This window comes from Picosynechococcus sp. PCC 73109, assembly GCF_001521855.1.
In the GTDB taxonomy this organism is placed as follows: domain Bacteria; phylum Cyanobacteriota; class Cyanobacteriia; order Cyanobacteriales; family MRBY01; genus MRBY01.
The window spans coordinates 2,857,132-3,025,472 of the sequence record NZ_CP013998.1 but is presented as its reverse complement, the minus strand read 5'-3'; the positions used below and the strand labels follow the sequence as shown (position 1 = coordinate 3,025,472).

Here is a 168,341-nt window from a genome sequence, read left to right as displayed (position 1 = left end):
AGATTTCAAATAAAATAAACAATATTGAAAAAAGTTATTCTTTTAATTGTAAACACATTCTTTTCTTTCCATGCAACAAAGTTATCGTCTTATTAAAAAACAAGAGCAATGGCACTTTGGCAGTGAAGCAGAACTGGAAAATTTTATCTGGGATAATCTGAAAGATATTTTTGATCTCACTCCTCTCAAGAGACAGCATTACATCGACAATAACATTTGCGATATCTTGGCCGTTTCCAAAAATAAAGAACTGGCAATTATAGAACTTAAAAATGCAGGAGATCGGCATGTTATTCAACAGTTAACGAGATACTATTATGCCACTTCAAAACAGAAGCCATTCTCAGATAAAATAGATTATGACCAGCCTGCAATCTTAATTATTATTGCTCCTATATTTCACGATGAAACCTTAATTAACTGCTTATATCACAAACTTGCATTTGAATTATTTCAATTTTCAATAGTCGGTGACTTGCATCCACAATTCAAATTGAAGAAAATCAAAGAAGATGCTATTCACTGTTTTGAAACACCTCTTAAACCAAAGCTAGAGGGTAATCACGAAATCTCACCACCATCACAAGCTTTTTTGAACATACTAGCTCGTTGTGAAAAAAACTATGACACTCATCTTATTTTGAAAATCAGAGAAAAGATACTAGCATTTGATCATAGAGTCTGTGAAATCAAACGAACCCCTAACTTATTTTTATTTGGAAAAAATGAAAAGGACTTCTGTATTGATTTAAGGTTTATCAAAAGAAAATTATTTAAGGATTTTTTTCGTTACGAGTTAGAAATATCTTTCCGCCTACCTATTTCATTCTCAAAGCCCTATAGATTCAGTCGATATACTCTGACGAGTTCACATTTTCAAATGTATCCTCTTATTGAAGGTTTTAAGATAGAAGGGAATCTTAATTGCTTCCACTTAGAAAGAAATACACAAGGGAAGAGCAAAGGATGGATGGGAGGTGCAACATCTCATTTGTTGAGTTTCTATATATATGATTTTTTGTATGCAGAACTTGATCTTGACTGTGAGTGGAATCCAGATGAGTTATCAAAACATCTTGTAAAATATTGCACAATGGAAAACCTGCCTAATCCCCTCGATAGTGCGGAATCTCTTGTGATGTTTTTGGTAGAGATAACATTGAGACTATGGGTAAAAAAGTTTGATGTTAAGTGATGACTTTAAACTCCTTGAGGGCTGGGACGAAGTTATGATTTTCGTGGCTGGGGCGGCTCAGCTTCAGTAGGGCAAATCGTTGTAGCGGCGTTAAATGTTGCCATTGTGCTGGGGTAATTTCTACATTACAATTTTGCGCTTTTTCCAACACTTGGGTCGGAATTTCTGGTTGGAGCCAGGGGGGATTCGGGTCGATATCGAGGACTTTGGCTGGTGTGCCAGTTTTCTCTGTAATCAGACCTTGGAGTGTTTCGTGGTAGAACTTCACCTCAGCAGGGGTTTCACAGGACATCTGAATCAATTGCGTTTTTTCGGCCTCTGTGAGTTTGTGCCAATGGTCGAGTTTCATTTTGACGCCACAGGTATCGAGTTTGTAGCGCATGATCATCGGAATACAGCGCAGCGATGCAATGAAATCCTGCTCGAACCCAAAGAAATCTGTCATGGGATTTTGCCTCAGTAAAAGTTTGAGAATTTACATCCCCCTAAATCCCCCTTCATAAGCTTATCTTGTAGGGTTTTGAAGGGGAGAAACCTTAGACTGTTCAAAACCCTGTTTAATGAAATAAAAACGTTCTAGGGCTTGCCCTACGACTTTAGTTCCAGGCAAAGGTTGTCGTTTTGACGGTGCAAAACCCACTAGTTTCCCTAACGCCACCATTACATCTTTCGCTGTCCCGACTTTTCGCCTTGTTACTCTCTCCAGCAATGCCACTTCTTCTTCTGGTAGTACCTCTGTCGCTACTTGCTCTGGGTTTTCCCTTACTTGATAGGTGATGGCCATTATCTGCCACGCTATCACAGAGTAGAAACTTAAAGCATTAGTCAGGGTATGCACATCGTCAAACTGTAATTTCTCTACCCTTAACCCTCCTGATTTCAACGTGAAATGAAATTGCTCAATGCGCCAACGCATGGCATAAAACTCCACTACTCTTTCCACCTCCTCCCGATTGCCCACAGCTAGACTCGTCAGTAATAACCAAGATGTGCCTGCGGCCTCTTGCTCCACTCTCTCCTGAGTTTTGACATCCACACAGTCGATTTCCTCTGCTATCACGACCGATAACCCTTGAGTTTTATGCCTTGCTGGACTCAAGTCCGCCCGGGGATATACATTCACCTCCCCTGCTTTTAGCCTTACTCTCACTGCTACTTCTCGATTCTTGCGTCGTACCTGTACTGTTTTTTCCCCATATTCCGGCAGATATTGACTCAACTCTGGCAACGATGTCACCCTACCATCCCTGACCAATTCCAGCTTTCTCGGTTCATGCACCCTGACTAATAGTTCTATTTTGTCGCCTCGTTCCGCTTTGAAAAAGTCAAATATATCTGCCTCTCTGTCTTCCACTAGCACTATCTTGTGTTCTACCTCGGTGGTTTCCTCTCTCAAGGCCTCTAATCCTTTAAACCATTTTTCACTTTCTTTTTCCCCCTCTGCCAAGTCCATACTGCCTCCTTTTCTTGTCCAATATTCCTGATAGAACACCCCTAACGGCATCCCTTGTTGATTGAGCAGCATGAGGTTGTGTTGTAATAAACCCTTGATTTTTCCTTGGATTTTGCCAATGCCTGACAGTTGTTGATGTCCCGTATAGTTGTAATAGGTCGTATCTTGGACAGCGATGATGTACTCACCCTCACTCTTGACTGCCCGTTTGATTGTCTCCTGTTGATGACCTGATAGCATGACCTTTGGCGTGAGTTGGTTTCGAGCGAATATCCCTGCAATTGTTTGCCGAAAGCCATTTCCCAAGGCTTGGGAGAATGATAAGCCTGCTTGATTGGTAATCAACTGGCAAGCCCGATGGAGGCTTTTTTTATCTGGGGTCTGAGTTGGGTCAAGGTAAGGTTAAATTCCATTTTTGCTCTTATTATCTTTTTGTTGACGTCATTTTTCTCTTTTGGGCTTTGTGTTTTTAAACCCCTACAAGATAAGCTTCATAAGGGGGACTAAGAGTTCTTTTTTACTCCCGGTGCCACTCGGTAATGCCGCCTGGTTTGTCCACCAGCACAATTCCTTTTTCGGTGAGTAAATCCCGGAGGCGATCGCCTTCTGCATAGTTTTTATTGGCGCGGGCGTCCTTACGCTGTTGGATCAAGTCTTCAATTTCAGCATCGGTTAAACCAGCGGCCTGTTGCTTTGTTTCCGGGACAAAACCGAGGATATCGGCCAATTCCTTAAGGGTGAGCCAGAGAGAGGCGAGAATTTGCGGATTTTGCTGAAGTTTACCTTCGTGGACGAGGATATTTTTCTCTTTTTTCAGTTCCTTGGCCAGTTCAAAGAGGATTGCCAGTCCACCGGAAAAGTTGAGGTCATTGTCAACAATCGCTTTAAATTTCGCCAGTATACCCTTGTCAGCGGTGATATTGTTCGTATCCAAATGTTCTGCCCCAAACAAAAGCGCATCATTGAGGTTTTCCCAGCCCTTGGTGGCAGCGGTGAGGGCTTCGTCGGTGAAATCTAGGGGCTTGGTGTAGTGGGCCTGGAGGATAAACAAGCGCACCGCCATCGGGTCATATTTTTGCAGGAGGTCGCGGATCGTGATGAAGTTGCCGAGGGATTTGGACATTTTTTCCCCTTCCACTTTCACCATGCCGTTGTGCAACCAATATTTCGCTAAAGGCTGACCTGTTGCGGCTTCTGATTGAGCGATCTCGTTTTCGTGGTGGGGAAAAATTAGGTCGCTCCCTCCCACATGGATATCGATAGTCTCCCCTAGGCGATCGCGCACCATCGCCGAACATTCGATGTGCCAACCGGGGCGACCTGCTCCCCAGGGGGAATCCCAGGCAGGTTCTCCTGCTTTGGCGGCTTTCCAGAGGGCAAAATCGAAGGGGTCATGTTTTTTCGGCGCATCAGGATCTTCTGTGACACGACCGCTAGCCCCTGCTTGCATATCATCTAATTTGCGGCCAGAGAGTTTCCCATAGCCATCAAACTTGCGCACCGCATAGTACACATCCCCCTGGGAGGCATAGGCAAAACCCCGTTGTTCGAGGTCGTGGATCAGCTTTTGAATCCCATCTAAACTGTGGGTTGCCCTAGGATATTCATCGGCGGGTTGAATGTGGAGCGCTTCCATATCCTCGAAATAGGCTTCGATAAATTTTTCGGCGATCGCCCCCATGGAACTTTTTTCTGCCCGCGCCCGATTGAGAATTTTGTCGTCAATATCAGTGAAATTTTGGATGTAATGCACCTCATAGCCTGACCATTGCAAGTAACGTCGCACCACATCCCAGATCAAACAGGTGCGTGCGTGACCCAGGTGGCAATAGTCATATACCGTAATCCCACAGCAGTACATCCGCACCCGATTAGCTTCGAGGGGTTCAAAGGGTTCAGAACGGCGATGGAGGGTATTGTAAAGACTGAGGGACATGGTAAGCACTGGCGTTGAGCGTGTTTCATTCTAACCCACGATTGCCCAGGGAATTCAATCCCCATTGAGTCCTGCCGTTACAGTTTTTTGAACCTAGGCGATCACCCCAAAAGACGGTGTTAGGTTGAAGGTAATTCTTCTCCTGGAGGTCAGCCCATGGCCACTTCATCATCTCGTAAACCGTTGTCCCAACGTTCCCTCACCCTCCTCCTCAGTGGTTGTTTGTTAGGGGGACAGATCCTCGCGGGCTGTCAGATGGCCTCCCAAAGAAGTCCGGAAACAGGGATGGATGCCATGGCCCCCCAAGTGGCAGAAACGGAGTCCATGCCGGTGATGCCACCCCCCGATGGAGACATTCCCCAGGAAGTGCCGGATCTCTCCCAAGAGGACTACAACCTCATCCGTGATAATCCTTTCCAATTGGTGCGCACCGAACCACTGTCTACCTTTGCCCTTGATGTAGACTCCGGAGCCTATAGTAATGTGCGTCGCTTTTTAGATGATGGTCAGCTTCCTCCCGTTGATGCCGTGCGTCTGGAGGAGATGATTAACTATTTCACCTACGACTATCCGGCCCCGGACGATCAACCCTTTGCCATTAACACCGAACTCTCCCAGGCTCCCTGGCAACCCCAGCACCAGCTCCTCCGCATCGGCATTAAAGGCCAGGAAATTGAAAATGAAGCCCTCCCCCCCAGCAATTTGGTGTTTCTCTTTGATGTGTCGGGGTCGATGAATGATCCCGATAAATTGCCGCTTCTCAAGTCAGCTTTTCGGTTATTGGTAAATGAGCTGCGCCCGGAGGATCGCGTTTCCATTGTGGTATATGCCGGGGCAGCGGGTTTAGTTCTGCCCTCGACGTCTGGGGCCGAAAAGGAAACCATTCTGGCGGCCTTAGATAATTTAGAAGCAGGCGGTTCCACAGCGGGTGGTGAAGGCATCGAACTGGCCTACCAGGAGGCGGCGGAAAATTTTCTCGACAATGGCAATAATCGGATTATCCTCGCCACCGATGGTGATTTTAATGTGGGGATGTCCAGCGATGCAGAACTAATTCGTCTGATCGAACAAAAACGCGAACAAGATATTTTTCTCACGGTGCTGGGCTTTGGTACAGGCAATCTCAAGGACGCCAAGATGGAGCAGCTCGCCAATAATGGCAATGGAAATTACGCTTACATTGACAACATCCTTGAAGCGAAAAAGGTGCTGGTAACGGAAATGGGTGGCACGCTTCTAACTTTGGCAAAGGATGTAAAAATTCAGGTGGAATTTAACCCGGCCCAGGTGCAAGCTTATCGCCTGTTGGGTTATGAAAATCGTCTGTTAGCGGCCCAGGATTTTAATGACGATACCAAAGATGCGGGGGAATTGGGGGCTGGCCATACGGTGACGGCTCTCTATGAAATTGTGCCGGTGGGTGTTGATTCGCCCGTGGAGTTGCCGACGGTGGATGATTTGAAATACCAAGAAACGCAATCCAATTCGGGGAATTTTGCGGGGGAATTGCTGCAATTGAAGCTCCGCTATAAACCCCCCACTGGCGATAATTCGGCACTGATCACCCAGGCGATCGCCAATGACAGTACACCCTTAGATCAAGCCTCTCCAGATTTTCGGTTTGCGGCGGCGGTGGCAGAATTTGGGATGCTATTGCGGGACTCCCCCTACCGTGGCGAAAGTTCCTTTGATCAAGTTCTAGAACTGGCCCAGGGCAGCAAAGGGGTAGATTCCGAAGGCTATCGCAGTGAATTTATCCAACTGGTTAAAACGGCCCAGGCTTTGAAATTTTAAGGAAGAAGGCCGATGCAGTTTTTTGTTCTCCCGTAGGTTGTGGGTCAGGCGATCGCCAAGTGCATAGGGTCTGCTACCTGGCCACTACATAGCACCACGAAATGAAACATATCCTTCGGAGAACAGATCAATGAAAATCACACGACGCACCATTGGCAAAGGTTTAATGCTTGGCACCATGATTCTAATGGGCAGTGGCTTTAGTGCGAATGCCGCCCCCCTTTCTAGTACTGGCCCCCTGCCTTCTGTCGGCTGCCCAAGTAATTTACCCCAGCACCACTGTTGGCTGAGAACAACACCGACCGGGCCGATTAACCCTGGCATGGTTGCAACGCCGCTCCCCTCCGCCCAAGCCCAACCTCAACCTCTGACCTGTCCAGAAGGTTGGCAGCCCCGGCCCCAGGAAGTAAATTTCCAGCTTGGCCCTTGTCTACCCGGCACTATTGTGACCCCGACTCCCCAACCCCAGGCGGAACTTCTCCTTCCTGCTATTCAAAAAATGCATTTGGGTCTGCCCAGAAGATAACTCACAAAAAACAAGATCACCATGGTGCTGTTTTCTGAAAACTTTGACCGGGGTGATCTTATTTCTTGATTTGATTTAAGCGAGTTCAAAGAAACCGTTCGGTTACCTAAGTAACATCCGTATAGGCTTCAAGATCCATAAAAGGAGAACTATAGGGCTCAAGATCCATAAAAGGAGAGCTCAAAAACTCCTCTGCTTTGATGGGACGACTAAACAAAAAGCCCTGGATTTCATCACAGTTAAATCGCGTCAAAAATTCTAACTCTCCCTCATCTTCAACCCCTTCAGCAACTACCTTAAGGTTGAGATTGTGGGCCATTTCAATAATTGCGGTGATAATCGTTGCATTAACACGGTTCCGATGAATCCCATGGATAAAGGAGCGATCTAGCTTGAGGGTATCAAAGGAAAACTGCTGCAAATAGCTTAAAGAAGAATAACCCGTGCCGAAATCATCTAAAGCAATTTTCAAACCCAAAGACCGCAATGCCTTTAAACGTCGTATCGATACTTCCCCATTGTTCACGAGGGTGCTTTCTGTCAATTCCAGTTGGATATCTTGGGGTTGCAATTGATTATTGATAATAATTTGGCTGAGGCGATGGTGCAGATTGAGTTGGGTAAATTGTTTCGCCGAAAGATTGATGGACATATAAAAGTCCTTGAGGCCCGCAAGTTGCCAACGGCGCAATTGGCAACAGGCTTCTTCCATGACATATTCCCCAATCGGGATGATCAAACCGGTTTCTTCGGCCAGGGAAATAAATTGATTGGGCAAAACCAAACCACGGGTTGGGTGAAACCAGCGTAAGAGGGCTTCGGCACCAACCACCTTGCCCGTTTGCAAGTTCATCTTCGGCTGGTAAACAACTTCGAGTTCGTTGCGTTCGAGAGCTTGCCGCAGGTCGGCTTCGAGGGAAACCGTATTCAAACGGCCCACGTTCATTGCTACGGAATAAAAGGCGTGTTGATTGCCCCCTTGTTTTTGAACTCGCAACATGGCTGTGTGGGCATTACTGAGCAGTTCATCAAGGGTAATGCCATCTCTGATGTAGAGGGCGATGCCGATGCTGAGGCTGATAAAGACATCCTGTTGGTCTTCTGTGGTAAAGGGGGAGCTAAAGGCCGCGAGGATTTCTTCGGCAATGTTGACGACTTCGTGGCGATGTTCTAGGGGGTGAAGAATCGCACAAAATTCTGAAGTGTTGAGACTAACGACAGTGCCGTATTTCTCTAAGGTTTGTTGTAGGCGATCGCCTACCTGCTTGAGTAAAGCGCTGACAATACCGTGGCCAAGGTATTCGTTAAGGAGTTGAAAGCGGTCTAGACCAATGGAGAGAAGCGGAGTGGAGGGCACTGTCTCACTATCTTCTTGACCGAGGGGTAACTGTGCCACCACCTTTTCAAAAGCATAGGTAATCCTATTTTGATTCGGTAGACCGGTGAGACTATCTTTCTCGCTCAGTTGGTTTAACTGCTCGGAATAGTATTGTTTAACCTTGGAGTATTTGTTGAGACGTACTTCGACAGCCTTGAGGAGTTCTGCAGCTTGGATCGGTTTCATCAAATAATCATCGGCTCCGGATGCCATTCCCTGGCGGAGTTGCTGACCCTCTGCTTGGGCCGTCAAAAAAATGAAGGGAATCATTTCCGTTGCTTCCTGTTGCTGGAGCCGTGCCAAAACGTCATAACCACTCAAATGGGGCATCATCACATCACAGATGATGAGATCCGGGTGATATTCCTTGGATGCCTGAATTCCTTTTTCACCATCACTCGCTTCGATAACGATGTAGCCAGCATTTGTAAGAATTCTTCGAGTCAGTTTACGGATAACGTAGTCGTCTTCAATGACGAGAATCGTCGTGATTTCTCCGGGATTTTGCAGGCCAGAGGAAACATCATTTTGGATGGGAAGGTTGTTAGGAGACATATTCACTCAGCATCTCAGGGCGTTGGTGGAACATTTTTTCGGGGAAAGAAACCAAGCTATTTGCCATCAGATAATTGGATGTTCGCTGTTTCTGTAAGGATGTTTTCTTTCATTAAGTGCCACAATCATTGCGCTGTAGATGCCAATTGCTATTTCAAAAACGTTGGAGGTTCGGGGTTAAACCTCGGACTAGCGGGGTGGCTACGCGCGAAAAATGTTGGCTCGCTTTAATTTTGGTTTATGAAAATCAAAGGCGCTATGTGTAGAAATGTAACACGGTGATGGGAAAAAAGTAAATCTGGGGTATCTGCTCTAATTTTTTTCCGTGGAAAATTAAAACCAAAAGATTGCTTTCGCTAAGGGAATTGTCTATTTCTGTTGGGCGATCGCCACAGTCGTTTCGGGCAAGGTAGTCAACCGGGGTAGGCGATCGCGCTGTTGAAACAAAATAAAAGCCGCCACCGCCAAGAGAAAATACCCAAAGCCCTTTTGGAGTTGTTTTGCATTGAAATAGCGCCCACTGTAGCCGCCGAGCAAAATTCCCAGGCTCGCCACAAAGGTAAAATTCACCATCAGATGCCAATCAAAAACCACATCAGCCTGGCCAAAATAACCCAGAAATCCGGCGATCGCATTCATCACAATAATCACCAGGGAAGTGCCCACCGCCTCTTTCATTTCCGTCTTACCGAGCAACACCAGGGCAGGCACAATCGCAAAGCCCCCACCAACCCCCACTAGCCCCGTCAAAACGCCGATCCCCAAACCTTCCGTGAGCAACCACAGCCAACAGTAACGGCACACCGGGGCCGGATAATCCTCGAGGTGCGGTTCATTTGCTTGGTGGGCGATCGCCTTGCCACTTTTACGAATCATAAAAATCGCCGCGATCAACATCATCACTGCAAACAGCAATAGCTGCACCGTCCCTGTGATGAAGGGCAACCGGGTTAACTGCGCCCCCAGGAAAGCCCCCACCATGGTCGCCGAGCCAAAAATTCCTGCTTTTTTCAAGTTAATATTCCCCTGTCGCCAGTGGGGCACCAACCCCACGGCACTGACAATGCCGACGATAAACAACGTCATGGCGATCGCACTTTTTGGGTCAACCCCCATCACATAGACCAAAATCGGCACCGCCAACACCGAACCACCGCCCCCCATCAAGCCCAGACTGATTCCAATACAAGCCGCTAAAAAATATCCCAAGAGCTGCATCATATCCTCCAAAAAAAAGCCCCCAGCAACTGTGGGGAGCAATGTCGTTCGTTAAACTTATTTGACTCGGTTGTAGGGGAGACGGGCCAAAATTTTCGCCATGCCGCAGAAGCCCGTAAAGCCCGCAAACATCAACCCAGAGCCGACAAATCCGGTGAGGAGCAAAAACCAAGGGGAGACAAACGCACTTAGTAATGTACCGACGAGGACTAGACCCCCGGCGACAATTTGCACCTGGCGCATCATCGGTAAAGGCGCTTTTTTATCTTCGTTGTAGGGCAAGTTAGCGCCCTTCCAGGCCGTAAATCCGCCGTCAAAATGGGCAACTTGGTAATAGCCTGCCGCAAAGAATAGTTCTGCCGCCCGTCGGGAGCGATTGCCGCTTTGACAATAAAGGATCACATTTTTCGTTGTCTGGGGCACGGTGTCTGCGGTCAAGCGAGACAGGGGAATATTTTGCGCCCCCGCCACATGTTCTCTCGCGTATTCAGCCTGTTCGCGCACATCGAAAACGACGGTATTGGGAGAATTGACCTGGGCGGCAAACTCGGCGGGTGAAAGTTCAAGTAATTGTTGTTGGGTAGTAGTCATTGCACTAAAAAAATGGTGATGATTGGGTGTAATCCGAGACGAAAAATGGCTTGCTTGCCAGGGAAAAAGAGTTAAACATTGCCACAGGCTTGGTTTGCGGGCACTGCTTCCATAATCTTTTTCGGGTCGGGGAGATTGAGGTTATCCATCAGGTGAACAAAGGCTTGGCGATCGCCTTTGAGGCGGGGGTTAAATTGCTTTTCTTCAGCGATGGTCGAAACCATTTGCCCGCGATAATCATGGCCCGGATAAACCAAGGTTTCGGGGGGTAAACGAAATAGTTTTTGAATCGAATCGTAGAGGGTGCCCGCGTCACCACTCTGGAAATCGGTACGGCCACAGCCCCGGATAAACAAGGCATCCCCCGTGAATAGATGGGTGCCATTTGCTAAAAAGGCCATGTGACTATCGGTGTGTCCGGGGGTGGCGATCGCCTGAATTTCGATGGAACCGACCTTGAGCACGTCCCCGTCGGTAACGGAACGATCTGCACAGGCCACTTCTGCTCCCTGGGGAACAATCCCCAAACAGTTCGTTTTTTCCCGGAGCCGACTCGTCCCCGTCACATGGTCAGCATGGACATGGGTTTCGAGACAATACTTTAACGTCAGACCCAGTTCTTGCAGAAGCTTAAGATCCCGCTCCACTTGCTCAATCACGGGGTCGATCAAGGCCGCCTCTTCACTTTCAGGATCAGCCACAAGATAGGTGTAGGTATAGGTTTCGTAGTCAAAAAGTTGGCGAAAGAGCATGGTTCACAAAGACAGCAGCTGAGTGACTAAGCTGGCCGTTAAATATAAGTATATCACTAAAAAGTAATTTATCAATAGAAAATTTTAGGCTTTTTTTAGGTTTCTGGGGGAATTTTCCCCTCGCTCCCCCCGTTTAAATGCCTATACTCATGGTGACGGGGCCAGTCCACCAAAAATCTAAATTCTGCCCATCATTTGACTATTACCCCGCAAATCAAGGGTGTAGGCGTGGAGTTTGTTACATTCAGAAGCGCCATTCCGCCCTATGGTAGACCTAGGCAAAAATTCTGGAAATTTTTGTAAAAAAGGGGTTCTTTTCCTGTTTGATCTTGGGGTGTTCTTTTTTTTAACAACCCTAAGCAATGCTCCCCCTGGGGTGACTCTGCTGTTCAACGATGCACCATTATGCTGATCAACCCATTTCGTCGTCCTTTCCGCAAAAACCTCCGGGCCTATCCACGACCAATGGCAGTCACTAAAAATCACCCACAACATCGCCTCAACCATTGGCTCAAATGGATGATGCCGGGTCTCTCGGTCAAGCGATGGCTCTTGATGAGTGCTTTGGGGGTTCTATTTACGGCGTTGGGGTTGGCGATTTGGCTGAATTTAACCCCTGTTTCCCGGCTGTTGGCCTTGATGGGCGCACTCCTGCAATGGTTAACGGCGGTGGTTCCGAGTAATATTTCTGGGCCAGTGGCGATCGCCGCTGGTTTGAGTCTGATTTTTTGGGGTCAAAATCGCACCTTTGGGGCAATTACCACGGTGCTAAATCCCGACGGGGACGAAGAATTAGTTGATATGCTCCACAACCACCGGCGCTTAAATAAAGGGCCGAAAATTGTTGCCATTGGTGGTGGGACGGGTCTCTCTACCCTGTTGCGGGGCCTCAAGAAATACAGCAGTAACATTACCGCCGTGGTGACGGTGGCTGACGATGGTGGTTCTTCGGGACGACTGCGTCGGGAAATCGGTGTGCTGCCGCCGGGGGATATCCGTAACTGTCTTGCGGCCTTTGCGGACGAAGAAAGACTCCTCACGGAATTATTTCAATATCGCTTTAAGGCTGGCGATGGGTTAGTGGGCCATAGTTTTGGGAATTTATTTCTCACGGCCATGAGCGAAATTACCGGGGATCTCGAACAGGCGGTGCTGGCTAGTTCTAAGGTTTTGGCGATTCGCGGTCGAGTTTTGCCAGCGACCCTCAGTGATGTGAAGCTTTGGGCGAGGATGGCCGACGGCCGAGTTATTGAAGGAGAGTCCAATATTCCAGAGGCTGGTGGACACATTATGGAGTTGGGTTGTTGGCCCGAAAATCCGCCAGCCCTCCCCGCAGCAGTCAAGGCCATTGAGGAAGCTGACTTTATTATCATGGGGCCGGGGAGCCTCTATACCAGCGTGATCCCCAATTTGTTAGTCCCGGAAATTCGCGAGGCGATCGCCCGTAGTGGTGCCCCCCGGATTTATGTCTGCAATATCATGACCCAACCGGGAGAAACCGATGGTTATACCGTTGCTGACCACATCAAAGCCATTGACCGCGCCTGTGGCAAAAAACTCTTTGATGCCGTCCTTGTCCACCAGCGATCGCCGTCGGAAGCGGCCCTCCGTAAATATGCCCTCGAACGTTCCCATCCCGTATTTCTCGACCGCGAAGAAGTGGGGCGACTGAGGCGACGGGTGGTGATTGCCAACATCATGGACGAAGACCCAGACACGGGCTATGTCCGTCACAACCACGAACGTCTAGCGGGAATGTTGGTACGTTGGTTTAGCCGCGCCGCCGAAGTCCAAACTAAAATGGCCCATCCCCCCACCAAATAGATCCTTCCCTGGGGAAGGTGGCTGCTAGGCCGGAAGGGGTAATTTCCCTGGGGAAGGTGGCCGCTGGGCCGGAGGGTGTTCTCCCCTAGAGGGGAGCTAGAGGGGTGATGTTCTACCCCGAAACCCTCGATGTCACAATGCGATCGCGCCCTTCATGTTTCGCTTGATATAAAGCTTTGTCGGCCTGAAAAATGAAGTGCCCCATATCCGCCTGGGGTTGGGGTTGGGCCACATGGAGACCGATGCTGATCGTAATAAATTCACTAATCGGTGACTTTGGGTGGGGAATCTTGGCCTTGGCGATCGCCTTGATCAGTTCCTGGGCAATGTTTTTCGCGCTCGCAAAATCGACATTGGTCAACAACAGCACAAATTCTTCCCCTCCATAGCGGGCTGCCAAGTCCGTTGGGCGACGGGCCATCAAATTTACCCAAGAGGAAACCTGTTGAATACATTTATCCCCTTTTTGGTGCCCATAGTGATCGTTGTAGTTTTTAAAAAAATCAATGTCGATCATCATCAGGGCCAAGGGATACTGATATCGCACCGCCCGCTGCCACTCCTTTGTTAGGGTGAGGTCAAACATGCGGCGGTTAGCAATGCCCGTCAGCCCATCCAAGTGGGAAAGTTCCTCAAGTTCCTGATTTAACATCAAAATTTTCTGCTGGGCCTGTTTTAATGCTTCGACTTGGGCCTGCAAACGGATCGCAAACCACACGGCAATCGCCAATACCAAAGACAAAGAACTGCCTAAAATCAAGATTCCCAAAGCCACCGGATGCTCAAATAAACTCTGGGCCGTATCTTCAGCCAGTAATCTCTCAGAAAAAAAGGCTTGCCACAAGGCAATCGTCAAGGTTAACCCCAGCCACAACAACGCCACAGGAAAGAAAAAAGTGGATACCCGACGGTGAATTTGTAAACTCAACTGGCGCGCCTGGAGAATCACGATCAGACCCACCACCATAAAACCACAGGAGGTATGAACCGCCATTTGCGTCAGCTTCCCCCAACCGTAGGTCGTCTCAATATTCGCAAGATAGCCCAAACAAGCCACCGTCCCCAATCCCATCACCGACGCCCCCAAAAAACTTCCCCCCAGCAAATTTCTTTTCTGTTGCGGCTGCGCAATCAAGAACAATGCAATGCTGGTCAGGAAAAAACAGAGGGCGGTATTGGGGGCCATGCGTCCTGGATGGGACGTCGCCACAACAATGTAATGGCGCATGAAAAATTCATCCAGGGGGAGGTTTAGGCCAAAGATATATTCAGCTAAGGTCAATCCCCCCAAGAGACCGATGAGGATCGCTAGGGCGATCGCCACTCTTTTCATCGGCCCCAAGGCAAACATAGCCAGCCCCACCAACACAAACCCCAGGGCCGTATTAAACTGCATCGGCACAAAACTAGGATGAAGCTGAATAATTTCTGGCAGGCGCAAATACCAACCCAAGATCACAGCAATCCCTAGGGTACAGACCGAGGCAGCACCAAGATAAATCAGGGCTTGGGAAAAGGGAAAACGTTTCATCAGCAGCCTGGAGTTCCACGGGCTGGGGGAGGAAAATATCGCAGTCTAATTTTGCCCGCTATTTCTATTTTGTCCTGTTGGCTCGTAAAAACTAGCAGGGGACGGTGACAAATTTGGTTGGTGATTGGTGAGGATCTTCCTTTTTGCCCCTAGGGCATCGTAGATCGCCCAGATCCCCATGGCCCGCAGGTAGTGACAGGCGCGGAAAGTACCATTGGCTGTAATCGCTTCGGGGGTGCGGAACTGTAACCCATTGTCATAAACCTGTTTCACCACGGCTTCCACCATCCGCAGGGCTTCGGTTTGCATCCCATTACGAATCATTAGGGCGGCAATGCCAAAGTTAATCCCTGTCCACACTTCGAGGGGATGGGTATCATTTTCTTTTTCGGGGGTGCCGTCGGGGTTGAGGCCATTGGCTGCACCAAATTGACCGCCATGAAATTTTTCAAAACAAGCAGTGTAAATGGTAGCCAGGGTTGTGGCAGTGCGATCGCCGGGGTTCACATCCGGAAGACTGAGTAGTTGGGCGTAATATTGACCGCACAGTTGATCGGCCATCACCACGCGGGAATTACTCCCCGTATCCAGGGTGTAGTAGTTGCCGTTCCAGAGGGTGTCTTGGTAGCGGGGCCGGGCCTGGTCGAGCCAGGTGTGGTAGGTGGCGATCGCCTGCTCAAATTCTGCTGCGGAGACTTGATTTTGGTGTTCTTCAAAGTGACTGGGGCTTTGTTGGAGGATTTTTGCCATGGCGATCGCCGCTTCGAGGGCTGCGATCCACAGCCCCCCACAGTAGGCACTGATCCCTTTGAGTTTCCAGTCATCAAAGGTTTGATCCGGTGCCCCTCCATTTTCGGGAATGCCATCGCCGTCTAGATCAAAGGTCTTCAGGTAATCAAGGGCTGTGACGACGCTCCCCCAACAGCTCCAGAGAAATTCCGTGTCCTCGGCCCCGGTCATCACAAAATCCCGGTACACTTGTAGGACAAAATCTGACCCCAAATCTTTCCAGAGGTTGCAATCCTGGTAGGCGGTGTAATTGGTGGCTTCCCAAGGATGTTCGTTCGGCGCTCCCAGATCATGGGGCGTTGCCCCAGCGACTTTGCGGGTGGCCATGGTCTTGTTGTAGCCGATCATCCGTTGGGTATCGTCACTGGTGGGAATCGCCCGGGCAAAGGCTTCTAGCACCGCTTTATCCAGTCGCGGCCAGAGCATCGTCAAACCAAAGGAACCATACATCCGCACATCGAGGCTTTCATACCAGCAGTAGTCGAGGCATTCTAAAACCCCAAACTGACCGACGGGATCATTTTCCGTGGCCGCCGTCCAGAGGCTTCCCCCCTGGGTTAAAAGGTACAGCTCATTAAATAAGGCCATTTTTAGCCAATCCGGCAGGTCATTCCGCCCCAGGATCGGTTGTTGCCAGGCCGCGATCCGTTCTTTCCAGAGATCACTATGTTTCATCGCCGTGCGGATCATTGTCCAGACATTATTCCCACTCCGGCCAAAAAAGTCTGTGTAGCGGCGGAAATAGGTGATATCCGGCGCAAATTCCATCACAGGCAAATCCCAGGCGAGGAAAAAGGGAATTTTCTTGGTTTTGCCGGGTCGGAGCGTAAAGCGTACAGCGATCGCCCCGGCAATTTGTTCCCCAGGCGCAGCCGGTGTTTCATCTTCAATGTCTGGCAGGGAGCCATTCCCGGCAAAATAATCCCACACATCGCGGCCATCCCCCACCGGGTTCCAACGGTTGTGATAAAAGACTTCCAGGGTTGGATTCGTCACCGTCGCAAAACACAGTTGGCCTTCCCCTTCGCTGAGATCCGCATGGGGCCGCACCCGATTCAGCAGGCAGCCGACCCGGTAGCGGTCTTGCACCCATTGGTTTAAATTGCCAGTGCTATCGCCCCAACGGGATTGGTATTCGTACACCGGGGAGCCATCATCCCGCAGCACCACTTCCGGTGTTTTTTGGGCCTTGGTAAACCACCCCACCATATTTTGCCAAGTCATCATAATACTGACGGTGATCGGCTTATCGGTGGGATTGTGGGCCGTCCATTCAAAAACAGCGACGGGATAACTGGTTTCTTGGTAATTCTGGGCAATAATCGGCGAAAACTGCTCACAGGTCAGCTCTGCGGCGAAAACCCCTTGATATTCGTACCAACTGCGTGGGTACAGGGCCGCATAGGTACCTTTCTCAGCGGGATACCATTGCCAACTGTCCAAGGTGCCATCATCAGGGGCGACGGTACTCATGGCGTAGGCTTGGGCTGCTTCTCCCTCCGGCTGTTCAAAGACACTGAATTGACAAGCACCAGCATTGCGAAAGGTGTGTTCCCCCGCATCTAAATGCCACAGATTAAAATCTCCCCGGGGCGATCGCCCGATGCAACCCGCCCCAAACCCACCAAGGGGCATCCCATGCCAGGGGCCATCGTCTAGATTACTGCCATAGCGGACGGTGTAAGGCTGATCCCATCCCAAACCAAGGGGACGTTTCCAGGCACAATCGGGGATGACAGGGGGTTCCGCAAACAGACTCATAGGGACGGGCTGATCTCATGATTAAATACAGCTTTCAGTCTATCGCCTTTATTCCCTCTCCGAACTATCCTCCCTAGAGGGAGGTGGCCGCAGGCCGGAGGGTATTCTCTCCTCATAGGGGAGTTAGAGGGGTGCCTCTAGAGCGGTCTACATGGGTAAAGAACGAAGCCGAACTTTTTCATCATCAACCGATATGGCAACTCCTTGTCGCAATTCTGTGGAACATTGTTCTAAAACGAATGCTAAACGGTCTTCAATGACCTCACGGCTGGCGTTCCCTAAGCGAAAAATGACGACACTCGGCAGCTTCGCCTTTGACAGTGCTAATAAAGTCCCAAAGTCGAGATCAACGGTCAAGATAATGCGATTTTCCTGACGGGCTTTTTCTAAAATTTGTGCATCGGTAAGCTTTTCTAAACCTTGCTCTAGGAGATGAATGGCATCATGGTCTTGGTTGCGTAGCCAGCGCACTGTCTTGGGCGAAATTCCCATGTCTGCCAAAAATTTCATGAGGCCTTGGGTTGCCCCAGGGGAATAATTTTGTCCTCACTTAGCCAAGCCGCATAGAGCATCGCCTGCTGGATATCTTCTGGTTCTAGGTAAGGATAATCATCAATAATCTCGGCTGAACTTTTACCATTTGCTAACAGGTTTAGAATCAGGGAAACCGGTATGCGCATTCCCCGGATGCAAGCTTTACCACCCATGATATTTGGATCAAAAGTAATTCGATTAAGTGCCTGTAGCATTTGTGACCTGACTCGACGGGGGCGATAGGGCTTATCCATTGTTATTTTAGCCAATTCCCTAGACCATTCTCCCTAGAAGGAAGTGGCCGGAGGGTATTCTCCCCTGGAGGGAAGTTAGAGGGGAGTCTCTCAAAAGTCCAAGGTTTTTAGCTAAATTGATATTGTCCAAGGAAAAAAGCTAAGGAGGAGAGGTTAAATGCTGACACAACTACGGATTCGCTCCCAAGTGGATCAAGATGGAAAGGTTCATATCCAAATGCCACCGGAATTGATGGGTCAAGAAATTGAGCTGCTGATCACCGTAGAAACAGAACCAAGCCCAGAGACCGTTGAGGCATTAGGTTATCCGGCAGATTTTTTTGAGACAGTTGCAGGGGGCTGGATGGATGAGTTCGAGCGGGCAGATCAGGGTGAGGTAACGCCGCGGGATTGGGATTAATGATTTATCTCCTTGATACAAATACCTGTATTCGTTTTCTGACAAACCGTAGTAGTGGGGTATTAGCAAAATTCCGGACAGTGCCTCGCCGAGAAATCGTCATGTGTGATGTTGTCAAGGCAGAACTCTTCCATGGAGCCTGGAAAAGTCAACGACGAGAGGAAAATTTACGAATATATCGCCAGTTTTGCGATCAGTATGTCAGTTTGCCTTTTGATGGTCGAGCAGCAGAGATATTCGGGCAGGTCAAAGCCAATTTAGAAAGGCGTGGATTGATTATCGGGGCATATGACCTACAAATTGCCTCAATCGCCTTAGCAAATGACTTTGTCTTAGTAACACACAATGTCAAGGAGTTTAGTCGTGTTGATGGTTTGCGTTGGACAGATTGGGAGTAATGTTCTTTGCTTGAGTGACATTTTATTCAGACCTATTCTCATTTAGGGAAACTTGACTCTTTATCTAAGCCTTAATTTTTAGCTGAAAGCAATTTGGATGAGTGACATTGAACAAAATAAGGGATTTTCACGTCAGAGAAGAATAAACGTTTTCTATGACATTCGAGGGGAGATGGTAAAGATGTTTCAATTCAAACGAACGTTATCGGTAGGGGCGATCGCCACTAGCCTAACCATGATCACCGGGGGAGTTTGGGCGGCAGAAAAACCCACGATCCAAATTGCGATTTTGCTGGATTCTAGCAATAGTATGGATGGCCTCATTGACCAGACCCGCCGCCAGTTGTGGACAGTGGTCAATGCCCTGACAGATGTACGCAAAGATGGCGAGATCCCCGACCTAGAGGTGGCCCTGTACCACTATGGCAATGATTCTTTACCCCCCGACGAAGGCTTTAACCGCCAACTGACAGATTTCACAGCGGAACTGGACGGGGTTTCAGAAGCATTATTTACGATCCGCACCAATGGCGGCCAGGAATATAGCGGCTGGGTGATCCAAGATGCCATCAACCAACTCAATTGGGATAGCGACCCCGAAGACTTTCGGACGATTTTTATTGCGGGGAATGAACCCTTTGATCAGGGGAGTGTGAACTGGGCCGAGGCGGTGAATCTCGCCAAAAATCAAGATGTGCTGGTCAATACGATCTACTGCGGCAATGCCGAAAGTCGCGAGCGGGATCTGTGGGCTGCTGGGGCCGAGTTGGGGGACGGAGCCAATTTTAATATCGACCAAAATCGCGCTGTGGTGATTCAACCCTCTCCCTATGACGCTGAAATTCGTCGCCTAAACGATGAACTAAACCAAACTTATTTGCCCTACGGCAGTCTGGGTGAGCAGGGCTTAGAGCGACAATTGGTACAGGATGCGAACGCTGGGGCCGCCATTGTGACGCGGGGAATCTCGAAAAGCTCTGCCTACTACCGCAACAGTTCTTGGGATCTTGTCGATGCGATCGCCGAAGCAGAAGTAAGCCTTGAAACCCTCGCAGAAACGGCCCTCCCAGAGGAATTGCAGGGTCTTAGTCTGGCAGAACAAGAAGCCTACATCGCCAATACCCAAGCAGAACGCGAACAAATTCAGGCCCAAATTCGTGACCTGACGGCCCAACGGGAGGCCTATCTGAGCAGCTTGCCCAGCGATGAAGACGCGAAGGATACCCTAGACTACGTGATGATCCAAGCGCTGCGGAGTCAACTGGCGCGCAAGGGGTTTGTCTTACCCCGCTAGGGCTATGGGAACAAATTAATCATCTCCTAGCAATTTTGTGGGCAGCGAACCTAGGCTGACCCATTAAAAAATCTTGCTATTTTTTAGATCGGCCACATTGATCATCTTGGCCGATTCGCCACAGGTGCGGGGGGTTGGAAACAGCTTACCGGGATTCGCTAATCCCTTTGGATTAAACGCTTCTCGCACGTAGCCCATGGTTTCAAGATCGGCCTCATTGAACATATCCGGCATATACATTTTTTTGTCCGCGCCGATGCCATGTTCTCCGGAAATACTGCCCCCCTTGGCAACGCAAAGCTTGAGGATTTCGCCACCGACTTTTTCTACGGCTTCTAGATCCCCTGGAATGGCGCTGTTATAAAGAATTAACGGATGTAAGTTGCCGTCCCCCGCATGAAAAACATTAGCAATTTTGTACCCGTGGCGATCGCCAATGGCATTAATCTCGGTTAGCACTTCGGCTAACTTTGTCCGGGGAATCACCCCATCCTGCACGAAATAATCGGGACTAATATTACCCGCCGCCGCAAAGGCTGATTTACGCCCTTTCCACAATTTCAGCCGGGTTTCTGGATCATTGGCGCTGGTGATGTGCCGCGCTCCCTGGGCTAAGCAAATTTCCTTGATTCGTTCCTTTGCTGCCTTGACCTCCGCTGCCATCCCATCAATTTCGATTAACAAAATAGCCGCCGCATCACGGGGGTAACAGTTCAGCTTGACGATATCTTCCACCGCATTAATGCTGAAGTTGTCCATAATCTCCATTCCCGCTGGAATAATGCCCGCACTGACGATCGCCGCTACTGAATTTCCCGCCGCCTCGATAGACGTATAATCTGCCAGAAGCACACAAACCGCTTCCGGTCGCTTCAAAATTTTCAAGGTGATTTCCGTGGCAATACCTAGGGTTCCTTCTGACCCCACAAAAACGCCCATCAGGTCATAGCCCGGCATTTCTGGCACAACGCCGCCGAGGGTGACCACATCCCCCATGGGGGTGACGACTTTGAGTTGGAGCACATGGTTCGTGGTGACGCCATATTTAAAGCAATGGACACCGCCGGAATTTTCCGCCACATTGCCCCCAATGGAGCAGACCGTTTGACTCGAAGGGTCAGGGGCATAGTAAAAGCCAGCCCCACTCACTGCTTGGGTGACCCAATTGTTAATCACGCCTGGCTGCACGGTAATCTGCTGATTTTCCAGATCCACATTCAGGATTTCTCGCATCCGCGCGGTCACGATTAAAATGCCATTTTCTAGGGGCAAAGCACCGCCCGATAAGCCTGTCCCAGCCCCCCGCGCCACCCAGGGGATTTCTTGCTCGTGGCAAAATTTGGCGATCGCCGCAATTTCTGTAGTGGTTCTGGGAAGCACCACCAGGGCAGGCCGTTTACGGTAGGCACTGAGGCCATCACATTCATAGGTGAGAATTTCTTCCTTGCGCCGGACAACGCCATCCCGCCCAACGATTTCCACCAGTCGCCGCCGAATCCAGGGCCAATCTCGTTGTTGCGTTGCGGATACTGACGAAAAAACCATTGCTATTTTCAGGAAAGCACAGTGGTTTCTATCTTATCCCCTGGCTGAGTCGCCCCGGCACAAACCGCAGATTTTGTTACGGTTGCTGGCCCCTAAGCAAACGCCCCCACCAGCGGCAGAGGCGATTGGATAACCCATGATTAATTTCAAGCTCAGAAATCTAAGAACAACTCCTAACGGATTTTCCGGGCTTCTTCGACCATTTGGTCAATGAGCGGCGACAGAATAATTTCCATAGCAAAGCCCATTTTGCCCCCCGGAACAACCAGGGTCGTATGGCGGGACATAAAAGAACCCGGAATCATACTGAGCAGGTAAGGGAAATCAATGGAAAATCTTTCGTAGAAGCAGCGATTGGTGTGGACAATCACAAAGCTCTCATCGGGGGTGGGAATATCCCGCGCAATGAACGGATTAGAGGTATCAACCGTTGCGACCCGTTGGAAATTGATGTGGGTGCGGGAAAATTGGGGCGTGATGTAGTTCACATAGTCGGGCATCCGGCGCAAAATCGTATCAACGATGGTTTCGGCACTGTAGCCACGCTCGGCATTATCCCGGGAAATTTTTTGGATCCACTCTAGGTTGACGATGGGCACAACCCCCACCAACAGATCAACGTACTGGGCCACATCGATGCCATTACCCACGGCGCCCCCATGGAGCCCTTCATAAAAGAGCATATCGCTGTTGGGTTTGATATCTTCCCAGGGCGTAAATTCTCCGGGCTGACAACTGACGCCGAGTCTTTCGTTATGGTGTTCGGCTTCTTCGGGGCTGTGGAGATAGTAGCGTTGTTGTCCGGAGCCCTGTTCGCCATATTCTTTGAAGAGGGCTTCGAGCTTGTCGAGGACGTTCGCCCCAAGGCCAAAGTGACTGAAGTTTTTCCCGGCGGCGGAAGCCTGGGCCATCATGCGGCGCATTTCGACCCGATTATATTTGTGGTAGCTATCACCTTCGATGACAACGGGGTTGATTTGCTCACGACGGAAAATATGCTCAAAGGCGCGTTTTACGGTGGTCGTCCCGGCTCCGGAGGATCCAGTGACAGCAACAATAGGATGTTTTTTAGACATGGATGGTGATAGTAAACGGACAAGGGTAAGTAGCACAAATCATATCAGGCGATCGCTCTTTTCGCGGCAGGGGCGATCGCCTTCTGGATCTACCAGGAGACTTTGGGGATCAAGTAGATCGCTCGCTAGAATCTTGTTTAATCAGCCGATAACACTCTTCTAGGGGGGCGCGGTCAGCCATTGCGGTGACCAAATTTTGGAAAGCATCTTGGTGGCGATCCAAAAGGTTTTTCGCTTGGAGTAAGGCCCACTGTTCCCGTTGTTGGTAGCTGGCGACAGAAATGCCGAGTTTAGCTAACAGTTGGCGGAGTTGGTCACGGTCGTTGGCTCCCCCTAGGGCTTTGCCGTAGATCGTCGTTTCGGCGGCGATCCCTGCCATTAGGGTGGTGCTGAGACGTTCGAGTAAAAGATTCATCTGCTGGGGATTTTTGAGGGAAGCTTCGACGCTTTCGAGATCAAAACTGACGCCTCCTTGACCCGTTTGACCCTGCTTAATCGCTTCCCAAGGGGTCAGACTGTAGCCCGTAATTGGAATGCTGAGGAGATAACCCGCCAAGAAATGGCCCGCTTCGTGGTGCAAAATGCGTTGGCGCTGTTCGGCGGGGGTAAACAAATCAAGGAATAAGGTCATGCCTCGCCCTTGCCAATTGAACGTATCCACGGTGGCAAAGGCCATCACGGCAGCGGTAATGCCAGCGGGGACAAAGGGAGACAACTGAAAAATCCCTCCCAAAAGGCTGGTCATGGTCATCAAGAAAACACCGATGGCGATTAGGTTAAGGGCGGTTTGTTGCATGGCACTGGGTCGGTCAATCGATTGTCTGCTGCGAGGGCGGTTGCGTCTTCAAGGTAGCGAAATCGGCGGGGGTGTTGCAATTAAAGAGCATTGCGGGGTTGGCGATCGCCAGCGAAAAAACAGGCACAGTGGCTAACCATTTTTGAAAAGAGCGCCCTCCTTGATCGATAAATTGTTGGAGCGAAGTTTGGGCCGTATTGCGATAGAAACCACAGCAGGGTTCATAAAATTGCCCTTGGTTGACGAGGGCGGCGGTGTAGTTTGTTGGAATTGCTGCGAGTTGCTTGAGCCATTGCTCTAATTGCCCCTGATCAAGCTTGGGCAGATCACAGGCGAGCAGTAAAACCCAGCCCTGGCGCTTGAGGATTTTTAAACCTTGGTTTAGGGCAACGAGTCCCCCCTGTTGAGCCGGATCATCGAGCCAGTGGACAGTGGTGCTGAGATAGGGTTGATAGCGATCGCGCCAGGGGGTCAAGAGATAAATTTCGTCACTGAGGGCCGTGGCTATCTCAAGGGTACGCCGGAGCAGGGTTTGTTCACCCCATTGCAAAAGGGCTTTGTCGGTGCCCATGCGCTGGCTTTTTCCACCAAGCAAAATAAAAATTGGTACAGAATTAGACATGGAGTGGCTGGAGGGCGGCCATCAGGGCTTGAACTTTGCTGAGGTCTTTAATGCCGGGGGACAGTTCTACGCCGCTCGACAGATCGATGCCATCGGGATGCAGTTGGCCCAGGGCGACGGCAATATTATCGGGATTGAGCCCCCCTGCGAGGAACCAAGGAATTGCTGGGTGAAATTGACGTAGATCATCCCAGTTAATCTGGTGGCCCGTCCCGCCGAGTTGTTGGGGATCATAGGCATCGAGGAGCAGCGCATCGACCACAGTTTCGTATTGTTTTGCCCGGGCTAAAGAATGGCGATCGCGGATTCGCAGGGCTTTAATAATTTCCAGGTCGGGCCGTTGCTGGCGGAGTTGCTGGCACAACTCTGGGGATTCATCGCCGTGGAGTTGGGCGGTGGTGAGGTTGCCCTGACTAATGATTGCCAGCATTTCAGGCAATGTCTGGTTCGCGAAAACACCCACTTTGCCAATGTGCGCGGGCAAGGCTTCCGTCAGGGTCGCTAGTTGGGTGGGCGTCACATACCGGGGCGATTTTTGGACACAAATAAATCCCAGATCCGTTACTCCCACCTTGGCGATCGCCTGGGCCTGGTCTATCTGGGTCAGCCCACAAATTTTTATCCGCATGAAAGTTCTCTACGCCATAACCATGGTGCGAATTTAGCACAACACCGTAAAAAAAAGAGGCGGCGATCGCCCCTAATTATGTTTGAAATCTTTGTAACTAGAGCTCTGGGGCCATAGAGATCTCTTTTATTCCAGCAGATCACAGGCCTCTGGCTTCAGATCCCGTTCCATCAACATTGTCACCGCTTCCATGGGCGTAATTTTCCCCTTGAGGAGGCGATAAACTTGCCGGGAAATAGGGATCGGAATTTCCTCACGGTTAGCCAAATCGAGCAATACAGCGGTGGTATTTACCCCTTCAGCAGTACTTCCCAGTTCTTCGAGAATCTGTTCTAGGGATTTGCCCTGGGCCAGACCGTAACCCACGCGATAGTTGCGACTGAGGGGACTGGTACAAGTAGCAAGCATATCCCCCAGCCCTGCAAGACCCAGGAAGGTTTCCGGTTGGGCTCCTAAGTGCGCCCCTACGCGAATCATCTCCGGTAACGCCCGCGTAATTAAAGCTGATTTGGCATTGGTACCGAGCTTGAGGCCTTCGCAGACTCCCACGGCGATCGCCATGACATTTTTTAGGGTGCCGCCTAATTCAGTGCCCAGGGGGTCATTGTTGGTGTAGACCCGGAAACAGTCGGACGCAAACACTTCTTGGACAGTTTCCGCGGCCTCTAGGTCAGTGCTGGCCACCACCGTCGCGGCGGGCAAACCAGCTTCAATTTCCTTCGAGAGATTTGGCCCCGATAACACGACTACTGGGTGGTCAGGGAAAGTTTCTTGCCAAATTTGAGACGGAGTCCGGGTAGTCTTGGGATCTAAACCCTTGGTGGCCGTCACAATAATTGCCTTGGCGGGGAGGGAAATCGCCTTGAGTTGCTCTGCTACATCGGATACCCCCTTCATGGAGATGGCCGAAATGATGATGTCAGCGTCGGCGATCGCCTCTTCGAGAGAAAGCTCACCCCGGCGCGACCAGAGCCGCAGATCATGGTCATTCACGGCGGCTAGGGTGGCGAGGGCGGAACCCCAGGCACCAGTCCCCAGCATGGCAATGGTTTTACGGTTTGTATTCACAGACTTTAGACGTATTGTCGGGACAACAGTATTAAGGGATTGGGCGTCTTGGTCAAGGTCATTGGGAGAAATGGTTGTCATCTATCTTCTCAGAAAAATCGGGTCTAACAAACTTGAGTCGGGAACGAAAACAACGCCAACCGCCTACCGGTGAAGTTGTTTGCTTTAGTGTAAGTAAGGATCTACGGCAAAACCGTTAGGAATAAACTTCTGTTTTTGAGGCCTGGGCCTGGGCTTCAATGCGATAGTCAGGCAGACAGTTCTGCTCAATGAAGGTTTTGTAATTGGCCACTTGGCGATCGCCTTCGGCATCATCCCAACCACAATGGGTTTTGAGGGTCGCCACGAGGGTCGGCAGGGCATCATAGCCGTAGTTCGCCAACATCGCGAGGGTGGTGCGGCGGCGGCAAATATCCTTGAGGTTATGGGCAAGTTCAGAGCGCACCGCATAGACTGCTTGGGCCTTAATATCTGGGAGATAGGGCACTAGGCGATCGCCCAGGTCAGGGGCATCATCCACAAGGGCGAGGACTTCCGGGGCTTTAGCGCCATACATCCGGAACAGATGTTGGATCGTGGTGCGATCAACCATGGGTGTATAACGACGGATCATGGTTTCAATGGTGGAAGAATCGGCGGCGATCGCCCCCGGTAAAGTCCGTTTGCGGGTGGGACAAGGGGGAGCGGGACGATTCAACTTGCGGTAGACCAAATCCACCATTTCTTCGCCCACTTGCCGATAGGTGGTCAGTTTTCCGCCAATTAGGGAAATAAGATTTCTCGCCCCTTCAGGACTATGGTCAAACAAAATATGACTGCGGGTAATGCTGCCAGGTTTTTTGTCCCCCACATAGGGTAAGGGTCGCACCCCGGAATAGGTAAAGCGAATATCAGCCCGACTGAGCTGGGCAGATGGTAACACTCGGTTGGTTTCGGCGAGGAGATAATCGATTTCGTCGTTGTCGGCCTTCACCTGATCGAGGCTGCCGGTATATTTCAGATCCGTGGTGCCAATGAGGTATTTACCCAACCAAGGAATGATGAAATAGGGGCGATTATCGCTGGCCGCTTCCACATAGAGGGCCGCTTGGGGAGCACCAGGAAATGGATCAACGACAATGTGGCTTCCCTTGGTACCACCCATTTTTTGTTCTGTGCCGATGGGTTTAGCTTCGCCGGCGGCGCGGCCCAACTGACAAACTTCATCAACCCAGGGGCCAGAGGTATTTACGACCATGCTGCCTTTAGCTTGAACCGTAAAAGTTTGGCCCGTGAGTTGATCTTCACAGGCGATCGCCTGAATTGTGGCGGTATTCTCATCCCGTTGGAGAGCTGTGACGGCGGTGTAATTTAAAACTGTTGCCCCCGCTGCCTGGGCATCCAAAATATTTTCTAAACAGAGTCGTTCGGCATATTCTACCTGGCCGTCGTAATATTGGGCGGCCCCAACCACATCTTGCGATCGCACCGTGCGGAAAAGATTCTGGAACTTGCGGGCACTCAACATCCGGTGGGAGGGCACCGTTTTATCAAAACTCAAAATATCGTAGAGCAACATTCCCGCTTGGATGAGCCAGTAGCCCCGGGCCGCCCCTTTGTAGAGGGGGATCGTCATTTGAAGCGGTTGCACCAGGTGGGGCGCGGTACGCAGAAGCACTTCTCGCTCGTGGAGGGACTCCCGCACTAGATGAAACTCTAAATACTCTAGGTAACGGAGCCCCCCATGGATCAAACGGGTAGACCAACTGGTGGTGCCACTGGCGAAATCTTCCTTTTCAATGAGCAAGGTTTTTAAGCCCCGTAAGGCCCCGTCCCGGGCGATCCCAGCGCCATTAATGCCGCCACCAATGATGATTAGATCGTAGGTTGTGTTTTGAATGGTTTGAAAATCTCGCATTATTCAGGTTGGGAATTAGGGTCAAACTTGTGCGGTTAGTTGGCTTGGGTCATGACTGGTGCAATCCACCGTTTTTGTCTCACTACCCAACCCAGGGGATTTTGATGGCGGCGATCGCCTCTCCCCCAGGTTAAGCAAAAAAACGACCTAGACGGGGGTCGGCTCCTTACCCAGGACTGCCGTTGCCTTGGCTTCCCGGAACATATGATTGGCCCACTGCTGCACGTCATAGCGTTGGATCGACTGGTACATACTCTTCATGCGCCGCTGTTGTTCCTCGACAGGCATGGCCAGGGCTTGATCAATGGATTCATCCATCCGCTTCGCCGCGTAAGGATTGGTGAGGATCGCATCGGGCAGTTCCACCGCTGATCCCGCAAATTCTGACAGGATCAAGACCCCATCATCGCAACCATGGGCGACCACATACTCTTTAGCGACCAGATTCAAGCCATCCCGCAGCGGCGTAATCCAGGCAATATCTGCGGCCCCAAAGAAACCGAGAAGTTCCTCGTAGGAGAGAGCACTGGTAAAGAGCAAAATCGGGGTCCAGTTCAACTTGGCAAAGCGACCATTGATCCGACCCACAAGCCGCTCAATTTCACTTTGGGCGTTTTTGTAAACCCGCATCCCAGAAGCAGCCTTGGCCGCGGCAACCACCAGATTTACCTTGGTTTGTAACTCCGGTCGCCGTTCTAGTAGGCGTTCATAGCAGACCAACATTTCCTTGGTGCCCTTCACGTAGTCCACTCGTCCAGCGGACAAAATCAGCTTGTTGCTGCCTAGTTCTTCCCGGATTTTGCGGATTCGCTCCTGGGTACTGGCTTTCTCTACCTGGGCGCGGATCTGGGTGGGGTTTGTACCCACGGGGAAAGCATCCAAATTCACCAGGTGATCTTTATATTTCAACTGGGTGGTAATTTCGGGTTCTGCGAGGGCGGTGCCTACGGCAGTAAAGGCGTGCTCATCGACGGGCACTTGGCGGGTAATTTCGACCTTGCGCAAACTCCGGGCGACGGCGACAAAATTTTGCACATAGCGGGGCAAATGGAAACCGCACAGGTCACAGCAGAGGAGACTGTCTACGATTGCTTCACGCCACGGCAGAATGTTAAAAATATCAACACTCGGAAATGGCGTGTGGTGGAAAAAGGCAATTTTAGCGTTGGGTTTTTTCTGGCGGATGAAGTAGGGGGTCAGCCAGAGATTGTAATCATGGACCCAAAACAGAGCATCGTCATCGGCATCTTCGCAGGCTGCCTCGGCAAACATTTCGTTGATTTGCTTAAAATTTTCCCAGTCTGAGGAGTCGTAGGTAAACTGCCAGGGGAAGGAGTGCAGAATCGGCCAGAAGGCTTCTTTTGAGGTGATGTGATAGAAGTTTTTGACCTGGTCGGCGGACAGGGGGATGCGGTGAACCACGGAGTTTTCCTGACCGGGAAATGCCATCTTGGCTTGGAAATTTTCTTGTTGTTTGCCAGAGATTTGTTTCCAAGCGACCCAGGTGCTTTGTTCAGCGTTGGCAAAGAAGCTTTTGAGGGTCGGCATGATCCCGTTAGGGCTTGTTTTGTCACGGTAGAAGGTTTTACCGTTTTCGCGCACCTCATCATAGGGTTCCCTATGGTAGAGAATGACGAGAGAAGATTTCATTAAGACCTCCAGGGGTTGGTATGGTTCAGATAAAAAAAGGCCGCTTGCGGTAACAATGGGCCTGTGTCCAGCAGATGTTGTGGGCCGGGGGCACCGGGTAAAAATGATTTGCAACCTGGATTTTGGGGGGCAAACCGTTGGCGATCGCCGTTACACAGCACCCAAATCAACCATTGGCTCTAGCCTTGAACTCACTCCCCACAACCAGAGGCACAACACTGGGGCGATGCTCACCAACAAATATTTAGAGGCCCAGTGTAAAGGGCGTTGCCATTATTTCCCGACGAACGGCAAATTTAGTGGGGAAGCTCACCTGGGAAAGCTGGGTTTCAACACTTCCGAGGGCTTGTTTCATGGGCCGTAAAAACTACAAAAATGGTCGATAAATGGCCATCGTATTCAATTGGACACTTTTTCATTATAACATTTTTCTCAGTTTATGTTTTTGGCTGAGTTAGTGATGGCTTGCCGGAGGGAAAGATAATGATTTATTATGGGTGGGACTTTTTATTTAAACGGTTATCTGTGGGGTGAAAGCCCGTCGAAAGGTTAATCTTTCGGGCAAAACTTAATCTTAAATTAAGGTAGTTTTAAGCTCAAAAAATCGATGCATCACAAAGATTCCTGATGCTTTCTGAAGTAATTAAGGTATGAATAGCCGCATTTTAAAGTGATTTTTTGGGGGCGATCGCCGACAAATTGATAGCCGAAAAAATAATTTGATTCTGTCAGGATATATTGATTTATCTCATCGACTCATCAGTTATCTTTGCTGTTTTGCGATCAAAAGATAAGTCATTCGGCAGATGCGAGGATGCATGGGTTGGCAACGGGCGATCGCCCCAGGCACCCGATCCGATGAATTAGTTGTTGTTACGGTTACTTAGATAGTGAATACGGCCTCTCAAATTCAGCTTAGCGAAGCAGACACCCAAATTTTGTTAGATTGGGCAGCCCAAGTGACCCATTCCAATGAAAGTTATTTCCACAAGGGGCAACGCCTCGCCAAACGCTTGGGGGCCCATTACCGGGCGGATGGCCTCACGGAGATCGGTTTCTGGACACCGGAACTGGCAGGGGAAGTGATCCAAACAAACCGCGATATTTTTTTAGAAGTCTTTACCCCCCTCGAAGCGGTAGACTTTAGCGCCCCCAGCCAAACCATTAAGTGCCGCCGGGACTGTGTAGAACTCAAACAGCAGGGGGAATTCTGTTGGGGGGTAGTTGCGGGGATGCACCCAGGCACGAGGGAGCAAATGGGCTCTCTGTATTGGTTGCGCTACTGCGATCGCCTCCAGAATGAAATTTCGATCATCCGTGATGTTTTGGCCTATTCTCTGCCCTATGGGGTTTTTGGGCCAGCGGAACTCTACGACATGGACAGCCTCCAGCGGCAACGAACAGACCTTGCCTATTTTGAGGCCCATTCGACCCCCCTCAACCCCGACCAAGCCTCCTGGGAACAGCCGATCCTCGATAATGCCAATGAGGTACTGCCCCGGGTGCCAGCCCCTTTAAATATTTTGCAGGTTCACCTCAAAACAGCCTCCCCCGAAGGAACCCTAGCGGGCCTGACCCAGGTTTACCAGCGCCTCTCGGAAAAGATTGCCGCCGGAGAACCCCTCACCGCTGCCGAACAAAATTATGTCGGTTACGACGCGCTGCAATTGCTCCCCATTGAACCCACCATTGAATATCGCCTTGAGGGGGACAACCGCCACCACGAATTTTTTGCGATCGCCCCCAATGAAGCTATTGAAACCGGAGAAATGGCCTGTGGCCTCGAAGTAGAAGTCACCCTCCGCAAAGCCAAAACCCAAAATTGGGGCTATGACGTGCCGATTTTAGGGTCGGCGGCCACCAACCCAACGATCCTCAGTAGCCTCCGTCCCGATGAACTGGTGGACTTTATCAGTACCCTCCATAATTTTGCGGGGGGGCCGATCCAAATTATTTACGACCTGGTCTATGGCCACGCGGACAATCAATCGTTGGAGCTCCTGAACAATCAGTACCTCAAAGGCCCCAATATGTATGGGCAGGATCTGAACCACCAATTACCCCAGGTGCGGGCGATCCTTCTAGAGTTGCAACGGCGACGCATTAACTCCGGGGCCGACGGCATTCGCATTGATGGCGGGCAAGATTTCCGCTTCTTTAATCCCCTTTCCGGTCGCGTTGAGCAGGACGATGCTTATCTGTTGGCCATGAGTGATGTGATTCAGGATATTGGCGATCGCCAACGGTTACTCTTTACTATTTTTGAGGACGGTCGACCCTGGCCAGAAGAAGGTTGGGAAAATTCTTCAACCTATCGCGATTTGATCGAGTTGCGCCCAGAATCCTACCAGTGGGGGCCATTGATTTTTGCCCACAATACACCTACCATCGAAGGGTTTTGGGATTACAAATGGAACCGCATTATTGAAGTGATGTTCCAAGGCGATCGCTGGATCACCGGTTGTGCCAACCACGATACGGTGCGTCGGGGAAACCAAATCGATGCCCAAGCCGCCGCCATTAACTGGCATTTGGGCGCGACCCTCAACGAAGTAATTTTGAATGCCTACGATAATCCGGCGACCACCCTCTGGGTCTATGGCTTCATGCCCGGCCTGCCGATGGATTTCATTAATTCTTTGATGCGAGCCCCCTGGGGCTTTTTCCGCAATACTGATGAACTTTATGGGGTCAAAGTGGCGGCAGAGGAAGTGGGCTTTTTGGACTGGCAGATTACTCCTGAATTATTTGCTAAACCCTGGGCCTTCCGGCACCTTAAACAGTTGGGCTTTGAGGATCTAGATTTTCTAAAGCGGTTTATGCGGGCCTTAAACGAAGCGATGATCGTCACGGATTATGATTTACAGAAAACTGCCGATCTGTGCCAACGTTGTATCGGTAATCCCGATGGAGTGTGTGAAGTCAAACCGATGCAGGAAATTGGGGAGTCCGATCACCAAGCTTTTCTCGATCATTTAACGGTGCCAAAACTGAAGACCATTGCCATGGCGTTTATGGAGGATGGCCACGAAACCTGTCGGGTTTCCCATTATCTCGACCGGGTTGATCCCGCCCAGACGGAATTTAACTTAGCCCTGCGGGAATATCGTCGCGCTCACCCTTGGCTGCGGGAAAATCTCCAGGAAGGCGATCGCTTTAATCGTCTCAGCAACGAAGAACACACAATCTTTTACGGTTTGCGCACGGAACCTCTTGCCGAAGAGAACGATCAAACCCCAGAGCAAATCGTGATGGTGACCCACATGGGCGGCGAACCAACCACCATTACCCTCGGTGATTGGCTCCAGTTGGATCTTTCTGAATGGCGTGTGGCGATCGCCACCCCTGGTTTAGACATTGGTCAAACAGAAGATGCGCTGAAGATCTTTGAATTAAAAGATAGCCAAGGCCTCGTTCTTGAGCGTATTTTTGACGAGTAAAAGCTAATGGTCTTGTTAGATCATTAATCCTAGAACCATCGAATGATGTTGCAAAATCAGAAAAGATAGGTTGCAGATAGTCCATAATGATCTGACAAGTCACGCACCATTGTTCCACCAAATAAATTCAAGAAATCACCTTTCCCTGGCAGTTCATACTGGGAGGTTGTACGAAACTTTGTAAGATCAAGTGTTGTGCGATTCGGTTGAATGCTTTCATTACTGACTAATACATAGTCTAGCCATTCAGATGGATCATTTGGATAGCGATATTTTGCGAGATCATTCATGCGAGGATCAAAAGTATAACCCTGGGGAATGTTTCCTAAAAACTGAGCATTTAAAGTCTTAAGAGCATTGTCGTATTCAGCAGTTTGATAATTAAAGTTCAGGTCACCAGCGATAATGATTGCTTCTCTCCGTGCTTGTGCACCCCCTGTTTTTTGATTAATAAAAGTCTCCAATTGTCCTAATTGATTTGCTCTGACACCGCTATTTTCCGTATCTGCTTGTAGATGAGTCCCAAAAATATGATAGATGATCCCTTCTTTATTAATTTTGGCGTACACAGCCCCCTTATTCGATTGACAATCAAAGCCACTACAATCAGAAAAAATAATCTGGTCAGTTGCCATGATCGGCCAGCGACTTTGCAGATATACCCCACCATCTTCTAGTTTTCCATTATTTGTATCTACTACTTCAGTAGCAGAGGAATACCCCGCTTCTTTTAAACTGCGCGATAAGTTGTTTCGAGCTTCATTATCGAAGGCTTCATTAATGACAATGACATCCCATGGGTTTGAATTACGAATCGCTGTGGCAATTTCTTGGGCGCGGTAATTTTGCATGAGATTGCCTTGGCCGGGAATATTGCGGCTTAAGAGCATTACATTGTAATTGAGAATAGAGAAACTTTTGCTCTCAAGATTATTTGAAAATTCAAGCTGGCAGACAGACATAACCCCTGAAATTGTTGTCCACCAGTGACCAGTCCAGGTTCCTCCTTCTTCTTGGGCGAGTCGGGGACACTTGATATTCGCATCACTTTGATTCCAAATTGGTCCAGCTTCAACGGCACGAGTTGTATTTGCAGTTGCAGGTAAACTCAAAGAAAATAGGAGGCTAATCGTTGAAGTTGTGAAACAGGAAAAGAGAGCAAGTTTGTTAAACATAATTTTTGTCGCTTTGAATAGTAATTTTGTTGCTTTATCAAGGTGTATTTTGGAGTTGAATTTGACCCAAATAATATTTGATCCGATTACTTTGTGTTTGAGATGCTTACCGTAAAATACTTGATAAGTAAAATAGGCTCCTTGTTTTGAAGCCCTTAGATTACTAATTTGTCAATCGTCATATCCGGTATTAGCGGTAGAAAGAAGTCACAGCATATAGATCACTCTTCGGCTCGTTATTTTGTCCATAGGAGATCATCTTGCGGTAAACATCCAACTGAAGCTGAACATTCCGAGAGGGATCATTGAGATAGATAGACCAGTCGTCGCGTCCTGTTTCCTGGAAGGTGAATGTTACTTGACCATTAGCATTAAACTCTTGCCAAACTCCGGGACTGGTTTCTCGTAGATGACCGTTTGCAAATCTCGCTAGGGTAATATCTGAGGCTGTAATCGGATATAGATCACTTTTCGGCCCGTTATTTTGCCCATAGGAGATCATCTTACGGTACAAATCTAACTGAAGCTGGACATTCCGGGAGGAATCATTGAGATAAACAGACCAGTCGTCGCGTCCTGTTTCCTGGAAGGTGAATGTTACTTGACCGTTGGCATTGAACTCTTGCCAAACCCCAGAACTTGTTTCTTGCAGATAGCCATTCGCAAATTTGATCAGGGTTCCGGTTACGGCATTCGGTGTAGGGGTTGTTGGGTTTACGGGCGGTGTCGGGTTTGTGGGAGGTGCTGGCGTGGATGGTGTTTGACCAATGATTTGACCGCCTTGACCAGAGACAACCCAACCTGCTTGCAACCACTTGGGTAAATATTGACGACGAATCGTATTGACTTGGTCAGGATCAAGATGCGTAAACCATTCGTCTTCTAGAGTATCTAAGCCAATTGTTGTAATTGAACCATCTTCGTTGCGCTGAGGGATAACGAGGAAATCACCTGAACTAACGGGACGAATTTGCGCACCAACTTTGCGGATAGCACGACTTTCACCCGTAGAGGAGCGATACACCTGTTCAGCATAGGGAACTTCAAACGTTATCTTACGGATGATCGCTGTATGAGCTGGTGCCATAAATGCCCAATTAAATTCCGAAGCGCTCATTTTTTCCTGGGATTCGGAACTTGCTTCATTAATGGAACGTTGCCATTCTGCACGGGCCTCTGCCCCAAAGGTTCCAGCCACGGTCTCCGGACTTTCATAGGTGATCGAAATTCCAGCGCCGACGGTATTAGTCGTGTCTTTAGATACAGAAACGCCATCAACCCGACTCCAGCTTTCTGTAATGCGCATTACTTCCTGCTCAAGAGTACCTGGGTTATTGCTGAATTGGGCCAAAGTAATTCTGATCGGGTTATTCACAACGGGGCCAGCAGGCGTAACCGTTACCCTAGGCAGTGCTCCTCCTGTGCGATTGAAGGAGACGGGATCGTAATCTAAAAATTTGCGAATTGAGAATTCAGACCATCCGTCCGCATCATCTTTACGATTACAGGTGGTATCACGGTAAACCCGGACATAGTTGGCGGCCCATTTATCGGCTAGCCAGCCGTCGACATCAATGGTGACTCTATTGATAAGGCCAATATCTAGAGTTTCATGGACAAATTCATCTAAATCATTATTTTCGTGGCTACCTTGCAGTGTGAATTGTTCACTCGTGCCATTTTCGCCGTGCATCGTCATGTAAATGGGATTATCTGTACCAGAGCCGGAATCTGTGTAAGTTTTGACAGAGATACAGTAGGGAATGGTGCTTTGGGCTTGGGCGGGTTGGACTGAACTAACTAGGCCAAGGGCAAGGAATGTGCCGAGGGCTGTCTTTTTGAGTAATGGAGAGTTATCGAAGTTAAACATGGGTTGTGAGGAGTAGTAAAGTTAGCTTGCCTAGAAGTAGTGGTAGCGATGGAGAGCTTATGCAGTTTGTAAAAAAATTGCAGCGATCAAACAACTCAGTTCGTCTTCAAAAATATTGCACTGACCCATTTCTAAGTAAGGACTCTTACGTCAAAATAGCCACTTGTCCAATTGTGTTAATTCTATAAAAATTTTCTCGTTAAGAGGCTTTACTTATTAAGTTTTAACTGTTTATTTTATATGAGGCCCTAGATTAGTTCTTTTGTATGCCGCCATGGCTTGATAGTCGATATCTAACAAATATAATTTTGGACATTAAACTACCTCCGGCGTTTTGATGGTAGCGATTTCAGCAACAGTAATCAGTTGAAAAATAGACCAATTCCGTTCCTAGAAATTTTATTCTGACAGGAAGTCACTAATTTATCAGCGTTGGTGGCGAAATGCAGCCGTGATGTCTTCGTCATCACTAACTCCTGGCCAATATTTTGACGTTCTGATAGGACCAGCAGTTTCATCGGTATCGATATCCCAGCGTATATATTCGCCTCCTTCAAGGAAAAAATAGGCTTTACCATTCCACCAGTTAACTGCTGCAGTAATATCGGTGTCATAATCACCTAAAATTCCCCAGGGTCCTTCAATAGATCGAGGGCCAAGGTCTATTCTATTTTTGGCAATGTTATAGCGAACATATTCCCCGTCTCCGAGTAAAGTTCCTCCAAAGGGACCCCGGTTTTCTAGGAAAAAGTAGATATTACCATTGCCCCAATTAATCACAGCTCTAATCCTTTCAGCGTAAGGTGCTAAACCAGGCCAATTATTGTCTGTAATTTTCACCGGATACCCCGGAGAAGTTGAACCATCTTTTTCGAGCCGACTGTAATACCCATCTTCTAAAAAGAGATAAACATGACCATTGTCATAGCGAACGGCTCCAAGAATCTCTTTATCATCACCCTCGACATCAAAATCCCAGTTTCTGCTGGTCGACGCCGGATAACCGGGATCTACCCCTTGGCTATCTGTATATCGATAATAGGTATTGTTCTCACGGAACAGGTAAGCTTTCTCTTCCGAAACACTCGCACTTTTGATTGGTTGTGGCAAGTCCTGGAAAGCAAACTCGTAACTGTCGTTCAGAGAAAGTAATGGAGGATTTTGGCGACCTGACCATAGCCCAAGGAGAGCACCATTTCTAATAGTTGCAACGCCTCCAGCAAATCTAAAAGCTGGCCGCTTGTCCACACAGGTTTGCACAGCCTGGGTTCGTCGAATATCCCGCTTCATGACGAGATCAGCCGTCCTATTACTGAAGTCAAGTTCTGAAATATAAATGTGATCTTCAAACGAGGCGCGAAAGCCATAGCCTGGGAGCAACGCGGTTTCTAATGCACATCGCGTACCATATGCTCCCCATATTGCATCCGTGTTATCATCCGCAAAACCTAAAAGATTGTCAGGCAAATCACGTGTACTAAAAGTAGACACCAAAAATAGTGTTCCATCCTCCTGGACAATCAGATTTGCACCCTGTCCAGAAACATAGACATCTCTAATATTTATACAGTCAGAGTCAGTAAATATCGCCTGGTTTGCTTGCCGCAAAGAAATATCTTGATCACTACGACAAAGTCTAATTGTGTTTTTACCTACCGCTGTCGAACCATCAGAGTTTAAAAGATAAAAACGACGATCCACAGGATTGTAAGTGAGCCCCGTTGAATCTCGTCCACCAGTGAGCACTGCAGTATTTGGATGGAGTGCCTCGATTCCGTTGGGTCCAAGATAATAAAAACGAGTACCCCCATGAGTCCCCACTGCAAGTATATTGCCGCTGGCTTGAAGACTACTTGGATGAGCTTCTGGGCCTAATCCTGTTGGGGGGTTATTAATATCTGTATTACTCGTCTCGCAGTAAAAATCCCAATCTAATTCTCTATTTGGACTAGCGGGATCGAAAGGACTGGAATATATAAGCATGCCTGAGCAATTTTCCTTTGAGGGATCTTGACGAGAATAGGAAAGGACAATCTGTCCACCTGCAGTCATGGCAATACCCTGAATATGATCCCCACCCCTAACTGCATCCCCATACTTCTCCTCAAATCCTTCTAGGGCGGTTTCCACAAGAGTTGAATCTGAACCCATCATCCGTTCGATGCCGAAAAGCAGGTCGGTTACAGGTGGGCTAATTTCATCGGCTGGTGTTTGTGGTGTTTGTGCCCGGACTCCAAAGGAGAAACTCAAGAGGCTGACACTGACAGCAGTTGAGTGTAATAAGCAGGCTTTCAGAATCTTTTTCATTACTTTAAAGTTGTGTAGGTTTAAAAGAGTGTATCAATGTAGTGGTCAAAGACGGAATCATTTAGACGCTTAAAAACTAAACTCGCGACTTGATACACAGGAGTCAACATAGTTTTTCCAAGTGCGAGTCGCATCACTTGGATCAGTGGAGAGACAATATCCTAAAAAGTTGTTTGTATCGTGTTGGGCGATCTGCTGACCATTTTTTGAAATTTGCATAGCATCAATAAAGAAAGCATTTTCGCCATTGGTCTTTAAAACAGCATGGCTGATATTTTGACTGGAAACATAGGTAATTGTTTGATTTTGACTAGAGCAGGCCGAATCACTAAAATTATCAGAAAATATGGAGTGGGCCATCGTGTTGCCAGACCAAAATTCAATGGTGATGCGATTGGTTGTACCTTCGTTGGTAATGCCCGCATGAGAACAGTCAATGGAGACAAGATAAGTTGATTGCCGTGGCTGATTGCGCTGGGCTTGGAACTCTTGAAACTTTTGCCAATGGCACTCGCGATCGCAAACCTCAACATCAATATTGCCCCAATTAGGGTCTCCAGCAATAAAGCTGGGTAGCGCATTGCTATCAGGGCCATAGGACAAGCTATAAAGTAAGTCGTCTGAACCCCTCAGACCACCGTCTTGATCCCAAACTTCAATCAAGATCTTGTCGTCTACATTGGGGCCAAAATCTAATGTGGGAATAAAAAAATCGTGCGAATCTCCTTCGGCAATTGTGACAACGCCTGTCTCAAGGAGCAACTTGACTTTATTTCCCCACTTGGTTTGCCATATTTTGAGATAAACATCATCACCACCAATCTCGTCTTGGTCGTAAACGGTCACATCGTTGATTTCGATTGAGGGGGGGGGATTCGTCCAGACTGAAGCCGAAGTCACTGAGGCCGAGCCAAGCAGAGAAACTAGCGCTAAGTTGAAGCCTTTAAACAGAGAGTTTTTCATTTTTCCTCTATGACAATTGTTTGCTTTCGCAATAGTAGTTCTCAAAAACTCAACCTATGCAGCTTCTGAAAAGTAGTTCTCCGGGCAATACTCAGGATTTTTTTGAACCAAAGTACCGAGTTGCATTCATTCAAAGCACTGAATTAGGTGATGCATATGTAGAGTTCCTCTATGCCAATAGGATCATTACATCAAGTAAAAACTCAAAAGATTTAGATTTTGACCTGAAAAGCAGTGGAGGTTGCTTGAGTTTTTTGGGCAAAAAATACCGTGACTACTGTTACAAAGTAGGTTGGAATCTTGTGGTAGAAAAGTAGTCTGTTTTACAAAGCACGCGATATTGAAATATTTCTTATGGATCTTCCCAAATCTTGGGATCTAATTTTTGCAGTTCATCAATGGAAAGATCCGGGTTCTCTTGACAAAACTCAGCCATTTTCGCCGCAGTCTCTTCATCGACCTGAATCGTGTCCTGTTGTAGCGTACCCTCATCCGTCCAGATCGGGCCGTAATGAAAAACAGCTAAATACAGTAAGTTTGCTTGCCATGGCCCCAAGCCCGCTGCCCGACAGGCATCGCGAAAAACCCAGTGGGTTTCCTCCCAAGAACGCTCTTTACTATCGCAGTAAACATCATGGATAACCGAAGCATCACGATAAGGCCCTGTAGTCGGTGCCCCGACAATCGTCCAGAAAGCCCGTGGGATTGACGCCCCGTCAATAATTGAACCCGCTTTCGCCTGCCAGATACTTTGATCTGAAGCGATATATTCGACCGGTTCCAGTAGCCGAAACTGTCTTGAAGCCTCGGGATCGGTCGCACGAATCCACTCCGTTTTAATGGTGTTGCGAAAGCGGGCAACGGCGCTATTGTACTCAACTGGGACAAACTCCCCACTTGGGCTTCTCAAGCGCAGAATGAAGGCAATGACGGCGATCGCCAAAATGACCATTCCTACTCTTACTTTTAGTTTTTTTCTCATGGCATTTCCAAAATCTCAATTTTGTGTTGAAGAAAGTTAGCTTTGACCCAGAAAAAAAGAAAAGAATTAGGGCAATGATGAGCCAGAACTCCTACGGCTATGGTTTTGGAGTAGCGCTCCCATTTTTCCGATGGGGAATGAGCGCTAGAGTTGCAGCGATCGCCAAACAAACCACCCCAATCAAGCCCTGCAAACGGTTAGCCTCTGTTGGTACCCACTGGGACAAAACCATCCCCGCAAGGCCAGAAATTCCAAAAAAGATGCCGATGCCCAAACCAGCCCAATCCCCCGGAATTGTCTTAAAAATGTAGGGTAAAGTGCCGTTTCTGACGGTCGCCAAGGCCCAGGCCCAGAGCAGAGCAATAACCACATAACCGCCATCCTGGGCGGGCGCCCCCAACAGCAGCAAGAGAATGACGGTCAACCAACCAAAGGCAACACCCAAGAGGGGATATTGCTGCCACCGGAGCGTTAGCCAACCTACAGGAATCGCCAAAATCGCCACCAGCAAATTTAAGCCTTGGCCGACACTGATCCCTAACGTCAGCGGAATTGAACCAAATAAATCGAGCCACCGCTGTAAAACAATTGCACTACCCCACGTGAGGGCGATCGCCATAAGGATCGTTTGTACAAAACCCAGCCAGGGTAAGGGGCTTGGGGTAGGGGCTTCCTCAATTAGGGGCGCAGCAGGCTTCGGTAGCACCAATCCTAAACACAAAGAGGCGATTAACAACGTCACTGATCCCGCGAGGAAAGCCGGTAAAGCTCCCACCGCTAACAATCCATTTTGAATACTCGGTTTCAGAACGCCCATCACCCCGATCACCATCGTCAGCACAGAGATGGCGAGGGGCAACTCGGCGCGGCTGGGGGTACTTTTGAGCAGTAGCACGTAAATCGGGGTACGAAACATCGTCATCGCCAAGGCCCAAGCAATGGCAACTGCGGGCAACACCCACCGCAATGGCAATTGAAACACTCCCAAGATCGGCAAGCCAATAAAAATAGCCGCCGCTAAAATCACCCCCAAACTGATTAAAGGTAGCCGACTCCCTAAAAAACGCTGTTGGCGATCGCTCAAGGCCCCAAATACCGGTTCCATCACCACCGCCAGTAAAACCTCTACCGTCAACAGTTGCGCCGTAAAATCCTCTGAGAATCCCCACCCGCCCAACAACGTACCGAGATAGGCACGATAGGCAATCCACATTAAAGAGATCGCTGCCTGGATTGCGGCGATCGCCATTACCCGTCGCCAAAGAATATTGTTCTGTTTGGTTGCCATAAACTTGTTCTATGCCGCCACAATTTTTTTCACCATAGCGAAGAACGTTTAGGCCGCTATAAAAGCCTTACATCTTGCAATCTTGCGATAAAAAACTAAGCTATCCCAACCAATCTAGAGAACAAAAAATCAAGTATTTATTTACAGGATCAATCCTGTTTTATTTGGCTGGACTGGATAGGCGATCGCCCGCTTGGAGTTTGCGGCGGATCTCAGCGTGAAACCCTTGGGTAATCGGATAAAAATAAGCCAGGATCAATCCCCCAATTAGCAACACCGTCCCCAAAGGGCCAATTACCAACCGAATCACCCAGAGGGCAGAATCAGGCTGTACCGCCGGGGGACTCCCCGGAACCCGCTCAATGTAACCCGCCCAATCGAGGGCCTTGCCGACAATGTAAATCCCAAAGGCAATGCCGAGCTTTTGGAGCATCACCATAAATGCATAGAAAACCCCTTCCCGTCGCTGCCCGGTGCGCAGTTCATCGAGTTCGATCACATCCGGCAACATCGACCAGGGAATCAAATAGGCCGTTGAAACTCCCAGGCCCGCCATAAATCCCAACAAAAACAGCCATTTTTCTTGACCCGGTTGCAGGAAAAATAACCCTGCCTGGGCGACAATCCAGAACCCCATGCCTAGAGCATAAACGGTGCGTTTACCCCAACGGCGACTGAGGCGACTCCAGACAAATAACATCAGTAGGGCCGTTCCCTGCACCACTAGGGCAAACTGGGTAAAGACAAAATCCGAAAGCCCCAGCCAACTCACCACAAAGTATTGCATCACCACCGCCGTAAGTTGCGCCCCCAGCCAGGAACAGAGATAAATGCCCATCACCAGCAGAAACGGGCGATTATTAAAAACAATCTGTAGTTGCTGCACCAAGGATAAACGGGGTTGGTGGCGCTGTTGGTGCTGTTGGCGATACTGCTCCATGAACTGCACCCGCTGCCACGTACCACGCACACACCAATACATACTGCCAAGGGCGATCGCCGCTGTGATTACCGCCAGCACAAGATAACGCTGGGACACCACCGGCACCACCCGAAAAACTCCCTGGGCCAGGGCCAACGCCAAAATACTGCTTCCAATGGCAAAGGTAAACCGAAAACTATTGAGTTGGGTGCGCTCATTATAATCAGACGTCAACTCTGGGGTGAGGGCGACGTAGGGTAAGAAAATCACCGTGTAGGCCGTATTGAAAATCAGCGCCAAGGTAATGTAGTAGATCAACAACCACTGGGTATTGGTCGTCGGAATTCCCCACATAGCCACAAAGCACAACGCAAACGGAACCACCCCAAAGATCATCCAGGGAAAACGCCGGCCCCAGCGAGAAGTAGTGTGATCACTCAACCAGCCCACAACAGGATCACTAATGGCATCCATTACCTTGCCCACCATCAGAATTAAGGCACTTTTATCCGGTGGTAAACCCGCCACATCCGTAAAGAAAAATAAGACAAAAAAGACCAGGATATTCCCAGTCATAGAAACACCAACGGTGCCTGCGCCATAGGCCAATTGGGTACTCAGTTTGAGGGGAGCAAGGGCCTGATGGGGCGGATTAGAAGACGGATTGGACATTAACAAGTTCACGCAACAGTCTAAAAACTAACACTATTTGCCCAGAGCCGATGCCCTTGATGGTGTTTTAGCCACTTTACTGAGCAGTGTAAAATGAGATTATCCTAAGCAATAATGCCCATGCCTGAAAGTGGAACCAGTGAAAAACTAGACCGAATTGAAGCTACTTTGGAAAAATTGGGTTCTGAAATCAGTTCCCTTGGCGATAAGGTCGGCAAGTTAGATGGTGATGTGCGGATTATTAATGACCGCGTCGATACATACCAAAAAGCCTCTACCCAAGTCGTTAACCTTGCTTTTAGCCTGATTGTGGCGGCAACATTGGCGATTATTATTCCGATCATCTTTGGCAGATAATCCAAGGCGATCGCCACAGTCAAAAAAATTTTCTATCCCATAATTGGGAACACTGCATCGATCAACTTTATTGTGACAAACTAGCTTTGGAATTTTTTGTCACTAAGGTCGACATAGTAAAATGGCGACTGTAGCAAGCACGGGTAAATTGTCAATTACAGTTTTGCCCTCAGGTTCGCGTGAATATTTCACCCCCCATTCAACTTGTCGAAGCCCCCACCCAAGCTTTATTGACCTGGGCCAAGGCGATCGCCACGGGCACCCCAGACCCATTTCAGCGGGGGCAACAACTGAGTCAGAAATTGGGCGCAACCTATGGCAGTGATGGCCTGACCCAAGTGGGATTTTGGATTCCGGAGGTGGGCGATCGCCCCGTTTACCTCGAAATTTTTACGCCCATGGAGGCAATCGATTTTCGCCTTGCCGATCAAGTCATTCCGTTCCGTCGGGAGGTGCTAGAACTGCCGCGCCAAGGGGAATTTGCCTGGGCCGTTGTGGCGGGTCTCAAAGCTGGCACCCGTACCCAAGCGGGATCGTTTTACTGGTTGCGCAGTGGTGAACAGATTATCCGCGATGTCTTTGCCCACTCCCTCCCCTACGGTGTGTTTGCGCCAGCCGAGCTGTACGACATGGCCCAACTGGAGCGAGACAGGGCCGACCGCGACTATTTTCACCAGGAAACTTGGGTCACACCGCCCCGCAATATTTTGCAAATCCATGTCGGTACTGCTTCCCCCACGGGCACCCTAGCTGGACTCACACGCATTTACCGTGACCTCGCCCGCAAATTGGCCAATAGCCAACCCCTCACCGCCGCTGAAAAAAACTATGTGGGCTTTGATGCAATTGAACTTTTACCCATTGAACCCACGGTGGAATTTCGCCCCGCCGAAAATGAAACGATTCATGCTTTTTGGCAAATTCGGGCGATCGCCAACCAAGAAGTGCAAGTCCACCTGAAAAAACCAGACACCCAAAATTGGGGCTATGACGATCTGATTTTAGGGGCCGCGGCCACCAGTCCCGCCCTCCTCAGTACCCTCAGACCCGCCGAAGTTGTGGATTTTATTGCCACGCTCCACACCGCCTTTGCCCGCCCGATCCAGATTATTTTCGACTTGGTTTACGGGCATATCCATCACCAAGCCCTGGGATTAATTAATGCGCAATTTTTCCGGGGCGCAAATATGTATGGCCATGATACAAACCAGCAAAATCCGATGGTGCGGGCTGTCCTCCTGGAGTTACAACGGCGGAAAATTAATTTAGGCGCTGATGGGATTCGGGTCGATGGGGGTCAAGATTTTCAGGTGTCTGATGCCATTTCCGGCCAACTAGACTATGACAATGATTTCCTGCTGAAGATGGCTGCGGTACCCCAAACCGTTGGGACAGCGACCCGCGAGCTGTACACCATTTATGAAGATGGTCGTCCCTGGCCCAATGTCGGCTGGGAAGATATGGCCACCCATTTGGATTTGATTTACCTAAAGCCCGATTGTTTTCAGTGGAGTCCGTTGATCTTCGAGCATAATACGCCCACGTTACAGGGATTTTGGCAACGGGAATGGCGGGATGTATGCAAAATTATGGCCCATGGCGATCGCTGGGTGACCGGTTGCGCCAACCACGACACGGTACGCAAGGGCAACCACATTAATACCGCCGCAATTCGCATTAATGAATATTTAGGGGATTCTTTGCCGGAAATTTTACAGAATGCCTACGATAACCCAGCAACCCAATTGTGGATCCACGGCTTTAGTCCAGGAATTCCGATGGATTTTTTAAATGCATTGATGCATACTCCCTGGGGCTTTTTTCGGAATACAGATGATCAATATGCCGTCAAAATTATGGCGGACGAAATTGGCTTTCTCTATTGGCAAATTACGCCGGAAATTTACCGACAATCCTGGGCATTTCGGCGGTTTAAAACCATGGGCTTTTATGATCTCTCGTTAATGCGGCAGTTCTTTAAGGCAGTGGAACAGGCCATTGAAGCGATTGGCTATGATCTACCAAAGCTGGCGATTTTTCTGCAAACCGAATTAGAACCACAATTTGATTTTGTAAAGCCGATTACCATTGCCAACCTGAAGGAAATAGCGATCGCCTTTATGGAGGATGGCCACGAGGCTTGTCGGGTCTCCCATTATTGTGGAGCGGTGCCGGATGAGCGGGCAAGCTTTAATTTACGTTTGCGGCAATATCGCCAGGCCCAGCCTTGGCTGCGAAATCATCTCGATCCGACAGGGGGCGATCACCTACACCATTGGTCGGATCACCAACGCACCATTTTCTACGGGAGGCGCACCAATCCCGACACCCAACAGCGGCTTGTGTTAGTGGCGCACATGGCCGGGGCTCCGAAGACCGTTGAGATTGGTAAATGGCTCGCCCTGGATTTGGATCGTTGGCAGGTGGCGATCGCCACACCGACTTTGAAGATCAACACCATCTATGACTTAGCCCAAATTCACCTGCATAATGGCGAAGGTTTTCTGTTATCTGAAATCCCTCCCTAAATGATGTCTTCCGAGCAGAAAAACACACTTTTTAAACCTCATTTAACCCATTTAAAAAACTTTATTTAATAATGACCATGGCCCATCAAAAATACATTCTTGCGTTAGACCTCGGCACCACTGGTAATCGTGCCCTTTTGTTTAACCACAAAGGCGATATTGTTGCCCAAGCCTACAAAGAATTAACCCAATATTATCCTCAGCCCGGTTGGGTCGAACATGACGCGACGGAAATTTGGAATGATACCAAAGCCGTGATGCAACAGGTCGTCAACAATAGCAGCATTGAAACCCAGGATATCGCGGCGATCGGCCTGACGGTGCAGCGGGAAACCTGTGTCCTCTGGGATAAAACCACTGGCAAACCACTTCATAAAGCAATTGTCTGGCAGGATCGACGGACGGCTCCCCTCTGTCAAACCCTCAGTGCAGCAGGCAAAGCGGCAGAAATTTACGATAAAACAGGCTTGGTGTTGGATGCTTATTTTTCGGCGACGAAACTGAATTGGTTATTAAGCTGGGCTAAGGAAAATAGTGCCATTAATCCCAATAATGTTCTCGCTGGAACCATTGACACCTGGGCCTTGTGGAACCTCACGGGAGGCAAAGTCCACGCCACAGACCACAGCAACGCCAGCCGGACAATGTTGCTCAATCTCAACCAAAAAGATTGGGATCCGGATTTGTTGGATTTATTCGATATTCCCCGCCAGATGATGCCAACGGTGCAGTCGAGCCTAGGGGAATTTGGCAAAACCGATCCAAGTTTATTGGGGGCGGCAATTCCGATCACCGCCATCTTTGGGGATCAACAGGCGGCCCTCTATGCCCATGGTTGCGATCGCCCCGGCTTATTGAAATGCACCTATGGCACAGGGGCGTTTTTGGTGGCGCACACGGGCGACGAGATTAAACGCTCCAAACATAAGCTCCTAACGACCATCGCCTGCACCCAAGCCCATCATGATGGCACAAATCTCGATATTGGCTATGCCCTCGAAGGGAGTATGTTCACCGCTGGGGCTTGTATCCAATGGTTGCGCGACGGCCTACAAATTATCGAAACGGCGGCGGAAACGAATGATCTCGCCCAAGGGGTGAACGATAACGGCGGCGCTTATTTTGTCCCTGCCCTGAGTGGCCTGGGAGCGCCCCACTGGGATATGAGTGCCAGGGGCGCATTTCTCGGTTTAACGAGAGGCGTCAAAAAAGAACACATGGTGCGGGCTGTCCTAGAGGCGATCGCCTACCAAGCCAAAGAAGTAGTCGAAGCGATTAACCAAGATTCTGGTACCCCGATCCAAGAATTAAAAGTCGATGGCGGCGCGTGCAATAACGACTTTCTGATGCAATTCCAAGCCGATGTATTGGGCATTCCTGTAGAACGTCCCGCTGTCCTCGATGCCACGGCCCAGGGGGCAGCCTTTGCCGCCGGATTAGCCGTCGGTTTTTGGGATGATTACCAAACCCTGGTGCAAAACCGCAAAATTGATTACGTCTTTAAACCCAGTGCCAACGCCTCCCAAGCCCAAGCCCATTTCAAAGTCTGGCAAAAAGCCGTTGAACGAGCGAAAAACTGGGCCTAAACTTCCTCCTTGGGGAGGGCTTCTGCCCACAGCAAGTCCCCCTTCACAAAGAAGATCTAGGGAATGCGAATTCCCCCAACTACTGCACACCCATTGAATTTAAAAAGACTTTATGACTGCTTTACTGCTCCATGACCAACATTATTCCCTTGATCATGAAGCTTTCCTTTCAACCCTCAGCAACACAGAAAATCTACTCATTATTCAGGATCTTGATGGGGTTTGCATGGGGTTAGTCAAAGACCCTTTAACCCGCAAAATAGATCCTGGCTATATTCGTGCCACACGCAAGTTTAAAGACCACTTTTTTGTCCTCACCAACGGTGAACATGAAGGCAGAAGGGGAGTAAATCGCATCGTCGAACGGGCATTTCGCAATGTTGAAGCCAAAGATGAAACAAGCTATTTACCCGGTTTAGCGGCGGGGGGCGTGCAATGGCAGACGGATAACGGTCAAATTTCCCATCCCGGTGTCAGCCAAGCAGAGCTAGATTTTCTTGGGACAGTACCAGATTTGATTGGTCAATGTTTAGGACAATTTTTTACTAAATATGCTGATATTTTTCCTGCTGAGCTTCAACCTGAGCTGATCCATGCGTCGGTTTTAGATAATCTCGTTTCACCAACGGCAAATTTAAATGTCCTGGCCGAATATTTAGGCGATCGCCTTGAGATTTACCAAGACCTCCAGCGCACCATGGAAACCCTGATGAATGATTTGCTTGAAAAAGCTGGCCAACAGGGTTTAGACAATAGTTTTTTCGTGCACTATGCGCCCAATTTAGGCAGAAATAATGTGGGGAAAGAAATTGTTCGCTTTGCCACAGCCAAGGATTCTGGCACCACAGATTTTCAGTTTATGGTGCGTGGTGCCGTCAAAGAAGCGGGGGTTTTAGTGCTGCTGAATTATTACTATGCCCAACGCACGGGCCACTATCCCCTAGGGGAAACCTTTAACGCTCGCCAAGCGCCCCAAAACCACGAGGAACTATTGCAACTGGTGCAAGACAATTTTGATCCGCAATTGATGCCCTTAATTGTTGGCGTCGGCGATACGGTCACAAGTCACACCGAAGGCGATCAAGTTCGACGGGGGGGGAGCGATCGCCTTTTTCTTCAGCTTGTGCAAGACATCGGTAAATGGGCAAAGAGCGGCAATCTCGTCGTGTATATCGATAGCTCCCAGGGGGAATTAAAAAACCGGATTCCTTTAAAACTGGGGACAATCAATGATCAAACCCAAGTGATTGAGGGCATTACCGATCCGGCTGATCCGTTACAAATTAACGTTGCTTTTCCGGGCGGGTTTGAACAATACACCGCCCTTTTTCAGCAGGCCGCCGCAGACCGATCTGGAACATAGTGAGGTTAATTTAAGCCTTAGACAAGCTCACTATAATGGCAGTAGTAGCCCACCGGTGGAAGTTTAGGCAATGGACATGACCCTTCCTTTAGAGTTGAACCTCGAAAATTGCAATTTTAGCGACGAACAATTTTTTCAACTCTGCCAACAAAATAAAAATTTCCGTTTTGAGCGGAATGCCCAAGGAGATTTAGCGATTATGTCCCCCACTGGTGGCGAAACTAGCGAACGTAATGCCAGCCTCACTGCACAATTATGGCTCTGGAATCACCAATGCAAACTGGGTAAAACATTTGATTCTTCTGGGGGATTTATCCTGCCCAATGGGGCGATGCGATCGCCTGATGCTGCCTGGATTCCCTCGGCCCGCTGGGAAGCCCTCGCACCGGAAGTAAAGACGAGGTTTTTACCCCTTTGTCCGGATTTTATTGTGGAGCTATTGTCGCCAACGGATTCCCTAGCCCGCACCCAAGCAAAATTACAGGAATTTATCGACAATGGGTCGCGGTTGGGCTGGCTAATTAACCGTCAAACGCGGCAGGTTGAGGTGTATCGCAGCGGTCAACCCGTAGAAATTCTTGAGCAACCTGAGTTTCTCGATGGTGAAACTGTCTTACCGGATTTTCAATTGGATTTGAGCACCATTTGGTAAGCGTTTACTTCGTTCAAAACTTAGTCCAACTGCCGCCCGGTGAGTTCGACGAAAATATCTTCGAGGTTGGATTCCCGCACCATCATGCTGGTTTTATCGGGCAAGTTGTCGAGATAATGTTCTGCCTCTTGGAGGGTCGGGAAAAATTTGTATTCCCAGCGATCGCCTTTTTGTTTGACGACTAAACCTTTGCCATGTTTTGCCTGGAGTTCCTCGAAAGTGCCCTCGTCGATCAGGCGACCCGCTTCCATAATGCCAATGCGATCGCAGAGGGTGGCGGCTTCCTCCATGTAGTGGGTGGTGAGGAGAATCGTCATGCCATTTTTGTTGAGGTCACGAATGATTTCCCAGAGACGACGGCGGGTTTGGGGATCGAGGCCAACGGTGGGTTCATCGAGAAAGAGAATTTTGGGTTCATGCAACAGAGCACGGGCGATCTGGACACGGCGTTTCATCCCCCCCGATAGGGTTTTGACCAGAGCATCGCGGCGATCGCTCAGTTCTACATACTCCAGAGACTGACGAATTAACCGTTGCCGACGAGGGTTGGGGATATGGTGCAGGCGGCCATGGAACTCTAGATTTTCCCAAACAGTGAGATCCACATCCACACTCATCTGTTGCAACACCACGCCGATATTGCGTTTGGCATGGGCGCGATTTTGCATCACATCTTCCCCGGCGATGGAAATTTTGCCGCTTGTGGGTTCGGTGAGGGTGATCAACATCCGAATCGTGGTGGATTTCCCCGCCCCGTTTGGCCCCAACAGACCGTACATTTCCCCGGCTTGAATCGCAAAGGAAAGCTCATTCACCACCGGGACTTTACTAAAAACCTTGGTGACTTTATCGAGGGAAACCGCCGCAGATGTCATGGAATTTGTAACTGTTTGTAAAGTTTACTGTCCCCATTATGCCCTGTCGCGCTGTTACTTTTTACCGTGGGAGAAGTGATTAGAGGATTTTTCCGCGATGCAATCGAGATTTTTTCAGCCGTCCGCACATCCCCTAATCTTCGGCCATCGGGGGGTTGTAACCGATCACCAAGAAAATACCATGGCGGGTTTCCAAAAGGCGATCGCCTTGGGTTTAGACGGCGTTGAGCTCGATACTTTCCTCACAAAGGATGGCAAATTGGTAGTTTTCCATGACCTCTATACCAAACGGCTGACGGGGGTCACGGGGAAAATTACTGAAATGACCTGGCCAGAGATCCAAACCCTGCGCATTAAAGATTCCCTCAAAATCGGCAAACAAACCTACACCTATCCCCAACCCGAAAAAATTCCTCTCCTTGAAGATGTGTTGAGCGAACTGCGGGGCAAATTGTTAATCAATATCGAGATGAAAGCCCCCCGCCTCAACCTCCAGCAACGGAAAACGGGCATTGCCGTCGCCCAATTGATCGAAAAAATGGAGCTGCAACAGGAAGCATTTGTTACCTCCTTTAGTATTTGGGCTTTGATCTGGCTGAAGCTCACCCATCACCCCATTGAAACAGGTATTCTCTACTCGCCTTTGGTGATCAAAAATTTCTTCATTCGCAAATTTACTGAAAGTCACATTTTAGAAAAAATCCTCGATGCCAGCTTAGTCAGTCTCAACGTTAATTTGTTTAAAAAACAAACCATTCAGCGACTCCATCAACACCAATTAGCCGTCGGCGCTTGGACGATCTTTTCACCACCCCATAAAAGTCAAAACCCGAAAAAATTGGCCCAAGAATTAGCTCAGATTGATCGCCTTGTAGAACAAAATATTGATTATTTCATTACTGATCATCCCCGTCACCTCCAGCAGCATCTCCAGCAGCAACCGCAACCAATGGCTCAGCTCCTAGACGGCGGCGAAGTATTCTAAAGACGCAACCAAGACCAAAGCAACCGATGACTTTTCGCCCTTTTACTCAGTTAATTCTCAAGACACATCTTCAACCAGCAGCAGTACGACAAAGATTAGCTGATGCCATTCAAAATCAGATTGTTCGAGGTACCGTCAGCCAAAACACATTTGAAATTCGACGTGTGATCCATTACACAAATTCTTTTCTGCCGATCATGAAAGGTAAAATCAAGTCCACAGGGGAAGGAAGCATTATTAAAGTGACAATGGCCCCGCATATTTTAATAATCTGCTTCATGGTTAGCTGGCTGGGTTTTGCTTCTGGATTGTTAGCGATCGCCGCTTTTCATTTACTAGAATTATCTATTGTTCTAATCGGTTTCATTCCCGTGGGGATGCTTATTTTCGGCTATATTTTTGTCACGGCAGCATTCAAGTTTGAGGCACGCCAATCAATATTATGTTTGCGCCAACTATTGGCAATCGCATAGGTCACCAGCGGACAAACGGTGTGCTCACGCCTAAAATAAAGGGCTTACGTTTACAAAAGATGAGCGTCGTATTGTCATGACTTCGCCCCGATTCCCCTATCAACCACAATTGGAACCCGATGTTGTTACTGCTTGGTATGAGGGGGTTTGTCCGGCCACTAAACAACTTTGTCGTCTCCCCCGCACCAAAAATGCTGAGGCGATCGCCCGTGAATTAATGGCGGAACTAAGGGAAAATCCGGATTTCAATTGGGAAGGGAAAATGTACGGGGTATTGCTAGCAGAAATGGCCACCGGGCAACGGGTATTTCTCAAGGCATTTTCGGGACTGCTTAAAGGCGAAAAAGTCCTTCCCGGTTGGGTGCCACCGATGGATGGGGGCGATCGCCTGATTTTAGAAGAGCAAGAAATTCTCGCCCAGTTACGGCAGATCCGCCGGGAAATCCAACGCCTAGAAACCCTACCAGAACGAAAAACTTACCAAACGTTGCAGCAACAATGGCAAACAAAAATCGCGCAGTTTAATCAAGAACGTCGTCAGAAAAAACAGGTACGCCGCCAAAAACGCGAGGTTTACCAGACTCATTTAACGGGAGCCGAATTAGCGCAAGCGATCGCCGTCCTTGAAGAAGAAAGTCGCCAGGAAAGCAACCACAAACGCGATCTCAAACAGGCCAGGGATCAAGAGATTAATCCTCTCACGGTGATTATTGACCAAGCTGATCAAGACTTACAAAGCCTCCGCCAACGCCGCAAAACCCTGTCTCGCACCCTCCAAAAACGGATGCACCAGGTCTATCACCTCAAAAATTTTCAAGGAGAATCAAAGGCGATCGCCGATTTATTTCCCACTGGTTTACCCACCGGCACCGGCGATTGTTGTGCGCCCAAACTCCTCAACTATACTGCGAAACAGAACCTTAAACCCTTGGCCATGGCCGAGTTTTGGTGGGGTAAAAACAGCCCTGACAAACAAGTAGGCGAATTCTATTTAGCTTGTGAAGAGCGCTGCCAACCGATCCTCGGCTTTTTGCTTTCGGGCTTGGGGGGAAAGTCGTTTCAAGATATTTTGACGACCCCAGAAATTCCCCTAGAAATCATCTACGAAGACCACAGCCTTATTGCCATCCATAAACCCGCTGGTCTCCCCTCGATTCCAGGGCGCAGTAGCCAGACCTATGACAGTGCATTTTCCCGATTGCGCCGCGATTATCAGGATATTTTCCTTGTCCATCGCCTCGACCAAGATACATCCGGAATTCTTTTATTTGCCAAAAATGCCGAAACCCAACAGGATCTGCAAACTCAGTTTCGCCGCCGCAAAATTCATAAGGAATACGAAGCCCTCCTAGAGGAAAAAATTCAGCGTCCAGAAGGAATGATTATCCTTCCCCTCTGGGCAGACCCTGGCGATCGCCCCCGGCAAAAAGTAGATGCGCAACGGGGCAAACCCAGCGAAACCTATTTCGTTAAATTAGATTCCCATCGCCTCAAACTCAAGCCAATTACAGGCCGCACCCACCAACTCCGGGTTCATTGCGCCCACCCCGACGGGCTAAACAATCCGATCCTTGGCGATCGCCTCTATGGCAACCGGGCCGCCCCCCGTCTACATCTCCAGGCCACAGCCTTAACTTTTATGCACCCCGAAACCAAAAACCCACACACAATCCAGAGCGCCCCAGAATTTTAACGTTTGTATCATCAGAATAAGCATCATGAAAGCCGGATGGCATACTTTTTGAACTCTTTACATTTTTCTAAAAAAATTAATGGAATAATAAAAGAAAACTAGAGTTTAAGCCAAACCAATGTTTTAACGCGCGTAATTCTCATCATTTCAATGCCATCCTGTCAGGGGTAATTCCAAAGCCAATGTGGTGAACTTAAGCATTATGATTCAAGATTCTTATCTGCAGCACCGAGGCGATATTTTAATTGTTGATGATGTTCCTGAAAACCTACAACTTCTTTCAGAAATTTTGGTTGAAAAGGGCCACGAAGTGCGACAGGTGATCAATGGCAAACAAGCCCTCAAAGCAGTGGCAGCGGATCCCCCTGATTTGATCCTGCTGGATATTAAAATGCCCATCTTAGATGGTTATGGCGTTTGCCAACGACTAAAGGCTAATCCAGACACCGCCAAAATTCCCATTATTTTCATCAGTGCTTTAAATGATGTTTTCGATAAGGTGAAGGCTTTTTCCTTAGGGGGCGTTGACTATATCAATAAGCCCTTTGACATGTATGAGGTGCTTGTGCGCGTTGAAAATCAACTTAAGATTTTGCGTAATGCCCAGGAGCTTGAAGAAAAAAATAACCAGTTAGCCCAGATCAACCAAGATCTAAAATCCTTTAACTATATGGTTTCCCATGATTTACGGCGGCCATTAACGAAATTGTTAGGGTTTTGTGACTTGCTCTTAGGTGATGTTGATACCTTTGACGAAGAGACCTTAGAGACGTTAGAGATTATTGCGAATTCTGCTAAGGAAATGAATCATATCATTTCTGACTTGATGCGCCTTGCAGAAATTAAAGAAAAGCAATTAACCCTTGAGAGGATTAATTTAAGTGAAATTGCCATAGAAATTATTCAGGATCTCCAAGGTGAAACCCCTGATCGAGCCATAGAAATTAAAATCGAACCGGATGTAATTATCCTAGGCGATCGCCCGCTCCTTAAGATGGCCTTTGAAAACCTATTTGAAAATGCCTGGAAATACACTAGCAAGGTCAAAAATCCTCAAATAAAATTTTATAAAATCGATTCTCAAACTTACTGCCTAGAAGATAATGGTGTTGGTTTTACTGCAGAACATTTAGAAGAGATTTTTTTGCCATTTAAGCGACTCCACAGCCAATCTGAATTTGAAGGAACAGGAGTTGGCTTAGCAATTGTTAGGCGTATTATCGAAGTGCACCGGGGACAAATCTGGGCCGAAACACGGGGTAATCAAGGGGCTAAATTTTGTTTTACTTTTGGTTTTGATCTACCTCCAACAAATACTTAGAAAATATTCTGTGAATCACAAAACAGTGTTTAGAAAATTAGCTTATTAAAAATCAATAAATAACGTCGATTTTACCTCATTAATTTACTTAAAGCAGCCCGAAGAATTGATAATTAGATCTTAATCTTGTTGGGCCATGGATTAATTTCACCGTATTTTCTATGGCTTCTTGATTTCTTGCCTACAATGGGGAAAGAGTTACAAATTTTTGAAACAGCTATGAGTTCTGCGAGCACAACTGTCTACAGCGATCGCCAAATCACGGCTTGGTTACGGGGATTACTGACCATTGCCTGGGCCGACGGTCATTTTGATGCCGAAGAGCAAGAGCTCATTACGCGACTGACCCAGGACGAACTCGCCCCCCACAGTAGCCTAGGGGACTTAGAACCGATTACGGGTCAAGAGTTGGCGGCTGACCTCGGAGAAGATCTCAATACCCGCGAAAATTTTCTCCGGACAGCGGTGATGATGGCGATCGCCGATGGGGTCTATTCCATCGTTGAAGCCGATCAAATCAAAGCCTTTGGGAAAGCCCTTGGGGTAGATCTCAGCGCCCTCCATAACCTTGAAAAAACCCTCTACGACCCCGAAACTGTCACCACCGAAACCCCCCAACCAGAAGTTCACCTTGATGCCCTTAAACCAATCCGCAACTGGCTCGATGGCATGGACATTGACGATCCTCGCGTGGCCCGCTTCATCTGTAAAATGGTGCCACCCCAATGCCCCTTTGAGCGGGATGTCAAGCTATTTGGCAAAAAAATTGTCCATATTCCGCCAATGTGCAAACTCAATCCCCTCTATGAACAATTGGTCGGCCTCCGCTTCCGTTCCTTATCTTATTTAGCCGATGACTGTGACGAAGACATTTCCGAATTTATTTGACCCGACCGCAAGGGATTCGGGACTCACGAGTTGTAAAGTTATGTAAAAACGCGGTTTCATAGAAGATATTCTCAACTCGTTAGGAAAGCATTTTGACGCATTACAGCAACGTTCTTGACCCGATTCCCTCTACACCACCACAACCTAATCCCCGTCCCCGCAACTATTCTCGACTAACGCTCCTCAGCTATGCCACTGGCCCAGTTTGGATTATCCTTTGTCATCTCGGCATAGCGATCGCCTTTTTTACAGGTCTCAGTTGGGGAGCTGTCCTTTGGATTATTTTTTGGTACTGGCTGAGAATGCTCGGCACCACTGCCATCTACCACCGTCTCCTGACCCACAAAGCCTACCAAGCTTCCCCCTGGGTGAAATGGATCGGCAGTTTTATTACCGCCTCGGCGGGGCAAATGGGGCCGAGTTGGTGGAAAGCCCACCACAAAGATCACCATCGGTTTAGCGACCATCCCGGTGATCCCCACAGCTCCAAAGAGGGGTTTTGGTGGGCCCATTACCGCTGGCTCATTTCTCCCAATACCTTCCCGAAAAAATTGCCCGCTGACATTGAGCGAGATCCAATCCTGAAACTGATTGATCGCTTCCATTTTGTGCCCCTCATTGCCCTAGGCGCATTGTCCTATGGGGTCGGCGGCCTGGAATATCTGGCCGCATTTTTTATCAGCACCACCCTCCTGTTCCATGGTGTCGCTTTCGTGAATTCTGTCTGTCACAAATGGGGCGATCGCCCTTTCCAAACCACCGATCACAGCCGTAATAATAGTTGGGTTGCCGTCCTTGCCCTTGGGGAAGGTTGGCACAATCTGCACCATGCCTTTGGTTGGTCGGTACGCCACGGAATCACAATTCAAAAAGGTAAGGTGAAATACCTACCGGACTTTACCTATTCTTTTATTTGTCTCCTGGAGCGTATGGGATTAGCCAGTAAGCTAAAACAACCCACCGTTACCGATCTACAAAACGCGGCCAATCCCTAGATTTTCTCCAAAGGGAAATATCTATTCCGGGTTCTGGCAATACCAATCAATAGTCTCCTGTAAACCCTGCCGTAAACCAATCGCCGCCTCGAAACCAAATTTTTCCTTGGCTTTCTGGGTATCTAGGCAACGGCGGGGTTGTCCATTGGGTTTATCCGCTTCCCAGATAATCTCTCCGTCAAAGGCCATTAGTTCACAAATTAGCTCGACCAAATCCTTAATAGAAATTTCTGTATTGGTTCCTAGATTGATGGGGGCTGCCTCATTATATTTTTGCGTTGCTAAAACGATGCCCTGGGCCGCATCCGTTGCGTGGAGAAATTCCCGTGTTGGGCTGCCATCTCCCCAAACCTTGAGCTGTTTAACACCATCCCGTTGCGCTTCGTAGACTTTACGGATTAAAGCGGGGATCACGTGGGAACTTTCCGGCTTGAAGTTATCCCCAAGGCCGTAGAGATTAACTGGTAGTAAATAAATGCCATTGAAACCATATTGCAGACGGTAGGCTTCTAGTTGCACGAGGAGCGCTTTTTTGGCGATGCCATAGGGGGCATTGGTTTCTTCGGGATAGCCTGCCCAAAGATCTTCTTCTTTGAAAGGTACAGGGGTAAATTTCGGGTAAGCGCAAATCGTCCCGACACAGACAAATTTTTCGACCCCCGTTTCGTAGGCACTGTGAATGAGCTGGGTGCCCATCATTAAATTGTCATAAAAAAGTTCAGCGGGTTTCTCCCGGTTGAGGCCAATCCCCCCCACGTGGGCCGCCAGGTGAATGACGATATCCTGACCTTGGACTGCTTGCTGACAGGCTTCGAGACGGCGCAGATCACAACTAGAAGAACGGGGGACGGTAATATTTTCCGGTTGAGCACCTGCTTGGAGCAATTGGTAAATTACCTGTTGGCCGAGGAAGCCAGCGCCGCCAGTGACAAGGATTTTTTTCTGGGAAAGATCAATCATGGGTAGGGAAAGAGAAAGGGAAAGGCGTGATTATTCTACGGGGTTTTCTGGGTCGAGGTGGTGGAAAAGTTCCGCGAGAATGGTGTTGGAGAACAGTAATCCTTCTGGATCGCTTAGGGCAAGACGTGGTGGCGTTGTGGGGGAAAGGAAAGCCCAGCCTTTCTGGAAAGCGGGTTTGAGGATTTCTAGAATCTGATCCACACGACTTTGGCCAAATTCTGTGATCAGTTGGGATAAATCCAAACCTTCCGTTAAACGGAGACCCAACATCAAGGTTTCAAGGAGGCGATCGCCTTTTGTTAAGACCTCCACGTCTAAAACACCGTTATTTTGTTCGTATTGTTCAACCCAGGCGTAATATTCGGCGCGGGTACGGGGCCGGGAGAACCGCTGATTTTGGGTAAAACTGGCGGCCCCCATGCCAAAACCATAGTAAGGGCGATTTTCCCAATACACGCGATTGTGCTGACATTGGTAGCCTGGTTTGGCGTAGTTAGAAATTTCGTAGTGGTCATAGCCTGCTTCGCGGAGGGTTTCACTAGCAAGGCGATACATGGCAGCGGTATTTTCATCGGAAGGAAGGGGGCCTTCCCCGGGTTTATATTGTTTACCAAAGGGAGTTTGAGGTTCGATCACTAGGTCATAGCAGGAAATGTGGTGGGGATTAAGGGCGATCGCCTGTTGGAGGGAAGCCTGCCAATCGTCGAGGGTCTGATCCGGTAATCCGGAGATCAGATCCAAACTCCAGGGGATCTGCGATCGCTCCAGGTGATCACACGCAGTAAATATATTTATTACCCTGTGCGATCGCCCACAGTTTGCCAGCAAATTATCCTGAAAAGCTTGTACCCCAAGGCTTAGGCGAGAAATACCAATATTTTTGTACCGGATCAGTTGTTCTAAAGAAAAAGTGCCTGGGTCGATCTCCAGGGAAATTTCTGCTGACTGGGCAATGCCAAATCGCTGATCAAGGGTTCTTAAAACTTTTTCCAAGAGATCCACTGGAAATAAAGAGGGTGTGCCACCTCCAAAGAACACCGTCTTTAACTCGCCCCCCAGGATCGGTGTTGCGCGGATTTCCCGACAGAGCCACTCCCCGTATTCCTCCATCTGGGTGCGAATCCCCGCAGTTTGTTTTTCCCCCGTCACCGTAATCGGAAAATCACAGTAGAAACAACGGCGTAAACAGAAGGGGAGATGGAGATAGGCACTGGTAACCACGGTAGAACAGTCTCAATGGGGAATAGGAAGCATTTAGCTGGAAAATTGGCGCAGAAATCAACAAATTTTGTTAATTCCCAGAGGCGCGAAGGAATGGAAGGCCCACCGATATAATGAGGGCATTATTCTCCATTATCCTAAACCCCAAATTCCCCCTAAAACTGGGACTTATAGCCGGGTAAGACCTATGTTCGATATTTTCCTTGTTCTGATCTTTGTGGTGGCGATCGCCCTTGTGGGATTTGATGTCATTGATTTACTTCCTGCCTCTGTGCGCGACCAAGCCTCCAACATTGACGCCCTCCGGTGGGTGGGGGCCGGTTTTGCCTCACTCCTGGGCCTTTCCATCGGTCTCCTCGCCCAGAGCACCTATCGTCGTTTTGAACAACAATTTCGGCGCACCCCCATCGAAATTATCGTCACCCGTGCTGTGGGTTTAGTGATTGGGCTTTTGGTGGCAAATTTAATGCTTGCTCCCATTTTTCTGTTGCCCATTCCTTCAGAGTTTGGTTTTCTTAAGCCCACCTTTGCCATTCTCGGTAGTATCACCTTTGCCTACCTTGGTGTGAGCCTCGCCGATGTCCACGGGCGCACTTTTCTGCGGCTGATCAATCCCAATAGTTTAGATACTCTCCTCGTTGCTGAAGGAACCCTCCGTCCTTCGCCGACAAAGATCATCGACACAAGCTGTATCATTGACGGTCGCCTAGAAGAACTCCTTAAAACAGGTTTTATCGAAGGACAAATCCTCATTCCAATTTTTGTCCTCAACGAATTACAGCAACTCGCCGACGCTAGCAACGACCAGAAACGCGCCAAGGGTCGTCGGGGCTTAGATATTCTCCAGAGTATGCAAAATCGTTTTCCCAAACGGGTTTCTGTCAACCCCGCAGACTACGATGACATTGCCACTGTGGACGCTAAATTAGTGCATTTGGCCCAGGAAATTAATGGGATTCTTTTGACCAATGATTACAATCTGCAAAAGGTTGCTAATCTTCAAAAAGTCGAGATTTTAAATATTAATGACCTTGCCCAAGCGATTCGTCCGATCTATCTCCCTGGAGATAATTTAGATGTAAAAATTCTTAAGCAAGGAAAGGAAGAAAAACAAGGGGTGGGTTATCTCGAAGATGGCACCATGGTCGTTGTCGAGGAAGGGAAACAATTTATGGGTTCCGATGTTGCTGTAACCGTTACTTCATCTTTACAAACCTCTGCGGGACGGATGATTTTTGCGAAATTAAGTTCTTCCCTGGCTCTTTAATTAACTAGTTAATTTTCTTATGATTTAGTGCGTGGAGGTCAGATATATGAGGTTTAAATTTATTACTTTTAGTACCCTGATCAGCCTTGGCTTGGGGTTAAGCAGTTGCCAAAATCAGTCTAATCCTTCTGCCCCTGAACCCGACGGAACAACACCTACCGATCCGACAGAAGAACCAATTCCTGTTCCCGCTGAACCATTGCCCCTAGTCAATTCTCAAGGGGCCGATACGAAGGAAGTAGAAGCAGTAGATCAGAATTATTCCTCCCCTGATATTAGCCAAGCAATCATTCCGGGGCTTATGGAAAACCGGGAAGATTTGGGGCTTTGCCAAGAGTTTAGATTTGAATCGGAGCTCACAGAAGCGGCCTCTAATGTTTACCGCGTGGGTGAAGATGAGTATCTCGTGCACCTTGTTTGTGGCTCGACAGCCTATCAACTGCTCCAGAATTATTTTTTATACCGAAGAGACGAGGATCAATTCGATCTGACGCCACTACCGATTACTTATTTCTACCAAGATACGGATCAACAATTGATTAAAGAAACAGAAGTGACCAGAGCTGGGTATTCAGAATATGATCCGAGTAGCCAAACCATTAGTATTTTTACAAAAGGCAGAGGTTTAGGGGATTGTGGTAGCTTGGGTTTTTATCAATTTACAGGTACAGATCTCAGCTTAAATCGGTTTCTCCTCAAGGATGAATGTGATGGTAACTATATTGAACCCATTAACTATCCTCAAGTTTATCCCTAGGAAAATTATGAAGTGTTTTGCGTTGATTTGTTTAGCTCTGTGAAGTCTTAATCACTTGGCTAAAATGTCACCAAAATAGGACACAATGGGTAGATATATGGTTCTATTTTTGAGTCCATTACCCATGGAACAGAAAAATCTGAAAGCTTACCTTGATTTGGTACAAAAACTCTTAAACTGCCGCCGGGGTGAAGAGTGGATTGTCCTGCGGCAAAACGAGCAGTTGGTGGATGCCCAATTTATTGAAGTGATGGAACAGGTGGCTAACTACCTTGCGGCGGAAGGTGAACTGAATGGGGCTCGCTATCTCCACAACTGGGCGGGCAAATTACATCACATTCTCACCCAACCGAATCCGGTCGCGCCCCAACCAGATGCCACTACCCAAGCCTATGCCCAATTGATCGAAGCGCTTTTAAATTGTCGTCGGGGAGAAGAGCAACAGATTTTAGCGGCGAATCAAAAATTAATCACCCCGGATTTGGTGAAGTTTATGCAGGAGGTAGCCCGGCAGTTTGAAGACCAAGGTAAATCCCAAACGGCAGCTTACCTCCAGGATTTGGCCACTGCCGTTAATCGTACCTGGATTCAAACCCACGATTTTCAGCCGAACTTACAAAAAGCAAATCAATTAGCCCCAGATCCTTGGGATGATTCGCCATCAGCGACTTCCCTTGAACCTATGCCAACTGTTTCGTCATCTCAGCCTGGGACAATAGCAGGGCCAGAAGTTTTAGAAAAAGCAGATCCTCTGCCAACGGATACCCCGACGGTGACAACAATTGCTCTAGAGGAGGTCGTGCAAAATTTAAGTGATCAGCTAGGGGACATGAGAACAGAAATGGCGGCGATCGCCCAGAAGCTTGCCAGAGTAGAAGCGGCCCTTTCGGAATCCCGTCAAGCGTCTAATCCCCTCGCTTATCTCAGCGTTTTAGAACAGGCCGCCACAGCAGGTTGGATGATTTCGACGGACGAAGTGGCCCAATTGATTGGCGTTCAACCCAGTCCCAAAAAAGGGAAAAATAGCTTTGAGCGGGGCAATTGGCGGTTTGTCAAAGCGGGTAAGATTGGTGCCCAAACCGGTTGGCACGTGGAAAAAATTCACTAAAGTCGGCTAAATTCAACGGTGCCATCTACTCCTTGCCAACGCAAAAGGTTGATGGGTTTGCCCGTCGTCCAAGTCGCCATACCAAGGGCTTTTCGGGGGGCCAGAGTCGCTAAGGCGATCGCCTTTTCTAAATCACAAATCCCCCACCGGACAAGGTTTTTGACCCCGGCAAACAGCGGTAACGTCGTGCCGGATAGAGTGCCATTATCCAAGCGAGCCGTGCCGTGGGTGACGGTAATTTGGCGATCGTCCCAGGGATATACCCCATCCGGGAGACCAATGGGGGCGAGGGCATCACTGACTAAAAAAGGTTGTTTCGCGGCCCGCAAAAAAATCTCCAACATCGTGGGATTGACGTGCTGGCCATCGGCGATCAGACCGCAGTAAACGTCAGGATTAACCATTGCTGCTCCCAATAAACCCGCCTCCCGGTGATGCAAACTGGGCATCGCGTTAAAGGCATGGGTGATCATCGTTGCGCCATGGGCAAAGGCTTGATTGGCTTCTGTTTCTGTGGCGAGGGAGTGACCCAAACTAACAACAATCCCCAAAGAGCGTAGATATTCCACACATTTATGGCTGGGATCGAGTTCTGGGGCGAGGGTAATGATTTTGATCATTGGGGCAAATTCGCCGATTACCTGTTGCAGATTCTTCAGGGTCAACGGCTGTAAATGTTGGGCTGGGTGCGCTCCTCGTTTTTCGTAATTTAAAAATGGCCCCTCTAAATGTATCCCCAAAATTCTTGCTGTATTCGGTTGCGGGTCTCCCCAAAACTCGGCAAAGACAGCCAGCGATCGCCGGATATTTTCTAGAGAAGTGGTGACGATGGTCGGACAAAATGCGTCAATGCCCTGGCCCCAAAGATAATCACAAATTTCTTGCAGTTGCGGCAGATCCGCCTGGGTCACTTCTGGAAATGCTAAACCCAAACCACCGTTAATTTGTAAATCCACTCCCCCTAGGGACAATAAATCCCCGGCAATATCCAAGACATTTTCCTGAAATTCTAGTGGAATTTCGGCTTCCATTGGCTCCAGATGCGTTAAACAACGATTTGCATCGAATCGCAACCAAAATTGACCTTCTAAACCAACAAGACGCGCCCTGATCAGGGTTTGTGCAGAGTTCTCCCTTTGTTTATGATGGTTAGTCGGCATGACATACATGAGCTAAAAACCTATGAGTGTAATTAATCCCCTGGTTGGCATCATTATGGGGAGCGATTCTGATCTTCCCACGATGGAAGCGGCGATCGCCATCTGTAGACAATTTAATATTCCCCACGAGGTTGGCATTGTGTCTGCCCATCGTACCCCGGAGCGCATGGTGGAATATGCCCAAACAGCCCATGAACGGGGTTTAAAGGTGATTATTGCTGGGGCAGGTGGGGCCGCGCATTTACCGGGGATGGTTGCTGCTCTGACGCCTTTGCCGGTGATTGGGGTGCCCGTCAAAACCAGTACCCTCAGCGGTGTGGATTCTCTCTATTCAATTGTGCAAATGCCCCGTGGTATTCCGGTGGCGACAGTGGCGATCGGCAATGCGACCAATGCCGGTTTGTTGGCGGTGCAAATGTTAGGGGCGTTCGATCCAGCGCTATTGAAACAGGTGCAAGCCTATCGTCAAAGTCTCAAGGAGATGGTGCTCAATAAACAAACTCAATTAACGGCGATTGGTTATGAGGATTACCTCAAGCAAATGTAGTGTTTTGCAAAATGGGGGAAGTTGCTACAGCAAATTAGTAGATGAGCGACATTGCTTTTGAAGAAACTTTTGTTGATTCTTTTGTGACCTATTCTGTAGAAATTGCCGGGAAGATTTACGTTGTGGAAAATGTCCCGGCTAGGGTCTGCCAGGAGACGGGCGAGAAATTATTTGCGCCAGCAACGGTGGATCGGTTGCAGGAAATTATCTGGGGTCAACAACCGCCCCTCAAAGTTGTAGAAACGCCTGTGTATTCTTTTTCTTGAAACTTGTTGGTTAGGACGACAAAATATTCAGAATTATTTTAACGAGAATGGCGATCGCCGCTGCGGCAATACTGCCAAGAAGCGTAATTCTGACGTTGGTGGTGTGCTTTTTAATTTCGATTTCGGCCTTTTTTTCCGCCTGACGGGTCATGTATTTTTCTAACTCAAAGGCGAGGGTCGAACCCACTGCAATAATCACCGCTGCATCATCGGCTAAGCCTGCAAAGGGAATCACATCTGGTACTGCATCGAGGGGCGAAACTAAATACAACAATGCGGCGATCGCCATGGTTTTTGACCGCCAGGCCACATTCGGATCCTTAATCAGTTGGGCGAGACCTTGCACCTTTTGCCAAATATCTTTGATTGGCCCCCGGCGCATCTCCCCTAAATGAGCTTTGATTTTTTCAATATCCGCTGGCGTTACCCCCTGGGCAAACCGCTGGAATACCTGGGCAATGCGGGTTTTGTCCTGTTCCCGTAAATTGGCTTTAACCTGTTCTTCGAGGTCGTCGTGGAGAGTTGTGACCGCTGGCTGGGCTGGACGAAATCTCTCGATCACCCGTTGCCAAGGCTTGGGTGATGTTTTCTGGGGGGGCGTCTCGATGGGTTCTGCGGCCACATCAATAATTTCTGGAGTTTCTGCTTCCGGCGATCGCCACCATTGCCGCCAAGAGATTTTCAGATTGTCCAGAAACTTCACCACGACCGCAATTACCCAAGCTCTAGTTTTTACTGTAGCGAATCTAGGTCTCTTTGTAGGCAGCACCGAGGTAGAGTTCTCCGACCTTCGGGTTCGTTAGCAAATCTTGCCCTGTGCCTTCAAAGCGATCGCAGCCACTTTCTAAAACATAGCCCCGGTCAGCAAATTCCAACGCCTTTTTGGCATTTTGTTCCACGAGCATAATCGCTTTACCCAGTTGATTGACCGCTTTGATTTGTTCAAAAACACTAGCCACGAGGATCGGGGAAAGAGCTGCTGACGGTTCATCGAGGACGAGAAGATCCGGGTCTAACATCAAAGCCCTGCCCATGGCTAACATTTGCCTTTCTCCCCCAGAGAGAGTGCCTGCCCGTTGTTTGCGCCGTTGTTTCAGCACGGGGAACATCGTATAAATTTGTTCCTTGAGATTTTCGAGGGAGCCAGACCGCACAAAGGCCCCCATTTCTAAATTTTCTTCGATACTCAGGTTGGCAAAGACGTTTTGAATCTGGGGGACGTAGCACATACCCCGTTGCACAATTTGGTTGGGACGCAGGCCAGTAATGGGTTTTCCTTTGAACGTAATGTTGCCTTGGTTGGGGGTCAGGAGACCAAAAATCGTTTTAGCGAGGGTCGATTTTCCTGCGCCATTGGGGCCAATGACCACTACTAATTCTCCGGGAGCGATCCGAAAGTTAATGCCCTGGAGAATGTTTAGATCTTTGATATATCCTGCATAGACGTCATTGACGACCAAGAGATTTTCCGCAGTTGCCATAGATTTTGGGTAAAGATTGCCGATTTTCTCCCTAGCATAAAAGCAAATTGCCCCCCGGTTCACTACTGGGAGGCGAAATTTTGGATAGAGTGAGTGACGAAAAAAGATTATTCGGTGAGTTCGTCGTCTTGGCCGAGGAGTTGATTGATTAAGCTGGAAATAAAGGTCAGCACCAGGGAACCAATCACCGCCGGGAAAAAGCCATTGACTTCTAAACCCGGTGTGAGGTAGCCGACTAACCCCAAGGCGATCGCATTGACAACCAGGAGAAATAGGCCGAGGGTCAAAATGGTCAGGGGCAGGGTAAAGAGGATCAAAATTGGTTTAACAATGGCATTCACAAACCCAAGGGCGATCGCCCCGATCAAGGCTGTGGTCAGGCCATTAATTTCTAAACCAGGGACAATGGTGGCCGTAAGAAAGAGGGAGCCAGCCGTCGCTAACCAAGTCAACAAAAACTGAGGCATAGTGAGTGCGGGGATGATGTTTTGCTCCCATTCTATCGGGACTTTTTGACCATTAGGGCGTGACGGCGCAAACCTTAAACCTAAGCTTGTTTCCAGAAGTGAATAATTGCCCGCACATGGTTCAACACTTGGCTGTCTTCACTGAGTTGGGCGATCGCCGTTGTCGCTTCCCGGGCAAGTTGTCGATGGGCTGCTTCATTGGTGGCTTCTAATTGTTCGAGGGCAGCGCGCATTTTCGCTAAATCTCGTCGGAGGCTATGCCATTCTTCCTGGTGGGTTTGGCTATTTTTTTCGGTTGTTTCTTGGAGGTTTTTAACTCCTGCCTCTAGGGTCACCACCCGGTGACGCAATTCCACCACATCTTCCCGGGGATATTGAATTTGTTGGCGAATTGACATGAGACGCTGGGCAATAAACTGGTAAGCCCGCACCGCTGGCCGCAATGCCGTGAGCAATAACATTGCCCCGCCTGTCACATACCCCACCGGACTAATGCCCCAGGCCGCCAGACCATATAACCCCAAAGCCGAAAGCAGATGGAGAGTGATCGCCAACAGCAAACCAAACCGAGCAATTTTTGCCACATAGGCTAACTGTTGGGCATCAACGGGGATATTTTTCTGGCGAGAGATCACCGCCTCGGCCTTTGTCTCTTCCGCCTCAAAATAAATATTCCACGGAATCGTCACCACCGCCAACAGCCACCAAAAACTGGCAATGCCCACCAGCCAATCGACTAAACTTCCCGCCGGAATCTGGAGCCACTGCAAAATGAAAAAGACCACTAGGGCGAGAAACCCCGACCCAAATCCAAAGCTAATAAAACTGTAACTAACCATCAGATTTTTTCTCCTGCCCCAAGGGCGATCGCCTTTATTACCATCATTGTGGCGACCCAATCCCAGAAATTTTCTTGCCCTGTGCCACTTTTTGAACCGTCCAAAAAAAATCCTCCCTTGATGAGGGAGGTGACCGATAGGCCGGAGGGTGTCTTCTCCCCTTGAGGGGAGCTAGAGGGGTGTTTCTTCAGGGGAGCTAGAAGGGTATTCCAACTACAAAGGCCGATACACCCGATAATCAATATTCGGGAAAATGTTGTCCATCTTCTCAATCTTTTCGAGCCAACCTGCATCAATCTTGCCGACTTTTACATCCTCATAGATTTTTTCCAGGCGTAACACATGACTCTTAGTACGTCGTTCCGCGTAGGGCACCATGGTACCTGTGCGCATAATAAATGCCCAATCCGATGACTGTGCCAACAGCAACTCCCTAGCTGCTTGGTTCAAGGCCCGTTCTTCTAGTTCATCGGCTGGTTCCCGCGTCGAAAGCTCGATCATGCGTTCCGCAGCCTTATGGAGATAGGGATAAATCCAAGCATTCGTCTGGTTGAGCCAATATTCATGGAATCCCTTGTATCCCCAACTCGACTGGGACGGCACCGCCACCTGTTGCGTCGGCTCCATTTTTAGATAATCCGCCAAGTGGGTCATCTGGTATGTACCTTGGTCGTACCAAGACTTGCGGAAAAAGTAATCCAAGAACCAGGGGCCTTCGTACCACCAGTGGCCAAACAATTCCGCATCATAGGGAGACACCACAATCGGGTGACGCCCCATCATCTTATTCAGACGACCAATCTGTTGCTCCCGGTTGTACATGAAGTTGCCCGCATGTTCTGCCGCTTTTTCCCTCGCCCAGTAGGGATCATAAAGGCCTTTTTCGGATAAACCACCATCGCGACTGGTGATCTTGTGGTATTTGATCCCCGTATTTTTCCGCTGGCCGTTGGGCATGATGTAGGGCTTGATGTATTCGTAGTCCGCTTCCCAACCCAGATCTTTATAAAACTCTCGGTAACAGACATCGCCCGGATAACCCACCTTCGATGACCAAACTTGCTGGGAAGACTCATGGTCTCGGCCAAAGGCAGCCACCCCTGTTTCGGTGAAAATCGGCGCATAGTTACCATAGCGGGGACGGGGGCGTGCATAGAGAATGCCGTGGCCATCGGTGAGAAAGTACCGCAGTCCCGCATCGGCGAGCATCCGCTCCAAACCTTCATAATAAGCACATTCAGGCAACCAAATGCCCTTGGGAGGACGCCCAAAATTCTCTTCGTAGCTTTCACAGGCCACCTGCAATTGTGCCCAAACTGCCTGGGGGTACATTTTCATCAGGGGGAGGTAGCCATGGGTGGCACCACAGGTGATGATTTCGAGGTTGTTACTGTCCTGGAACTGCTTAAAGGCCGTCACGAGATCCCGGTCATAGCGTTCCCAGGTGTCGAGGATGGCACTAAATTCTTTGTGGTAATACTCCGCTAAATATTTAATGTGACCGTTGTATTTGTTATGAACAATTTCCTTTTCGACCAGCTCCATTAACAGCTTCATGTGGGCGTCGTAGCGGTCTTGGAGGAGAGGATCCCGGAGCATCGCCACCAAAGGTGGGGTCATGCTCATCGTAATTTTAAAGTCGATCCCATCTTGCTTTAGCCCTTCAAATACATGAAGCAAAGGGATATAGGTTTCGGTAATTGCTTCAAATAACCACTCTTCTTCAAGGACAAAATCACTTTCGGGGTGACGGACAAAGGGGAGGTGGGCATGGAGAACGAGGGCAACGTAGCCTAAAGCCATAGTGGTATTCCTTCCTTAAAAAGAGTCGCTTGCTGAACGATTTTGAGGCGTCGGTGTCAATTTCCATTAGATTCTAAAACGATTTGGTCAATGCACCGCATCTAACTCAAGTTTGAGGCTCTGGGAACATGGGGTAATTGGTCCTCTACGGATTACAATGGGTTTTGGAGTAAGCTCACCATAAACTGTTCTTTTCCCCTAGATTGTGCATGGTAGACAGATTGTGGATCACTTACTTTCTTGGGGCGAATTTGTCTTGTTTGAACTGCCTGTGTCTGCTGAAGATCAATCTCAACTTTCACCTGTTACGGCCGAGATACAACTGCGATTGTTGTTGTTTACGGATGAGCGTTTGGCCCATCGGAGTGAGATCAAGCGGGTGCAAGATTGCCTTGAGCGTTTGCGGCAGGAAACGGATTTTTCTTTAGAAATTATCAATATCAAAGATCAACCCCAACTGGTGGAATTGTATCGTTTGGTGGCGACGCCTTCGCTAGTCAAGGTTTTTCCGGAGCCGTTGCAGGTGTTTGCGGGCAGCAATATTTTGCCGGATCTAGAACGCTGGTGGGGACAGTGGCTGGATACGGTGGCGGCATTAAAAAAACAGCTTGGCGATCGCCAATTGGCTGAGGTTGAGCGATGCGATCGCCGCTTGGCTGCGTCCCAGACAGAACATTCTAAGGAAGTAATGCGCCTGTCCGACGAAATCTTCCAATTGCAACGGGAAAAAGAAGCTCTCCTCAAGCAAATTGAATTTAAAGATCAGATTTTGGCGATGCTGGCCCATGATTTGCGCAGTCCCCTCACCGGAACGTCCATCGCCATCGAAACCTTAGAAATCCTCTCAAAACGTCCAGAAACGGAAAAAACAGTTGGATTGCGGGGGCAGCTTTATCAGCAGGCGAAAAACCAACTCCAGATCATGAACCGGATGATCACAGAGCTGCTTCAAGAGTCACGGCAACTGCTGACCAAATTAGATGTTAAGCCCCAGCCGATGGCCCTGAGTCCCCTATGCCAACAAATCACAGAGCAAATTCAGGAGCGGTTTCAACGTAAATCAATTCAATTAGTTTTAGATATCCCCCGGGATCTGCCAGAGGTTTATGGAGACCGGGAATTGATCCGGCAGGTCATTGTCAATTTACTAGACAACGCCATCAAATACAGCCCTGAAGGGGGGCTTGTGCGGCTTGTGGGCCTCCATCGCACCCTCCAACAGGTACAGGTGAGTGTGATTGATACGGGCCATGGTATCCCGGAGGAGGAACAGGAAAAAATTTTTGAGGGGCATTTTCGTCTTAAGCGAGACGCCACCCAAGAGGGCTACGGTCTGGGTTTGGCCGTCTGTCGGCAAATTATCCAGGCCCACCAAGGCCGTATCTGGGTCGATAGTACCCCAGGCCAAGGCAGTGAGTTTCACTTTACGCTTCCGGTGTCAGGCGATCGCCAAGCTTAATGATTTCTGTGCAGTATTGATCGAGTTGGGTCAGGCGGGTTTGGATCTGCTGTTGTTTTTGGCTTTGGGTGTTGGGGCTACGACTGCCCTGGAGAAAGATTAAATCGGTATTGAGGAGCCGCAGCCCCCGATACAATTCCGTGTGGAGCGATCGCCAAGCGCTATAGATTTTTTCAGGAAGCTGTTCCCCAGTGAGGGGGGCTAACTGGGTTTCCCAAAAGCTGAGGAACCCTTGGCCCTGACGGACTAAAGCCCCCGATTCCTGTTGGAGGGGCGTTAAATCTGTGGCCAGGGTTTGCAGATCGATTTTTAATTGTTGATAGGCAGAAAAATTCATCGGACAGTATAGTGCAAATTTAGAGAACAAACAAGCCATCAAAACTGTATCAAAATTAATCTTTCCCAAAATATTTTGTGCAAACCTAAACTTTTCAGTGAGAATTAAGGTATTTAAAATAAACTTAATCTTCGTTTAAAGCTTATTGTTGAAGTTTTCCGCTTCATCCTTCTGTTCTCAGGAGTCGGCCCCTAGCTTTCCCTTGGCTACCTCGGAGTGTGGGCTAAGGTTTTCCTAAGTATCGCCTTTGATTACAGCTTCTTTATCGAGTCCGCTGTCGTTGTTGTTTTTCTTCCCCCCTGTGTTCCTATGACTGCCTCTTCCGTTCAATTAACTGCCACATCCGAAACAGAAAAATTTGATGTGCCGCTACCTGCTTGGTTGAAAAATTACCTTTATCAGCCAGAGCAATTGGTCGGGGTCTCCGAAGGCGATCGCCAACTCATCGGTGAAGCCTTCCGCTTTGCCCATGCCCTCCACGAAGGTCAAACCCGTAAATCTGGCGAGCCTTATATTGCCCATCCCATTGCCGTGGCAGGATTATTGCTCGACTTGGGTGGTAATGGCGCAATGATTGCGGCGGGATTTCTCCATGATGTGGTCGAAGATACAGAAGTTAGTCCCGAAGAAATTGAAGAACGCTTTGGCGCTGAAACCCGCAAGCTTGTCGAAGGGGTAACCAAGCTCACCAAATTTACTTTTTCCAGCAAAACAGAACGCCAAGCAGAAAATTTCCGGCGGATGTTTCTTTCCATGGCCGAGGATATCCGCGTGATCGTCGTGAAACTCGCCGATCGCCTCCACAATATGCGCACCCTCGAACATCTGCGTCCCGATAAACAAGAACGCATTGCCCTCGAAACCCGCGAAATCTTTGCGCCCCTGGCCAATCGCTTGGGGATTTGGCGTTTTAAGTGGGAACTAGAAGACCTCTGTTTTAAGTATCTAGAGCGGGAAGCCTACCGTTCGATGCAAAAACACATTTCCGAAAAACGCACTGAGCGGGAAGCCAAACTCGAAGAGGCCATCGAAATTATCCGCGATCGCCTGCGTCACCTGGGCCTCCACGTCTGGGAAATCAAGGGTCGCCCAAAACACCTCTACAGCATCTATCACAAGATGCAACGACAGCACAAAGAATTTGACGAAATTTTTGACATCGCTGGGATTCGGATTATTGTCGAAACCAATGACGAATGTTACCGTGCCCTGGCGGTGATTCATGATGCCTTTAAACCGATTCCTGGACGCTTTAAAGACTACATTGGCCTGCCGAAGCCCAACCGCTACCAATCTCTCCACACCACCGTTGTCGGCTTAAATGGTCGCCCCCTCGAAGTGCAAATTCGCACCATGGAAATGCACCACATCGCCGAATACGGGATTGCCGCCCACTGGAAATATAAAGAAGCCGGTCATTCCGCCGCTAGTTTCACCTCCGAAGACGAAAAATTCACTTGGTTGCGGCAACTGATCGAATGGCAAAGCGACCTCAAGGATGCTGAAGAATACATCGACAACCTCAAGGACAATCTCTTTGAAGATGATGTGTATGTCTTTACCCCCAATGGGGATGTGGTGGCCCTGGCCAAAGGCGCTACTTCCATCGACTTCGCCTACCGCATTCACACCGAAGTGGGGAACCATATGAAAGGGGCGCGGATCAATGGTCGTTGGTCAGTGTTAGAGAAAAAACTCCGCAATGGCGATATCGTCGAAATTATCACCCAAAAAAATGCCCACCCCAGCCTCGATTGGCTCAATTATGTGGTTACTCCCAGTGCCAAAAATAGAATTCGCCAATGGTTTAAGCGATCGCGGCGGGATGAAAACTTAGCACGGGGCCGCAGCTTACTCGAAAAAGAACTAGGGAAAACGGGCCTCGATTCGATCCTCAAATCCGAAGCGATGCAAACCGTTGCCCACAAGTGCAATTACCAAAATACCGAGGATCTGTTGGCGGCCCTGGGTTACGGCGAAGTCACCCTCAACCAAGTGGTGAACCGCTGGCGGGATCAAGTGCGCGACCAGGAAGAAGAACATCTCCCCCAACTGGAGCTAGAAGCTTCTTTAAACACAGCGACGAAACCGGCCAAGCCCCTCCAAGATAGCCATAAATACCCCATTGCTGGCATTGAAGGGTTGGTTTATACCATCGCTAGTTGTTGTGCGCCCTTGCCCGGCGAACCGATTATTGGCATTGTCACCCGCAGCCATAAGGGGATTTCCATTCACCACCGCAGCTGTGCCAATGTGCAAAACTTCGATGGCGATCGCCTGATTCCTGTGAGTTGGAATCCCAGCATCGACCAAAAGCACGCCCCGGTCTACCCTGTGGATCTCCGCATTGAAGTCATTGACCGGGTGGGAGTCCTGCGGGATATCCTGTCACGCCTGAGCGATCAGCACATCAACGTGCGGAGTACCAATGTGAAAACGAGCCACGGCCAACCAGCGATTATTTCTTTGCGGATTGAAATTCGTAATGCCCAACAACTGGCCCACAGCATTAATCAAATTAAAAACATGAGCGATACTTTGAACGTGCGCCGCGTCACCCAAATCGAGCAGGAATAGCAATCTAGGTGATCATACTGAGAATCTCTGAAAGGTCGTCAAATTAACATCAGAGGGCCGATTGCCTAGGACAGTAACCCGTTAGAATAACCATATAGTTCTTTTTGCGCCTAGAATCTATGACCGCTGATTCTGCCTCAATGCAGGATGATCAACCGTTAATTCTTGTCATTGATGACGATCCAATTTCGCGTCGCCTGATTCGTTTTTGGATGGAAAAAGAAGGTTATGCAGTCGCTGAAGCAACCAATGGTCAAGAGGGACTAGAAATATTCCAAAAAACCATGCCCGATATTATCCTGTTGGATTTTATGATGCCGGTCATGGATGGCTTGGAATTTTGCAATGCCTTTCGACAACTCCAAGCCAGCACTGAAATTTCCCCTGCAAAAAATACTGAATTTTCCCAGGAAACTTTCCTGCTTCGTCACGAATTGGTGGCCTACCAACAAGCAGAAGATCTGCTGACAAAGATCGCCCGCACTCCCATCTTGATGATTACGGCCCGGGAGGATGACGAATCAGTCACCAAGGCCTTTACCGCCGGGGCAACGGATTTCATCACCAAACCGATCCACTGGACAATTTTGCGCCAACGGGTGCGCCATCTCATTTATCAGGCAAAGCTCTACCAACGTTTGGAAGCGACGAATGTGCAATTGCAACGGTTAGCGGCTTTAGATCCTTTGACCCAACTGGCGAATCGTCGGGTTTTTGATTTGGTTTTAGAGCGTCAATGGCGACTGATGCTCCGCAATCAAATACCTCTCTCGATTATTTTCATTGATGTGGATTTTTTTAAAAATTACAATGATACCTATGGTCACCAAGCTGGTGATCATTGCTTGTTTGAAGTAGCCCAGGCGATCGCCAGCCAAGTGAAGCGACCCACAGATTTAGTTTCCCGTTATGGTGGCGAAGAGATCATCGTCATCTTGCCAGATACCCCCGGTGTTGGGGCGCAATTACTGGGAGAAAATATCATCGAGCAAGTCCGCAGTTTGCAGATTCCCCACCAGAGTTCTTTGGTAGCGCCGATTGTCACGGTCAGTTTGGGGATTGCCTCCATTGAACCAGGCTGTGTGACGACGAATCCAGAAAAATTTGTCGCCCTGGCGGATGTCGCGCTATACGAAGCCAAGGCCCGTGGTCGTAATCAAATGGCCGCTAAGGTGTGGGGTCAGGATTAATCACTTGATAAATAGCAGAGTAGTCTGCCTCGGCGAGATTTAGGGCGATCGCCTGCTCGATAATCTCTCGAATGCCTTCTAGCCCCGTGGTCTCAAGGCCGACGGTTTTTGCTGCTGCTAAAAAGAGCCTAGTATCTTTGAGTAAATGCTTCGTAGGAAAGTTGGGATTTGCAAAGGTGCGATCGCCCATGCGGGGCAGTTTTTTATCAAAGGTGGGGGCATAGAGGGCACTATTTCGCAAAATCCCCATAAATTTATCAAGATCGACTTTTTCCCGTTGAATTAAACCTAAACTCAAGGAAAAACTAGCTGTTAAACCTGCAATCAACTGATTTAAAGCCAATTTCAGGGCTGCTGCCTGACCGACTGCGCCGATATATTTCGGGTCTTGCCCCAGGGTTTTAAAAATTGGCAAACAGGCTTGGAATAATGTTTCTTCGCCCCCGACCATTACCAGCAATGTCCCTTTTTTCGCTTCGGGAATACTGCCGAGGACTGGTGCTTCTAGATATTGACCCTGGCGTTCTTGCACTGCTTTGGCGATCGCCTTACTTTCTTCTGGGGCAATCGTTCCCATCTGGATAATTGTTTTCCCTGTAAAGGAAGTATCTGCGTTTTCTAATAAGACCGTTTGGATTGCCGCCGCATCACTGAGGATCAAAATTAAATAATCACTGTTGGCGATCGCTGTTTGGGGATTCGTCGTTACTGTTAAACCTTCTTCTTCCAGAGGATTCAGTTTTTCTGCTGTCCGGTTGTAGGCGGTCACCAAAAAATTTTCCTGGGCTAATTTTAGGGCGATCGGTGTCCCCATTAGCCCCATCCCAAAAACACTAATTCTCATCAAGTTCTGATTCCATAAACATCACTTACCATCTTCCCCTAATATCCTTCCTTAGAAAAACAGAGTATAAAGGGAATTAGAGAAGCATTAATCCTCCCTAGAGGGAGGTGCCGCAGGCGGAGGGTGTCTCTCCCCTAGAGGGGAGTTAGAGGGGTGGGTGGGGGTGTCCAAAAAGAAAACCTCACCCGGAGGTGAGGCTTTCTCAAAATCAAAAAGTGTGAGAATTAAATCTGTCTAAACAAAGTTAACTGGTTTAGAAAGTGAAGGTAGTGCGGAGAGTACCGATGATGGCATCTTCTTCACCCAGCACACCCTGAGCCGCATCCTTCAACCAGATGACGCCAGGAGTGATGGAGATTCCGTCGGTGAGTTGGTACTTATAGAAACCTTCAACTTGCAGAGGAGTCTTGAGATCACCTTCTGCGAGGTAAGGAGGAGCACCAGCAAAGAGACCAAGAACGTTACCTTCTTTACCGAGGTCGTTGAAGGCTACACCAAGACCATAGCTCCAGATGTCGAACTCGTCGCTAGAACCAGCAACTTTGGCATCAGTGTACATCCCGTAAGCAGCGAGGGAAATACGGTCAGTGATGTCGAACTTACCTTGAACACCGTAGCTATTAGCTTCAGTGCCGAACAGGCCAAGAGCGTTTGCCCAAGCTGTACCATTTACTGCAGAACCACCGCCGAAGTCATAGATAGCACCGCTGTCATGGTAGCTGTTGACGTAGGTTACACCCAACTCAGCCCGATCACCGAGGTTGAAAGCAATCTGTGCTAGCGCACCGTATTCACCGTTGAACAGACCATTGCTTTCAGTGGAATCGGCTGCTTCATCAGCGAGGTAGCCCAAGGAGATATCAACGGGGCCGAGAGGCATGTTGAAACCAAGACCGGAACCACCACCAATGGTGTAGATGGGGCTGGATGCAGCAAGTTGAGTTAGAGAACCGCTACCGCCGGTGAAGTCTTCAAGGCCAGTTGCGCCGAAGGTTGTGCTGGTGTAGTCACTGTGGAGACCACCAAAAGCTGCGAGGTAAACATTCGCTCTGCGGAGAGGGAAGTAGTAGGCCAACCAGTCGATGACAACGTCGTTGCCAGTGTCTAGGTTAAAGGTTTGGAAACCCATACCAGAACCCAGATCGGGGCCATCTTCACCAACAACTGCGCCGGCAGTAGGAGAGAAAGATGCAGAGTTGCCAGCGGTCAAGCGAGTGATGAGAGTGTCTTTACCGGTGAAGCTGGTTTCAAGGGTGAGACGAACACGGTCAGTGAAGGTTGTTTGGGTGTCATCGTCGTCGTTAGCAACGAGGTCGAAATCTCCGAGGGAAGCGATTGCCGCAGGGATATCACTTAGGAAACTGGGATTGATTTCACTGGGAACATCGCTAAATGTAAGTTCACCACCATTTTCACCACCATTGTCTGTGGGTACTAGGCGGAAGTCGAGAGCGTCAACATCACCAAAGCTATCACCAATTGCGAAGACAACTTCACCTTTCAGTTTAGTGGTAGTGGAGAATTGATTATCTTCAAGGAATTCAACGCGACCTTCGAGGTCATCGACGCGGGCACCGAGGGTAGCAAGTTCTGCTTCAAATTCGTTGATCAAGCGACGGAGGGCAGCGAGATCTTCGGGGGTCACTTCAGAACCACCACTTTGAATCATCCGCTCGATTTGTTGTAAACAAGCGTTCAGACCAGCGGCAAATTCATAACGACTGAGGGGACGGTTACCACGGAAAGTGCCATCGGGATAACCAACGATACAGTTGTAGTTTTCGACTAGGTTACGAAGCGCATCAAAAGCCCAGTCAGAAGGCGATACATCGCTGAGTTGGAAAACGCTGTTTACCTGAGCAATGTCACCTTGACTGTAGGTGTTGATTTGGTTAAGGAGTTCGCTGTTATTTGCTTGTGCTTGGGCGGTGCCAGCAGTGGCAACGGAGACGCCGACAGCAGCGGAAGCAATGGATAGAGACTTCCAGAGAGATAAAGATGTTTTCATTTGTTTTTCCTCACACATTAGGCACTAGATTCTGAGATTTTAGATTAGGCCTTTGTATCAATCATATTAGCTCAAAATTTTGGATTGGGAATGGATTCGTCATAAGAATTTTTTGATGATTCCTTTACCTATCCATTAAGTAAAAGTTACCTGAGAAGTTTTGTCAGAAATGTTACAGCATAGCCTCCTGGATTTTGAATCGATAGAGTGCTTGCGCTTATTTTTTTTCTTCTAGATAGAAAATCTAAAAACTTCCCAGATGTTTTTCCTTAAGGTTTTGTTTGAGGTGTTGGCGGCTTTTGACGTTTACAGTTGATCGAAAGTTCCGGCGAGATCAAAATCTTTTTGGGTAAGGCCGCCAGCGTCGTGGGTGGTTAGGTTTACGGTGACTTTGTTGTAGGAAATCTCGATGTCGGGGTGATGGTCGGCAGCTTCGGCCGGTTCGACGAGTTTGTTTACAAAGTCAATTGCCTCAATAAAGTTTTTGAACTTAAATCGGCGTTGAATTTTGTTATCAACCTTTGACCATTCAGGAAATTGACTCAATTGTGCTTGGATTTCGGTGTCGGTCAATCGGGTTGCCATGGAGAAAACCTCCTCTAAAAAACTATCCGCCCTTACTAGGGTTATCTCTTACGATAACGAAGCAAGGGCGGTCTAGTCGGGTCTCTTTAGTTAAAATCTGACTGCCGGAAGGAACTCCGACTCTCTTAACCTACTCAGCAGAGTAAGCAAAATTTTAGAGAACAGCCCCGGCACGCAGCCGATTTACTTTAACTGTGAGACCCATGTTGTTACTACTGTCATTCATGGGCATCACCTCCTATTCTCCGGCAGGTTTTATCCGGTAGAACCTCTTTATGCTGGCACAAGCATTTTGAAAATTCAACATTCTCCACTCTAGGGACACCACCCTCCGGCTTCGCCACCTCCCTCAAGGGAGGATGTTTTGGGGGCCGGAACATCCTCCGGTCTTCGGCCACCTCTCTCTAGGGAGGATGTTTAGCCGACGACGACATCACGGATGCGCAGGGAGGGGCCGCCACAACCGACAGGTAAACCGCTTTGGCCCCCCTTGCCGCAACCACCGGATTCGTCCCAGTAGAAATCGTCGGCGATCGCCTCAATATTTTTTAAGGTTTTAAAGACGTTGCCAGAGAGGGTGACATCCTTGACGGGTTCAGCAATTTTGCCATCGCGGATCATCCAAGCTTCCCCGGCGCTAAAGGTAAACATTTCGCCGTTGGTCATGCCGCCGAGCCAGTTTTTCGCATACACTCCTTCTTTGATGTCCGTGGGTAAGTCGGCAACGGGCGTTTTACCCCGCTCGATCCAGGTGTTGGTCATGCGGACAATGGGCGGATAGTGATAGTTCAAACAGCGGGCGTTGCCTGTCGGTTTTTCGTCAAGCTTGCCAGCGGTTTCGCGGGAATGGAGACGGCCCACAAGTTTGCCATCTTGAATCAGTTGGGTCGTGGTAGCCGGAACGCCTTCATCATCGTATAGATAACTACCACGATGGCCTGCTGGGGCGGCTCCATCAAAAATCTGGAGATCTTCGCCACCAAATTGTCGGCCCATGCTCATGGTTTCGAGGAGATCGGGATTTTCATAGGCCATATCCGCTTCGGAGAGATGCCCAAAAGCTTCGTGGACAAATAGCCCGGTCAAAATGGGGTCAATGACAACGGTATAGGTGCCGCCTTTGGCTGCGAGGAGGGTCAATGAGTTAACGGCCCGCTGGGCTGCGCCTTTAACTTGCTCATCGAGGTTTTCTAGATCTTCGTAGGCTTTGCGGGAGCCAGTGGTTTCCCGCCCCGTTTGAACTGTCTCACCATCACGGGCCGTGGCGGAAAAACGCATTTCTAGATCAACCCAGGACTGTTCGATAAGGGTGTCTTCTGAAGTCGCCAAGATGATGTGCTGGGTACTGTCGCCGTAACTGACCCTGGTGCTGGTAATCTTACCGCTCTGGCTCAAGAGCAAATCACTGTAGCGATCGCATAATTCTTTTTTCCGTTGTAAAGGGATGTGGCGTGGGTCGCTTCCGCTTAGGGGTAAAGAGCAAACCGCTTGGATTGGGTCAATGGGAGCCAAAAGTGTTTCATCATCACCGATTAAAATCGCGGCGGCGATCGCCTCTTCGATCCGGAGCTGCAGATTTTCGAGATTATTAAAGGCCGCAAACCCCCAACCGCCCTTGTGACAAACGCGCACCTGGCCCCCAAGGGAGGTACTTTCACTGAGGGTCTCGATCTTATTTGACCGCAAAACAATACTGCTCCCCGCTGACTGTTCCAAACGAATCGCTAGAAAATCCACTTGATTTTTGTACCGTTGGATCAGATCCGTTAGCTGATCCTTGTACCCAGCCACAATTTTCTCCATTGCCTTCCCCTTAATCTGAGCGCTAAACATAAAACAATTTTGACATTAGCCTTAGATAATTGAGAAAGTGTCGATGAGATCCAAAAGGCTTGCCTTGTCTAAGTTTCCCAACTTTGACTAATCAAAAGTAATGCCATTGCCAACATATTCTTATCCAAGATGTAAACAATTGTTAAGTTTTTGTGTGTTAACCTTGACTCAAGGACAAAAATTAAACTTTCACGGAGCACATTTGTATGCCTTATACTCTCGATGCAGCAAGAAACATCTTCCCCAGTACATTAACTGCGGATGTTGTGCCGGCCACCAGCGCTCGGTTTAGTCAGCTGAGTGCAGAGGATCAACTGGCATTAATCTGGTTCGCTTACCTAGAAATGGGTAAGTCAATCACTATTGCTGCTCCTGGTGCGGCAAATATGCAGTTTGCAGAATCTACCCTTTTGCAAATCAAGCAGCTCTCCTTTAAGGATCAAGCCCAGGTAATGTGCGACCTGGCGAACCGTATCGATACGCCCATCAACCGCACCTATGCGACTTGGTCTGTAAATATTAAGCTCGGTTTCTGGTACCGCCTCGGCGAATGGATGGAAGAAGGCAGTGTTGCACCGATTCCCGCTGGCTACAAGCTGTCTGCCAATGCTTCTGCGGTTTTAGATACGATCCGTAGCCTTGAACCCGGCCAACAAATTACGGTTTTGAGAAATGCCGTTGTGGATATGGGTTTTGACCCAGCCAAGATGGAAGGCTATCAGCGTGTTTCTGAGCCGGTTGTCGTGCCGACGGAAATTGCCCAGCGGGAAAAAATCGAAATTGAAGGTGTCGATAACCCCACAATTAACCAGTACATGACCAACCTCAATGCTAATGATTTTCCGGCATTGATCAGCCTCTTTGCAGAAGATGGTGCTCTCCAGCCGCCGTTCCAACGTCCGATTGTCGGCAAAGATGCAGTGTTACGCTTCTTCCAAGAGGAATGTCAAAATCTGAAGCTCAACCCGAAGAAAGGGGTTGTAGAACCCACTGATGATGGTTACACCCAAATTAAAGTCACTGGTACCTGTGAAACGCCCTGGTTCGGTGCGGCGGTAGGCATGAATGTCGCTTGGCGCTTCCTCCTCAATCCGGAAGGAAAAATCTTCTTTGTGGCCGTTGATTTGCTCGCGTCTGCGAAAGAACTGCTCAACCTTGTGCGTAAGTAGTGAATGCTTGGATGAATTGCCCTAATTCTCAATAAATTCATCCCTGGTAACGTCCCAATTGGGGCGTTTTTTTGTCAGTATGGCGTGGTTGGAGGCAATATTTTGAAATTGATGCGGCAAGAAGAGGTTCTGGGACTACTGTGGGCGATCGCCATTTTCTCGGCTTGGCTGGGAAGTGCTGTGTATTGGTTGAGTCATCCGCTAATGGGGCTGTCCTGGCCTGGAATTGTTGCGGGAATTTTTGTGAGAACTTTTTTCCACACAGGTTTATTTATCCTGGCTCACGACGCCATGCACGGTAATTTGTTGCCGAGTTCCCCCCGTTGGAACCATCGCCTGGGCCGTTGGGGGGTCAGCTTGTACGCTTGCTTGTCCTACAAAGACTGCATTCGCAACCATGCTAAGCACCATCGCCACCCTGCCCAACCGGGAGACCCGGACTTTCATAATGGGCGGCACCGCCATCCGCTGCTGTGGTACTGGCATTTTATGGGGAAATATTTAGCGTGGCGGCAGTTTTGGGGATTTGTGCTAATTTTCGGGGCGATCGCCTTACCGTTAAATATGCTGGGTGATGTGCCCTACGAAAATTTTTTTGTGTTTTGCCTGCTACCGATTTTTCTCAGTTCTTGGCAACTGTTTTTCTTTGGGACTTATTTGCCCCACCGCGATCGCCCCTCTTTCCCTAAACGCATCAGTAAACAGTCAATTGGGTGGCGAATTTGGTCATTTTTAAGCTGCTACCACTTCGGCACATTTCACGAAGAACACCATCGCCATCCCCATAAACCTTGGTTTCAGCTACCGGATCACGGTGTTTCTTAACAAAATTGTAATAAAAACCTTAAATTCCTGTGAGCACTCAGCTTTAGCGGTATTCGTGTCTCGGCGATCGCCGCCAAATTGCGGAATTATGAGAATTTAGACTGCGCTTTTGATACATAACTTATTATAATCAAGCCCATTAGTTTGAACTTACTAAAGTCAAAACGATACTTATTTTAAAATTCACTTTTTTACTCACCCATGCTAACGATGCCCACTGCGAATACTCAATGGTCACTGCAAGAAAAAACAATCGCCAAAGAAGCGTTTGAATTATCCTACCGCCGAGAAATTGCCGCAGTGATGGCCGAAGCAAAACGCCAGGCAACCCTCGCCGCAGACCCCGCTGATCTCTGGAAACTCAATGATTTTTTGAGTGCCCGGCGGCATTATCTAGATGGCAAATACGATTTCAGTCCCGAAAGCCTCGTCTTTACCTTCGCTCAACTCATTAAAGAGGGTTGGTTGGAACTGCAAGAATTAGACGGTTTAGCAGCCGATAAACTCTCAAAAATCCGCATCCTCACCCTAATGTAAGCTCTGGGCTAGGGCCTTGCGACGCGGAATCGCATAGTTTAAAAAGTCCTTCGCCATGATCGTATTGGGAAAAATCGCCCGGGCCTCAGCCAAAAGATCATCTAACGTCAAGTCATTTCCCGGCATATAACGGGGACTGAAGTGGGTCATGATCAGTTGCTTCACCTGGGCCAAAAGGGCAACCTGGGCGGCCATCGTCGAAGTGGAATGAAGGCGATCAAAGGCCATCTCTGCATCCTTGTGGGCAAAGGTCGCCTCGTGAATTAAGACATCGGCATCCTGGGCTAACTCCACCGCCGCATCACAAAAAACAGTGTCGGTACAATAGACCATTTTTCGGCCAACTTCCGGTTGACCACAGAGGTCTGAGCCGTTGATTTTGCGGCCATCATCAAGGGTGACGACTTTCCCTTTTTTGAGGTCGCCATAAATGGGGCCAGGGGGAATCCCCAATTTTTGCGCTTTAGCGAGGTTAAATCTGCCGGGACGATCCTTTTCAGTCACCCGATACCCAAAGGCTGTGACTCGGTGTTTGAGCGGTAAACAGGTCACTTGAAATTCTTTATCTTCAAAGACTAAGCCGGGTTTGACTAAATGTACCCGCAGGCGATCGCCAATGCGCATATAGGAATACTTTTCACAGGCCCGCAGATATTCTTCTAAACCAGGGGGGCCATAGATTTCTAAGGGATGTCCCGTCCCCGCAAGGCCCATGCTGGCGATCAGACCCATTAGCCCAAAGATATGATCGCCGTGCATGTGGGTAATAAAAATGCGGCTAATTTGGGACGAACGGAGATCACTACGGAGAAGTTGGTGCTGGGTTCCTTCGCCACAGTCAAAGAGCCAAGCCTCGGCCCGCTGCGGTAATCGCAACGCCACACTTGATACATTGCGTGCCCGGGTCGGCACACCAGAACTGGTTCCTAAAAATGTGATTTCCATTTAGGTGATTTCCGTTGAGGCGATCGCCCATAATCTACATCCTATCCATCATAAATCTTCCCCAGAAGCAAAGCCCCCCTAAATCCTCCCTTGAGGGAGGTGGCCGCTAGGCTGGAGGGTGATATCCCTGTAGGGGAATTTCAGTAGGCTACTGGCTAACCCACCCGTTCGGCTGAGTGTTCGACTGAGCTCACGCCGAAGTCTCACGTCCAAGCCTAGCCCCTCCCAGGAGGGGATAATTGTCTGATGTTTCGGAAAAACTCCCCCCTAAATCCTCCCTAGAGGGAGGTGCCGCAGGCGGAGGGTGCCACTCCCCTTGAGGGGAGCTAGAGGGGTGTTCGTTACTTATTCGCCTGAGCCCAAACGCGGGTCGGCAGACCCCAAATATAAATAAAGCCCTCCGCTGACTCATGATTAAACTTGTCATCGGCCCCGTAGGTTGCCAGATCCGGCGTGTAAATTGATTTCTCAGAACGACGACCGACGATCCGCGCTGTTCCTTTGTGGAGTTTGAGGCGCACCACACCCGTTACCCGTTCCTGAGTTTGCTCAATAAACGCATCCACCGCTTGCTTCAGGGGCGAGAACCACAGACCCCGATAAATCAACTCGGAATAAGTCTGCTCCATGCCGCGTTTGTATTGGGTCACATCCGCAGTCAATGTTAAACTCTCCAGATCGCGGTGGGCATCCACCAGGACACACATCGCCGGAGATTCATAGATTTCGCGGGATTTAATCCCCACAACGCGGTTTTCGATCATGTCGATCCGGCCAATGCCATGGTTTCCAACGATCTCATTTAACTTAGAAATCAGAGCCACCGGGCCAAGGGCTTCGCCATTCACCGTCACCGGGACGCCTTTTTCAAAACCAATCTCTAAATATTCCGGTTCATCGGGGGTGTCAGAAATAGCTTTCACCATTTCAAAAACCTCTTCAGGGGGTTCGCACATCGGGTCTTCGAGGGGGCCAGCCTCAATACTGCGACCGAGCAGGTTTTTATCAATACTAAACGGCGAAGATTTTTTCACGGGGAAGGTCAACCCATATTGTTCACCATAGGTAATCGCTTCTTCCCGGCTCATGCCCCATTCCCGCGCTGGTGCGAGCACTTTGATTTCTGGGTTTTGCGCCAAAATCCCCAGGTCGAAACGTACTTGGTCATTCCCTTTCGCGGTACAACCGTGGGCAACGGCATCAGCCCCATATTTTTCGGCGGCCCGGACGAGCATTTTCGCAATGAGGGGACGCGCTAAAGCGGTGGCGAGGGGATAGCGATTTTCGTAGAGGGCATTGGCTTTAATCGCTGGGAAAGCGTAATCGGTAATAAATTCTTCGCGGCCATCTTCAACGAGGGAAACCACAGCCCCAGAATTTAAGGCTTTTTGTTTAATTGGGCCTAGCTCCTCGCCTTGTCCTAAATCTGCGGCAAGGGTAATTACTTCCTTGACACCCCATTCGTGCATGAGATAGGGAATACAAACGGATGTATCGACACCGCCGGAATAGGCGAGGACAACTTTTTCTGCGCGACCCATAGTTTAAATACCGTATATAGATGAATCAAGGCAGATTATAGCTTGACATTGCTCTGGAAAAAGCTTGAAAAAACCTGACTTTTGCTGCTATCACAAAATGCTGACAACCTTCTCCCTAAAGAGACACCCCTCTAGCTCCCCTCAAGGGGAGAGAACACCCTCCGGTCTTCGACCACCTCCCTCAAGGGAGGATCTTTGGGGGGTGGGTGAGGAGCCAGGTTTTGATGGTTTCGGCGATCGCCTCTGGGTGATTTTGGGCATCGTATTCGCTGAAACGGAGAAAAGAAACGCCTAGAGCTTCGAGTTTGGTTTGGCGATAAGCGTCTCGTTCTTGGGCAGCGAGGCTGTCGTGGCTACTGCCGTCGATTTCGATAGCGAGCATCCAGTCTTTGCAATAAAAGTCAACGATAAATTGGTCGATGGGGCGTTGGCGCAGAAAGCTGACACCGAGGATTTGTTTTTTGCGGAGGTGTTGCCAGAGGATTACTTCGCCTTTGGTCATAGTTTTGCGGAGTTGGCGGGCGCGTCCGACGAGATGTTTGTTGTAGGGCAGAATTTTACGGCGCATGGGAAAGATGGTTTTTCTTGTAATCTTACGTTCTACTTTTTTTTGGGACAGCCCTCTAGGGATACCACCCTCCGGTCTTCGACCACCTCCCTCAAGGGAGGATTTTTAGAACTTTCCGGAACACCGGCCAACTGTTCCCCTCTTGAGCTTATCTTGTAGGGTTTTGAAGGGGAGAAACCTTAGACTGTTCAAAACCCTGTTTAATGAAATAAAAACGTTCTAGGGCTTGCCCTACGACTTTAGTTCCAGGCAAAGGTTGTCGTTTTGACGGTGCAAAACCCACTAGTTTCCCTAACGCCACCATTACATCTTTCGCTGTCCCGACTTTTCGCCTTGTTACTCTCTCCAGCAATGCCACTTCTTCTTCTGGTAGTACCTCTGTCGCTACTTGCTCTGGGTTTTCCCTTACTTGATAGGTGATGGCCATTATCTGCCACGCTATCACAGAGTAGAAACTTAAAGCATTAGTCAGGGTATGCACATCGTCAAACTGTAATTTCTCTACCCTTAACCCTCCTGATTTCAACGTGAAATGAAATTGCTCAATGCGCCAACGGCATGGCATAAAACTCCACTACTCTTTCCACCTCCTCCCGATTGCCCACAGCTAGACTCGTCAGTAATAACCAAGATGTGCCTGCGGCCTCTTGCTCCACTCTCTCCTGAGTTTTGACATCCACACAGTCGATTTCCTCTGCTATCACGACCGATAACCCTTGAGTTTTATGCCTTGCTGGACTCAAGTCCGCCCGGGGATATACATTCACCTCCCCTGCTTTTAGCCTTACTCTCACTGCTACTTCTCGATTCTTGCGTCGTACCTGTACTGTTTTTTCCCCATATTCCGGCAGATATTGACTCAACTCTGGCAACGATGTCACCCTACCATCCCTGACCAATTCCAGCTTTCTCGGTTCATGCACCCTGACTAATAGTTCTATTTTGTCGCCTCGTTCCGCTTTGAAAAAGTCAAATATATCTGCCTCTCTGTCTTCCACTAGCACTATCTTGTGTTCTACCTCGGTGGTTTCCTCTCTCAAGGCCTCTAATCCTTTAAACCATTTTTCACTTTCTTTTTCCCCCTCTGCCAAGTCCATACTGCCTCCTTTTCTTGTCCAATATTCCTGATAGAACACCCCTAACGGCATCCCTTGTTGATTGAGCAGCATGAGGTTGTGTTGTAATAAACCCTTGATTTTTCCTTGGATTTTGCCAATGCCTGACAGTTGTTGATGTCCCGTATAGTTGTAATAGGTCGTATCTTGGACAGCGATGATGTACTCACCCTCACTCTTGACTGCCCGTTTGATTGTCTCCTGTTGATGACCTGATAGCATGACCTTTGGCGTGAGTTGGTTTCGAGCGAATATCCCTGCAATTGTTTGCCGAAAGCCATTTCCCAAGGCTTGGGAGAATGATAAGCCTGCTTGATTGGTAATCAACTGGCAAGCCCGATGGAGGCTTTTTTTATCTGGGGTCTGAGTTGGGTCAAGGTAAGGTTAAATTCCATTTTTGCTCTTATTATCTTTTTGTTGACGTCATTTTTCTCTTTTGGGCTTTGTGTTTTTAAACCCCTACAAGATAAGCTCTTGAGAGGGGTTAGGGGAGTGTTAACCAGTAACCTATTGAGAACACCTCTCTAACTCCCCTATGAGAGGAATCCACCCTCCGCCTACGGCACCTCCCTCAAGGGAGGATTTTGTGGGGGGGTGATAGGAAAAGAAAGTGGGTGGGTAATTTAGGGTTAACGGATAAATGATTCCGGCTGAGGCCGGGATAAGGAGATGCCCCCAAATGAAAAATTCCACTTTTAAGCTTCTGCAACAACTCAACAAGAAGAAAGCTGACAAAGGTTTTACCTTGATCGAACTGCTCGTTGTTATCATCATCATCGGTATTTTGTCTGCCATCGCTCTACCTTCTTTCTTAAACCAGGCAAACAAAGCGCGTCAATCTGAAGCAAAACAAAATCTTGGTGCTGTCAATCGTGGTCAACAATCTTATTATCTAGAAAGACAACTTTTCTCGGATAATATTAATGGTCTTGGGCTTGGTGTAAGTATTGAAACAGAAAATTATTCTTACGGTGATACAAACGCAGCAGCGGCACTTACTGGTGGCGCTTTTACCGATAGTTTTGATCCTGCGACAAATTCTGGTGTGACATACGGCGAAGCTGCAGACACCCGAAATGGTTTCCCTGGCTGGGACAAGTTTTCTGCAACCTTCGGTGTTTCCAATAATCAAGATGCTGTACGCGATTATGTTGGTATTACTTATGTCATTCCAGCAACAGATACAGAAGAGGCCACGACAGTAGCGATTCTCTGTGAAGAAGAAACTTTACTAGATGGAGGTACCGCGCAAACTATTGGTATTGATGCTGCTGCAATTAACGGTATTGACAATTCCAATGATCCCGTTAGTTGTCGGGGAACAGGCGCAGCTAATGAGGTTATTGTTGGAAATAACGCTCAGAACGTTGGTCAGTAATTCTTTTCCCGTTTCGGTTTTCATCTAAGAATTATTTGTTTTACGCGGTTTCTATAGCCGCGTTTTTTATTGTTTTTTTGTCAGCTTATTTACGTAATAAAGGAAACAAAGGATTTAAAAATACTTTGAAAGTACTTTCAAAGTATCAGAAATATTAAACACACCATAAAAAATTTATGTTTTAAACTCACTGGTTTAGCTTCGCCACAGTCCGCGGAAAAACCCCATGCCGCACTAGCTTTTCAAAAACCCCATAACAATCCCGCTTATCGCCCACCTTCCTCGGAAAATATTGTCTGACAAACCATCTAAAGAGGTAAAATCCTGACCTTTGTTCGCTTCAAATCTAGCGTGATCAACGCTCCCGATTTCAATTCCGACGAAAATCTCCGCAAACTTTCCATAACGATTTGTCCAATCGATACAGGCAGCAAATCTTGAGTGCGTACCTGAAATACACTCGGTGAATTTGCTTGGGACGCCGCCAAAATTGCCCCAAAATCTAAATCATTCGTAAAAATAACCGCTTGATTTTCCTTTGCCCATTGAAAAATTACTGTATCAGGTGCATTCGGCTTACCGATTGTTGACCAGTGGCTCACCTCGAACCCATATTTTTGCAGATATGGCACCCAAAGCGGACTGAGGTTCATGTCAATAATAATTCTCATGCCGTCGCTACGTTGACCTCATATTCCTCAGATCGCCAGGCCGCAAAGGCTAGTGCCGCAAGAATATCTTCCCTCTCCAGATATGGATAAGCCTCTAAGATAGCTTCTATCGAATAACCTGCCGCCATCAGACCAATAACCGTTCCTACCGTTACCCTTAAACCACGAATACAAGGCTTACCGCCCATCACTTGAGGGTTTAGGGTAATGCGCTCTGAATTTTGCATAGTCGTTACTATCGTGCTCGATGATTATCTTGATTCTATCTGCTTGACCCAAGTTGATTATTCTCCTCTACTACTGAGATAAAATTGGGCTAACTGAGAAAAGAAAAACTTAAGGATGCAGATTAAAGGGATTAAACGGGGTCAGCAAATTGAGTTACTAGAATCATTAGATGTGCCAGACGGGACACTGGTTGATTTAGAAGTTGTCCCCGAGCGATCATCGCCTACACTTTGGTGGCAAGCTTTAAGTGAAATGCGAAGAGAGATTGAGGCAACGGGGGAAGGATTAGTTGATGATTCATTTTTAAAGACGCGAGATGAGTTATTTGCGGGCGAAACCGTAGAGTCCCTAGGGGAGCATATCTTGACGTTTGAAGCGGAACGCGCGCAGGAAATGTCTGCATGATGGCACCTCTCTAGCTCCCATCCAGGGACACCCCTCTAGCTCCCCTATGAGGGGAGAAGGCACCCTCCGCCTGCGGCACCTCCCTCAAGACAAACACCCCTCTAGCTCCCCTCCAGGGGAGAATAACACCCTCCAGCCTAGCGGGCACCTCCCTCTAGGGAGGATTTTTATTCGTTCATGTTGCGGTACGTGGCGACGGCAGAAGGCGAAATGCGATTCAGATAACGGAAAATCCAATACTTTAAGACTGTATCCAGAATTACAGGGAAGGTTGCAATAAAAAGAAAATTAAAATCTCGGCTCTCCGCAATACCAAAATGTTTCGCCACATTTTCGAGGATAATTTCCCAGCCATGGGGAGAGTGATAGCCCACAAAAATATCCGTAAACAAAATAATTAAAAATGCCTTTGCTGAGTCGCTAAGGCCATAGACAATCTCATCTAAAAAGCCCTTTAACATCGCAATTTCGCGCTTACTGATTAACAAAATCCCCACAAAAGCAAAGAAGCTAAAAATATCTGAAAAAATGTTTTCGTAGGCGTTGTAACTTTCGGCGCGATAATCCTGGGCAATTTCCGTCGCTTTTTCTTGGATTTTTTCGGTGATTTCTGCTTCTGTGAGAGCTGGCGCTAACCCTACCAACTGCCGCATTTCTAAAGTTGCTCGGTAATGCTCTAACTCTTCAAAAGCTTCATTTTCTAGATCAGAATTTACAAACAATGCCGGGCTTGCCTCTGTGAAAAAATGCTCTTCCACGAAAGGCGTAATCGCAATTTTCGCCAACTGATGCACCAACAAGGGTACTATGACGAGGGTGAGAAGAAACCGAATCGAAACAGCGGTTTTGTTGCGCGATCGCCGAAATTTTGTGACGACTTCTGCTTCTGCTTCGTTGGACTTGGGATCGATCTCCCGCTGGATTCGGGAGAATGTCCGCATGATGGAGCGGGGCACGAGACCAGTTTTGTCCGATACCGTTTCCACCTTGGGTTTGTTGTCGGGGCGATCGCCATTGGTTTGGGGAGCCTCTGGGCCATTCAGGGGAACAAGGGCGACGGATTGTTTCGACAGACCACGGCCATAGCGTCCGGTGATTTCGTCAATAAAGCGTAGTTTCTCGATAATCAGGGTCGGCTTGTCGGCAGCATCAGGGTAGTAGATATTGCTCGCTTTTTTTTGGATTGTTTCCTCGGAGACGGGCACGACAGTATTAAAGGAGCGAAATTCCCGCAGGCGCACCTCGATAATTTTGAGTTGTTTGCGCACTTCCCCTTGGAAATAGCGAATCACACTGTCGCTGTAGTCAGCATTGCGGCCAGAAACGGGTTTGCCACCAAAGTGTTCGAGTTCAATGGCCTGGATATTGAGGGCGGCACGGTAGGCTTGCTCCAGGGCACGGTCTGGGGTGTCGTAAAACCAGCGGCGGGCTTTTTTGATGAAAGTGCTTAGATTCATTTGGTTCAGATTTGCTTGTATGGCCTGGGCAGACACCCACAAACTATTTTTTGGGATTCCTTAATAAGGGCCACCTCTCTAACTTTCCTGAAGGGGCCACCCCTCTAACTCCCCTCAAGGGGAGAAAGTCTTTTGCCTGACGGCCACCTCCCTCTAGGGAGGATTTTGGGGAGGTTTTGTGTTAGTTGGTTATTGTAATCGAAGTAGATGGGATTGTTTGGTGGTCTGATGGGGGCAATTTGGTTACGGGGTCAGTCGCGCTCTGGGAAAACGACGGCATTGGTGGCGCGGCTAAAAGCTTGGGTGGCAGGGCAGGATCCCCAGGCGGTATTGGTGCCGGGATTATTGGTCTTGGCGGCAAATAATCAAAATCAGCGGCTGCTGGCGGACTTGATTCACCAAGAAATTCGCGGCAGCTATCCTTTTGTGAGTAAAACCCCAGTGGCGTTCATGGCCGATGAGGTGGAGCTATTTTTCCCATTAATCTGCGAACAGTTGGCGATCGCCCCTCCATTTCCCCTGCGGTTGCGGCCAGAGATGGAACAAAAGTTGGCGCGGGAACTGTGGGCCGACACCCTAGCTACCTGGGAGTTACTGCCCAATGAGCGGTTTCAGAATCGCTTGGTGCGACGGCTATTGGATATTTTGCTGCTGGCGGGTGCGGCGGGCATTGCCCTAGAAGAGATTCCTCAACGGCTGATAGCTGGACAGTTATCCTTACTGACGGGAACGGTGGCCATTGGTGCAGAGACAAACCGAGAGGAATTTACAGAAACGGCAGGAAAACTGATCCAACAGTGGCGGGATTGGTGCTTAGGACGAGGTTTTCTCACCTATGGCATTATTTACAATCTTTACGGGCAATATTTACTCGAAAATGAACAATATCAAGCTTCCCTAGGGCAACGGTTTGGGGCAATTTTCGCCGATGATGGCCAAGATTATCCGGCGATCGCCAAGGATTTAGCGGACATTTTATTGAATCAAGGTTGCACCGGAGTCTTTACAGAAAATCCCGCCGGGAGAATTCGCCTCGGTTTAAGCGGTGATCCTGATTATTGGGGCCAATTGGCGCAACGATGCGAGGTGATTCACTTAGAACGACCATCGGGCCTGGGGGCGACCCTCACAGCGCAAATTCGAAAGACTGTGACCCAACCCCAGTTTGGGGGACAACTACCCGCCACCATCCAATCCATTCAAACGGTTGCCCGCGCCCAACTGCTGACACGGGTCAGTGAGCAGATTCAATTTTTAGTGAAAGATCAGGGAGTTGCGCCAGCGGACATTGCGATTATTGCGCCTGGTCTCGATGAGGTGGCCCGTTATACCTTGATAGAGAGCCTCGCCGCCGAAATTCCTCTAGAACCCCTGCGGGAACAGCGGCCCATTGCGAGTTCTCCCTGGGGGCGATCGCTGCTGACTTTGTTGGCGTTAATTTATCCGGGCAGTGGACGGCTAATCCAGAGCCAAGCTGTGGCGGAAATGCTCATGATGCTATCTCAGACCGCCAGCGAAAAGCCATTAATCGATCCCGTGCGGGCTGGTTTGTTGGTGGACTATTGTTTCCAGCCCGACCCGGAGCGGCCCCAACTGCTCCCAGCAACGACGATGCCCAGGGGCGATCGCCTCGGTTATCAAACCACCCAAGCCTACGAAGCTATCCGCCAGTGGATCGAGCAAACCCAAGCAACCCATCAAATTACGCCCCAGGGCATTTTGCAGACCCTAAACCAGGCAATCCAAACCTTTTATCTCCAAAAACTCGCCCCCAGCTATGGCCAACTGGCAACCCTGCGGGAACTCAGCGAGACCGCCCAACACTTTTGGCAATGTGGCGATCGCCTGGATCGTCCAGACACAACGGCAGCCCAGCTTGCTGACCTGCTGCAACTAATCCAAGCAGAAACCATTACCGCCAATCCGCTCCCCCAGTACAACTTTAACCACCAACCCCCCAATTCCATTACCCTCGCAACCATCTTTCAATATCGCTCCGCCCGTCGTCACCACTCCTATCAGTTTTGGCTAGATGCGGGATCACGTCTCTGGGAAAAAGGCGGTGCCGCAACCCTGTTTGGCTATGGCGTTTTTCAACGCAGTTGGCAAGGGGAGCCTTGGTCCCTGGCGCTCGAACAACAAGGCGATCGCCAACGGCTCCAAGATATTATCCAAGACCTCCTTGCCCGCACTGATACCCAAATTTATCTGTGCCACAGTGATTTTGGCACCAATGGCAGTGAACAGCTTGGCCCCCTCTATCCCCTCATCCAAGCCACCCAAGAATGCCTCCAATCCTCCCTTGAGGGAGGTGGCCGCTAGGCCAGTGGGTGGTATCCCTTGAAGAGAGCTAGAGGGGTGTCATTCATGATTGTTCGCTGACATCCATGTAACAAACCCTTTACAGGGGATTGCTTCTCAAAAATAAGCTGATCTAAGTTAAAAGCAGCCTATGATACAGTATCTCGACAGTCTGCATGAATTCTTTTAAAATGTAGGCTTCAATACAACAAAACGCCAAAATAATCTATCCCCCTATCGGAAAAAATTATAGGGAAGCAGAGATCTTATTTCTGGTGTATTCTTCGTCCTTTAAGTTATTCCTTAGGTAACTCCCGTGGTTTCAACAACTTCCCCCGCAGCAACTGAGACTGCTGTCCGTTCAGAGGTTCGTTCCGGTGCATACATTTTGATCGATAGCCTCAAGCGCCATGGTGTCGAATATATTTTTGGCTATCCCGGTGGTGCGATCCTGCCCATCTACGATGCCCTACACCCAGTGGAAGAACGGGGAGAAATTAAGCACATCCTTGTGCGCCACGAACAGGGAGCTTCCCATGCTGCCGATGGCTATGCCCGCGCGACTGGCAAAGTGGGGGTTTGTTTTGGTACCTCTGGCCCTGGAGCAACCAACCTCGTCACAGGGATTGCCACAGCCCATATGGACTCAATCCCCATGGTAGTGATTACAGGCCAAGTCACCCGCGCGGCGATCGGTACAGATGCCTTCCAGGAGACAGATATTTTTGGCATTACCCTACCCGTAGTGAAACATTCCTATGTGGTGCGGGATCCGAAGGATATGGCCCGGATCGTTGCCGAAGCCTTTTACATTGCAAGCACGGGTCGGCCCGGCCCTGTATTAGTGGATGTCCCCAAGGATGTCGGCCTGGAACTGTGTGAATATATTCCCGTTGAACCCGGTGATGTGGATATCCCTGGTTACAAACCTCGCACCGAAGGAGATACCTCCAAAATTGGGGAAGCGGTACGTCTAATTTCTGAATCCCGCAAGCCATTGCTTTACGTCGGGGGCGGTGCCATTACCTCTGGTGCCCATGCAGAAATTAAAGAATTAGCCGAACAGTTCCAAATTCCGGTGACCACAACCCTAATGGGCTTGGGCGCTTTTGATGAACATAATCCCCTTTCCGTGGGGATGTTAGGGATGCATGGTTCGGCCTATGCTAATTTCGCCGTGAGTGAATGCGATCTGCTGATTGCGGTGGGTGCCCGTTTCGATGACCGAGTGACGGGGAAATTAGATGAGTTTGCCTCGGAAGCGAAGGTGATTCACATTGATATTGACCCCGCTGAGGTGGGTAAAAATCGTTTGCCGGAAGTCGCCATTGTTGGTGATGTGCGCCATGTGTTGATTGAAATGTTGCAACAGCTAGGCGGCAAGGGTTTACCCCTCGGTAATAAGCCCACGGAAGAATGGCTCAATAAAATTCAAGGTTGGAAAGAAAAACATCCTTTGGTCGCGCCTCGCTTTGCGGATTCGATCTCGCCCCAGTCGGTGATTGTGGAGTTAGACCGCCAGGCTCCCCATGCCTACTACACGACGGATGTGGGTCAGCACCAGATGTGGGCGGCTCAGTTCCTGAAGAATGGCCCCCGCCGCTGGATTTCTAGTGCGGGCTTGGGCACTATGGGCTTTGGTCTCCCGGCGGCTCTAGGGGCAAAGGTGGCGATCGCCGACGAAGAGGTGATTTGTATTAGTGGGGATGCAAGCTTTCAGATGTGTTTGCAAGAGTTGGCAACCCTGGCCCAGTACCAAATTAAAGTAAAGACAGTCATCCTCAACAACGGCTGGCAGGGGATGGTGCGCCAGTGGCAGCAAAACTTCTACGGTCAGCGTTATTCTTCCTCCAACATGGAGGCAGGGATGCCGAACTTTGAGCTACTCGCCCAAGCCTTTGGGGTGAAGGGGATGGTGGTGGATCATCCGGATGATCTGTCGGGGGCGATCGCCGAAATGTTGGCCCACAATGGCCCTGTGTTGTTGGACGTGCGGGTGAAAAAGGACGAAAACTGTTATCCGATGGTCATCCCCGGCAAGAGCAACGCCCACATGATGGGTTTACAAGAGTCCTCTGGAAAGGCTGAATAATTTTTTCCCAGTGAAATGATAATAAAGAGATAAATGCCAAGAGCAGGGCTTTGCCTTGCTCCTTTTTTGTGGCTCGATTAGGATATAAGCCGCAGCGAATGGGGCAATTTTTTAAGGATGGCTGAACTGGTTTTACATTGGCATCGGCGAGATTTGCGGCTACAGGATAATGTCGCCTTGGCAGAAGCACGGCAACAGTCGGCCAAGGTGGTCGGCATTTTCTGCCTCGATCCGGCCATTTTAGAAAAAGAAGATGTGGCTCCGGCGCGGGTGAAGTATCTGTTAGCGTGCCTGGCAGAATTGGCAGAAAATTACCAAAAAGCGGGCAGTCAACTGCTGATTTTCCAGGGGAATCCCTTAGAGGTCTTGCCCAAAGTTGCAGAATCTCTCAAAGTCCATACGGTCTACTGGAATCTAGACGTGGAACCCTATGCCCAACAGCGGGATCACCAGATGGCGATCGCCTTGCGTGAGGTGGGAGCCAAGGTAGAAACCTTTTGGGATCAGCTCCTCCATGCCCCAGGGAAAGTCTTCACCCAGTCTAAAAAGCCCTATAGCGTGTATTCGCCGTTCTGGAAAAATTGGTCACAAAAGCCCAAAGCCGCCCCCGTTACTGCCCTCAAAGATTGCCAAGGACTGAGTGATGCAGAACAGAAATCAGCGAAAGACCTAGGGGCGATCGCTTTACCGAGTTTGGCTGATCTGGGTTTTAGTTGGGATAAACCATTTACTGTACCCGTGGGGGAAGCTGTCAGCCTGGAGCAATTAGATAGATTTACCGAGAATTTTATTGAAAAATACGATGGCGATCGCAACTTTCCGGCCACCGATGGCACCTCCCGCCTTAGTGCCGCGTTGAAATTTGGGGCGATCGGCATTCGGACGGTTTGGCAAGCCACAGAAACCGCCCTGGAGAATTGCCGCAGCGAAGAAGCTACAGTGGGCGTGAAAACCTGGCAGCAGGAATTAGCCTGGCGAGAATTTTATCAACACTGTCTCTTTTTCTTTCCGGAACTTGCCCAGGGGCCATACCGGGAAGAGTTTAAAGACTTTCCCTGGGAAAATGACGAGCAGAAATTTCAAGCTTGGTGCGCAGGTGAAACGGGCTATCCGATTATTGATGCAGCGATGCGTCAACTCAACGAAACGGGCTGGATGCACAACCGCTGTCGGATGATTGTTGCTAGTTTTCTCACCAAGGATTTGATTATCGATTGGCGTTGGGGCGAAAAATATTTCATGCAAACCCTCGTTGATGGGGATCTTGCGGCGAATAATGGCGGTTGGCAGTGGAGTGCTTCCAGCGGCATGGATCCTAAACCCCTGCGAATTTTTAACCCCTACACCCAAGCTCAAAAATTTGACCCCGAAGCAGACTACATTCGCCACTGGTTGCCAGAGCTCAGCAGTTTGGATACCCAGGTTTTACTCACCGGCCAAATTCCCCGTTTACTCTGTCAGCAGCATGATTACCCAGAGCCGATTGTGGAACACCGGGTACGCCAGCGGGAATTTAAGCGGCTCTACAAATTAGTCAAAGACAAAGCCTAAACAAAACGGGTGAGATTAACGCGATAACGTTCTTTTTTGGTCATGTTGATCTCGCCAACTTCGACGCGGCCTTTGCCCCTAAGGGAAATCAGATCGCCTGCTTTGACGTTGTAGCTGCTTTGGGTAATGGTTTTCCAATTGACCCGCACATTTCCGCTGGCGATCGCCTCGGCCATTTTTGCCCGGGACATCCCTAAACCAGCCGAACCAATGGCATCCAAACGGAGGGACGCTTCGACGGTGGTGAGTTCTTTCTTTTTCGGGGGGCGTACTTTTAATTCTTCGAGGGGAATCGGCCGCGTTTTCACTGGTACGGAACGCACCTGCACTAGGGATGTTTCTAAAAAGGGCACGAGTTCCGGAATGACCAAAGCCTGGGCACCGCGATCGCCTAACACAAGAATGTCACCGACTTTGTCCCGCACGAGCCCGGTACCGAGGAGCGAACCCAGGAAATCCCGGTGGGTCGCCGTATCAAACAAAAAATTACCGGCAATGTCCAAGGCGGCAATTTCTACATGGCTGGCATCGAGGGGAATTTCTTCGCGGGCGATCGCCAACCGTTGCCGTTCTGCTTGGGGGTAACCGCCTCCATGGACAACCTGGACTTCCGTGAGCTTGCCAAAAATTTCTAAGGCTTCGTAGAGTACTGGCGGCGAGAGAAAATCCGTCTGGACAATTTCCCAAGTGCGAATCGCCTGATCCGCTTGGTCGAGCAGCCGACTGAGTTCTGCACGGTTTTCAACGCCCTTGAGCAAATCATCCTTCGGTAAATTCATAGGCTGGGAAAAGGCGATCGCCAAATAACAAAATAGAATTTCTAGTGGGAAAACACCATCGCCCGATCATACCAAACCACCCCGTCGCCAATGCCTAAACGGTCGGGAAACCCTCCGTTTACAAACCCCAATCAAGCCATAATAATGAAAACAGTTCATTTACTCTCCTAGGAATTTCTGTGGCTATCTTTGATTGGTTTCGGCGCAAGACAACTGACAAATCCCAAGACACCTCTGAACCAACCGTTACAGAAAAACAGGTGCCAGAATCCCCCCCGGAGGAAGTTGCTGCCCCCGAACCTGAGACGACATCAACCCCAGAAATTGACTACCTAAACTGGGCGAAATCCGCTTACAAAAATATCCAAGAAAAAAAGGGTATTGAAACAACTGAGACCCATCAACCTGAAGCCACAGAACCCCAGGAATCAGAACTAGAATCAACGCCTGCTGAAACTGAACCAGAAACACCAGCCCCCGAACCAACGGCAGAAGCTCCAGAAACCATTGAAGAAATCGCTCCTCAACCGGAAGCCCCAGCAGAAGCAGTTTCCCCAGAATCAGACAGTGAACCAACCGAGATCAAAGCAACTGAAACCGTTGCGCCCGTTGCCCCAGAGCCAGCACCAGAAGTTACTGCTGCCGAAGTAGAGAGTGCCCCAGATAGCGAGACAGTAGCGGAACCAAAACCGGAAACTACCCCAGCAACGCCCGCTTGGATGCAAAAGTCCGACGGCCTCGAAAAGCTCAAAGAAACGGCGATCGATACGGAAGGACTAGAGTTTGACGAAAATTTCCTCTGGTCTGCCAAGGTACTTGCTGATCAAGGCCGTGATGCCAGTGATATTTCCCTCGAAGAAATTGAATGGCTCAAAAAGCTCCGGGATGGTCTCGGTAAAACCCGCCGTAGCTTGGTCAATCAACTCAAGGCTGTGGTGGGTCAAGGGCCGCTCAATGACGAAGCAGTCTTAGAAATTGAATCGCTCCTACTCCAGGCTGATGTGGGCATTGAGGCCACCGATTACATTATCGAAACCCTCCAGGAACGACTCCGCCAGGAAGCACTCCCCCCTGAAGCGGCGATCGCCTATCTCAAAGAAATCCTCCGGGACATCCTCGATAAACCCCTGGCGAAATTACCCAGCACCGAATTTGCTCCCGAAGCCGACAAGCTCAATGTCTGGATGCTCACTGGCGTCAACGGTGCCGGGAAAACCACCACCATCGGTAAACTGGCCCACCTTGCCAACCAATCGGGTTATCGCTGTGTCATTGCTGCTGCTGATACCTTCCGGGCCGCTGCCGTCGAACAGGTAAAAGTCTGGGGCGAAAGAACTGACACTCCTGTAATCGCCAACCCCGGCAAAAATACTGATCCCGCAGCGGTAGTTTTTGATGGTATTACCGCCGCCCAAGCACGGCAGGCACAAATTTTGCTGGTGGATACGGCTGGCCGCTTACAAAATAAGAAAAACTTGATGGATGAACTGGCGAAAATCCGGCGGATTGTCGATAAAAAAGCTCCCGATGCCCAGGTGGAATCCCTCTTAGTCCTAGATGCAACCCTCGGCCAAAATGGTCTACGGCAAGCCCAAGTTTTCTCGGAAGCTGCAAAACTCAGTGGCGTTGTCCTGACAAAATTAGATGGTACGGCCCGGGGCGGTGTTGCTCTAGCGGTGAGCCAACAACTTGGTTTACCAATTCGCTTTATCGGCGCTGGGGAAGGAATTGAAGATCTCCGACCCTTCTCTAGTTATGAATTTGTTGAAGCGCTGCTGGATGGCTAGACTCCAGTAAAATCAAAAATCTTGAGAGGCGGCTATTTGCATTAAGCAACCGCCTTTTTTTGTGGCTTGTAGAATCCTTAGCTTTTGTCACAAAGGATTTAGGCAGATGAAAAATCCCAGTATGCTAAAGGTTAATTCGGCCAGTGCGCAGCAGTTGGTAACCGGAGGTCATGGAGGCAAGAGAAATAAAGAGTTGCCAGAGACTGACAGGGGTGAGAATCGCGCGTCCCCCTGCAAAAATCAAAAGAATTGAGGCCCCAATTAAAATCCAACCCAAGACACGGTTATCTTTTGGGAGGATGAAGAGGGAAACGACGCCACCAGCCAGGGTCATGACGGCTAGATCAGCCGCGACTCCCCGCCAGCCATAACCACCAGTTGTAAAAAAGATATTTTTACCCAGAAAATAAATGCCCAAAAGAATCAAGCCAAGGCCGATTAATTTACCGAGAAATTTCATTGTTTTTTGTTCCTAGCAATGCTTTAGTGTAGCGAATACCATGATTCATCTGATTTATTCTGATCAATTTCTTGACCATGACACGGGGCGCTCCCACCCAGAAAGTCCGCGACGGTTAACGGCGATCGCCCAAGCCCTGAGAACAGTTTCCTGGGCGAACCAAATTCAATGGCACGAACCCACGGCGATCGCCTTTCGAGATCCTTTGCCCTGGGTGCGCCAATTGCATGACGACTACTATTTGAAAGAACTGCAAAAATTGGCAGAATCTGGCGGTGGCTATTGGGATCCAGATACTCCTGTTTCACCCCAAAGTTTTAATGTGGCGCTTTTGGCGGTGAACGCCTGTTTGGATGGGGTCGATTTAGCGCTTCAAACAAAAGAACCTGTCTTTGCCTTGGTGCGGCCCCCTGGCCATCACGCCACCCGCAGCACTGGGATGGGATTTTGTCTGCTGGGAAATGTGGCGATCGCCGCCCACTATGCTCTGAGTTTAGCGGGGGTTAAAAAAGTGGCGATCCTCGATTGGGATGTCCACCACGGCAACGGCACAGAATATTTAGTCGAGGAAAATCCCCAGATTGTCTATTGTTCTCTCCATCAGGATCCGGCTTATCCTGGCACTGGCCAGGCCCACCATCACGGTCGCCACCAAAATATTTTAAATATTCCCCTCAAACCAGGTGCAGATCAAAGGATCTATACCCAAAAATTCCAGGACGTGGTTTTACCTTACTTGCAAAAGTTTCAGCCGGATCTATTAATTGTCAGTGCGGGCTACGATGCCACCGCCAAAGATCCCTTAGCAGGAATGAATCTCCAACCCCAGGATTACAAAACTTTTAGCGAATTTTGCCAGCAGTTACCTTGTCCAATCCTGTTCGCCCTAGAAGGGGGCTATCATCTCCAAACCCTGGCGGAATCAGTGGTGGCCACTCTCGAACCCTTTGTTCAGTAAGGACAATGAATTTCTCCTAGCAGAACCGGACATTGCGCCCCCGTCACCTTCGGCAGATTTCCCGGAAATTCCTGAACGCGCCAGTAGGCTAAAACTGCAAAGGCGATCGCCTCTTTTGCATCATGGTTTAAGCCCAGGTCATCGGTGCTTCTGATGGGAATCTGATTTCCGAAGGCGGCCTGTAAGCGTTCTCTGAGATAACCATTGCGACATCCACCCCCACAGAGAAAAATTTCATCGGGCAGTTGCGGCAAAAAGAGCTCATAGTTTCGCTGCACCGTTAAGGCTGTAAATTCTGTCAAACTCGCCAACCAATCCGCTTCTGAGAGTTGGAGATCCTGGGCGTCACGCCAGCATTTTTCGAGAAAGTCCACGCCGAAATATTCCCGACCCGTGGACTTGGGCGGCAATTGCTCAATAAAAGGATCCCCTAGCCAGCGCTCTACCAAACCTAAATGGGGGGTCCCCTGGGATGCCCAAATGCCATCTTGATCGTAGGCTTGGGCACCGTTGGTTAACTTTTGAATCGCTAAATCCAACAGCACGTTACCGGGGCCAGTATCCCAACCGATCACGTAATTTTCCCAATTGGTCTGATTTTTTGGTGGTAGATAAGTGACATTGCCGATGCCCCCCAGGTTTTGAATACAGCGGTGTTTTGTTGGGTCAGCTAGAAGGTAAGCATCAACCTTCGGCACAAGCGGTGCGCCCTGTCCTCCGGCGGCAAGATCGGCCCGACGAAAATTACTGACGGTTTTAAGTTTGGTTTGTTGGGCGATCGCCTCACCACGCCCCAGTTGCCAACTCAAGCCCAAGTTGCCGTTGGGGGGATGGTGGAAAATAGTTTGTCCGTGGGAGCCAATTAACTCTGCTTTGCCGTAGCGTTCCTGGAGTTGCCTCGCCGCAGTGGCAAAACTGTGGGCAATTTCGTCATCGAGGGCGGCGAATTCAAAGGCACTGAATTTTTCTCCGGCACACACGGCGAGGATTTTTTCTCGGAGTGGGGGCGCGTAGGAATAGGTCGTAAAGCCGAGTAATTCAATCTCGATGGTGTCGGCTTCCCCCTGAATCTCTACCAGGGCCGCATCAATGCCATCTACCGAAGTGCCACTCATTAAACCAATTACCCGCATAGATTCTTTCCCCCAAAAGGCGATCGCCACTTTTATTATTACCCAACCTTTGAGATGCAGAAATTCTCCATTTCCATGAAGCGTTGGAATCGATCCGTCACAATAGAAGAATTGTCCATGTTTTAGAATCACACACCTGCTATGGCTGCTTCCTCTCGCTTGCGCCGACTTCTGGCCTACCTCAAACCCTATCAACGGGACATTTGGCTGGGGATTGGCGCCCTTATTCTCGTTAATGGCCTGGGCGTTTATCTGCCGATTATCCTCAGTAATACAGTAGATTCGCTCCAAACAGATGTCGGTCTAGGCAATTTAACCCGTGCTGTTTTGTTAATGTTGCTCCTCGCCTCAGTCATGTGGGGCATCCGGATGCTCTCCCGCGTGGCGATTTTCGGTGTGGGTCGGCAAGTGGAGTTTGATCTAAAGCAAAAAATTTTCCAACATCTCCTCACCCTAGAGCCCGCATATTTTGCCAGTCAATCCTCCGGAGATTTAATCAACCGGGCCACCAGTGATGTGGATAATGTGCGCCGTCTCCTGGGTTTTTCCGTGCTTAGTCTAGCCAATACGGTGTTTGCCTACGCGATGACCTTACCAGTGATGTTGTCGCTCCATGGCAAGCTCAGTGTGATGGCGATCGCCGTTTATCCAGCCATGTTACTCACGGTACAACTGTTTAGTGGTCGCTTGCGGGACGAACAAAAAGAAGTCCAAGAGGAGCTTTCAGAGCTCAGTCAATTGATCCAAGAAGACATGAGTGGCATTTCTTTGATCAAAATCTATGCCCAGGAAGCCAACGAACGCCAAGCCTTTGACAAGCAAAATCAAAAGTTATTACAAGCCAATCTCGGCCTCGCCCGGATTCGGAATCTCCTCTTTCCAATTATTGAAGGAATTTCCTATATCAGCCTCTTAATCCTGTTGATCTTTGGGACGAGGGCCATTACCGCTGATGAACTGACGGTGGGGAATTTTATCGCCCTCATTTTATTGGTCGAACGATTGGTTGTACCCACAGCTTTATTGGGTTTCACGATTACCTCCTATCAACGGGGTGAGGTGAGTATTGATCGCATTGAAGCCATCCTCGACAATCAACCCCTCATCCAAGACCGCACCACTGCCCATCCTTTGGATCGTCACCAGGTCGAAGGCCAAATTGTTGCTAAGCATCTCTCTTTTACTTACCCCGGTGACAATCGTCCAGCCCTAGATGATCTCAACTTCACCATTAACCCCGGTGAAATTATTGCCATTGTGGGGTCTATTGGGGCAGGGAAATCGACCCTAGCCAATGCTTTGCCCCGTCTAATTGATATCGAACCCGGTCAATTATTCCTCGATGGGCAAGATCTCACTGATATTCGTCTCCAAGATTTACGCCAGGCGATCGCCTATGTTCCCCAAGAGAGTTTTCTCTTCAGCAGCCAAATCCGCGACAACATCGCCTATGGTTTACCCGGTAGTGACCAACCCGAAATTGAATCTTCCGCTCAACAGGCCCAAATTCACCACGAAATTCTGAACTTCCCAAGGCAATACAACACCCTTGTCGGTGAACGCGGCATCACCCTTTCCGGTGGACAACGCCAGCGTAGCTCCCTGGCCCGCGCGTTCATGATTGATGCCCCTGTCCTCATCCTCGACGATGCCCTATCTAGCGTCGATAACAAAACGGCCACCGAAATTCTCGACTACCTCTCCCACTCCCCCCAAAACAAAACCGTCATCTTCATCACCCACCAGCTCTCCGCCGCCGCCAAAGGCGATCGCATTTTCGTCATGGATCACGGCAAAATCGTCCAAACAGGCATCCACGAAGACCTAATCAATCAAGACGGACTCTACAAACAACTCTGGGAGCAAAACCAACTCGCTGAAATCCTCACCTAATCGAGAGGAATAGAACGTGGTTGTCAAATCCAGATTGAGGGGCTTAAGAACTCAAAAAACCAAATTTTTCCAGCCACCAAACCCCTTGCTCTGAGGGCATTCCAGGGATTTTTCATCCAAATCCGAAAAAAGATTGGAAAAAGGTGTTGACATCTCCGAGTTGTGTGGTTAATATAGTTAAGCGCGGTTGAGAGAGACGCACTGAACCGCCGCCCCGAACCGAGACAAAAGAATAGAATTTGAAAGTGACTATCCGCCCCCTTGTTTTAAACAAGATTATAACAAGTGAGCTGGTTGAGATTGAAACAATCGATACCAAGGAGCTTAGTTAAGGATAAAGAGAGCCTTAAAAAACATCTCTTGCTAAAGACAAATGAAAATTCTAAGGAATGAGTAAAAAAGTCTAATATGGAGAGTTTGATCCTGGCTCAGGATGAACGCTGGCGGTATGCCTAACACATGCAAGTCGAACGAAGCCTTCGGGCTTAGTGGCGGACGGGTGAGTAACGCGTGAGAATCTGCCTTCAGGACGGGGACAACAGTTGGAAACGACTGCTAATACCCGATATGCCGAGAGGTGAAATCTTTTTTGGCCTGAAGATGAGCTCGCGTCTGATTAGCTAGTTGGTGGTGTAAGGGACCACCAAGGCGACGATCAGTAGCTGGTCTGAGAGGATGAGCAGCCACACTGGGACTGAGACACGGCCCAGACTCCTACGGGAGGCAGCAGTGGGGAATTTTCCGCAATGGGCGAAAGCCTGACGGAGCAATACCGCGTGAGGGAGGAAGGTCTTTGGATTGTAAACCTCTTTTCTCAGGGAAGAATACTGACGGTACCTGAGGAATAAGCACCGGCTAACTCCGTGCCAGCAGCCGCGGTAATACGGAGGGTGCAAGCGTTATCCGGAATTATTGGGCGTAAAGAGTCCGTAGGTGGTCATGCAAGTCTGCTGTCAAAGCCCACAGCTTAACTGTGGATCGGCGGTGGAAACTGTGTGACTTGAGTACGGTAGGGGTAGAGGGAATTCCCAGTGTAGCGGTGAAATGCGTAGATATTGGGAAGAACACCGGTGGCGAAAGCGCTCTACTGGACCGTAACTGACACTGAGGGACGAAAGCTAAGGTAGCGAAAGGGATTAGATACCCCTGTAGTCTTAGCCGTAAACGATGGATACTAGGCGTTGTCTGTATCGACCCGGACAGTGCCGAAGCTAACGCGTTAAGTATCCCGCCTGGGGAGTACGCACGCAAGTGTGAAACTCAAAGGAATTGACGGGGGCCCGCACAAGCGGTGGAGTATGTGGTTTAATTCGATGCAACGCGAAGAACCTTACCAAGATTTGACATCCCGTGAATCTTGCAGAGATGCGAGAGTGCCTTCGGGAGCACGGAGACAGGTGGTGCATGGCTGTCGTCAGCTCGTGTCGTGAGATGTTGGGTTAAGTCCCGCAACGAGCGCAACCCTCGTCCTTAGTTGCCAGCATTAAGTTGGGCACTCTAGGGAGACTGCCGGGGACAACTCGGAGGAAGGTGGGGATGACGTCAAGTCATCATGCCCCTTACATTTTGGGCTACACACGTACTACAATGGTCGGGACAAAGGGCAGCAACCCCGCGAGGGCAAGCGAATCTCATCAAACCCGGCCTCAGTTCAGATTGCAGGCTGCAACTCGCCTGCATGAAGGAGGAATCGCTAGTAATCGCAGGTCAGCATACTGCGGTGAATCCGTTCCCGGGCCTTGTACACACCGCCCGTCACACCATGGAAGCTGGCAACGCCCGAAGTCGTTACTCTAACCGTTCGCGGAGGAGGGCGCCGAAGGCAGTGCTAGTGACTGGGGTGAAGTCGTAACAAGGTAGCCGTACCGGAAGGTGTGGCTGGATCACCTCCTTTTAGGGAGACCTAACCTACTGAAGTTTGAAAGCAATCAGCAAATAGAACGCAGTAAGGTCATCTCGAAGGTCGTGCGAGGGGGAGAAACGGGAGTCACTTTCAAATTTAGGTTCGTGGACATGGGCTATTAGCTCAGGTGGTTAGAGCGCACCCCTGATAAGGGTGAGGTCCCTGGTTCAAGTCCAGGATGGCCCACTTATCAACCGTTGATAATCATCAATTGTTGATATCAATGGGGGTATAGCTCAGTTGGTAGAGCGCCTGCTTTGCAAGCAGGATGTCAGCGGTTCGAGTCCGCTTACCTCCACCAAAACCACGAAATAATGAAACGAACTCAGCATCAGCACCATAGTCTAAAAAAAAAGACGAAAGATGTTGTTGAATGCTGAAAGAGATTTCAGCAAAGCACCTTGAAAACTGCACAAAAGAATATTAGATAGTCGAAATAATAGCTAGGTAGGAAAGTACGAAAGTACAAGCAATCCAAAAATAGCCAAGAGTCTGACCTCGAAAAAAGGTCAAGCTACAAAGGGCTAACGGTGGATACCTAGGCACACAGAGGCGATGAAGGACGTGGTTACCGACGATATACTCCGGGGAGCTGGAAGCAAGCATTGAGCCGGGGGTTTCCGAATGGGGCAACCCTAAATACAGCCATCTGAATATATAGGATGGTATGAGCCAACTCAGCGAATTGAAACATCTTAGTAGCTGAAGGAAGAGAAAGAAAAATCGATTCCCTTAGTAGCGGCGAGCGAAGCGGGAAGAGCCTAAACCAACTGCTTAGGCGGTTGGGGTTGTGGGACAGTGATGTGGACTATAGAGGTTAGACGAAGTAGTTGAAAGCTACACCAAAGAAGGTGAAAGTCCTGTAGTCGAAAATCGAAGTAGCCTAACTGTATCCCGAGTAGGCCGGAGCACGTGAAATTCCGGTTGAATCAGCGAGGACCACCTCGTAAGGCTAAATACTACTGTGTGACCGATAGTGTAAAAGTACCGCGAGGGAAAGGTGAAAAGAACCCCGGGAGGGGAGTGAAATAGAACATGAAACCGTTAGCCTACAAGCAATGGGAGGACGATTTAACGTCTGACCGTGTGCCTGTTGAAGAATGAGCCGGCGACTTACAGGCTGTGGCAGGTTAAGGTGAAAAGCCGAAGCCAAAGTGAAAACGAGTCTGAAAAGGGCGTTAGTCACAGTTTGTAGACCCGAACCCGGGTGATCTAACCATGGCCAGGATGAAGCTTGGGTAATACCAAGTGGAGGTCCGAACCGACTTCTGTTGAAAAAGGAGCGGATGAGCTGTGGTTAGGGGTGAAATGCCAATCGAACCCGGAGCTAGCTGGTTCTCCCCGAAATGTGTTTAGGCGCAGCGGTTGGTTTCCTTGCATGGGGGTAAAGCACTGTTTCGCTGCGGGCTGCGAGAGCGGTACCAAAGTGAGACAAACTAAGAATACCATGTAAAATTCAGCCAGTAAGACGGTGGGGGATAAGCTTCATCGTCGAGAGGGAAACAGCCCAGACCGCCAGCTAAGGTCCCAAAATACTTGCTAAGTGATAAAGGAGGTGGGAGTGCATAGACAACCAGGAGGTTTGCCTAGAAGCAGCAATCCTTGAAAGAGTGCGTAATAGCTCACTGGTCAAGCGCTCCTGCGCCGAAAATGAACGGGGCTAAGCAAGTTACCGAAGCTGCGGACTCGAAAGAGTGGTAGGGGAGCGTTCTATATGGTGTGAAGCATTAGCGGTGAGCAGATGTGGACTGTATAGAAGTGAGAATGTCGGCTTAAGTAGCGAAAATATGTGTGAGAATCACATACCCCGAAACCCTAAGGTTTCCTCCGGAAGGCTCGTCCGCGGAGGGTTAGTCGGGACCTAAGGCGAGGCCGAAAGGCGTAGTCGATGGACATGAGGTTAATATTCCTCAACTCCTGTGTGGGAGCATAACTATGACGCATGAAAGATAGCTACACCCTGAATGGATTGGGAGGAGACTACGGTCTCCGCGTAGTAAAGGATAGTGCCTAGAAAAGCTAGTTATGTGTTGAAAGCATAGGACCCGTACCCGAAACCGACACAGGTAGGGTGGTAGAGTATACCGAGGGGCGCGAGGTAACTCTCTCTAAGGAACTCGGCAAAATTGCTCCGTAACTTTGGGAGAAGGAGTGCCAGCGAGAGCTGGTCGCAGTGAAGAGGCCCAGGCGACTGTTTACCAAAAACACAGGTCTCTGCAAACTCGTAAGAGGACGTATAGGGGCTGACGCCTGCCCAGTGCCGGAAGGTTAAGGAAGTTGGTTAGCTTAGGCGAAGCTGACGACCGAAGCCCCGGTGAACGGCGGCCGTAACTATAACGGTCCTAAGGTAGCGAAATTCCTTGTCGGGTAAGTTCCGACCCGCACGAAAGGCGTAACGATCTGGGCACTGTCTCGGAGAGAGGCTCGGCGAAATAGGATTGTCTGTGAAGATACGGACTACCTGCACCTGGACAGAAAGACCCTATGAAGCTTTACTGTAGCTTGGTATTGGGTTCGGGCTTTGTTTGCGCAGGATAGGTGGGAGACGTTGAGATTACTCTTGTGGGAGTAATGGAGTCACTGGTGAGATACCACTCTAACAAGGCTAGAATTCTAACTTTAAACCGTGAAGCCGGTGAAAGGACAGTATCAGGTGGGCAGTTTGACTGGGGCGGTCGCCTCCTAAATGATAACGGAGGCGCACAAAGGTTCCCTCAGGCTGGTTGGAAATCAGCCATCGAGTGCAAAAGCAGAAGGGAGCTTGACTGCGAGACCTACAAGTCAAGCAGGGACGAAAGTCGGTTTTAGTGATCCGACGGCGCTGCGTGGAAGGGCCGTCGCTCAACGGATAAAAGTTACTCTAGGGATAACAGGCTGATCTCCCCCAAGAGTTCACATCGACGGGGAGGTTTGGCACCTCGATGTCGGCTCATCGCAACCTGGGGCTGAAGTAGGTCCCAAGGGTTGGGCTGTTCGCCCATTAAAGCGGTACGTGAGCTGGGTTCAGAACGTCGTGAGACAGTTCGGTCCATATCCGGTGCAGGCGTAAGAGCATTGAGAGGAGTCTTCCTTAGTACGAGAGGACCGGGAAGGACGCACCGCTGGTGTACCTGTTATCGTGCCAACGGTAAACGCAGGGTAGCCAAGTGCGGAGCGGATAACCGCTGAAAGCATCTAAGTGGGAAGCCCACCTCAAGATGAGTGCTCTCATGGAGTTAATCCAGTAAGGTCACGGGAAGAACACCCGTTAATAGGCATTAGGTGGAAGTGTGGCAACATATGGAGCCGAGATGTCCTAACAGACCGAGGGCTTGTCCTTAAACAGATGGTTAGACTAAGTATTTCGATGAACTAATGAGTATTTTGTGCAGTCTTGAGGGTGTGAGACCACACCACTGCTTGGTGTTTTTAGCATAGTGGAACCACACTGATTCCATCCCGAACTCAGATGTGAAACGCTATAGCGGCGACGATACCTGTGGGGTAGCCTACCGGGAAAATAGCTCAATGCCAAGCTTCTCTCTTTTATGAAAAACTGAATATCTTATTCTTCAACTTTATATTCTAATCAAAGCTCTCAATCTGCAGATTGAGGGTTTTATTTTATTTTGCTTTCTTTCTCCTTTGTAGTGAGTGAAGTCCCATTCCGTTGCTTGGGTAGTGTTGTAGAGTATGAAGAGTAAGCCAATAAGTTGATAGGTATTTGAATGAATCGGATTTACTGGGGTTGTATATTCGGATTTTTTAGTGTTGTAGGGCTGGCAAATCAAGCGATCGCCAATGAGATGATGTATCGACCCCTTGGAATTCGCTCTGGTCAAGAGATTAACCAGCGGCTTTCGGATCAGGATATCCCCACGGGGGAAGGGGGGTTTGCCAGGGATTATGCAATTACTCTCCAAGAGGGTGATCAAGTTGCCATTGACTTGCTTTCAGACGATTTTGATACGATTGTGTTGCTGCTGGCGGCGGATGGGTCGACGATTGCAGAAAATGATGATGCTGCTGATGGTTCAACGAATTCATTACTATTTGTGCGCATTAACGAAACAGGACGCTATATTGTGCGGGTACGGGCCTTTGGGGAAACGGGAAATGGTGATTTTTCGCTCAAAGTAACGCGCCTACAGCCTATTCGCGAGTAAAACAATGCTAACGAGACAAGCGACTTCAGTCCATTCCACAGTGGCACCGTAGGTATCGCCTGTATGGCCTTGGAATTTATGACCAAACCAAGTACTGACAGCGATCGCCACTGCCATAAACCAAAGATTACTGAGCATAACACTCAACCATTGGCCAATTGGCAGGAAAAAGTAGCTCAAAAATACGAATAAGAGCATGGGGCAGATACTCCAGTATAAATCTTGATATAACTGGAACTGCTGCTTGTGGAATGCCCCTTTGCCTTCAGCTTTCAGGTAGGGATAAAAGGCGATCGCCACCACCTGAGACCATCGCCCCCAGGCCGGTATCAACACAAAAAAATACCAAGACTCTAATCCTAAACCTTCGAGAGCAGCGACCTTGAGCAATAGGATTAAGATCCCTGTCATCACCCCAAATGCACCAGAAACACTATCGGCCATCACCGCTAAACGGCGTTTCGGTTCCGTCACTGCTAAGCCATCGGCCGCATCCATCGCCCCATCTAAATGCAAGCCTCCCGTCAAACCCAACCAAAAGGCAACTAAAATCGCACTCCTGAGTAAAGCGGGAACCTTTAAACTCTCTAAACTCCCAAAAAAACTCAGTAGTATACCCCCAATAATCAAACCCACCCAAGGACACCAACGGGCAATGCGAATAAAACTAGGCTGTACTCCCTTGGGCAGCGGTAGCAGCGTGTAAAAAAGAATGGCCCCCAATAGCGATCGCCAAAGCTGTAGCAAGCCTGATAAAAAACGAACCATAAATTGATTGAGATGCTCAGAATTAGATAGATTGTGGGTTTTCAGATGTCAAAATTCAAACCTTAAGTTAAGATTATGGCGAGGCATTGGAAACCGTTAATAAACATCCTCCGCCATAACACCAAGACAATACTGTAAAACCACAGCCTTTGTCCTTGGGTGCTAGCTTTTGTACAAGTAAAATGACAATCGCATAGGCTCATCTTGATGTGGTGGCGCTCATTTGCTTGCCATGTCTAGGCAGTGTTATGGATGATTTACCTTTAGTCTGTCATATTTTTTTGTTTACCCTTAGTCAATTCCCATGAGTCATCAATGTCATCCCACTTCCTTACCCGCTCCTTGTGTGGTCTCTACCGGTATTCTTGTCAATAAAAGTGACATGAAACGTCTACTCCAAGATCTCGCATGGGTCCGCTATTCCCATTACCTCGATGGCGAAGTGCAAAAACAGGGCGAAGGTTGGATTGTAGAAGTCTTTGATGATGAACAACAGGCTACTTTGGTGGTCAATCAGTCTTTATATCTAAATTTACATAGCTTCGATTACCTTGCCCTGAAACAGGCTGAAACCGATAAGACTTATTTTGAACTCGTGCAGGATAATCGTGTCTTACGGTTGGAAGTGGCAGAAAATCCCCAAGCCAATCCTTTCAATACCAAAGCAGTTCCCGAAAGTACCTTAGAAGAGATGGTGACTCAGGTTTTATCGGCCCGCTGGGATGTCCACATGGATGACGATGAAAATTTCAATTTCTAGGTTCTGTTTCCTGAACTCGGTAGAATAAGCGGTGGCTTTTGCTGCCGTTTTTATTTTTTATTGATCTTCGGAACATCATCTGTGAGCCATTTTCATTTTTCGCTACATAAGGAATGTCGCCATACGAATGCCCGGGTCGGCGTGTTTCATACCCCCCACGGAATTGTGGAAACACCCCGATTTATGCCTGTGGGTACCCTTGCGAATGTGAAAGGCATCACGCCGGATCATTTAGTCCAGGCCCAGGCCCAGATGGTTTTATCAAATACTTACCACCTCCACTTACAACCGGGAGAGGAGATTGTCCAGAAAGCCGGAGGACTGCATCGGTTTATGGCTTGGGAGGGGCCGATCCTCACGGATTCCGGGGGATTCCAGGTTTTTAGTCTCAGTGAAATGCGTAAGATTCGTGAGGAAGGGGTGGTGTTCCGTTCGCCGAAGGATGGACGTTTGATTGATATGACCCCGGAGCGATCAATCCAGATTCAAAATGCCCTGGGTGCTGATGTGATCATGGCCTTTGATGAATGTCCACCAGGAGATGCGGGCCGGGAGGCGGTGGCGGCGGCAACAGCACGAACCTATCGTTGGCTGGAACGTTGTATTACTGCCCATGAACGGGACGATCAAGCATTGTTTGGGATTGTCCAGGGGGGCATTTTTTTAGATTTACGCTCCCAAGCGGTGGCGAATTTAACGAAATTAGACCTACCGGGCTATGCCATCGGGGGCGTTAGTGTGGGAGAATCGCCGGAAAATATTCGCCAAGTAGTACAGCATACAGCGCCGCTCCTGCCGAAAAACAAGATTCGTTATTTGATGGGGGTGGGCACCTATCGGGAAATGGCCCAGGCGATCGCCGCTGGGATTGACGTGTTTGATTGTGTGATTCCGACGCGGTTGGGGCGTCATGGTGCGGCCCTGGTGCAAGGCGATCGCTGGAATTTAAAAAATGCCCAGTTTAAAGAAGATTTTCGCCCCTTGGATGAAACTTGTCCTTGTTATACCTGCCAGAATTTCACGCGGGCCTATTTGCACCATTTAATCAAAGCGAAAGAAATGTTAGCCTATATGCTACTTTCTTTACATAACGTTACAGAATTAATTCAATTTACCGTGAGAATTCGTGAATCAATCCTTAGCGATCGCTTCGTGGAAGAATTCGGCGAATGGCTAGAACCCGAACCAACTCATGCTAGGATTGACTGCAAACCATAAGAAAAATCAGTTCAACAAGGAAATATATGGAAGCGGCATTATTACTTGCGAAATTACCTGAGGCCTACTCAATTTTCGATCCCCTCGTGGATGTTTTGCCTCTAATTCCTTTGTTCTTCTTGCTGTTGGCATTTGTATGGCAAGCGGCAGTGGGCTTCAAATAAACACCATTTTTGAATTATTTAAAAAAGAAATTGATTAAGCATCCCCGCAAGGATGCTTTTTTGTTTTTTGCGACTAATTTGTAACTAAATGTAACGAGAATTAACCGCGATTCATAATTGCTTTTTGGAAAGCGGGGCGATCGCCTAATCGTTTTAAGTAGGCTTGTAGGGCTGGGTAAGCACTGAGATCCACATCTTGGAACATTAAAGGAATGTAGGCGAGGATCGAACCGACGGCCACATCCGCCACCGTAAATGCTTCTCCTAAAAGAAAAGATGCGTTTTGCAAAATATCGTTTAGGGGCTGCAAATAACGGGCCATAACTTCATTGCGATTTTCAGCCGGGGTGAGTCCCATGGCAAAGGTCGAATTGGCAAATAACACCCATTGGTAGGCGATCGCCTTATCTGCTGGGGAAGTGCCGAGGTGACCAAATTTTTCTGCGAGGTAGAGCAAAATGGCACCGGATTCAAATAAAGTAACCTCGTCATCGCTTAGGACAGGCACTTTCCCAAAGGGATTTAAGGCAAGGAAATCCGGTTGTTTATGTTCGCCCGCCTGCATATCGAGAAGGACAAATTCATAGTCAGCACCAAGCTCTTCGAGATACCAACGCACAATTGAGGCACGGCTACGCGCCCCACCGTAGAGTTTTAGCATAGTGTGAGTTTTGTTAGGCCAAAAATGTGTCTACAAATTCATTTAGAGAACTTTGTGGGTATGGGCATGTTGCTTCACATTGTCCTCTGTGTTGACGATATTAACCTGATTGAGGACGCGCTTTTTCGCGGTGGAATGGTTGAACTCCTGGTGGAGTGTCCCTAGGGGGATATGGCCCTGGGCTTCGGGGCGGCGTTTGTAGGTGCGGGCGGCGGCGGCGGTGCGTTCTAAAAAGTCATCGGGAATTTGCAGGCGATCGCCTAGGGCTGTGGGTAAGGTGATTTGATCCGCTTGGATAACATCCCCAAGGGGCAGGGCTTGGGCAACCCGATAAGATGTGGGAATTCCTTTTAACAGTGCTTCGAGGGCCGCTGAGGGAATCGGTTCTAGGATAGAAACCGCCTGGGTTTCGCCCTCCTCCCGGACAAAACAACTGGCGACGCCAAAAACACAATAATCGTCACCCGCTAAATGATGGGTCTGAAAAAAATCTTGTAATGTAGGCATAAGAATTTTTACTTACTGAAACTAAATATAAAGATTGAATTTTCCGTTTTGATCCTAACGAGCTTTTGGGGCGTACGAGACAGAAAGAAAGGATTCTTTAATTGCAGCGAGTGATCTCTAATACCCAACCCTTACCTCTGACCATATCCAAGCCTGGGCCAGTATTCTAAGGTGAAACACAAAAAAGTCATGTCTTGATGGTAATGAATTTAAAATTAAACTTTTTTTGGGGATTTTGGCTGCTTTATGTGGGTTCTTTACTCCTTGCCCCTAGTCATTTCCCCTTCGGTGGAGAACCTTTGTGGCAACTGCAACCTGAGACTTTGACAGAGGTGAAACAAGAATCGCTTAATTTCTTTTTTGTGCTGCCGATTTTAAATTATTTGGGTTGGCGATCGCCTTTGGCCCCGGTGCTCAATCCTGTAGATGAGGCCCTCTTTAATTTTGCTGTCGCCTGGATGTGGCTTTTTCTGCCAGTAATGGCGAGCGATCGCAAGGGTCAACATCTGCCATACCTCGCCTTCTGGGGTTACGGGATGTTTCTTACTAATGTTTTTTTGCTGCCCTACATGGCACTCCGGCGAGCCATTGCCCCTCAGCCTTTTTTACCTAAACCATGGTTTACGCGCCTTTTTGCTTGGGTCGGAATCTGCGTCGGCATTATTGCCATTGGTTGGTTTGGTCTAGCTCGTCCTGAATTTGGTCTCCTCGGCGATCGCCTTGATTACTTTCTCTTGCGTCTGGGAGATAGCCGCCTCACCGTCGCCTTCATGGTGGATCTCCTTTGTTTTTGGTTTATCCAAATTTTCCTCATGGGTGATCTCACCGCCAAAGATAGCTTCTGGCAAACCCTACGTTTTGTGCCATTTTTTGGTGTGGCCTGTTGGTTGCTCTTTGACCACCGTTCTTCCTAAAACCTCTTTACTCAGCCTCAATTTGAACGCTTAAGTTGGGGTTGAGACCGCTAATTAATGCTTTTAAAACAAGCTATCGAAAACTGTGATTATCGTAAGCTAAACCGCTAAAATGTAGAGAAAATCAAGATTTGCGCGATCGCCGATTATGGAAACATCCCTGGCTAGCCTTGGCCCTTTTTCTGTCCCTGCGGACAATCCGGACATCCTGAGCCAACTCCTTGAAAACCAAAAATCGCCCCACACCTGGCGGGCCTACAAAAAAGATATTCGTGATTTTTTTCGGTTTGTGGCCGATGCCAACGAACCCACACCAATCCTGGTCGAAGCCTTTCTGAATCTGGAGCAACCCCAGGCCCTCGCCCTCGTCCTGCGCTACAAAAATCATCTACGGGATGTCCGCTGCCTCAAGGAAGCCACCATTAATCGTCGTCTTGCCGCCCTCAAAGCATTGGTTCGTTTGGCGAATCAGTTGGGGCAATGTCGCTACACCCTCGGTGGCATCAAAGGAGAAAAGGTCAGTCGCTATCGAGATACCACTGGGATTTCACAAACTGTTTATCGACAAATTTTAAAAATTCCTAACCAGAAGACCATCAAGGGCAAGCGTGATTACGCTATTTTGAGATTGCTCTGGGATAATGCGCTGCGGCGTAATGAAATTGTCCAAACCAACTTAGAAGATTTAGACCTCGAACGGCGATCTCTCGCAATTTTAGGTAAGGGAAAAGGTCGCCAAAAACAGTGGGTGACACTCTCGGCCGCAACAGTGACAGCCCTTAAAGCTTGGTTAGCCGTCCGTCCCGGATCTAAAAATAAAATTCAGCCACTATTTGTTGCCCTTGATCGCGCTCACCTGGGCCACCGTCTCACGGGGACAGCTATTTACCAGTTAGTCCGGAACACAGCCAAGGCCGCAGGCGTCACAAAATTATTATCACCCCACCGCATTCGTCACTCTGGGATTACGGCGGCCCTTGATGCGACCAATGGAGACGTGCGTAAGGTGCAAAAATTTTCTCGTCATGCCGACCTCAATACCTTGATGATTTATGATGACAACCGCAGGGATGTCCAAGGGGAAATTACAGATCTCTTGTCAAATCTAATTTAGCAATCTCCCTAAACTTTTAGTCGGCTAGATCGGGAAAGACTTCTCGCACCGAAGGGTGGACTAAACGCCGCTCGGCAATATTTAATCCTTGGGCGATCGCCGGATTTTGTTTAATCGCTCCCAAACCTTGATTGGCTAGTTGGAGAACGTAGGGCAAAGTGCTGTTATTGAGGGCTTGGGTTGCTGTCCAGGGTACGGCCCCCGGCATATTGGGCACCCCAAAATGGACAACCCCTTCTTCGAGATAGGTGGGGGCACTGTGACTGGTGGGCCGCAGGGTTTCGATGCAGCCCCCTTGGTCTACAGCCACGTCAATAATGACAGAACCCCGTTTCATCTGTTTGACTGCGGCACGGGACACTAAAATTGGTGCACGTTTGCCCGATAAAAGCACGGCCCCAATCACCAGATCGGCGAGGGGTAACCAGCGTTGAATTTGGGTCGGTGTGCTGTAGAGTAGCTCCACCCGGGAGCCGAATAGCGCTTCTAAATCACTGAGGCGATCGACGTTAATGTCGAGGATCTGTACCTGGGCCCCAAGGCCCACGGCCATTTTTGCTGCCTCGGTGCCGACGGTCCCCCCACCAAGAATCATCACACGACCCGGTCCAACGCCAGGGACACCTCCGAGTAAAACGCCTCTGCCGCCCTGCTGTTTTTCGAGATAGCGCGCCCCAAACTGCACGGCCAAGCGCCCAGCGATAACACTCATCGGCGCAAGGAGTGGTAAATGACCTTTGCCGTCGGTGACCGTTTCGTAGGCGATCGCCGTCACGCCCGATCGCATTAAATTTTCTGTGAGCTGGCGATCAGCCGCTAAATGGAGATAGGTAAATAGGATTTGGCCAGGGCGCAACGAGCCATATTCAGAGGGAAGCGGTTCTTTGACTTTAACGACCATGTCTTGTTTCCAGGCGATCGCCGCCGTAGAAACAATTTCGGCTCCGGCCTGTTGGTATTCCGCATCCGTAAATCCAGAACCGAGGCCCGCCCCCGTTTCAATCAAAATATGATGACCCGCACTGGCGAGGACTTGCACACTGCTCGGTGACAAACCAACCCGAAATTCTTGGTCTTTGATTTCCTTGGGGACACCGATTTTCATCCTCAACGCCTCTATGTTTTGTCTTGGGATCTGTGCTTTTTATTTAAGGACTTTTTTGAGGCCCTGTCAGCACCTACTCCCCAAACGACACAAATTTAACTTTTATCTTGTCTCATTACATAAAACTACTAAATTAACTTAGACAAAATGGCATTGATTCAGACTCTGGGCAGAGGGAACCAGAGCAAGATGGCACAATAAACCTCAATATCTTCTACGGTGAAATTTTTTAGATGTCCCATTCGATCTCTGCCTTGATTGAAGCGCTACAACAGCCAGCGATATATCCCCACCTGACCCAGGAGGCGATCGCCTTAGTGCAAACCCATGTGTCCTACGTGTTTTTGACCGGGGACTATGCCTACAAACTCAAAAAAGCAGTTAATTTCGGCTTCCTGGATTTTTCGACCCTAGACAAACGTCAACATTTCTGCAAAGTAGAACTGGAGCTAAATCGTGCCCTGGCTGCTGACCTGTACCTAGAAGTACTGCCCATTACCTATGACGGCCAAACCTATGCTTTTAATGGGGCGGGAGAAGTGGTGGAATATGCCGTAAAAATGCGTCAATTCCCCCAGGAAAATCTGTTGAGTGAGATGTTTACAGCAGGCACTCTCACCGAAGATCACATGGTGCAACTGGGAAAAGCTGTCGCTGATTTCCATCAACAGGCAACTACCAACGACTACATCCTGAGCTTTGGGGAAATTGCCAAAATCCGTCAGGCCATTGATGAAAACTACGCCCAAACGGCCAAATATATTGGTACTGTCCAGACCCAAGAGCGCTTCGAGCAAACCAAACAATTTACAGATAATTTCTTTGCTAGCCGGGAGGAAATTTTTGCCAAACGCCGCCGCGAAGCAAAAATCAAAGAATGCCATGGCGATCTGCACCTGCGCAATATTTGTTTTTGGCAAGATCAGATTCAACTATTTGACCGCATCGAATTTAATGAGCCTTTCCGGTTCGTAGATACCATGTATGACGTGGCTTTTACGGTGATGGATTTAGATGCGCGGGGTGCCAGGGAGCTGGGGAATGCTTTTCTCAACACCTATGTTGAACGTACTGGAGATTGGGAAGGGCTCCAGGTTTTGCCCTTGTACCTGAGTCGCCAGGCCTATGTACGGGCGAAAGTAACTTCATTTCTTTTGGATGATCCGGCGATCGCCCCAGAAGCAAAAATCCAGGCTGCGGCGATCGCTTCAGATTACTACGATCTAGCTTGGCGCTATACTCAACGCCCCCAGGGAAAAGTGATTGTGATGTGTGGTTTGTCTGGTGCTGGCAAATCAACGATGGCCCGGGCGGCAGCTCGCCAATGGAATGGAATTCAACTGCGCTCCGATGCTGTGCGTAAACATTTAGCAGGCTTATCTTTAGAAGCAAAAGGCGATGACCGCCTCTACAGTGAAGCGATGAATGAACAAACCTATGCTCGCCTACAAGAGCTTGGTTTACTGTTGGCAAAACAGGGTTTTACCGTCATCCTCGATGCCAAATATGACAAACTTGTCTATCGTAAAAATGTGATTAAAGCTTGTGCTGACCAGGACATTCCCCTGGAAATTTTCCACTGCCAAGCACCGTTGCCAATTTTGGCCCAGCGGTTAACGACCCGCACCAACGATATTTCCGATGCAACGGCAGATCTGCTCACGAGCCAACAGGAACATTTTGAATCCTTTATCCCAGAGGAACATCCCCTGGTTAAAACCCTGGATACCACCCAGACTCCCGCCGCAACTATGGCCCAACTGACGGAGGAACCTGTTTAAGCCAAAGCAACTGCTGAGAGAAAGGAAAAAGGCGATCGCCAGCTTGGATTGAAATATTACAAAAAGTTAACACTTCCGCATATTTCTTCCTGCTCCCGTAACAAATCCCACGGAAACCCTGGGTTATTTCCCCAAAATAATAGTTATAAATACTCATTGACTATTTCGAGTAAGGAGTAAAAACCATGCAAACAGCAGGACAAATGACCTGGAGTCCCAACGGCGGTGCGTCTGAAGGGGTACTACACCTTAGGTTAAAAGCCTTTGATCCCTGGCGTCCCTACACGGAGTTCCCGGAATTTTACAAACCCGATTTTCCGTCCACCTCTGCGGGGTACGCCACCTTTCTTTCCCTCATTCGCAATCAGTGGCAGTACGTGAAGTAGGGCCGCACCTGGGTGAGGCGATCGCCCTTGCCTTGCCCAGGATTACAAGAAAATGTAACAATATATAAACTAAGCATTGACATTTGCCGCAGCTCTCGAAGCTCTTCGCCCATGAATTTACTTGCGACTTCGCCCAGTGCCAGCACCGCCTTTTTTCAGCGCTCTGCCGGTCGGTGGCATTCCCAGCGCCGCTACTACACCCTCAACAGTGACCAGGAACCCCTGGAGGCCATTTCGGCAATCGAAGTCGTCTTTTTACCCGCCGAGCATCCCCACCTCAAACCCTTGGCGATCGCCCACCACCTTTCCCCTGATCAGGCCTTTCAATGTGGGGCGAAAGTTACTTGGGAAAGCACCTATACCAATGTGCAACGCAAACCCCTAAAGGGAGAGACGATCTTTGGGATTCGGGATCAGTTGATGTACCGCGACCGTGGTTTTTCGACAACAGCCCCGATTGTGGCCGAATTTGAATTGATTCAACCCCACGTGATGCGACTCCAGACTGCCTACGACGGCGCCAGTTTTGAAGAAGAAATTAAATTTGTTGGGGATAAACACCGCACACGCCAAACTATTACTTCCCGTGCGGGACAAGAACTGATGATCGCGCAATATTTAGAAACGCGTCTTTAGGAATCCTAAATTTGCCGTTTTAAAAAATCTCCCTTGCTTGACACTCCCCTGGCTAAAGGCGAGGGGATTCTTTGCTCAACGATTCAACTTGCCCCGACAGAACGGATTCAGCCAGAGTAGTGGTCAGATCTCCCAAAGCGTACATTCCGGTGTGCCCCACCGTACTCAATCCTAAACGCAAGATGTTTATCGCCGCATTATGGTCACGGTCTAGCTCACAGCCACACTCACACACATGAGTCCGCACTGAAAGAGACTTCTGCACCGTTTGACCACAGGCGCTACAGTTCTGGCTGGTGTAGTGGGGTGGCACGGCAATAGTAATTTTCCCAAACACCTTGCCGAAATACTCCAACCACACCCGAAACTGATACCAACTTGCATCGTTAATCGATTTCGCTAGGCAATGGTTTTTCACTAGATTTTTCACCCGTAAGTCTTCATAGGCCACTACATCGTTAGATGAGATTACGCACCGTGCCAACTTCACCGCATGGTCTTTACGTTGCCTACTTATCTTCAGGTGAACTCTCCCTAATTTATTGATTGCCTTGCGTCGATTATGACCCCCCTTCTGCTTGCGAGAAACAAGACGATGCGCTCGTTTGAGACGCTGCTCCCCTTTTCGTAAAAAGCGAGGATTTTCCACCGCAAACCCATTGGAGTCGGTGTAGAACTCCTTTAATCCCACATCTAACCCAATTGCTTTACCGGATGGCATTACTGATTCTTGACGGTCTACACTTACCGGAAACTGAGCATAGTAGCCATCGGCCCGGCGCACTAATCGCACCCGCTTAATTTGCTCTGGTTGGTAAAAGTTCAGGTCACGGCTTCCCAAGAGTTTCAATCGACCAATCTTATTTTTGTCAGTGAAGACGATGTATTTGCGATTGTCCTCTAACTTCCACCCTGAGGTTTTATATTCCACAGAGCGACAGTTCTTTTGGAATTTGGGATAGCCTTTTTTGCCTAAAACTTTCTTCTTGCAGGCTTCGACGTGAGCGCTCAGCCGAACGTCTTCGTAGAAACGACTGATGGCCGACCAAGCCCGTTCAGCGGCAGATTGTCTAGCCTGAGAGTTCAAGTCATTGGCAAAAGGGAACTCCTTGGCCAACACTGCGCATTGTTTATTGAGGCGGATAGACTTATTCCGGATGAACTGAGTTGTCCGAATAGCCTCGTCAATGGCGTTGTATTGAGCAGGTTTACCTTTGACTTTAAACTCAAGAATCAGCATTAGTTCGACCATTCCAATGTTTATGCTGGATATTTTAAAATAAAACAGAAAATGTAGTTTGCTTCTTCCCGTTGGTCAGACTTCGGCGAGCTCAGTCGAGTCGTCGCTCGGCTTATATCCCCGCTCTAAAAGAGGCAGGGTTTTACGCCGACTTTGCGATAAAAATATCCGTGTCGGGTGTATGTCACGGATTGTTTAGGTTTATCGGTATCGCTAAAAATTGCAAAAATTCCCGCTTACACTGAGAAGAGTGGAGGCCTCAAGCCCGCAGCGGCAAAGGAGAGAGTTATGGCGATCGCCACGATCAATCCCACAACCGGAGAAATTTGTCAGCGTTTTAAAGCCCTGACCCCAGCAGAAATTGACGCAAAATTAGCCAAGGCCCAGGAAGCATTTCAAGCATATCGGCGCACCAGCTTTAGCCAACGGCGACAGTGGCTCGAAAATGCAGCGGCCATCCTCGAACGGGACGCCAGTAAGTTTGCGGAGATTATGACCACTGAGATGGGAAAAACCCATAAAAGTGCGATCGCCGAAGCCGAAAAATCTGCTTTAGTCTGTCGCTACTATGCCGAACACGGTGAACAGTTTTTGGCCAACGAATACACAGAAACCCAGGCCACAGAAAGTTATGTGTGCTATCAGCCCTTGGGCATTCTGCTCGCGGTGATGCCGTGGAATTTTCCCTTCTGGCAAGTTTTCCGTTTTGCCGCCCCAGCATTAATGGCCGGGAATGTGGCGGTGTTAAAACATGCGTCCAATGTGCCCCAGTGCGCTCTGGCGGTGGAAGCGATTTTAGAGGCGGCAGGATTTCCGGAAGGGGTATTTCAAACCTTGTTAATTGGCGCGTCCCAGGTAGAGCAGGTGATTAAAGATCCCCGGGTAAAGGCCGCTACTTTGACGGGGAGCGAACCAGCCGGAGCGAGTTTAGCCAGTCTAGCGGGCCAGGAAATCAAACCGACGCTGTTAGAACTGGGTGGCAGTGATCCATTTGTGGTCTTTCCGTCGGCGGATCTCGATGAAGCAGTCGAGGTCGGTACTGTAGCCCGTACGATGAACAATGGTCAATCTTGCATTGCGGCGAAACGATTTATTCTCCACGAGGCGATCGCCGCCGAATTTCTCGAAAAACTCCACCTCAAATTTGCCAGTCTTAAGATCGGCAATCCCATGGAACCAGAGACGGATATCGGCCCCCTGGCAACGGAGAGCATTTTGCAGGATATCAGCCGCCAAGTGGATCAAGCGGTGGCTGCTGGGGCCAAAATTTTGTTAGGCGGGCACCCCCTCGATCGCGCCGGTTATTTTTATCCGCCGACCATTTTGACGGAGATTCCCCCAGGGGCGAAGATTCTCCAGGAGGAACTGTTTGCACCGGTGGCAATGGTCTTTACGGTTAAAGATCTCGATCAGGCGATCGCCCTCGCCAATGATATTCCCTTTGGTTTAGGGGCCAGTGCCTGGACAAGTGATCCGGCAGAACAACAACGCTTTATTCAAGAGCTCGACGCTGGGGCCGTTTTTATCAATGGCATGGTGAAATCTGACCCCCGCCTCCCCTTTGGTGGGACGAAACGCTCTGGTTATGGGCGAGAATTGGGCCTCGCTGGGATTCGCACCTTTGTGAATGCCAAAACGGTGTGGCTAAAATAACCCCCCGACTTTATCCCAACGATTTTGGTGCCTGAGGAGGCGATCGCCCGTGAATACTGCAGAATTATTGATCCGATGTCTAGAAAATGAAGGGGTGGAGTATATTTTTGGGCTACCGGGGGAAGAAAACCTCCATATCCTCGAAGCCCTTAAGGAGTCTCCCATCCGCTTTATTACCGTCCGCCATGAACAGGGTGCCGCTTTTATGGCCGATGTGTATGGTCGTTTAACCGGGAAAGCGGGGGTTTGTCTGTCTACCCTGGGGCCTGGGGCTACCAATTTAATGACCGGGGTTGCCGATGCGAACCTCGATGGGGCTCCCCTGATTGCGATTACAGGGCAGGTGGGTACCGACCGCATGCACATTGAATCTCACCAATATCTTGATCTGGTGGCAATGTTTGCCCCCGTCACCAAGTGGAATAAACAAATTGTCCGACCGAATACGACTCCAGAGGTGGTGCGTCGCGCCTTTAAAATTGCCCAACAGGAAAAACCAGGGGCCGTACACATCGATCTTCCTGAAAATATTGCCGCGATGCCCGTGGAAGGTCAGCCCCTCCGGCGGGATGGTCGCGAAAAAATCTATGCTTCAAGCCGGAGTTTAAACCGCGCCGCCGAGGCGATCGCCCATGCCAAGAGTCCTTTAATCCTGGTGGGCAATGGCATTATTCGCGCCGATGCCGCCGAAGCCCTCACCGATTTTGCCACCCACCTCAACATTCCCGTGGTCAACACCTTTATGGGCAAAGGGGCAATTCCCTACACCCATCCCCTGTCCCTGTGGACGGTGGGACTCCAACAGCGCGATTTCGTCACCTGTGCCTTTGAACAGAGCGATTTGGTGATTGCAGTGGGCTACGATCTGATCGAATATTCCCCGAAGCGTTGGAACCCAGAGGGAACGACCCCAATTATCCACATTGGTGAAGTGGCCGCCGAAATTGACAGTAGTTATATTCCCCTCACGGAAGTTGTCGGCGACATTGGCGATGCCTTAACTGAGATTCGTAAACGCACGGACCGCGAAGGCAAAACCGCGCCAAAATTTCTCAATGTCCGGGCTGAGATTCGGGAGGACTATGAACGCCACGGCACCGATGCTAGTTTTCCGGTCAAACCCCAAAAAATCATCTACGATCTCCGCCAAGTGATGGCTCCAGAGGATATCGTCATTTCCGATGTGGGGGCCCACAAAATGTGGATGGCCCGCCATTACCATTGCGATCGCCCCAATACTTGCCTGATTTCCAATGGATTTGCGGCGATGGGCATTGCGATTCCCGGTGCTGTAGCAGCCAAATTAGTCCACCCAGAAAAAAATGTCGTGGCTGTCACGGGGGACGGGGGATTTATGATGAATTGCCAGGAGCTCGAAACCGCCCTGCGCATTGGGGCGAACTTTGTCACCCTAATTTTTAACGACGGTGGCTATGGCTTGATCGGTTGGAAACAGATTAACCAGTTCGGCGCACCAGCCTTTGTGGAGTTTGGCAATCCCGATTTTGTGCAGTTTGCCGAAAGTATGGGCCTCAAGGGTTATCGGATTACCGCCGCCGCCGACCTTGTGCCGACCTTAAAAGAAGCCCTAGCCCAGGATGTACCAGCGGTGATCGATTGCCCCGTGGACTACAGTGAGAATGTGAAATTCTCCCAAAAATCAGGGGATTTAATCTGCCGTATGTAACAGGGTGTCGTACTGGGGATGGAGTTCTACCACGCGACCCACAATGGCGATCGCCGGCGCAGAAAAGCCCGTTGCTTCGACTTTTTGGACAATGTCCCCAAGATCACCCAGAAGTTCTTCTTGATCCGGGCGCGTTCCCCAACGAATTAGAGCAATAGGAGTGTCTGTGGTTAAGCCCCCTGCGAGGAGCTGGGGAATAATTTGGGGCAGATTGTGGATGCCCATGTAGATCACGAGGGTCTCGGAACCCTGGGCGATCGCCTGCCAATTGACCTGGGGTCGATACTTGCCAGCGGCCTCATGGCCTATGACAAAGGTTGCCGAACAACTATAACCACGGCTGGTGAGGGGAATGCCACAATAGGCAGGAGCGGCAATTCCAGAGGTAATGCCTGGGACAATTTCGACGGGAATATTTGCGGCTTGGAGATCGGCCATTTCTTCGCCGCCCCGCCCAAAAACAAACGGATCGCCTCCTTTCAAGCGCACCACAATGGCAAATTCCTGGGCTTTTTCGATCAAAATTTTTGTGGTTTCTTCCTGGGGGAGTGAATGTCTGCCCCGGCGTTTCCCCGCATGGATCCGTTCGGCCTGGGGATTGATCATCGCCAAAATTGGCTCACTGACCAAGGCATCATAAACAACCACATCAGCCATTTCGAGGAGGGTTTTGCCCTTTAGGGTAAAGAGGCCAGGATCACCGGGGCCTGCCCCAACAAGGTAAACTTTGCCGACTGGAGTGCTAGGGGTCATGGAATTTGCCATGGAGGAGGGGTTCAGGGAGAAAATAAATTTAAGGGAAATGGCTGAGGAGCCGTAAGGTATCCCAGATTAACACGGGCAATTTTTTTTTCTGTATCTTTGGTTGCCCTTTCTAAAGAAATACTTAATTTTTCCCTTGACAAGGCGATCGCCCCTTTCGTTTTCCGCCAAAAAATCCCTAAAAATCTAAGAATAAGGAGCCATGGCCCCAATGAAAAACCATGACGCCCCATTTACCCTAGGCTCGCTCCTGCTTCTGGGGATTAGACCGGATTTGCTGGAGCAATAGTTCCAATTCCGCTTGGATCGAGAGATATTTTACCCGGGTATCTAGGGGTAATGTATTGGCGGCTTTATCCTGGACTGTACATTGACTCATGGTTTGATCTAAAGCAATTTTAAAATGGCATTTATTAAGAGAATGAGTATATTAACTTAAAATTCCCCACCGTCAGGGAGAAATTTTCGCACAAGGAGAGAGAAGGGCAGCATAAAATAGTGTATTGCTGGATAATCTGCATGATTCATCCCCCATTGCCAGGATTTGAGGATACATTTTGCTGCTATCAAAAGGTTTAGAGATTGAAATCTATACAGGCACCCCCACCGGAGAAATTATCGGCCTCTCCGATCAAGTGGTAAAGGCCCTCGAAGGCTTTGTGCGGGAACCCGATAATCGCAATGTCGAATACACCACGCCCCCTTGTTGCAGCTATGAAAGTTTGCTCTGTGCAATTTTGCAGCCCCGACTGCAACTGCGTCAGTTTTTGAAAACCCTGGGGAACTACACCCTCATTCCTGGCAGTACCCTCTCTCTCGGTGATGCGAGTCGCTTTTTTCGCTCGGATCCCCAAAACCCCTACCATGCCTATATTGAACAGACCTATGGCACCGATGTGGTGACGGCCAGTGTCCACATTAATATTGGCATTGAAGATCCAGAAATTTTGATGCGGGCCTGTCGATTAATGCGCCTCGAAGCCCCGTTGATCCTGGCGCTAAGTGCGGCCTCGCCGTTTTTAGATGGTCGCGTGACGGGTTCCCATTCCCGCCGCTGGCAAGTGTTCCCGAAAACTCCGGCTCAGGTGCCCCTATTTACCAGCCATCAACATTTTATTGATTGGACTAATGAGCAACTCCGCCTGGGGACGATGCAAAATGTCCGACATTTGTGGTCTTCGGTGCGTCCCAATGGCGATCGCCGTCCCTATTCCTTAAACCGCTTGGAATTGAGAATTTGTGATTTGGTGATCCATCCCCTGCAATTGCTGGCCATTGTCGCCTTCGTCGAAGCAAGAATCCAGCAGCTTTTGGCCCAGCCCCACCTCGACCCCCTCAAGTCCAGTCAGCTAAATCCAGCCCGCCTCTTGGAAATTACCGATACCAATGAGCAACTGGCGGCCCAATCTAGCCTAGAGGCGACCCTCTATCACTGGCGCACAGGCCAGCCGATTCAAGCGGTGGATTGGATCCAAGAAATTTACACAGAAGTCTATCCCTTTGCGAAACAGGCGGGATTTGCTTGTTTTCTCAGCCCCTTGCAAAAGTTACTCCGGGAGGGGAATCAGGCTCAACAATGGCTCCAGGCCCATCGTCAAGGTCAACCTTTAGAGATGATTATCCAAAAGGCGATCGCCGAAGCCGAAACCCTCGATCAAGAATTAGCCCAATATTTGTGCGAACCCGCTGCCCTTGTGGCCTAGGTGCTTGAATGGGTATCTTTAACTGTTTGTAAGACTTTGTTTATTAATCTGCGCCGATGCCCCAACTGGTTCTTGTTCACCCCCAAATTCCCCCCAATACAGGTAATATTGCCCGCACCTGTGCGGCGACCGATACGGAATTACACCTCGTCGGCCCCCTAGGTTTTGAAATTGGCGATCGCCACCTAAAACGCGCCGGCCTAGATTACTGGCCCCATGTCAAACTTTCTTTCTATCCCGACCTTGAGCATTTCCTCCAGGCCCAGGCCACCAGAGGGGGGCGTCTCCTGGGTTACAGCGTCCGGGGCACGAGCCAATACACAGAATTCACCTACCAAGATGATGACTGGTTGCTATTTGGTAGCGAAACCCAAGGCCTCCCCGCAGAACTGCTCCAACGCTGCGATGCAACCCTAACTATTCCTATCAATAAGACCCATGTTCGGAGCCTTAATCTTTCCGTGAGTGCAGCGGTGGGTCTCTTTGAAGTGCGGCGTCAATTAGGGCTTTAGTTTTCCCTGATAAGATATTTCTATCACCGCCCCCCCGTAGTGCGCCGAAAACATTAACAGATCCCCCCTGAATCGGTGGAGATTTTATTCTTTTAAAACAAAAATACTATCGCTAAATGTGCACTTAGAAAGCCTAAAAAGCTTATGCAATAGGTGTCTGGGCTAGAGAAGCTGTCAAAACCGAAAAAATATGCTAGGCGATCGCCAGTGGGGAAAAGTGCAACTAAATATTAACTGAAATCACCCTTGTTCTGTATCCTGGACTACCCATTGATCCCAGTGTTTTTCCCCCAGAAAAATCAAAATATATCAACCCAGACTTGTTAAAAAGAAGAAACCAGGGTAACCTTTCCTAGACATTCACCAAATGTCCAATTCAAGTGATCTCAATCACGAGAAGTCGGTAGAATTGTTACTTCAATTGTTTCAGTTGAAGCAGAATGAAACCACTGCTCGACACAAGTAGGAGGTTGTTTTTGAAGGACGTATCCCAAAAGCACCGCATTGTATCCCCTGAAGGTACTGCAGCTTTGGCAACGTCGGTAAAGTCGAACCAAGCTTCTGTTTTCCCATCAGCCTGCTCCCCCTGGAGTCTTGTTGGTTTTCTGGAAAACGTGCCTCACTTCTCACATTTTTTGTCTTCCCATTGAGGGCTACGAAAAATTTCACCGATTTCGGTGTTGACCACGGAAGTAACGGCTTTGCCCAATTCACGAACAGACCGTCTTTTTTCCCAAGGAGAAACATTTATGATTCCTGCTCCAGTTACTTTAGCAACGGCTCCGGAGGTCGAATCCCCCCAACTCGTCGCTGCTGTAAGTTCAAATTCTGTCAGTAGGGTTGAGCCTGAACTACCCGCCATCAAGCACATTGTTGCTGAAGCTGATACGTTTTGGTCCATTGCTCAACGGTATGGCGTGGCCCCTGAGGCGATCGCCACCTTAAACGATCTCACTGTCGAAAGTACTCTAGTGGTTGGGCAAGCACTAAAAATTCCGGCCCCTTCCCAACAACCGATCGCCCGTTATGAGATTGACTCTCCGGCGATCGCCCCCAGCGAGCAACCCACGCTCCCCAAGCCCAGCGTCGAAGTTGCCGCCCTTGAGCTTCCTTCCCAAGCCCTCATGGATGCCGATTCTGCCCGCCTTGAGGCCGACGCACCTACCGCTACATTACGCGCCGAACAGGATAAACTCGTCGAAAGTATTCAAGCTCTCAAAAGCCAGCCTGTGGAAAAGGTGATTTTTGAGGCCAAAACAGAGGCGCCTCAACCCAAAACCTTGGTTAGCTCCACTGCTTTGACTCCCCAGGCACCCACCGCTGCCCCCAAGGGCGTTGTCACAATTCCTGTACCGAAACCTCAGGACTTCAGTGCGCCCACGGCCAAAGCGGAACCCACACCGGAAACCTTAATCGCTAATAATGCGGTTTCTAGCCCCCAGCGTTTACCGGAACCCCCCCAGCTCCAATCCCCTACCCCTGAATTGGTATTGGAAGCGAAAAAAGAAGAAAAAACAGAACAGGCCCGCTCTGTCACCCTGACCGTTCCGCCAGCCCAGAGCAATGCCTCTACGCCTCTGGTGCGCCCCCAGGAAAAGGCCGCTACTCCAGCAGCCCCAGCGGAAGTCTTGGTTGCAGCAAACACCAATGCCGTGCCCAAAACCCATGTGGTTCGTCCCGGGGAAACTTTATATGCGATCGCCCGTCGTTATGGTATCTCAGGGCGTGAATTGATTGCCGCCAATAAGCTGCTCAATCCCAACGTAATCTACGTCAACCAAAAGCTAGCGATTCCGGCTCGCGCCCAGCAACCCCAGCCCCAGAAAGAATTTGTGGCCCTTGTTCCCCAAATGGAGGTAACCCAAGGCGTGAATCGTAATAGTGCAACCCTAGCGAATGCCGTTTCTCTGCCGCAGCCCAAATTACAGGCAGAAACTGGTTCTGTAACCGCACCGGACAGCGACCGAATCACCACGGAAGCCGCCGTAGAAAAGCTTAAAACTGACATCGCGCGGCTACGTCGGGAATATCAACAGCAATCAACGCCCATTGCCCTCAAGGTTCCGGCTCCCAATGTCGAATTCACCAGCAATGAGCGCGCTGCGGCACTGGCACCGGTAGTTAACCCAGAATGGCAAGGACAACCTGAGCCTTCTGCTGCGGCCCCCCGCACCGTGGAAGTGCCCGAAGCACCCCAGGAACTTGCAGCAGCTTCTCCTGGCAACGTCGCCAACTACAACGCGCTTCTGCGTCTCTCTGTTGGTGAAACCGTGAGCCCGGATCTGCCTCCCCTGGCCTCTCCCGATGAATATTTACCGGGCGCTGAAATCTTCAATGGTTATATTTGGCCGGCGAAAGGAACCTTTACCTCTGGTTATGGCCCCCGCTGGGGTCGGATGCACCGGGGAATTGATATCGCTGCCCCCACAGGCACCCCCATTTTTGCAGCGGCCAATGGTGAAGTGATTACGGCGGGCTGGAACTCTGGTGGTTATGGCAACCTCGTCAAGATCCGCCACGGTGATGGCAGTGTCACGCTATATGCCCACAATAGCCGGATCATGGTACGCAAAGGCCAACAGGTCAAGCAAGGCCAACAAATTGCAGCCATGGGTAGCACTGGTTTTAGCACGGGCCCGCACCTCCATTTTGAGATTCATCCGAAGGGTCAGGGAGCAGTTAACCCGATGGCCTTCTTGCCGAAGCGTTAGGGCAAAATATTTAACTTTTAAGTTCAATGCATTGATTTAAGAGAGGGAGTCTTTCCCTCTTTTTTTGTGACTATGGGCAAAGCAATCTCGCAGGGAGCACCTTCTAAAATGGGAACAATGAAGTTATTTATCCAGTGTTTTTGTGATGTCCCCACTCCAAACAGAAACGGTTCAAATTCCCAATGGCGATCTGCAGATTGCGGCTTACTTGAGCTATCCAGTTAGTACGGAACCCTTGCCCGCTGTGATTGTGGTGCAGGAAATTTTTGGGGTTAATGGCCACATTCGTGATGTCACTGACCGCATTGCCCGCTTGGGTTATGTGGCGATCGCCCCGGCGCTTTATCAACGGTTGGCCCCAGGATTTGAAACAGGGTACACCCCAGAAGACGTGAAAGTCGGACGGCAATATAAAGAACAGACTAAGGCCACAGAACTGCTTAGTGATCTCCAGGCAACCATTGATTATCTTTACGGTCGGCCCCAGGTGAAGCCCACGGGGGTTGGTAGCATTGGGTTTTGCTTTGGTGGTCATGTGGTCTATTTGGGGGCCAGTTTGCCGGAGATTAAGGCGACGGCGTCTTTTTATGGTGCTGGGATTACCACCTGGTGTCCCGGGGAAGCAACCCAGACAACCCTGGACTATACCTCTGAAATCCAAGGCAAACTCTACGGTTTCTTTGGGATGGCCGATGCGTCGATTCCGGCGGCTCAAGTAGATCAGATCGAGACGGCTTTAAAAACGCACCAAGTTGAGCACAAGATTTTTCGCTATGAAGGGGCAGGCCATGGCTTCTTTTGCGATCGCCGTGCCAGTTACAATGAACAGGCCGCCCAAGCAGCATGGCAAGAGGTACAAACCCTCTTTGCTGAAACCCTCTAAATTTTTTATTTTTGTCTAACCCCAATGACCCAGATGCCGACCGACGACCCTACAATTCAGCTTGATCAATTTCTGAAAATTATGAACCTTGTGGCGACGGGGGGCCAGGCCAAAATGGTCATCCAGGGGGGCTTCGTGGAGGTCAATGGAGAAACAGAAACCCGCCGCAAACGGAAATTACGCCACGGGGATTTGGTCAGTTTTGAAGGGACAACGCTCCAAGTTGAATTTGACGAGTAGGGTGGTTTCCTAAAGCTCAAGGTTGGATCATTGTTTTCGCGGCGATGCGGGTGCGTTTGCGATCGCCTTCGGAGAGGTCTTGGCCCCCTTGGAGTTGGGTCGCATTTTGCTGGAGGACAGTGGCCGCATTAGTATCACCCAGTTGAATCGCCGTTTTTGCTGCCGTTTGGAGGAGAGTCGCGGCCCCTTGGCGATCGCCTGCCTTGAGCTTGTCTTCGGCCAGTTGGGTTTGTCGGTATTTAGCAAGGGCGAGAATCGATTGCTGCACCACCGGATTCGGGGCTGGTTGATAGTTTTCTTGGACGTCTACGGTGATCGGAATCGCTTCTGAGATGAGCCGAGTTTGGCCCGTGGCCGGGTCATCATAGCGGACTTGGGCCTGGGCGATGGCTTGGTGGCCGGGGGGCAGTTGGTCGATGTAGAGATTGGCCAAAATGATCCGGGGCGCTTCGGTTAAGAGATCCCCAAGGCGGACACCGTAAAAATCGCCCTCTTTGACCACGGGCAACTCGATGGTTTCTGGGGCCACCTGGGCGAGGGGTTTGAGGTCTGCCAAGCGACTACCGGGAGAAAGTTGCAAAAGCAGTTGAGCATTGGTTAAACCAACCGATTGGGCCCGCTGGAGGAGTCGTTCAAATTCGGTGAGGGCCTGATTGGGGGTTTCAATATAAGCCAAGCTGCCATTGGCCGCATCAGCAATTTTTTCGAGGACATCCTGGTTCCAATTTTCGCCAAAACCGAGACTATTGAGGGTGACGCCATGTTCGGCAGCGACGGCGGCAATTTCCAAACAGCGGCCATTATCGCCATGTTCATTTTCGCCATCGGTGAGCATAAACACCTGGGCGGCGCGTTTACCGGGGCTATTGGCCAGCTCCTGTAACCCAAGCTTAATGCCATCGTCGATACAGGTGCCCCCGGCGGCCTCAAGGCGATCAATCTGGGCTTTGATGTGGGCTTTGTCCGTGACATCTTGGTTGGGGACAATCACCTTTGCTTTGTGATCAAAGGCAATCACCGAGAGGCGATCGCCTTCCCGCAGTTGGTCAACCAGTTGTATTGCGGCTTCTTTAACGGTGCGGAGGGGTTGCCCAGCCATTGAACCACTGTGATCAAGCACTAAACAAAGATTGAGCGGCAGGGTGGCGTCTTGGAAATCACTGGCGATCGCCCCAATGGAGAGGGAGAGTTGCCGTTGACTCTGGGCCTGGGTGGCATCCAAATGGGCATCACTAAGGAGCGCTTGCAGTCCGACTTGCATCATGGCTATTTCTTGATAAGGCGTGAATTATTGGGGGCAAACCCCGCAGACAGAGGCAAATATTTTCGCAATTTCAGCATAACTGTTTCCCTCGGGGAACGGGCAACGACGACTGAGTTTCGTAATGATTCGGAGTTTTAGGCTGGATAATTTGCTAAAAATGTTTCGAAGGCCGCCATCGGCAGGGGGCGACTAATGAAAAAACCCTGGAATGTGTAACAGTGATGTTGGCGCAAAAATTCCATTTCTTCAGCCGTTTCTACCCCTTCAGCGACGACCGAAAAGTTAAGCTGCTGGGCCATGTTGATCAAGGCTTTGGTGATCGCGGCATTTTTAGGGTTTTGGTGAATATTTTCCACGAAGCAGCGATCAATTTTGAGGGTATCAAAGGGAAAATGTTGCAGGTACCCCAGGGAGGCATAACCCGTCCCAAAATCATCAATGGCGATCGCCACGCCTAGTTCCTTAATCAGCCGAAATTGGGCCATCGTAAAATCAACATTCTCCACTAGGGCACTTTCGGTCAGTTCTAGTTTGAGCCAGCGGGCCTCAAGCCCCGTTTCCGCCAAAATTGCCTTGAGGCAGGGCACCAGTTGGGGGCTTTGTAGTTGCTTACTCGAAAGATTGACCGAAATTTGCAAGGGAGTCAGGCCCCGTTGTTGCCATTGGACGGCTTGGGTACAGGCTGCTTTGAGGATCCATTCCCCCAGGGGCACAATAAAGCCTGTCATTTCGGCGAGGGGGATAAACTCCCCCGGTGAAACCAAACCCTGTTCCGGTGATTGCCAGCGCACCAAGACTTCCGCCCCAATGATCTGCTGGCTTTCGATGTCGAGTTGGGGCTGGTAATAGAGTAAAAATTCGCCGTTTTTCAGGGCCTGTTGGAGGTGGAGATTTTTGTGGGGTAAGAGGCGATCGCGGTCTTCGCTCAGTTGTTTGACTCGATGCTGCAAAATTTCTAACATCCCGAACAGTTCTAGGGGATCGAGAATTTGCGAGAGATTACTTTCTGTCAAAATGCCCCGTAATTCCCCGTCTTTTCCGGTAACAACGATCCGCCGCACCCGATGCCGTTGGAGTTTTTCTTGGGCGATCGCCAAGGAATCCGCAGGATGTAACTGGATGAGGGGCGCACTCATCACTTCCCCAACGCCCAAGGCCTCTAAATCAGCACCAGAGCCTTGTAATTTGACGATATCTCTTTCTGTGACAATACCAATAGGCTTAATGAAATATCCAGCTTCGATGGCCACCACTATGCAGCTAATCCGTCGCCTCGCCATCAATTGCGCGACTTCGAGGACAGAGGTTTCTGGTGGGGCGGAAATCACTTGACTAGACATCACCTCCCGCACTTCCCGAAACCGGAGAAAATAGCCCAAATGTAACGCCTGCCGCAATAGACTGATGTAACCCCAATCACACGCTGCTGTTCATCCACGACGGGCAAATGGCGGATCTGATGCCGTCGCATTAAGTTATAGGCCGAAAAAACGTCAATTAAATTTTTCTGCTCAATGGTCACCACCGGGCTGGTCATAATTTCCCGCACCAAGGTTTGGTGGAGCGCTTTCGGTGAGAGGGACAGCCGCACCAAGTCCCGCTCCGTTAAAATTCCCACCATTTGTTCCCCCTCCGTAATGATTAAACAACTTTGGGGAGAATCTTTTTCCTGGCCCGTCATGAGGGCGATCGCCTCGGTCAGAGGCTCTGGCCATCGAGGAAAATCGGCTGCTCAAAGCTGATCCCTTGACCCGTAGCCAGGTCATCATTCTGCCAAAAAAAAGTCATATGGCTCCGGGGAAAATTACCTACGGTTTTATGGGTTAACGCTACTCAATGATAGTGTCTGCACCTATGTTGGGTTTTAGCACAGATTTTCAAAGCGAGATCCCACAAAAACGCAAAAACCCCCTGGTATTTGATGAATGCCTTACAAATGGCCCGTTTTCACATAAATAATGCAGCCTGCTCGACTAAAGGGAGTATGAATACTATCGGGGGGATTGCGCAACCAACTGCCGGCGGGGTAGCTGCCCTGTTCGTCCTCAAAAGTTCCTTCCAGGACAAAAATTTCCTCACCCCCCCAATGGCGATGGGTTTGAAAATAAGTGCCCGGTTCCCACCGCACCAGGGCAACATTCTCCCCCTGGAAATTGTGCAACGGCAGCACCGATAAACCTTTCACTAAGCCGGGTACCCAGGATTGAGCTTTGGTATTCACCCGCACAAAAGTTTGATCCGCCGGATCCATTTGCCAGAGTTTCACAAAAATGGTGCAGCCCGTTTTGCTGTGGGGACGGTGGCTAGAACCGACGGGATTACGCACATAGGTGCCGGGGGGATATTCCCCATGTTCATCGGCAAAGGTGCCTTCGAGGACAAAAAATTCTTCGCCGCCGCCGTGGGTATGTTCCGAAAAATAGCTATCGGGGGCATAGCGTACCAGGGAAGTGGCACGGGCAACTTCGGCCCCATCCCGGTCTAACATTCGCCGTTCGACCCCGGCCATGGGTGAGGCTTGCCAGGGTAAAGCGTTGGTATCGAGGACGACTCGTTCTTCTAAATTGGCGTGGAGTTGCATGGGGTTAGGCTAAAAATTTTTCGACACAACGGACAAACATTTCTACCCCCATTCCCAGGGCTGTTTCATCGAAGTTAAAGCGGGGATGGTGGTGGGGATAGGCCAGATCAAAGTAGGGGTTCGCTGAACCAAGGAAGAAGTAACAGCCGGGCACTTCCCGCAGGAAAAAGGACATATCTTCGCTGCCCATGGTTTGGCATTCGGGCATCACGCCTAGGGGCGTTTCGATGGTTGCCTCGGCGACGGAACGCACCAACTCGGCCATGGCGGGATCGTTGATCGTCGGCGGGTAAAGATGTACATGGTCTAATTTGTAGCTGGCTCCGTAGCTTTGGCAAATGCCGTTGACGATGGTTTCGAGGCGATCGCCAATGGTTTTTTCCAGTTGGGGATTAAAGTAGCGGATGGTGCCCTTGAGATCTGCATAATCGGCGATCACATTCATCGCGTGGCCCGCTTTAAATTCGCCCACCGTAACTACTGCTGCATCGAGGGGATTCACAATACGGGACACAAGGGTTTGCAGTGCACCGACAATTTGCGCCCCAACCACAATCGCATCGACAGTCTGGTGGGGGAGAGCACCATGGCCCCCTTTCCCTTGTACCCGCAGGTCAAAGCTTTCGACCGCCGCCATCAACGCCCCTGGTCGTACCCCCACCGTACCCAAGGGAAGATTATTCCACAGGTGCAGGCCAATAATCGCATCCACATCGGGATTATGAAGCACTCCCGCCTGGATCATTGGTTTCGCACCGCCGGGACTTTCCTCAGCGGGTTGGAAAATAATTTTCACAGCCCCCCGGAAACTGTCACGGTTTTCCTGGAGGTATTTGGCCGTCCCCAAGGCGATCGCCACATGGCCATCGTGACCGCAGGCGTGCATCACCCCCGGATGCTGGGAACGGTAATCCACCTCATTTTCCTCTTGGATCGGTAGGGCATCCATATCGGCGCGAATCCCCAGCACTTTCCCCTTTTGATGACCTTCGATGAGGGCGACAATACCGGTTTCAGCGATGCCCGTTTGGTGGGGGATGCCCCATGCCGTGAGCTTATGAGCAATAAATTCTGCTGTCAGATTTTCCCGAAACGCTAATTCTGGTTTTTGGTGGATCTGGCGACGCCACTGGACAATTTCTGATTGGAGCGCTTGGATCGTGGGACGAATCCGGTGTTTGTGGAGAATTGCGTCCAGGCTAACGGTAGCGACCATAAACAAAAATTTAATGAAAAAATTAAGAAGCTATTTTTAGTGTAGAAGATCTCAAGAGCAAAATAACAAGAAATAATATTCTTGTTCTATAACCAAAAAGGTATATTTCCATCTACATCCTTTGGTTTGATGCCTTTGGATACCATTGTTGAAATTGAATCAGCATAGTAAGTAGAAACAGGCAACCGTGGAGGTCTTTCTGATCCATAGTGTAGATATGTCAGGGATAAGACAGAGTGAACTGCTGACTGCAGTGGAAAATCTCCAAAGGTTTTGATTCGCAGAGGTTGTGGAGTTGCTCGAAAACGATCTGGAAAATCAGAGCTAATTAATAATGCTTCTGTCTCAGACAACAAAAAAATTGAACCTTTTGGGGCTTTGCGATAGCTTCCTATTCCTTCTTCATTTTTAGTTCTACCGTATATTCTAGGATTGCCACTTTTGATTATTGAAACAAAATAAAACTTGGCATCTATTTTTTCTGCGATTTCTTCTAGAGCGTGTCTTTCTTCTTTTGGGAAATTTCCATCTCGATGAATTACTACACGCTTTCCTTGATACTCGTGAAGAGGAAACAAATCATACAACATTCTTTTCGGTATGATTTCACCGTCGATAGTAGCATCTCTAATACTGTAGTGAACTAATTCACCTTGATTGGAATAAATACGAGTCATGGCAGCAACGCTATTAGTTCCTTGAAGATTTTTCTTCCGACGGCGTGAAACATCAAGGCCTACAACAAAATCTGTGTAAGTAAGTGGCTCTTGTAATATGTAAGGAACACTTCCTATTTTTGCCAAGACTCCTAAAACAATGTTCTTAGTCGCAAAAGAAGTTGTCAATGTTTTCTCTTGTAACATTTGAGATTGTAGATTGTACTTTAGAAAAGTTTGTTTTAGATCATCATAAAGAGTTCTTCCATCTTCACCTTTAGACAAGAAATTCGGAATAACACAGATAACAATATCCGGTTTCTTCTTCGACAACTCTCCTATTTTAGAGTCTAATAAAGAGAGAGAGTTTTTTGGCAAATCAAGGGCAATAGGCTGGTCTACTAATTTTAATTTATACTTTAGTTGATTGCCAATGCCTTCTAGGTTTTGATTAAAGGATTTTTTGAAATTATTTCTAAAGATCTCGATAAGCTTTGTGGAGTTTTCACTTTTAAGTGTATTTAGAATAGCAATTCTAATTTCAGATTTATCTGCTTTTCTAAATTCACCATGTTTTTGAACAACTTGAACTGTACTTTGAACTGATTCGGCAGCAACAGTAGCATTATTTTTAAATTTAAGGAGCGGATTATAACCCCATTCTTCACTACAAGAACGAAAAAGCTCTGGATTTCTCTGAGATGTGTAAACTTTATCCAAAAAACCTTCGGATTGAAGAATCCGGAAAAGTGGTTCAATATATTTTAGTCTTTCTTCGGAAACAATTTGTAGTTTTTCGGATATTCCGAGCCTTAAATAATCTTGGTTTAAAACTCTTATTCTTAAAGCACTTATAATGTAATGATAACTCTTTTTTTTGTTCCCTATTTCGACTACTAGTTCACTATCAGGGGCTTCTTCAATGAGTTTTTTCATTGTTGGTTCTTTAACCCAAGTCAACAATCGTTGTCGTCGATTACCCTCTCCTAATATTCCAAGTATTTTAATGATCTCTTGAGCCGTATTAAATGGCTTTGTTATATCTAAAACATGGAGTCCAATAATGTTGCTATTGGGGAATTTTGTGAGATAGTCCTGTAGGGTTCCATTAAAATTAATCTCTTGCTTAAGTGATAAAGATATACAGGGCTGATTGTTTACTACCCATGAACCAAATTTGTGTATAAGTTTAATGTGATAGTCTCTACGTGCTGTTTTACTTTGCTCTAAAATTTTTTTGATTTGTTGATCATATTTTTTAATTAATCCCTGCGAGCAAAAATCAGCAATTCCTTGAGGAGTGCAACATTGTATATTCTCTATCTCAATACCTTCTAGCTGATTAAATGTAAGATTACTTTGATCTATCCATAGATATTGAGTGAATTTTTGTAGCTCAGGATATTCAATTAATTTATCTGAAATTAATAATTGATCATTGGTGCTCCAAACCCAAACACCTCTAAAGTATTTCTGAATGCGATATTTTATAGAACGACCTAAAGAATCTAAATCAACATCTCCTGCTGTACAGAGTTTATAAAAATATTGATTTGGTAATTGTGAAATATTAATAGGCAGGATTTCATTAAATAAGGTCAAATTCATAACCATGAAAAAATTACATATTTGTATTTAATAAAATATATTAATGGATTATGTAAAACTTTAATCCTCGTGTTCTTCATCCACTGGGGTCGGGTGCCACAGTAACCGCACGGCGAGGGTCGCAAAACCGATGGCCGCTAGACCCTTGAGAATCTGGGCAGGGATAAACGCAGCGAAAGCTCCCCCGGCAATGACACCTAAAAGACTGGTGGTAATTAGGGCCGTCACGGAGCCAAAAAATACGGCAATGGGTGATTTGGAACTGCCCCCTAAGGCGATCGCCGCCAGTTGACTCTTGTCACCAATCTCCGCCAAGAAGACGGTAATAAAAGTGAGACTTAGTAATTGCCAATCGATATCTACCATGGGTGAGAAAACTGTTTTATCGGTGAATCACGTTAATCAAAAATCAGGAACGGTCGCCTGGGAAAAGGCATTAGGCTGCCAGCATATCCACAATCAGAAGACCCGCAATCACGAGCAGCAGCACGCCAACAAACATGTCTAAAATATCGGGGGCCAGTTTCCGGGCGAGCCAGTAGCCAATGATTACCCCCAGTAAGCTCGTACTGACCAGGGCAAGGGCGGCCCCCAAAAAGACCACCCAGGGAGAAGCCGCTTGGGCCGAAATCAAGAGGGTGGCTAACTGGGTTTTGTCCCCCATTTCTGCAATGAAAATCGTCAAAAAAGTGGAGCCGAAAACAGTCCAAATACTCCAGGGTCTTTCCTGTTTGGGGGGGTGACTGGCCGTCATATTACTTGGGGAAAATCTCGCTTAAAACCATGGCTTAGTTTATCAGGTATGTTTCGTGAATATGAAACAAAAGTGAAAGTCTAGGGAAGCTAAAGGGGATGGTTCGGCGGACTTTTCTCAGGATCGGTGGGGGAATTATGAGGCGATCGCCCCAGGGCAAAAATGAGCGTTGGTGTCCCTCCCAAAAGGCCCCAACCCAACCAACGCCGGAAGCTGTAACCCTTACGCCAAGAGACCAATGCCGCCATCACCCCCATCAAACAATGGAGACTCGCCAAGAGCCAGACCCGGTAATCGAAAAAAAACGCTTGCATAGTGATCGTGGTATAACCTTTAGAAACCATGTTACATTTCGCAAACAATATCAATGACATCAGTTACTGTGCGCCCTAGTGCCACAACTCTTTTAGAAAAGCATCCAAATCTACGGCTCCGGGATATCCTCGATACATTGCCCCGTTCCGTCTACGAAATAAATCCGCTAAAAGCTTGGTCTAGGGTGCTGTTAAGTGTGGCGGCGGTGGTGGGTTGTTATGCCCTCTTGGCGATCGCCCCTTGGTATTTACTTTTACCCGTTTGGTTTTTAACTGGAACTGCCCTAACGGGTTTTTTTGTGATTGGCCATGATTGCGGCCACCGCTCCTTTTCCCGCAAAAATTGGATCAATAATTTAGTCGGTCACCTGGCTTTCTTGCCGCTCATTTATCCTTTCCATAGCTGGCGCATTCTCCATAATCATCACCATCGCTACACCAACAATATGGATGAGGACAATGCCTGGGCTCCCTTTACCCCTGAGCTATACGATGACTCTCCGGCCTTTATCAAAGCCGTTTACCGGGCGATCCGGGGCAAACTCTGGTGGCTTGCTTCAGTGATTCACCAACTGAAACTACACTTTAACTGGTTCCAATTTACCGGGAAGCAACGAGAGCAGGTTCGTTTTTCGGCCCTATTTGTGATTATCGCTGGGGCGATCGCCTTTCCGGTGATGTTCTACACCCTCGGCGTTTGGGGCGTTGTAAAATTCTGGCTAATGCCTTGGCTTGGCTATCATTTCTGGATGAGCACTTTTACCCTTGTGCACCACACCGTACCGGAAATTCCCTTTAGCTACCGGGACAAATGGAATGAGGCGATCGCCCAACTGTCTGGAACCGTCCATTGCGACTATCCCAAGTGGGTCGAAGTGCTTTGCCACGACATCAATGTCCATGTGCCCCACCACCTCTCTACGGGGATTCCCTCCTACAATCTCCGCAAAGCTTATGCCAGCATTAAGCAAAATTGGGGTGAATATCTCTACGAAACCAAATTTTCTTGGGAGTTGATGAAAGTAATTACTGAGCAATGTCACCTCTACGACGCTGAGCACAATTACATTTCCTTTGCGCAACATCAAAAACGCTAATTTCAGTAAAACAATTTTTAAAAACACTAAAACATTGCCACTGAGCTTTTATTTCGACACCCTAAAATCTAGGGTGTTTTTTATGTAAAAAAAATTCCCCGTTCACCGAGGAATTTCTACAAGAGTTTGTCATCATTGCCAACAGAAGCGTTTTTTATTCCCGGAAGAAGCGGTGGTACGCTTCCATGCCATGTTCACCGATGTCGAGGCCCTCTAGTTCCTCTTCTTTGCTCACCCGGAGGCCCATACTCAGTTCTAAGACTAACCAGATGGCGAAGCTAAAGCCAGCGGTAAACATACCCACCACGACAATGCCAATAAATTGACTGAGCAGTTGGGCAACGCCACCCCCGAATAATAATCCGGCGCTGGGGCCAGCATCGGCGGCATACCAAGGGTAAACATCGCCACCCACACTGAATAAACCCACAGCAAGAGTGCCCCAGATACCACAGACGAGATGTACCGAGAGAGCACCAACGGGGTCATCAAAGCGTAAACCCTCGAAGGTCAGCACCGAAAAAACCACGATCACCCCGGCGATCACCCCGATCACAATGGCCGAAGGAACATTCACATAGGCACAGGCGGCAGTAATCCCCACCAACCCAGCCAGGACACCGTTAATGATCATCGAGAGGTCTGGTTTCCCAAATTGAATCCAGGAGGTAATGGTCGCGGCGATCGCCCCAGCGGCAGCAGCCATATTGGTCGTAACGATGATGTGGCTAATGGCATCGGGATCAGCGGCCATCGTCGAACCCGGATTAAACCCAAACCAACCCAACCAGAGGATTAATCCCCCTAAAGTGGCGGTACTCATATTGTGACCCGGAATGGCATTGATGCGATCGCCAGCAAATTTTTCGAGGCGTGGCCCCAAGAGGACCACCCCCATCAAAGCAGCCCAACCGCCCACCGAATGTACCACCGTTGATCCGGCAAAATCATAGAAACCGAGGGTTGCTAACCAACCGCCCCCCCAAACCCAGTGGCCGGTAATACCATAGGAAAATCCCACTAAAAACAGGCTAAAAATCACGAAAGAAGCAAACTTAATCCGTTCCGCCACAGCCCCGGAAACAATGGTGGCCGCCGTTCCTGCAAAGGCCAATTGGAAGAAAAACTTGGTGTAAAGGGGAATCCCCGCCCAACTTAGGGACGAAAAAATCCCACTATAGGCCGAATCCGTGAGGGGACTATTATCTGCCCCAGTAAGAAAAAAGCCATTCCAGCCTAAAACGGCATTGCCATCGCCAAACATCAGGGCAAAACCGATCGCCCAAAAAGCAAGGCTCGAAAGGGCAAAGACAATTAGGTTTTTTGCCAAAATATTGACGGTATTTTTCGCCCGACAAAAGCCGCTTTCTAACATCGCAAACCCCGCATTCATAAAGAACACGAGCATCGCCGCGAAAACCACCCAGAGGGTATCTAGGGTGACCTGAACGGCTGGGGGAATTTCACCAAGGCTCCCTTGGGCGATCGCCACCCCCTGCCAAAGGAGCGGTAACACACAGGCCAAAAGCAATAAGCGGCCCAGGCGGCGAAATGGGTAGCCAAGCCGAGGGGAAGGCCCCCGAAACCACGAATCAAATGAAAAAGTCATAGCAAAATAAAAATGAAGAACCCATAATCATGGTCCATGAGTGTATTGCCGTAATAATCTTGTATTACGTCATTAAAGCCGCGCAAAATGTAGCTTTCGTCACTAAGAAAAAAATTTATACTCCTTAAGATGAACCTTGGACTCAAGGATAATTTTTAATGAGCTGTATCTCCCCAGGGGATGTTGTTACCCACCAAGCCCTCAGCGGCCGTTGAGTCATATCCGTTGCATCACTTGGGTTTCTACCCTGTGGCGATCGCCCCTCCGCACACCCCTATGGATATTCATAAAAACCAATGCTGATGAACATTGCCGATAAAATCGTGATTCTCCATCAAGCGGAGTTGCAGGGGAACATCTGGGAAAAAATCCTCCATTCCCAAGGGCTACAGTCTGTGATCTTGCCCTTCAGCGTTGATCTGCAGGGAGAGCTCCTGGATTTAGCGGCGGCCCAACAATCTTTACCCAACTTGATTTTATTAGAGCAACAACTACCCAGTTTCGATACGGCGAAATTTTGCCAGTGGATGCAAAGCTTTGAGCAACCGATTCCGGTGATTTTAATTGCGGCCCAAACCCGTAAGGTGGCCCCGGCTGATCGAGAAACGGCGATCGCCAATGGAGCAGCGGATCTTTTACCTCAATTTGATCTCAATAGCATCGCGATCGAAGCCGTCAGTGGCCTCAAAACCGTCGCCAAGGTGCTGGGAAATATCAACATCGTCAACAATACCCTCGTCACCTGCATCATGGAACTGAAACGGGAGCTAGAAGCGGGTCAAGAATTTCCCGTTGTTCCCCCTGCCGTGTCTTCAAATACACCTGAACTAAAACCGCCCGCGCCGACCGTTGCCTCACCACCACCGGAAGCCCCTGCCCCCAAAACCCGTAAATATCGAGGCCGTGATTATTAAACTCCAGAGCGATCAATAAAAACCATGGCATAATAGCTTCGCCTCAGGTTAAGGCTTTGCACCATGGATCAAGCTTGGCGAGATAAATTTTGGGTACGGGATTGGCAACCAGGCGATCGCGCCGATGCGGCCAAGGTCATTGAACAGGTTTTAAAAGAGTACGGTTTACCCTGGGAACCGGAAGGAGCCGACCAGGAATTATTTAATATCGACAAGTATTATTGGCAACAGGGCGGTGAATTTTGGGTTATCGAGCAGGCCGGAACCATTGTTGGCACCGCCGCCTACTACCCCATTCCCAAAGGCAACAAGGCCGTCGAAATCCGCAAGATGTACCTTCTGCCTGAAGTGCGAGGCCAGGGTTTAGGAAAATATCTCCTGGAGGAACTCGAAAAGGCGATCGCCAGCCGGGGCTTTGCAGAAATCTGGATCGAAACTGTCACTGTTCTCAAGGAAGCGGTTCAACTCTACGAAAGCCAAGGCTATCAACCGATCACCGATGTCGAAACCGCCCGCTGTGACCTCGCTTACATTAAATATTTACCGTGAGTTTTTCCCAGAAAAATTACTTGATTTCTCCTGCTGTTAAATAATTTGCTTCTTCTAGGAAGTCTTTGAGGGCTGCGGGGAAAGAATCATAGGTCAATAAGCCCCCCTCGCAATTGCCCTGATCGTCAAAATTGCCCCGGCATTCTTCGAGGCCCCAATCACTAGTTCTGTCGTAGCGATTGAGCATTAAATTCCAGCCTGCTGGGGTTTCACCGAGGATGGCCTTTGTCGCCACATAGCCCGCCAGCATCCCATTCACTTCATAGCCTTCTGTTTCTGCATTTTGAATCGCGGCCCACATCGCTTGGAGTCGTTCCCGGTGGAGGGGGTAAAACCGTTCTTCTTGGGAGACATCCTGTAAAGTTAAACCGTCTAGCTGCCAAACTTGCACGGGCGGAAAACTGCCAGCATAGCTGCTGTAGCGATAGAGAAACCGATTATCACTGGTGACATATTCATAAATACCATTGCCATCGGGATCTTCGACGGGAATTGGCCCCCCATCAAAGGCCCCTAAATCGACCACTTCCCAAGTATTGTTGTCGGGATTTTGGGTAAAAATTTGCACCATGGCACAGCAATGGGCACCACCGGAATATTGGGAAAAAATCACCTCTGGGAAGTCATTATTCGGATCCATCTCCGCGATTTGCACCAGGCTGTACATCATAAAGGAACTGTCTTCTGTCCGCCGTAACACTTCTCGCTCATCCACCTGAATGGTCAAAGTCGGGACATAGTTGCTCCAGCCCTCTGGATTGGTTTGTTCGGCATAGCTGAGATTCGCCGTTACTCCCTGGCTGGTAATACTTCCAGAGTGATCGGGGGTTTCGTAATCAAACTCTAGGGTTGCGACCTCGGCCTGGGCACCACTGCTGAAGCCTAGGGGAAAAAGTGCTGTGCTAATAAAAAAAGTGGCGATCGCCTTTTTGATACCCATTGCTATCTCTAAATTCTCAGGAGTTTTCTTTCAAATGGTAGGCAACGCCGTTGGGCCACTGACCCAAAAGTTCAGAAAATGTTGTAGTCTCCCCCAAGCTACAAAATAAAAAAACACCCCCATCTAGGAGGTGCCACAATAAATTCCAAGCCGTCAATGCTGTTCAGTAGACCTTAATAAGCGTCCTGGAGTTCGTAAAAATCAGGGGAAACATAGTCTTTCCGCAGCGGCCAGCCGATCCAATCTTCCGGCATCAAAATCCGCTTTAGGTTGGGGTGTCCTTCATAGACAATGCCGTACATGTCATAGCTTTCCCGCTCTTGCCAGTCGGCCCCTTTCCAAATCCAATACACCGAAGGTACCACTGGATTTTCTCTCGGTAGAAATACCTTAACGCGGACTTCTTCTGGGTCAGTCACGTTGTCTCCGACCTTCAGCAAATGGTAAAAACTCACCAATGCTTTGCCTGGCCCCAAATCATAGGCCCCTTGACATTGGAGATAATTAAACCCAAAGGCATAGAGGGCAGTGCAGAGGGGAATTAGGAGATCAGCATCGACTTTAATAATCTCGATACCGGAGTGATCTCGCTCTAAGGATTCGTGGCTAAAACCGTTTTCTGTCAACAATTGGGAGACAGCACCCGCCTCAACAATGGCGGCTTCTTCGGGGGTGGGGTTTTGATTTTCTTCTGCCATCGCTTAGGCCTCCTCTCTTTGTTTTGCGGTCAGCAGTGCAGGGGGAACAGGCATTCCCATCGCTTCGGTGAGTTCTTTCGGCGGGTTGTTCCAGGTATCCATGCCCAGATATTTCCCGGTGAGAATTGGCTCTACCACTTTCATACTGTGGGCGGTGCTGTAGTAGCGGTGGGTCTGTTCCGTTTTTAAGGAACGCTCTTGCATGGTTTCGTTAGAAACTTTTTTGCGCAATTTGACAATGGCATCAATAATGGCTTCGGGTCTGGGGGGGCAACCGGGAATATATAGATCCACCGGAATCAGCTTATCAACACCCCGGACAGCGGTGGTGGAGTCGCTACTAAACATCCCACCGGTAATGGTACAAGCGCCCATGGCGATTACATATTTCGGTTCGGGCATTTCTTCGTAAAGGCGCACTAAGGCCGGGGCCATTTTCATGGTGACGGTACCGGCGACCAAAATTAAATCTGCCTGACGAGGACTAGAACGGGGCACTAGGCCAAAGCGGTCGAAGTCAAAGCGGGAGCCAAGGAGGGCGGCAAATTCGATAAAACAGCAGGCTGTCCCGTACAGGAGCGGCCACAGACTAGAGAGGCGCGCCCAGTTGTAGAGGTCATCAACCGTGGTGAGGATGACATTCTCCGAGAGATCTTGGGTGACCTGCGATCGCCCCATGGGGTTGAGCAGTTTTTCGGTTTGCTGTTGTTCAAAGGATGTCGGATTCATGACCATTCAAGGGCTCCTTTTCTCCAGGCGTACACAAGGGCAATCACGAGGATTGCGATAAAAATGAGGGCTTCAACAAAGGCAAGTAGGCCGAGTTGGTTAAAGGCCACCGCCCATGGGTAAAGGAAAACGGTTTCCACGTCGAAGACAACGAAGACCAGGGCGAACATATAGTAGCGGATGTTGAACTGAATCCACGCACCGCCGATGGGTTCCATCCCCGATTCGTAGGTGGTTTTACGTTCAGGCCCGCCCCCTTTAGGACGCAGTAGTTTCGATGCGGTGAGGGCAAGGATCGGGACTAGGCTACTGACGATGAGAAAGCCTAGGAAATATTCATAGCCGGAGAGGACAAACACTGGTGTTGTAATACCTCGCAGTTTTTTGACTTGGAATTTTTATGTCCTATCCAGTATAAAACCTATCCCGGCGGGATCATAGGTAGATGCTCCTAATCAATGACATAAGGGAGAGTTTGAGGATTGGAACGCTCTTGCACCGGAGGCGATCGCCTTTACTAGCTAAGCGGAGCCGAAACCAGCGACCGGGCTTCAACTATGCTCAGCCCTCATTAATCCCTCGTTTTTGGTAATGCGACTCATTTTGACATTCCGCCAAAACATGAAGACGATCCCAATCACTATTTATCAAAGCTAACTTTTTCGCCCGACTCCAACCCTGCACCTGCTTTTCCCGATAAAAAGCATTTGCCACATGATCATAATATTCCGCATAAACCAATTTAACAGGCAAACGTTTCTTCGTATGATTAGCCCCCTGCCCATTTTGATGCTGCCATAAACGCCGCTCCAAATCCTTCGTACTACCCGTATAAAACGATCCGTCGGCACATTCCAAAATATACATGTGGGGCATAGTTGAACTCCTTGTTGTCAAAAGATCGGGCTTCGACTTCGCTCAGCCCTCATTTGTCTTAAAAGCTGGTTGAGCGAAGCCGAAACCAGCTATCCCATGACCTATGCAAAGCCGAAACCAGCGACAAATCCAACATCGACCCAATACTAGCCAAAATTTTTGCACTCTCTTGGTCAAGCTCCGCGATCGCCTTTAAAATCTCCTCTGGTTCTCGTAATGGTTCTCCCTCCGGTGCATTGGAATTTTTGCCGACAGATCAAACAATTCCGGATCAATATCCTTTGGCTCGCAATGCCATTTTGGTCTTTGTTTCTTACGAATGAGGGAGCGGAAAGACGCCACTCACAAAGATTTATGGTGATGAAGCAACGTTTTGGGGGGATTTTTCGGCACAATCACAGTAGAGGCATTTGGTTGTAGAGGAGAAAAAAGCCATGGCGAAGAAGAATGATACGGCGGCATTATTGGGAGCCTTGGTGATCACCTTGGGATTACTAGGCGCTGGGGGCTGGTGGTTCCTCAAGCAAAATCAATCTTTTCAGTTACCGACCTCCCTGGGAGATGTGATTGGCCAGGGGGAAATAGCAAGTCACCTTAGTCGGGGAGAAAGGTTGCTGCTCCAAGGCGATCGCCAACCGGAAAAAGAACAAGGGATTACGGCCTATGGAACAGGAGATTTTCCAGAAGCAATTCGTTTATTTCAAGCTTCGCTTCAAGTGAACCCCAACGATCCAGAAACTTTAATTTATCTGAATAACGCCAAAATTCGCCAGCAAACTGCCAATCCCCAGGCGATCGCCGTGGTGGTCTCTTTACCAGTGGATACCGATACAAGCGGCGCCAAGGAAATTTTGCGGGGTGTGGCCCAGGCCCAAAAGGAAGCCCTTGATGGGGGTCGCGGATTTTTGGTGGTACTTGCTGATGATGATGGGGATCCGGCGATCTCCGCTGAGGTGGCCCAAGCCCTCGCGGATCAAGCGGACATTTTGGGGGTGGTGGGTCATTTTAGTAGCGATACCAGTTTGGCGGCGGCCCAAATCTATGAAGCCGAGGGCCTCGTGATGATTTCCCCCACGAGTACGGCGGTGTCCCTCTCCACGGCAGGGGATTATATTTTTCGGACGGTGCCCAGCGATCGTTTCACCGGAACAGCCCTGGCGAACTATCTTTTGGAGCGTCTGAATCAGCAGCAGGTGGTGGTGTTTTTTAATAGTGCCAGTGGCTACAGTAATTCCCTCAAGGACAGCCTCACCACAGAACTTTTTACCCGCGGTGGTACCGTGGTGGCCGAGGTGGATGTAAGCCCAGGGGGATTTAATGGCGCCCAAGCTCTCACGGAAGCGAAAAATAAAGGGGCAACGGCGATCGCCCTCGTGACCGATACCCCAACCCTCAACCAAGCGCTCCAGATCATCCAGGTGAATGAAAATCAACTCCCCATCGTCGCCGGCGATAGCCTCTATAAGCCAGAAACCCTACAAATCGGTGGGCGCGATGCCGTGGATATGGTAGTGGCGATTCCTTGGCACATTTTGAACCATACTAATGGCACTTTCCCTCAGGTATCCCGCGCGCTCTGGGGGGGTGACGTGAACTGGCGCACGGCTCTAAGTTATGATGCGGCGATCGCTCTGATGACCGGGATTCAGCAAAGCACCACGACAGATGATCGTCAAGGCTTGCAACAGACCCTCGCTAATCCTAATTTTTCCGCAGTGGGGGCCGCCCAAACGATTCAGTTTCTCCCCTCCGGCGATCGCAACCAGGCCTTGGAAATGGTCACCGTCCAACCGGGGGAACGGTCGGGCTTTGGCTATGATTTTGTGCCAGTGCCTTAGGTGATGCTGATCTGGGCTTGGCTTACTGGGGACTTAACGATCCGGCCAATGATTGCACTTTGGGGATGACCTCCACTTTGTAATGTTTTTAGGCAAGTGTGGGCATTTTCTGGGGCGATCGCCGCTAAGAGTCCGCCGGAGGTCTGGGGGTCAAAAAGTAATTCATAGTCTGACCGTTGCCGTTGGGCTGGGGTGACTTGAATAAACTGTTCGGCGGTGTGGTTTTGGGGCGCGAGGGAACTGGTTAAACCCCGTTGCAGAGTCTCCCTGGCCCCCTCCAAAATAGGCAATTGATCAAGGTGGATTTCAGCCCTTAAACCGCTGGGTTGCAACATTTCCAGAAGATGGCCTGCTAGTCCAAACCCGGTTACATCGGTACAGGCCGTGGCCCCATGGTTTCGTAAAATCTCCGCCGCTGTTTTATTGGATTGCACCATTGAGGCGATCGCCCCATCGATCCAATGTCCTTTTGTTTTTCCTTGCATTTCTGCGGCGAAAAGAGTGCCTGTCCCAAGCGATTTCGTCAAAATTAATATTTGACCTCGCTTTAGCTCAGTTTTGCGCCAAATTGCGTCTTTTTGCAACAAACCATTGCAGGTTAAACCCAGTCCCAGTTGATCCGCTTCATTGGTATGGCCGCCAATTAAAGCAATGTTGTCCCGATTTAAAATTTCGACAACCCCTGCCAGCAATTGTTGCAATATTCCCTGTTGTACCCTCGCTTTCCCGTGGGGCAATGTGGCAAGGACGAGAACACTGTGGGGAGTTGCACCCATACTGTAAAGATCGCTCAAGCAATGGTGGGTGACAATTTGGCCGAGTAAAAAAGGGTCGTTGATTAAGCTCGGAAAATAATCAATGGTTTGGACGAGGAGTTGATCTCTAGGAATTTGAATAATCGCTGCATCATCGGGCTGATCTAGACCGACGATCACATCGGCGTGGGTGGGGAAATTTAAGCCCTTTAAGCTGCTCGCTAAGATATCTTTGCCGACCTTAGCACCGCAACCAGCACAATACATTTTGGGTTGTTCTTGGGCTGGAAATTCGCTTGTCCGGGACATCTGGGGCAGGTCAGAAAATTGCGCCATAAATTTGCGATCAATGTGATCTTTCCAGCGCCACAAAAGGGGCGATCGCCAACTCAATTTTCCCCAGGTTGCAAAGGCCTGTTTGTCCCCCGTGCCAATGAGCGCAAGATAACGTTTTTGGGGATGGTAGGCTTCTAATGTTTCGCCCAGGATGGCCCGCTGTAAATTCCGCAGTAATGGTTTCCCCTGGCGCACCGCAAAAACCCCCGCTTTGGGTCGCGGTTCGTCGCGCATGGTGGCAATATCACCAGCGGCAAACACAAAAGGATGGGAAGGCGATCGCAGGGTTTGATCCACCAACACAAAACCTCGGTTATCAGTTTGCAGACCGCTTTCTTTGATCCAAGAGGGGGCTGCTGCTTGGGTCACCCAAATCACTTTGCCTGTCAGCACCAATCCCGACTGACACCGTACCCCCGTAGGCATCACTTCAACGACCGTTTCCTGGAGATGGACTTGGACATTCCGCTGTTGCAGCAGCTTTTTCGCTTGGCGACTGACCCCAGGATTTTGGTTGGTGCCCATGAGTTGCTGGCCCCGGTGGACGAGGTGCAACTCTAATAATTCGGGCAAAGCTAAACGTTGGCTGAGGGCATGGTGAATATTGAAGGCGAGTTCTGTGCCCCCAGCCCCGCCACCGACAATGATGATCCGTTGGGGTTGATCAGGCGCTTGGTTTGCTGTGTCGAGAATTCGTTGCCAAGCGTCAAGAAATTGGGGGACAGGTTTCGCGGCGATCGCATAGGTTTTTACCCCAGGAACCGTTTCCGTAGCCGGGGTACTGCCAATATCCAGGGAAAGGTAATCAAAGCGTACTGGCGGCCGATTGGCACAATGGACAACTTTTTGGTCAAGGTCGAGGCCCATTACTTGATCTTTTAAAAAATCTGCCTGGGCGAAGTGGGCCAAGCGCCGTAGATCGATGTGGGTTTCTTCGTAGCCATAAAAACCCGCCACATAGCCCGGCAACATCCCGGAGTAGGGCGTATAGGTGACATCACTGATCAAGGTTAAGCGCGCCTTGGTTCGCGACTGCATGCCCCACATTTTTAAGGCGATCGCATGGCTATGACCCCCCCCAACAAAAACAAGATCACTCATTTTCTTAAATCCCAGGCCCCGGAAACGATGAAAAAGCTGCTGCTTGCTACCCTACCGCAAGCCAAGGTCAGAACGCTTAAAATCAAGAAAAATCACCGCCATTGACCCCCATGACAACTTCTTCTCGTTTTTCTGCTGCCGAACGCATTGCTTCTTTAAAAACGGCGATCGCCGGTGGTGTGACTGCCGGATTGCTGAGCTTCGGACTTTTGCTGCTCCATCGTTTCGTAGGTTCTGAGGGGTTGCTCTTAAATTTTGGTGGCGGCCTTGGCGCCCTCACCTTGCTGGTTAATCTGGGTACTTCCGCCTTATCCGGTGCCCTGTTTGCCCTGACTTACCGCTATGCGGTGCGCACCGATGACAATCCCCAATTGAATGCTGGGGTGATTGCGGCGTTTGCCCTGGTGCGGGGGGTAGCCCTGGTGGATGCGGGATCGGCGATCGCCCAAAAAGGTTGGCCCTTTGTGGCGGCCTGTGGCGAAAATTTTGTGGTCTTTGGTTTGGCGGCTTTGGCGTTGAATTTTGGGAGGCAACAGGGCTGGCTTACACCGTTTAAATAGAGTTTTCGACCCAGGAAGCTCGGTAAAATAAGACCGTTCTTTCCCATTGTTTGCCTGTGTTAATTTCTGGCGATCGCCCGTCCCGTCTTTGTCCCTGCGGCAGTCAAAAGCCTTTGGCCCAATGTTGTGCCCCTTATCTTCAAGGTCAACTGGCTGCCCCCACCGCCGAAGCCCTGATGCGATCGCGCTACACCGCCTACTGTTTTCGGGATGTAGATTACCTGCTGAAAACGGAACATCCCAGCCGCCACACTGCCGATAGTCGCCAACTGATTACGGCAACGGCGAATAGCGTTTCTTGGTTGGATTTAACTGTTCTCGCGACGGCAGCGGGCCAACCCCAGGACGAAACGGGTATGGTGGAATTTGTCGCCGTTTACCAGGAAGGAAAAACCGTGGGGCAACTCCACGAGCGATCGCAATTTATCAAAGAAAAAGGCCGCTGGTTTTACCTCGAAGGGGAAATCTTGCCGCCCCTACAACCGAAAAAGAATGAACCCTGCTGGTGTAACAGTGGCAAAAAATTTAAACAATGCCATGGCAAAAAACGTTAGATCGGCAAGCTTAATTGAGGATCTTGCAACTGTTCAATGATTTTCAAATGGGCTTTTGAGAAAGGATAATTCTTGAGGCTTTGGAGCGAGACCCAGCCTGCCCCCGATAAATTTACCCGATAAATTTGCGGTTCCACCTGGATTTTAAAGTGGGTGTAGGCATGGAAAACCGTGTTTAAACGGCGTTCGTATTGCGCCCCTGGAAATACATCCGTGAGTAAGGGCTGAATATTACCTTCCTGGTTCGGAAATTCCCACAAGCCTCCCAAAAGTCCGTCCTGGGGCCGCTGTTGAATAAAAACTTGCTGGTCGGGGTTAAAGGCGATCGCCGCCACTATTTTTTTCGTGGGAATTTGTTTTTTCGGGGCCTTGCGGGGAAAATCCGTCGGTTGATGCTTGAGATAGGCAGTGCAATGGTTTTGCCAAGGACAGCGGGGACAAGCTGGGGTTTTCGCCGTGCAGAGGGTCGCCCCCAAATCCATCAAAGCTTGGTTAAAGTCCCGGGGATTTTCTGGATCGAGCAAGGTCTCTGAAACATCCCATAGTTCATCCAACGCTTTAGCAGGCGGCACCTCTAGGGCGATGAGCCGCGCCAAAACCCGTTTCACATTGCCATCGAGGATTGCTAACGGTAAATTCCGAGCCGAACTGAGAATGCCTCCAGCCGTCGTCCGCCCAATTCCCTTGAGGCACAGAATCTTGTCTAAATCTTCGGGAAACTGCCCTGCAAAATCCGTCACCACCTGTTGCGCGGCCTGGTGGAGATTCCGCGCCCGGGCGTAATATCCCAACCCTTCCCACTGCTTTAAAACAGCCTGTAAATCCGCTGCGGCCAAGGCTTCCACCGTCGGGAACTGTTCTAACCACCGTTCGTAATAGGGAATCACCGTTTTTACCTGGGTTTGCTGGAGCATGATCTCCGAAATCCAGACCCGATAAATGTCCGGTTCGTTGCGCCAGGGTAATGTGCGGCCCGCCCGCTGATACCAATCCAAAAGCGATCGCCGCATCACTGTCAGATTTTCTGGTGTCCACAGGGCTACCATGGTCAAAAAAATTCTCCCTTAATGCAAAAGGAGCCCCAGCCAAAACTGAAGCTCTCTTTAGGTTTAGTACCCCCAAGGGAATTCGAATCCCTGTCGCCTCCGTGAAAGGGAGGTGTCCTAGGCCACTAGACGATGGGGGCTTGCGGACTGAGTAGAAGCGTTTTTGCTTGTTTCGCTTGCGACTCACAGTTATACAATCTAACTGAAGAATTTTGAGATGTCAACCCTTTTCCCAAAACTTTTTGGAGGGATTCATCTAACGGGAAATGGCCTGCTGGGTTGTCCGATTTTCAGCCATTGGGTTGCCCTCGCCCCGCACCGCCTGGAACATCCCAAACCGACACAGGCCCGTACCAAAGGCTAGGCGCATGAGCAGAATGGTCGGAATTTCCCGTACTGACTTGATAAAACCGGGTAGACCGTATTGCAGCCAACCCCAGGGCCGAATTGCGCCGACCCAAATTGTGTGTAACCAGGAGGGAAGGGTTGCTTGGCTCCAATCGGCGTTAATCACGTGATCTTGAACAAGACCCGTCTCCTCTAGCAGTTCCGAAAAGCCTTCGATGCTCGAAAATTTCGGGTGAGCCCATTGGTCAAGGAGTTGGGTCATCACGGGTTTTTCCCACCAGTTGAGGGGAATTTGGCGATCGTCCCGTTGGTTCCAGTCGGCGACAACTAATTTTCCACCGGGCTTCAGTACCCGGAGCAGTTCCTGGGCAAAAATCGCTTTATCGGGCATGTGGGGGCCAGCTTCTACAGACCAAACCACATCAAAGCTACCATCGGCGAAGGATAAATTCATCGCATCATCAACGGCAAATTTTGCAGTCAATCCTGGGGGCGTAAGTTGAGTTGCCCGCTCCACTTGCTTGGGACTGATGGTGATCCCAGTTACCTCAAAGCCATAGTCTCGCGCGAGGATGCGGCTACTGCCACCGATGCCACAGCCCACATCCAGCACTTTGGTTCCAGGGGGGAATTGATCCAAGCCGCCCCAGCGCACCATTTCGTGGACAAAATCTGCCTTGGCTTTGAGGAAATTTTTTGCCCTCGGTGGGTTGCCATAGTGACCAAGGTGAATGTGTTCGCCCCAGTAATATTCAAGGATGCCGTCCTCGGTCCATTCGTCGTAGGAGTCGGCGACGGTGTCGGCAGATTGGTAACGGCGGGCTGTCAGCAGATAGCTAATGAGGGCGATCGCCAAAATTGTGGCACTAATCCCCAGGGCAAGGAGCAAGATATTCATGGGTTGAGTTTGCGTGAACTGCGGCAAAAAGGGCTCAAATTATCCTAACTGATCCACGCCGGGAGGCTGGCGATCGCCTGTTTTAAAGCTTTGAGAATCGAAAAATCTATCCCAGGGAAGATTGCTTTTACATCGTTGACCAGAAGCAGATTCTATATATTTTTGTTAAGTTGGACGGGCATCTACTGCAAAATATTCACTTTTTTTGATTTTTACGCAGCTTCAAGCATCTTTTTTTATGAATTTAGACTTTCTTACCCGAAGTATTTTGGGGAATACCCTCGCCGCCTATGCCATGGCGATCGCCGTGCTGGTGGTGGGCTTTCTCCTGATCAATGGGTTCAGGGCGCTCATTCTCAGTTCACTGCGGCGCTGGGCCAAAAAGACCCAAACGACCCTCGATCCGCGCATCACGAAAATTCTTAGTCAATCCCTAGTGCGTCTCCTCTATGTGGGGAACGTTTTTTTGGCGATTGGAAATCTCAACTTGCACCCCATTTTGAACCAAGCGGTGCGGGCTTTGACTGTTATTGCCACGACGATTATTGGCATTCAACTCATTTCTCAATTGGCCGAATATGCGATTCGCTCCTACCTCCTGCGCAAAGGCGACATTGAGCTAGAACAAAGTTTTAGTGCGCTGATGCCCATTTTGCGGGCCATACTCTGGGCTATCGGTGCGGTCTTCCTCCTGGATAACCTCGGCTTTGATATCTCTGCTGTGGTCGCCAGTCTGGGGATTGGGGGTTTGGCGATCGCCTTTGCGGCCCAGGGGATTTTAACGGATTTATTCAGTTACTTTTCCATCGTCCTCGACCGTCCCTTTGCCCTGGGAGACTTTATTATCGTGGGCGATTTCATCGGTACCGTCGAATATATCGGCATCAAAACCACGAGGCTCAAGAGTCTCAGCGGCGAAGAAATTGTCATGGCCAACACCGACCTTACAGGCTCCCGGATTCGCAACTTTAAGCACATGAAGCGGCGTCGGATCGTCTTTAGCCTCGGTGTGCTTTACGAAACGCCTAAAGAAAAATTAGAAATTATTCCGGCCCTCATCCAGGACATCATTAGCGCCCAGGAACAGGTTAGTTTCGACCGGGCTCACTTTGCCAACTATGGCGATTTTAGTTTGAACTACGAAATTGTCTACTACGTTGAAAGTAGTGACTACGCCCTCTACATGGACACCCAACAGAAAATTAATCTAGCCATCTTTGAGGCTTTCAGTCAGCGGAACATTGAATTCGCTTACCCGACGAATGTGACCTATGTCCAAGGCTTAAATACCAACGCCGAAAAGGCGATCGCCCCAGAAACTGCCACGAACAGTTAATTCCTTGAATTATTGATCACAGTGCTGCCCCCAAGTTTTGATTTTGGGGGTTTTTTCTGACCAGATATCGCTCTCACCCCTAAAATTTCGTCATAATAATCAACTGTTGCGTATTTCCCCAAAAGCGATGACCCTTGCCCCTCTCAGTTGGCCAGAACTCGAAGCCCTCACTGATTTTCAGCTTGACTACGAAAATGGCCCGACCAATGCCCAATCCTGTTTACGGCTCTTTGGTCAGTCAGAAAGCGATATTCGGGTCACTCTCTACCGGGATAATCATGCCTGGTGTCCCTACTGCCAAAAAGTCTGGCTCTGGCTAGAGGAAATGCGCATCCCCTACCGCATCAAAAAAGTAACCATGTTTTGCTACGGCGAAAAAGAAGCCTGGTACAAACAAAAAGTCCCCTCTGGTATGCTCCCAGCCCTGGAACTCGATGGACGCATGATCACCGAGAGCGACGATATTTTACTCGCCTTAGAACAGGCATTTGGGCCGCTTACTTTCAGTCTGACGGATCCCAGAGTTTTGCCCCTACGCCGCTTAGAGAGATTACTATTCCGCGCCTGGTGCAATTGGCTCTGTCGGCCACCGCTATTCCCCGGACAAGATAAAGAAGGTCGCCGCAAGTTTATCCAAGTGGTGCAACAGGTAGAAGATACTTTAGCCGCTACCCCAGGCCCTTACTTCCTCGAAGAATTTAGCGTGGTCGATGTGATTTTCACGCCCTATGTAGAGCGGATGAATGCCAGCCTCTACTACTACAAAGGCTATTCCCTGCGGGAGGAAAATCCTGGATTTGCCGCCTGGTTTGATGCCATGGAAACTCGCCTAACTTACCGGGGTACCCAGAGTGATTTCCATACCCATGTCCATGACCTTCCTCCACAAATGGGCGGCTGCTATGCCAACGGCGAACCCCAAGCTTTAGAGAATCAGCTCAAAGTTGATGAAGGGGATTGGTTTGGGCTGCCGGATGTCGCTTACCCTGAGCCAGCCAACGCCAAACAGGAAGCCCTGTACCGGGTGATTGAACATCGCCGCAATATTGTTAAGGTTAATCCCGCCAATGATCAATTTTTTGACCAAGCGTTGCGTTGTGCCCTAACCGCCATGATCACCGGAGAAGTTTGTGAGCCACCTAAGGATGCCGACAAAGCCTTGCGGTATCTGCGCGATCGCCTGAATGTACCGAGAGATATGTCGATCTATGCGGCGAAACATCTTCGCACTGCCCTAGAAAAGACGGCGCAACTGGCAGGTGAAAGACAGGGGGAACCGATCCCGGTGCGCCACCGCCGCGACCAAGATCCGGCCAATTTTCGTTAGAGGTTGATAATTTCCACAGGGTCGAGGGCATCGGCCGGAGTAAAGCCAAAGATTTGACTGTAGAAATAAAATTCACTGTCGAGGGCTTTTTTGATATTTTCAGCCTGGCGAAAACCGTGCTGTTCCCCTTCAAAGGGAACATAGGCGACGGGTAAACCCTTAGTTTTAATCGCTTCTACCATCATCTCCGCTTGGTTGGGGGGGACGACTTTATCTTCTAAACCCTGGAAGAAGATCACGGGACAGGCGAGTTTTTCGGTGAAATGGATCGGCGATCGCCTGATGTATTTTTCTTTTTCTGCGGGATATTTACCGATGAGGCGGTCGAGGTAGCGGGCCTCAAATTTGTGGGTATCGGTGGCGAGTACCTCCAGGTCAGAAATGCCGTAATAGCTGGCCCCGGCCTTAAAAACATCATGGAAGGTGAGGGCGGCTAAGGTTGTGTATCCTCCCGCACTGCCCCCGGCGATCGCCAATTTTTCCCCGTCAGCTAACCTCTTTGCCACGAGATACTTCGCCACATTGACACAATCCTGCACATCGACAATGCCCCAATTCCCATCAAGGCGTTGGTGATATTCCCGACCATAGCCCGTGCTGCCGCCGTAGTTCACATCCACAAAGGCAAAACCCCGACTCGTCCAATATTGAATCCGCAGATTTAAGCTCGCTGCAGCCATCGCCGTGGGGCCACCGTGACTTTTTACCAAGAGAGGTGGTGCTTTATCCGCAGAGGCTTGGAAATCTTGGTTTGTTGGCGGGTAGTACCAGGCGTGGGCGGTGAGGCCGTTTTCTGTGGGAAAGGCGATCGCCTGGGGTTGGGACAGATAGCCAGGATCAATTTTTAACGTGCTGGCTTCCTTGACCCGCACCGTTTCCCCCGTAAACAGATCCAGGGTAACAATGGCGGTGGGTTGGGTGGCGGCACCGCCGATAAAGGCAATCATTTCCCCCTGCACCTGGAGGTCACTAATACTGCTGTAGGGGACGGGGATCGGCGTAAGGGCACGGCGGTCGGGGTTGAGGGTCGCCAGCTTCCAAGTGCCGTGGTCGTTGTAAGTGCACACCAGAGTTGTTTCATCGATAAAGCCGAGGATCGATTCCCCAAAAACCCAGTGGGGATAGCCAAATTCCGCTTTGGCAGGATAGACCGCTTGGGCAGTACCCTCAACGTAGCGATAGAGGTTCCAATAGCCACTGCGATCGCCACTGAAATACAACACACCACCGGGCGACCAACGGGGTTCAACGACGGATTCACCATTGCCCCCAGCTACGAGCGTTTTTTCTCCTAAGGTGCCATCCCCTTGAATCGCGGCGATCCAAAGTTGGCTGTTGTCCCAGGGCATATCGGGGTGATCCCAACTAACCCAGGCGAGGGTTTTCCCATCGGGGGAAAGACGGGGCGAAGTGTAGAAATCATTGCCTTCAACAAGGACTTGAAGGTCGCCGGAATCGAGGGTGATCGCCACCAAATCGTTTTTGGGTTCGTGGCCTGGGACGCTGTGGTCTTCGCTAACACAAATTAAACGGTTGCGGGCTGCATCAAGAATGAAATCAGCATAGCGGCGTTGATTTTCTGGGGTTAAGGCTTGGGGTTCCTGGTTTGGCGCTTGGACATAGACGCGGCGATCGCCATCGTTGGAAAAATAAACGGTGCCAGCTTCCGTAATTAAAAAAGCACCACCACCATACTCATGGACACGACTACGCACATTAAAATCCGGCGGCGTAATATCAACTGTCGTTCCATCGCCATTGCGTTTTACCAGCACGCTGCGCCCTTTTTCCTGGGGTCTGCCCTCAAGCCAGTAAAGATTTGTACCAGCCCAGGCCACCGCCCCTAAACCAATGCTGCTCGAAACAATCAGGTCGGAGGTAATCGGCGATCGCCAAGTGCCGTAGGGGGCGGTTTGTGGAGTGGCCATGGTAGAAAAAACCCAAGAAAATTCAAACTGATTATTACTCTACCCCTTGGGAAGCCAGGCCCACAATGGCTATTGGCTCGTACAAATAGAATCGACCACCTCACAGCCGGAGCCAAAATCACTACACACATCGAGGGCTGCTGCCTCGGCGCTCTCAATATCAGCCCCCCAGCCGCTGCCATAGGCCTCTGGCCCCATGGCGATCGCCCCACAGGCATTGCGGAACCAGACTAGGGCTTGGCAATCCCCGGACGCAGCAAAAAATTCACAATCTTCCACGGCAGCTTGCTCGGCCTCTGCTTGGGTGGGTACATCAATCACATAGCCATATTCCCCGGTGGCCTCCGAAAAGGCGATCGCCCCAAAAAAGACGCCATCAGTCGGGGCGGTAATAACCGGATCGGGTGTTGTTGGTGTGGGGGTTGTCGGGGTTGCTGGCGTGGTCGGATTAGTGGGGTTAGGATTTGGGTTTTCTCCATTTCCCGGTGGCGTTGTCCCCGGATTTGGATTACTGGGCGTTACCCCTGGTTGGACTTCCCCGGCAATTTGACGTTGTTGCGCCACTTGATAAAGTTGGTAGCCACCCAGTCCCAGTAGCCCTAAACCCAGGAGTAATCCCCAGGGAGCGCCGCGTTTTTTGGAACTGTTTTGTTGTAAATCTGCCGCCGAAAAAGAAAGCTCTTCGGCCACGTGATAGGTCGGCGGGGCTTGGCCTCCCCCGGTAATCTCCGTTGGCGGTGTGACCGGCGTACCAGCCGCAGCATTAGCATTGGAACCCGTGCCAACTGGTGCTGTGGCAATGGTAGAGGCAACGATGGTCGGTAAAATTTCTGGCATGACCTCCGTGGCTTGATTGTTAGGCATCGCCGCTGTAAGGGCTGCCCGCATTGCCTTAGCCGTCATAAACCGCTCTTTCGGATTAGGCTTAATGGCAAAATTCAGCACCGCCACCAGATGTTGATCCGCGATATTTTGACTGGGCCAGGTTAATTCGCCGGTGATGGGATCATGTTGAAAATCTTGGGGCATCATTCCAGTGAGGAGATAGACCATCGTCAGGGCGAGGGCATACAAGTCACTCGAAAAAACGGGCCGACCGGATGCCTGTTCCGGGGGCATAAATCCAGGAGTACCGATCACGATGGAGCTTTTTGGCGTGGCACCACTGCTCATCATTTGGGTGCCCATAATTTCCCGGACTGCGCCAAAGTCAATCAGCACCGGTTTTTTGTCCGCTTCGCGCAGAATGATATTTTCTGGCTTAATGTCCCGGTGGATAATTTGCTTGGTTTCAATAAATTCCAAAATATCGAGGGTATCCACCAAGATTTGCCGGACGGTGGCGGCGGACTGGGGCCCTTCATTTTTTAAAAGTGCCTCTAGGGTTTGGCCTTCGATGTACTCCTGGACGAGGTAAAATTTGCCATCTTCTTCGAAATAGGCATAGAGGCTCGGAATTTGGGGATTGCTGCCGAGTTCTTCTAGTAATACGGCTTCCCGTTGGAAACGTTCCTGCACCAGACGATAGATTTCGGATTGATCCTCAATGGGCCGAAGCTGTTTTGCGACCCGGATGGGCTGGGAGGGCATGTAGCTGTCTTTTACGAGGTATGTGACGCCAAATCCTCCACTACCCAACTCACGGAGAATTTGATATCGACCAGAACCGATTGTCTGTTTCGTCATGGCTTCAGGTTATATTTCGCGATGTCAAAGGAGTACTTGGGGCCTTTGATGCTTTCATCATAAACGGAGAATCTCAAAAGTCTGGTTAGAGGCGAGAAATTCCCACTGCAAAAAGGCGATCGCCCTCTACTTACCGTCAAATATCAAGGCCGCCCCTGGGAAAATTTCGTTTCTAAAACCAACGTCCACCATGGAAACGCCACAGGGGAAATAAGATGCGCATCAAACTCTGGGACACCACAAAGATCCCCAGCCAAACCGAGCCGTAGTGAATCACAAACCAGGTTAAAGACAGATCTGCCGTTAGGGGTAAGGCGACGCCCGCAAAATTCGGTAAGCCAGCCCACAAAAACAAAAAGAATATCCCTTCCCAGAGGGCCGCCAGCCATTGTAGAATCGCCGGCCAATCTTGATCCCAACGGTAATTTTGTAAATAGATGTAAAGACAGTCCCAGCCAAGGCCAAAAACGGTGATGTAACCCCAAACCGCCCAATAGACAGCACCAACGGGATTACCCCAGAGTCCCTCTGCAAAGCAGACTGTGAGGAGGGCACCCACCGTACCCATCAAAAGAAGTCGAGTTTGCCAGCGGCCAAGGAGTGTTGGGGTCATGGGGCTTGATTGTTAATCCATTTAAACCATTGGGATAGGGAAGCCAGGGGATGCAAAGGGCGCACCTGGGAAGCATTTTCCTGAGCCAAGGCTTCTACTGATTTTAGGGCACAGTATTGCAACCCCAAAAAGCTATCGACGGCGGCATGGGGGCCACCAAAGGTAATGGCGCCGGCGGCGTACATTCGTCCTGAGCGGTTACGCATTTCCGGCATTTCAAAATCATTGTTCACCTGGAAGCGGCCAAGGGCATTCAGGGTCAGTTGGTAATGGGTCACGAGGTCATTGAGCAGGGGGGTGGATTTGACTTTACCATCGAGACCCGTGGCGTCAATGATGTAGTTGGCGGTGAGGGTGAGTTCCCCTGTGATGCCTTTTTCGCGAATCCGCGTCACCGGACGTCCTTGGGCATCGGGTTCGACGGCTACGACATCCCCAAAAACGATTCGATACCAGCCTTTATCTAAACCCGTTTGGATAATATCGCGCCAGTCGTGGCGATCGGCGGTGGTGGTGCCGCCCCAATCGGCCAGGAGGTTAGTGCGTTCCCTGGGGGCAGCGTTTTCTAATTGTTCGCGCAGGGTGCCGCCCCAACAGGCCTTAGGCCAATTAAACGGTTGCAGTTCAAAATGGTTGCTCACGGGTCGCTGGGCCAGGCCAAATTTATTTCCCACGGGTTTTGGCGATCGCATTAGGTGCAAGATCGAAATGTTGGGGTTACGGCGGCGGGCTTCGTAGATGCGCTGGATCACCCTAGAGGCGACAATCCCCCGACCCCGAATCAAGACTGTCCCCCCCTGGCGTTCGAGGGTGCTATAAACGTGGTCATGCTCTTCGTAGGCATTGACGACCGTTTTAAAATCCCCTGTTTTTTCGCGGTAGTCCTGGAGATCTGGCAAAAATTGGATCACCGGATATCCGGTACACAGATGAACATAACGGCCAATGACAAAGGCATGGCGGCCCCGTCCCGCAGAATAGGCGATCGCATAACGACCATCATCGGTTTTCCGGATTGCCCGTACCCGCCCAAAGCGATACATATGGTGCCACCCAATCCGTGCCGCCTCCCGGTCAATAGATTTGAAGACATTGCCAGAACGAGGCGTATAGGTTTCCGTCAAAATCGGTTCCGTGAAGACCTGCCAGAGATGCCGTAAAGCTGCCTGGAAATGTCCCCGCAAAAAATCGCCGTAGGCTTCCCGTAGCGCATAGCTCGGCCAACCCCAGAGATTATCCGGACAAGAATCCGAGTTCGACCGCAGCCGCTCGTGGGCCGGAATTTGCGAGTTTAAGCAGAGCCGTTGGTAGCGGCCATAGGGTTTTCCTTCTAGGCCCAAAGCACGAACTTGCTGGGCCTGCACCCCGTAAACCCGTAAAAAATCAACCCAGATATAACTGCCAAGCCCGGCCCCAATGGCCACATAGTCTATCTCTTCGACGGGTAATCCGGTGGCATATAACTGTTGGGGGCTGACATACTGCGCTTGAAATTCTGCGGGGGGAAAGGTTTCTAATGGGGAGCTGCTGCTGGGGGGATCCGGCAGTTGTTGGTCTGGCACCTGAATAAAAGAATCGCTGGAGCGGCGCTGGGTCGCAGGTTGGTTGGGGGCCGTGGTGGTAATCGAAATTTCATAGGGGCCAATCCGCACCACATCCCCAGATTTCAAGCTCCTTTGGGTTTGGCGCTGGCCATTCACAAACACGCCATTACTACTATTTTGATCCCCAATCCACAGTTGATCGGCCTGGAGAGAAATGAGGGCATGGTACCGAGAAACTTGGGAGCTATTGAGGGTTAATTTGGCGACAGGTTGTCCATTGGCGATCGCCGTCGGCATACTGTTGGCATCACGACCAATGGCAATGGGTAACCCCAGGGCTAAGGTTTGAATGTCACTTGTGAGGGGATCTTTCCAGCTTAACCAGACCTGCTGCAATGTTGTCATATCAATGAATTCTGAGGAGAAACAAGAGAAACCCTAGGACTGTGGCCGCACCATCATCACCGTATTTGCGGCGGCTAAGGAAAAGCCACACCAGGGACATCCCTGTTTAAGCACCTGCTCATCATACCGAGAAACCTTGCCACAGGACGGATTAGGGCATTTTAAACCGTAGGCTGAGGCCGTATTGGGGACTTGGGGTTGGGGCGGGGCTGCCACCTGAACTTGGCCTGGTAGGACTAACTGGGATACCTGCAATTGAATGCGACCCAGTTGAATCTGGCTGCCCTGGGATAGATTGGCTGTTCCTTGGGTCAGTTGGAAGCCATCAATGAGGGGAGGATTAGAGGGACGCAGATTCTGAATGAGCGCAGCATCTAAGGCCGCACTAAAAAATAGCTCAACATGGAGGGAAGAAACACTGCGGTCAGCAAAGATAATGTCACACTGGGCTGGGTCTCGGCCAATCCGCAATTTTTGGGCAACTTTTGTGGTTGCAGCTTGGTGGAATGTGTAGTGGTGTAGATGATTTTGTAACGACCACGCTAGGGTTAATTTTTCCATTATCCTCAAGACTGACTGCGCGTAGCTGTCTAAGTATAGATTGGCTTTGTCTTCTATCAAATTATAATAATCATCCGCTAAAAAGAAGCAGAAACTTTATGGTTTTTAATGGCCAGATGTTAGCTTTATTCATGCCGATTTAGTGATGCTCTTTGTCAAAAATTTAGTTTTTAAATCAATAGTTTTTTGAACAAATCAACTCTTTTCTATGGGAAATTGATCGACATTTAAAGGTGAATCTATTTTTCAACGACTGTCCTCAAGGATTTCTAAAAAGCGAATTATTTTTTTGGAGAAAAGACACTTTTTTTGATCCAGGCCAATGCTGCGGACGTATTTTGTTGGGGTCGATTCCCGATAAAATAGGCTTGAGTGAATTTTACGAAAAGAGCTTGGGAGCTGACTGGTATGCTAGCAATGTGCAAACGGCTAATGGCGATCGCCTTGGTTATTGGGATTATGAGTTTCGCCTGGGGCAATTTTGACTCACCAAAGGCCTGGGCCGTAGACTACAACAAGCGCACCTTTATTCAAGAAGATTTTTCCCACCAGGACTTGCGGGACAATAGTTACGATCTCTCCAGTCTCCGGGGCTGCGATTTTAGTTACTCAGACCTGCGGGGGGTGCGTTTTTTCTCGGCTAATCTCGAATTCGTCAACTTTGAAGGGGCTGATCTCCGGGGTGCCGTCTTAGATTCTGCCCGCATTGGCCACGCGAACTTTAAAAATGCCAACCTAGAGGGGGCTTTCCTCGCCAGCGTCAAAATTACGCCATCCACAGTCATTGAAGGGGCCGATTTCACCGATGCCCTGATCTTGGCGCGGGAAAATGACAAGCTTTGCGAACTGGCCAGCGGCACCAATCCCACCACGGGCCGTGACACCGCAGCAACCCTATACTGCACCTAGGTATTTCTATTAAATTTCAAAGGCTGAATCACTGCCCATTGACCACCTGAGCGACCCTGGCGAGGTGGTTTTTGTTTGGGGTTTTATTGACTTTCAACGATCAATTCAGGGAAGCTGAAACAAAATATCTTGGGGTTTACCATGGCTGATTCTGGGCGCAATCCGTTGCAATATCTACCGCTTACCGTCGGGATGATCGGGGGAACTATGTTGATGGTTAACCGTTTACTGACTCCCGCCCTCAGTGATTCCCAGGCCCGTTCCGACGTGGTGGGGGTAATTCTCAGTGCTGTTTTGATTTTGACCACCTTGCTGTGGGAACAGATCCAGCCCAAGGCTCCAGAAGCGGTGATTCTAGAAGGAGAAGAGCAGTTTGAGCTGGCCGAGGATCTGCCGGACGCTGTCAAAACAGAACTGGCTTGGGCATCCCACCTGCTGCTGACCAATACGGTGACGAAATCGGTGGTGGTTTACCGTGATGGCGAGACAATTCTGCGGCGGGGCATTTTTGGGGCGAAAAAAGAATTTAATATTGGGGCGATCGCCAAACGGGTTCTTGAAACCCAAAAGGCAGTGTATCTGGTGACCTTAAAAATGTATCCGGGGCGGGTTGAATTTGATTATTTACCAGAAAATACCCAAGGCATTATTTGTCAGCCCCTCGGTGAAACGGGTCTATTAGTTTTGGGAACAAATATTCCCCGCAGCTATACAAAACAAGATGAAAATTGGGTCGCAGCTCTTGCTGAGAAATTGGCGATCGCCCTTGCGGAGGTTTAGGGATTTTCGGGTGAAGAGTTTCCCATACAAATTGAATCTTAATAGAACAAAACCACCCAGAACCTACTTTCCTGAGAACTTCCGGAACCCTTTAACTAAGACTCTCTGGAGACATTAACTGAATCATCTTGCTGCCCGACTTGACAGTTTATTCAGTTAGGTTGCTCCCTGCTGCTACAGGTGGTTGGAAGTATGGATTTCGCGCTTGAGTGGTTTTGCTTCGTTCGACGAGACAGATATGCAAAGAAACAGCTTGGTTTATCTCCTTAACTAACTTTACTTTACTCAGACAGTGGCTGTTTTATCTGCCAGGGAAGTTAAGTTCTACCTAACTTCAATTCTTAATTTAACAGGGTTTCTTGACCAAAACAATTACTTTCAATGAAAGTTTATTCTTCACTGAGTAAAAACAATTTTTTCTGTGAAGAAAAGTAAATACTTGGCCTCAAGTTTACCCGGCCTATTTTCCAGGCGATCGCCCCCTTACACAAACGGCTATGGTAGCTTGGGAAAAGATTTTTCTTTGGGCCTGTCAATGCTCTACATCCAAGATTTGGTGTACCATCCTGCGGCAACGCCTGAGCCGATTTTGCAGCAGGTGAACCTCAAGTTAGCTCCCCAGGAAATGGGAATGATTGTGGGGCCGAGTGGCTCTGGGAAAACGACGTTACTCGAAATTTTGGCGGGCTTGGCCCAGCAGACCCAGGGGCAGATCCGCTGGCAAGAACAAACTTTAAGTAATCTCCACTTGCAACAGTTGGCGGGCCTCGTGTTTCAATTTCCGGAGCGTCACTTTTGCGCCTCGACGATTTTAGAGGAAGTCCGGTTTGGCCATCCAGAATTACGCCTAGAACAAATCCAAGATGCTTTGGCGGAGGTGGGCCTCGAAAATTTGGATCTCAAGGCTTCACCCCATGCCCTGAGTGGCGGCCAGCAACGGCGTTTATCCCTCGCGGTACAATTGATCCGTCAGCCGAACCTGTTGATGTTGGACGAGCCGACGGCGGGCTTGGATTGGTCGATGCGATCGCAGTTGGCAAAATTACTGGCGAAACTCAAACAACATTGGACGTTGCTCATCGTCACCCACGATCCCCATGAATTAGAGGCGATCGCCGACCGTTGTTGGCACATTGATCGGGGTCAAGTTACCGTGACAAAGGAGCCTGGGGCCGCAAATACGTCGGCGGGATAAGCTGCTCCAGGTGCCAAGGGGCGGCAACTTTGGCAAGGGCTTGGGCATCCAACAAGTTTTCTACATAGGGCATGACCCCAAGCACCGGGATTTGGGTGAACTGTTGCACCATGGTCGGTGGCGTCAAAGCTTCAATTTGTCCCATAGCTTCGGGGGTACCGCAACTGAGGATGATTCCCTTGAGATTGACCTTCCGTTCCCGTGCCAAACTCACCTGGGCGATCGCCTGGCCAATGGAACCCAATTTCACCGGCACCACCAACAGCGTCGGCAACTTCCACTGCCCTGCCAAATCTGCCACCGTCAACTCGTCAGTTACAGGCGATCCCAAGCTCCCCAGGGACTCAGCAATGACAAAATCTTGAGCATTCCTCAAATCCTGTAACTCCTGCCAGACGATCCCCAGATCAATGGCTTTTCCCTCTAGGCGGGCAGCCACCGGGGGCGCAACCGGGGTTTCATACTCCAAAGGCACCTTGAGAACTGTTCCCCCATCACAGAATTTTTCGTACCATTGGCGATCGCCGATCCCTGTCTGGAGTAGTTTGATTACCCCTAGCCGAGAAAAAGGAAGAAAATGACGCCAATAGGCAATCAGGGCCGAGCTGACCACTGTTTTCCCCACTTCCGTGTCTGTTCCCGCGATTAACAAGCAATTTTGCAGCATAGAAAAATTTCAAATTGAATTTAAAGGTTTATTGAGTACAATAGACCCTGAAGATCAGCACCTTCCTTAACAATTTTTTTATTTTCTATTAACCCTAATCCTTTCCAGTGGCGATGATTGCCCCCAATGGTTTTACCGTATCTATCCAGTCTAAAAAATGGGGCTAAGTAATTGTACTTTGGTAACACATATCATCGAAACGACCAAAAGGAGGATTATGGTGTCTGCACTGATCCCTTGGATGTCCTTTATCAAACCGAAAGAGAGGTTTATTCTGCTGTGAGCCACTCCGCCACCCTCGCCTTACAATCTGTTCTGCAAACCCCCACCGATAGCAACCGTCTCCGGATTTTTTCGGGATCGGCGAATTTGCCCCTAGCCAACGAAGTGGCCCGTTATCTGGGCATGGATCTTGGCCCCATGATCCGGAAGCAGTTTGCCGACGGTGAAATGTACATCCAGGTGCAAGAGTCGATCCGGGGTTGCGATGTTTACCTTATTCAACCCTCCTGCCGTCCGGTCAACGATCACCTGATGGAACTGTTGATCATGATCGATGCTTGTCGTCGGGCTTCGGCACGCCAAATCACAGCGGTGATCCCCTACTACGGCTATGCTCGCGCCGACCGTAAAACCGCTGGTCGAGAATCCATCACAGCAAAATTAGTCGCTAACTTGATTACCCAGGCAGGGGCCGGTCGGGTGCTGGCGATGGATCTCCATTCGGCGCAAATCCAAGGGTATTTTGATATTCCCTGTGACCATGTCTACGGTTCCCCGGTGATCATTGACTATCTCAAAAGCAAAAATTTAGAGGATATTGTGGTGGTCTCTCCCGATGTGGGAGGGGTGGCGCGGGCGCGGGCCTTTGCGAAAAAGTTAGACGATGCGCCCTTGGCCATTATTGACAAACGTCGCCAGGCCCACAATGTCGCCGAAGTGATGAACGTCATTGGGGAAGTCAAAGGAAAAACCGCGATTCTCGTCGATGACATGATCGACACCGCTGGGACGCTCCAGGAAGGGGCCAGACTATTGAAGAAGGAAGGGGCCAAGGAAGTGTACGCTTGTGCGACCCATCCAGTCTTTTCTGGGCCTGCGGTGGAACGGCTCTCTAGTGGCCTGTTTGAGGAAGTTATCGTAACCAATACGATTCCGGTGCCTGCCGATAAGCAATTTGAAGAACTGACGGTGCTGACGGTGGCCAATCTCCTCGGTGAAACCATTTGGCGCATTCACGAAGAAAGTTCTGTGAGCAGTATGTTTCGGTAAATTTTGGCTTGGCTAGAACAATTAATTGATTTTGGGGAGGGAAAGATCATTTGTCCCTCTTTTTTTTAGGCAATTTTCAGCCAAAGGCGATCGCCCCCGGTGATCCAAAAGAATCTTCTACA

General features: G+C 49.4%; 150 protein-coding genes, 3 tRNA genes and 3 rRNA genes. 73 read left to right on the top strand and 83 right to left on the bottom strand.

What is annotated here, in order from left to right; all coding sequences use genetic code 11:
• The first annotated feature begins 70 nt into the window (after window positions 1–70).
• On the top strand, window positions 71–1,195 hold the full coding sequence (locus tag AWQ23_RS14365) for an endonuclease NucS domain-containing protein (protein ID WP_062436412.1): 1,125 nt from the start codon (window positions 71–73) through the stop codon (window positions 1,193–1,195).
• Here the strand turns inward: AWQ23_RS14365 and AWQ23_RS14360 are convergent.
• The 3 genes from AWQ23_RS14360 to cysS form a co-directional block, all read right to left on the bottom strand.
• Window positions 1,188–1,640: a nitrate reductase associated protein gene (locus AWQ23_RS14360; protein WP_062436410.1), complete on the bottom strand. Its 453-nt coding sequence runs from the start codon at window positions 1,638–1,640 to the stop codon at window positions 1,188–1,190. The genes AWQ23_RS14365 and AWQ23_RS14360 overlap by 8 nt on opposite strands.
• A gap of 60 nt (window positions 1,641–1,700) precedes the next feature.
• Window positions 1,701–2,993 carry an IS4 family transposase gene (locus AWQ23_RS14355; protein ID WP_062431542.1) on the bottom strand — a complete coding sequence of 431 codons (1,293 nt, stop codon included), beginning with the start codon at window positions 2,991–2,993 and terminating at the stop codon, window positions 1,701–1,703.
• 172 nt (window positions 2,994–3,165) lie between these two features.
• Entirely contained in the window at window positions 3,166–4,584 is a 1,419-nt protein-coding gene (gene cysS / locus AWQ23_RS14350; RefSeq protein WP_062436408.1) for a cysteine--tRNA ligase, read from the bottom strand.
• Between the two features lie 156 nt (window positions 4,585–4,740).
• Between cysS and AWQ23_RS14345 the strand changes: the two genes are divergently transcribed.
• Window positions 4,741–6,378 carry a VWA domain-containing protein gene (locus AWQ23_RS14345; protein WP_062436406.1) on the top strand — a complete coding sequence of 546 codons (1,638 nt, stop codon included), beginning with the start codon at window positions 4,741–4,743 and terminating at the stop codon, window positions 6,376–6,378.
• A 130-nt stretch (window positions 6,379–6,508) separates the two neighbouring features.
• Window positions 6,509–6,904 carry a hypothetical protein gene (locus AWQ23_RS14340; protein ID WP_062436404.1) on the top strand — a complete coding sequence of 132 codons (396 nt, stop codon included), beginning with the start codon at window positions 6,509–6,511 and terminating at the stop codon, window positions 6,902–6,904.
• Between the two features lie 106 nt (window positions 6,905–7,010).
• Here the strand turns inward: AWQ23_RS14340 and AWQ23_RS14335 are convergent, their stop codons facing one another.
• The 4 genes from AWQ23_RS14335 to AWQ23_RS14320 all read right to left on the bottom strand — a co-directional run bounded on the left by AWQ23_RS14335 (window position 7,011) and on the right by AWQ23_RS14320 (window position 11,398).
• Window positions 7,011–8,837, bottom strand: coding sequence for an EAL domain-containing response regulator (locus tag AWQ23_RS14335; RefSeq protein ID WP_232309008.1), 1,827 nt, complete (start codon window positions 8,835–8,837; stop codon window positions 7,011–7,013).
• A gap of 369 nt (window positions 8,838–9,206) precedes the next feature.
• Window positions 9,207–10,058 (bottom strand): sulfite exporter TauE/SafE family protein, encoded by an 852-nt coding sequence (locus tag AWQ23_RS14330; RefSeq protein WP_232308922.1) that lies wholly within the window; start codon window positions 10,056–10,058, stop codon window positions 9,207–9,209.
• A gap of 54 nt (window positions 10,059–10,112) precedes the next feature.
• The gene (locus AWQ23_RS14325) at window positions 10,113–10,646 is read right to left on the bottom strand and encodes a rhodanese-like domain-containing protein (RefSeq protein WP_062436400.1); all 534 of its coding nucleotides are present in this window, start codon (window positions 10,644–10,646) and stop codon (window positions 10,113–10,115) included.
• Window positions 10,647–10,717: 71 nt separating this feature from the next.
• Window positions 10,718–11,398 carry an MBL fold metallo-hydrolase gene (locus AWQ23_RS14320; protein ID WP_062436399.1) on the bottom strand — a complete coding sequence of 227 codons (681 nt, stop codon included), beginning with the start codon at window positions 11,396–11,398 and terminating at the stop codon, window positions 10,718–10,720.
• Window positions 11,399–11,803: 405 nt separating this feature from the next.
• Between AWQ23_RS14320 and yvcK the strand changes: the two genes are divergently transcribed.
• Window positions 11,804–13,222 carry a gluconeogenesis factor YvcK family protein gene (gene yvcK / locus AWQ23_RS14315; RefSeq protein ID WP_062436397.1) on the top strand — a complete coding sequence of 473 codons (1,419 nt, stop codon included), beginning with the start codon at window positions 11,804–11,806 and terminating at the stop codon, window positions 13,220–13,222.
• Between the two features lie 112 nt (window positions 13,223–13,334).
• On the opposite strand, the gene AWQ23_RS14310 is transcribed toward yvcK, so the two are convergent.
• From AWQ23_RS14310 to AWQ23_RS14295, 4 genes are all read right to left on the bottom strand, one after another.
• Window positions 13,335–14,753: a diguanylate cyclase gene (locus tag AWQ23_RS14310; protein ID WP_062436395.1), complete on the bottom strand. Its 1,419-nt coding sequence runs from the start codon at window positions 14,751–14,753 to the stop codon at window positions 13,335–13,337.
• A gap of 45 nt (window positions 14,754–14,798) precedes the next feature.
• On the bottom strand, window positions 14,799–17,303 hold the full coding sequence (locus AWQ23_RS14305; protein ID WP_232308921.1) for a GH116 family glycosyl hydrolase: 2,505 nt from the start codon (window positions 17,301–17,303) through the stop codon (window positions 14,799–14,801).
• 147 nt (window positions 17,304–17,450) lie between these two features.
• Window positions 17,451–17,813, bottom strand: coding sequence for a DUF5615 family PIN-like protein (locus AWQ23_RS14300; protein WP_062436393.1), 363 nt, complete (start codon window positions 17,811–17,813; stop codon window positions 17,451–17,453).
• On the bottom strand, window positions 17,810–18,052 hold the full coding sequence (locus AWQ23_RS14295; protein WP_030008073.1) for a DUF433 domain-containing protein: 243 nt from the start codon (window positions 18,050–18,052) through the stop codon (window positions 17,810–17,812). Before AWQ23_RS14295 ends, AWQ23_RS14300 begins: the two co-directional genes overlap by 4 nt.
• A 196-nt stretch (window positions 18,053–18,248) precedes the next feature.
• Between AWQ23_RS14295 and AWQ23_RS14290 the strand changes: the two genes are divergently transcribed.
• From AWQ23_RS14290 to AWQ23_RS14280, 3 genes are all read left to right on the top strand, one after another.
• Complete coding sequence (locus AWQ23_RS14290; RefSeq protein WP_062436391.1) at window positions 18,249–18,491, top strand: hypothetical protein; 243 nt, start codon at window positions 18,249–18,251, stop codon at window positions 18,489–18,491.
• Window positions 18,491–18,889 (top strand): type II toxin-antitoxin system VapC family toxin, encoded by a 399-nt coding sequence (locus AWQ23_RS14285; RefSeq protein WP_062436389.1) that lies wholly within the window; start codon window positions 18,491–18,493, stop codon window positions 18,887–18,889. Before AWQ23_RS14290 ends, AWQ23_RS14285 begins: the two co-directional genes overlap by 1 nt.
• 181 nt (window positions 18,890–19,070) lie before the next feature.
• Entirely contained in the window at window positions 19,071–20,183 is a 1,113-nt protein-coding gene (locus AWQ23_RS14280; protein WP_062436387.1) for a VWA domain-containing protein, read from the top strand.
• Window positions 20,184–20,246: 63 nt separating this feature from the next.
• On the opposite strand, the gene glcD is transcribed toward AWQ23_RS14280, so the two are convergent.
• The 8 genes from glcD to ggpS form a co-directional block, all read right to left on the bottom strand.
• Entirely contained in the window at window positions 20,247–21,728 is a 1,482-nt protein-coding gene (gene glcD, locus AWQ23_RS14275; protein ID WP_062436385.1) for a glycolate oxidase subunit GlcD, read from the bottom strand.
• Window positions 21,729–21,901: 173 nt separating this feature from the next.
• On the bottom strand, window positions 21,902–22,804 hold the full coding sequence (locus tag AWQ23_RS14270) for a phosphoribulokinase (protein WP_030008311.1): 903 nt from the start codon (window positions 22,802–22,804) through the stop codon (window positions 21,902–21,904).
• A gap of 109 nt (window positions 22,805–22,913) precedes the next feature.
• A complete protein-coding gene (locus AWQ23_RS14265) occupies window positions 22,914–23,600 on the bottom strand; it encodes a hypothetical protein (protein WP_012308442.1) in 687 nt (228 codons plus the stop codon).
• Between the two features lie 13 nt (window positions 23,601–23,613).
• Window positions 23,614–24,222: a molybdenum cofactor guanylyltransferase gene (locus AWQ23_RS14260; protein WP_062436383.1), complete on the bottom strand. Its 609-nt coding sequence runs from the start codon at window positions 24,220–24,222 to the stop codon at window positions 23,614–23,616.
• Window positions 24,215–24,850, bottom strand: a complete 636-nt coding sequence (locus AWQ23_RS14255) for a phosphoribosylanthranilate isomerase (RefSeq protein WP_062436381.1) — start codon at window positions 24,848–24,850, stop codon at window positions 24,215–24,217. The genes AWQ23_RS14260 and AWQ23_RS14255 overlap by 8 nt, the downstream gene beginning before the upstream one ends.
• A gap of 126 nt (window positions 24,851–24,976) precedes the next feature.
• Window positions 24,977–25,918, bottom strand: coding sequence for an NAD(P)H-dependent glycerol-3-phosphate dehydrogenase (locus AWQ23_RS14250; RefSeq protein ID WP_339367123.1), 942 nt, complete (start codon window positions 25,916–25,918; stop codon window positions 24,977–24,979).
• A 196-nt stretch (window positions 25,919–26,114) separates the two neighbouring features.
• On the bottom strand, window positions 26,115–27,815 hold the full coding sequence (glpD, locus tag AWQ23_RS14245) for a glycerol-3-phosphate dehydrogenase (RefSeq protein WP_062436380.1): 1,701 nt from the start codon (window positions 27,813–27,815) through the stop codon (window positions 26,115–26,117).
• Window positions 27,816–27,962: 147 nt separating this feature from the next.
• Window positions 27,963–29,465: a glucosylglycerol-phosphate synthase gene (gene ggpS / locus AWQ23_RS14240; RefSeq protein ID WP_062436378.1), complete on the bottom strand. Its 1,503-nt coding sequence runs from the start codon at window positions 29,463–29,465 to the stop codon at window positions 27,963–27,965.
• A 103-nt stretch (window positions 29,466–29,568) separates the two neighbouring features.
• Here ggpS and AWQ23_RS14235 point away from each other — a divergent pair, with 103 nt between their 5' ends.
• Window positions 29,569–29,829, top strand: a complete 261-nt coding sequence (locus AWQ23_RS14235; protein WP_157072241.1) for a hypothetical protein — start codon at window positions 29,569–29,571, stop codon at window positions 29,827–29,829.
• A 526-nt stretch (window positions 29,830–30,355) separates the two neighbouring features.
• Window positions 30,356–32,905, top strand: coding sequence for a glucosylglycerol hydrolase (gene gghA, locus AWQ23_RS14230; protein ID WP_198158669.1), 2,550 nt, complete (start codon window positions 30,356–30,358; stop codon window positions 32,903–32,905).
• Between the two features lie 56 nt (window positions 32,906–32,961).
• Here gghA (AWQ23_RS14230) and AWQ23_RS14225 read toward each other — a convergent pair whose 3' ends face one another.
• The 4 genes from AWQ23_RS14225 to AWQ23_RS14210 all read right to left on the bottom strand — a co-directional run bounded on the left by AWQ23_RS14225 (window position 32,962) and on the right by AWQ23_RS14210 (window position 39,220).
• Window positions 32,962–34,080: a mannan-binding protein gene (locus AWQ23_RS14225; RefSeq protein ID WP_062436372.1), complete on the bottom strand. Its 1,119-nt coding sequence runs from the start codon at window positions 34,078–34,080 to the stop codon at window positions 32,962–32,964.
• 190 nt (window positions 34,081–34,270) lie between these two features.
• Window positions 34,271–35,950, bottom strand: a complete 1,680-nt coding sequence (locus AWQ23_RS14220) for a PLAT/LH2 domain-containing protein (RefSeq protein WP_062436370.1) — start codon at window positions 35,948–35,950, stop codon at window positions 34,271–34,273.
• 426 nt (window positions 35,951–36,376) lie between these two features.
• Complete coding sequence (locus AWQ23_RS14215; protein ID WP_062436368.1) at window positions 36,377–38,257, bottom strand: hypothetical protein; 1,881 nt, start codon at window positions 38,255–38,257, stop codon at window positions 36,377–36,379.
• A gap of 69 nt (window positions 38,258–38,326) precedes the next feature.
• On the bottom strand, window positions 38,327–39,220 hold the full coding sequence (locus AWQ23_RS14210; RefSeq protein ID WP_062436366.1) for a hypothetical protein: 894 nt from the start codon (window positions 39,218–39,220) through the stop codon (window positions 38,327–38,329).
• Window positions 39,221–39,276: 56 nt separating this feature from the next.
• Here AWQ23_RS14210 and AWQ23_RS14205 point away from each other — a divergent pair, with 56 nt between their 5' ends.
• Entirely contained in the window at window positions 39,277–39,537 is a 261-nt protein-coding gene (locus AWQ23_RS14205) for a hypothetical protein (RefSeq protein ID WP_062436364.1), read from the top strand.
• A gap of 35 nt (window positions 39,538–39,572) precedes the next feature.
• Here AWQ23_RS14205 and AWQ23_RS14200 read toward each other — a convergent pair whose 3' ends face one another.
• From AWQ23_RS14200 to AWQ23_RS14190, 3 genes are all read right to left on the bottom strand, one after another.
• Complete coding sequence (locus AWQ23_RS14200) at window positions 39,573–40,202, bottom strand: DUF1353 domain-containing protein (protein ID WP_083500731.1); 630 nt, start codon at window positions 40,200–40,202, stop codon at window positions 39,573–39,575.
• Window positions 40,203–40,299: 97 nt separating this feature from the next.
• The gene (locus tag AWQ23_RS14195) at window positions 40,300–41,490 is read right to left on the bottom strand and encodes an MFS transporter (RefSeq protein ID WP_062436360.1); all 1,191 of its coding nucleotides are present in this window, start codon (window positions 41,488–41,490) and stop codon (window positions 40,300–40,302) included.
• A 160-nt stretch (window positions 41,491–41,650) separates the two neighbouring features.
• Window positions 41,651–43,084: an MFS transporter gene (locus AWQ23_RS14190; RefSeq protein ID WP_012308431.1), complete on the bottom strand. Its 1,434-nt coding sequence runs from the start codon at window positions 43,082–43,084 to the stop codon at window positions 41,651–41,653.
• Between the two features lie 114 nt (window positions 43,085–43,198).
• On the opposite strand from AWQ23_RS14190, the gene AWQ23_RS14185 reads away from it, so the two are divergent.
• The 5 genes from AWQ23_RS14185 (at window position 43,199) to AWQ23_RS14165 (ending at window position 49,570) form a co-directional block, all read left to right on the top strand.
• Window positions 43,199–43,441 (top strand): hypothetical protein, encoded by a 243-nt coding sequence (locus AWQ23_RS14185; RefSeq protein WP_083500730.1) that lies wholly within the window; start codon window positions 43,199–43,201, stop codon window positions 43,439–43,441.
• A gap of 179 nt (window positions 43,442–43,620) precedes the next feature.
• Entirely contained in the window at window positions 43,621–45,969 is a 2,349-nt protein-coding gene (gene gghA / locus AWQ23_RS14180; RefSeq protein ID WP_062436359.1) for a glucosylglycerol hydrolase, read from the top strand.
• Window positions 45,970–46,046: 77 nt separating this feature from the next.
• On the top strand, window positions 46,047–47,555 hold the full coding sequence (gene glpK, locus AWQ23_RS14175; RefSeq protein ID WP_030007700.1) for a glycerol kinase GlpK: 1,509 nt from the start codon (window positions 46,047–46,049) through the stop codon (window positions 47,553–47,555).
• A gap of 112 nt (window positions 47,556–47,667) precedes the next feature.
• Entirely contained in the window at window positions 47,668–48,918 is a 1,251-nt protein-coding gene (gene stpA, locus AWQ23_RS14170; protein WP_062436357.1) for a glucosylglycerol 3-phosphatase, read from the top strand.
• Window positions 48,919–48,994: 76 nt separating this feature from the next.
• Entirely contained in the window at window positions 48,995–49,570 is a 576-nt protein-coding gene (locus tag AWQ23_RS14165) for a Uma2 family endonuclease (RefSeq protein ID WP_315862668.1), read from the top strand.
• Window positions 49,571–49,590: 20 nt separating this feature from the next.
• On the opposite strand, the gene ccmA is transcribed toward AWQ23_RS14165, so the two are convergent.
• Window positions 49,591–50,445: a heme ABC exporter ATP-binding protein CcmA gene (ccmA, locus tag AWQ23_RS14160; RefSeq protein ID WP_012308426.1), complete on the bottom strand. Its 855-nt coding sequence runs from the start codon at window positions 50,443–50,445 to the stop codon at window positions 49,591–49,593.
• A 97-nt stretch (window positions 50,446–50,542) separates the two neighbouring features.
• Here ccmA and AWQ23_RS14155 point away from each other — a divergent pair, with 97 nt between their 5' ends.
• The 6 genes from AWQ23_RS14155 (at window position 50,543) to AWQ23_RS14130 (ending at window position 56,800) form a co-directional block, all read left to right on the top strand.
• Window positions 50,543–51,430: a glycerophosphodiester phosphodiesterase gene (locus tag AWQ23_RS14155; RefSeq protein ID WP_062436353.1), complete on the top strand. Its 888-nt coding sequence runs from the start codon at window positions 50,543–50,545 to the stop codon at window positions 51,428–51,430.
• A gap of 26 nt (window positions 51,431–51,456) precedes the next feature.
• The gene (locus AWQ23_RS14150) at window positions 51,457–51,903 is read left to right on the top strand and encodes a hypothetical protein (protein WP_062436351.1); all 447 of its coding nucleotides are present in this window, start codon (window positions 51,457–51,459) and stop codon (window positions 51,901–51,903) included.
• 76 nt (window positions 51,904–51,979) lie between these two features.
• On the top strand, window positions 51,980–53,596 hold the full coding sequence (locus tag AWQ23_RS14145; protein ID WP_062436348.1) for an RluA family pseudouridine synthase: 1,617 nt from the start codon (window positions 51,980–51,982) through the stop codon (window positions 53,594–53,596).
• 202 nt (window positions 53,597–53,798) lie between these two features.
• A complete protein-coding gene (locus tag AWQ23_RS14140; RefSeq protein WP_062436346.1) occupies window positions 53,799–54,917 on the top strand; it encodes a response regulator in 1,119 nt (372 codons plus the stop codon).
• A 219-nt stretch (window positions 54,918–55,136) separates the two neighbouring features.
• Window positions 55,137–55,805 (top strand): Mo-dependent nitrogenase C-terminal domain-containing protein, encoded by a 669-nt coding sequence (locus tag AWQ23_RS14135; RefSeq protein ID WP_062436344.1) that lies wholly within the window; start codon window positions 55,137–55,139, stop codon window positions 55,803–55,805.
• A 92-nt stretch (window positions 55,806–55,897) separates the two neighbouring features.
• A complete protein-coding gene (locus AWQ23_RS14130; protein ID WP_062436342.1) occupies window positions 55,898–56,800 on the top strand; it encodes an acyl-CoA desaturase in 903 nt (300 codons plus the stop codon).
• A 21-nt stretch (window positions 56,801–56,821) separates the two neighbouring features.
• On the opposite strand, the gene AWQ23_RS14125 is transcribed toward AWQ23_RS14130, so the two are convergent.
• Window positions 56,822–57,760 (bottom strand): GDP-L-fucose synthase, encoded by a 939-nt coding sequence (locus AWQ23_RS14125; RefSeq protein WP_062436340.1) that lies wholly within the window; start codon window positions 57,758–57,760, stop codon window positions 56,822–56,824.
• A 30-nt stretch (window positions 57,761–57,790) separates the two neighbouring features.
• A complete protein-coding gene (hemW, locus tag AWQ23_RS14120) occupies window positions 57,791–58,981 on the bottom strand; it encodes a radical SAM family heme chaperone HemW (protein ID WP_062436332.1) in 1,191 nt (396 codons plus the stop codon).
• 187 nt (window positions 58,982–59,168) lie between these two features.
• Between hemW and AWQ23_RS14115 the strand changes: the two genes are divergently transcribed.
• The 3 genes from AWQ23_RS14115 (at window position 59,169) to AWQ23_RS14105 (ending at window position 62,113) form a co-directional block, all read left to right on the top strand.
• Window positions 59,169–60,248, top strand: a complete 1,080-nt coding sequence (locus AWQ23_RS14115; protein ID WP_012308417.1) for a PIN/TRAM domain-containing protein — start codon at window positions 59,169–59,171, stop codon at window positions 60,246–60,248.
• 46 nt (window positions 60,249–60,294) lie between these two features.
• On the top strand, window positions 60,295–61,005 hold the full coding sequence (locus AWQ23_RS14110) for a DUF1176 domain-containing protein (protein ID WP_062436330.1): 711 nt from the start codon (window positions 60,295–60,297) through the stop codon (window positions 61,003–61,005).
• A 124-nt stretch (window positions 61,006–61,129) separates the two neighbouring features.
• A complete protein-coding gene (locus tag AWQ23_RS14105) occupies window positions 61,130–62,113 on the top strand; it encodes a hypothetical protein (RefSeq protein ID WP_071884964.1) in 984 nt (327 codons plus the stop codon).
• Here the strand turns inward: AWQ23_RS14105 and nagA are convergent.
• Window positions 62,110–63,273: an N-acetylglucosamine-6-phosphate deacetylase gene (gene nagA / locus AWQ23_RS14100; protein ID WP_062436739.1), complete on the bottom strand. Its 1,164-nt coding sequence runs from the start codon at window positions 63,271–63,273 to the stop codon at window positions 62,110–62,112. The genes AWQ23_RS14105 and nagA overlap by 4 nt on opposite strands.
• 22 nt (window positions 63,274–63,295) lie before the next feature.
• On the opposite strand from nagA, the gene purE reads away from it, so the two are divergent.
• Together purE and AWQ23_RS14090 are read left to right on the top strand one after the other, a co-directional pair.
• Complete coding sequence (gene purE, locus AWQ23_RS14095) at window positions 63,296–63,820, top strand: 5-(carboxyamino)imidazole ribonucleotide mutase (protein WP_062436327.1); 525 nt, start codon at window positions 63,296–63,298, stop codon at window positions 63,818–63,820.
• 41 nt (window positions 63,821–63,861) lie between these two features.
• Window positions 63,862–64,086 (top strand): YgiT-type zinc finger protein, encoded by a 225-nt coding sequence (locus tag AWQ23_RS14090; RefSeq protein WP_062436325.1) that lies wholly within the window; start codon window positions 63,862–63,864, stop codon window positions 64,084–64,086.
• A 10-nt stretch (window positions 64,087–64,096) separates the two neighbouring features.
• Here AWQ23_RS14090 and AWQ23_RS14085 read toward each other — a convergent pair whose 3' ends face one another.
• From AWQ23_RS14085 to AWQ23_RS14060, 5 genes are all read right to left on the bottom strand, one after another.
• Window positions 64,097–64,792, bottom strand: a complete 696-nt coding sequence (locus AWQ23_RS14085) for a YkvA family protein (protein WP_232308919.1) — start codon at window positions 64,790–64,792, stop codon at window positions 64,097–64,099.
• A gap of 40 nt (window positions 64,793–64,832) precedes the next feature.
• Window positions 64,833–65,567: an ABC transporter ATP-binding protein gene (locus AWQ23_RS14080; RefSeq protein WP_062436324.1), complete on the bottom strand. Its 735-nt coding sequence runs from the start codon at window positions 65,565–65,567 to the stop codon at window positions 64,833–64,835.
• Between the two features lie 107 nt (window positions 65,568–65,674).
• A complete protein-coding gene (locus AWQ23_RS14075) occupies window positions 65,675–66,034 on the bottom strand; it encodes a phage holin family protein (protein ID WP_012308408.1) in 360 nt (119 codons plus the stop codon).
• Window positions 66,035–66,114: 80 nt separating this feature from the next.
• Window positions 66,115–66,873, bottom strand: coding sequence for a hypothetical protein (locus tag AWQ23_RS14070; RefSeq protein ID WP_062436322.1), 759 nt, complete (start codon window positions 66,871–66,873; stop codon window positions 66,115–66,117).
• Between the two features lie 213 nt (window positions 66,874–67,086).
• Entirely contained in the window at window positions 67,087–68,676 is a 1,590-nt protein-coding gene (locus AWQ23_RS14060) for a glycoside hydrolase family 57 protein (protein WP_012308406.1), read from the bottom strand.
• A 271-nt stretch (window positions 68,677–68,947) separates the two neighbouring features.
• Between AWQ23_RS14060 and AWQ23_RS14055 the strand changes: the two genes are divergently transcribed.
• Window positions 68,948–70,135, top strand: coding sequence for a histidine kinase (locus AWQ23_RS14055; protein ID WP_030007681.1), 1,188 nt, complete (start codon window positions 68,948–68,950; stop codon window positions 70,133–70,135).
• On the opposite strand, the gene patD is transcribed toward AWQ23_RS14055, so the two are convergent.
• Window positions 70,101–70,472, bottom strand: a complete 372-nt coding sequence (patD, locus tag AWQ23_RS14050; RefSeq protein WP_138071883.1) for a heterocyst frequency control protein PatD — start codon at window positions 70,470–70,472, stop codon at window positions 70,101–70,103. The genes AWQ23_RS14055 and patD overlap by 35 nt on opposite strands.
• 309 nt (window positions 70,473–70,781) lie before the next feature.
• Between patD and AWQ23_RS14045 the strand changes: the two genes are divergently transcribed.
• Window positions 70,782–73,049 carry a bifunctional (p)ppGpp synthetase/guanosine-3',5'-bis(diphosphate) 3'-pyrophosphohydrolase gene (locus AWQ23_RS14045; protein ID WP_062436735.1) on the top strand — a complete coding sequence of 756 codons (2,268 nt, stop codon included), beginning with the start codon at window positions 70,782–70,784 and terminating at the stop codon, window positions 73,047–73,049.
• A gap of 119 nt (window positions 73,050–73,168) precedes the next feature.
• A complete protein-coding gene (locus tag AWQ23_RS14040) occupies window positions 73,169–74,239 on the top strand; it encodes a diguanylate cyclase domain-containing protein (RefSeq protein WP_062436316.1) in 1,071 nt (356 codons plus the stop codon).
• Here AWQ23_RS14040 and AWQ23_RS14035 read toward each other — a convergent pair.
• The 4 genes from AWQ23_RS14035 to AWQ23_RS14020 all read right to left on the bottom strand — a co-directional run bounded on the left by AWQ23_RS14035 (window position 74,217) and on the right by AWQ23_RS14020 (window position 79,479).
• Entirely contained in the window at window positions 74,217–75,083 is an 867-nt protein-coding gene (locus AWQ23_RS14035; RefSeq protein WP_062436314.1) for an NAD(P)-dependent oxidoreductase, read from the bottom strand. The genes AWQ23_RS14040 and AWQ23_RS14035 overlap by 23 nt on opposite strands.
• 253 nt (window positions 75,084–75,336) lie before the next feature.
• Complete coding sequence (locus tag AWQ23_RS14030; RefSeq protein WP_062436312.1) at window positions 75,337–77,091, bottom strand: iron uptake porin; 1,755 nt, start codon at window positions 77,089–77,091, stop codon at window positions 75,337–75,339.
• Window positions 77,092–77,397: 306 nt separating this feature from the next.
• Window positions 77,398–77,676 carry a 4a-hydroxytetrahydrobiopterin dehydratase gene (locus tag AWQ23_RS14025; RefSeq protein ID WP_012308399.1) on the bottom strand — a complete coding sequence of 93 codons (279 nt, stop codon included), beginning with the start codon at window positions 77,674–77,676 and terminating at the stop codon, window positions 77,398–77,400.
• Window positions 77,677–78,093: 417 nt separating this feature from the next.
• Window positions 78,094–79,479 carry a TldD/PmbA family protein gene (locus AWQ23_RS14020; protein ID WP_062436310.1) on the bottom strand — a complete coding sequence of 462 codons (1,386 nt, stop codon included), beginning with the start codon at window positions 79,477–79,479 and terminating at the stop codon, window positions 78,094–78,096.
• Window positions 79,480–79,715: 236 nt separating this feature from the next.
• Between AWQ23_RS14020 and AWQ23_RS14015 the strand changes: the two genes are divergently transcribed.
• The 3 genes from AWQ23_RS14015 (at window position 79,716) to AWQ23_RS14005 (ending at window position 82,040) form a co-directional block, all read left to right on the top strand.
• Window positions 79,716–80,678: an orange carotenoid protein N-terminal domain-containing protein gene (locus tag AWQ23_RS14015; RefSeq protein WP_012308397.1), complete on the top strand. Its 963-nt coding sequence runs from the start codon at window positions 79,716–79,718 to the stop codon at window positions 80,676–80,678.
• A 111-nt stretch (window positions 80,679–80,789) separates the two neighbouring features.
• Entirely contained in the window at window positions 80,790–81,503 is a 714-nt protein-coding gene (locus AWQ23_RS14010) for a fatty acid desaturase (protein WP_062436308.1), read from the top strand.
• Between the two features lie 210 nt (window positions 81,504–81,713).
• Window positions 81,714–82,040 carry a hypothetical protein gene (locus tag AWQ23_RS14005; protein WP_062436732.1) on the top strand — a complete coding sequence of 109 codons (327 nt, stop codon included), beginning with the start codon at window positions 81,714–81,716 and terminating at the stop codon, window positions 82,038–82,040.
• Here AWQ23_RS14005 and AWQ23_RS14000 read toward each other — a convergent pair.
• The 5 genes from AWQ23_RS14000 to AWQ23_RS13980 all read right to left on the bottom strand — a co-directional run bounded on the left by AWQ23_RS14000 (window position 82,032) and on the right by AWQ23_RS13980 (window position 86,536).
• On the bottom strand, window positions 82,032–82,985 hold the full coding sequence (locus tag AWQ23_RS14000; protein ID WP_062436306.1) for a ribonuclease Z: 954 nt from the start codon (window positions 82,983–82,985) through the stop codon (window positions 82,032–82,034). The genes AWQ23_RS14005 and AWQ23_RS14000 overlap by 9 nt on opposite strands.
• 341 nt (window positions 82,986–83,326) lie before the next feature.
• A complete protein-coding gene (locus tag AWQ23_RS13995; protein ID WP_030007671.1) occupies window positions 83,327–84,526 on the bottom strand; it encodes an argininosuccinate synthase in 1,200 nt (399 codons plus the stop codon).
• A gap of 181 nt (window positions 84,527–84,707) precedes the next feature.
• Window positions 84,708–85,094, bottom strand: coding sequence for an endonuclease domain-containing protein (locus AWQ23_RS13990; RefSeq protein WP_062436303.1), 387 nt, complete (start codon window positions 85,092–85,094; stop codon window positions 84,708–84,710).
• Window positions 85,095–85,242: 148 nt separating this feature from the next.
• The gene (locus AWQ23_RS13985) at window positions 85,243–85,521 is read right to left on the bottom strand and encodes a hypothetical protein (RefSeq protein WP_157072240.1); all 279 of its coding nucleotides are present in this window, start codon (window positions 85,519–85,521) and stop codon (window positions 85,243–85,245) included.
• Window positions 85,522–85,636: 115 nt separating this feature from the next.
• The gene (locus AWQ23_RS13980) at window positions 85,637–86,536 is read right to left on the bottom strand and encodes a hypothetical protein (protein WP_062436300.1); all 900 of its coding nucleotides are present in this window, start codon (window positions 86,534–86,536) and stop codon (window positions 85,637–85,639) included.
• A gap of 352 nt (window positions 86,537–86,888) precedes the next feature.
• Between AWQ23_RS13980 and AWQ23_RS13975 the strand changes: the two genes are divergently transcribed.
• Entirely contained in the window at window positions 86,889–87,587 is a 699-nt protein-coding gene (locus tag AWQ23_RS13975; RefSeq protein ID WP_062436298.1) for a type IV pilin-like G/H family protein, read from the top strand.
• Window positions 87,588–87,895: 308 nt separating this feature from the next.
• Here the strand turns inward: AWQ23_RS13975 and AWQ23_RS13970 are convergent, their stop codons facing one another.
• The gene (locus AWQ23_RS13970; RefSeq protein ID WP_062436296.1) at window positions 87,896–88,258 is read right to left on the bottom strand and encodes a DUF5615 family PIN-like protein; all 363 of its coding nucleotides are present in this window, start codon (window positions 88,256–88,258) and stop codon (window positions 87,896–87,898) included.
• On the bottom strand, window positions 88,255–88,485 hold the full coding sequence (locus tag AWQ23_RS13965) for a DUF433 domain-containing protein (protein WP_062436294.1): 231 nt from the start codon (window positions 88,483–88,485) through the stop codon (window positions 88,255–88,257). The genes AWQ23_RS13970 and AWQ23_RS13965 overlap by 4 nt, the downstream gene beginning before the upstream one ends.
• 115 nt (window positions 88,486–88,600) lie before the next feature.
• Here AWQ23_RS13965 and AWQ23_RS13960 point away from each other — a divergent pair, with 115 nt between their 5' ends.
• On the top strand, window positions 88,601–88,891 hold the full coding sequence (locus AWQ23_RS13960) for a hypothetical protein (RefSeq protein WP_062436292.1): 291 nt from the start codon (window positions 88,601–88,603) through the stop codon (window positions 88,889–88,891).
• 167 nt (window positions 88,892–89,058) lie between these two features.
• Here the strand turns inward: AWQ23_RS13960 and AWQ23_RS13955 are convergent, their stop codons facing one another.
• Window positions 89,059–90,348, bottom strand: coding sequence for a proton extrusion protein PcxA (locus AWQ23_RS13955; protein WP_062436290.1), 1,290 nt, complete (start codon window positions 90,346–90,348; stop codon window positions 89,059–89,061).
• A gap of 207 nt (window positions 90,349–90,555) precedes the next feature.
• On the opposite strand from AWQ23_RS13955, the gene AWQ23_RS13950 reads away from it, so the two are divergent.
• From AWQ23_RS13950 to AWQ23_RS13940, 3 genes are all read left to right on the top strand, one after another.
• Window positions 90,556–92,670, top strand: coding sequence for a hypothetical protein (locus AWQ23_RS13950; RefSeq protein WP_232308917.1), 2,115 nt, complete (start codon window positions 90,556–90,558; stop codon window positions 92,668–92,670).
• A 295-nt stretch (window positions 92,671–92,965) separates the two neighbouring features.
• On the top strand, window positions 92,966–94,741 hold the full coding sequence (gene ilvB, locus AWQ23_RS13945) for a biosynthetic-type acetolactate synthase large subunit (RefSeq protein WP_062436288.1): 1,776 nt from the start codon (window positions 92,966–92,968) through the stop codon (window positions 94,739–94,741).
• Window positions 94,742–94,858: 117 nt separating this feature from the next.
• Window positions 94,859–96,292, top strand: coding sequence for an FAD-binding domain-containing protein (locus tag AWQ23_RS13940; protein ID WP_062436286.1), 1,434 nt, complete (start codon window positions 94,859–94,861; stop codon window positions 96,290–96,292).
• Here AWQ23_RS13940 and AWQ23_RS13935 read toward each other — a convergent pair.
• A complete protein-coding gene (locus AWQ23_RS13935; RefSeq protein ID WP_062436728.1) occupies window positions 96,289–97,071 on the bottom strand; it encodes a photosystem II S4 domain protein in 783 nt (260 codons plus the stop codon). The two genes, AWQ23_RS13940 and AWQ23_RS13935, sit on opposite strands and share 4 nt — an antisense overlap.
• A gap of 179 nt (window positions 97,072–97,250) precedes the next feature.
• On the opposite strand from AWQ23_RS13935, the gene ftsY reads away from it, so the two are divergent.
• The gene (gene ftsY / locus AWQ23_RS13930) at window positions 97,251–98,858 is read left to right on the top strand and encodes a signal recognition particle-docking protein FtsY (RefSeq protein ID WP_232308916.1); all 1,608 of its coding nucleotides are present in this window, start codon (window positions 97,251–97,253) and stop codon (window positions 98,856–98,858) included.
• 124 nt (window positions 98,859–98,982) lie between these two features.
• Here ftsY and AWQ23_RS13925 read toward each other — a convergent pair whose 3' ends face one another.
• Window positions 98,983–99,318 carry a hypothetical protein gene (locus AWQ23_RS13925; protein WP_062436285.1) on the bottom strand — a complete coding sequence of 112 codons (336 nt, stop codon included), beginning with the start codon at window positions 99,316–99,318 and terminating at the stop codon, window positions 98,983–98,985.
• A gap of 40 nt (window positions 99,319–99,358) precedes the next feature.
• Here AWQ23_RS13925 and AWQ23_RS13920 point away from each other — a divergent pair, with 40 nt between their 5' ends.
• Window positions 99,359–100,276 (top strand): histone deacetylase, encoded by a 918-nt coding sequence (locus AWQ23_RS13920; protein WP_062436283.1) that lies wholly within the window; start codon window positions 99,359–99,361, stop codon window positions 100,274–100,276.
• Here AWQ23_RS13920 and AWQ23_RS13915 read toward each other — a convergent pair.
• Window positions 100,270–101,409, bottom strand: coding sequence for an anhydro-N-acetylmuramic acid kinase (locus tag AWQ23_RS13915; protein WP_062436724.1), 1,140 nt, complete (start codon window positions 101,407–101,409; stop codon window positions 100,270–100,272). The genes AWQ23_RS13920 and AWQ23_RS13915 overlap by 7 nt on opposite strands.
• Before the next feature lie 141 nt (window positions 101,410–101,550).
• On the opposite strand from AWQ23_RS13915, the gene AWQ23_RS13910 reads away from it, so the two are divergent.
• The 7 genes from AWQ23_RS13910 (at window position 101,551) to AWQ23_RS13880 (ending at window position 109,350) form a co-directional block, all read left to right on the top strand.
• Entirely contained in the window at window positions 101,551–103,302 is a 1,752-nt protein-coding gene (locus tag AWQ23_RS13910; RefSeq protein WP_062436281.1) for an ABC transporter ATP-binding protein, read from the top strand.
• Between the two features lie 405 nt (window positions 103,303–103,707).
• Window positions 103,708–105,196: ribosomal RNA gene (locus AWQ23_RS13905) — 16S ribosomal RNA — on the top strand.
• 121 nt (window positions 105,197–105,317) lie between these two features.
• Window positions 105,318–105,391: transfer RNA gene (locus AWQ23_RS13900), tRNA-Ile, on the top strand.
• A 39-nt stretch (window positions 105,392–105,430) separates the two neighbouring features.
• A tRNA-Ala gene (locus tag AWQ23_RS13895) sits at window positions 105,431–105,506 on the top strand.
• Window positions 105,507–105,712: 206 nt separating this feature from the next.
• Window positions 105,713–108,524 (top strand): 23S ribosomal RNA (locus tag AWQ23_RS13890).
• A 79-nt stretch (window positions 108,525–108,603) separates the two neighbouring features.
• A 5S ribosomal RNA gene (gene rrf / locus AWQ23_RS13885) occupies window positions 108,604–108,721 on the top strand.
• Together the 16S, 23S and 5S rRNA genes with 2 tRNA genes alongside form the textbook arrangement of a ribosomal RNA operon.
• A 191-nt stretch (window positions 108,722–108,912) precedes the next feature.
• A complete protein-coding gene (locus tag AWQ23_RS13880; RefSeq protein ID WP_012308375.1) occupies window positions 108,913–109,350 on the top strand; it encodes a PPC domain-containing protein in 438 nt (145 codons plus the stop codon).
• On the opposite strand, the gene cobS is transcribed toward AWQ23_RS13880, so the two are convergent.
• A complete protein-coding gene (gene cobS / locus AWQ23_RS13875) occupies window positions 109,330–110,118 on the bottom strand; it encodes an adenosylcobinamide-GDP ribazoletransferase (protein WP_062436279.1) in 789 nt (262 codons plus the stop codon). The genes AWQ23_RS13880 and cobS overlap by 21 nt on opposite strands.
• A gap of 304 nt (window positions 110,119–110,422) precedes the next feature.
• On the opposite strand from cobS, the gene AWQ23_RS13870 reads away from it, so the two are divergent.
• The 3 genes from AWQ23_RS13870 to AWQ23_RS13860 all read left to right on the top strand — a co-directional run bounded on the left by AWQ23_RS13870 (window position 110,423) and on the right by AWQ23_RS13860 (window position 112,260).
• Window positions 110,423–110,878: a hypothetical protein gene (locus AWQ23_RS13870; protein ID WP_030008237.1), complete on the top strand. Its 456-nt coding sequence runs from the start codon at window positions 110,423–110,425 to the stop codon at window positions 110,876–110,878.
• Window positions 110,879–110,959: 81 nt separating this feature from the next.
• Window positions 110,960–112,096, top strand: a complete 1,137-nt coding sequence (gene tgt, locus AWQ23_RS13865; protein WP_062436277.1) for a tRNA guanosine(34) transglycosylase Tgt — start codon at window positions 110,960–110,962, stop codon at window positions 112,094–112,096.
• Between the two features lie 26 nt (window positions 112,097–112,122).
• Window positions 112,123–112,260, top strand: coding sequence for a photosystem II reaction center protein K (locus AWQ23_RS13860; protein WP_012308371.1), 138 nt, complete (start codon window positions 112,123–112,125; stop codon window positions 112,258–112,260).
• Between the two features lie 100 nt (window positions 112,261–112,360).
• On the opposite strand, the gene AWQ23_RS13855 is transcribed toward AWQ23_RS13860, so the two are convergent.
• Both AWQ23_RS13855 and AWQ23_RS13850 read right to left on the bottom strand, forming a co-directional pair.
• A complete protein-coding gene (locus AWQ23_RS13855) occupies window positions 112,361–112,921 on the bottom strand; it encodes a glutathione S-transferase family protein (RefSeq protein ID WP_062436275.1) in 561 nt (186 codons plus the stop codon).
• A 42-nt stretch (window positions 112,922–112,963) separates the two neighbouring features.
• A complete protein-coding gene (locus AWQ23_RS13850; RefSeq protein WP_012308369.1) occupies window positions 112,964–113,428 on the bottom strand; it encodes a hypothetical protein in 465 nt (154 codons plus the stop codon).
• A gap of 203 nt (window positions 113,429–113,631) precedes the next feature.
• Here AWQ23_RS13850 and AWQ23_RS13845 point away from each other — a divergent pair, with 203 nt between their 5' ends.
• Both AWQ23_RS13845 and AWQ23_RS13840 read left to right on the top strand, forming a co-directional pair.
• On the top strand, window positions 113,632–114,342 hold the full coding sequence (locus tag AWQ23_RS13845) for a hypothetical protein (RefSeq protein ID WP_062436273.1): 711 nt from the start codon (window positions 113,632–113,634) through the stop codon (window positions 114,340–114,342).
• 148 nt (window positions 114,343–114,490) lie between these two features.
• Complete coding sequence (locus AWQ23_RS13840) at window positions 114,491–115,456, top strand: tyrosine-type recombinase/integrase (protein ID WP_062436271.1); 966 nt, start codon at window positions 114,491–114,493, stop codon at window positions 115,454–115,456.
• Between the two features lie 16 nt (window positions 115,457–115,472).
• On the opposite strand, the gene ald is transcribed toward AWQ23_RS13840, so the two are convergent.
• The gene (gene ald / locus AWQ23_RS13835; RefSeq protein WP_062436269.1) at window positions 115,473–116,561 is read right to left on the bottom strand and encodes an alanine dehydrogenase; all 1,089 of its coding nucleotides are present in this window, start codon (window positions 116,559–116,561) and stop codon (window positions 115,473–115,475) included.
• Between the two features lie 233 nt (window positions 116,562–116,794).
• Between ald and AWQ23_RS13830 the strand changes: the two genes are divergently transcribed.
• The 3 genes from AWQ23_RS13830 to AWQ23_RS13820 all read left to right on the top strand — a co-directional run bounded on the left by AWQ23_RS13830 (window position 116,795) and on the right by AWQ23_RS13820 (window position 119,364).
• Window positions 116,795–118,342, top strand: coding sequence for an AAA family ATPase (locus tag AWQ23_RS13830; protein WP_062436267.1), 1,548 nt, complete (start codon window positions 116,795–116,797; stop codon window positions 118,340–118,342).
• A 185-nt stretch (window positions 118,343–118,527) separates the two neighbouring features.
• Window positions 118,528–118,728: a hypothetical protein gene (locus AWQ23_RS13825; protein ID WP_030008230.1), complete on the top strand. Its 201-nt coding sequence runs from the start codon at window positions 118,528–118,530 to the stop codon at window positions 118,726–118,728.
• 111 nt (window positions 118,729–118,839) lie between these two features.
• A complete protein-coding gene (locus AWQ23_RS13820) occupies window positions 118,840–119,364 on the top strand; it encodes a phycobiliprotein lyase (RefSeq protein ID WP_045442612.1) in 525 nt (174 codons plus the stop codon).
• 52 nt (window positions 119,365–119,416) lie between these two features.
• Here AWQ23_RS13820 and AWQ23_RS13815 read toward each other — a convergent pair whose 3' ends face one another.
• Window positions 119,417–120,604, bottom strand: coding sequence for an RNA-guided endonuclease TnpB family protein (locus AWQ23_RS13815; RefSeq protein ID WP_062436716.1), 1,188 nt, complete (start codon window positions 120,602–120,604; stop codon window positions 119,417–119,419).
• Between the two features lie 288 nt (window positions 120,605–120,892).
• On the opposite strand from AWQ23_RS13815, the gene AWQ23_RS13810 reads away from it, so the two are divergent.
• On the top strand, window positions 120,893–122,257 hold the full coding sequence (locus AWQ23_RS13810) for an NAD-dependent succinate-semialdehyde dehydrogenase (protein WP_062436265.1): 1,365 nt from the start codon (window positions 120,893–120,895) through the stop codon (window positions 122,255–122,257).
• Between the two features lie 49 nt (window positions 122,258–122,306).
• On the top strand, window positions 122,307–123,944 hold the full coding sequence (locus AWQ23_RS13805; protein WP_062436263.1) for an acetolactate synthase large subunit: 1,638 nt from the start codon (window positions 122,307–122,309) through the stop codon (window positions 123,942–123,944).
• Here the strand turns inward: AWQ23_RS13805 and cobA are convergent.
• Together cobA and AWQ23_RS16230 are read right to left on the bottom strand one after the other, a co-directional pair.
• A complete protein-coding gene (cobA, locus tag AWQ23_RS13800) occupies window positions 123,927–124,697 on the bottom strand; it encodes a uroporphyrinogen-III C-methyltransferase (protein WP_232308915.1) in 771 nt (256 codons plus the stop codon). The two genes, AWQ23_RS13805 and cobA, sit on opposite strands and share 18 nt — an antisense overlap.
• A gap of 247 nt (window positions 124,698–124,944) precedes the next feature.
• The gene (locus tag AWQ23_RS16230; RefSeq protein ID WP_012308359.1) at window positions 124,945–125,085 is read right to left on the bottom strand and encodes a hypothetical protein; all 141 of its coding nucleotides are present in this window, start codon (window positions 125,083–125,085) and stop codon (window positions 124,945–124,947) included.
• Window positions 125,086–125,263: 178 nt separating this feature from the next.
• On the opposite strand from AWQ23_RS16230, the gene gshA reads away from it, so the two are divergent.
• The 5 genes from gshA (at window position 125,264) to AWQ23_RS13765 (ending at window position 130,755) form a co-directional block, all read left to right on the top strand.
• Window positions 125,264–126,409, top strand: a complete 1,146-nt coding sequence (gshA, locus tag AWQ23_RS13790) for a glutamate--cysteine ligase (protein ID WP_062436257.1) — start codon at window positions 125,264–125,266, stop codon at window positions 126,407–126,409.
• Between the two features lie 56 nt (window positions 126,410–126,465).
• Complete coding sequence (locus tag AWQ23_RS13785) at window positions 126,466–126,921, top strand: tRNA (cytidine(34)-2'-O)-methyltransferase (protein ID WP_012308357.1); 456 nt, start codon at window positions 126,466–126,468, stop codon at window positions 126,919–126,921.
• Between the two features lie 749 nt (window positions 126,922–127,670).
• On the top strand, window positions 127,671–129,632 hold the full coding sequence (locus AWQ23_RS13775) for a peptidoglycan DD-metalloendopeptidase family protein (RefSeq protein ID WP_062436254.1): 1,962 nt from the start codon (window positions 127,671–127,673) through the stop codon (window positions 129,630–129,632).
• Between the two features lie 145 nt (window positions 129,633–129,777).
• Window positions 129,778–130,515 (top strand): dienelactone hydrolase family protein, encoded by a 738-nt coding sequence (locus AWQ23_RS13770; RefSeq protein ID WP_062436252.1) that lies wholly within the window; start codon window positions 129,778–129,780, stop codon window positions 130,513–130,515.
• A gap of 24 nt (window positions 130,516–130,539) precedes the next feature.
• The gene (locus tag AWQ23_RS13765; protein ID WP_012308354.1) at window positions 130,540–130,755 is read left to right on the top strand and encodes an RNA-binding S4 domain-containing protein; all 216 of its coding nucleotides are present in this window, start codon (window positions 130,540–130,542) and stop codon (window positions 130,753–130,755) included.
• Between the two features lie 16 nt (window positions 130,756–130,771).
• On the opposite strand, the gene AWQ23_RS13760 is transcribed toward AWQ23_RS13765, so the two are convergent.
• From AWQ23_RS13760 to AWQ23_RS13720, 9 genes are all read right to left on the bottom strand, one after another.
• Window positions 130,772–132,016 (bottom strand): VWA domain-containing protein, encoded by a 1,245-nt coding sequence (locus tag AWQ23_RS13760; protein ID WP_062436250.1) that lies wholly within the window; start codon window positions 132,014–132,016, stop codon window positions 130,772–130,774.
• 137 nt (window positions 132,017–132,153) lie between these two features.
• The gene (locus AWQ23_RS13755; RefSeq protein ID WP_157072238.1) at window positions 132,154–133,398 is read right to left on the bottom strand and encodes an EAL domain-containing protein; all 1,245 of its coding nucleotides are present in this window, start codon (window positions 133,396–133,398) and stop codon (window positions 132,154–132,156) included.
• Window positions 133,359–133,700, bottom strand: a complete 342-nt coding sequence (locus tag AWQ23_RS13750; RefSeq protein WP_062436246.1) for a CBS domain-containing protein — start codon at window positions 133,698–133,700, stop codon at window positions 133,359–133,361. Before AWQ23_RS13750 ends, AWQ23_RS13755 begins: the two co-directional genes overlap by 40 nt.
• A gap of 249 nt (window positions 133,701–133,949) precedes the next feature.
• The gene (locus AWQ23_RS13745) at window positions 133,950–134,600 is read right to left on the bottom strand and encodes a cupin domain-containing protein (protein WP_062436245.1); all 651 of its coding nucleotides are present in this window, start codon (window positions 134,598–134,600) and stop codon (window positions 133,950–133,952) included.
• A gap of 4 nt (window positions 134,601–134,604) precedes the next feature.
• Window positions 134,605–135,816 carry a M20 family metallopeptidase gene (locus AWQ23_RS13740; protein ID WP_062436243.1) on the bottom strand — a complete coding sequence of 404 codons (1,212 nt, stop codon included), beginning with the start codon at window positions 135,814–135,816 and terminating at the stop codon, window positions 134,605–134,607.
• 86 nt (window positions 135,817–135,902) lie between these two features.
• Window positions 135,903–138,086 (bottom strand): Piwi domain-containing protein, encoded by a 2,184-nt coding sequence (locus AWQ23_RS13735; RefSeq protein WP_062436241.1) that lies wholly within the window; start codon window positions 138,084–138,086, stop codon window positions 135,903–135,905.
• Window positions 138,087–138,140: 54 nt separating this feature from the next.
• Window positions 138,141–138,437, bottom strand: coding sequence for a TMEM165/GDT1 family protein (locus AWQ23_RS13730; RefSeq protein ID WP_062436714.1), 297 nt, complete (start codon window positions 138,435–138,437; stop codon window positions 138,141–138,143).
• Window positions 138,438–138,516: 79 nt separating this feature from the next.
• Window positions 138,517–138,834, bottom strand: a complete 318-nt coding sequence (locus tag AWQ23_RS13725; RefSeq protein ID WP_012308349.1) for a TMEM165/GDT1 family protein — start codon at window positions 138,832–138,834, stop codon at window positions 138,517–138,519.
• Between the two features lie 89 nt (window positions 138,835–138,923).
• A complete protein-coding gene (locus AWQ23_RS13720; RefSeq protein WP_045442321.1) occupies window positions 138,924–139,148 on the bottom strand; it encodes a hypothetical protein in 225 nt (74 codons plus the stop codon).
• A gap of 53 nt (window positions 139,149–139,201) precedes the next feature.
• Here AWQ23_RS13720 and AWQ23_RS13715 point away from each other — a divergent pair, with 53 nt between their 5' ends.
• The gene (locus AWQ23_RS13715) at window positions 139,202–140,245 is read left to right on the top strand and encodes a fatty acid desaturase (RefSeq protein WP_062436239.1); all 1,044 of its coding nucleotides are present in this window, start codon (window positions 139,202–139,204) and stop codon (window positions 140,243–140,245) included.
• A 154-nt stretch (window positions 140,246–140,399) separates the two neighbouring features.
• On the opposite strand, the gene AWQ23_RS13710 is transcribed toward AWQ23_RS13715, so the two are convergent.
• Window positions 140,400–141,854, bottom strand: coding sequence for an ammonium transporter (locus AWQ23_RS13710; RefSeq protein WP_062436237.1), 1,455 nt, complete (start codon window positions 141,852–141,854; stop codon window positions 140,400–140,402).
• Between the two features lie 296 nt (window positions 141,855–142,150).
• On the opposite strand from AWQ23_RS13710, the gene AWQ23_RS13705 reads away from it, so the two are divergent.
• Both AWQ23_RS13705 and AWQ23_RS13700 read left to right on the top strand, forming a co-directional pair.
• A complete protein-coding gene (locus tag AWQ23_RS13705) occupies window positions 142,151–142,768 on the top strand; it encodes a response regulator (RefSeq protein WP_062436235.1) in 618 nt (205 codons plus the stop codon).
• A gap of 63 nt (window positions 142,769–142,831) precedes the next feature.
• Window positions 142,832–143,317, top strand: a complete 486-nt coding sequence (locus AWQ23_RS13700; protein ID WP_062436234.1) for a GNAT family N-acetyltransferase — start codon at window positions 142,832–142,834, stop codon at window positions 143,315–143,317.
• A gap of 16 nt (window positions 143,318–143,333) precedes the next feature.
• On the opposite strand, the gene AWQ23_RS13695 is transcribed toward AWQ23_RS13700, so the two are convergent.
• The 5 genes from AWQ23_RS13695 to AWQ23_RS13675 all read right to left on the bottom strand — a co-directional run bounded on the left by AWQ23_RS13695 (window position 143,334) and on the right by AWQ23_RS13675 (window position 146,560).
• Window positions 143,334–144,257, bottom strand: coding sequence for a hypothetical protein (locus AWQ23_RS13695; RefSeq protein ID WP_062436233.1), 924 nt, complete (start codon window positions 144,255–144,257; stop codon window positions 143,334–143,336).
• A 173-nt stretch (window positions 144,258–144,430) separates the two neighbouring features.
• On the bottom strand, window positions 144,431–144,955 hold the full coding sequence (locus tag AWQ23_RS13690) for an NAD(P)H-quinone oxidoreductase subunit J (RefSeq protein WP_062436230.1): 525 nt from the start codon (window positions 144,953–144,955) through the stop codon (window positions 144,431–144,433).
• Window positions 144,956–144,958: 3 nt separating this feature from the next.
• Complete coding sequence (ndhK, locus tag AWQ23_RS13685) at window positions 144,959–145,690, bottom strand: photosynthetic/respiratory NAD(P)H-quinone oxidoreductase subunit K (RefSeq protein WP_062436229.1); 732 nt, start codon at window positions 145,688–145,690, stop codon at window positions 144,959–144,961.
• Window positions 145,681–146,043 carry a photosynthetic/respiratory NAD(P)H-quinone oxidoreductase subunit C gene (gene ndhC / locus AWQ23_RS13680; RefSeq protein WP_012308340.1) on the bottom strand — a complete coding sequence of 121 codons (363 nt, stop codon included), beginning with the start codon at window positions 146,041–146,043 and terminating at the stop codon, window positions 145,681–145,683. Before ndhC ends, ndhK begins: the two co-directional genes overlap by 10 nt.
• Window positions 146,044–146,245: 202 nt before the next feature.
• Window positions 146,246–146,560, bottom strand: coding sequence for a GIY-YIG nuclease family protein (locus AWQ23_RS13675; RefSeq protein WP_062436227.1), 315 nt, complete (start codon window positions 146,558–146,560; stop codon window positions 146,246–146,248).
• A gap of 434 nt (window positions 146,561–146,994) precedes the next feature.
• On the opposite strand from AWQ23_RS13675, the gene AWQ23_RS13670 reads away from it, so the two are divergent.
• Window positions 146,995–148,398 carry an ABC transporter substrate-binding protein gene (locus tag AWQ23_RS13670; RefSeq protein WP_062436224.1) on the top strand — a complete coding sequence of 468 codons (1,404 nt, stop codon included), beginning with the start codon at window positions 146,995–146,997 and terminating at the stop codon, window positions 148,396–148,398.
• On the opposite strand, the gene selD is transcribed toward AWQ23_RS13670, so the two are convergent.
• A complete protein-coding gene (gene selD, locus AWQ23_RS13665) occupies window positions 148,395–150,590 on the bottom strand; it encodes a selenide, water dikinase SelD (protein ID WP_062436222.1) in 2,196 nt (731 codons plus the stop codon). The two genes, AWQ23_RS13670 and selD, sit on opposite strands and share 4 nt — an antisense overlap.
• Window positions 150,591–150,700: 110 nt before the next feature.
• Between selD and AWQ23_RS13660 the strand changes: the two genes are divergently transcribed.
• Window positions 150,701–151,150 (top strand): hypothetical protein, encoded by a 450-nt coding sequence (locus AWQ23_RS13660; RefSeq protein WP_071884938.1) that lies wholly within the window; start codon window positions 150,701–150,703, stop codon window positions 151,148–151,150.
• Between the two features lie 56 nt (window positions 151,151–151,206).
• Entirely contained in the window at window positions 151,207–151,704 is a 498-nt protein-coding gene (locus tag AWQ23_RS13655) for a YchJ family protein (protein WP_062436218.1), read from the top strand.
• On the opposite strand, the gene mutY is transcribed toward AWQ23_RS13655, so the two are convergent.
• The 3 genes from mutY to AWQ23_RS13640 form a co-directional block, all read right to left on the bottom strand.
• Window positions 151,701–152,750 (bottom strand): A/G-specific adenine glycosylase, encoded by a 1,050-nt coding sequence (gene mutY / locus AWQ23_RS13650; RefSeq protein WP_083500727.1) that lies wholly within the window; start codon window positions 152,748–152,750, stop codon window positions 151,701–151,703. The two genes, AWQ23_RS13655 and mutY, sit on opposite strands and share 4 nt — an antisense overlap.
• A gap of 67 nt (window positions 152,751–152,817) precedes the next feature.
• Window positions 152,818–152,890, bottom strand: a tRNA-Glu gene (locus AWQ23_RS13645).
• 116 nt (window positions 152,891–153,006) lie between these two features.
• A complete protein-coding gene (locus AWQ23_RS13640; RefSeq protein ID WP_062436216.1) occupies window positions 153,007–153,996 on the bottom strand; it encodes a methyltransferase domain-containing protein in 990 nt (329 codons plus the stop codon).
• Window positions 153,997–154,234: 238 nt separating this feature from the next.
• Between AWQ23_RS13640 and AWQ23_RS13635 the strand changes: the two genes are divergently transcribed.
• Together AWQ23_RS13635 and AWQ23_RS13630 are read left to right on the top strand one after the other, a co-directional pair.
• On the top strand, window positions 154,235–155,332 hold the full coding sequence (locus AWQ23_RS13635; protein WP_062436709.1) for a mechanosensitive ion channel family protein: 1,098 nt from the start codon (window positions 154,235–154,237) through the stop codon (window positions 155,330–155,332).
• A 127-nt stretch (window positions 155,333–155,459) separates the two neighbouring features.
• Window positions 155,460–156,659 (top strand): glutathione S-transferase family protein, encoded by a 1,200-nt coding sequence (locus AWQ23_RS13630; RefSeq protein ID WP_062436215.1) that lies wholly within the window; start codon window positions 155,460–155,462, stop codon window positions 156,657–156,659.
• Here the strand turns inward: AWQ23_RS13630 and AWQ23_RS13625 are convergent.
• From AWQ23_RS13625 to AWQ23_RS13605, 5 genes are all read right to left on the bottom strand, one after another.
• Window positions 156,656–158,587, bottom strand: a complete 1,932-nt coding sequence (locus tag AWQ23_RS13625; protein ID WP_062436213.1) for a S9 family peptidase — start codon at window positions 158,585–158,587, stop codon at window positions 156,656–156,658. The genes AWQ23_RS13630 and AWQ23_RS13625 overlap by 4 nt on opposite strands.
• A 69-nt stretch (window positions 158,588–158,656) precedes the next feature.
• Window positions 158,657–160,273 (bottom strand): protein kinase domain-containing protein, encoded by a 1,617-nt coding sequence (locus tag AWQ23_RS13620; protein ID WP_062436211.1) that lies wholly within the window; start codon window positions 160,271–160,273, stop codon window positions 158,657–158,659.
• 172 nt (window positions 160,274–160,445) lie between these two features.
• Window positions 160,446–160,886, bottom strand: coding sequence for a hypothetical protein (locus AWQ23_RS13615; protein ID WP_030007734.1), 441 nt, complete (start codon window positions 160,884–160,886; stop codon window positions 160,446–160,448).
• On the bottom strand, window positions 160,883–162,835 hold the full coding sequence (locus tag AWQ23_RS13610; protein WP_062436209.1) for an FHA domain-containing protein: 1,953 nt from the start codon (window positions 162,833–162,835) through the stop codon (window positions 160,883–160,885). The genes AWQ23_RS13615 and AWQ23_RS13610 overlap by 4 nt, the downstream gene beginning before the upstream one ends.
• Window positions 162,836–162,868: 33 nt before the next feature.
• Entirely contained in the window at window positions 162,869–163,396 is a 528-nt protein-coding gene (locus AWQ23_RS13605; RefSeq protein ID WP_062436206.1) for an FHA domain-containing protein, read from the bottom strand.
• 408 nt (window positions 163,397–163,804) lie between these two features.
• On the opposite strand from AWQ23_RS13605, the gene AWQ23_RS13600 reads away from it, so the two are divergent.
• From AWQ23_RS13600 to AWQ23_RS13590, 3 genes are all read left to right on the top strand, one after another.
• Complete coding sequence (locus AWQ23_RS13600) at window positions 163,805–164,305, top strand: pentapeptide repeat-containing protein (RefSeq protein WP_062436204.1); 501 nt, start codon at window positions 163,805–163,807, stop codon at window positions 164,303–164,305.
• A gap of 141 nt (window positions 164,306–164,446) precedes the next feature.
• A complete protein-coding gene (locus AWQ23_RS13595; RefSeq protein WP_012308322.1) occupies window positions 164,447–165,085 on the top strand; it encodes a cofactor assembly of complex C subunit B in 639 nt (212 codons plus the stop codon).
• A 535-nt stretch (window positions 165,086–165,620) separates the two neighbouring features.
• A complete protein-coding gene (locus AWQ23_RS13590) occupies window positions 165,621–166,280 on the top strand; it encodes an ABC transporter ATP-binding protein (RefSeq protein WP_062436201.1) in 660 nt (219 codons plus the stop codon).
• Here the strand turns inward: AWQ23_RS13590 and bioD are convergent.
• Entirely contained in the window at window positions 166,234–166,947 is a 714-nt protein-coding gene (gene bioD, locus AWQ23_RS13585) for a dethiobiotin synthase (protein ID WP_062436199.1), read from the bottom strand. The genes AWQ23_RS13590 and bioD overlap by 47 nt on opposite strands.
• A gap of 279 nt (window positions 166,948–167,226) precedes the next feature.
• On the opposite strand from bioD, the gene AWQ23_RS13580 reads away from it, so the two are divergent.
• Entirely contained in the window at window positions 167,227–168,219 is a 993-nt protein-coding gene (locus AWQ23_RS13580; protein ID WP_012308319.1) for a ribose-phosphate pyrophosphokinase, read from the top strand.
• Window positions 168,220–168,341 lie beyond the last annotated feature (122 nt).

Bases quoted from the DNA above. Each gene is read 5' to 3' on its own strand.
- AWQ23_RS14365 (WP_062436412.1), top strand. From the start codon at position 71: ATGCAACAAAGTTATCGTCTTATTAAAAAACAAGAGCAATGGCACTTT.
- AWQ23_RS14360 (WP_062436410.1), bottom strand. From the start codon at position 1,640: ATGACAGATTTCTTTGGGTTCGAGCAGGATTTCATTGCATCGCTGCGC.
- cysS (WP_062436408.1), bottom strand. From the start codon at position 4,584: ATGTCCCTCAGTCTTTACAATACCCTCCATCGCCGTTCTGAACCCTTT.
- AWQ23_RS14345 (WP_062436406.1), top strand. From the start codon at position 4,741: ATGGCCACTTCATCATCTCGTAAACCGTTGTCCCAACGTTCCCTCACC.
- AWQ23_RS14340 (WP_062436404.1), top strand. From the start codon at position 6,509: ATGAAAATCACACGACGCACCATTGGCAAAGGTTTAATGCTTGGCACC.
- AWQ23_RS14335 (WP_232309008.1), bottom strand. From the start codon at position 8,837: ATGTCTCCTAACAACCTTCCCATCCAAAATGATGTTTCCTCTGGCCTG.
- AWQ23_RS14330 (WP_232308922.1), bottom strand. From the start codon at position 10,058: ATGATGCAGCTCTTGGGATATTTTTTAGCGGCTTGTATTGGAATCAGT.
- AWQ23_RS14325 (WP_062436400.1), bottom strand. From the start codon at position 10,646: ATGACTACTACCCAACAACAATTACTTGAACTTTCACCCGCCGAGTTT.
- AWQ23_RS14320 (WP_062436399.1), bottom strand. From the start codon at position 11,398: ATGCTCTTTCGCCAACTTTTTGACTACGAAACCTATACCTACACCTAT.
- yvcK (WP_062436397.1), top strand. From the start codon at position 11,804: ATGCTGATCAACCCATTTCGTCGTCCTTTCCGCAAAAACCTCCGGGCC.
- AWQ23_RS14310 (WP_062436395.1), bottom strand. From the start codon at position 14,753: ATGAAACGTTTTCCCTTTTCCCAAGCCCTGATTTATCTTGGTGCTGCC.
- AWQ23_RS14305 (WP_232308921.1), bottom strand. From the start codon at position 17,303: ATGAGTCTGTTTGCGGAACCCCCTGTCATCCCCGATTGTGCCTGGAAA.
- AWQ23_RS14300 (WP_062436393.1), bottom strand. From the start codon at position 17,813: ATGAAATTTTTGGCAGACATGGGAATTTCGCCCAAGACAGTGCGCTGG.
- AWQ23_RS14295 (WP_030008073.1), bottom strand. From the start codon at position 18,052: ATGCTACAGGCACTTAATCGAATTACTTTTGATCCAAATATCATGGGT.
- AWQ23_RS14290 (WP_062436391.1), top strand. From the start codon at position 18,249: ATGCTGACACAACTACGGATTCGCTCCCAAGTGGATCAAGATGGAAAG.
- AWQ23_RS14285 (WP_062436389.1), top strand. From the start codon at position 18,491: ATGATTTATCTCCTTGATACAAATACCTGTATTCGTTTTCTGACAAAC.
- AWQ23_RS14280 (WP_062436387.1), top strand. From the start codon at position 19,071: ATGTTTCAATTCAAACGAACGTTATCGGTAGGGGCGATCGCCACTAGC.
- glcD (WP_062436385.1), bottom strand. From the start codon at position 21,728: ATGGTTTTTTCGTCAGTATCCGCAACGCAACAACGAGATTGGCCCTGG.
- AWQ23_RS14270 (WP_030008311.1), bottom strand. From the start codon at position 22,804: ATGTCTAAAAAACATCCTATTGTTGCTGTCACTGGATCCTCCGGAGCC.
- AWQ23_RS14265 (WP_012308442.1), bottom strand. From the start codon at position 23,600: ATGCAACAAACCGCCCTTAACCTAATCGCCATCGGTGTTTTCTTGATG.
- AWQ23_RS14260 (WP_062436383.1), bottom strand. From the start codon at position 24,222: ATGTCTAATTCTGTACCAATTTTTATTTTGCTTGGTGGAAAAAGCCAG.
- AWQ23_RS14255 (WP_062436381.1), bottom strand. From the start codon at position 24,850: ATGCGGATAAAAATTTGTGGGCTGACCCAGATAGACCAGGCCCAGGCG.
- glpD (WP_062436380.1), bottom strand. From the start codon at position 27,815: ATGCGAGATTTTCAAACCATTCAAAACACAACCTACGATCTAATCATC.
- ggpS (WP_062436378.1), bottom strand. From the start codon at position 29,465: ATGAAATCTTCTCTCGTCATTCTCTACCATAGGGAACCCTATGATGAG.
- AWQ23_RS14235 (WP_157072241.1), top strand. From the start codon at position 29,569: ATGATTTGCAACCTGGATTTTGGGGGGCAAACCGTTGGCGATCGCCGT.
- AWQ23_RS14225 (WP_062436372.1), bottom strand. From the start codon at position 34,080: ATGTTTAACAAACTTGCTCTCTTTTCCTGTTTCACAACTTCAACGATT.
- AWQ23_RS14220 (WP_062436370.1), bottom strand. From the start codon at position 35,950: ATGTTTAACTTCGATAACTCTCCATTACTCAAAAAGACAGCCCTCGGC.
- AWQ23_RS14215 (WP_062436368.1), bottom strand. From the start codon at position 38,257: ATGAAAAAGATTCTGAAAGCCTGCTTATTACACTCAACTGCTGTCAGT.
- AWQ23_RS14210 (WP_062436366.1), bottom strand. From the start codon at position 39,220: ATGAAAAACTCTCTGTTTAAAGGCTTCAACTTAGCGCTAGTTTCTCTG.
- AWQ23_RS14205 (WP_062436364.1), top strand. From the start codon at position 39,277: ATGCAGCTTCTGAAAAGTAGTTCTCCGGGCAATACTCAGGATTTTTTT.
- AWQ23_RS14200 (WP_083500731.1), bottom strand. From the start codon at position 40,202: ATGAGAAAAAAACTAAAAGTAAGAGTAGGAATGGTCATTTTGGCGATC.
- AWQ23_RS14195 (WP_062436360.1), bottom strand. From the start codon at position 41,490: ATGGCAACCAAACAGAACAATATTCTTTGGCGACGGGTAATGGCGATC.
- AWQ23_RS14190 (WP_012308431.1), bottom strand. From the start codon at position 43,084: ATGTCCAATCCGTCTTCTAATCCGCCCCATCAGGCCCTTGCTCCCCTC.
- AWQ23_RS14185 (WP_083500730.1), top strand. From the start codon at position 43,199: ATGCCCATGCCTGAAAGTGGAACCAGTGAAAAACTAGACCGAATTGAA.
- glpK (WP_030007700.1), top strand. From the start codon at position 46,047: ATGGCCCATCAAAAATACATTCTTGCGTTAGACCTCGGCACCACTGGT.
- stpA (WP_062436357.1), top strand. From the start codon at position 47,668: ATGACTGCTTTACTGCTCCATGACCAACATTATTCCCTTGATCATGAA.
- AWQ23_RS14165 (WP_315862668.1), top strand. From the start codon at position 48,995: ATGACCCTTCCTTTAGAGTTGAACCTCGAAAATTGCAATTTTAGCGAC.
- ccmA (WP_012308426.1), bottom strand. From the start codon at position 50,445: ATGACATCTGCGGCGGTTTCCCTCGATAAAGTCACCAAGGTTTTTAGT.
- AWQ23_RS14155 (WP_062436353.1), top strand. From the start codon at position 50,543: ATGCAATCGAGATTTTTTCAGCCGTCCGCACATCCCCTAATCTTCGGC.
- AWQ23_RS14150 (WP_062436351.1), top strand. From the start codon at position 51,457: ATGACTTTTCGCCCTTTTACTCAGTTAATTCTCAAGACACATCTTCAA.
- AWQ23_RS14145 (WP_062436348.1), top strand. From the start codon at position 51,980: ATGACTTCGCCCCGATTCCCCTATCAACCACAATTGGAACCCGATGTT.
- AWQ23_RS14140 (WP_062436346.1), top strand. From the start codon at position 53,799: ATGATTCAAGATTCTTATCTGCAGCACCGAGGCGATATTTTAATTGTT.
- AWQ23_RS14135 (WP_062436344.1), top strand. From the start codon at position 55,137: ATGAGTTCTGCGAGCACAACTGTCTACAGCGATCGCCAAATCACGGCT.
- AWQ23_RS14125 (WP_062436340.1), bottom strand. From the start codon at position 57,760: ATGATTGATCTTTCCCAGAAAAAAATCCTTGTCACTGGCGGCGCTGGC.
- AWQ23_RS14115 (WP_012308417.1), top strand. From the start codon at position 59,169: ATGTTCGATATTTTCCTTGTTCTGATCTTTGTGGTGGCGATCGCCCTT.
- AWQ23_RS14110 (WP_062436330.1), top strand. From the start codon at position 60,295: ATGAGGTTTAAATTTATTACTTTTAGTACCCTGATCAGCCTTGGCTTG.
- AWQ23_RS14105 (WP_071884964.1), top strand. From the start codon at position 61,130: ATGGAACAGAAAAATCTGAAAGCTTACCTTGATTTGGTACAAAAACTC.
- nagA (WP_062436739.1), bottom strand. From the start codon at position 63,273: ATGCCGACTAACCATCATAAACAAAGGGAGAACTCTGCACAAACCCTG.
- purE (WP_062436327.1), top strand. From the start codon at position 63,296: ATGAGTGTAATTAATCCCCTGGTTGGCATCATTATGGGGAGCGATTCT.
- AWQ23_RS14090 (WP_062436325.1), top strand. From the start codon at position 63,862: ATGAGCGACATTGCTTTTGAAGAAACTTTTGTTGATTCTTTTGTGACC.
- AWQ23_RS14080 (WP_062436324.1), bottom strand. From the start codon at position 65,567: ATGGCAACTGCGGAAAATCTCTTGGTCGTCAATGACGTCTATGCAGGA.
- AWQ23_RS14075 (WP_012308408.1), bottom strand. From the start codon at position 66,034: ATGCCTCAGTTTTTGTTGACTTGGTTAGCGACGGCTGGCTCCCTCTTT.
- AWQ23_RS14070 (WP_062436322.1), bottom strand. From the start codon at position 66,873: ATGGTTAGTTACAGTTTTATTAGCTTTGGATTTGGGTCGGGGTTTCTC.
- AWQ23_RS14060 (WP_012308406.1), bottom strand. From the start codon at position 68,676: ATGGCTTTAGGCTACGTTGCCCTCGTTCTCCATGCCCACCTCCCCTTT.
- patD (WP_138071883.1), bottom strand. From the start codon at position 70,472: ATGAATTTTTCTGCCTATCAACAATTAAAAATCGATCTGCAAACCCTG.
- AWQ23_RS14045 (WP_062436735.1), top strand. From the start codon at position 70,782: ATGACTGCCTCTTCCGTTCAATTAACTGCCACATCCGAAACAGAAAAA.
- AWQ23_RS14040 (WP_062436316.1), top strand. From the start codon at position 73,169: ATGACCGCTGATTCTGCCTCAATGCAGGATGATCAACCGTTAATTCTT.
- AWQ23_RS14035 (WP_062436314.1), bottom strand. From the start codon at position 75,083: ATGAGAATTAGTGTTTTTGGGATGGGGCTAATGGGGACACCGATCGCC.
- AWQ23_RS14030 (WP_062436312.1), bottom strand. From the start codon at position 77,091: ATGAAAACATCTTTATCTCTCTGGAAGTCTCTATCCATTGCTTCCGCT.
- AWQ23_RS14025 (WP_012308399.1), bottom strand. From the start codon at position 77,676: ATGGCAACCCGATTGACCGACACCGAAATCCAAGCACAATTGAGTCAA.
- AWQ23_RS14020 (WP_062436310.1), bottom strand. From the start codon at position 79,479: ATGGAGAAAATTGTGGCTGGGTACAAGGATCAGCTAACGGATCTGATC.
- AWQ23_RS14015 (WP_012308397.1), top strand. From the start codon at position 79,716: ATGCCTTATACTCTCGATGCAGCAAGAAACATCTTCCCCAGTACATTA.
- AWQ23_RS14010 (WP_062436308.1), top strand. From the start codon at position 80,790: ATGCGGCAAGAAGAGGTTCTGGGACTACTGTGGGCGATCGCCATTTTC.
- AWQ23_RS14005 (WP_062436732.1), top strand. From the start codon at position 81,714: ATGCCCACTGCGAATACTCAATGGTCACTGCAAGAAAAAACAATCGCC.
- AWQ23_RS14000 (WP_062436306.1), bottom strand. From the start codon at position 82,985: ATGGAAATCACATTTTTAGGAACCAGTTCTGGTGTGCCGACCCGGGCA.
- AWQ23_RS13995 (WP_030007671.1), bottom strand. From the start codon at position 84,526: ATGGGTCGCGCAGAAAAAGTTGTCCTCGCCTATTCCGGCGGTGTCGAT.
- AWQ23_RS13990 (WP_062436303.1), bottom strand. From the start codon at position 85,094: ATGCGCCGTAAAATTCTGCCCTACAACAAACATCTCGTCGGACGCGCC.
- AWQ23_RS13985 (WP_157072240.1), bottom strand. From the start codon at position 85,521: ATGGCCATCACCTATCAAGTAAGGGAAAACCCAGAGCAAGTAGCGACA.
- AWQ23_RS13975 (WP_062436298.1), top strand. From the start codon at position 86,889: ATGAAAAATTCCACTTTTAAGCTTCTGCAACAACTCAACAAGAAGAAA.
- AWQ23_RS13970 (WP_062436296.1), bottom strand. From the start codon at position 88,258: ATGAGAATTATTATTGACATGAACCTCAGTCCGCTTTGGGTGCCATAT.
- AWQ23_RS13965 (WP_062436294.1), bottom strand. From the start codon at position 88,485: ATGCAAAATTCAGAGCGCATTACCCTAAACCCTCAAGTGATGGGCGGT.
- AWQ23_RS13960 (WP_062436292.1), top strand. From the start codon at position 88,601: ATGCAGATTAAAGGGATTAAACGGGGTCAGCAAATTGAGTTACTAGAA.
- AWQ23_RS13955 (WP_062436290.1), bottom strand. From the start codon at position 90,348: ATGAATCTAAGCACTTTCATCAAAAAAGCCCGCCGCTGGTTTTACGAC.
- AWQ23_RS13950 (WP_232308917.1), top strand. From the start codon at position 90,556: ATGGGATTGTTTGGTGGTCTGATGGGGGCAATTTGGTTACGGGGTCAG.
- AWQ23_RS13940 (WP_062436286.1), top strand. From the start codon at position 94,859: ATGGCTGAACTGGTTTTACATTGGCATCGGCGAGATTTGCGGCTACAG.
- AWQ23_RS13935 (WP_062436728.1), bottom strand. From the start codon at position 97,071: ATGAATTTACCGAAGGATGATTTGCTCAAGGGCGTTGAAAACCGTGCA.
- AWQ23_RS13925 (WP_062436285.1), bottom strand. From the start codon at position 99,318: ATGAAATTTCTCGGTAAATTAATCGGCCTTGGCTTGATTCTTTTGGGC.
- AWQ23_RS13920 (WP_062436283.1), top strand. From the start codon at position 99,359: ATGATTCATCTGATTTATTCTGATCAATTTCTTGACCATGACACGGGG.
- AWQ23_RS13915 (WP_062436724.1), bottom strand. From the start codon at position 101,409: ATGCGGGTAATTGGTTTAATGAGTGGCACTTCGGTAGATGGCATTGAT.
- AWQ23_RS13910 (WP_062436281.1), top strand. From the start codon at position 101,551: ATGGCTGCTTCCTCTCGCTTGCGCCGACTTCTGGCCTACCTCAAACCC.
- AWQ23_RS13880 (WP_012308375.1), top strand. From the start codon at position 108,913: ATGAATCGGATTTACTGGGGTTGTATATTCGGATTTTTTAGTGTTGTA.
- cobS (WP_062436279.1), bottom strand. From the start codon at position 110,118: ATGGTTCGTTTTTTATCAGGCTTGCTACAGCTTTGGCGATCGCTATTG.
- AWQ23_RS13870 (WP_030008237.1), top strand. From the start codon at position 110,423: ATGAGTCATCAATGTCATCCCACTTCCTTACCCGCTCCTTGTGTGGTC.
- AWQ23_RS13860 (WP_012308371.1), top strand. From the start codon at position 112,123: ATGGAAGCGGCATTATTACTTGCGAAATTACCTGAGGCCTACTCAATT.
- AWQ23_RS13855 (WP_062436275.1), bottom strand. From the start codon at position 112,921: ATGCTAAAACTCTACGGTGGGGCGCGTAGCCGTGCCTCAATTGTGCGT.
- AWQ23_RS13850 (WP_012308369.1), bottom strand. From the start codon at position 113,428: ATGCCTACATTACAAGATTTTTTTCAGACCCATCATTTAGCGGGTGAC.
- AWQ23_RS13845 (WP_062436273.1), top strand. From the start codon at position 113,632: ATGAATTTAAAATTAAACTTTTTTTGGGGATTTTGGCTGCTTTATGTG.
- AWQ23_RS13840 (WP_062436271.1), top strand. From the start codon at position 114,491: ATGGAAACATCCCTGGCTAGCCTTGGCCCTTTTTCTGTCCCTGCGGAC.
- ald (WP_062436269.1), bottom strand. From the start codon at position 116,561: ATGAAAATCGGTGTCCCCAAGGAAATCAAAGACCAAGAATTTCGGGTT.
- AWQ23_RS13830 (WP_062436267.1), top strand. From the start codon at position 116,795: ATGTCCCATTCGATCTCTGCCTTGATTGAAGCGCTACAACAGCCAGCG.
- AWQ23_RS13825 (WP_030008230.1), top strand. From the start codon at position 118,528: ATGCAAACAGCAGGACAAATGACCTGGAGTCCCAACGGCGGTGCGTCT.
- AWQ23_RS13820 (WP_045442612.1), top strand. From the start codon at position 118,840: ATGAATTTACTTGCGACTTCGCCCAGTGCCAGCACCGCCTTTTTTCAG.
- AWQ23_RS13815 (WP_062436716.1), bottom strand. From the start codon at position 120,604: ATGCTGATTCTTGAGTTTAAAGTCAAAGGTAAACCTGCTCAATACAAC.
- AWQ23_RS13810 (WP_062436265.1), top strand. From the start codon at position 120,893: ATGGCGATCGCCACGATCAATCCCACAACCGGAGAAATTTGTCAGCGT.
- cobA (WP_232308915.1), bottom strand. From the start codon at position 124,697: ATGACCCCTAGCACTCCAGTCGGCAAAGTTTACCTTGTTGGGGCAGGC.
- AWQ23_RS16230 (WP_012308359.1), bottom strand. From the start codon at position 125,085: ATGAGTCAATGTACAGTCCAGGATAAAGCCGCCAATACATTACCCCTA.
- AWQ23_RS13785 (WP_012308357.1), top strand. From the start codon at position 126,466: ATGCCCCAACTGGTTCTTGTTCACCCCCAAATTCCCCCCAATACAGGT.
- AWQ23_RS13775 (WP_062436254.1), top strand. From the start codon at position 127,671: ATGATTCCTGCTCCAGTTACTTTAGCAACGGCTCCGGAGGTCGAATCC.
- AWQ23_RS13770 (WP_062436252.1), top strand. From the start codon at position 129,778: ATGTCCCCACTCCAAACAGAAACGGTTCAAATTCCCAATGGCGATCTG.
- AWQ23_RS13765 (WP_012308354.1), top strand. From the start codon at position 130,540: ATGACCCAGATGCCGACCGACGACCCTACAATTCAGCTTGATCAATTT.
- AWQ23_RS13760 (WP_062436250.1), bottom strand. From the start codon at position 132,016: ATGCAAGTCGGACTGCAAGCGCTCCTTAGTGATGCCCATTTGGATGCC.
- AWQ23_RS13750 (WP_062436246.1), bottom strand. From the start codon at position 133,700: ATGACGGGCCAGGAAAAAGATTCTCCCCAAAGTTGTTTAATCATTACG.
- AWQ23_RS13745 (WP_062436245.1), bottom strand. From the start codon at position 134,600: ATGCAACTCCACGCCAATTTAGAAGAACGAGTCGTCCTCGATACCAAC.
- AWQ23_RS13740 (WP_062436243.1), bottom strand. From the start codon at position 135,816: ATGGTCGCTACCGTTAGCCTGGACGCAATTCTCCACAAACACCGGATT.
- AWQ23_RS13735 (WP_062436241.1), bottom strand. From the start codon at position 138,086: ATGGTTATGAATTTGACCTTATTTAATGAAATCCTGCCTATTAATATT.
- AWQ23_RS13725 (WP_012308349.1), bottom strand. From the start codon at position 138,834: ATGACGGCCAGTCACCCCCCCAAACAGGAAAGACCCTGGAGTATTTGG.
- AWQ23_RS13720 (WP_045442321.1), bottom strand. From the start codon at position 139,148: ATGCAAGCGTTTTTTTTCGATTACCGGGTCTGGCTCTTGGCGAGTCTC.
- AWQ23_RS13715 (WP_062436239.1), top strand. From the start codon at position 139,202: ATGACATCAGTTACTGTGCGCCCTAGTGCCACAACTCTTTTAGAAAAG.
- AWQ23_RS13710 (WP_062436237.1), bottom strand. From the start codon at position 141,854: ATGACTTTTTCATTTGATTCGTGGTTTCGGGGGCCTTCCCCTCGGCTT.
- AWQ23_RS13705 (WP_062436235.1), top strand. From the start codon at position 142,151: ATGCTGATGAACATTGCCGATAAAATCGTGATTCTCCATCAAGCGGAG.
- AWQ23_RS13700 (WP_062436234.1), top strand. From the start codon at position 142,832: ATGGATCAAGCTTGGCGAGATAAATTTTGGGTACGGGATTGGCAACCA.
- AWQ23_RS13695 (WP_062436233.1), bottom strand. From the start codon at position 144,257: ATGGGTATCAAAAAGGCGATCGCCACTTTTTTTATTAGCACAGCACTT.
- AWQ23_RS13690 (WP_062436230.1), bottom strand. From the start codon at position 144,955: ATGGCAGAAGAAAATCAAAACCCCACCCCCGAAGAAGCCGCCATTGTT.
- ndhK (WP_062436229.1), bottom strand. From the start codon at position 145,690: ATGGTCATGAATCCGACATCCTTTGAACAACAGCAAACCGAAAAACTG.
- AWQ23_RS13675 (WP_062436227.1), bottom strand. From the start codon at position 146,560: ATGCCCCACATGTATATTTTGGAATGTGCCGACGGATCGTTTTATACG.
- AWQ23_RS13670 (WP_062436224.1), top strand. From the start codon at position 146,995: ATGGCGAAGAAGAATGATACGGCGGCATTATTGGGAGCCTTGGTGATC.
- selD (WP_062436222.1), bottom strand. From the start codon at position 150,590: ATGAGTGATCTTGTTTTTGTTGGGGGGGGTCATAGCCATGCGATCGCC.
- AWQ23_RS13660 (WP_071884938.1), top strand. From the start codon at position 150,701: ATGACAACTTCTTCTCGTTTTTCTGCTGCCGAACGCATTGCTTCTTTA.
- mutY (WP_083500727.1), bottom strand. From the start codon at position 152,750: ATGGTAGCCCTGTGGACACCAGAAAATCTGACAGTGATGCGGCGATCG.
- AWQ23_RS13640 (WP_062436216.1), bottom strand. From the start codon at position 153,996: ATGAATATCTTGCTCCTTGCCCTGGGGATTAGTGCCACAATTTTGGCG.
- AWQ23_RS13635 (WP_062436709.1), top strand. From the start codon at position 154,235: ATGAATTTAGACTTTCTTACCCGAAGTATTTTGGGGAATACCCTCGCC.
- AWQ23_RS13630 (WP_062436215.1), top strand. From the start codon at position 155,460: ATGACCCTTGCCCCTCTCAGTTGGCCAGAACTCGAAGCCCTCACTGAT.
- AWQ23_RS13625 (WP_062436213.1), bottom strand. From the start codon at position 158,587: ATGGCCACTCCACAAACCGCCCCCTACGGCACTTGGCGATCGCCGATT.
- AWQ23_RS13620 (WP_062436211.1), bottom strand. From the start codon at position 160,273: ATGACGAAACAGACAATCGGTTCTGGTCGATATCAAATTCTCCGTGAG.
- AWQ23_RS13615 (WP_030007734.1), bottom strand. From the start codon at position 160,886: ATGACCCCAACACTCCTTGGCCGCTGGCAAACTCGACTTCTTTTGATG.
- AWQ23_RS13610 (WP_062436209.1), bottom strand. From the start codon at position 162,835: ATGACAACATTGCAGCAGGTCTGGTTAAGCTGGAAAGATCCCCTCACA.
- AWQ23_RS13605 (WP_062436206.1), bottom strand. From the start codon at position 163,396: ATGGAAAAATTAACCCTAGCGTGGTCGTTACAAAATCATCTACACCAC.
- AWQ23_RS13600 (WP_062436204.1), top strand. From the start codon at position 163,805: ATGCTAGCAATGTGCAAACGGCTAATGGCGATCGCCTTGGTTATTGGG.
- AWQ23_RS13595 (WP_012308322.1), top strand. From the start codon at position 164,447: ATGGCTGATTCTGGGCGCAATCCGTTGCAATATCTACCGCTTACCGTC.
- AWQ23_RS13590 (WP_062436201.1), top strand. From the start codon at position 165,621: ATGCTCTACATCCAAGATTTGGTGTACCATCCTGCGGCAACGCCTGAG.
- bioD (WP_062436199.1), bottom strand. From the start codon at position 166,947: ATGCTGCAAAATTGCTTGTTAATCGCGGGAACAGACACGGAAGTGGGG.